This is a genomic window from Cohnella mopanensis (assembly GCF_022352055.1).
Classification (GTDB): Bacteria; Bacillota; Bacilli; order Paenibacillales; family Paenibacillaceae; genus Cohnella; species Cohnella mopanensis.
The window spans coordinates 403699-634384 of sequence record NZ_JAKRWM010000002.1 but is presented as its reverse complement, the minus strand read 5'-3'; the positions used below and the strand labels follow the sequence as shown (position 1 = coordinate 634384).

The following is a 230686-nucleotide window of genomic DNA, read 5'->3' as shown; positions in this document are numbered from 1 at the left end:
TAAGAAGGTGTTCCTTGAGCGGCAAGGCATCTCCTACATTGGGAACGTTGTCATAGAAGTGCTGGATTTGTTCGTCAATGCGCGACTCTTTGCTCATGCCGTCACCTCCTCTAATAGATCTGCTAGGTACTATATCGGTTATCGCATCAGCACACTAAAGATAAAAAACCGTTATCGGACCGAAAACTTTAGGTCCGATAACGGCGAGGAAAGAAGGTACAACTGATTTTCCCGAATTAGAACACCGTATTACGAATGACAACGATTTGAGCTGCTGAATCCCATTGGATATCCAATTGGCTCTCCGAAGCGAAAAATCGAACAGGGACGAACAGGCGATTATTTACGGTTATCGTCTTGGCGTTCAAAGTAAGCGTTTCGCTCTTGCCGGCAACGGTTTTCGTCACGGTATTCGTCCCGTTACCGATTCTGTAGACCGTATCTCCCTTGGTGAGAATCGAGTATCCTGTTTGCTTATCGAAACCTACTTCGAACCCGAGCGCATTGCCAACATCGCGAAGCGGCAAAAGAACCGCATTCGATTTTACCTGAGCCGGAACTTCAGTAGGAACTAACTTACCGTTGTAAAGAACGGATACGCTTTGACCCGCTGGAAGCGAAGCCGGTTTGGCATATTTCTGAAGAACCCGGATTTTGTTGCCGAACTCATCCACGATCACTAGACGGCCATCGCTTAACACGGTTACGTCCGTCGGGTGATTGAATTGTGCTGACGAAGCTAATCCGTTGTTCTTGCCGAATTCCGTTGGTACACCCGCTAGCGTGGACACTTTACCGTCCTTCACGATACGAACGGCGTGGTTAAGGCTGTCGGCCACAATCAAAGCTCCATCCTCCGTAACCGTCAGGCCTTCCGGAGCATTCAAGCGAGATTGCGCGGCACTCCCGTCAACATAATTACCTTCCACATAAACCGCTTGCTTGCCGAGGGTACCTCCGCCGGCGACAGTGGATACGTTGCCGGATGCGAAATCGATGTAACGAATCCGTTGATTGCCTCGATCGCTCACGTACAGATTACCTTTACCGTCCAAGGCAAGGCCGCTTGGCTCGTTAAACTTCGCAGACGAGATCGCGCCGTCCAAGTAATCGCCCGCCGTCTCGACCGCGCCCGGAAAATACTCCACGATTCGCTTCGATGGGGCAGTCAAAGTGGTTACCGTTCCATTGGCGGCGATTTTTCTAATCACGTGGTTAAGCGTGTCCGCGACATAGACATTATTTTGCTTATCTACCGCGATATCGGACGGCTCGTTGAACGTCGCTTTATCGCCGACGCCATCGGACGATCCCATACTGCCATTCCCCGCGATCGTCGTTACCTTGCCGTCTTTCGAAATTTTACGAATCGCATTGTTCTTCGTATCGGCGACATAGACGTTATCATGACTATCAATCGCGAGTCCGGAAGGCGAATCAAATGCCGCTTTCGCAAGCTCCGCATTGTTATATCCGCCATAAGGGACATTAGCCTCATCCTCACCGAGGTCGAGCCCTGCATATCCCGTTACGCGGTCAATGGTTACTGCCCGAATTAAATGGTTAGAAGAATCCGCGACGAGCAATCTACCGTCCGGCAACGCGATGGCCGATCTAGGATGATAGAACGTAGCCTCGCTCACAGAACCGTTATCATGTCCAAGATCGGATTGTCCCGTCCAAGTTCTCACTTCGTATAACTTAGTAGATCGGGTCCAATTCGTATCAGAAGCAGCGAATGCCGCGACTGGTAAAGAAACGGAAACCAATAAACCGATTGAACCTGCTATCAAGGATTTAAGATTTGCTTTCATAGTTAGCTCCTTTATTTAAAGCATGAACTGATAAGATAACCTATTTATCAGGCTTTAGGCGCAATGACATTCACGGGGACACGCCGTAATAAATCGTAACGGGGTAGATCACATACTGCTCATAATTCGTTGGATCATGGGCCCTAATGTTCACGTGATATATTCCGGGCGCAGGGAAGTTCATCGTAAAGTAAGGACTATTCAACGTAACGCCGGTTTCCACCGGGAAGACAGCAATATCGCCTAGATAGGCTTCAAGCTTCATCGTAATCGGTTCTGTTGAGCTAGTATCCGATACGACCGCGAAGCCATTAGGCAATTGATTACTGTCGAATGTTGGGATCGTCTGTAAAATCGTTGACCCGCCTTGGGTAAAGCTAAGATTATCTTCATTAAGCGTCGGTAACCCCACTTTAATAATGAGCAGCTCTGCTATCGGGACTGAACCGTTCATTACCGTGTAGGTATAGCCTCCCTTGCCGCCCAAGTCAAAAGTTTGCATATCCATAATCGGGAACGCACCTGAAGAATTAGTTAAAGTTAAAGACTGCCCTTCCGCTACGGTGAATTTCATTTTGACGAATGATACGTCGTCGACCATAATGTAATATCTCTTTATTGCTCCGCTAGGTTGATTAGCCGCTAATTCCCAATGATAGTTACGGTCGTCGGAATCCGTTACAGACCAAGCTCGTATTCCTTGAGGCAAATTGAGTCTAGATACGGTTAATTCATAATCCATCGTTCCGCCCGCCGTATTTTTTAGCACGATTCTTAATTCGTTATTTCCCTCTTGAAGCGGTATCGTAATCTTCCCGTTAGTCGCATTGATTACTGTGCCTGATCTGTAATTAATGGCTTTATACGGGGTATAGATCAAACCTTCAGCTTGGGTGATTTGCAGAGAACTGACGCTTTCATTTACATTAGCATAGAAATTCGGCTCACTATTTTCTCTCTCATAGGACACAGTGTCGCCATTAATAAGAAACGGCTTGTCCGAGTATATATCCAGATCATAGTCAATTACCCACATCGTGAATCCTGGCCCGATCGATGCGCCTGACGCGTTCTTTAACTGTACCTCGAATACGTCCACATCGTTCGATATGTCCAATAATACAGCTTCCCTATCATTCAAAATGTCCATAGTCGTAGCATCTTCGATCGGAATTATTTGTCCGTTTCTTCCATCCAAAGCGTACTTCGTATGTTTAACGACCGCTTTCCCGACGCCGGATGCAAAAGTCCAATCCAACTTCAATTGCGTACCGCTTGAAGATACAGAGTAACCGTACGTATTGCCTGAATTAATCATCCAGTCGAAAGAATACCAATCAGAATCCTCTTTATAGCTTTGCGTCAATGAAGTTAATCCCACTGGAGTCGGGTCTTTCGTGAGCATGACAGTGAAATACTTGGTAATCGTTTCGTTGATTAGCACTTTGATTTCAATTTTCGTCGTATTGAGATCTAGCGGAATAAGATATTCCTCGTCTACCAAATTCACAGTATCGTAGAATTCGATACCGCTAAAGACTTTTACGCTCTCCACTTTGATGTTCACGGCTAATCGATTGGCAATTGCCGCTTTAAGAGTATTCCCGGGTACTTTAAATTCGTAATTCAACTGTTCAGGTTTAAAATCGATTGCTGCCTTATTCCATTTCAAGTTCGAGTTTGCATCGTAATAATAATATTTAACTCCCAGGGACGAATCGGTAGGTGGGACTGTTCCGTTTCCTCCAGTACCGCCACTGCCGCTGCTCCCGCCTCCACCGCTTCCCGAATTCGTTGCGCTCGGGCTAGCTAGTTGGTCTTGAAGCTCTTTATTGCGTTTGTTATTCTCCTCTTCGAAAATTTGCTTTTCCTTCTCTGACAGCTGCCTTTCGTACTCTTCCAGCGCTTTCTTTCTACTTTCCTCTAGCGCCTTTTCTTTCTCTTTCTGTTGTTTCTCGCGCTGCTCCTGCAATTTCTTCTGAAGCTCCGCTTGCTGGTCACGCAGTTGCTCTTCACGCTTTTTCTGATCGAGAGCTTTTTCCAGCGCTTCTCTTTCAAGCTTCTTTTGATTTTCTTGTTTCGCTTTTTCTTCGTCCGTCAATTCCAACGCTTTTTTACTCAGGTCTATTTTCATGCCGGTGTTGGCCATGACTTCGGCAATGATCTCGTTCACACGTTTCGTATCGATCTTATTCGCTTCCAACGCGGCGGCTACAATGGCTCCAATAAGATTATTAAGGTTGTTCTCGAAATGCTCTGAGAGATCTGGGTATAAACCGTTTTTGTCGATATTTTCTTTCATGATCTCTCCGGAGGCTTTCAGGATCGCCTCGATGATCGACTTATCGCTTTGTTTAATTAACAACTCAAGATCGACTTGGGCAATCGAGATCAAGGATCCGTTCAATAAGTCATGAATAGCCAAGGCTCTCTCAGTCGGATAGACATTCTCGGTCTGAGGGTTGCTCGAATCCGTTGTTTGCGCCGTAACGACGCCTGCGGCAACCATTAGTCTTGTGGCGCCGGTTACCGGATCAACGCTGACGTACAAATGAGTCCCTCGAACGCCCATAATCGACGTCGGCGTCTCCAGACTAAATTCATCGTCTTTGTTCTCAATCGATTTCACATCGACCCATGCCGAACCGTTAAATAGACTGACCTTGGTTGTCGTCCCCTGCTTGCTAGACAGCTTGGAGAAGGTTAACGTCGAGTTCGAAGCAACGGTCATCTTGTCATCCTCGGATGTGCCATTAGCGAATTGCAGCACCGCGGATGATCCGCTTCCGACCGACAACACGTCTCCTTCGTTCAGGCTCATCTTGGCGAAAGCCGTAAACTCTTTGGAACCGCCCGCTTTCTTGACTTTAACCGATCCCTTTAATTCTTTAACTACCGCTACGCGCGAAGTCGCGGCAGAACCCGTGTTAGCCCATACCCCTAACAATGGCAATACGGCTAACAATATCGCAAGCAGCCTAATCAAATGTTTTCTCATAATCGTTTCCCCCTTCGAAACTGTTTGTCCAGAATCTGTTTAGTTTTATTTGATAGATTTAGAGATAACTTCAATAGCTAATTTCATCCTGCAGCAAGTCATCTACCCATCTTTCATTCCAAGCACTTCGTATACTCGAATAGGATGAGATTTCCCTTTGAACATGCGATCTTCGCCTTCATCGAACCGGAAAAACGGTTTCGTTCTCTCATACACTTGTTCGGAGACGTGGACTTGTCCTTTTTTCGTCTGCGATTCGATCCGAGCCGCTATGTTCACGTTATCTCCGATCGCCGTATAGTCGACTCGCAAATAGGAGCCGATATTGCCGACGACCACGTTACCCGTATGAATCCCGATCCCGACGTTAACTTCGCATTGATATTTATCCATGATTTCGTCGCGGATTTTGATCATGCCTTGCTGGATTTCGTACGCGGTCTTAACCGCCATCCGTTCGTGCTCGGCAACATCCAGAGGCGCATTAAACAAGATCATGGCGGCATCTCCTATAAACTTGTCTATCGTGCCTTCGTTTCTGAGCGTTGTCTCGGTAATCATGTTAAACATCGTATTTAACGTATCGACAAGCTCCGGCGGGGATAACTTCTCCGACAAAGGCGTAAAGCCGCGGATATCCAAAAACATAATCGTAATCAGCTTCAAATCTCCGCCAAGCTTTATCTCGAGATCTTGAGCAACGATCTGCTTAACGAGATCCGGGGAAATATATCTGCCGAACTGACGGGTCACAAAATTTTTCTGAACGCTGTCCATGTACGATTTAAGCGATACGTTAGCTAGATAGGCAAGAATCATCGCTAGCAGAGAGTATACGATATTCATATGTAGCGCGGAAGTTTGGTAAATAGCGTATTGTCCGTAGAGGATGCCCGCGAATACGGCAAGGAGAGCGAGAATCGAGTAAACGTTCTTCAATCTCCATGGAATAAAAACAAACAAGGCGAACAGCAATACCGCCAAGATTTGCTCAGACCAGTTCGGCAAATAGGATACGCTCGTGCCCTTCAGCAATTGGTTCGTAATATTCGCATGAGCATACATCAACTTGAAATTTTTCTCGATCGGAGATGCCCCGGTATCTTGCCCGCCATCGTTCGCGAGTCCAACCGCTGTAAACCCGATGAAGACGATGGAATCCTTGAACAAATCCGGAGGTAACGCTCCGTTAAGCACATCAACGAACGATACCGTCATGAAATCATCCGTCTCAAGCTGATAGTCGATCGTTATCGTATTCTTGGCAACCGGTTCTCCATTCTTGATGGGATCGGTCCTATCGACATACTCGCTTAGATCGGCTCCGGCCATTTCAGCGGCTTTCCAAGCCATCGACGGAACGACTTCGCCGTCAGGCCCTTGAATATTCAGCCAAGTTTGTCGGATCACGGCGTCTTTGCTGACGACGCGATTAATATGGGCGAGTTGGACAAGGTCTGCAAACAGTTCGTAAGGCTTCGCGATGATTTGAGCTTTGATCAATTGTTCACGTTTCGCGATCGATGTGCTGAAAACGTCACCCATTATCCCCGTAACCGGCAAAATCACGTTCGGATAGCTGGCTAACGCTTCCGCGAATGCCATATCGCTATCCGGGTTTTCACTTGCTTCGCTAAAAATAATATCGAATGCAATGGCTTTAGGAAGATTTCCTTCCTGGTTTAACGCCGCTAAGAACGGAGCGTATACCGCGCGATCCCAAGGAAACCTTCCCAGTTCCGCCAACGAAGCGTCGTCTATCGCAACCATGACGATTCTCGAATCCGGTTTGTGATCCGCGACTTGCTTCATATCCATATCGAATAATAAATTATCTATTCTCTGGAGCGAGTGATTGTTTTGAATAAAATAAACCGCAATTAATAGTAACGCGTTCAAAACGATGGTTATTCTCTTAATTCGCTCTTTCAAGCTTGATCCCGCCCACTCTATGCAAATGATTCCAATTACATTTTATTATAGCTCAGGCGCTAGATTTATTGTTGATCTTTGTCTAAAAAATGACAGATATGACGCCAATCCGTTTTTGCATGACAAAAAGAGCTCCTTCCTAGGACATCATGCCTAGGAAGGAGCTCTCTTCAATTCCAATACAACCTACATATTGAATTGGGATTCCGCGATTTTGATGGAGTCGGTTGGACAACCATCCGCTGCGTCTTGCAGATCGTCGTACAGATCCTCTGGAATCTCGGTATTACCGTGATTTCCATCGCTTCCGTAAATCGTTTCCGCTAATCCCTCATCGTCATAATCGTAAATGTCAGGAGCAGTTGCGCCGCATGCGCCACAAGCAATACATGTGTCCTTATCTACGTAAGTATACTTAGCCATGAGTTAACCTCCTAATATCAATCCAAGTCGATTACAATAGTAGTCCACTACTGTCCAATATAATACAAAACCAAGCTAAGATCAAACGAAATTGCAGATCAATATTATCGTACGGCGTACTTAATAATCGTTCTCACTGTTTACAGATTTATCCCGCAGAAAATCTTTCTGAAGCGACGTTCCCCTTAGCTTCTTGTTGCGGATTAAAGTCGACGGATCGTCTCCTAACATGCCCGCGGTCAATACCGCGTCCTCGCCATATTTATCTCTTAAGATATCCATCGCGTTCGTCAAGCGTTCCTTCTTAGGATTCTCTTCATATGAAAATAAATCCAATTGCAATGGCGTCTCTTCTTTGGGAGTTAATCCTTGCAAAGTAATCCCGAGCAAACGAACGGGGCTCCCTTCCTTCCAATGGGCATCCATGAGCCGGCAAGCTACGCGATATACATCATCGGCTGATTCCGTTGGCGTAGCTATCGTGGAGGATCTTGTTATCGTACGCATATCCGGGTCTCTAATCGTAATCTGCACGGTGGTACACACCATTCGTTGATGCCTCAATCTTCGGGTCGTTTGGTCGGCGAGATTAAGCATGACACGGCGATATTGATCTTTCTCCGTCAAATCCGCCGGCAATGTCGTCGTATGACCGATCGATTTAGGTGCTTCGTGGAGCGGCTCGACCGGAGAGTCGTCCATTCCGTTGGCTGCTCGCTTCATCCAATTGCCATATACGCCGAACCTCTCCATTAGCATTTTCTCGTCGGATGCAGCCAAGTCACCAATCGTCCTAATGTTAAGCCTTAATAGTTTGTCCGCTGTTCGGGAACCGATACCGTACAAGGTTTGGCAAGGTTTACCCCAGAGCAGGTTAGGCACCTCTCGCCTGCGAAGAATCGTAATGGCATCGGGCTTGCGCATATCCGACGCCATCTTGGCCAGAAGTTTATTCGGGGCAATCCCGATAGAGCAAGGCAACGACAATTCTTCCTTCACCCGTCTAGCGATCGTCTGCGCTATCTCTATAGGCGTACCGAATTGCGAGCTTCCCGTAATATCGAGAAAACATTCGTCTATCGATACCGCTTCGACTAATGGGGTGTAATTGCCGACAATTCGCAGAAATCCGCGACTGTATTTGCGATAGAGATCAAAGTTGGGAGAGATTAAGATTAATTCAGGACAAATAGCCTGCGCTTGCCGAACCGTCATTCCCGTACGTATCCCTTGCGCTCTAGCTTCGTATGAGCTCGTGACCAATATTCCCTTGCGAAGTTCAACGCTGCCCGCAACGGCTGTCGGTTTCCCTTTGTATACATCCGGCTCCTCGGCGGCGTGAACGGAGCAATAGAAAGCATTCATATCGATATGCAATATAATTCTTCGTTTGCTCTTGCTCTCGTTCTCACTCACGTTCACCCCTCCTATCTGTTTCTACATTATACAAAATTCAACCGCTCGAACATAGCCACAAAGACGGTTGGTCTCTACATTTCAGACGAGCCATGCTATAATAGTTACACCTGTTTTTACTTAAGGAGGCTTTACGGTTACGCATGTCAACTCCCCTTTGCATTTTCGATACTACTTTGCGCGACGGTACGCAAGGTGAAGGCATTAGCCTTACCGCTGAGGATAAAGTCAAAATTGCACTGAAGCTTGATGCTTTGGGCATCCATTATATCGAAGGCGGAAATCCTGGCAGCAATAACAAGGACATCGAATTTTTTCGACGTATCCGGGAATTGAAACTTCAATCCAAATTAACGGCCTTCGGAAGTACTCGGCGGAAGAATAGCACATGCGAGCAGGATATCAACCTGAAGCATCTCACGCAATCAGGTGCTCAGGCAGCCACCTTGGTCGGAAAATCGTGGGATTTCCATGTTCACACGGCGTTGCAGACAACATTGGAAGAAAACTTGGCCATGATCTATGAATCGCTTGCATTCGTTAAGAACAGCGGAATGGAAGCCCTGTTCGACGCGGAGCATTTCTTCGATGGTTATAAAGCCAATCCGGAGTATGCTTTAGCGGCGCTTGCCAAAGCCAAGGCAGCCGGAGCCGAATGGATCGTCCTGTGCGATACGAATGGCGGAACGTTACCTGGCGAGATCAACGAAATCGTATCCCGCGTAGTCAGGGAAATCGATGCTCCGATCGGCATTCATACGCACAATGACTGCGAATTGGCAGTCGCTAACACTTTAGCCGCGATTACGGCTGGAGCACGTCAAATCCAAGGCACGATTAACGGATATGGCGAACGTTGCGGGAACGCTAACCTTTGTTCTATTTTACCTACCTTACAAATCAAAATGGGCTATAGTTGCGTCAGTAACGAGCAATTGACGTCTCTTACTAGCGTCGCCAGATATGTGAGTGAAATCGCGAACGTCATCATGCCGGTTAACCAGCCTTACGTTGGTAATGCTGCATTCGCTCATAAAGGCGGTATTCACGTCTCCGCTATCATGAAAGATTCCAAAACTTACGAGCATATCGAACCCCAACTTGTCGGCAATAAGCAGCGTGTACTCGTCTCCGAGCTTGCCGGGCAAAGCAACATTCTATCCAAGGCGCAGGAAATGGGTCTCGACATGAGCGCCGAAGGAATGAAATCACGCGAAGTGATTGACCGGATTAAAGATTTGGAGCACCAAGGCTACCAATTCGAAGGCGCGGATGCTTCTTTAGAACTGCTGTTAAGAGACGCTTATGGCGGGTCAGTACAAGTGTTCACGGTTGACTCCTTCAAGATTATGGTCGAGAAAACAGCGGGGCAAATGATTACGGAAGCCATCGTGAAAATTACCGTTGCCGGAGAACAAGTATATACAGTAGCCGAAGGAAATGGACCGGTGAATGCGTTGGATAATGCGCTGCGCAAAGCGTTAGTACAATTCTACCCAGGCATTCGCGACATCCACCTGTCCGACTACAAGGTTCGCGTTTTAGACGAGAAAGACGCTACGGCGGCTAAGGTTCGCGTATTGATCGAATCCACGGATTTCAAAGATACTTGGAGTACGGTCGGAGTATCTTCCAATGTCATCGAAGCAAGCTGGGAAGCATTGATTGATAGCATTCGTTACGCCTTGCTTGGCATGACCAGGGATGAAATCGAGCCGGAATTCACTGGCGGAACTCACGGATTAGTTAATCATTAAGCGATTTACTCGATAATTACCCAGTACCGTTATAACGGTGCTGGGTTCTTCTATTTTTAGGGTATAAATGAGTATTTCCACCACAAGTAAAAGGGACTTCCGATATTAGATCGACTTGTTCGATCCGATATCGGAAGTCCCTTTATTTAATTGTTTAGCCTCGAACCGTAACGATTTCGTTAAGATTGGATAACGTCTTGCAGATACAGCTCCCATTGCTCCCGATCGATAATTCCCTCGATCCGGTGGCGTATGACTCCGTTCCGATCGACGATGAAGCTGACCGGGTAACCTGTTATCTTATATAAATCAAGGGCTTCCCCCTTTGGATCCGTTAGCACGGGGAAAACAATCTGCTGCTCTTTCACGAAATCCTTCGCTTCCCTGAGTTTATCGTACTTGGTTGCGTTCACCGCGTACAGATCCAGTTGGTCCTTATGCTTCTCATAGATGTCTTTAAGATCAGGCGCTTCCACTTCGCAGGGGCCGCACCACGCAGCCCAGAAATTAATAATTAGCACTTTATCTCGATTGCCGCCTACGTTGTATGATGTCGATCCATCTAGAGAATCGAGGCTAAACGACGGTGCATAATGATTTGTTTTGGGAGCTGGCTTAGCCGGAATACTTGATCCGGGTTCTCTCTCCACTTGGCTTCCCGTCACTTGATCTTGCGGTGCTTTATCTGAAGCATCCCAGAACCATACGGCAGCTGCGGCCACCACGACAAGTACCAGTATCACGATATTTCTTCTCATAAAGTTAACTCACTCTTTTCAAGCATGATGTTTTCTTTTATCTTACCCCAATACCGTCTTCCGTCCAACCTCAGCCACAAAACTGTCACTAGATCTTCGTTGTCGTTTATTACCAGGCAAGACCGCTTAACTTACGCATACCGTTCATTCCTGAAGGGGATTCTATTCCTGGTAGCACGCATTTCAACACCCTAGTTCTAAGGAGGAACCTCGGATTGACTGCGACCAGTAAACCTAAGCGCAAGCTGACCGTAACCTTTTCCAGTGACATCACAACGCAATCGTCGCCCGAGGAAGCTAGCACCAAGTCATCATCCCAGCCTCAAGGCGGACGCAAAAGTAAAGTAGCCGAATATATCGCGCTTTCTACGGTACCTTTGGTACTCGTTCTTGGCAATTCGATGCTTGTTCCGATCTTACCTACATTAAAAAGCAAGCTCGGTATTTCGCAGTTCCAGAGTAGCTTGGTCATCAGCCTGTTTTCCTTATGCGCCGCTATCGTCATTCCATTCGCCGGATATCTATCCGACAGATTCAGCCGCAAGGCCGTCATTATCCCTTCGCTAATCATCTATGGGGGAGCGGGAATTCTTGCCGGATTCGGAGCCGTGTGGGATTCGTATGGCGTGTTAATCTCCGCAAGAGCGCTACAAGGCATCGGAGCGGCCGGAACAGCCCCCATCGCGATGGCACTTGTCGGAGATATGTACAAGAGCGGAGAAGAAAGCCAAGCGCTCGGACTCATCGAAGCATCTAATGGAGCTGGCAAAGTTGTCAGTCCGATCTTGGGCTCTTTGCTTGCTCTCATCGTTTGGTACGCCGCGTTCTTTGCTTTTCCGGCTTTCTGTTTGTTGTCGTTGCTTGCGATGTTGTTTCTTATTAAAGAACCGAAGCGCCAGCAACCGCCTCAACCGGTTAAGCAATACCTGCAATCGATTAAACGAATTTTCGCCAAAAACGGCCGTTGGCTCGTCTCCTCTTTTTTCAGCGGTTCTCTTGCACTGTTTATTTTGTTCGGAATCCTTTTTTTTCTCTCGAACATTCTCGAGAAACCGCCTTATTCCATTGATGGAGTTCGCAAAGGCTTCATACTCGCTATTCCTTTGTTCGGCATGGTGTCGACAGCATACGCGACTGGAACCATTATCCGCAAGAACGGCGTTCTTATGCGCTGGCTGATGAATATCGGCCTAGCCCTTATGGTCGTTTCGTTAGCTCTAGCGATCTGGTTCAATACCCAACTGTACGTATTTATCGGACTATTGACGATCAGCAGCATTGGAACCGGGTTATTGCTTCCATGCTTGAATACGATGATCACCGGCGCGGTGGAAAAGGCGGAAAGGGGGATGATCACCTCCCTCTACAGCAGTCTAAGATTTTTCGGAGTCGCCTTCGGGCCCCCGCTGTTCGGATGGATGATGGGAATTTCTCATCAGATTGTGTTCATTACAGTATCCCTTTTGTCTTTAATTTCTCTAGGTCTCGTTTTCTTCTTGGTCAAGCCTGGGAAACAAGTCCAATAGGGGTTGCCCTTCAAGCCCCCCATCCCTCATACTCGGTTAGAGGTTGTTATTGTTGGGGGCGAGTGACGGAGCATGAAGAATATAACGGCAGTAATCTTAAATAAAACATTGGAACAGAGTCTTGTAGAAGCATCTCGACGGCGTCAACCTCACGAAGTTTGCGGAGTTATTTTCGGTACTGTTCAAAATAACACGTTAATTGCCGATGGGTTTAGCCTTCTCCGTAACGTATCCGCAGCATCGATTACTTCTTTTGCCTTCCATCCGGAAGATTGGATCGCCGCTTATTACGGCGCGCAAAAAAACCAACGAGAAATCGTTGGCTTTTTCCACTCGCATCCGCAAGGTTCGCTAGCTCCAAGCGTTAGCGATGAACTAGGTTACGTTCCATGGGGCACCTATTGGATTGTCGGACTCACGCGAGATCAATTCGAGCTTGCAGTTTATGTGCGGGATTCCGCGGACGGCTGGATTGCCCTGCCGATCCACCAAGAATCGTATGGTCAATGTCGGCTTAAATAAGCGTAAAGCTCCCCTAAAGTCGTAACTTGCCTATCCCTAATAAACTTAAGAAACTTAAAATACAGCTTCGCCGTCATTACCGAGTCGTGCAAGGCATGATGACGCTCCGTCACTTCTACCCCGTAACGATCCAGCACTTCATCTAATCCATATTGAATAGCCTTGGGCTCTAGCCACTTCGCGATCATCATCGTATCCACGATCCGATGCGTCAGGTTCACCTTCGAGGTACGCCACAAAGCGCTATTCAGAAATTGCTTGTCATGCCCGCTACCGTGAGCGATCAGCACCCTCTTCCCGGCGAAGTCCATGAAATCATGCAAAACTTGCATTAAATCCGGTGCGTTCTCCGCCATCTCGTTCGTTATGCCGGTTAATTCCGTAATATGCTTCGGGACTTTCCTCTTCGGATTAACGAGCTGGTAAAATGGCTCTGTTACTTCTAAATTCTCTCCGACGATTTTGACCCCGCCGATCGATAGGATTTCATCGCCGTTATAAGGATAGAAGCCGGTTGTTTCCAAATCGAAAACAACCGCCTCCATCTCCGTCAGCTGCATTTCAAGAGAGCTTTCCTTACGCTGGTCGCGTGACATTGAACGGATAAAGGCCATTTGCTGAGCATTGGACGAACCTAACATGGACGCGATTGCGGGAGTAATTCCGCCCATCTTGTATAAATTCCACATTCTTCCCATCGAGTTCGTATCTTTGGGTTCCTTCATCGCTTTCACCTCCCGCCGAAGCGGTGCTGCAACTCCCTTTGAACTCTGCGTTGTATTTTTGCGCCGGCTTTCAATGCTTGTTTGAGCGGAATTTTCATTTCCTTCGTCAATTGCTTTGACGAAATTTTACCTGTTCCGATGAGTTGTCCGTCTTCATGGGTGCCTGTCGCCAGCAATCTTAGTTTTAAGAAGAAGACGAAAGCGTCCGAAGCTTCCATCGCTTCATCTTCGCTGAGAACATTCGCTTGTTTTAAAGCTTCAATTCGGCTAAGCGTGCTCGTATCGCGAATTCCGGCTTGCATCGCAAGCAGCCTGAACGCGTTCACCATAGGAATATAGGCACCATACTTAATATCCAAGCTTCCCGCTTCCTCGCCGTATCTCTCCGTCAGCAATTGGCCGAATACGCCGACTAGAACTTTGTGTCTGATCGTATTTTCCATCAACCGACGTGCAATAACGGGACGATCGAGCATATCGTTATAGATTTGGTCCTTGAATTTGTCGGCAAGAACCTTATCTCCCGACAAGGCGCGCCCATCGGCCGCTATAAGCAAATAGCGAACGTTCTCCCAGCTCGGCTCCGCAAACCAGGAGTCGATTTTCTTCTTCCAGCCCCTGAGAGATAAACACCACTCCGGATTTGATGCAATTACACTGCCTTCGCAAGGAGGATATCCAAGCGCAATTAAATATTGAACGACAGTAGCGGCAAATAGGGGAAAATAAATGCGGCATCGTTCCTCTTCGACTTCATTCGAAACATCCGCGTACACGAGACCGCTATCTTGATCGCTGTACAACGTCTGCTCGTAGCGCCCACCGCTGCCATATAGCATATACGTATAAGGCACGGGCGGGGCGCCATGCCCCAACCGTGCCAGATCGTTCTCCGCAAGCCTTATCGCTTGAGTGATAAGGGTGTCGTGAAGCTCGTTCAACGACTCCATCACTGCATATGCCGGAGAGGTGGACAGCTCCGTTGCCAACCGGGATTGCTCTCTTTCCCTAATCGATCTCAATTGCTCAAGATCCTCGGCTTCGGTGATGTCAAGCAACCGCTTCTCCCTTATGGGATTGTGCATGCGGTTTCTACCCCTCCTGTATTTACGCCGGTGTAAGGACTATTCAGAATTAGACCGATGTGCCGGCTTTTTTCATTTGCTCGGGGTAACCGTAGTTACCGTGCTCGCTCAAATCCAAACCGATAATTTCTTGTTCTTCCGTCACGCGGAAACCGATCGCTTTTTTCACAACCCACAATACGATGAACGAGGCAACGAATGCGAAAGCACCGCACACGACAACCGATTCGAATTGTACCCACAGTTGCCCCCAACCGCCGCCTTCGAACAATCCCGCTTTACCGATTCCCACTTTCTGGGACAATTCTTCCGTTGCAAACAAACCATTCGCCAATGTTCCCCAAACTCCTGCCGCTCCGTGCACGGAGAGAGCAAAGATCGGATCGTCGACTTTGATTTTCTCGAAAAACTTAGCGCTGAAGAATACGAGCACGCCCGCTACTAGACCGATTACGACTGCAGCCCACGGATCTACGAATGCGCAAGATGCCGTGATCGCAACCAGGCCTGCCAGAGCTCCGTTCAACATCGTCGTAATATCCGCTTTGCCGTTAACCAGCCAAGAGATCAACAGTGCCGCTACAGCGCCCGCCGCCGCGCCCAATTGCGTGTTGAATGCGACGAAGCCGAAGAAACCATCACCGATAGCAATTGTGCTACCTGCGTTAAATCCGAACCAACCAACCCATAGAATCAGTACGGCTAGAGCCGTGAACACTTGGTTGTGTCCAAGAATCTCATTGGCCGATCCGTCCTTATTGAATTTACCGATACGCGGCTTCAATAGAATCGTAGCCGCTAACGCGCCGATAGCACCCGTTAAGTGAACAACGGTCGATCCCGCGAAATCTTGCGCTCCGTCTTTGGCCAACCATCCGCCGCCCCAGATCCAGTGAGCGATGACAGGATAGATAACCGATACGAAGAATAGCGTGAAGATGAGATAGGCAGATAATTTCGCGCGCTCCGCGAATCCGCCCCATGCGATGGAAAGCGACACCGCTGCGAACGCCAATTGGAAAACGAAAAACACGGAGCTTGGTAATGCATTGTCTACGGACGCAATTTCCGGATTAAAGAAGAAGTTTCCTAATCCGATAAATTTATTCAACGAATCAGACGCATCTCCTCCAAAGGCGAATCCATACCCGACTGCCCAGTAGACGATTGAAGCTAGGCCAAGAGTGAAGATCGTTTTGCCTGCTACGTGCCCGGCATTTTTCATTCGTGTCGAACCCGCTTCCAGAAGGATAAAGCCGCCTTGCATGAGAAGAACCAAGATCGCTGCCAGCATTACCCATAATGCGTTTATTCCCATATTGAGCTGATTTGCGGATGGATCCTCTGCGAATGCAATTGTCGGAAACAGCACGAGAAGTGCACCCAACGCCACTAAACTTTTCTTAATCAAACCGACCACTCCCTACGTGTAATGTTTCATGACATATTAAGAAAGGCTTAGTGTCATTATAGGGTGATAATTACGATTTGACAATACGATTTTCATAAAAAAATTCGATAAATGCACCAAAAATCTAACATTAACATCTCAAAATCAGTTTAATGTTAGGATTCTGACCACTTTCAGCTCTGTAGACAACCAGTCCCCCTTCAAATTTCCGCCTTGTCCAACACAAATACCTTACAACAAGTGGGTATATGTAAATTAATATTCCACAAGAATTAGATTGGCTATAATAACAGCTTTAACGGCTGTAAGCATCACGTTTGACTGTACGGTTCCCCTTTCGGTATGATAGATGAATAAAGCGACAAAACAGGAAAGAAGGTGATTCGATGCGTAACGGATCGATGAATGCCCCACGCCTGTACCGGATTGGCGAAATTTCCTCTTTGGCCGGTATTAGCCCTCGTACAATCGATTATTACACCGGATTAGGTCTACTGGCGCCAGCCAAAAGATCAACGGGAAATTACAGGCTCTATGACGACGAAACCCTGGAACGCATAAGGCGCATTGAACATTTGAAAGCCCAGAAATTCTCGTTAGAAGAAATTCGCGAGCAATTCGCTTCCCTTAACCGAGTCGTTCCGGATGAGGCCGTAACCCGCAAGCTCTCGGATTTGCAAACCCACCTTGCCCTGCTGGAAAGGGAAGTCAAGGATTTGGAGCCCGTTCTGGAGCAATTGAAGCCGCAACAAGCCAAAAGGCTCTTCCGTGCCATCACACCGCAAACGGCTGCGTGCGTAGAAGCGCTTCTTCTTCTTTTAGGGAAGAGTAATCTTATGTAGCGCAAGCCGCAGATTTAACATCAGCAATACGGAGGGATTAACATCATGTTCTTTCACCCGATGGATTTTCTCATTATTATCGCCTTCGTCCTGTCACTGTGGGCTCAATTCCGAGTCAAGAGCACATTCAACCATTGGTCCGAGGTTCGAAGCGCAAGCGGAATGACCGGATACGAAGCGGCTAGACGAATGCTTGACCGCAACGGACTACACGACGTTCCGATCGAACCCGTTCCCGGAGCGCTCTCCGACCACTACGATCCCATTAGTCGTGTCGTGCGCCTATCCGAACCCGTATACTACGAAAGCTCGATTTCCGCGATATCCGTCGCGTGCCATGAAGTCGGGCATGCCATTCAGCATCAGAACTCATACCCGATGTTAGTGCTGCGTCACAGGATGTTCCCGGTCGTTCGGTTCTCTTCCGGGATAGCGCCATTCTTGCTCATTGCGGGATTCTTGTTCCATTCCATGAATTTGGTCGGTATTGGTATTATCTTCTTCACCGCAGCGGTCGCTTTTCAGCTCGTAACTTTACCCGTTGAATTCAACGCCAGCTCGCGTGCACGTGACATTATGATTGCCGAAGGCTTCATTACACAAGACGAAGAACGCGGAGTCGCGAAAGTATTAAACGCAGCCGCACTCACCTATGTAGCCGCCGCCTTGATCGCCCTGCTGGAGCTGATCAAATATATAATGATCTTTACGAATAGCAATCGGGATTAACGATGAATTTATAGAAGCGAAGCAACCCCGCCAGATAATCCTGGCGGGGTTGTTTATTTACGATCCTATTGTTACAGGGACTTATATTGGTTCTTGAAAAATTCGAGAAGGAAAGTGTGGAACATCTGTACAACCAATGGCATTTTCTCTCCGGAACGGCGGATGAGCCCTATCGTACGGGTGACACGGGGCTCGCTGATCTTCACGACCGCCGGCATCATGGAGCTCGTCTCGTACATTGCCATCTCAGGTAGCAGGCTAACGCCCATATCCGCCGCGACAAGGCCGCGAATGGTTCCTGCCTCTTCTCCCTCGAAGCCGATTTTGGGCGTAAATCCGGCTTCCCTGCACGCGTCCCACACGATTGGCCGCAAGGAGTAGCCCGAACTGAATAATACGAACGTTTCATCCTTAAGTTCATTAAGGTTAATCGAATCCTTCAACGCCAATCTATGCGTTTCCGGCAGGATAGCGAATAACTCCTCCGTAAGCACGACTTCGCCAGTCACTTGCTCACTCTTCTCCGGAAACGGAGAAATAAAGGCGATATCCACTTCCGCATCGACGATATCCCGAATCAATGAAGGGTACATTCCTTGGCGAAATCTGAATTTCACGTTCGGATGTAGCTTGCGAAAGGCGGCAACGACTTGAGGAACAAGGTGAATCCCTAGGCTATGCGGAAAACCTAGCCTAATCTCGCCTACCTCAGGGTCAAGATATTCGTGTATTTCCATGACCGCCCTATCCAAATCCCCTAACAAGGTTTCCGCTCGCCGCAGGAATAATTGGCCTACAGGAGTCAATTGAACATTCCGCCCTCGCTGCATGAACAGACGAATGCCGAGTTCTTCTTCGAGCCTATGAATTTGCCTGCTGACTGCGGATTGAGCCACATGCAGTTCTTCCGCGGCGTTCGTAACGTGCTGGAGCCGAGCGACCCTCACGAAATATTCTAATTGCCTGAGTTCCATTATGCATCCCCTTCCACGCCCATCCGCAAGTTCCAATGATTGGACAATGGTATTCGTTAACGATTATAATGATTACTGCAAACCTTATCAATGAAGGAGGATTATAATCATGTCCCAAGAACGTGCAGCTACACTCAAAGGTAACCCTATTACTCTTATCGGCCCCGTCTTGAAAGCCGGAGATTCCGCTCCCGATTTTTCACTCAACAAAAATCTGCTCGAAACGTCTTCCCTGCAAGATTACGCGGGTAAAGTTAAATTGATTAGCGTCGTTCCTTCGATCGACACAGGCGTATGCGACGCGCAAACTCGCCGTTTCAACGAAGAAGCTTCCAAATTGGGAGACAACGTCGTTATCATTACGGTCAGCGCCGATCTTCCTTTCGCCCAAGCGCGCTGGTGCGCGGCTGCAGGAGTCGATCGCGTATTCCTACTATCGGATTACAAAGAAAATAGTTTCGGTAAATCCTATGGCGTTCTCATTAAAGAACTTCATTTGGATATGAGATCGATCTTCGTCCTCGACGCCAACAATCAAATTACTTACGTAGAAGTGCTGAAGGAAATGACCGAGCATCCGGATTATGAAGCAGCTATCGCTGCAGTTAAGAACCTGATCTAAAAAGCTCAGCGAGTACAACAAAAGCGAGTTAGGCGAACAGCCTTCCTCGCTTTTGTTGTACTCGTCTACATTTATCTAAACTTTGTATGAGGACAGCTTGCGATCCAATACGCTATAGATTTCCTGAATGATACGATAATTCGCACCCAGATCACCGAGAGATCCCCGAGATGCCGAATAGATGTCTACTGCCGTGTTACCTGGGCTTGTACCGACGATTTGGATCGTAATATCCATCGTCCGTCCGGACATCGTCTTCTTCTCCATAACGATCTCGCCAACCGTCTGAACCTCATGCAGAACTTTGTAGCCCTTCATCTTCTTTAGAATGGAGCTAACCTCGTCCCAAGCACGATCTTTCGAAAGGCGATAGTAATGAGATTTAAGCTTCGGATCTTTGGCCTTGTCACTCGTATGTTCGTGGCTGCGGATTAGTCCAATCAGCAATCGCTTCAATGCTCTCTCTCCCTCCGGGTACCCATGGCGCGCTACATTCTATCTTACCACGCTTGACCCGGGGATTAAAGTCCAAGGATAGAAAAAACCCGCCATTGCCGTCCGACGTGCATGTTTCTGAACCTGCTTTGGCAGGTGGGTGCCCGCAGCGCAGCTTTTGACTTCCCTTTTCGGGGGCATGTCAGCCACTAGGCAATCTAGAGCTCCCTGGAAACAAACATTGGTTCAAAACAATAAAGCGTCGTAACGCACAAGGCAGGAGTAATCTCATTATAAGCACGTGGATAAGAAAAGTAAAATGGCTAGCTCTGGGATTTCTTCTCCTCTTCCTCTTCGGATTCCGTTTCGGATTCCGATTCGGACTCGGCCGCTTCTTTAAGCAACATCATTTTCTGGATAACCAGATTGAAGTTATAGAACGTATATACCGCTATGATGCTACCGAAGAAAAACGGAAGCAGAAAAGTGAATCGCGTACTTATGAATAGAACGGCAATCGCTCCGATCGCCATAATCAAGGAACGAATCGGACGACCGATCGTCAAGATGAGAGCGTTCTTAAGTAACTGAACCGTTTTCATATGAAAATGCGATAAAAGCGAGAAGAAATGCAACAAAGAAATTAGTAGAAGCAGCATTAAAGCGATAAACAAGTAAGCGAGCAATTGAAATCCGGCCATTTGTTTCAAATAGACCTGAAAATCAATGATAAGTATCGCGAACAGGAGGGCATAGAAAACGCCGCCAATCATCGCCTGTTTGTAATTCTGCTTGTAGTTACGGAAAAAGGTTTTGAATAGCGGGACGTCTGTATCGCCAAGAACCCATTTCCGGGCGACCGAGAACATAGCCGAGGTCGCCGGAAACAAGGTAAACGGGGCAACAATTGCAAGCAATCCCACAATAAGCTTAACCGAGTTAGCATATTCATCTGCACTCGCGTCCGGTTGACCGATGAATAGCGTAATCAATATGAACCAAAAAGGTGACGATGTGAGAAGCCACAATACGTTCGTAACTGACAACCTCATGATCCACTCGGATAGCTTATAAAAGCCACCCATCATGCCCCGCATTTCCATGGGGATTCCTCCCTGATGACGTTCGTCAGTAAGCTATTGGTTTAGATTTTAACGAAATCTTCGCTCTGAGAGCGGCTTCCACGGTACTCTTCGCGGCGTTCTGGACGAGCTCCGCGATTCGAATCCCGGTAACTGCTATCATCGCGGCTGCTGCTGGAACGATTGCCGCCACTGTAAGGCTTACGTTGACCGCCACCATAGCTGCCGGAACCGCCGCGAGAATCGCTGCGTCCTTGTCCTTGGCGCCATGAACCTTGACCGCTTCCACCGCTGCTTCCGCTTCCGCCGTAACGACGTCCGCCGCTGCTGCTGCTGCCGTAACCGCCACGGTTGCCTTCGAATTTCCGTTTCTTAGAACGAATCGGATCTTCCGGCGTAAGCTCGATGTTCACGTCTTTCTTGTCGCCAGTCAGCAATTTCATTGCCGCGGCAAGCAATTCAACGGAATCATATTGCTCTAGAAGCTGCATAGCTACCCATTTGAATGGATTAACTTCTTCTTCAGAACGAACTGTGTCCATAATGCGTTCTGCGATAAGTTTTTGCTTGCCTTCCATTGCTTCAGACAGCGTAGGCAACAATTTCTTGGAAATCTTGTGGCGCGTTACTTTCTCGATGAAATGGAGATGATCGATTTCACGAGCAGTTACGAACGACCAAGATGTTCCTTCTTTACCTGCGCGACCCGTACGGCCGATCCGGTGAACGTAGCTCTCTGGATCTTGCGGTAGATCGAAGTTGATAACATGGGTTACGCCCGATACGTCAAGACCACGAGCCGCAACATCAGTAGCAACCAGAATGTCGATGCTGCCGTCACGGAATTTCCGCATTACGGTATCGCGTTGGTTCTGCGACAAATCGCCGTGCAAACCATCGCACGCATATCCGCGTTTCATAAGAGCTTCCGAAAGTTCGGCTACGCGACGCTTAGTACGACCGAAGATGATGGCCAATTCTGGCGGTTCCATGTCGAGCAGTCGGCATAGTCCGTCAAACTTCATCCGTTCTTGAATTTCAACGTAATATTGCTGAATCAAAGGCGCGCTAAGCAGCTTCGATTCTACCTTTACGTGCTCTGGATTACGCAAAAATTGCTGAGCAAGCTTCTGGATGTTCGCCGGCATTGTCGCCGAGAACAGCAACGTTTGGCGCTCTTCCGGTACGAGCTTCAGGATGGACTGAATGTCCTCCATGAATCCCATATCGAGCATTTCATCCGCTTCATCCAATACGACCGAACGAACGTCGTCCAAACGAATGGTTTTGCGGTTAATGTGGTCTAACAAACGACCGGGTGTTCCGATAATGATTTGCGGCTTCCGCTTCAAGGAGCGGATTTGACGTGAGATGTCTTGACCGCCATATATAGCCAAGGAACGAAGTCCCTTGAAACGTCCAAGCTTCTCGATTTCTTCTGATACCTGAATAGCCAACTCACGTGTCGGGGCCATGATCAGGGCAACGATGCGATCTTCCGATGCTGCAATCTTGCTGATTAGCGGTATACCGAATGCTGCGGTTTTACCTGTACCTGTCTGGGCCTGCCCGATCATATCCTTGCCGGCAATGGCAACGGGAATGGCTTTAGCTTGGATTGGGGTCGCCTCTTCAAATCCCATCTCCGATATGGCTTGAAGAACGTCGGACTCCAAACCAAACTCTGCAAATGTGCTCAAACTTTTTCAATCTCCTTCTGTGTTGGGCCTTCAACTTACGGCTTCCAAAAAAATGATCAGTTCATTATAGCACAAACCTGATTGTAAACTCTAGTCTCAGGAAAAGAATACCAATTTAATTGCATGATCGTCTTTTCCAAGGGGAACCTAAGTGCAGTTCGTTTTGCTTACAAAGGAGTGCTAAATATGAAGAGAATTGCCATAATCGGCCCCGTATTTTTGATGATTATCAGCGCCGCCGTTGTCGGATGCGGCTTTCAATTACTCCTAATCCCGGAAAAGCTCTTAAGCAGCGGATTATCCGGTGTTGCCATGATCATCGGATACTTAAGCGGTTGGAATATCGGTTGGTTGTATTTTGCCCTAAATGTCCCGGTTTTGTGCTGGGGATATTTCGTTCTAGGCAAAAGATTTATTTTTCTAAGCATGGTCACCGTGTTGTGCACGGCTTTTTTCCTTCAGGTGATCCCCGAAATCAGGTTGACGAACGACCGTCTCCTTGCTTCCGTCTTCGGCGGCGTGCTCGTTGGACTTGGCGCCACAGGAGCACTTCGCTTCGGAGGTTCATCGGGTGGCTTTGACATCATCGCCTCCATTATATCACGTTACAGGAACTTACCGATTGGCATACTTATCGTTCTTCTGAATACTTTCGTAGTAGCCGCCCTCGGTTTTCTTCAGAACGATTGGAATGCGGCCTTATATTCTATGCTGTCGATCTACCTTACGGGAAAAATAATTGATGCCGTCCATACCCCCCACCTCAAGATAACCGCGTTCATCGTCACGAATCAAACCCAGGAAATGGCCGCGAGGCTACTGAAGATTCCTCGAGGAGTTACGATTATTAAAACACGGGGAGCCTTCACCAGCGAGGAACGCGATATGTTAATGACCGTGACGACGCGGTACGAGTTGGCCGAACTTCGGAAAATGATAAAGGAGATCGATGCAAAGGCATTTGTAAACATTGTCCAAACCGTCGATGTGATCGGGGATTTCCGCAGAAAATAAAAGTTTTTAATAATTCAGCTAAAATTCCACAAAATACTACAAAATACCTGTGTCTACTCCCCCTTAAGTCGTTTATAATCGTGTTACAGAGCTGATGGGAGAGAGTATAGATGAATATTTTTGTTACGTTTTTTCTTTTGATTAACACCGTCTTCGGCGGACCGCAAACGAACGGGAATTCATCGGGTAATTTATGGAATACTTTGAAGACCCTGCAAGCCAAACCAACAACCCCCGATCCGGGCAATGTTCAAACACCGCAAGTAAGCGGCGATCCTCAGCCTAAAGCTCCAATCGTCAAGGGCATTTATGTAACGGCTTACAGCGCTGGCGGAGAAAGAATGGCAAGCTTGTTGAACCTGCTGGACAAAACCGAACTAAACGCCATGGTCATCGACGTTAAAGACGATCTTGGAAACATTACTTACAAAACGGACAATCCCGAATTACAGAAACTAGGAAGCCCCCAGCCTTATATTAAAGACATCAACAAGCTAATGACTACGCTTAAGGAACATGATATTTACCCTATCGCAAGGGTCGTCGTGTTCAAAGACAGCGTTCTCGCGAAGAAAAATCCGGAGTACTCGTTCGTTCAGAAAGACGGAACGCTCTGGCAAAACAAGAACAAAGACAAATTTGTTAATCCGTATCGCAAAGAAGTATGGGAATACAATGTCGAAGTCGCCAAAGAAGCCGCAAAGCTAGGCTTTAAAGAAATTCAATTCGACTACGTCAGGTTCCCGGAAGGTTTCGAGAAAAAAGCCGACGGACTGAAGTTTACGAAAAACGAACTAAGCCGCGTGGATATCGTTACAGGTTTCGTCGAATATGCCAAAAAAGAGCTCGAACCACTTGGAGTCCGAGTATCGGTAGATATTTTCGGTTACGCGGCATCCGTTCCCGCAGCCGAGGGCATAGGGCAAGACTTCACGAAAATCTCGAATGCCGTTCATGTCATTAGTCCTATGATCTATCCGAGCCACTACAGCACGGGATGGTTCAAGCAGAAAGATCCGGACACAGCTCCTTATGCTACGATTAAAGGCGCCATGGACGATACGCACAAAAAATTGGATCCGTTAGGCGACAAAAAGCCAATCATCCGTCCTTGGATCCAAGACTTCACGGCTAGCTGGTTAGGCAAAGGCCATTTCACTAAATACGGACCCGCGGAAGTAGAAGCCCAGATCAAAGCGCTTCACGATAGCGGAGTGCAGGAATACCTGCTCTGGAATGCCGGCAACAAATATTCCGAAGGCGCTAAATTTTAATTAAGCTTCGTACAGTGATTACAGCACTCATACTAATAATGGCTAAGCAGATCATGATCTGCTTAGCCATTTTTAATTCAGCTGTATCAATCGAGGAATATCAGCCAAATTCGAATACACGGTCTTGCCCTTCTCCAAGGCGAGTTTGACCATTTCGTCGGCGCCTTGAGACGGACCGCCTACTCTAAGAACGGAATCGCAATGGTCTAATAACCGAATCGACGAGGGGTGGAATATCCGATTAAAGACGCTATCGCCAATCTCCCTCGAACCGGATTTCTCGATTAATGGCAGCGCATACCACTCGCCTAACACGGGCAAATGACCCGCTTCATACACTTGAAGTCCGATGGACGTCATAAAGGCCACGTTCTCCTCAATTAATAATGGATTGTCGTTTGTTCCGCTACGGTACGGCCCGGCGATTAATATATGCTGTGATTTCACAGGTGTAAGCACTTGGTTTAATTCGGCGTATTGCAGCAGCATGATCGTTTTCGCGTCTTTTATCTCGCCATTCTTCACCATGTTCATTACTTGTTGGAATGGATATTCTAAAACTTCGATGTTCTCTTGTTCTTCCGCTAATCCGCCGCCCTTACCGATCTGCATCGAAGGTGTATATTCTGCCGCGTAGAAGTGGAGGAGCTCTGTGACGGAACCTGGCGACATGTATGCCTCTCCGATTTTGCGTATGCCAGTCACCCGGTAACCCGTTTCCTCTTCCGTCTCTCTCAGAATACTTTCTTCCGGACTTTCATTATCTAACAGCCCTGCGCAAGCCTCGATCAACAAACCCGTTACATTGCCGTTAACGTACGTAGGTAACCGGAACTGCCTAGTCAGGATAACGGATTGTTTCTCACGGTTATACAGTAATATTGTCGCACCATTCCCCCTGTTATAAGCTTCCCTCGATTGGGTTTCGATCGTGCCATCGCTTTTTTCTCTCGTGAAAGTAATTTTTTTTAGCTCATACCAGTCGTTAGACAAGATTTCTTCCTTAACGATGCGAATTTCTGGGTTCATGCTCAAACCTCCTATGATATATACAATTTACAATTTCTATCGACATGCTTAATTCTAGTGCGTTACGTAACGTAACCCGCAACCTATTTTAAATAGCACGCAAAAAAAGCCGCACTCGGATAAGAGGCGGCCAATCGATTGTAAACCTATCACTTCCTGTTTATCGCATGAAAAAAACCCGAGTCTTTCGTAATATAGAGGGGGTTCCTTATCGTAATCCTTTGATTCAAAAATTCCCTAAACTCGTTTAGCTTTTTGCCGGTCAGTATCTCCCTTGCGTTCATGGGAGTTGAGATAATATAACTTAATAAAGGTTCTATGTCGTTTACCAGCATATGATCCTCGTACCGGAATTGCTTAATTTCCCCAAACCACCTAGCTAAAATCCGTGTCCCGTTATCCAGATGAAAACGTTCCATTACAGGATCTAGTACTTCCAAATCCGGATCGAAATCTTTAGCAAGCGCCTTGATCTCCAGCAGATGTCCCCTGCTCATTGTCGAAGCGAATAATGACCCATTCGGCTTCAACACCCTGCTGATTTCGGCCATCGCTTTCGAATGGTCTAGAACATGATATAACATGTGGTTAGCAACAATAAGGTCGAATTCATTATTATGAAAAGGGATCTCTTGTACATCGGCTACAAGGAATTTGAATCTTCCGTTTGGGTCTTCTATTTTGTTCCGCGCCTCGTTTATCATGCCGTGAGACATATCGGTCAATGTTATTTTCCAGGAATCCGGGATTCGATCGCCATTTCGGAACCATAACGTACCGTCTCCGCAGCCAACCTCTAAAATTTTCATATTTGGCAGTAAGCCTAGATGATCGAAAAACCAACGATGCCATCCGATTTTGTTTAAGCTAAACCGATCATACAAATCAATCCTTGCCTGAAGGCGATTAGCCGTCAAGTACTGTTCGAGCCAACGCTTTTCTGTATTTATAACGTTAAAGAGAGCGAATAAATGATTCCAATCGTTAATCCCGTTTGATCCTTCACAAACGCTGATTGCCTCTTCTATTGCTTTTATTATGTAGTATATATGCGCATTTTGGGATAGAATGATATCCTTTTGCATCTTTAAAGAATGAAGTAGACCATGATCCGATGATAAATGGTCTTGGACAATCTGTTTTATTTCGTCGAGCGATAAACCGATGGATTTTAAAGTTTGGATTTTTTGAAGCCTAATCAAATCATTTTTGTTATATAAGCGTACAGAGGCATCACTATAACGTGAAGGAGTTAACAAACCGATCTGGTCATAGTATCTTAAAGTTCTTACCGTGATTCCGGTTTGTTTAGCAATTTGGCCAGTCGTATGATATTCATATTCTGGTTCCAATCGCTTCTCCCCCTTTCAATATTGTGACTAATACAAAAAGCCACATGAATTGGCGGTTCTGAATACGCCGGCAATTCATGTGGCAGATTACGCTATCGTTTACCTGAATCGTAAGGCTCTCCAACCGCTTTAGGCGCTCTTGAAGATTTAGAAAATACAATCAATGCAATGAGCGTGACTACGTACGGGAATATCTTCAAGATGATCGGCGGAAAGACGGCAAGCGACGGTATGACTTGAGACACGTTAGCGACCGTGCTCGCGATTCCGAAGAACAGAGTTGCAGCCAGTACTCCTAACGGCTTCCATTGTCCGAAGATCAACGAGGCTAGAGCCAAGAACCCTAATCCCGCTACGCTACCCGTAAACTCTCCGGCATATGTCACAATGATAATCGCCCCGCCAAGTCCCGAGAACGCTCCCGAGATCATAACGCCGATGTACCGCATCCGCTTCACGTTGACCCCGGCAGCTTCCGCTGCGTGAGGATGCTCTCCGCAGGCTCTTAACCGCAATCCGAACGGCGTCTTATAGAGAACGAAGGAACTGATTGCAACGATGGCTAAAACTAACCATGTGGTATCATAAGTCTTCGAAAATATTAAGGGTCCGATGATCGGAATATCGGAAAACCCCCGGATATTATAAGGCGCAAAATTGCTGATCCTAATATTCCCGCTCCCTGTCATGTTACGCGCAAGGAATATCGTGATCGCTCCGGCGATCATATTGATCGCCGTACCGCTAATCACTTGATCCGCGCTCAGGTTAATACTGGCAAAAGCATGCAAGAGGGAGAATAGCGCCCCTGCAAGCAATGCCGCAAGTAAGCCGACCCAGATCATGTACGGATTGTTCGGATAGAGGGCTTGTAGTTTGAAAGTGGTGAAAGCGCCCGCGAAAGCACCCATAATCATAAGACCTTCTAACCCGATATTAACAACGCCGCTTCTCTCGCTGAACAGTCCGCCTAATGCCGTAATAAGCAATGGGATGGTGAAAACAATGGCATAAGGAGCAATCTGCACGATCGTTGTCCACATACGGCTACTTCACCTTCCCTTCATGCTCTGACGCCGATTTGGCGTTAGCCTTGCGACGGATAAACCATCTGATCAATCTTTCAATCAAGATGCTGGTCGCCGCGAAATAAATAATAATGGCGATAATCGAATCCGCTATTTCCGGGGGAATCTCAGTCATGGCATTCATGAATCCTCGACCGGAATACAGAAGACCGAAGAACAACGCCGACAACAGCACCCCGACCGGCGAATTTGCCCCGAGCAGAGCGACGGCAATGCCATCGAATCCTTGAGACGGCAATATCCCGATTTGGATATTCGAAGCATTCCCGGCGTATAGCGCAACCCCGCCGATACCTGCTATACCGCCCGAAATGGCCATGGACAAAATAATACTCCTGTTCACGGCAATACCCGCGTATTCCGCAGCATGCCTATTATTCCCTACGGCCTTCAACTCGTAACCGAATGTCGTCTTGTTAATAATGAACGCGACGATAATAACGGCTATTACGGCTACGAATAGCCCCAGATTAATATAAGAGCCATCGAACATATCGGTAAGGAAGCTTACCTTCAATGAAGCCGATTCCGGCAACGGCTTCGACTCCGTTTCCAGAAACTCGCCTTTCAGATAAGCAGGTACCGCATAATAAATCGTCCAATAGGCAATCCAGTTCATCATGATCGATGAAACGACTTCGTGAACGTTGAATTTCGCTTTTAAGAAGCCGGGGACGACAGCCCATAGAGCTCCGCCCACGAAACCCGCGATAAGCATAAGGATTAGCAGAATGGCTTTAGGAAGGTCTAAGGATAGTCCGACAGCAGAGGCGCAGAACCCTCCGAAGAGCAATTGTCCGGCGACGCCGATATTAAACAATCCTGTACGAAACGCAAAAGCTACCGAAAGTCCGCTGAAAATCAAAGGGGTCGCCGTAGCGAGCGTATTTCCGATTCTTTCCGGATTTTTCAGTCCGCCTTCGAACAAGTAAGAATAACCGGTAATTGGATCATGGCCCGTTACCGCCATCAAGACGGCCCCGGCCAGCAGTCCGAATACGACTGCGAGCAAAGAGACGACTATTCTGTTGTTCATGCGCCCTCCTCCTTCTTAACGCCCGCCATCATTAATCCGATCTCATTTTCAGTCGTTTCCGAAGCTTGTACCACGCCAATCAATTCCCCTTGGTTTACGACCGCTATTCGATCGGAAATATTCATGATTTCTTGAAGTTCGAGCGATACAAGCAGTACGGCTTTGCCGTTGTCCCGATGATTAATCAGTCGCTTGTGAATATACTCGATCGAGCCGACGTCAAGTCCCCTGGTCGGTTGAACCGCGATTAATAGAATCGGGTCTCGCTCGATTTCCCGTCCGATGATCGCCTTCTGTTGATTGCCCCCCGACAACGATCTAGCCACGGAGGAAGCGCCTTCACCCGAGCGAACATCATAGCTCTCTAAGATCTCATTTGCATACTGTTTGATCTTAGAATTCTGCAATATTCCTTTGCGCGAATAAGGTTCACGATAATACACTTCGAGCACAATATTCTCCGCCAAAGTGTAGTCTAAGACTAACCCGCGCTTCTGACGGTCTTCCGGGATATGGCCGATACCGCTCTCGATCCGATCGCGAATCGAATGCCCCGTTATATCTTGTCCATTCAACACGATATTTCCGGATTCCACTTTGCGCAAGCCGGTAATCGCCTCGATCAAATCCGATTGTCCGTTGCCTTCTACTCCAGCGATACCTACGATCTCGCCTGCACGCACCTCTATGGAGAAGTCTTTAAGACCGAGCACCTTCTTCGCGTTCTTGACGGAAAGCGATTCCACCTTTAACACGACCTCGCGAGGAACGCTCGCGATCTTATCTACTTTGAAGGAAACTCTCCGGCCCACCATCATTTCCGCCATATCCGCTTCGCTCGTCGGAGCGACGTCAACGGTTCCGATCGTTTTGCCGCGCCGAATAACCGTGCATCGATCAGCGAAAGATTTAATCTCCTTCAGCTTGTGGGTGATGATGATGATCGATTTACCTTCAGCGATCAGATTTTTCATAATGCGCCCAAGTTCATCGATTTCCTGCGGCGTTAGCACGGCTGTAGGCTCGTCTAAGATCAGAACATCCGCATTCCGGTACAAAGTCTTCAGAATCTCCACCCGTTGTTGCATGCCGACGGAGATATCCTCGACTTTAGCGTGGGGATCTACATTTAATCCGTATCGCTTGGATAGCTCTTCTATTTTTTTACTAGCTTTTTGAATATCGATCCCTAATCCAAACCATTTCCGCGGCTCGATGCCCATAATGATATTTTCCGTGACCGTAAAATCCTCTACCAGCTTGAAATGCTGATGTACCATCCCGATTCCGAGCTCATTCGCCACATTCGGGTTAGCAATCCGTACTTCCTTGCCGTTAACCTTGATTACACCTTGATCCGCTTGGTACATCCCGAACAAAATGCTCATCAGCGTGGATTTACCCGCACCGTTCTCACCTAGCAAAGCATGGACTTCTCCCCGCTTCAAACGCAACGTAATATCATCGTTTGCGACGATACCGGTAAATTCTTTCCTAATATTTAGCATTTCCACTGCGTATTCCATCAGTGCTTCCTCCCCTGGACAGGACGAAATGATTACTTATAGAGGCTTTTTTTGAACTCTTGGCTTAAAGAGTTCAACACGCCCGATAAGCCGATAGCTTATCAGGTCTGTTGAACAAAAAAAGACGGAGTTCCCGTCTTTTTTGTATTCAGTTCGCTCTTACTTGATCAAGTTACCTTTTTCGCCAGCGACTTTAATTTCACCGGATTTCAACTTTTCATAGATTTCGGCAACTTTGGACACCGTCTCTGCCGAAAGGTTCGGATTTTCTTTCGGAAGACCAATTCCGTCATTCTTCGCATCGAATGTCAACGTTTTGCCGCCAGGGAAATTACCCTCTGCCTCAGCTTTGATCATATCGTACGCGACCGTGTCAATATACTTCATAGCGGAAGTAAGAACGACCGATTTACCGTTTTTCTCGCCATCTTTATATTGGTCTACGTCTACGCCTACGATCCACACGCCTGAACGGTTTTTCGTTTCGTTAATCGCTCCTACGCCTACTCCGCCAGCTGCCGCGAAAATAACCTTAACTCCGCGATCGTACATTTGCGCAGCCAATTGGCTACCTGCCGCAACGTTATCGAAGCTGCCTTGGTAAATGACGTTTTCCGCTTTGAGCGATAATTTAGTGCCCAGGTTCTCATTCGCATAAGCTAGGCCTTGCTGGAATCCCCAGTTAAACTTCTGAACCGCGGGAATTTCCATACCGCCGATAAAGCCTGCTTCGCCTTCTTTGATTTCAAGAGCGGTAGCGATCCCTGCCAAAAATCCGGATTCATGCTCTGCAAAATAGACGGAAACCGTGTTTTCTTTAACTACGTAATTGTAGTCGCCATTTTGCGGTCCACCATCGATAATAACAAATTTAGCGTCTTTATATTTATCTTGGGCTTTAAAGATTGCCGTTTCGAACTTGAAGCCTGGCGCTAAGATGAATTTAAAGCCAGCGTCATACAAGTTTCCGATTTCTTTGGAATAATCGGCCTCTGTAGTTCCAGCCGGTTTCAAGTACTTCTTCTTCACGCCTAATTCCGCTTCTGCTTTAAGAACGCCTTCCCAAGTCCCTTGGTTAAAAGACTTGTCATCGATCGTACCCGAGTCGGTTACCATACCGACTTTCAGGTCAACAGCCGGACTTGCCGCCGGTGCCGAGCTGCCGCTTTCTTGGGCAGGAGAACTGGCCGAATTGCCACCGTTATTTTTGCTTCCGCAAGCCGCGAGCACGGAGAATACCATCGTTAGTAAAGCTAGCATAATAATTCTTTTCTTCATCCTTAAAAGCCTCCCCTAATTCTGATGTTTGATGTAAGGATCAATGGTTTAACTCGACTAGCTTACAATCGCGCAACGATCTCCCTAACTAGCGAGATGAACATTGGTTTCGTGCGATTGGCTACTTCAATCACTTGTTCATGGCTCAACGGCTCCAAGTGCTCGCCAATCGCCATGTCCGTCACGCAGGAAATCCCAATCACCTTCATGGCCATGTGACTAGCCACGATAACCTCAGGTACCGTTGACATGCCTACCGCATCCCCGCCAAGCTTGCGGAGCATCGTCAATTCCGCTGGAGTCATATAGGTCGGACCTGTAATTCCGGCATATACCCCCTGTTGGACGTTAATGCCTAACGATTTAGCCGTTTCCCGAACTAACTCAAGCAATTCAGGCGTATACGCCCTGCTCATATCCGGAAATCTAGGTCCCAATGTCGGCTCGTTAGCACCAATTAGCGGATTAGCCCCGGTCATGTTCAGGTGATCCTGGATAAGCATCAAATCCCCCGGTTTAAACTCGGGATTCATGCCTCCGCAAGCGTTCGTTACGATTAGCTGGTCGACCCCTAATGCCTTCATGACGCGTACCGGGAACGTGACCTCTTGCATCGAATAGCCTTCATAATAATGAAACCGCCCTTGCATTGCGATGACAGTCTTATTATGGAGTCGGCCTGTTACAAGCTGGCCCGCATGGCCTTCGACCGTCGAAACCGGAAAATGCGGGATCGACTCGTAAGGAATTCGGACAGCGTCTTGAATGTCGTCGGCGAGCTCGCCCAACCCGGAGCCGAGAATAAGACCGATTTGCGGCTGAACGGAAATCTGTGACTGAATATAGGTTTTCGCCTCTTCCATTCTGTGAAGCAACTGGCCCATTTTCAATTCACCCCCTTTAATAAACTACCCCAATTTCGATACGTCTCTATCGTCTATTTCACTTCTCCGACAAGAAGCGGAGGAGGGGTTACCGGTTGACTCTGAATTTGCATGGATTCATACATTTTCGCCAATGCTTCATCTGCCGATTCAGAATTGGAATGAATTGTTGCCAATGATTCGCCTAGCTGTACGGAATCGCCTATCTTCTTATGCAGGACGATCCCTACCGCCAGATCGATTCGCGATTCCTTCGTCGCACGACCAGCTCCGAGAAGCATGGCAGCCAGTCCCATATTCTCTGCGGCTATGTTCGCGACATATCCCGCTTCCTTGGCCGGAACTTCGATCCGATATTTCGCAGTAGGCAAACGCTCGGGGTGATCCACTACCGAAGCGTCTCCACCTTGCGCTGCCAAGAACGTCTTGAACTTCTCAAGGGCATGGCCGTTAGCAATCGATTGCTCCAACAATTGTCGGGCTTCCTCCTTTGTCGAGGCAACACCCGATAATACAGCCATATGGCTACCTAAAGTCAAGCAAAGCTCTGTCAAATCCTCGGGCCCAGTTCCTCTTAGGGTATCAATTGCTTCCTTAACCTCTAGTGCATTGCCGATCGCATTGCCGAGCGGCTGGCTCATGTCGGAGAGGACGGCTACCGTACGGCGTCCAACGCGGTTGCCGATATCGACCATACAAGCGGCCAATTCTTCCGCTTCGTTCATCTCTTTCATGAAAGCGCCATCGCCAGTCTTCACGTCAAGAACGATAGCATCCGCCCCCGAGGCGATTTTCTTGCTCATGATGGAGCTTGCGATGAGCGGAATGGAATTTACGGTACCCGTCACATCTCTAAGTCCATAAAGCTTTTTATCGGCAGGGGTTAAGTTATCGCTTTGACCGATGACCGCTAGACCGTTCTGGTTCACTAGCTCAATGAAGGTGGAATTGTCGATCTCCACGTGAAATCCGGGAACGGATTCCAGCTTATCGATCGTTCCGCCCGTATGGCCTAATCCTCTTCCAGACATTTTGGCCACGGGCACGCCTATCGAGGCCACTAGAGGCGCAAGCACGAGCGTAGTCGTATCCCCTACGCCCCCCGTACTATGCTTATCCACTTTAACTCCGTTAATCGCCGACAGATCGATCGTTTCTCCGGAATGGACCATGGCCATCGTCAAGTTTGCCCTTTCCGTCGGGGTCATCCCGCGGAAGAAAATAGCCATCGCCATCGCCGACATCTGGTAATCGGGAATGGTGCCCTCAGTATATCCGCTAATGAGAGTGTTGATTTCGTTCTCCGTTAGTTCTCCGCCATCTCTTTTTTTCGTAATTAAATCGACGGTTCTCATCGCTTATCCCCCTAATTTAATTAACCTGTCTAGATTAATAGCCTTGCCCGACTCCGCCCGTTACAATCGCAATGGACGAACTCGCGCCGAGCCGAGTTGCTCCGGCTTGAATCAATTTCTTCGCGATATCCAAGTCCCGGACTCCCCCGGAAGCTTTAATGCCCATGTCCGGACCCACGACGTGACGAATGAGCGCGATGTCTTCGACGGTGGCCCCGCCGGTTCCGAACCCCGTCGAAGTCTTGACGAAATCCGCTCCCGCTTCCTTACATAGAAGAGACGCTTGCCGTTTCTCCTCATCCGTAAGATAGCAGGTTTCGATAATGACTTTAACTTGTGCTTTCCCTTTACATGCTTTAACAACTTCTACGATATCTTGCTTGACCGCATCGACATGACCGGATTTCAGTGCTCCGACGTTAAGAACCATGTCGATTTCCGTAGCTCCGGCAGCAATCGCATCGGATGCTTCCGCAGCTTTGATCTCTGTCCGGCTCGCCCCAAGAGGAAAACCGATTACCGTCGTTAACCCGACTGAACTGCCTTTCAATTCCTTAGCGGCAAGCGGAACCCAGTAAGGATTCACGCATACGGTTGCGAAGCCGTATTGCTTCGCTTCCTTGCATATCCGGATGATCTCTTCCTCAGAGCTTACAGCGGCTAACAAGGTATGATCTATCATTCCCGCGATTTGTTCTGGCGTCATTATGATCTCTCCTATGTGTCTATTTTTCCAAGTAGGTGTTTGGCCGTAATCTGATCCGTCACTAAAGTGTTCGCGTACTTCCCTTTAAGCGCTCCGTAGATCGCATTCGTCTTGGAAGGCCCTCCCGCAACGAGAATGGAATGTTCCTTCGAACGCAAGTCCGCCAGCTCAATCCCTACCGTTCGTTCATCTAGGCTTGGCAAGCATATTTCACCGTTACAGTCGAAATATCTCGAACATATGTCGCCTACCGCTTGCGATTTGATGATTTCAAGCTCATCCTCGCGCAAATAATTCGAATTGATGAGCACGGAATCCGGAGTCGGGGAGCCAGCTGTGAACACAGCGATATTCGCCCCTTTACCCATATCCATCACTCTGCGAATATGTCGATCCGTAAGCATGGATTGCTTGACGAGAATATGATCAACAATGGCCGGCAAGTACATGAAGTAAGGCGTTACTTGAAACGCTTTCCCGAATAAATGAACGATTTCCGAAGGGGAGATGTGGACATCGGCGTCGCTAACGCCGCCATTCAATTGAACGACGAAAGAATTGTTCAAGGGTTTCGTCTTCAACTGAAGGGCAACCTGATACATCGTTGAGCCCCATGAAGCGCCGATGGTGTCTCCGTCTTTAGCCAATTCCGCGACGTAGGTTGCCGCTGCCTGACCGATGTATTTTTTCACGATATGTTCTTCATAAGCCGGAGTATAAGCAACGATCACATTGTTCAGTTGGAATCTTTCTTTCAACAAGTTTTTCAGAACCTCGACATCCTCTGTCGGATCCTTGATCTCGATCGTGACGATTCCTTCTGTTTTCGCCTGCTGAAGAAGACGGGATACTGTAGGCCTAGATACGCCAAGAGCATCTGCTATTTGATTCTGGCTATAATCCAAATGGTAATATAACTTGGCCGCTTCGATTATTTTTTTGATTTTGTCGTTTTCCAACAAAACTCACACCATTCAAAGATCAGATTTTTGAAATTATGTTCATTTGAAATGAAATTATGTTCTCATATCCGCTATTATAATGGATATTAGATTTCCGCGCTAGCGCAAAATACATACAAATACATACAAAAGCTGACACCTCGACCCAGATGTCAGCTCTTACCTTTTTCTATATCAAGAAAAGTTACTATTCGATCACGTATGCCGTCCCTTTGTTCGCGCGCTTCTTCTCGATTAATGCGATTTCGCGAATTTCGGGAGGTACGACGTAATATTTCGATAAGTGCATTTCTGCTTCTCTCATCACTTCTTCATCGTTGTCTCCCATTACGATCAAAGCGACATCCTTGTCCGCCAGGCTAACTTCCAGTTTATATAAGAACATCTTCTAACCCCTTCCCTTAGTAGACGCAAAGGGGCTGACAGGCAAGACCGAAATAGTCCTCCTGTTCAGCCCCTCACTCGTCACGACATTATTGAGACAATCGCAAGGCCAAATTGTACAAATCCAAATTAAAGGACTTCTTAGTCGATACTACTTTATCAATATCGGTTGCTACGAATTCACCATTTATGATTCCGATTCCTTTACCCGAATCGCCCTCTAACAAACGTTGAACCGCATAATCGGCCAGCTGGCTCGCCAGAATCCGGTCGTTGTGCGTAGGAGAACCTCCGCGTTGAATATGTCCAAGGACAGTAACCCGCGGCTCGATACCGCTGTATTCCGTAATATTCCTAGCCACTTCTTCCCCAGAGCATACGCCCTCGGCCACGACAACGATTCCATGCCGTTTGCCCTTCTGGAAGTTATCTTTCATCCGTAAGGAAATATCTTTAATATCAAATGGCACTTCCGGTACGAGAATCGCTTCCGCTCCGCTAGCCAAGCCAGCGTACAAGGCAATATCGCCGCAATGGCGTCCCATGACTTCTACGACCGACGATCTCTCGTGGGAAGTCATCGTATCGCGAAGCTTGTTGATCGCATCTACGACAATGCTAACCGCCGTATCGAATCCAATCGTAAAGTCGGTGAACGGAATATCGTTATCGATCGTCCCCGGCAATCCCATCGTTTTGATTCCTAGCTTACTGAGTTTGTTGGCACCATGATAGGAACCGTCTCCGCCGATAACGACTAATCCGTCGATTCCTTGTTCGCGAAGAACGTCGGCGCCGCGTTGTTGGCCTTCCGGGGTAATAAACTCTTTACAGCGCGCCGTTTGGAGAATCGTACCTCCGCGTTGGATAATATCCCCCACGCTACGCAAATCCATCGGTCTAAGATCTTGGTTGAGCAAACCTTGATAGCCACGTTGTACGCCGTAAACTTCCAAACCGCGGTACAACGCGCTCCTGACGACAGCTCGAACCGCAGCGTTCATCCCTTGAGAATCCCCACCGCTTGTTAATACGGCAATCTTTTTCACAGCATTCATCCCAATTCCTCCCAATTATCTCTAATGCTCTACATGACCTTCCTTATCCAATGGCTGTTTAGCCAGAAAAACACCCTAGTCCATGGGCTTCCCTTCATGAGAAGCTTGGCGGTTCTGCGAACGTCCTGCTGATCCTTTACCTTCGGATCCGATAAATAGAGGGCCACGAGGCCTTCCACGATCATTCTATGGAAATGTCCGAACGGGAGGGCGTCAGCGGATTTTCTTGCCGCATTCACCATCATTTTCATCCGTTCGTCTAACATCTGCTGACTATCAAAGTAACTGCAGAAGTTCAAATCTCCACCGATCCTATCCTCCGCTTGGTCGATCAGATAGTCAAGCAAGATATGCAAGCCGCATATGGACGGAAAATAGTGATTTCTGATCGAAGCGGCTTGATCCGCATCAAGCAACGGATCGCTTGCAGCGAGAAAAAGCATGAACATCCCAAGCGTGGACCCGGTTGCCGCCGCGAATTCATTCCACATGAGCTGCGGATATCGCTGAGAATGCTGGTTCCACCAGCTCAATAATGCCGGTTCCCGATCCTCCAGGGTAATATGCTTGTATACCTGCAAATCCCCGTATAGCTTCACTAACTCTACCACATGCTCCTGCACCAGATGATAGGTCGGAAGCTCAGCGATGGAGGCTCTGCATTGCTCGACAAGCGCTGCCAAGTACCCGCCGTCGTCTTGCTCTTCCCGCAGAGCATAGTAGTTCGAGATCGATAACTCGGGCGATACCGCGTCAATCATGCTTTGATGGAGCAGCCGAAAGTCGTTCGGATCTAAGGACGTACTTCGATCGCATAAATTATCCAGATAGTCGCTTATCGTCTGTAATGCAACGATTAACGGGATTAACACCTGTCTTCGCTCGAGATTAGCCGCTGCGTATACCCCTCCGCCTTCGCAATGAAACTGCTTGGCGTTCATGCTGTCCAACGCTTGCTTGCGAAGTTCGGGATCCGCGATCGTATTGGCTCTAGCCCGCCAACGGCCCAGCTCTGCTCGTACTTCGGGCAAAACATATTTATAAACTCTTTTCATTAGCGAAATCGGTCCACTGGGGGCTCGACCCGCCAGTAAGGTCTGGCTTCTCATTTCAGGGGTCCTCCGCTTTGCTCTATCCGATATGCATTTTGGCTTCGTCGTCTATTTCCTGCTGCGTGCGGAACCATATATTCAGATCATTAATACGGCTTGCCAGATCGGCGATATCTCCGTTAATGGCGCAGGATTGTATGAAGTCGTCTTCCTCGAAAAGCTGTTGTTGCTTGATTCTAATCGTGGCTTCAAATCTAATAATATGATCCGGTATACATCCGCGGATCATTTCCCATCTCGCTAATATCGCCGTCTGATGTTCAATATCGAGTTGCTCCCAGGCACATTCCAAACAAGGGACCGAAATGCCATGCCGCTCGCTATATTGGAACTGGTTATCGAGCCACACTTCAGTTACTCTCATTGTTTCCACCCGATTTCTCCTTAAAGCCTAGCAAAAACCATCATCCTTTAATTTATCATTTCAGACCGACGAAATCCAGCATTAATGTCCGAAATCCTTTCCCGAAACATGTCGAATATCTGATATAATACAAGCTATCTGGACGCACGGAACCAAGTACATACAACTAGAGGGTGTCAATTATGTCACAAGATAACGAGCCGGTCTCGCTGAGACGGCTTTTCCTGTTTTTTATTCCCATGGGTATTTCTGTTCTATTAATCAACTTAAGCCATGTTATCATTAACGGCACTTTAGCCAGATCCAGCAATCCCGAGATCATTCTCGCTGGTTACGCGCTTGCGATGAGCCTGCTAGTCGTAACGGAGAAGCCGGCCGTGCTTTTCCGCCAAACGTGTTCAGCCCTGGTCAGGGATCGCATCTCGTTCCGGGCCGTCAGAAGCGTCAGCTTCTATGTTTTCGGAGCTGCCCTTGCTTTCGGAGCGTTAGTCGCCTATACGCCAATCGGGCATTGGATATTCGGATTGGCTTATGGAGCGGATCCGATCGTCGAAAAACAAGCTATTCACGCTTATCAAGCTTTAATGTTCCTGTCTGTTTTTTCCGGGATAAGATGCCTCTATCAAGGTGTTATTATTTATAAGATGAGAACCCGATGGTTGACGATCGCCATGATCTTCCGCCTGCTCGGCATGTTTCTTCTCTCCCAGTATTTTCTGCACATTGGAGTCAACAGCGCCTTGCAAGGAACGACCATTTTCGTCTTCGGCATGGTAATCGAAGCTGCCATTAGCTGGTGGGAATCAAGCGCTCTTCTGAAGAAAATGCCCGAAAGGGAAGAAGAATGTACCATTACGAAGCCTAAGCAAGTAACGGCTTTCTATAACCCGTTGCTGTATTCCTCGCTTATTGTCGTTTGGCTGATGCCGATTCTAAACGTGCTTCTCGGAACGACGGAGAGGGGGACGCTTGCCGTCGCTTCGTTCGCCGTCGCGGGCAGCCTCATGAACTTGGTTTTGGGATTTTTCACTTATTTCCACCAGATTGCCTTGTTGTTCGTAAAAACCAATCCCGCAATCGTCCGTAAATTCACATTAATGTTGGGATTCATCCCTCCGTTGCTTATGCTGCTCATGGCATTTACACCGATTGGTTCTTGGATGTTTTCTCATATTCTCGGGGTAAAGGACGAGCTATTGACTGCATGTATTCATGCCTTGAGAGGATTTTTTCCTTTCGTGCTCGTATTCCCTTGGTTAGATACCTTAAACGGGATCGTGATGGCAAATGGGGAGACGAAGCTGATGTTCGGTTCTCAGCTCGCCAATGCTACCCTATCGGCAATCAGCATCGTCGTTCTCGTTTTATTATTACCTGAATGGAGCGGCGTTCTGGGTTCATTAGCTCAATCCGCCGGCATATTGGCGGAATTGCTTTTCCTTGCATGGCTATTCCGGCGCAGTCATCGTTCTAGCAAGTAACGAACGAGTAACAAGAAAGGAGTACCCCTCTCATGGAACATTCAAGCTCATTGCGTGGGCAGTTGTTCATTTTGCGGACGATGCAGTTTACGAACTATGCCACGATGGTATTGCTCGTTACCTACTTCCCGCTCTACTTCGAAAGCTTAGGATATACGAAGCTTCAAATAGGAGCAATTTATTCCGTCGGCCCCTTCTTATCCATTATTTCCAATCTGGCCGTCGGGGTCATAAGCGACCGCACCAAGAACCTCAGGCGCATTCTCAGCCTGTTGTTCTGCGTTCAAATTCTGGCTCTCGCGTTGCTGTTGCCCCAGAAGGAGTTCGGCATCATGGCTGGCATTATGGCGCTGTTCTACCTGTTCCAGACGCCTGTAAACTCCATGATGGACAGCGTATCCTTGCTTGCGGCCGACCAAATGAAACGAAGCTTTCCCTCCATTCGGATGTTCGGCTCGCTCGGCTACGCGGTGTGTGCCGTATTGTTCGGATACTTGCTGAAAGTTTTCGGATCTGACCTGACGATTACGCTAGCCATTATCGTAATAGGTATCTCGTTTGTTTTTTCTTTTTTTATCGGTAATTATCAAGCTACGTTGCGTAAATTCGAATTTAGCGGATTATGGGGACTTCTACGCAAAAAAGAAACGGTTACCTTCTTCTTGCTTATCATGGTCGTATCCATCGCGCACCGGATGAACGAAGGATTTCTATCGATCGCCATGAGGGAGATCGGGGCGGATGACTCCGTCATCGGGTACGCTTCGCTTGCTTCCGCCGTCAGCGAGATCCCGATGTTCTTCCTGCTAGCCAAGTTCGGCCATCGCTTCCGCGAATTGCCATTGCTCGCTCTCGCTAGCTTTATTTATGTCATTCGCTTAGGATTGCTTAGCTATGCAAGCGAGCCGTGGATGATGGTCGCCTTGCAGACCATGCACTCCGTCACCTTCGCCATTTTCTATATTACGGCATTACGTTGCTTACAAGCTCTTATTCCCGACGAATACCGTTCATCCGGCCAAGCCGTATTCGCGGTCGTATGGTCCGGATTAGCCGGTCTCGTTGCAGGTACGTTAGGCGGCTGGATGTACGATTCCATGGGTCTAGCTTATGTATTCCGCACTGGCGCGATCTTCGCTCTAGTCGGCGCTTTCGGCTTCTTATTCGTGCATCTGCGTCGCAGCCAATAATGGAACCCTTTAGCTTAATCTAATCATGTACGCAAAAAACGGGCTTCACCGTCTTTAACGGTGAAGCCCGTTTAATTGTTTAGCCAGTCTCCGCTTGGGGTTCCCAGCTCTCATCGTCCGAACGGGCGACGATAATTCGCGAAACCCGCAGGTGATCCGTCTCTTCGATCGTGAAGCGGAACCCTTCCTCCGATACGACGAATTGATTTTTCTTAGGCGGATTCTCTATTTGCGAGTAGATCCAACCGCCGATCGTATCGTAATCGTCCGTCGATATATCTAGGCCGAAGAAGCTGTTTACTTCTTCTATCAGCATCATGCCGTTAATGGAATAAGTGCTTTCATCGCGTTTCTCGATATCGGGACGCTCTTCATCGAACTCGTCTTGAATTTCTCCGACGATCTCTTCCATAATATCCTCTAGCGTAACCAAGCCCGAGGTTCCGCCGTACTCGTCGATCAGAATCGCGATTTGCGATTTTCTCTTCTGCATAAGCTTGAGCAGAGTACTGATCGGCATACTCTCGGGAACCGTAGTCATCGGTCGCATAACATCCCGGATGTCCAGAATCGAATGGTCGGTCACTTTCAACAAGTCTTTAATATGCACGAATCCGATAATGTTATCTTTATCCTTCTCGCATACCGGGTATCGCGTATGCATCTCGCGTAGCGCAATGCTCTTGTTCTCCTCGAAAGACAAATTGCCGTATAAGCAACTCATTTCCGTTCGGGGGATCATAATCTCTCGTGCATTGGTTTCCGCAAATTCGAAAATATTATCCATAAGCGTTAATTCGGTTTTGTCGATCAGCCCGCTCTTATGGCTCTCTTTCACCAGTATCCTTATTTCTTCCTCCGTATGAGCAGAAGAGGATACATCCGAAGTATCTATTCCGAATGGTTTGAGCAGCAATCCTGCAGTACCGTTAAGTACCCAGATAAACGGACTCATGACTTTGCGGAAGAAGATCAGCGGCGACGCTGTCCACAGCGTAACCATCTCGGCTTTGCGAATGGCAACCGACTTCGGAGCAAGTTCTCCGAGAACGATATGAAGCACGGTTATGAAAGTAAAGCCGATCACGAAGGATAACGGGTGAACTAGCTTATCTGACATATTCATCGCTTCAAACATCGGTTCGAGCATCCGGGCAATTGCCGGTTCCCCGATCCAACCAAGTCCTAGAGAAGTGAGAGTAATACCAAGCTGACAGGCCGATAGATACGCATCGAGATGATCCATCAGATGAGAAGCGACCTTCGCTTTCTTATGCCCTTCTTGTACTAATGTATCAATTCTTGAACCGCGTGCTTTGACCATGGCGAATTCTGCGGCAACGAAGAAGCCGTTCAGAAAAACCAGAGCAAAAATCAAGACCAAGTCCACGCTTAATGGAAAGGGGTCACCGTCCAAATAATCCCTATCCTCACCACTCGGAGAGGATAGGTACACCTCCTTTATATAATGAAAAATATCTTACTAACGTAAATAGCACTTCAGAAAGGGTATACGTTTTAAAATGGGTATACGGCTTTATTATAGCTTAGACGGTTTAAAGCAGTCCGTCAAACGACGATTAACCCTGTAATTTGCCGTAGTACCCATCTCTATTCGCTTGAGCCTGCCACCTATGCCGATTTTTCGTTCTAAAAGGCATTATATCCCGATTTCCAAAAGTTTCATCTTATGATACAGGGAGCCCCGCTTCAGATATGAGGTTTCTTCCTTGATTTTTGGCTTGATACAAAGCTAAATCCGCCGCTTGAAGCCACTGCGCGGGCGTCTGCTTCCATGTGGAGTTCCAGGTTGCCACGCCAACGCTAATCGTTACGATCGCATCGGTTGATACTCCTTTATGCGGGATTATGCAATTAGCGATCGCTTGCCTGAGCTGCTCAGCGGAGTTTAACGCCCTCTCCCGATCATGCTCGGGCAAGAGGACGGCAAACTCCTCTCCGCCATAACGATAAACGGTTCCTCCGGCTTGTTCAGCCACTTCGCCCGCGATACGGGCAACCATCTGAAGGCACGCATCGCCAGCTTGGTGCCCGTAATGATCGTTGTAGGCTTTGAAATTGTCTACATCGAACAGGATTAGGGAATTCTGTTTATCCTTATCCTGCGTTAAGTCCCAAAGCGTATGAATGTCTTGATCGAAGGACCGCCTGTTAGGAATGTCCGTTAATCCGTCTAACGTAGACAACCGTTGCAGCAGTGCGTTAGCTTCTTTCATCTTGCGTTCGGCTTCCTTGCGGGTTCCGACTTCCCTAGCTACAATCAGCACGGCAGGGCGCCCACCATAAGAAAAACCGATTGCCGTGACGTCCACGTCCACCAGACTTCCGTCAAGCTTTACGAACTGTTGGTCCATCGTCCCGACATCCTTCTCCCTTAGAGCCATTTGGGCTCTATCGTTAACGGCCTTCACGTAAGGTTCATGGACGAATTGCATCATGGGCATACCTAGTAATTGCGAAGAATCGCTGACTCCCATTAGCTTCGCGCAAGCCGGATTGGCAAACACTACCTTTCCATCTTGATGAATGGCGATCGCATCCGGAAAATGATCGACCAAACGACGATATCGCCGTTCGCTTTCGAACGTGCCTCTTAACGCATTCTTCGTTGTCCGGAACATGACCCAAGTCGCCATGATGGCGATCAAGGACACGATCGCCCCCATTAGGATCAGAACCATCGAATAGTTCGCACGCTTCTGCTGATCGCTCCATGCCCCTTCCATCGTACCGGTAACATTCAGTTCCAATTTATGAACGCTATCGCGAAAAAGCTTCATGTCGACTTGTCCATCGTTGAACAACGAGACGGCTTCCTCCAGCTGCTTGTCTTTAATCAGCTTATTTACTCGCTCGAAAAAAAACTCCACGTTAGCTAAACTCGCTAACGCGTTCACGATCTCATCTTCGTATGCGCTAGTCTGGGAGCCTTCCTCCAGCAACTGCTGTTTAACTTTATCCACTTCTGCCTTTCCTTGCTCATAAGGTTCAAGGTAAGTCGAGTCTTTAGTAAGCAGGTACCCGCGGATTCCGTTTTCTTGGTTCACAACGGCAAGCAACAGCTGATTCACGATATGGTCCATCGGATAAGTATGCCGGGTCAGCTTATTTGTCGTATCGCTAATTCCCCTAAAGGACATAAAGTTAAAAATACTGACGACCAAAAACAAGCCAATCGTACAAATATAAAGGCTAGCGAGACGCCAATCGTTGCGACGCAGCACGCTATCGCCTCCGTTTGATGCAAAATGTCATAACTATTATTTCCTGTCGCCCACATCGATTTTACCATAGGCCTGTATAAAACGACCAAATAATCCCTCATTTTTCTCTGTTCTTGCTTCTGCGAATTCGTTGGTTATGTCGGATCTTATCCTCCATCCCTTGTTCTGTCGCTTCATAGAATACTTTGGAAGAAAGCTTGTCAGGCAAGTAATTCTGGTCCACATAGTGACCCGGATAATCATGAGGATACTGATAGCCGACATGTCCCAGCTTCTTAGCGCCGCTATAGTGACCATCTCTGAGGTGAAAAGGCACTTCCGCGGACTTGATGGAATCGAACGATTCCATGATCCGTCCGATCGTGATCGCGATTGAATTGGACTTAGGACTTTCCACTGCAAACAAGATGGCCTGCGCCACAATATATTTCGACTCCGGCCAGCCGATTCGATGATAAGCTTCCATCGCGCTAACGGCTTGTACCATGGCCTGCGGATTGGCTAGTCCAATATCCTCACTGCACGCGACCGTAAGGCGCCGAAGAAATACCATCGGATCCATTCCGAGTTTCTCCACGGCATAGAGAAACCAGAACAGCGCCGCATCGCTTGAACCTCTAACACTCTTATGAAAGGCTGACAGAACGTCGTATTGCGTCGATTCATCCGCTTGCACGGTAGGCTGACGGATGGATTCCTCCGCGATTTCCAACGTCACGCGCACCGTGCCGTCGAGCTCCGAAGTCGTCGTCACCGCCGCTAATTCCAGAGCCGTCAGAGCGCGACGGATATCTCCGTTGGCCATCGATGCGATATGCGCCAATGCTTCCTCTTCTATCTCAAGCTTCATGAATCCTAGCCCTTTGGTAGAATCGGTTAATGCTCTGCGCATCGCCGCCATGGAATGCTCTTTCGTTAGTGGCTCCAATCGGAACAAAGTCGAACGCGACAGCAAAGCTCCGTTCACGGAATGAAACGGATTTTCCGTTGTCGCGCCGATAAATATAATAATTCCTCGCTCAACGGCAGGAAGTAGCGCATCTTGCCTCGCGCTGTTAAACCGATGCACTTCATCGAGGAATAAGATCGTTTTACGACCGTACATGCTCTTATTGCGTTCCGCTTGTTCGATCACTTCGCGCACGTCTTTGACCGAGGCGTCCACCGCGTTTAGGCGAACGAAGTCCCCTTTCGTCTGCTTGGAAATAATATGGGCCAACGTCGTTTTGCCGCATCCTGGAGGTCCGAATAAAAGGATGGACGACACGACATCCCCCTCGATCGCCCGCCTGAGCAATTTTCCTTCGCCAACAACGTGATCTTGACCGATATATTCGTCCAACGACTCGGGCCGCATCCGATCTGCAAGTAATCTTGTAATCGGCTCTGATTCCGCGCCAAAGCTGAATAAATCCATATCGTTATACCGCCTTTCCTCTCTTCCATCATACCAGAAACCCCATCCGACCGAAAGAGAATGGGAACTAATGTTCCTCTATAGATTGGACAACTCTTCCTTAACGATCGCTCTCCGCTCCCTAATATAATTTCGAATGACACTAGACTCGTTAAGAAATTCTCCGTAGGACCATCTACGTGCCGAGTCTTCGCGAATATACGGAGTTATTTGATTTATCATTTTCTCCGCTATGGGCATAAGTCTGTTCTCCGTAAAGGGACCAATCAATGCCTTCTGCAAAATCAGTTTATATTGTCTCTTAATATGAGGGTAAGACATTAGTTTACGGGTCAAGTAGTTGTAACCGGACACTGCGACTAAATCGCCAGCAACAATCCGACCATAACAATTTCGTCCCCACGTTCCTTCGTAATCCCATGGAATCATACGAAGTTTACCCGTCACACGGCTTCTGTAGATCGAGTAATTTTGTTCAAACCCGTCATAATTGCCCGTTAATACGGCTCCCGCAAGCCAACTCAAATAATTTTGGACATCCAACCGCGATTTGATAAACGATTCCTTTCGCGACTCCTTTAACGTATTAATTCCTCTTATGAAAGATTTGAGCTTCGTTTTCTCCGACGCATCTCCGAAACGATATTCATACCCTGCCAAAAGCGATGATTTGGTCCGATTCGATTCCGAAGAATACAAGCTGAAATCCGCCTTGTCGTTAATGGCATAGAACAAGGAAGAAGCCCCGATCCTCCTCCTGCGAAAAAACAGCTTCTCAACGCCTTCTATTTCCAAGTAGACCCCTTGCGATTGGCCGTTGATCATGAAATGAACATGTTTTGTTCTAGGAGCGGGTACGCCGATCATCGGAAAAAAGGCAAACGATAACGCATTGCGAATCATGGATGGATCATCGAATTCCGCATTATAGTGGAACGCTTGGTTTTTGCGCACGACCTCGTACGAGCGTTTAGGGTAACTTCGGGTATGCCCTCCGCGATAACGAACCGATACCGACTCCGTTCTTCCGTTTGTGATCATTTTTGCCGGTACATAATTGTCATTCCACAAGTTTTTCTCTAACTCCCGGCTTGCCGAATCACTAATTATTAGCGCTCTGACCGTTAGAGGCATGCCGACTCCGCCTTTCCTCATGAAGCGTCGATTCATCAGAATCAGCGTATGTCACCCCGGCATTCGCGGAAACGGCATTCGTCTATGCAGCAATTCAAAAAAAAGATGAGATACCTCACGCAGGCTAACTGCGAAAAGGATGACCCCATCTTGCGGCTTCACTTATTTGCGGCAACCGCATCTGCCACGTCCGCCTGATCTTCCACGGCTTCCGCCATGTCCGCCCTTACGTCCGCCCTTACGTCCACCTGTACGTCTGCGGCTACCGCAGCGTCCACCTGTACGTCCGCGACTACCGCTGCGTCCACCCTTACGACCGCTGCTTCCATTACTTCCTTCCGAACGTCCACCGCTTCTGCTTCGTCCGTCAGTACCACCGTCAGTACCACCGCCAGTATGCCCGTCTGTCCCGCCAGTGTGCCCGTCTGTCCTGCCAGTATGCCCTTCCGTTCTGCCGTTATCGTCTCCCCAATTTCCCCAAGTACGATGTTCATTTTGCGAATCAGTGCCATTTTGTCCTTGGGTCGGATCTTGCTGATCAGGATTACGTTGGCCGGTTTTTCTTTTGTTCCCACCGACTTTTCTCCACCAACACTTACATTTACGGTAATAACGTTTCGGTCGAATACGGTTGTTCCCATGCAATTCCAAGCTCAATGTAGCTGCACCTCCTATATGAAGATCATTCAATCTATGAGGCAAAAGTAATTATAGATAGAGACAAGCGCAGAATAGCCAATAAAAAGGGCATTTCACTCTACGATTAGCTGATTTTTCACTGTACTCGGACAACCATCCATATCTCTTCATAGAAGGGACACATAAATATAGATTACAAACTCGCTTCCCCTACAAGTGCAAAGGAGGGACAAAGGATAAGGATATCAACAGCGTATGCGGACAAGAACACAAGTGCCTTTCGGTCACTTTGTCAGAAGTAAGTTAAGCGAATCTATCAATATTAATCATTTCCCTATTATGGAAGGAGAATGTACCCATGTTATTCAGTTCCAATCCCGCTGTTCAACCTAATCAACCGGCACCCCAACAACAAGAAACTCAATCGAAGCAGCATAACTATGTGTTACAAGCCAATCAACTCATTGGACAGCAGGTCCGTGTCAATCGAGGCGGCCCGGATAGTATCGAAGGCGTGCTCATCGCGATTCACGGCGATTATCTGGTCATTTTGTCCGAAAGTACGATCTGCTACGTGAACGGAGCGCATGTCAAAAGCATCACCGAAGGATCCAAGAGCGGAGGAAAAAGCCACGGAAATGGTTCAGGCAGCCGTTCCAAAGGTGGACGCAGCGGCCACAAGAGCCATATTAGCGCCCCTAACTTCCAAGGCTTGCTATCCCGTCTGCGGCACAAACACGTTCAAATTAACCGCGGAGGTCCGGAAAAGTTGGAAGGGTTCCTCGCGGAAACTTCCCGGGACAACATCTTGCTGATCGTCGACCGGGAATTCGTCAGAATCCCTGTTTTCCACATTAAAAACGTATCCCTTTCCCAGAAAAACCAAAACAGCAATAATAACAATAACAATAAAAACAACAATAAATCCGGAAGCAACAGGTCCGGCGGCAAAAATCGGAGCGGCGGAGATCAGGGTCGTAACAAAGATAACGCTCGTCGTTAACTAAGCCACGCCCAGGTTCAACCTTAGTCGCAAAGGAGGTTCTTCCGCTGAACCCATGAAAACTTATTTGAACCAATCCGTTTCTCTTACCGTATCGGGCACCCGTTTTCCAGTCAAAGGCAGGCTCGTCGATCTGGGCGCCGATATTCTAGTGCTTCACAACGGCACCCAGTTCCTCTATGTTCCGCTCGTCCACATCCAGCAGTTGACCCGTTGTCCCGTGCTCGAATCCAATTATGGCGTGCTGTCCGAACCGCCGTTCGATCCTGCGATGGGTTTGTCCTACCGTAAAGTGCTGCTTAATGCCAAAGGAATGTTTACCGAGTTGTACATTGCAGGCAATCAGACGGTTCATGGTTACGTTACAAGCATCATGAATGATTTTTTCGTCTTCTACTCTCCCATGTTCAGATCGTTATATGTTTCTATGCGACATTTGAAAATACTCGTACCTTACGCTCCCCATACGACGCCCTATGCTCTGGAACAGGAGAAGTTCCCGGTTCATCCCACGACGGCATCGCTAGCCCGTACCTTTGACCAGCAACTAAGGAAATTCGAGAATGAATTCGTCATTTTGGACTTAGGAGAACACCCAGAAAAAATCGGGTTACTCAAAACCGTTCAAAATAATCTCCTTGAATTGGTCACCGCGGACGGCGCCAGCACCTTTATTCATCTCGATCACGTAAATACGATACACCGTCCTTAAATCGCTCCGTCCGACGCAAAAAAGGCTATCCCGAGAATAGATCTCGGAATAGCCTTTTCTATGTTTTATTTCGTTTGTTAGAGCTTATCCGAAGGCCTTTTGAGTCCGTCGTTAAGCTTTTCGACAGCTTTCTGAATACGGGAAACACGTGTTTCTTCGCGCTTGGCCTCCAAGATCCACCGAACGTACTCTTTCTTGTGGGAAGGTGCTAGCTTCTCGAAGAACATGGAGGCTTGTTCGTTCGCATCAAGCGCCTTCCGCAAGTCCACAGGCGCTTCGAGAGTCTCTGCTGTTTCGGAGTTAACCGCTTTGCGTTCAGCCGGAGTAACGCGAACTTTCGCCCCCGCTTCCATAGGCCTGAATCTCATCGCCGACCAAATCTCGTCCACGGAGATGAGGGCAACCCCTTCCCAACCCGCCTCATGGACAACGGACCACCCCCGGTCCCTGTTCAGATCGGTCTTGAGCTTCGAGGTCCCCTTCGGATAACACAGCCACAGCAACCCATCGGTTTTCACAGCACGAAGAGCTATTGGAGCCCACTTCTCCACTTCAGCAACGTTCATCGCGAACAGCTGAACGTAATCGTAAGTCCCCCGTTCGCCCTCGCGCAGTTTTGTACCGTCAGCCGTTTTACCGATCCGTTCGAGATAGCCTTCGGGAGGCCCCATAATGGCCATCTTACTTGTCGCTGAAACTCTAAGCTTCTTGGCTAAAGCTTCATCCATACGGTTTATCTACCTTGGCGAGCAGCTCCCTGAATACGACGCTTACCATAATCAAACCCGCGACCGGAGGTACGAAAGCGTTACTCGAAGGCGGTTGTTGCGCTTTGCGTATCTCGGGCGCCGTATCCGGAACGATTCTTTGCGTCACGTCTTCCCTAGGCTTGATAGGCAATTCCGTGGAGAACACAACCTGAACGCCTTTCTTGATCCCTTCGTTGCGCAGCTTCTTGCGGATGACCCTGGCGATCGGATCGACCGTCGTTTTCGAAATGTCCGCAACTTGAAACCTTGTCGGATCGGTTTTGTTCGCTGCCCCCATACTGGAGATAATCGGAATTTTCCGCTCTAAACATTGCTTGATCAGATGAATCTTGTACGATATCGTATCCGACGCGTCTACGACGTAATCCAGCGGATACTTGAACAGTTCCTCGTACGTTTCCTCGGTATAAAACATCCGCAACGAAATGACGTCGCACTCTGGATTGATCAGTTTGATGCGATCTCTCATTAAATCCGCTTTGGGCTGTCCGACGGTCGTCGTGAGCGCGTGGATCTGGCGATTGACGTTCGTGATATCGACGACATCCTTGTCGATCAACACGATCCGGCCAATTCCGGAACGCGCCAACGCCTCGGCGGCGATTCCACCCACTCCGCCAATGCCGAGCACGGCGACCGTGCTGCCCTTGAGCAGCTCCAGCCCTTCCGGTCCGATCGCTAATTCCGTCCTAGAGAACTGATGCAGCATCGGTTCGTTCGCTCCTTTGTATTAGCCTTGGCTTTCGTCAGGCTCGCCCGCTTCCGCGGAGCCTTCAGCCGCAGCCGCGTTCTTCGTTTGCGCGGCAATCGCTTTAGCGGACAGACGAACGTGCAAGTCGTCTAATTGGCGTTCCTTAACCGGCGACGGAGCATCGCAGAGCAAGTCCGTAGCGCTCGCTGTTTTCGGGAACGCGATCGTTTCGCGGAGGTTGGTGCGGCCCGCGAGCAGCATGATGAGACGGTCTAAGCCAAAAGCGATTCCGCCGTGCGGAGGAGTACCGTATTCGAAAGCGTCAAGGAAGAAACCGAACTCCGCTTGCGCCTCTTCGGCGGAGAAACCAAGCGCCTTGAACATTTTTTCTTGAACGTCGCGACGATAGATCCGCATGGAACCGCCGCCGACTTCGTAACCGTTAAGCACGATGTCGTAAGCTTGCGCGCGAATCTTGCCCGGATCGCTGTCGAATAGAGGCAGGTCGTCGTCGTTCGGACGGGTGAACGGATGATGCTCCGCCACGAAACGCTTGGCTTCCTCGTCCCAACCGAGTAATGGGAAGTCAACGACCCATAGGAATTTATACGCTTTGTTGTCGATTAGGCCCAGATCGCGCCCTACTTTCTGACGCAAGTTGCCCATTACGTCTGCAGCCGTCTTCAGCTTGTCGGCGGAGAACGTCAGAAGATCTCCCTCTTCAACGTTCAGACGCTCGGTAAGAGCCGCAATTTCTTCAGGCTTGAAGAATTTCACGATCGGTCCGCGCCATTCGCCGTCTTTAACCGTAATCCAGGCGATGCCTTTACCGCCGTAACGAGCCGCGAACGGTTGCAGATCGTCGAGTTCTTTGCGGCTCCAGCTTGCGCAGCCTTTGGCATTCAATGCTTTTACGACACCGCCGGAAGCGGCGACGGAAGCGAACACTTTCACTTCGCTGCCCTTCACGATATCGGTTACGTCTTCGATTTCCAATCCGAAACGAAGGTCCGGTTTGTCGGAACCGTATTTATGAATTGCGTCATGATAAGTCAAACGTTGGAATGGAGTCGGAATTTCCACGCCGATCGTCTCGCGGAACAGACGAGCCATTAATTGTTCCATCATGCCGAGCAATTGGTCTTGGGTTATGAAAGACGTCTCGATGTCGATTTGCGTGAATTCCGGTTGACGGTCCGCGCGGAGGTCTTCGTCGCGGAAACAGCGCGCCACTTGATAATAACGCTCCAATCCGCCGACCATCAGTAATTGCTTGAACAATTGCGGCGATTGCGGAAGCGCGAAAAATTCGCCCGGATGAACCCGGCTAGGCACCAAATAATCGCGAGCGCCTTCCGGCGAGCTCTTCGTCAGAATCGGAGTTTCAACGTCGATGAAGCCATTATCGTCAAGGAAATCGCGGAATATTTTAGTCGCCTTGGAACGAAGAAGTAACGTCTTCTGCATTTCCGGACGGCGCAAATCCAAGTAGCGGTATTTCAAGCGAAGCGATTCGTCCACCTCTACGCCATCCTCGATCGGGAACGGCGGAGTTTTCGCGGCATTAATAATTTCTACTTCTTCCACCTGAACTTCGATTTCACCCGTTGCCAGGTTAGCATTGAACGTCTCGGGATCGCGTTCTACGATTTTCCCTTTAACCGCCAATACGTATTCATTACGCGCGCGGCTGCCGAGGTCCAAAGCTTGACCGGAAAATTCCGGGTTAAACACGATCTGCACGATTCCCGTACGGTCGCGGAGGTCGATAAACAAAATGCCTCCGAAGTCGCGCCAGCCTTGTACCCATCCGTTTAATACGACCGTTTGACCTACGTTTTCTTTCGTTAATTTACCGCAATCGATATTTTTGAGCATCATGAGTTGTTGTTCCCCTTTTCCTATTTAGAAATAATGGTTTGAATCGTTCGCGCCAGCTCACTTAACTTAACCGCTTGCTGTTCTCCGCCGGTTATCAGCCTTAGCGAGATTTCCCCGCGGTCGAGTTCGTCGTCCCCGAGCACGGCTGCCAATCTGGCTCCGCTGCGTTCCGCGGCTTTGAACTGGGCTTTCGTCTTGCGTCCCAGATAATCCCGCTCCGCCGCAATTCCGGCTACACGTAGCTGCTGGAGCAATGCTGGCAATGCTTTCTCGGCCCGTTCGCCTAATGCGACGATATAGACGTCAACAGCGTTGCCCGAATCCGGCTTTATGCCTTGGCTTTCCAACAAAAGCAGCGTTCGCTCCAGACCGAGTCCGAGTCCAACTCCCGGCTTGTCGTCGCCGCCGACCTCCGCTACTAGCCCGTTATATCTTCCCCCGCCGCCGATCGTATCGATGGCGCCGATCCCTTGAGCTTTGTATTCGAATGCCGTGTGCGTGTAGTAATCGAGCCCGCGTACAAGACGCGAGTTCAGATTGTAAGGAATCCCCATGTCGTCCAAGCACTCGCGCACTCGGGCGAAATGCGCCTCGCACTCTTCATCCAAGCTATCCAGAATCGAAGGCGCGTCCGCGAATTTGTCCTGATCGACCTTGCAATCGAGCACCCGAAGCGGATTGCGTTCCATCCGCGACTGGCAATCCTTGCACAGCTCCTCTTTCATCGGCAGCAAGAACGCGAGCAGCTTCTCCCGGAAATCGGCTCTTACCGCGGGCGTCCCGACGGAGTTCAGATCCACCGTTACTCCCTTTAACCCAAGCTCGCTGTAGAAGGTATACCCTAGAGCGATGACCTCCGCATCCAGAGCCGGATCGGATGATCCGATCGCCTCAACGCCGAATTGGTGGAATTGCCGATACCTTCCGGCTTGCGCACGTTCATAACGAAACATCGGACCGATGTAGTACAGCTTGGACACGTCCGGCTCGCCGAACAGCTTATTTTCTACATAGGAGCGAACGACGCCCGCCGTCCCTTCCGGACGAAGCGTCATGCTTCGGTTGCCTCGATCCTCGAACGTGTACATCTCTTTTTCTACAATGTCTGTCGTTTCGCCAACGCCGCGCTTGAACAGCTCGGTCGCCTCGAACACCGGCGTACGAATTTCCCCGAAACGAAAACGCCGGCACAAGTCGCGAGCCGTGTTCTCCACGTACTGCCATATCTCGGTCTGGCCGGGCAAGAAATCTTGCGTCCCAGGTGGTTTTTGAAAATTCATTAGATTCACTCCTTCTTCAGGCCATTAAAAAAGCCCCCGTCCCCAGACGATCTTAAGAGCTAAGATCGTCAGGGACGAGAGCGTATTCTGTATGCTCCCGCGGTGCCACCCGTCATTCAAGCCTTACAATGCCATCGATCAGGGATCGATACACACCGCAAGCTTGCGCTTCATCCGGTTAACGCCCGGTTACGCCGCAATGCTACTCCATCCGTCCACACATCTCGCGCGGCGGCTTTCGCATCGGGTTCTCGAGGATGTCTTTCGTCCAATCATCGCCGGAAAGCTTGCAGCCTGAAGGCTTTCCTCTCTGTAGGCGTGGGTCTGGAGTACTGTTTCCTGTCATCGAATCTAAGGCAAAATGCAATTGTTATTAATTGTAGTCTGTTGCCGAGAACATGTCAAGAAATTGCGGCCGTCAAAGAAAATAACCTACCGAAATCGGTAGGTTCAATGATTAAATATATTGAAAAAGGGGGTCGTCTATAGATTAGTCTATTTACTTTAAGCTCGCGTGTATAACAGATTACAGTTTGGTTACAAAAAAGAAAGCGTTAACTTTGGCCTGTTGACCCTCTCTCCCGTATTCGTTAGACTATTTCTAACGTCTCGGTTCCCCGATACAAAATTCAGATAGGATGACTTTACCATGAATATATACGATATTTCGCGCCTTGCAGGAGTTTCTCGCAAAACCGTACAGCGGGTACTGAATAACGCATCGAACGTTAAGCCCGAAACGCAGGCCAAAATCCAAAAAATCATGGAAGAGCATCACTTCGAACCAAGCGCGGTTGCACGCAAGCTATCCTCAAGCAAACCGACTACGATTGGCATCTTCATCATTCAAGATGAGCAACAGTACAAGCTGTATACGGACGATCTATTTTACAGTGCCGTTATCGGCGGAATCGTAAGCTACAGCAATTCCAGACACTATAATGTTCTCGTTTCCATAATCGATATATCGGATTCGGACCAAGTTCTAAGCCTATATAGGCAGAAAAGCATAGATGCCGGCATCATAATCAGTTGGTCTAACGTACAGTCTATCGTGGACAAAGTAACGATGGCGGGATTTAGCATAGCCGTGTTCGACCAGAATAACATAAATCCCGATTCGCCCGGCATTCTCTTTCCGCGCCTGGATAACTGGAAGAGCGCCTATGACGCCTGCCAATATTTGCTCGATCTTGGCCATACCCGCCTTGGTATCGTAACGGGAGACATGACCCTTGCATGCTCGGGTGAACGGCTTGAAGGATTTCTGAGCGCCGTCAGAGACCGTGGGCTGGCTGTTGCCGATCGCGATATCTATTATGGGCATTTTATTGAAAAAAGCGGCGTAGATGCCGTTGAGTATTGGTTTCAAAGCGGTCAGTTGCCCGAAGCGATATTTTGCTCTAACGACTTAATGGCCTACGGGGCCATTCAAGCGTTAAATCGCCTTGCCCTATCGATTCCCGAACAAATATCGATTATCGGATTCGACGATCTACTGATTTCCCAATATACGCATCCTCCCCTCACCTCGATGAGGATTCCTCGCGTCGAAATGGCTGTATCGATAACCGAGCGTATTATCGACTTGATGGAGAACGAGGTCGGCCCCCCCTTGCGTCCTCCTGCTTTTCGCGCATCTCTCGTTGAACGTTCTACCTGCAGGAGCAATAAGGGATAACGACTTCTCGCGATGGACCACCGCTCAAAATCCGCATTGAATTTCTGTGAAATGAGGTTTATACTATCCCTAAATGTCCCACGTAGGACATTTTCATTTCGTCGGTTCGGTAACCGCTTACATTTCGAGCATTTTCAACAAACTTGTTGGTTTTCTTCCGCGCGAAAACATTATCTGGAAAGAAGGGATTATGTTTATGAGACGCAAAGAACTAATCAAGAAAAGCTTGTCCTCGATCGGAATTTATTTGTTACTCTTCTCCATCGTGTTGAACTGCTCTTATGCGGCTGCACCGACAGACGGCGCAAACAAATCGTACAAGGATCTGCCTGCCAACCACTGGGCTGCTGCGGCGATTGGCCATCTCAAGGATTACGGAGTTTTGTCCGGGTATTCCGACGGAACGATTCGGCCCGATCAATCGATCACACGCGTCGAGTTCGCGACAATGATCAACCGTTTGTTCGGCTTCAGTGCCTTATCCACAACTATGATCAAGGACAAGGCCGCAAGCTCCTGGGCGAATACGGAAATCTCCAAAGCCGTCGAGGCGGGCTATTTGTCTCTCGATCAAGAACGATCGGCTCGGCCTAACGTCCCTATTAACCGGGGCGACGTTGCGCTGGCCTTGTCCAAAATTTTTCATTTCACGGCCGAAACCGGCAAAACTTCTAAAACATTCCCCGATCTAAAAGGGCTGGAACAACCGAAGATCGATGCCATCACCGCACTCGCGGAGGGGGGCTATTTCAATGGCTTCGTCGACGGAACGTTCAAGCCCGGCAAGACGATAAGCCGCGCAGAGCTCGCCGCGTTGCTAGACCGGATAACCGGATTGTACGTGAACAAAGCTGGCACGACTACCGTCCAGTCCGTCAACGGGAACGTAATCATTAACCGATCCGATATCGTGCTGAACAACGCGATTGTGGACAAAAATTTGTACTTAACGCCCGGAATCGGCGAAGGGGACGCGAAATTAAGCAATGTTACCGTCAAAGGGACTACTTTCGTTCAAGGCGGCGGAGACCATAGCGTCACCATTGAAGATTCTCGATTGACGACTCTTGTCGTCAATAAGAATAGCGGACCGGTGCGCGTCATCATCACTGGAACGGTCGACGTGCTCGTCGTAGACAGTCTTGCCCACATTATTATCGCGGAGGGCGCAGCGGTGAAACAAATCATCATCACCGAACATGCTAACGATTCGACTATTGAAAACAAAGGAAAGATCGAACGGTTCGATAACAAAGCTTCAGAAGTACGACTGAACGGCAAAGCTTTGCCATCGGGTGTTTCCACGGGAATCAACTCTGGCGTTACTTCCAGCGGTGGCGGCGGTGGTGGTGGTGGCGGTGGCGGCGGATCGCCCGTTTCCAATCTATGGACCTTAGACTGGAGCGACGAATTCAATGATCAAACGATCGATCCCGCCAAATGGACATTCGACGTCTCGAACGGAGCTACAGCCAACAATCCGGGCTGGGGAAATAACGAGCTGCAGTACTATACTTCGCGACCGGACAACGTGAAGGAAGAGAACGGCAATCTCGTCATTACGGCAAAAAAAGAAGAATATGAGGGTTTCCATTATACTTCGACGCGAATTAAAACAAAGGGATTGTTCAGCAGGACATACGGAAAATTCGAAATTCGCGCCAAAACCCCTGCTGGCAAAGGATTGTGGCCGGCCATCTGGTTGCTGCCGGAGAACAATGCCTACGGCGTATGGGCGGCTTCAGGGGAAATCGATATTATGGAAACTTGGGGCAGCCGGCCCGATACGGTAGCGGGAACGATCCATTACGGGCAAACTTCTCCCGGAAATACGAGCAGCGGCAAAGAACATAAGTTCACGAACAGTACGACGCAACAATTCCATACGTACGCTATCGAATGGGAACCTAACGAAATTCGCTGGTACGTGGACGGACAGCTCTACTCCAGCCAGAAAGATTGGTACAGCCAAAGCGCGAACCAACCCGACATCAATTCCTATCCTGCGCCATTCGATCAGCCGTTCCATCTGATCATGAATTTGGCCGTAGGAGGCAATTTCGACGGGGATCCGACCCCGGATACCGCATTCCCGCAGACGATGGAAATTGATTACGTTCGCTATTACAAATTAACGGGAAGAGACTATAACCAGCCGACGCCCCCAACCTATGCCAAAGAAAACTACCTGCCTGGTTCGAAACTGCCCCAGGCTCCGGACAACGATTTGGTTTATAATGCCGCCTTTACACAGACGATACCTGGCGATGAAGGAATGAACGTGGACGGTACGGCGCATTGGCACCTCTTTCAAGAACCGGGAAGAGCGTCAGCGGATGTCGTGATCGAGCCGATCAACGGACGAAACTATGCTAAAGTCAATATCTCTAACGGCGGAGGCAACCCTTATTCGATTCAGCCGCAATCGCTCGTCTCCTTAGCGAAAGGGCGGTTCTACAAGCTTAGCTTCGACGCCAAGACCGACTCTTCGCGGACGATGAACGTTAAGTTAACAGGCGGCGAAACGAGAGGATTTACGGCGTACTCTCCATCACTATCCGTACCGTTAACCGCTGATTTCAAATCCTATCAGATGTCTTTCCAGATGAAACAGGATTCGGATATCGCCGCTAGGATCGAATTTAATATGGGTACAAACACGCATCCCGTCTGGTTTGGCAACGTGAAGCTAGTCGAGGTCGATAATATTCCATTCGAGCACGACTTGCCCAAAACGCCGTTCGGACCGGAGGGCAACCATATTTATAACGGTACTTTCGACCAAGGAGAGCCGAATCGCCTATCCTATTGGCACTTGTTGACTTCGGGAGGAGCCCAAGCAACGGCCTCCGTAGACGCAACCGAGCGCAAGCTCAATTTGAACATCTCAAACGGAGGGTCATCTTCCAATCAAGTTCAATGGGTTCAAAAAGGCTTATCCCTCATTAGCGGCCAACAATATCAACTCACGTTGGTCGGAAAAGCGAATACGCCGCGGCAAGTTAACGTTCAATTCGTAAGCAAGGACGGCAGAGAAATCTACGCAGAGCAACCGCTGAACATGTCGGGCGTCGAAGAAAATAAATCGATGTCCTTCACGATGAACGGAGCGACGACCGCGGATGCCCAAATCGTATTCAACTTAGGCGGTTCGGAAGGTTCGCTGAAATGGGATAACATTAAGCTTGTAAGAACTAGCATTTATCTCGATCCTACCGCAGTGAAATTCCCGCTGTTAAACGGTCAATTCGACAGCGGACTTGCAGGTTGGAGAATTGTCGGCAATGACGGTGCAAGCCTAACTGCTTCTCCTGAGCTATCCCAAGCCAAGCTATCGATCAGTGCTACCGGGGCTAATCCGTGGAGTACCCTGTTCCTTCAAGAAGGCCTAAGCGCTACGAACGGCATTTCGTACCTCTTCGAATTCGATGCTTACGCGACAACGAATCGAAAAATGCAAGCCGTTATCGAGAATGCATCCTATCAACCGTCTTTTAGTAAAACCGTAGATTTGACGACGGAGAAAACCCGCTACAAATACGAGTTCATGAAATCGGGCAGCGAAGAAGTCGACTTGAAATTCCTGCTTGGCAAAATAGCCGGAGACGGCGCGCTTGGAACTCATGACGTGTTCATTGATAACGTCGTGTTCGAACCGAAAGGAGCGATCAGCACAAACAATAAGTTGTCTAACGGTACTTTCGATGCGAATACAGAGGGATGGACGAATTTCTTCTATCAAGACGGAGGAGTATCGGGAGCCGTATACGGAGATAACGGTTCGATGAAAGCGAGCCTTAATCAGAGCGGCCCGGACTCTTGGAATGCGCAAGTGGATTACGAGAACGTGACGATCGAACAGAACAAAAGCTATCGCTTGACCTTCGATGCCCGTTCCAGCATCGCCCGTAACATACAGGTCGTCGTCGAACATAAAGGCGGGGATTATACCAAATATATGGAAGCACGTACTGTCGCATTGAAGGATACTCCCCAAACTTACAGCTATACCTTCACTTCAAATGCGGCGACGGATTCCGGCGCTCACGTCAATTTCCTGCTAGGCCGGATAGACGACGCGATTGGCACGCCTCACGACATCTATTTCGACAACATCAGCTTAGTCGAAGTGACTTTGCCTTCGTTAGAGGGGCATGCCCTCTTAAATGGGACGTTCGATGCAAACATGGATAATTGGAAAACCTATGTGAACGATGGGGCGGAAACAACGGTGTTCACCGTGGATTCCCAGAAACTGAAAGTCGACTTCCCGAACTACGATGGATGGTTCCAATGGTCTACGCAGGTGTTCCAAAATGGCCTTAAGCTCGTCGCAGGCAAAACTTACGTTCTCTCGTTCGATGCTAGCTCTTCGATTAATAAGAGCGTCTTGGTCCAATTGGAGAAAGGCAGCGCGGGCAATCATCTGTCCGCGCAACCTGTAGCTTTGACCTCAACCGCTAAAAATTTTACGTTCGAATTTACGGTGAGCGGCGATACCGATCAGAATGCCAAACTGAACTTTCTGCTAGGCAGCAACAACGTTCCGGGTGACCAGTTCCAAACGCATAGCATCTGGTTGGATAACATTTCATTATCCGAGAAACCGTAAGTAAAAAATCGAAATCCCCTCCTGCATCAGAGGCTCTCAGAGCCTCCGTACCGGAGGGGATTTTTCTTTGCCATGACCAAATATATTATCCTCGACCACCCGGGGGATGACGTCTTCCATTCATAGCTCCCGCAGGCGAACTAGCGCCTAGCTCGCTTCCGAATTCCTCGCGAATTTGGCTCGACAGAGCCATCGCTTCCCTGCGTTCCGGCATTAAGCCTTCCCGCATCATCCATTCCAGGTTCGCTTCCTTACGCGATTGCCTCACATCAACACTCCTCTCAACTCCGTATAAGGATTTGAGATGTAGTGTTTCCTCATTGCGTTATTTTCAACCGTTCCGGCTATCCAGAATCAACGTCACCGGACCATCGTTCACTAAAGATACGTCCATCATCGCGCCGAACCGCCCGGTTTCCACCTGCAATCCTCTGGCCCGCAACCGCTCGTTGAACTGCTCGTACAGCGATTCCGCAAGCTCAGGCCGGGCCGCTCCCATGAAGTTAGGGCGCTTCCCTTTGCGGCAATCCCCATATAACGTGAACTGGGACACGGATAGGATCGCGCCGTTCACGTCCTCGACCGACAGGTTCATTTTACCGGCTTCGTCTTCGAAAATTCTTAATCCTGCAAGCTTGTCCGCCATCCAGACCAAATCCTGCTCCGTATCCTCTTGTCCGACTCCGACTAGGAGCATCAATCCGGCCCCGATCTGACCGACAACTTCTCCCTCTACGGTTACCTTAGCTTCGGATACCCGCTGCAAAACGACTTTCATTTCCTGCTTCCTCCGTTCTTGTTGTCCAATTATTGCATCATACGCTGCACGGAAAAAATATCTTTGACTCGTTTGATCTTATCGACGACCGACTGTAAATGATCCTTATTGCGGATAAGGATCGTCATGTGCATAATCGCCATTTTGTTCTTATCGGAACGGCCGGATACCGCGGAGATGTTCGTCTTGCTCTCCGAGACGGCCTGCAATACCTCGTTCAACAATCCACGACGATCGTGGCCGAGAATCTCGATCTCTACGCTGTAATTCGACTCGACGGCGGATTCCCAATCCACCTCGATAACGCGAGCTGCCTCTTCCCCGTCATCTCCCGTCGGAATATTCGGGCAATCCGTCCGATGCACCGATACGCCGCGACCGCGCGTAATATAACCGATAATGTCGTCTCCCGGTACCGGGTTACAACAACGGGCAAACCGAACGAGCAGATTGTCTACTCCTTTGACGCTTACGCCGTGGGTAGGACGCCGCTTCTCCGTTGCCGATGCGGGCGCCTTCATTTCCTTAACTTCCGTCGTCAATTGAATCTGCTGCGCTTCTTCCGCTTCCTTGCGCATTTTCTCCGTCAGCTTCGTGCACACTTGAGGAGCGGTAATGCCGCCGAATCCGATCGCAGACATCATATCTTCCATGTCGTTAAACGTAAACTTCTTAGCGGCTTCCTGAAGCTTCTCGTCGGTCATCCATTCATGCGGCTCCAGACCTAACCGCTTCAACTCGCGCTCCAGAAGCTCGCGCCCTTTATCGACGCTCTCTTCCCGTTGCTCCTTCTTGAACCATTGCCTAATTTTGCTCCGCGCATGAGAAGACTGTGCAACCTTTAGCCAATCTTGGCTTGGGCCATAAGAGTGCTTGGAGGTGAGGATCTCGACGATGTCGCCCGTCTTCAGCTTATGGTCAAGGGGCACGATACGGCCGTTCACCTTGGCACCGATCGTACGGTTACCGACTTCCGTATGAACGCGATAAGCAAAATCAAGCGGCACGGAACCAGCCGGCAGCTCGAACACTTCGCCTTTAGGCGTAAATACGAATACAAGATCGGTAAAGAAGTCCATCTTGAGCGATTCCATGAATTCCGCCGCATCGCGGGTTTCTTGTTGCAGCTCGATGATCTCGCGGAACCAATTCATTTTATCGCCGAAGCTACCCGGTGCGACGCCCGCGGAGTTTCCATCCTTGTACGCCCAGTGGGCCGCGATTCCGATCTCGCTTGTTCGGTGCATATCCCACGTTCGGATTTGCACTTCCGTAGGTTCGCCCGTCGAACCGATGATCGTCGTGTGCAGCGATTGGTACATGTTCGCCTTAGGCATCGCTATATAATCTTTGAAGCGGCCGGGCATCGGTTTCCATAACGTATGGATGATCCCGAGAGTCGCATAACAATCCTTCACGTTATCGACCAGAATACGGATGGCGAGCAAATCATAAATCTCATTAAATTGCTTGTTACGAGAAGACATTTTCTTATAAACGCTATAAATATGTTTAGGACGTCCGGAGATGTCGCCTTGAATGCCCATTTCCTCCAGCTTCTCGCGAATGCGTTCGATAAGCTCGGTAATGTGCTGCTCGCGTTCCGTCCGTTTCATCTTCATCAGATGGGCGATCCGGTAATACTGCTGCGGGTTCAGGAAACGAAGAGCGATATCCTCCATCTCCCATTTAATCGAGCTGATCCCGAGCCTGTGAGCGATCGGACAGAAAATTTCCAACGTTTCGTGAGCGATCCGGCGTTGGCTTTCTTCCGACTGAAACTTGAGCGTGCGCATATTGTGCAGACGATCGGCGAGCTTGATCAGAATGACCCGAATATCGTTCGCCATCGCAACGAACATTTTACGATAATTTTCGTTCTGCTGCTCTTCCTTGGATTGAAATTGAATCCGTTCCAACTTAGTTAAGCCATCGACTAGACCCGCCATCGTCTCGCCGAAACGGTTGCGAAGATCCTCAAGCGTCACGTTCGTATCTTCGACTACGTCATGAAGCAACGCCGCCATTACGGTTACGACGTCCATTTGCATTCCCATGCATATTTCGGCAACCGCCACGGGATGCAGAATATAAGGTTCGCCGGATTTACGGACTTGGCCGCGATGCGCCTCTTCGGCAAATTCGTAAGCTTCCCGGATTTTCTGCAAATCTTGCTCTTTCATATAAGTAGTGGCTTTCTCGAGAAGCAGCTCCATGCCCATGCTATATTCCTTTCTACCGGCGCCAAACACCGGGAGTTTCCCCTGAAGTTATTGCTATCATTATGCCTCTAAGCGACGTAAAACGTCAACCTTGGTACGAAGGACTTAAGACTTAAGATGGGAGTATATTGAAAAAAAGACACCCCAAGAAGCCGGTAGGCCATAGGAATGTCTAGATGAGTAAAATAATCCGATTAATAAGTGATCAGTGACGCGACATCGATGCCAGCCAGCTTGTCGCGGCCGCTTAAGTAACCAAGCTCGATCAAAAAGGCTGCTCCGACGATTTCGCCTCCGAGTTGCGTTATCAAATCGATCGATGTGGCGATCGTTCCTCCCGTAGCGAGCAGATCGTCGGCGATGAGTACTTTTTGCCCAGGTTGGATGGAATCGCTGTGGATCGCTAACCGATCTTTGCCGTATTCCAGATCGTAAGCCGCTTCGACCGTATTTCCCGGCAATTTGCCGCTTTTGCGGATAGGCACGAAACCAACGCCAAGCGCGAGCGCAAGCGGAGCGCCGATAACGAAACCGCGAGCTTCCGGACCTGCGATCAGGTCGATTTGTTTATCTTTCACGAGTTCTTTCATAGCGTCTATAGCCGCCCGGTAGGCCGGACCGTCTTTCAGCAATGTCGTAATATCTTTAAATCGAATGCCCGGTTGCGGGAAATCAGGAATGACCCGAATGTAATCTTTAAAATTCAAGTTAATCAAACTCCTTTATTGTAAATAACACGAATGCTGACGATAGGTCAATGGGATCACGAACAGCATTATACACTTTATACCTACCCTTTGGCTAGAGAGATCGTCCTTGAGATCGATTACGGGGGTTAGCTTCCAGATCCGCAGTGGCATTCCGAGAACCACGTTTGCAACTCATCGGTCGACATTTCCGATAAACTTAACCCTGCCGCATACTCTCGAGCTTTGCGGTAACGTGCGGACTCCTCAAGTTCTCTACGCGGCGGGTCGGTGACGAATTTCCGCGAGGCTCCATCCGCGCTTATAAAACCGAGCTCAATGAACACCTCGTGCATCATACGTACGGTCGACAACGGCCATCCCGTCCGCGACGCCGTTTCCAGAAGAAAACCGTCAGGGCTGTCCAGCCAAGCCCCTTTACTCCGGCAGGCCGCATACACTTCGCCGAATTGTTTACGGTCAGGGAATAATGCCGTCTTTGCACTGCCCGCATGCTGGAGCTCCACATCCGAGAACACAGTCACGCACTCTAATCCTCTCTCCGGAGCTAACCAATCTTTAAGCGTCCTTACTTCTTGATCGCTTTTCGGTAACCCCAAAGCAATCAAATGACGCCATTCGTTAATCGAATTAGTTGCGGAGGCAGATTGCATTGCGGCAACCTTATCGACTGCTGCGTCCGAATATAAACCGATGGGAATTCCCAAATGGCCGAATTTGGACATTGCCATCTTATTTAGTTCTATGGAACCGCAGCCTATAGCTATTCCAGCGGTTTGATCCATAAGCAGTTTCCCGAGCTCGTTCCATACGTCTCGATCTTTCCTTCTATCCTTCAGCAATAACCGATCCGATCGGTAATCTTGAAGCATGACCTGCACTTTGCGGTTTCCGTTCCATTCGTTAATAGACAGCTCGCCTAGCAGATCGATTTGCGTCCCTGGAGCCAATCTTTCTCGCTGCGCCCCCAGGCCGAACGCAACCGCTTCAACCGCCTGGTTCGCCTGTTGAACGGTCAATCGCAGATGTTTATCTTCCTTCCCCATCGTCCGGCTTTCCCGAATGCTCACGTCCCGAATGACGATACGAGGAGTCGGATTGCCGTTACCGAATGGTTCCAAGCTAGCGAGCTGTTCTACGGCCTCCAAGGTGACATCGGATAAAGCAATGCTTAGATCGACCCGCCGTTTAGGCTGCCAATCTTCCGCGTTTAACCATTGCTCCGCCAAGTCATGCAGCCTATCGGCGAGTTGATCGATCTTTTCCCGGGAAATGGTCATGCCCGCTGCCGCTTGGTGTCCGCCATAATGCTCCATCAGACCCGCGTTTTCCGTCAAAGCCGCAAATAAGTCAAAGCCTTCTATTGAACGCGCCGAGCCTTTGCACAAGCCGGTGTCCGCATCGACGGCCAGCACGATTGCAGGACGGTAATATCGTTCCACTAGCTTCGATGCGACTAAGCCGGCAATGCCTGCATTCCAGCCTTCCTCAGCAAGCACGATCACGTTCCTTGCCTTGCCTTCATCGGCAGCGCATTTGCCCTGCCACAATTCATCCGCTTCGCTAAAGGTCTTGTCGACCAAAGCTTGGCGCTCCCCATTTAACCGATCCAGCTCCAACGCTAGGGGCTCTGCCTCTTCTTCGCTGGTCGCCCTTAGGAGCATTAGCGCGCTGTCCGCATGCTCAAGCCGTCCCCCTGCATTTAGTCGAGGAGCCAAGGAAAATCCGATACGTCCGCTCGATAGTTCCTCTGGTTTACAGCCGGACACTTTAGCAAGAGCGCGGATGCCCGCAGTCGGTTGGCGGCGCATCAAATCCAATCCAAGACGGGCAATAATCCGATTCTCGCCGGTGAGAGGCATTAAATCCGCGATCGTGCCGATAGCCGCCAGATCAGCGTACTCCATCATTGGACGGCCAAGCATGGCATGCGCTAGCTTAAATACGACGCCCGCGCCGCATAATCCCTTGAACGGATAAGGACAATCCTGCTGCTTCGGGTTAACGAGAGCGATCGCTTCGGGCAGCTTCTCCGGAGGTTCGTGATGATCGGTAACGACAACGTCTATTCCTCTTTGCGCAGCATAGGCTATTTGCTCTACCGCGCTTATCCCATTGTCGACGGTCAGGAGCAGCTTAACGCCGGCTTCCGCAGCTTTGTCTATCGCACCGATGTTAAGACCATACCCTTCTCGGCTTCTGTGCGGGATATAAGTATCGAAGCTTGCTCCAAGTTCGGTTAATAACCGACTCATCAGCGCGGTAGAGGTCACTCCGTCGGCATCGTAATCGCCGTACACACGAATGTGCTCGCCCTCGCGCACCGCTTGAGCGATGCGTTCCACCGCCGCGGACATTCCTTTCATCATAAAAGGGTCATGAAGCGCGTCAACCTCCGGATGAAGAAATGCCGATGCGCTGTCCGTGGACGTCCACCCCCTGCCCGCTAACACGCCGGCAACGATGCGGCTAACCTTCCATTCCTTCGCAAGCTTATCCACTTGCCCTTCATCCAACGACGGAAGATCCCATCTATATTTGGACTTTAACACCTTTGTCCCTCCCTGCTTGCTTAAAAGAACAAATCCGCCGGCACGAGGACGGCGGATTGAATTTGACGTGATTATTGCAATAACGATGCAAGCTCATCTTCATGATGATTAGATTTATACGGAAAACCCGGATCGTAAGGCTGCACCTTCACGCTAACGTCCATGATATGGATGAACCGTTTGGTCAGTTGGCGACGCACACGTTGCGCAACGTCTTGACCTTCGAACACGCTGATTCTCGGATTAACGCGAATGATAACATCTAGCACGATATAATGCCCTTGCTCTCTCGCTTTGACTTCGTCCACGGCTACGACGCCGTCTACCCTTTGGACGGCTTCGAGCAACGTCTGCGCATCGGCGTCGTCGATGACGTAACGATCGGATGCCCGAAGAACGCCCGTAGTCATTCGGTACCCCATCCGAAGGATAAATACGGAGATGACGAGCCCCGCGGCCGGATCGAGAACATACAGGAACGGCATATTGTAGAGACCCCCAACGACTGCCCCCGACGTCCCGACCAATGCGGTCAAGGAAGCGAAGATATCAGAACGATTGTCCCCTGCACGGTCGCCTCGAATTCCGCAACGGTTGTCACGGCTTCGCTTATAACGGACAAGTCCTTCTCTTACGCCGATCCCTACCGCAATGACGATTACGGCACCGACGCCCGGTGCTTCATCGACTCCATTCGCGACGGAGCGAACCGATGAAATCCCAATCTCAATACCGGCGACTAGAAGTACCGCGGATAAGACAATCGCGGCCACGGATTCCGGTTGCGGACGCGAAGAGCTGGATGCATTCGGATCTATTCTAGCTTTACGTATACCGAGATAAGATGTAAAAGTACAGGCGCAGTCGGCGGCAGACTGGCAAGCGTCCGCTAATAAAGCTTTGCTTCCCGTTATCCATCCGACCGTACCCTTCACGATAAACAAGCCGAGCAGTCCCCATAGGGACACCAGTGAGCCGTGTTCCGCAGTGACGGAGCGTTGTTCCATAGCCACTAGAACCACTCCTTTCCTGTTGCTTAAGGCGTGCTTTGCGGTTTAATCGCCATTTTCTTGAGCGGTTGCTTCTTACGCAAGTACAACCAGAGCTGGCTGGCAATGAAGATGGAAGAATAAGCTCCGCACACCAATCCTAAGATCATGGCTAACGAGAACAGTTTAATCGACTCGCTTCCGAAAATGAATAGGCAACCGGCCGCGAACAAAACGGTGATGACCGTGTTAATGGAACGAGCTAGAGTTTGCCAGATGCTGTCGTTAACCAATGTGTCTAGATCCGCATGGGTTTTCAGCTTGGCGAACCGCAGATTTTCGCGTATTCGGTCGAAGATAACGACCGTATCGTTAATCGCGTAACCGATAATGGTCAGCACCGCCAAGATGAAAGGCAAGTTCACTTCCAGACGGAATATCGAGAAGACCGAAATGACGAAGAAGGCAGTATATACAAGCGAGGTTACCGCGGCAACCGCAAATCGCCATTCGAAACGCATGCTCACGTAGAGTACGATTCCTAAACAAGCGACGGCCATTCCGATAAGCGCGCTTTTCTGTTGTTCGCGCGCGATGTCTACGTCTACGATATTGACCTCGTAAGAAGCGCTAGGATCGACTTGCGCGGTGAATGCCGCTTTCAAATCTTTCTCCTGCTGCTCGTTAAGAGCTTGCTTGAACCGGATAGAATCCCGATTCTCCGCCATGGTCAGGCTATAATCCCCGAGCTTCTGCTCGTCCAAGAAAATTCTCAGCTTGCTTTCGTCGACGGCTTTCTTGGTCGAGATGTCAATCGATGTACCCGAACTGAAATCAATGCCGTAATTCATACCGAAAATACTGACGGCCACGATGCCGAGAAGCGTAATGATCGCGGAAACGATTAAGAACTTGCGGCTTGATTTAACAAAGTCGAATGAGCGTTTAGAGCGCATTGATTTCGTCCTCCTTCACGCTGTAATACGACGGCTTGTTAACCCGACCGCTTTTGATCAATAGATTTAGCAAGTAACGCGGAAGGAACACGTTCGTGAGAATGTTAACGATAATACTCGCGATGAGTACGATCGCAAAGCTTTTGACGATACCGTGGCCCATGAAATAAAGAACCCCTGCCGCGATCAAAGTCGTAATATGCGCGTCGATAATCGTCCGGAAGCTGTTTTTCGCTCCCGCGCGAAGAGAGGACGCTATCGTTTTGCCGCTGCGAAGTTCGTCCTTGATCCGTTCCGCCGTAATGATGTTAGAGTCGACGGCGATCCCGATCCCAAGAACGAAGGCCGCAATACCCGGAAGGGTAAGCGTCGCATTCATCAAATAGAACACGCCAAGCAATATCCATACGAATACAATGAGACAAATGCTCGCCACGATGCCCGGCAATCGGTACAAGATCAGCATGAACAACAAGATTAATACGGAGGCAAGACCGCCTGCGAACAACGTATCATGCAACGATTGTTTCCCTAATGTCGCGCCGACGCTTTGCGTATATTTTTCTGTTATTTTAAGCGGCAATGCACCCAGGTTGATAATATCCGCCAACTCTTGCGCTTCTTTGCGCGAATCTTGGCCTGTGATGACGGCCGTTCCATTGGTCAGCGCCGTTTGGACTACCGGAGCCGATTGGAGTACATCGTCTAGGTAGATCGCTAAGTTTTTCCCGACCAACTTAGAGGAAACGTCCGCTAGCTTTTTCTTGTCTTTAACGACGATGTTAACCACATAGGAGTTCAGATCGCCCATTTCGACTTTAGCGGCGCCCTCTTTAAAATCCGAACCATACAGTTCCACGTTGCAATAGGAACCGTCCGTGCAACCGACCGAGCTACGGAATTGCAATTCGGCGGGACGTTTCATAAGATCGCGAATTTTCTGAATCGCTTCATCGCGTTCTTGGTCGGTGGTCCCTGTCGAAATCGCGATTTTCAGACGAATTCGTTTTTTACCCTCTGTCGTAACTTCGGGTTCGGCGACGCCTGATTTATTCGCGCGATCTTCCAGGCTTTTCGCCGTTCGATTCAGAGATTCCGTCGTAATGACGCCACCTTCCGTTAGCGGTGACGCTTCGTACAGAATTTCTACTCCGCCTTTCAAGTCGAGCCCCAGCTTCGTTGCGTTCAACAATCCGGGCGTGAAAGCTCCCATAATCCCGAATCCAACGAGAACTACGAGCACGAATGCTACTATTCGTTTCATTTCTGGTGCGATCCCCTTTCGATTCTCAATGTTCCTATTATACCTACGCGATGAAAAGGAAGTCAAAAAGAAAGCCTTCCCGACTTGGGGAAGGCCATCCTTCGATCCTCAAGATCTTATTATTTACGGATTTCTCCTCTATACATGCTTAAAGTAATGAAGTTCATGAACTGCGTTACTTTAAGAGATAAAATGTCGTTAACGACTTCATATAACGGCGGAGTTCCTTTTTTGTGGTATTTGTCGCTCACGCATTCCCACACATCGGCTCCGGTCACCTGATCATATCCGATTAAATGAAACTCCTCAGCTTTGCTCTGACAGAGCTGTTCAATCGTTTCGTTCATCTCGTTGTCGCTCATTTTTGGCTCTTCATCCGTCACGCTTTGCTTACGGCTCGGCAACTCTTCCTTGTACTCTTCCACGTGTGAACTCCCTCCCGGCTGGTGAGTGTGCAACGTTCCAATGATGCTCTTAATACTTTCGATGCGCAAGTCTAAATTCCTGCCAATGGCATGAAGATGGACAAACCCAGCATACATATGGACTAACCCATTCGAGGGAAGAGGGATTCCATTGAGCTTGCGTAAACAAACCTTTATTCAGGGAGCCATGATCTTGCTCGCTGCTGGACTCTTAAACCGAATTCTCGGGTTTGTCCCCCGTATCGTATTGCCGCGTATGATAGGCGCGGAAGGCGTCGGGCTTATACAGCTCGTGTACCCGTTTACGATTGTATTGCTGACTTTAATTGCCGGAGGTATCCCTCTTGCCGTTGCCAAGATGGTCGCGGAAGCGGATTCTAGGCGTGACCCTTTTGCCGTTCGCCGGATATTGCGCGTTTCTGTCGCTCTGGCGCTAACGCTTAGTTTAATCGCTGCAGCCGTTTGTTTTATTTTATCCGATTTCATTTCCAACCGGATTATGACGGATTCCAGAGTCCATACCGCCTTTCTGGTGATGATTCCCATTCTCCCGCTTGTTGCCGTATCCTCTGTGTGGCGCGGTTATTTTCAAGGTAAACAGAACATGATTCCTACTGCGTTGTCCCAAACTTCGGAAACGATCTTCCGAATCGTTCTCACGTTATTGTTTGCTTGGCTTTTCTTGCCATATGGCTTAGAGATGGCCGCAGCTGGCGGTGTTCTTGGAATGGTTGCGGGGGAATTTGCGGGATTGGTCGTGTTGTGGATTCAATTCGTTCGGGAACGCAAAAAACCGTCGGAGCCGCAAGCTGAACAAACTGAAGCCGAATTAGCTAGAGGCAAAAATACTTTGAGGGGTATTTTACATACGGCTATCCCGGTAACCGGGAGTAAAATGATCGGCTCGTTGTCCTATTTGTTCGAATCGATTCTCACCGTGAGAAGCCTAACGATCGCGGGAGTTGCCGCCGCGGGGGCAACCGCTCAATATGGCGCCTTGCAGGGGATGGTCATACCTTTGCTCTTATTGCCGGGAGCACTGACTTATTCGCTCGCCGTCTCTCTCGTTCCTTCGTTGTCGGAAGCGGCTTCGAGGGGCGATTGGGCAACGATTCATATTCGGCTTCATCAATCGATGAGATTAGCCATCGTAACGGGCGCGCCTTTCGTAGTTCTGCTTGGCTTGATGGCCGGACCTATCTGTACATTGCTATATGGCGACGATTCCATGGCCGACATGCTGCGCTGGATAGCTCCGCTCGCGATATTCCTGTACATGCAGGCTCCTTTGCAGGCTGCTCTTCAGGCTTTGAATCGCCCTGGGACCGCCTTGTTCAATACATTCGCTGGAGCTTCCGTCAAACTAGTCCTAATCGCTCAATTGGCTACGGATCCCCGTTTCGGAATTATCGGAGCCGTAATCGCCATCGGCGTGAACATGGTACTTGTTACCCTTCTGCACTGGATAAGCGTATCGCGATTAACCGGATTCCGAATGCAGCCTCTCGATTTTCTCAAGGTTACTATCGCCATGATCGTGATGAGCGCAGCCGCGTTGTGGATTTGGAACTTTAATTGGCTTACCCATAGCAGCTTAAACCTTGGTCTATCCTGCTTCGTTGCGATCGTCATTTATTTACTCTTGCTTATCCTGCTCAAGCTGATCGATCGGCATGATGCAGCGCGCGTACCGATTATTGGACGATTTTTGCGATTTTTCCTCCCTAGACAATCGTAATTGATTTACTTTTTGTCTACGTAAATTTTCCCTTTATGGTCCATGCTGCAAAAGTACACATTCTTAAAACTATCCACATCGTAATTTTGCAGTTCGTTTTTTAACCAGAACCGCGTCTTTCCTAATTTCTCCAAATTATCATCCTGCACTTGACCGTCAAGAATTAGCGCCATCGGCAGCAGTTCGTACCTAATCTTCGGAGAGCTGTCCGTTTTCTTATACTCTCGAGGTTCTGAGGAATGGCCTGCTTCGGCTTGTTCGGCGCTTCCTTCCGATGATCCCATTTCCTCTTTGGTGATAACCGATAATTTACCCGTGGATTCCAACACGGCAATTTCAACGGTTTCAATATCGGTCACTTGGTTTTCCCGCAGCTGGAGCATCAAATCGTCAAGATTGTATCTCTGCTTGTGCATTTCCTTGCGATTCAAACGCCCGTTTCGGATGATCACGCTCGGTTTGCCATCAAATAGAATCCGCAGTTTTCTGCTCTTCAATGAGAAGAAAGCCAAGCCGATCTGGACCAAAACAAGAAGCAGGATCGGCGCAATCGCGTTGACCATGGATTTGTCGGTCGATTCGATTACGATAACGGCAATTTCCGCGATCATAATGGAGATGACCAAGTCGAATACGGAAAGCTTACCGATTTCGCGCTTCCCCATTAATCTCATGATCAAGAAGATGAAGAAATACATGAACAATGTTCTAAGCAAAATTCCTGCCAGTTCCATGTTCTCCCTCCGATCGTTCACTAGGTCAACTGCAACGGCCATCGAATCATTAGCTTGGACTTCTAGTGTCACCGTGTAACTTTACGCTCATTCCCTCCGTTCATGCGGAAAATATGGTAATCACAAGCCTGTACTATGCGGGCTGGCTTCGCCATAAGCTGATACAAACGAATATTCCTTGAAGGAGTGATTTTTCTGAATTCACTTTCCCGTTTCATTGGATTACGCAACGCGTCACCGGTTGCATCCGGCTTATACTGGTCGGGAATTTGGCTAGCTGTTGGAGCGATCGTCTTGTCTTTATTCCTGATGGGTTCATCTCTTAGCGAATCCAATATGCTGCCTTGGGTATTTGGCGTACATGGTTGCGCGTCGCTAGCGGGCGGATTCGTCTCGGCCAAACGCTCCGGACGGCGAGGCTGGTATTTCGGAATGGCAAACGGCTTACTCTATACCTTATTGCTCCTTATGATCAGTTTTCTTGCTACCGATGCGAATTGGACTACGGCTGTCCCTATTCTGCTCTTGGTCACTTGCTTAGCGGGAGCATTCGGCGGAATGCTTGGGGTGAACGCAAGCTCAAAAGCCCGCTGATGAGTGTATCGCTCTGATCTATGATATAATAAGTCGGAGATTGCTTTATCAGGGCTATACAGGGGGCGCATCATGATTTTGTTCCATAGCATGTCTGCTATATCTATTAGCACAGTCATCGCAGTCAGTGTCCTCATTGCTTTCGGAACGGGAAAACAACCTTTCGCAGCCGCATGGACATTCCTTAAGTCACTGGTCGTTTCTCGCAAATATTTACTCTTTTTCGTCGCGGTAATCGCGATCATGTTTCTTAATAAACATGAATTACAGTTAGAGGAATGGCTAAATGTTCCTTACGACCTTACCCCAGAGCTTAGCGGATGGGAAGGCGATTGGCCGGCATGGTTGCAGACGCATTTGCAATCCACTGCGCTTACCGCTATTTGCGCGATATTCTACTTAGTCGTCTTTCAGGCGGTCATGATCGCGTCTGTCGCCATCTATACCCACCATCAGAACATGAAGCTTTATTATGCTTTTTGTATCGCACTGTTGCTTAATTATTTCCTTGCCGTTCCCTTTTACCTATTCGTACCCGTTAACGAAGTGTGGTTCGTGCATTCCAACGTTCGATTTCTCATACTCGATGTGTTTCCGACGTTCGAACGCGAATATCGTTCGTTATCGGGCTTGAATAATTGTTTCCCTAGCCTACATACTTCTATTTCCGTTACGCTTGCCTTGTTAGCCAGCAAATCCGGTATTCGTCGTTGGGCGATCTTTGCTTGGGTGAATGCGATCATAATCCTGTTCTCGATTTTTTACTTAGGCATTCATTGGTTTACGGATATGGTTGCGGGGGTTGCTCTCGCCGTGTTCTCGGCCTACGTTGGAATCAAGGTAGGGGAATGGGCGGAAAACCGTTCGCTTTCTAATCTAAGCGTTCGCGCCAAAGCCAAGATCGAAACATCAGGGCCTGTCGGCTCCTAACGAAAAAAGCCATTCCTTCTTGGATCGCTCCAAGCGGAATGGCTTTTCTAATTTCATAATTAGTCTTACGCTTCGCTCTTCTCTTCCGATCTAGACGATACGTTGTTGATCGAAGAACGATCGAACGTCAACTTCGTTACGTCGTTCACTTTAAGAACTACGGTATCGTCGGAAATTTCCGAGATCGTTCCGTGGAGTCCGCCTACTGTCGTAACTTTATCGCCTTTCTTCAAGGCGTTCAGCATGGAGCCGCGTTGCTTTTGTTTCTTTTGCTGCGGACGAATCAGCAGGAAATAAAAAATAGCAAACATCAGTATGAAGGGTGCCAGCGTGTACAGAAGATTACCGCCGCCACTGCTTGTTTCCGCTAACCACATTTGTATTCCCCCCTCTCTTAGAAACCGCTATCGTTGTTTGCCATGCCGTATTTCTCGAAAAATTGGTCTCGGAACGTTCCCAACCTGTCTTCCCGGATCGCCTCTCGAACTTGACTCATGAGTTGCACCAAGAAATGCAAGTTATGTATGGTCGTCAATCGGAGCCCGAACATCTCGTCTGCCTTAATCAAGTGTCGAATATAAGCTCGGGAATAGTTCTGGCATGCATAACAGGTACATTCCGGATCCAATGGACCGAAATCGCTGCTGTACTTGGCGTTACGGACGACCATTCGGCCTTGGCTAGTCATTAACGTTCCATTGCGTGCAATGCGCGTAGGCAGAACGCAATCAAACATGTCCACTCCGCGAATGCTGCCATCAAGCAAAGCATCCGGCGAGCCGACCCCCATCAAATAGCGGGGCTTATTACTAGGTAGCAAATGTATGGTCTCTTCCAACATTTCGTACATGAGCGGTTTGGGCTCTCCCACACTCAGTCCACCCATAGCATACCCCGGAAAATCAAGGGAAGTCAAATCTAGAGCGCTCTGTTTGCGCAAATCTTTGTGCATGCCGCCTTGAACGATGCCGAACAGAGCTTGGTCATGTGGCCGGCCATGCGCTTTAAGGCACCTTTCGGCCCATCGGCTCGTCCGTTCTGTTGACTGCTTCACGTATTCGTACTCTGCGGGATAAGGCGGGCATTCATCGAAAGCCATCATAATATCCGCTCCGAGCGCATTCTGAACGTGCGTAGCGCTTTCCGGCGTCAAAGACAGCTTATCGCCGTTAATGTGGGAACGGAATTCAACGCCCTCTTCGGTGATTTTACGCATCTCGCTTAAGGAGAACACTTGGAATCCGCCGCTATCCGTCAGAATCGGGCGATCCCAATTCATGAACTTATGCAATCCGCCCGCTTCTTTCACGAGCTCATGCCCTGGACGAAGGAAGAGGTGATACGTATTGCTTAGAATAATTTGCGCTCCAAGCGTCTTCAGTTCTTCTGGGCTCATGCCTTTGACAGATGCCTGCGTGCCAACGGGCATGAAGGTGGGCGTGTCGATGACGCCATGCGGCGTGTGTAATCTGCCGAGTCTTGCGCCGGTTTGGGCACAGGTTTTAATAAGTTCGTATTTAACTGCCATTATTGGGGTGGTCCTTTCGCGGGGAGGATGGATACCGACACTCGTCGTGCAGAAAAGGGTAGATACTCCGCAGCTGTTAAAATCAAAGTTGTTTTGAATAATCGCTTAGGATACAACTCCGATTTTAAAGGCTGACGTAAACTCTCCGTACCTACCCTTTTCCTCCCTCCTCTTCGGTTCCCTCGGTTATTTTAATTTAGAGATTACTTAATAAACATTGCGTCGCCGAAGCTGAAGAAGCGATATTCCTGCTTAATGGCTTCATGGTAGGCGTTCAAAACGTTGTCGCGGCCGGCTAACGCGCTGACGAGCATCACAAGCGTAGACTTCGGAAGATGAAAGTTCGTCAATAGCGCATTTACGAGCGTGAACGTATAACCCGGATAGATGAAAATATCCGTCCAACCGTTGCACGCTTCGATCGGACTACTTTTGAAGCGCTGCCCGATCGTCTCTAATGTTCGAGCCGAAGTCGTTCCGACAGCGACGATTCTCCCGCCGCTATTTTTAGCCTCGTTCAACAATCGCGCACTCTCTTCGCTCACGGAATACCATTCCGCGTGCATCTCGTGCTCTTCGATCTTGTCCACCGATACGGGCCGGAAGGTACCAAGGCCCACGTGTAACGTTATCGGGCATAGCTTGATTCCGGTCTCCTGTAAACGATTCAAGAACGAATCCGTGAAATGCAGTCCCGCCGTAGGTGCAGCGGCAGAGCCCTCATTGCGCGAGTATACGGTCTGATAACGTTCCCGATCGGATAGTCTCTCTTTAATATAAGGAGGGAGCGGCATCTGACCTAGACGGTCCAACAGCTCGTTAAAAATTCCGTCGTATTCAAAACGGATCGTACGGGCCCCCATCTCGCCTTCTTCTTCGACGATCGCGGAGAGCAAAGGCTCATTATTCCGTCCATCCTCTCCGTCCTCCGCCGGAAGACCGAAGACTAGCTTTGCACCCTTGTGAATCTTCTTGCCTGGCCGAACTAACGTCTCCCAGCGATCCCCTTCTATCCGTTTAAGCAACAGCAACTCGACTTTAGCTCCTGTATCCGCTTTGATTCCGAATAGCCGTGCCGGAAGTACCCTCGTATCGTTCAACACGAGCGTATCTCCAGGCTGCAAAAATTCCGCCAAATCGGTGAAGGTACGGTGCTCGATCTGTCCATTGTTCCGATCGAGGACGAGAAGGCGGGAAGAAGTCCGCTCCAGAAGCGGAGTCTGGGCAATCAGTGACTCCGGTAATTCAAAATCGTAATCGCTAACGTTCATCGTTTAAGCATCCTTTTCGATCGTTACATTCTTGTAGTAGTATTGCAGGATATATTGGTAGTCATACCCTTGCTCGGCAAGCCCTTTGGCTCCCCATTGGGACATGCCTAGGCCATGCCCGTAACCTTTGCCTGAGAAAACAAATTTTGGCGTTGTCGTCGCGGCTCGCAGGCTACCGTTGCCATCCATAATATAAAGGTTTTCGCCCTGAATAGCACGTATCTGCCCATCGCTTCCGATCACTTGAAGCGTTCCGCTGCTCCCAGGTATCTCTCTTTTTGCGCCATCGCCGTTCGCAATGGTGAAACGTCCGGTTTCTTCCACCGAGAATAAAGTGCTCTTCAATCCGTTTAGTGCGCCGCGCAAATTGTCCCCTACCCCGACATTCACGACAACTCCGTTTGCCTTTATTTCGGTTGCTCGTCCGGAAGGCCCTATCTTGGAAACTTCCAATGTAAGCAACGGTCCGGTTATCGGCGTTTTCGCCCGTTTATTCAAAGAGGCCAACAACTGCTCAGGGTCCATTGGCGCTTCAATCCAGCTATAATCCGTATATTCGGGCACTTTATCCAGTTGCACGACAAGCGCTCCCGTTCCGACTCTAGCAATCGGCTCAATCGTCGAAACAACCTGTGGTCTAGAACGGACGGCCGTTCCTTCTCCGTTTACTTTCAAATATTTGGCCCCGCTAGCATGAGTCTGTCCGCTATCCGTCACGAGATCGGAACGGATATAACCGACTTGACCGGACGGAAGCGCGACATAATACCAATCCAGCTTGCCTTTCTGCGGCCCGTCATCAGGGCTCACAACACCTGCTGCAAGATAAGAGTTGTCTCCTCCCCATATCTCAATGTTGTTATCGGCGGTAATACCGCCGGAATTCGCCGAGAAAACCGCGTTAATGACTTTGCCGCCGGAAGTCAGCACTTCCCCCGTCGTCGCTGTCACGCCCGCTATGGCATTCGCATTCTCCGAGCTGATTCCGAAATAAGCCTGGCTGAGCGTCGTATCCACGACATTCGCGATCTGATAGCCCGTTCCGGAAAAGAGTGCATAAGAACGTGCAGCAACAGCTTGCGCTTTCTGTACTTCAAGCGGCCAACTCGACATCACTTCGGTGCCTACCACGGAATAAAGGTACTGCTCGAAATTCACTTCGTTGACTACGGCAAGAGACTTGTTGAGCACGCTCATCTCCATGCTGCCGCGATACGTTCTCTTGCTGCGTTCGATCAGTTGAATTCCCCCGTCGCCGATAGGGTCAGCCCGCAAGACGGGACCGCCGCCGACGGGAATGGAATAGAAAGGTACCGCGATATTGGCGTTTCCGTTGAAGGTCATATCGTTGCGAATCGTAACGTAGGGCTCGCTCGCATCCGGCACGCGAACATTAGCGCCGCCTGTAGCCTTCGTTGCCGTCTGCTGTAAGGCTGCAACCGACGTCGCGTCCACTTCCTGCCCGATGCGCACGATATAGCTCAGAATTCCATTCTGGGGCTTTACCGCTACGAAGGCATCCAAGCCGGCATTTCCGATCTGGCTCGCGGCCGATTGCGCTTCCGTTATGCCGGCATAGGGTCCGGTTTCCAAAGCCATCGGGCCAGCAACCCGGGCAGTGATCGATGATTGTACACCCGCGGCAGCTCCCGCTTTCGTCCACTTAGCCAGAGCCGTGGAAGCTTCAGCAACGCTCGCATAGGCTCCTTCCGACACTTGATAAACCGTTTTACCGGATTTGAACAGTTGGGTAACAAATACCGCATTCGATGATGCTTGTACTTTCTTCAGCACGGCGTTCGCCGAGTTGAAGTCCTCGGTCTCAACTAGCAACGCACGATATCCGTCCATACCGAATCTTACCGCTTGCCCGGCAGGAGCAGTCGAGAGCGGATAGCTGGACAAGGAATCGCTTAAGCTTAGGTTCAAACCGCCGGCCGATTGTAACGTGGCCACCGGAGTAATCGATTTGAACGAGTTTACATTAAGGAAAAAAGCAACGCGAATAGTGTCAGGCGTTTTAATAGCTGCTTTAGCAGAATAGGGAACCGTGCTTGAAACCATGGTTACGAGTAGCAGGAACGTGAGTAGTAATCGAACATAAGTCCGCTTATTCATGGGGATCATCGAATTCTCCTCCGTCGTATAGGTTCAGCCTAGCGACTGACGACCCTATGTATTGTCATGATGATCATCTATTCTGATCGGGTATTGGCAAACCCAAATGCCGATAAGCCGCAGCCGTCACGATTCGGCCTCTCGGCGTCCGCTGCAAAAAGCCGATTTGCATCAAATACGGTTCGTATACGTCCTCGATCGTCTGGCTCTCTTCCCCGATGGAAGCCGCGATCGTATCCAATCCGACGGGCCTGCCGCCGTAATTCTGAATCATGGATCGAAGCATTTTATGGTCAATGCTATCCAAGCCCATCGGATCGACTTGAATTCTCTCAAGCGCATCATGGGCTACCGCATCGGTAATGATCCCGTCTCCCCTAACTTGAGCATGGTCGCGCACTCGCTTAAGCAACCGGTTCGCGATCCTCGGGGTTCCACGAGCACGTCTGGCAATTTCTCGCGAAGCTTCGCCGACGATGCCGACACCGAAAATTTCGGACGTGCGCGTCACGATATACGATAGTTCGTCTTCCGTATAAAATTCCAGCCGACTCACGACTCCGAATCGATCCCGGAGCGGAGCCGACAGCAATCCCGCTCTTGTCGTAGCTCCGATTAGCGTAAATTTAGGTAGATCCAATCTTACTGAACGGGCGCTTGGCCCTTTGCCGATAATAAAGTCCAGCGCAAAATCCTCCATTGCCGGATACAGCACTTCCTCGACCGTCCGATGGAGCCGATGAATTTCGTCGATGAACAAAACGTCGTTTTCCTGCAAGTTCGTAAGAATGGCCGCAAGATCGCCCGGGCGTTCGATCGCCGGGCCGCTCGTCGTGCGAATGTTAACGCCAAGCTCATTGGCGATAATGTTCGATAAGGTTGTTTTCCCGAGTCCCGGAGGACCGTATAAAAGCACATGATCCAACGGCTCGCGCCGCATCTTCGCGGCTTCTATGTAGATCTTCAAGTTGTCCTTCACTTGCGCTTGGCCGATGTATTCCGCCAAATAGCGAGGGCGCAGGCTGTATTCCACCGCTTGGTCTTCCATCATCAAATGCGCGGTGACGATACGCTCGTCTTCCATTGTTCCAGCCTCCTCTCCGCTTGCGAATTATCCTTGGAACAATTGCTGCAACGCCTTCTTAATCAACACATCCGGTGATTCTTCCCCGGTCACTTTGTCCTTCAATGTAAGCCACGCTTTGTCCAGCTCCGCATCCCGGTAACCAAGCCCCGTCAATGCCTCGCGAGCCGCTGCCCACGCCGAGCTGCTGCTATCCGATGTAACGGGCTCTTCTAGATCGATCATAGAAGCAACCGCCCAACGGCTATCTAACGTACCCAACTTGTCTTTCAGATCCAAAATCATTCTTTGCGCCGTTTTTCTACCGATTCCCGGCAACTTAGTTAGAAACGTCAGATTTTCTTGCTGAATGGCCGCCACGACCGCTTCAGGCCGTCCGCCCGCCAACACGCCAAGCGCTACTTTCGGACCGATCCCCGATACCTCTAGCAATCTACGAAATAAAGCTTGCTCGTCCCGCGTCGTAAATCCGAACAAATGAATGGCGTCTTCGCGAACATGATGATAAATATAAAGCTGTATTGGCTCATCTGTGCGAGCCATGCCGTATGGATTCGGAGTAAATACCCGGTAACCGACATCGCGAACGTCTAGCACCACGTACTCGCTTTCCAGATGAGCAACCTTTCCTCGCAAAAAATCGATCATTAGCGCGTCACTCCGTTCATTCGGTCATTTAGGACGATGGAATGGGCATGGCAGATCGCAACTGCAAGCGCATCGGCCACATCGTCAGGTTTCGGTATTGTGGATAGCTTTAGCAGCATTTTGACCATTTCCTGGACTTGTCTTTTCTCCGCGGCGCCGTACCCGACAACCGCTTGTTTGACCTGCATCGGCGTATATTCCGCGATCGGTAACCCTCGCTGGGCCGCAGCCAACATGAATACCCCGCGGGCTTGGCCGACGCTGAACGCGTTGGTTACGTTCTTGTTGAAGAATAGCTTCTCTACCGCAACGGTATCCGGCTTATACTGATCTAGCAAGCTGCATACCGATTCATAGATTTGTTTCAGCCTTACCTCCTGCGGAGTTCCCGCAGCGGTCTCGATACAACCATATTGGACCGGCGTTAATTTATGTCCCGTCTTGTCTATAAACCCGAATCCCATAATGGCTATCCCAGGGTCGATTCCCAGTACTCTCATGAGCACGATCCCCCGTTCTATCGCTAGCAAAGCATAATTCATTTAATTATATCAAATGTTCCCCCCCATGAGAACAGAAGGAGAACACAATTAAGTGAACGTATTGTTGTGGAACATCGCTTTCCTAAGCGTGGCGAGCCTTTAGGCGAACTCATTCGCCAAAAATTCGTACTTAGGACCTCCTTAGCTCGCTCTAATCCGGTTTCGCCGGACTGCGGGGCGGATCCCTGCACATAGTAACAACAAAAAAGTGGCGATGGTGAGAGAGTCCCCCCTCTGCTTCGCCACTTTTTGCAACAAACCTTTCTTCTCGACAGTCGAACAAACTGCTCTTGAACCCGATTTATCTGCGCTCAAGCCTTTTGTGGATTGTTGCTTACTATCTTAGAATCGCATACTCGTTAAACGTCGACAAAACGCTATTGTACTCATCCTTGTCCGTTACGCGAATCCCGCTGGCCAGATCGCGAATCCGATCATCCGACAAACGTGATTCCATCATTTCGACATCAAGCTGAAAAAAAGTCCGAATCACTTTCTTATGCCAAGGAGGCCCATCGAATAAAGTCAAATTACCGTCTTTGTCCAACCCTATGTAGCCGGTTTTGCGGCATTCGGGGGATAAGTCGTCAATCGACTCCTCCATGAGAACTTTTCCGGACGCATCCATTGTCGCATCCCATTGGCGATGCGATTTCAATAAATCCGTCGCTTCCGAGGCAGAGAACGCTCCTAACTGCCGCGTCTCTTCACCGCACAAATATTTACGATGCAAGACAAGCTCAACTTGCCCTTGCCTAATTCTCAAAGCTTGCAGCGTTCGATCGCGCGACGTTGGATGGACAGACAAGCTCCGATCGTCCGCCCACGCGGAAGCCGATTCCATCGGCAAGAAAACCTGTGAGGGACTTTGCGTAATGACCCGATGGGCCATCCAGGAGCCGGTCAATGCAGCGAGCAAGAACAAGACGAAGACCGATCCGAGCGACCAAACGTGACGGCGATTTCTTTTCAATGATTTCCTTAGTTCTTTAAGAATGCGAAAGCGAGACACCGGAATCCCCTTCTCTGCTTTTTTCTTTATTGTTCCCTAGGGATTCCGGCGATATTCGCTTTATTTACCATTTAATCCATGGAAGGCTTTCCTTGCGTTTAGGCTTGCTTTGCCTTGCTGCCGCAAGCTTCAGTTTGGGCTTTGCTTGCCTTTTCTTAACAGTTACGATCTTCGACGACACCTCATCTTCAACTATGTCCAGACTGTCACTACTACTCTGGTCTCCTCTTAGCGGACCTAGCGGCGGCATTGGCGGCATTGGTGGCATTGGCGGAAACGGAGGTATCGGCGGGATAGCCTGCATTCCTCCATAGTAAGGATAAGGCTGGTAATTCATCCCTCCATTCGCAACTCCGGGTAATCCTTCAGCCATCGGATTAAAGCCTACCGGCATATCCCCCATCGGCGAAGCACCGTAATACGGCGTTGCATTCGCGCCCGGAAAAGTCCCGGCGGGACTAACCGCTTGCGGAGCGAATCCATAGGGAACGGTTGAATAGGGCGAAATGCCATACGGAACTCTTCCGTCCGAATAACCCATTCCAGGATAGCTCTCGGCATAAGGTGTCGCACCGGCATTCGCGGCTGCGTACGACGATGGCCAAGTTGACTTCCCGCCGCAGGTTTTGCAACCCGATGCCGGCTTCCCGCTTGGCATAACCGGAGAGTTCAGTCCTGGTATAGAAGCTGCGCTATCAGGTGGGCTGTAAGAAATATCTTGATGGCCGAATGAGCCTAAACTACCTATGTGCCCTCCAAGATAGCCTGTTAATGGGGCAATCCCAGGCTGTGGCATCCCGTAGCCATGCTCCGCTTGAGCGGGATTGACAAAGCTAGGTTGCTGCATCCCGTAGCCGTATTCCGCTTGAGCGGGATTGACATAGGCAGGTTGCTGCATCCCGTAGCCATGCTCCGCTTGAGCGGGATTGACATAGCTAGGCTGCTGCATCCCATAGCCGTACTCCGCTTGAGCGGGATTGACATAGCTAGGCTGCTGCATCCCATAGCCGTACTCCGTTTGGGCGGGATTGACATATGCAGGCTGCTGCATGCCATAGCCGTGTTCATAACCGTATGCGTACGGATGCGGAGTTTCGGTTTGAACCGTTGCTTGCACAGCGGGTACGGGGTATTGGTGGAACAAGTCCACATGTTCCTGAATCTCAATCCCATAGATCGGCTTGGTTTCGGCGATCGGCAACACGGGGGCGGGAGCCGGCGTCGGTACAACCGGAGGAACAGGCGTTATTTGGACTGGTGGCGGCGCGGGAGCCGGAGCGGGCAGTGGTTGTACGCCAGTATTGGCCTTCGCGCCCGTTCCCTGTTTCATTCCCGTATTCGCTTTACCGCTCCCTGGATTTCCATGCATGGTTCCGGCTGAAGCCTCGTTTCCATGACCAGGCTTCGGAATATTGACGACTTCTCCTGTTAGCAGCGCATTCGGATTTTTCAGTTGGGGATTTGCTTTGATCATATCGGTAAGCTGTATTCCCCAGGACTTGGATAACTTCCAAAGGGTGTCCCCCTGCTGCACGACATGATGATGAATGACTTCCAACGTTGTCTGCGGATGCGAAGGAACCTTCACCTTCATGCCTACTTCAATTGCATCGGGATTGCTAATATCCGGGTTTGCCTTCACGATGTCTTCTAGAGATACACCGTATTTCTGGGCGATCGAATAGAGCGAATCCCCTTGCTTAACCATATGGATCTTCACGCCATTCCCTCCTGATGGATTGACTTCGTTCACGACCGGGCGAATGCCCTCGCGCAATCTTTACATCCTATGCAGGGAATGGGCGTTTGACATCCCTTAATATAAAAATCCGACAGCCTGAGGGCAGTCGGATTTCATAGGGTGTTCATTATCCTTCAAAAGGCAAGCTAGGATAAGATCCCAGCAATCGAACTTGGCAGCCGATCGCTTCGATCTCGGCAATCGCCGCCGGAAGAAGAACGGAGTCCAAAGAATACTCAATGTCGATGTAGAAGTAGTAATTCCCGAGTTTCTTCTTCGTCGGCCTAGATTCGATCTTGGATAAGTTAATTCGACGCCACGCAAAGGCGGATAACAATTGATGAAGCCCGCCCGGAAAGTCTTCCGGCAACGTGACGAGGATGCTTGTCTTCTGTAAGGGTGCTTCCGGTTTCTCGTATGGAGTATTCCCGACTAACAGAAAACGGGTATAGTTGTTGTCGTGATCGGTCACCGCTTCCTCAAGAACGTCAAGCTCCAATTCCGAAGCCGCTAATCGCGTGCCGAGTGCCGCCCAACCTTGGCCCGGGCTGTTCTTAACCATTCGAACAGCCTCGGCTGTGCTACTTAGCGTTTCCAGTTCAGCATGAGGCAGATTGGCTCTAATAAACTGTAAACATTGCGCCATAGCGACAGGGTGGCTCATCACTTTCGTGATCTTGCTAGGGTCCCACTTGCCATTCTCTCCTATCAGTTCGCTTCCTGAACCGATCAAGTTCTGAATGGAAGGATATACCCACTCCGCACGGATGGGCAAGTCCACTTCATGGACAAGCCAATCGATATGCAGGCTTACCGAACCGTCAATCGTATTTTCTATCGGAATAACGCTCCAATCCGTCAGCCCTTTCGCGGTTGATTGGAAAACGTCGGCGATCATTTTGCAATATACGAACTCCACGTCTTCATTCCGAAACAAATAACGTACAGCTTCATCGGATACCGTGCCTTTGGGCAACAGAGCTACGGATTTACGTTTGCTCATACCCCCACCTCATTTTCCGCCTCGCCTAGCAATCGGCGCATGTCCACCATGTAAACAGGATCGTTCTCCCCAACGATCTGGACGATCGGACCATGCAGGCATGGTTCCAACCAGCGAGTGTTGACGGTCACTCCTTCTTGCCCCATGACCTCCTGGACGAACGATACCAACTTCCCGTCGCCGGAATGCTCGCTTCTAGCTAGCAACAGCAAGGTCGGGCCTGCTCCTGAAAGCACGGCTCCAAGTGCTCCATGCTCCGTCGCCTCGCTTAGAATTCGTTCCATTCCCGGAATAAGCGCCGCCCGATACGGCTGATGCAGCCGATCCCTCATGGCATGGCCTAGCAAGTCTAATCGGCCTGAAGCTAGCGCCGCAGTCAATAGTGAGCTATGCGTAACATTAAAAACGGCGTCCTTCATCGAGATTTGCTCCGGAAGAACGTTACGTGCCTTCTTCGTCGATAATTCGAACTCCGGAATCGCTACCAACACGTCCATTCCGGCCGGAGGCTCGATTCTAACATACTCGGCTCTCTCCCCGTCCCATGCTGCCGCGATGATGCCTCCGAACAGTGATGCTCCCACGTTATCCGGATGTTTCTCGAATGCGGTCGCCATCTGGAAGAGCTCGTCTTCCGACAAAGTATTGCTTGCTAACGAGTTGGCAGCGACGAGAGCCCCGACGATGGCCGCGGCGCTGCTTCCAAGCCCTCTCGTCAACGGAATATCGCTTCGAATGCCAATTTCTAGCTCGGGAAGCTCGATCCCAACTTTATTGAAAACGGATTGTGCCACGATATACACTAAATTTGTTTTGTCTTGGGATACGCCTTCCAGATTATCGCCTACTAGCGTAATCCGGGTTGCCTTCGCTGGAGCCATGCTAACCCACGCGAATAACGACAAAGCCATTCCGAGAGAATCGAATCCCGGACCCATGTTAGCTGTGCTGGCTGGAACTTTGACGATGACGCTTCCGTTCACTACTTTTGCTTCTTTCTCTGCTTCATGACGCATAACTAAGCTCCTTTAATGCTGAATTCACTCTGTAAGAAAAAATTAACCTTCTACGCGATATACGCTTTTGATCTTCCGAATCGAAGACAAGCTTTCGAATGCTTGGAGCACGTTATTCATCGCAGCTTTGCTGGCTTCATGCGTGATAATGATAATTTCCGTACTCGTTTTGTTCGGCGTCGAAGGCTGCATAACCGATTCGATGCTGACGTCTCCATTCGAGAATACTTGGGCAATCTGCGCTAACACGCCGGCGCGATCGTCTACGTGTAACAACAAGAAAAACTTCGACGCGATCTGTTCGTCCGTTTTCTGCTTCATTACGTTATAGGATAGCTGCGCCTGACGGCCGTTCACCCCAAGCTTCATATTCTTGACGACCGCCACCAAATCAGCGACGATGGAAGTCGCGGTTGGCATTTCCCCTGCGCCCGCGCCATAGAACATCGTTTCACCGACTGCCTCGCCGTGCACGTACACCGCATTAAAAACTCCGTTAACGGAAGCAATCGGGTGGCTTGCCTTGATCATCGTAGGCTGAACGCTTACGCTAATGTAATCATCCTGCCGCTCCGCGATGCCCAGAAGCTTCACTTCGTAGCCTAGCCGCTTAGCATATTGAATATCTTCTTGGGTTACGCCGCTAATTCCTTTCGCGCTCACATTGTCCAAGGAAACGTCCGCGCGGAAACCGAGCGTCGACAAGATCGTCATTTTGCGCGCCGCGTCAAGTCCTTCCACGTCAGAAGTCGGATCGGCTTCCGCATAACCGAGCTCTTGAGCTTCTTTGAGTACGTCCGCGTAGGCAGCGCCTTCTTGACTCATCTTCGTTAGAATGTAGTTAGTCGTTCCATTGACGATTCCCATGATTTTCGTAATCCGATCGGAAGAGAATCCTTCGATCAACGTACGAATAATCGGAATCCCCCCCGCAACGCTTGCTTCGTATAATACATCGCAGCCCTTATCGCGCGCTTTTGCCAAAATTTCCGGACCATGCAACGCCATCAGGTCTTTGTTAGCCGTGACGACATGTTTTCCCCGTTCCAGCGCTTCGAGAATATAATCCTTCGTAAGGGCGATTCCGCCCATGACTTCAACGATAACGTCTATTTCCGGATTACGGACGATATCCCAAGGGTCTTCCGTCAGCTTGGAAGGATCCACCGCGATGTTACGATTTTTCGTACGGTCCTTTACGAGAATTTGCGCGATCGAGATCGGAGAACCGACTTGGTTCGATAGATCTTCTTGATGGCCTTCAACGATTTTTACTACACCTGTGCCCACAGTTCCTAAACCTAACAAACCTACTTTTACTTCTTTCATCCTTATTCCTCCGCTTCTAGCTGTACAATGATTTATTGTTTACCGTAGCTAACTGCGTCCGACAACTGTTACCCGTTTGACGCCATTTAATGAACGCAAATTTTCCAGAAGTTCCGGTAATGCTCCGTTTATCATTGAGGTGTCCATGGATACGACAACGTTGGCCATACCCTGAAGAGGAATCGATTGAGATATCGTCAACACATTTCCATCGCTAGCTGCAAGCATTCCGAGTACCTTCGATAGTACTCCCGAACGGTGCTCAAGGTCCATCGCCAGAGTGGCAATCGACTCGCGCGAAGCTTGCTCCAGCGAGTATACGCCATCTTTGTACTTATAATAGGCACTGCGGCTTAAGCCTACCTTCTCGGCGGCTTCGTGAATCGTAGCCGCTTCGCCACGTCGAAGCAGCTCTTTGGCTTGTTCCGTCTTAAGAATGCCTTCCGGTAATAGATCCTCGCGGACGACGTAATACCGTTCCGCCATAGTGCGTCCTCCCTGGAAAGACGAATGTTTGTATATAGTGGACATTATATCGAATCGGAACGGATGCATCAATAGGCATTTGTTTCTTGCAAATTTTTACATATCAAAACAAACGACTTAGAACTGATTAATATTAGAACTATCTGAATAAAGCAAAGACCAGCCCCTCTACTGCAGGCTGGTCTTTGCTTTATTCCGCTTATTCATCATCGTATAAATAATCGTCCGATCCGCCTTCGAAAAACTCGAATTCGAATTTACCGATTCGAATGATGTTGCCATCTTTAGCTCCGCGTTTACGCAACGCTTCATCGATGCCGACTCCCCGCAATATGCGCCCGAACCGCATAATCGCTTCGTAGGAGTTAAATTGGGTACGCCTCATCAATCTTTCGATCGCTTCGCTCTCGATTACGTACACTTCGTTATCCCTCGTAATCGTGAACTCCATATCGCCTTGGGATTCATAACGGTATACGATACCCTCTTCAGCTTTCGCCAGCTTCTCGATCTCTTCGATCTCCGAAGGCTCCGGCAGAGATTCAAGCAAATCCGCTACCCGGTAGAGCAGTTCCTTCACGCCTTGTTTCGTTAAGGAAGAGATTGGCATGATCACGACGTCCGGCATCGTTTCGCTTGCTTTCTTGCGGAATTCGTTTAGGTTCTCTTCCGATTCCGGCATGTCCATTTTGTTGGCGGCAACGATCTGCGGGCGATCCGCCAGCTTGATATTATACAGCCTTAGCTCATCATTGATCTTAACCCAATCCTCATAAGGATCGCGGCCTTCCATACCGGACATGTCCACGACGTGCACGATAATCCGGGTGCGTTCGACGTGTCTCAAAAACTCATGTCCTAAGCCGACTCCCGTATGCGCGCCCTCGATCAGCCCCGGTAAATCAGCCATTACGAAGCTGCGCTCATCGCCCAAGTCTACTACGCCTAAATTAGGCGTAATCGTTGTAAAGTGGTAAGCGCCGATCTTCGGCTGCGCCGCGGATACGACCGATAGCAAGGTAGATTTACCTACGCTTGGGAATCCGACCAAGCCTACGTCGGCCATGACCTTAAGTTCCAGCGTTACCCAGCGGGCTTGTCCTTCTTCCCCGTTCTCGGCGATAGCCGGAGCGGTATTCACCGAGCTCTTAAAGCGGATATTCCCTCTACCGCCGCGACCGCCCTTGGCGATAATGACCTGCTGGTCATGACGCGTCAGATCGGCAACGATCTCGCCCGTGTCATCATCCACGACGATCGTGCCGGGAGGTACGCGAACGATCATATGATCCGCGTTGGCGCCGTGCTGAGACTTGTTGCGCCCTTTCTCGCCTTTATCCGCTTTGAAATGCTTCTGATAACGGAAATCCATAAGCGTACGCAAGCCTTCGTCCACGCGGAAAATAACGTTGCCTCCATTACCTCCGTCCCCGCCTGCGGGTCCGCCCTCGGGCACGTACAATTCCCTACGGAACGAAACGAGTCCATCCCCGCCGTCTCCGCCTTTAACATAAATCTTCGCTTTGTCTACAAACATGTTGAAATCACTCCGTTATGCCGTCAGAGGGAAATGGATGACCATTGTCCTTGCTATTTCGCTTTGCTCCGTCGGCTCTTCTCCATCATCTAATTGTCCGATTCCTTCCAAACACTTCTTAATCTCTGCGGACACGCTATCGGCAGCGGCAAGTTCGCCTTGATAAGCCATCACGATCTTAAGCGCGCCTTCAGACTGTGACAAGACGAGTTTAAGGACGTTCTCCCCACTAAGCGGATTAACCGCGCGGAATCGAATGACATTCACCAGACCTGTTATCGTCCTAGAAAGCATATCTGCTCGATAGGGCAAGCGCTCCAGCTGAAGTCCGTCCTGAATTTCAAGATCTAGCCGCATCGTATCGCATACCGTGCGGAAGGATAATAGGAACGTGGCCAATTCAGGTATTCCGATCTGCGACACCCTGCTGTCTTGCTCCATCCGCCCTCTTATTCTATCCACAACGTCCACTGCTCTTTCGAGCTTATTGAGCCTCAAATATCCATACAAAATTTGCAGCTCATTCATCCAGTCGTGCCGATGATGGCTTAAAGTTCGAATGGCCGACACTTGCGAATGCGTAAGCAAGCGATCGCATTGCTCCCGGTGCTTCAGCCGTTGCAAGGCAACAATAATAGCGCATACCGCGAATGTCCATAGGACGAATACGATTAATGGCCACCACGATGGATGCCAGATGATGACCGCCGCGGCAGGCACAGTCAGCGATAACAAAGATGCAAGTCCCCACAGTGTCGTTTTTCTAAACAGCATGTGACTTCCCCGTTTCGTTATTCCTTTCCATCAAGAGCCTGGAAACTGTCCACCCCTACAGTATAGCATGGAGAGATCAGCTTAACCACGATGGCCGCATAGATGCGCCGTTCATGCAAAAACCCCGACCAACTTGCATTGGCCGGGGTTCTGGATGCCATATTAAACTTCGAGAGCAGCAGCTACAGGAGCTTGCGCTACTGGGTAGACGCTAACTTTCTTGCGATCGCGTCCCCAACGTTCGAACTTAACAACGCCTGGTACTAAAGCGAAGAGCGTATCGTCTTTGCCGATGCCTACGTTGCTGCCCGGATGAATCTTAGTTCCGCGTTGGCGAAACAAGATGCTTCCTGCAGTTACGACTTGACCGTCAGCTCTCTTAGCGCCAAGACGCTTGGAGTGGCTGTCCCGTCCGTTCCTAGTCGATCCGACCCCTTTTTTCGAGGCGAATAACTGAAGATCTAACTTCAACATGGTGTCAACCTCCTTTTTCCGCAAAGGTTTCTTTTATTTTCACGTACTTGCCGTATGATTCCACAATGGATTCAAGAGCGACGATCATCCCTTCCAGCAAAAGCTGGACTTGATCATTCCGCTGGGGATCCGTGCTATGCGGGGTTTCCGCCTTGAGCAGTCCGGATTCGGAAATGGCCCGAGGCTCGAGCCCCGTTAATTTCTCGATCGCGTTAACCGCTCCTATCGTTACAGCCGATACGCCGGCGCAGACGATGTCTTTGCCTGGATCGTTGTAAAAAGCATGCCCCGATACGGTAAACCGTATAATAGCCTTCTCAACATTGCGCACGATCGTTATCGTGATCATCTCGGCGACCTCGCTTATGCCTTAATGTTCTCGATCGTCACTTTCGTGTACGGTTGACGATGGCCTTGCTTACGTTTGTAGTTTTTCTTAGGCTTGTACTTGAAAACGATGACTTTTTCGCCTTTCACGTGTTGCTCGACTTTGCCCGTTACGGACGCGCCTGCTACGATCGGGGATCCTGTAGTCAATCCGTCTTTGTTGGACACTGCCAACACGCGGTCAAACGTGATGCTGTCGCCTACGTTAGCAGAAAGCTTTTCAATGAAAAGCACATCGCCCGCTTGAACTTTGTACTGTTTACCGCCAGTTTCAATAATCGCGTACATCTGGTGCACCTCCTCATGTCTAAGACTCGCCTCATAGGGTGTCGGTTGCGCATAGCCTTGCAGCTGCGGCATTCCGAGCTTATCGACCCGGTGGAGTGCGGTTGTAGCCTGCAAAATCTTCAGATTGCACGCACTATGGGATTATAGCATACCGTTCCAAAGAAAATCAACATATTATTATCGGATATAGATTTTTCCTCTTCCTTTGCAAGAAGCGCACGTCTCGTAGAAGAAATTCATCGCGTTTTCCCGTGCCTTTTTACGAGTCATCTCCATAAGCCCAAGCTTAGTCCACCCGACGACTTGGCATTTCGTGCGGTCCCGCTTAATTCTCATCTCTAATTGCTGCACGATCTGATGGCGATGCTCTTCGGTTTCCATATCGATAAAGTCGATGATGATAATGCCTCCGACGTCGCGAAGCCGAAGCAGCCGGGCGACTTCGTCCGCAGCTTCCTTATTCGTCTGAAATACGGTTTCTTCCAAATCTATAGAACCCGTATACTTCCCGGTGTTCACGTCGATCACCGTTAAGGCTTCCGTCTGCTCCCATACGAGGTAACCGCCGCTAGGCAGCCAAATCCTGGGTTGAAAGGCGATGTCCAATTGCTCCTTGATGCCGTATTTATCGAATAATGGCTTAGCCTCTTCATAAAGTTGAACTTTTCCTTCGAGCGCCGGAGCCGTTTGCCTTAGATACGCTTTGGCTTCTTGTAGGCTCATCCTGTCATCGATGATTAATTGCTCCGTATCCGGAGTAATCACGTCCCTGACCATCCGTTCAACAAGCCCCGAATCCCGATGCAGCTCCGCTGGCGCACTTGCTTCCTTGCTGCGTTCGACGATGTTCTGCCAAGCCCCGCGCAAGCTTTCGAGATCCTCGGCGAGAGACTCCTGGCTTTCCCCTTCGGCATTCGTACGGAGGATGACTCCTTCTCCATCGGTGCGCATCGCTTCGGCCAGACTCCTTAGACGGACACGTTCGGTTTCGAGTTCGATCTTCTTCGAAATCCCTATGTAGTCCGCATCCGGCATATAGACAAGCCATCTTCCGGGAATGGAGTAATGCGTCGTGACACGAGCGCCTTTCCCTCCGAGCGGCTCCTTCATAATCTGCACGAGCAGTTCATCGCCCGGCTTCATCAGCTCGTTGATGGCGGGCTTCACCTTCGGCTGCTTTTCCAAATGCGGGTGAAGGGCATCGTCCACGTATAGAAAAGCATTTTTAGATAAACCGATATCAACGAAAGCAGCCTGCATGCCGGGAAGAACGTTGACGACTCGCCCCTTGTAGAGATTGCCGATAAGCGAAGCGCCTTCCATCCGTTCCACGCTGAACTCCGTAAGTTTTCCGTCTTCCAATAGTGCGGACTGAGTAACATTTTGCGAGCAATGGATAAACAGTTGCTTCATGCAAACCTCCCATTGGTGCTCTTTTCTCCATTTTACATGAAAAACTTCATATCCGCATTCCCTGATGTCAAATGGCCTAGAAAACCGTCGATAATGGCTTTCTCTGGAACGACCTTCGCGACCTTCCCGCGTTTCATCACATAAATAAGATGATATTGCTCTTTCATGAACAGTTTAATGATCGAGGTCAGCGGACGATTCTCGGCGATGACGATCGGTTGGGATAGCTTGCCCCGATCGATATGTTTTTCAGCCCTTTCGGACCTGTGGACGAGAAAACGGAGAAAGACAAATGGAACATTGCGAAAATATATCCAGTTGGAAGCGCACAAGAATAAGCCAACCGCTAACAAGTTCAGTTGCAGCAAGCCGCCATTCACGAGCGGATACAGCGACGCGACGACGATCAAGCCGCTGAACGCCAAGCTGATCTTCGCGCTCCACATTAAAGTACGATGAAACGGGACTTGGAGAGAGATCCAAGCTTGCAATATTCTCCCTCCGTCTAAAGGAAGAACCGGCAATAAATTAAAAAGGCCGATCAGCACGTTAGCACGCACGAAATCGTCCGCCCATCCCCTATCGATCCACCCGATGTGACCTAGAGAATAACCAATTGCGGCAAGAATCACGTTCTGAACCGGTCCGGCGATCGCCACCCACACTTCTTCCCTCACGGGCAACGTTCCCGCATCCTCTACTTCTACGACTCCTCCGAAGGGAAGCAGCTTTACCTCCCTCACCGTCCATCCGAAGCGCAGCGCCGCAACGAGATGTCCGAATTCATGCCACAGAACGATTACGAATAGCGTCACGAGCTCCGCAAACTGGCCTGTCGCGATCGAGGCAATCATAACAAGCACGAATAACGGATGAAGACGGAATTGAATTCCTCGCCATTTAATCAATGGAAACCACTTCCGCAGGATTTAACGCTTTCCCTTGCTGTTGGACGGCAAAGTAAAGAACTCCCTCGGCTTGACTGTCTCCGGAAGATTTAAGCCGACCGACCTGTTGCCCCGTCTTTACCCAATCGTTCGGTTTGACCGAAGCGTGTTCCAAGCCCCCGTATACGGAAAGAATATGATTCTGATGCTGAACGATAATCGTGACGCCGCCATCTTGATTAGGGGATACCTGTTGTACTCTCCCCGTATATATGGCGTATACTTCGCTGCCGCCGGCCGCCGCGAATCTGACTCCCGCTCCATTCTGAGCGTAGCTCTGCACGACTCTTCCAACGATAGGAACGACGGTTTCAGTCGGATTTAACCTTGCAGACACTTCTTGCGTGTCGGGCTGATTGCGGTTAAACGAAAAAAAAGACGGAGAGCCCCCGAATGTATTGCCGTACCAGGCTTCGACAGCATCGAAGTCCATATCCCGGGTTACTGAAGTGACCATCCAGGCGCGAGCCTCCGCGCTACCCGGCAACTCCAGCTTAAACCATCCCCAGGTTCCGGCTAACACGAGTAGCGCGAGCACGATCCGTAAAGATAAGCCTCGCAAGAACGGGGTCAACACTAAATTTCCCCTGGAAGGACTTGCATGGGATGACGAGGATGGAGAAATTCCTTTTAGTCCTTGCCAGTCTGCAGCTTGTCCGGATTTCAACCGCTTCTCCCTTTCCTTCCACCACAACTCCGGGTCGGATTCAGCCGTATCACCCGGCCTAACAAAGGCTTGTTTGCCGACGAAAGGAGGGGGATTTCCCGTCTCCGAAGATAGATTCGATTCGTTGAGAGGCAATTCGGCTATCGAAGGGGATGGACTCGTATTCCTTGGAATTGCCTGCTCCCCTACCGTTTGCTCCTCTTGATCCGACCTCTCCAACGCATGCCGCCCGATAAGCTGCTCGATACGCTCCCGTCTGCGTTCACGAACGTTATTCCGTATTTGCATGGCAAGCCCTCCTTGTCCGCTCTCTCTTATAACCTTATGGCGGACAAGCGCCAATTAGACCTTGTCGGCGTTCGAACCCTCCAACTGCCAAGCGGTCAAGAATCCTCGAAACGAGAATGATTAAGCAATAACAAAAACAGCGGCGTTAGGGATAACCGCATCCCTTACGCCGCTGTTCTTATCCTTTGATTAATTTTCCACTTGGTACTTGTCTTGGTGTGCCCGAATGCTGAACACTAGCCCGATGCACATCATGTTCAACAACAACGAAGTGCCTCCGTAGCTAATGAACGGAAGGGTAATTCCGGTAATCGGCATGATACCGATCATCATTCCGATATTTTGGAAAATCTGGAACACCATCATCGTCGCGATCCCTATAATGATAAACGAGCCTCGCAAGTCATAACACTGATAAGCAATTAATATCATCCTATAAATAAATAGGAAATAGAGTAAAAGCAGAACCGCCGCTCCTTGGAAGCCGAACTCCTCTCCGATGACGACGAAAATGGAATCCGAGTACGTGTAAGGAATGAATTTGCGGTTTTTGGATTCCCCTTGCAAATACCCATCTCCGGAAAGCCCGCCCGATCCGATAGCGATTTGCGCATATCTCGATTGCTGGCTAGCATCTTTCGACGCTTCCTCCGGATGAATGTACGTATTTATCCGTTCATACCAGTGGCCAAGCTTTTTGGATTCCAAATAACTTTGAATTTCGGAATTGTACGAAGTAAACAAAGTTACGAATAGCAACGTCCCGCCTACGACCACAATGAGTCCGATCGTAACGTAGGAGTACCTGACATTGCCGATCCAAAGCATGCCTAACACGATAAAAACATAGATCATGGCGTTACCTAAATCCGGCTGCATCATGACCAATAGGAAAGGTACGAAAGCGACAGCCGCTACGACCATGACGTCAGTGCGCATCCTGAGCGAATCGCCTTGTCGTCTACCCATTATCGCCGCGACGGCTATAATCAGGAACAATTTCATGACCTCTGCAGGCTGGAAAGACACATCGCCGAATTCAAACCAGCTTTGCGCGCCGTTCTTCTTCTGTACGAATACAAAAATAAGCATTAACAGAACGATCCCAAGCCCATACCACACATACCAAGTTTTGAGGATAAGCCGGTAGTCCACCAGAGTCGCCAAAATAATGACACCGAACCCGATTCCATAGAAAACGAGAGTTTTCAAGTCATGGTTTGCATACGACGGGTTATTGTAAGTTGCGCTCCGAACCAAGAGGGTGCTGATTCCCATGAACATCAAGAGAATCGTTAGCATCATCCAATCCATTTTCTTTAATCGGTTTAACAAGTCCGATCATCCCATTCCCAAAAACTTCTTTACTTTGCGGAACATGCCCGACTTCTCTTCCAGTTGGGTTAAAGGTACCGTCTCGCCCAAGATGCGTCTAGCAATGTTGCGATAAGCGATCGCCGCTCGCGAATTCACGTTCATAACCGTCGGCTCTCCGGAATTCGCCGCTTTGATCACATACTCGTCATCCGGAACGATTCCGATCAAATCGATGGCAAGCACCTGACAAATATCTTCGATCTCCAGCATATCCCCGCTCTTCATCATGTTCGGGCGAATCCGGTTAATGATGAGCTTAGGAGACGGGAAGTTGCTTTTCTCGAGCAGCCCGATTACCCGGTCGGCGTCCCTGACTGCGGCATTCTCAGGCGTAGTCACGACGATGGCTTGGGACGCGCCTGCTATCGCGTTGCGAAAGCCTTGCTCGATTCCGGCAGGACAATCGATAATAATATAGTCGAAATCCGGTTTCAAGCTTTCGATAATCTGACGTACTTGATCCGGCGAAATGTCATTCTTGTCTTTCGTCTGGGCAGCAGGGAGCATGTAAAGCTCATCGAACCGTTTATCCTTGATCAAAGCCTGGTTAACCCGGCAGCGGCCTTCGGCCACGTCGATCAAATCGTAAATAATTCGATTCTCAAGCCCCATGACGACATCGAGATTTCTTAACCCGATATCGGTATCCACCATGCATACCTTTTTCCCCATAATCGCCAATGCCGTGCCTAGATTGGCTGACGTCGTCGTTTTGCCGACTCCGCCTTTGCCCGAGGTGACAACGATCGCTTCTCCCATCTAACTACACTCCTCTGAACAGCATGACTTCTTTGCGTTGACGGCTTAGGCTCGTCATTTTGTCAATGGCCATCGTACCTTCGCGTAGGAACGCATATTCCATCCATGGCTCCGCGGATGTCCACTCATCCGGCGGTCGGCTAATGATTTCCGCAATCCTGAGTTGGGTCGGCTTCATGAGAGAAGCCGCTATGATAGCCTCTACATCTCCGTCTTTGCCAGCGTGTACGGTTCCCCTTAAAGCTCCTAACACGTACACGTCCCCGCTGCATCTAATCGTTCCTCCTGGATTGACATCCCCTAGAAGAAGCAAATGTCCCTCGAATTCGACCGTCTGCCCGGATCTGATAATGCCGGTCATCGTATGCAACGTCGGCGCGAGCTTCAAATTCGGATCCACGACCGGAGGATCGCTTTCAATGGACTGGATCAACAAATTTCCTTGCTTGCGGAGAATGGAACGGATACGTTCCTTGTCCTCCTCCTCCAATTGCCTAGATCCAAGCTTTATGAAAATATGGACGATCGGTCCGGTAAATTGCTGAACATGCTTATCTAACTTCGAATTCAACTCATCCAATAGAAGGGTGAAATCGCATTTGTCGTCCAATAGAAAGACTAGGCCTTCCTTCGTTCCTTTGATTGTAATGTATATTTTGCCAGTCACGTTGTCCGCTCCTCCCTACGGTAATTGAAATTCTGCTTTGAGAAGCGGAATTCCTGCCTGTCAGGCTTAAACGATGCTTAATCCGGGGAATCCTCTCCCGAAGAGAGCGAAGGTTTAACCAGGAAGCGACGAACTGGAACGTACATGAGCAGCGCAATCATCAACTGAAGAAGCGAAGTCGGAGCGATCTGCCAATAGAAAATGAAGTCGTACTGAAGGTCGGTGATCCGAAACAATCTGTAAATGGAATAAACGATCGAATCTAGCATCACTCCAAGCACGATGACAACCCAGGCAAAAAAGCCGAGCGTGAAGCTTTTGCGTTCCGCAATGAGCCCTGCCAAATAACCGATCAAACCCATTCCGAAGCCATAAGGACCGATCATATAACCGTAAGAGAGCATGTCCTGGAGCAAACCGAAACCAAGGCCGAACAGAAACCCGATATGGCGTCCCGCGTAACCCGCGACGAACAATGTCAGGATCAGGTTCAAATGCGGTAGCAGCCTTTCGCTCCATTCCGGGGGCACAACCCAAGGCACGATGGCATTCTCTACGATAAGAAGCACTATACCGCACAGAATCACCCAGTTGATTCGCATGTTCACGGCTCTTCCACCTCTGGCACGACGACGACGAATACTTCTCGCAGATGATTATACTTGGCCGCAGGCTCGATTATGGCTGTGTAAGTGAGCCCAAAATCACCAACCTGACTGTTCTTGACCTTACCGATAATGATGCCTTTAGGAAATAAGCTCCCTAAACCGGAAGTAATGACTTGGTCTCCGTCCGCGGGTTTGTCATGCTCATCGATCTTGGTCATTTGAAGGGATTGGGTTTCTTCATCGTATTCAATGATTCCGAATGATTCCGGTTTTCCTAGGAAGGTTGCGGATACTGGAGTACCCTTGGAAGAATTGGGATCAAGGCTCGTAATTAAAGTCACCGTGGAAGTGAAATTTTTGACCTTGCTGACCAAACCTACTAGGCCATCGACTGTTCTCACGGCCATCTCGGGCTTGATTCCGTCCCGGCTGCCGAGATTTATCGTAATCGTTTTTTCATAGGGATTGGATGTGCTGCCTATGACCTGAGCAATCAGATAGCGGTAATTATCCATGTTCATCTGTTGTTCAGTAAAATGTAACGCCGTTTGCAACCGCTTATTATCCGCTTCCAGTAAATTGAATTTGACCTGGTCTTGCGTATATTGGGCTACCGTCTGGCGTAATTGTTCGTTCTCCTCATATACATCGGAAAGCCGGCCGAGGTCACGGAAGAAATCCGCGACCGCTCCGACCGGCCGATACAAAGCACCTTGCGCTGTACCAAAGGCATCATTGAGAAATTTCTCCGGCCAGGTCAAGCGCGTTCGGCCCATCGTAAACCCCATGAGAGCGATAAAGACGATAAGCCCGATCATGAGGATAAACAATCGCTTGTTGCGCATTAATCGAAAGATCCCGCCCACCTGCTTTCCCGTCCTGATCTTAACCTCTCTGCATCATAATAATATTAGCGTCCAGATCGGGAAGCCCCGCCTTTGGACTTGAAGAGATGAATGTTCTCGAGAGCTCTGCCCGTACCGATCGCTACGCAATCCAATGGATTCTCCGCGACCAAGACTGGCATTCCGGTCTCGCGCGCTAGCAACTTATCCAGATTGCGAAGCAAAGCTCCGCCCCCCGTTAATACGATACCGCGATCCATAATATCCGCAGACAGCTCCGGAGGACATTTCTCCAACGTCACTTTTACGGCATCGATGATCGAATTAACGGTATCCGACAGCGCTTCTGTAATCTCATCCGAAGTAATGGCCAACGTCTTAGGAAGTCCTGTTACGAGATCGCGACCGCGGATTTCGATGGATTCTACTTTATCGAGCGGCATTGCCGAACCGATTTCCATCTTCAGCGTTTCGGAAGTTCTTTCGCCGATCATGAGATTATAAAGGCGCTTAATGTAGGCGATGATCGCATCGTCCATCTCATCTCCGGCAATTCTTATGGATTTGCTAGTTACAATCCCGCCAAGGGAAATAACCGCCACTTCCGTCGTACCGCCTCCGATATCGACGACCATACTGCCCATCGGTTCCCATACCGGTAAATCCGCGCCGATTGCGGCTGCGAACGGTTCTTCAATAATATAAGCCTCGCGAGCTCCTGCTTGTTTCGTCGCGTCTTCTACCGCACGCTTCTCGACGGCCGTAATGCCGGATGGCACGCAGACCATAACATTCGGATGACGCGGGAAAAGCGACCGCGGCTTCTGGGCACGGCGAATAAAGTATTTGATCATCGTTGCCGTCGTCTCGAAATCCGCGATAACCCCGTCCTTCATTGGACGAATGGCAACGATATTCCCAGGCGTGCGACCGATCATTTTTTTGGCATCCGAGCCGACCGCCTCGATTTTCTTTGTATCTGTACGCAGAGCGACCACCGACGGTTCTCTGACAACGATTCCTTTGCCTTTGATGTACACTAACGTATTTGCAGTTCCAAGATCGATTCCTAAATCTCTCGTAAATCCTCCAACCATTCTGCTACCTCCTGCTTTGACCGCGACTGCTATGTTGACGCTTCTCTAGATGCGTTTCAGTCGTCGGGACAATCCTTTATATTATATTACAAGCAACCCATCTCCTTCAAACTTATAAAGCGATTGTCACCGATTACCAAATGATCGAGAAGCTCAATCCCGATCAGTTGCCCGGCATCCCTTAATCGCTTCGTGAGCTGAATATCCTCTGCGCTCGGAGCAGGATCACCGCTTGGGTGATTGTGAGCGCAAAGGATAGAAGCACTGCTTCGTCTGATGGCCGCTTTGAACACTTCTCTCGGATGGACGATTGAAGCGTTCAGACTTCCGATGGATAACGTCTGACGGCCGATAACTTGATTTTTGGTGTTGAGAAATAAACATACGAAATGTTCTTCCCGATAATGCCTAAGCTCTTCCATCAGCAGGTCGGCCGCATCCTGCGGACAAGTGATCTTCACCATCTCGGGCAGCCTGGAGCGTGCCACCCTTCTCCCCAGTTCAAGAGAGGCTTGAAGCTGTAACGCTTTCGCCGGTCCAATCCCGTGAATATGCGTCAGCTCTTCCCAATTCTGTTCTGCTAGCTTTCTTAGTCCTCCGCATTCGTTAAGAATACGTTGAGCCAGATGAATGGCAGACTCGTTGGAAGTGCCTGTCCGGATCAATATCGCCAGCAATTCCGCATGGCTTAACGCCTCTGCGCCGTATCGTTGCATGCGTTCCCGCGGTCGTTCTTCAGAAGGAATCTCGCGCAGGCGGAAGGATCGTTGTTCCACAGCGTAAACCTACCTTTGAATGCCGCGTCGGCCGCGGAAGTGGCTTCGTCGTTCAAGGCAAGGTAATATCGAACTGCTCCAGCAAGACGGCTAAGAGAGAGACCGGCAAGCCGACTACATTGAAATAATCGCCTTCGATAGACTCGATCAGCAGGGATCCGATCTCTTGAATTCCATATGCTCCGGCTTTATCCATAGGTTCACCCGTCGCTACGTATCTGGCGATCTGATCCGTGGATAACTTCCTCATCGTTACTTTCGTCACGCGATGGGAAGTAACCGCCTTCTCATCGGATACCCGAATGCACGATACGCCGGTGAATACCTCGTGGGTTTGTCCGGAAAGCTGCTCGAGCATATGCCCGGCATCTTGCTCGTTAGTAGGTTTTCCCATCACTTTACCGTTCAACACAACAATCGTATCGCTACCCACGATAATAGACGATTCATCCGACGAATCGGTTAATTTTTCTTTTACGGCTAAAGCTTTGCGTAGGGCGAGACCTTCTACGATCTCTACGGGGGACCACTGATCCGGAGTCTCTTCTGACACCTCGCTTGGCAATATTCGCACCGGAAGCCCCAGCAATGATATCAATTCTTGCCTGCGTGGAGAAGCGGAAGCAAGAACAAGTTTCGAGAGATGCGGCGTAACGGGCTGCATGTAGTCACTATTCCTTTCGAATTACATTTTGCGGTAAAGCCATATCGCTAAGATTGCGCCTATCACGCTTAACAAGCTGAAGTTAAAACTTAAATTCAAACTATACTTGATCACCGACAAATCCGCAGCTGGGGACCAGCTTACCTGGATCGCACGAGTTAAAAAGGTGAGGCCTGGAACCTCCCGAAGCCAGATGGCAACCAACGCTCCGGCCAGTATTCCTAAGAAAATAAACAGCAGCAAAATCCATCCGTTTTTCTTCATGATTGTCCGTCTCCCACCATTTTTTGACACCCGTCTACTCATTATACGTTCCTCGGACAAGTCACACAACGTATAAAACAAAGACAGCCCCAAGGTTGCAGGCCGCCCCGTTCTAAAGTCCCGATATCGGTTTACGATCCGCTTCCCCCGTCGATTTCCGGTTGAATAAGAGATCGCATATGACGGTCAGCGAGCAAAGCTTGCATTACAGATGATTGGACGCTCCACAGATGAGAACGCGAAGGCTTCCGATTAAATTCCGTCATCGAAACCATCGCGGCATTTAAAGCCTGTACGATGGTTTTCGCGTCCTCTATCTCTTTGCTATTTATTTTATCCGCGGCGGAAATCGTCGCCAGCCACTGCTGGTGCGCTTCTTGCAAGGATGCCAGATCCACGTCGCCCAATTTCGTTGGCAGCTTCTCTTGCAGGCCGGTCGCCGAGATTTGCGCCAGCTTGCGCGTTAATCCTGCGCTTGCCTTCATGAATTCGACGCCTGCGTCAGAGAGTTCGGATGCGGGAACCTCCAACTGTTCTCCGCCTATGGGCTTAATATAAATCTCGGTATCCGGCATTTGCTCGGCAAGCTGCTTCGCCTCATCCCGCGTTCTTGCCGCCCCGACGTAAACCCGATAGCCTTCGCTTGCTTCGGATGCGTAAACGAGACCCTTTTCCTGTAACTGTTGGACTGCCGTCTCCATGCTTTTCTTATTCTGAAACACGCCGTATTGAAGCATGTAATAAACATCGGCCTTGACCTGCGAAGCTGAAGATGTTGTTACGGAAGTTCCAACTTTCTCATCGCCCCCCGCCACGGAATCGGACGAAACGGGTTCGTGTTGAGTTACAGGTCCGCTTGTAGATGACGTCAATGGGCTAGGCGAGGCTTGTACGGGAAATTGCGCAGCCGTTCCGGATTTACCGGGAAACAGCGGTTCCCCCGTAAATAAGCTAAGCACCATATAACCGAACAGGGCTCCCGTGCCAACTGCCGCAGCTACGGAAAGGAATACCCGCCCCCATGACGGTCCCGGTCCCTCCTCACGAACGTTGGCCGCGCGATTATACCATCCCGCTTCCCGATGTTCTTCCTGGTCGTACTCCGGCATTTCCAATGTCCAGCGTTCTGCCGGTAACTCGCCACTCGTCACGTCTTTCCGGTAACGCTCGGGCAAGCGGATTAATTGATCGTCCGTGACCGGGCTTATTTGACGAACCGGACGGACGGCGGGATTTGGATTTTCTTTTACTTTCTCCGTTTTTCGTATAATCTCTTCCAGAGCATGTATATCGTCTTGATAAGGACTATTCCACGTCGTAAGAATTTGCTCGACCGTAGGCTCGATCAGAGGCTCGATCGTAAGCTCATCCTTCTGAAGATAAGGCTTGGCTTTAAGATCGACGGGTAAAAAAGTCGGCTTCGTCTGATCTTGCGGCTTAACCGGCGGTTCGAATCGGATCGTCATCCTTGCTTTTGATGGCATGCTGCGTCTCCCCTTGTCCCTCAATCTAGTAATTAGAATATGAGAGAAGAGAGAGAATTATGATCGTTGTAGGGAGGGTTCTAAAAGAAACAACCTCCGACGTTACGCCGAAGGTTGTTTCGTCCATTATTTTACCCGCGTTCGCGCAAAATACGAGAAAGCTCATCCGCCGCTTTCCAGATGTCCCCTGCCCCCATCGTCAGAACAAGATCTCCTGGCGCAATACGTTCTGCTAGCTGATCTCTTACTTCTTCTTTGGTCGGAACGTAGCTGACGTTGGAATTGCTATTCTGAGCGATCAATTCCACTAGCTTGCGGGAATTGATCCCTTCGATTCTTTGTTCTCCAGCCGGAGAGTAGATGTCGGTAATGATCACTTCGTCCGCTTCCGCGAACGCTCTGCTAAAGGCATCCAGCAAGAAGAATGTCCTTGTATAGCGCTGAGGCTGGAATACCGCGATGATCCGTTTGCCCGTCGCTTTCGCCGCTTGAATGGTCGCCTGTATTTCCGTTGGATGATGGGCATAATCGTCTATGACGAGCATGTCCTTCACTTCTCCAAGCACTTGAAACCGACGTTTAGCACCGCGAAACTCGCGGATCGCTTCCGCGATCGAGTCGAATTCCGCTCCAGCTTCGAGGCAAACGATTAGAGTAGCTAACGCATTATACACGTTATGCTTACCCGGCACCGACAATGTCACGCTGCCGAGAACAGCGCCATGATGGCTTACCGTGAACGTGGCGCAACGGTCTCCAAGCTGGATATCGGTCGCACGGTACTCCGCGTCTGCGGATTCCATACCGTAAGTGATGATCCTTTGTCCGCTCACTTGAGGCAACAATTCCCGAACGTTCTCGTCATCCGCGCATACGACGGCGCAGCCTTCCGGCTTAATATTCCTCAGGAACGAAACATAAGCTTCTTTCAGCTTATTGAAGTCCCCTTCGTAATTTTCCAGATGATCGGCTTCGATGTTCGTTACGACGCCAACGGCGGATTCATACTGCAAGAACGACCCGTCGCTCTCGTCGGCTTCGGCTACGACGAATTGGCTTTTGCCTGCTTTCGCGTTCGTGCCGACGTTCACGATTTCCCCGCCAATAATATAAGTAGGGTCTAACCCGCATATCTCCATGACAAGAGCGATCATGGAAGATGTCGTCGTTTTGCCGTGCGCTCCCGCAACGGCGATTCCCATACGGGAATTAAGAAGACGAGCCAACATCTGAGCCCGATGCAGAATCGGAATGTTTAACTGCTCTGCTTCTTGACGCTCTACGTTGTCTTTGGACAACGCCGTAGAATAAACAACCAGATCAGCACCCCGGACATGCTCCGGTTCATGACCTATATAGATTTGTGCTCCTTTGGCCGCCAGCTTGTCGGTCAATTCCTGGCGTACCACATCGGAACCGGACACTTGATAACCCATCTCCAGCATTACCCGGGCGATGGCGCTCATTCCATATCCTCCGATACCGATAAAATGCACGTGTTCAGCGGTCCGCAACAACGCTTCACCAGCCTTTTTCAGATTTCGTTCCATGAAGCACCCACGATCTAACATCGGCAATCAAATACAAAGTGCCGGTAATCACATTTAGTGGATGCTCGGCTTGGGACGATGATGAAGCTTCTTGCAGAAGCTCCAGAGCACGGCGCCAATCCGGTTCCACGATCACATTCCGCGGCCGTCCGAGCTCCGAACGCAGCCGATTAGCTATGGCCGCGAGCTCGTCGGCATTCATTTTTTTATGAAAATCCGGTTCCGTAATCACAAGCGTATCCACCATTGGTAGTATATGCCGCAGGGAATGCTCATGATTCTTATTCGGCATCATTGCCATCATCACATTTAATTGATCGAACTTATAGATCTCCCGAAGAGCATCGCTGAGCGCTTCCATGCCTTCAGGATTGTGTGCGCCGTCAATAAGTATCCTCGGATTGTGCGAAACCATCTCCAGCCTGCCCGGCCATGCCGTATTCCGAAGTGCAACGGCCAAGTCTTCGTCGTCTACGATCAAAGCGTAATACTGCCGAAGTACTTCCAAGGCCATTAGCGCCGTAGCGGCGTTCGTGACCTGATGTGCTCCGTTCATCGTCACCGTTAACGATTGTAAAGCACGGAACGGACCTTGAAAAGAAAACTTTTGCTCATTTTCCGCCAAGGCTAACGTTTCATATGAAAATTGGTCTCCCAGCAGGTACAAAGTTGCTTGACGCGCTTTGGCAGTATTCCTGACGATCTCAATCGCTTCCGGCTGCGAAACGGCGGAGACGACCGGAACTCCCGACTTGATAATGCCTGCTTTTTCTCGAGTAATATCGGCTATGGTTGGCCCAAGAACGTCCATATGATCATGACCGACGTTCGTAATGACGCTTACGATTGGCGTTACGACGTTCGTCACGTCCAACCGTCCGCCCAAGCCGGTTTCCCATACGACAAAATCCGGATAAACGACCGTTCCGTAGTAGAGCAGCGCCAGCGCGGTCGTCACCTCGAACATGGTCGGGGAACCCCACTCGCTCTGCGCCATGTCCTCTACGACGGGCTTCAGTAAATTAGCAAGCCTCACTAAATCTTCGTCTTCAATATCTTGCCCATTATATTGGAGCCTATTGGAATAGGAGGTGAGATAAGGGGACGTGAAGGTCCCCACATCATATCCGCTCTGCCTTAGCACGCTCGTTAAATAAGCGCAAACCGAGCCTTTGCCGTTCGTCCCCGCAACATGGATAAACTTCAATCTCCGCTCGGGATGATTGAAGCTTTCCATTAGCTGCGCGATTCGTTCAAGTCCAGGCCGGATACCGAAAGAAGTGAGGCCCGTAATCCAGGCCATCGCCTCTTCCGCGGTTTGAAAACCTACCGACGGGGAGATGTCGTTCTTGTTCATTCCGCTCATCTCCTCCATCACCCTTGCAGCTCGGCAATTCTGGCTAACACTTTATCTCGTTTATCTTTGTAATCTTGGCCTTTGGCACGTTCTTGCTCCACGACGTGTGCTGGAGCTTTGGCAATATAGCCTTCGTTGGATAACTTCTTCTCCACGCGATCGACTTCCGCATTCAACGTGTCGACTTCCTTCGTCAATCGCGCAATCTCTTGCGAGATGTCGATGAGGCCCGCTAACGGGAAGAAGAGCTCCGCTCCCGTGATAATAGCCGTCATGGCCTTGTCGGGAGGCGTCAATGCGCGGTCGAGCGTATAAGACGACGTGTTGCAGAAGCGCTGGACGTAAATTTCGTTCCGGAGGAAAATGCCTTCTTCCGCTTCTCCCGTCGGTTTAAGCAATAGCTCGATTTTCTTGCCCGGCGATACGTTCACTTCCGCGCGAACGTTACGTACTGCGCGGATGGCTTCCATCAAGAGCTCCATTTCCTTAAGCGAATTCGCTGCCTCGAAGTCGGCGCGATACTCCGGCCATGAAGACAACATGATCGTCTCTCCAGGTTCGTGAGGCAAATGCTGCCAGATTTCTTCGGAGAGATACGGCATGAACGGGTGCAGCAAACGCAATGTGCGATCCAGCACGTAAGCAAGCACGGATTGCGTGCTGCGCTTAGCCGCCGGATTGTCTCCGTAAAGCGTAAGCTTCGAGAACTCGATATACCAGTCGCATAGGTCATCCCAGATGAAGTTATATAGCAACCGTCCGGTTTCCCCGAACTCGTAGCTTTCCATCAACCGGGTAATATCCCTCGCGGTCTCGTTCAAGCGATGAAGAATCCAACGGTCAGCCGTCGACAATTCGCCGCTAAGGTCGATTTGATCGTAGCTGAAGCCTTCCAGATTCATGAGGGCAAACCGGGACGCATTCCAAATCTTGTTCGCGAAATTACGCGCCTGCTCGACCTTCTCGAACCGGAAACGCAAATCCTGTCCAGGCGTACTGCCCGTGGAAATCATGAAACGCATCGCATCCGCGCCGTATTTCTCGATGACTTCAAGCGGATCGACTCCGTTGCCCAGCGATTTGGACATTTTGCGTCCTTCGGCATCGCGGACGAGCCCATGAATGAGAACGTCCTTGAACGGAATTTGTTCCGTGAATTCAAGCGCGGTGAAGATCATTCGGGCAACCCAGAAGTAAATGATGTCGTATCCGGTGACGAGTACTCCGGTCGGATAGTAATTTTTAAAGTCGTCGCTATCTTCCGGCCAGCCCAAAGTCGAGAACGGCCATAAAGCCGAACTGAACCACGTATCCAGAACGTCGTTGTCTTGTTTCCACGGGGAGTCCGGTTGATCCGCTCCTTCCGGAGCTTCTGCTCCGACGTGTATCTCCCCTGTCGTCTCGTGATGCCATGCCGGTATCCGATGGCCCCACCAGAGCTGGCGGGAAATACACCAGTCGCGAACATTCTCGATCCAGTGCAAGTATATTTTCTCAAAGCGATCCGGAACGAAATTAACGCCCTGTCCCGACTTCTGCGATTCGATCGCTTTCTCGGCTAGCGGCTTCATATTCACGAACCATTGCGTGGACAAATAAGGCTCGACAACCGCGCCTGAACGTTCGCTGTGGCCGACTTGGTGTACATGGTCCTCGATTTGGATGCAGATTCCTTGCTCTTGCATATCTTTAACGATCGCCTTGCGGCAATCCGCGCGATCCAACCCTTGGTACGGACCGGCGTGCTCGTTCATTCGTCCGCCTTCGTCCATGACCGTAATCTGAGGAAGCTCGTGTCTTGCGCCTACTTCGAAATCGTTAGGATCATGAGCCGGCGTAATTTTGACAGCTCCGCTTCCGAACTCCTTCTCGACGTACTCGTCTCCGATAATCGGAATTTCCCTGTTGACGATCGGGAGTAGGATCATGCGTCCTATCAAGTGCTTATAGCGCTCATCCTCAGGATGAACGGCGACAGCGGTATCCCCAAGCATCGTTTCCGGTCTTGTCGTCGCAACCGTAATATGGCCGCTGCCGTCCGCGAGCGGATAACGAAGATGATACAGGTGCCCGTTAACTTCTTTATATTCGACCTCAATATCCGATAGCGCTGTCCGCGCCGCAGGATCCCAGTTGATGATTCTTTTGCCGCGGTAGATAAGGCCTTTCTCGTATAACCGAACGAACACTTCGCGAACGGCCTTGGACAGCCCCTCGTCTAAAGTAAATCGCTCGCGCGAATAATCTAGGCTTAAGCCCATTTTTGACCATTGCTCGCGGATAGTACCCGCATAGTGCTCTTTCCATTCCCACACTTTCTCCAGGAACGCTTCGCGCCCCAGATCGTATCGGCTCTTGCCTTCTTCGCGGAGCTTCTGTTCTACTTTGGTCTGCGTAGCAATTCCGGCATGGTCGGTGCCCGGAAGCCATAGCGCATCGAACCCTTGCATCCGCTTGAACCGGATAAGGATATCCTGCAAAGTAAAATCAAGGGCATGGCCGATGTGCAGCATACCCGTTACGTTCGGGGGGGGAATGACAATGGTGTATTTAGGGGCGTCGGGACGACGTCCAGCTTGAAAATAACCATTGCTCAGCCAATGATCGTACCATTTGCGTTCTGCGCTTGTAGGATCATAGGTCGTCGGCATTTCGACGTTAAGGCGTTCTTGGGATTCGGACATGAGTGACACTACCTCCATAAGACGTCAATTCGGCTTTACTGAGAAATATTCCTCGTAAAGATGCTTAAAAAAACACAAAAACCTCCCGTCGCAAAGGACGAAAGGTAAACTTCCGTGGTACCACCTTCGTTCCGTTCGGCATCATTACCCGAAACGGCACTCGTTGCAAGATAACGGTTGCTACCGTCCCGCTCTACAGGTTCGTCCCGAAACGGACGATTATTCAAGCAGGAAACTCCAGGGCGACTTGCAGCAGCGTGTTGTCCTGCGGAACCTCGCAGCGCCGTATTTACCGGCGGTTCCGCTCTCTGAAGGGTTATACTGCCTACTCTTCCCTATCCGTGTCTTTCTTACCTATTCTACCCGGCGTCCGTGGGAGAGTCAATACGGTTGGAATCTCAAGCCGAATGGTGGGTTGAAGCTTGTCCCAATACCTCTAACAACTTATGCAAAATCCCGGTCTCCATTTCCTTTATTTCATTCAGGCTTTCTTCCACCATCAGGAATAAGTTTTGGACGCGCGCAGCGGGAAAGGGAGAATCGTCCATTTGCGCGACCGCGGCTCTCAAATAAAGATTCCGCATTAACATCGCCTTATTAGCTACCTCTTTATATGACGCGACGAGCTCGTCCGAATCGGTTAAGTAGCCTTCCCTCTTCATATAATCGAGGCGATCGACCATCGTTTTCTTATGCTCCCATAGTATGTGAAGCTGCCGGATATCCGCCCTTTTCTTTAGAGTCGGATCGTCCCTGCGGGCATAATCGAAATACTTCAGCAAGCTGTCATACACTTCGACCCCCAGAACGTCTTGCTCCGGATTACGATTGATCCGGTTCTCTTCCGTGTCCGCGCGCAAGTAATCTTGCAATTGATTAACAACGGAACGCACATCGAAACGATAACGATAGTTAGAATCGAGCTTGAACAGATAAGTGCCTTGCTCCCCCACTTGCCCGCTTTGGATAAGCTCGGACATGGAGTCGTAAGCGCGGTCTAAATCTTCGAACGACACCTTGTGATTCCCGTATACCCCGAATTTATCGAAGCCTTGGCAATAGAAATGCTTTCCGGATTCATATCCATAAATGAGAAGGTGATGTGGTAACCGATAGGAGCCGAAGGCGTAGCTATGCGGAATCCATTGCTCATCGATGAATACGTCCGGATAATATCCCTTTTCAAGCGCCTCCACACAAAATGAAGACAAGGACGTTAAACCTAACATCCGAAACACGTCTACGCTTAACTTATGCGATTGCAGAAAAGGGTTGTTGTGATCGAATTCCGCGCGGCCTCCCCGATAAAAATCCAAAAAAAACTCTTCTCCGTTTTCGATAAAATGCCGGTTTCCGCTCAATTGAATAAAGTTGCTATAAAACCATGGCAACGTATCCGAATAGCTGGAAGTGATCGCAAGCGTGTGTGCCCAGCGAAGCAGCCCGACGAGCGGGGGTTTGCAGATCGGCAGTTTCATTTCATGAACTTCCTCCTTTAAATGTTGAATACAATGCGCCGCGATTCATTTTCGTTTCCGAGTTCACCTCCTTTGGAATTAGGGATACATCAATAACGCAATGGATTGGGATCATCAAGTTTCGGGTTTGGATAGGTTCTGTTGAAGAGTGCCGGGAGGAGTAAGAAAACTGAGGATGATAAGTAGCTCTGAACTCATTCTAGCAAAAAGGATCATTCGAATGAGGGTGAAAATCTCACAAGGAAGTGCCCTAATTCAATCACGTTGGCGGACAAGCAAAAAGGCCGATCCTCGTCGAATGGAATCGAGGATCAGCCTTATTGTTTACTACGGAATGTAGAGGACCTGGCCTTCGGATAAGTAAGGTTCGTGCAAACGATTATAAAGCTGAAGCTCTCTTGGCTGAACGTTGTACCTGTTGGCGATCAAATCGAGAGTTTCTTCGCGTTGGACGATACACATCTTCACCTTGCGGAAGGATTGCGCCTGAGCGTTATTTAAGAATAATCGCGTCCATTCCAGCTCGTCGCCGGAGCTTTGGGCGGAGTTGCTTGCTAGCTGCGCCTTCTCCTCCGCTTGTGCAGCCTCTTGAATACGCAGCTCCGCTTCCCTTTTCGCCCCCTTCTCTCCTAGCTGGGACAGTAGGCCGACACCCGTTTGCTGCTGTTGCTGCGCCGGAGCGGGATCCAACGCTTTTCCACCAAGAGCAACTCGTATATCCGGCTTCTCTTCCGCTTCGAGGATCTGCTCTGAAGCAAGAGGCAACTCCGGCTCCAAAGCAGCGTCCGGTTGTTCCAAACGTCCGCTGGAAACGTCGCCCCACTGAGCAACCGCATCAGCGGAATCGACGGAAGGCTCCTGGGGAACAATCGCTTCCTCCCTCGGTTCCTCCAGATGTTGGAACATCGACAGCCAACTGCTTTCCTTGGCAACGTCTTGCGAACTCGACTCCGACCCCGACTCTGACTCAGACTCCGACTGAAGCCCGAACGATTCCTCTCTTTCTTGCTCGACTAATGGAGCGGCATACTCGGATCCGTAATCGTTGGCGAAGAGCGAAGCAGGATTGTCCTCGATGTCATTCCCGCTTTCGGTTTGCGAGTACCTACCCGGCAAATCTTGCTCGTAACCATCCGCTTGGGCTTGGTGCACGACCGTAAAGCTGTCGTCTCGCCAAATCGGGCTTTCCGTCGATTGAACCTGCAGCCCTCGCAGCGCTAACACTCCCGTCACGTTTAACGATCGTGACGTCAACAAATCAACGTCGAAGTTATCAATCTCAACGGCTAATTGTTCCACGCTTTGAATCCGGTTTAAAGGCAATGAAATTTCAACCGGTATCCAATACTCCAACTGGTTGACTTCTGCGGTTTCCTGTGACCGGTAAACCCCGGACAACAACAGGTTTCCTCTTAACAAAACTTGATCGTCTTGAGGCAGCGCCTGCATATGGGGCACCAGCTCGATTTCTTCCAACTCTTCAATTGCGGCAACATCGTCAGGCAGATGCACACGTTCGTAAATATCGAATCGCAACCCGTTCAACTGGTCCGTCACGACGAAGTCCTCCTTTCGGCATAAGCGCCCGATTGTATCGATCGGGGCCTTTACAATTCACTAGTTATCTATATGCCGGGGATAGTCGGGCATGACTGAAAAAGCAAACAACCCTTTGGCTTTTGGCAACCAAAAAAAACTCCCCGATCGCGCCAAGGCGAACGGGGAGTTAACTATTCCAACAGTTTAGAGTTTCTCTAATGCGGCCTTATGAGCCGCGATCGTTTGATCGATATCGTCTTCGGAATGGGCGATGGACACGAACCAACCTTCGAACGGCGACGGCGCGATGTTCACGCCATTGTCCAATAGCCTGCGGAACACGGTACGGAAACGTTCCGTATTCGCGGTCTTGGCTACGTCGTAATTAATTACGTGCTTATCCGTGAAGAAAGGACATACCATCGAACCGACCCGATTAATCGTCATCGGAATGCCTGTTTCCTTAGCATTGCGCTCAAGTCCCGCTTGGAGACGAACGGACAGCTTCTCGAGAAGCCGATAAGCGTCCTCCGTCATCAGCTTAAGCGTCGTATAGCCCGCCGCCATCGCTAACGGATTACCGGATAACGTTCCGGCTTGATAGATCGGCCCGACCGGAGCCATCTGCTCCATGATTTCCCTGCGGCCGCCGTAAGCTCCTACAGGCAAGCCGCCTCCGATCACCTTACCCAAACACGTCAAGTCCGGCGTTACGCCATAGAGCCCTTGCGCGCAGTTCATATGGACGCGGAACCCGGTCATGACTTCGTCAAAAATAAGCAAGCTTCCGTAGTTAGTCGTCAACTCCCGCAAGCCAGGCAGAAATCCCGGCAACGGAGGAACGACGCCCATATTTCCCGCGATCGGCTCGACGATGACAGCCGCGATTTCTTCCCCGTAACGCTCGAACGCCAGCTTGACGGATTCCAGATCATTATATGGAACCGTCAACGTATGCGCGGCCACGCTTTCCGGTACGCCTGGGCTATCTGGCAATCCCAATGTCGCAACGCCGGAACCCGCTTTAATGAGCAAGCTATCCGCATGGCCATGGTAAGAGCCTTCGAACTTCAAAATTTTACTCCGTTTCGTATAACCCCGAGCCAATCTTAACGCGCTCATCGTCGCTTCCGTACCGGAGTTAACCATACGAACGATTTCGACGGACGGTACCCGCTCGCAGACGAGCTCGGCCATCAGCGTCTCAAGCTCTGTAGGCGCACCGAAGCTCGTCCCCTTCTCCGCCGTCCGTTTAATGGCTTCGACGACTTCCGGATGAGCATGGCCCGCAATCAGCGGTCCCCATGAGAGCACGTAATCGATATACGTTTGACCGTCGATATCCGTGATCCGGCTCCCTTCGCCGCGTTCAATGACCAACGGTGTCAAACCTACGGATTTAAAAGCCCTTACCGGACTGTTAACTCCACCCGGGATGACATGCTTCGCGCGCTCAAAGGCCGCTTTCGACTGGGTTTCCACGCGTTTTCGATGATTTTCGCTCATATTCGTCACTTCCCTGCTATCAGAATTGGAAAAGTCTATGGTAAAGATGCGCGCTTAGCCTATTCATTCCCCACGAAGCCAACGCGCGGCATCTTTAGCGTGATAAGTAATGATCAAATCCGCTCCCGCGCGTTTCATGCCGATTAACGTCTCCAACACGATCGCTTTCTCGTCGATCCATCCCTGTAAAGCCGCCGCCTTAACCATGGAGTATTCCGCGCTCACATTGTAGATTACGATTGGCAAAGAATAGCGGTCCCTCAGCATTCTCACGACATCCAGATAGGCTAACCCGGGTTTTACCATCAGGAAATCCGCACCTTCATCCACATCGGACTGGGCTTCCCTCAGCGCTTCGCGAGCATTTCCCGGATCCATTTGGTAAGTCTTGCGGTCTCCGAATTGAGGCGAGGAATGAGCAGCCTCGCGGAAGGGTCCGTAATACGCAGAAGAATACTTCACCGAATAAGACATGATCGGCGTATTCGAGAATCCCGCTTCGTCCAGCCCTTGGCGAATCGCTGCTACAAAACCGTCCATCATATTGGAAGGAGCAATAATATCCGCGCCGGCTTTAGCCTGGGAAACCGCGGTTTTAACGAGAAGGGCAAGCGATTCGTCGTTATCGATAGTCGCTCCGCATTCCGTCGTATGCACGACGCCGCAATGACCATGATCCGTGTATGCGCACAAGCAAGTGTCGGCTACGACGACGAGCTCGGGATATTTCGCTTTCATTTGCCGAATGGCTCTCTGTACGATCCCATCGTCCGCATATGCCGAAGTGCCCATCGAATCTTTGTGGTTCGGCACTCCGAAGACGAGAACCGACTGGATCCCTAAGCTTACGATATCCGCGAGTTCCTGCTCCATCGTGTCCAAGGACCAGTGATAGACGCCCGGCATCGAAGAAATTTCTTCTTTAACCCCTGCGCCCTCCGTTACGAATATTGGCGCAACGAAGTCATTGACACCAATGCTTGTTTCTCTAATCATATTACGAAGACCCGCAGAACCTCTTAGCCTGCGATGCCTGTCAAATAGATGAGCCATCTTTATTAATCTCCTTTCGTCATGCGCCGTCTGTCGACTAAAGCCTCCACGAGAGCGTCGATCGTGTATTTGTCCGGAACGACGGTCACCGTTAAGCCGTTCTCCTCGGCCGTCTTGGCGGTTATCGGTCCTATACACGCGATCTCGATATTTTGCAATGCTTCCGCCGGGTTGCGTACGCCTAGTTGCCGCAATGCCTCCAGCAAGTTAATTACCGTCGAGGAGCTTGTGAACGTGATGACGTGAATTTCTCCGTTCGCAAGCATTTCCGGAAGCCATAAATCTTTGGGCACCGACATTACGGTTTGGTAAACGTCGATCTCGACAGCTTGAACTCCTTGCGCTCTCAGTTCCTTAGACAACGTCTCCCTCGCCAGATCTCCTCTAGGAAGCAAGGCAAGCTGGTTTGGAGAGATTTTATCCTTTAAGCTATCCAACAACCCTTCCGCTATGAAGCTCTCCGGCATCAGATCGGCGCGAATGCCGCGAGCTCTGAGCGCCTCAGCCGTCTTAGGCCCTACTGCGGCGAATTTCGCTTTATGAAATCTGCGAACATCAACCTCGTAATGATCCAGCCAATGAAAAAAGTACTCCACGCCGTTAACGCTTGTTAACATGATCCAATCATAAGCCTCTGCTTGGCTTAGAGCTCGTTCAATAGCCTGCAGTTGCTCCGCTTGCTCCGGAAGTTTCGTCTCGATCACCGGAAACTCGTAAGCTTCTCCGCCCAAATCATCGATCTTCGCGAGCAAATCGCTTGCTTGCGAGCGGGCACGCGTGATAAGAATCCTCTGTCCGAACAGCGGCTTTTTCTCCACCCATGATAAGGTTTCCCGTTGTCGAACGACGTCGCCTACGATGATGACCGCAGGAGGCTTTAAATTCGCCGCTTTCACTCGCTCATCGATATCGCTAAGCGTACCGACGACCGTTTTTTGTTCCGCTCGCGTTCCCCACTGGACGAGTGCGACCGGCGTTTCCGGCGATCGGCCATGCTTAATCAATTGTTCGCTTATATAAGCGATCTTAGCAACGCCCATTAAGAAAACAAGGGTTCCCGTTGCGTTCGTGACTTTATCCCAATAAATCGAATGATCAAGCTTGTCCGGGCTCTCGTGCCCGGTAATAACGGAAAAGGAGGAGGCCCAATCGCGGTGCGTCACGGGAATGCCCGCGTAAGCTGGTACGGCGATTGCTGAAGTAATTCCGGGAATGATTTCATAAATAATACCGTTCTTCTGCAATAAATCGGCTTCTTCCCCGACTCTCCCGAATACGGTTGGATCCCCGCCCTTCAGACGAATGACGGTTTTGCCTTGAAGAGCAAGATCGACTAGTAATTGATTGATGTCCTCTTGTTTCATCGTATGACGGTCAGGCAGCTTCCCTACATATATACGCTCAGCATCGGGTTTCGCGTGGTTGAGCAGTTGCGGTCCAGCCAGACGGTCGAACACGACGACGTCGGACCGCTTTAAGGCTTCCAGCCCTCTCACCGTGATCAACTTAGGATCGCCGGGACCCGCGCCGACAAGATAAACCTTCCCCTTCTCCATCCGGCTATTCCCTCGCTTCCGCTAGAATATGATCCGCTCCGCGGCGAAGCAAAGCTTGCGCGACTTCCGAGCCAAGCTGCAGCGAATCTGAACCGACCGCCGCTTCCCTTAGCAATTTCGTTCCATCGGGCGAAGCTACTAATCCGTTCAATACGACCTTAGAATCGGAAGCGTCCGATTCTAATTGCGCATATGCCCCGATAGGAACTTGGCAACCCCCGTTCAATAATCCTAACAGTCTGCGTTCGGCCGCAACGGTTTTCTCGGTCGTCGGATCATTCAGAAGCCTAAGCAATCCAAGTACATCGGCGTCTTTACCGCGGCATTCGATCGCAAGAGCGCCTTGTCCAACTGCAGGCAAGCAAACTTCGGGCGATAAATATTCCGTTATCCGATCTTTCCACCCCATGCGATGCAAACCTGCAGCGGCAAGAAGAATGGCATCGAAGCCTTCTTCCATAAGCTTGCGAAGTCTCGTATCGATATTTCCACGGATAGATTCGATTTGCAGATCTGGCCGATGAGCTTGCAACTGCGCTGCTCTCCTCAAGCTGCTCGTTCCGACTCGCGCTCCTTGCGGTAATTCGGACAACTTTCTGCCTTCCTTGCTAATCAGGCAATCTCGTGGATCTTCCCGCTTAGGAATCGCTCCGATTACCAATCCCTCGGGAAGCTCGAATGGCATGTCTTTCATGCTATGGATGGCTAGATCGATCTCGCCGTTCAGCAAGGCTTCTTCGATTTCTTTCACGAAAAGCCCTTTGCCGCCGACCTTGGACAAAGTCACGTCCAGAATACGATCCCCGCGTGTAACGATAGGTTTGATTTCGAACGTATAGGCTAGATTTTCTCTTGCGCATAACTCTTTCAACAGATCAATCGTCTGGTTTGTTTGGGTCAACGCCAACGTGCTTTGTCTTGATCCGACAATAATATTACGCATCTCATTATCTATCCCTTCCGGTCCTCATATACTCGTTGTCGCAGTCTTGCAATAAGATCGGCCTTGTCCTGAAGCTTAGAAGACGACCTCCACTCCTCCAGTGCATCATCGGCGACGGCCGCTTGCAGCAACGCGCGCCTCTCCAATGGGTCGTCGACCTCTGCCTTTACGATCGCGCGTATGGTTCTTAGCGCTTCGATATTCTCATTGTATTCCGGGCCATACCGATCGGCAAGTTCGTGGATAATCCGCGAAGCCAGTGCAGGCCCGGCGCCAGAAGCGCTAGCCGTTAATACCAATCCCCCGCGTCTGAGTACCGCGGGCACGATAAACTCCCCTGCTTCTCCGTCATCCGCGATATTCATCGGAATTCCGCGTTTCCCCGCTGCTTCGGCAAAGCTTTGATTCAAAGCCGGCTTATCCGTTGCGGCGAACACGAGCACGGCTCCTTCGAGATCATTCTCTTCCGCTTCCCTCCGGGACCAAAGCAAACGCCCGTCCGCCGCCCATGCTTCCAGCTGTGGAGTCACATGCGGGCTAATCAAGCACACGACCGCTTGCGCTTGAAGCAAACCCTCCGTTTTACGTTGCGCAACGGGTCCGCCGCCGAAGACGACGCATTTGCGCCCTGCTACTTTAAGCATAATCGGGTACCAATCGGACATGTCCAACTCTCCCTTCAAGAGACAGTTCAAGAAGTCATCATACGGATCGCGAATTTCTTCGACTATATCAATTGATGGAACGAGGATAGCCTACTAGCGAAAAAACCCGCGACCAATACGAGGTAACCCAACAAATTCCAAACGGCCAGCTTCGTGCCATCATCGCGAAAAACTGAACTTCTAATCAAATATATGATATATAACAAGCCGGCCGCATACGATAACAGCACCTTCTCGTCTAGCAATTGGGCAGGGCTTTTGTCGATCAACAAGGCGACGGTTCCCGTAGATAACGAAAGGAGTAATAACGGGACGCCGATCAACCCGGCCCGATACGCGTATTGGTCGATCCACTCCAAGCTCGGCATTCTGCTCATGACATGCGTCCATTTCTTGGCTTTAAGCCTTTGATGTAAGAAAAGGTACATGCTGCCCAGTATAGCCGCAATCGTCAAAATCGCGAAAGCCAACGTAATCAAGCTTACATGGACGATAAGCAATCTCCTAGCGACTTCCCATGGCTCAAGCTCGAGCGATCGCCTCGGACGCGCGATTAAATTCAGAGCCAATACCGCAAATCCAACCACGTTAACCAGTAGAACGAGCAGTTCCGCCCTCATAAGCCTATTCATGACAAAAGAAGCCGAGACGAGCAACCAGGAGACAATAAACAAGAAATCTCTTATCGTCAACGTAGGAACGGTGAACCGCTCCTTCAATAAAATTAAAATAAAAACTCCCTGCAGAATCCACACAAAAACAAGCAGCCCTGTTCCCACTTTTTTCGCGTTCCGGTTGCCGGAAGCGGCATCGGACACGAAAAAAAGCAGACTCAGGGCATAAATATAAAGTACGGCGTCGGTTAACCAGTCTTGTGTTACCATGGGAGCAGCGCCTCCAGCATCCCTTGCGTCATCTTAGCGCTCCCGCTAGCTGAGACAGCAATTTCTCGACGTCCATGATGGATCCCGAAGCTGTTTCCGAGCCTTTGGCGGAAGATTGCAGTTCCTTCCGGGATTTCTCCTCGGCTTTTTCTTCCGCTTTCAAGTGAGCAACCTCGTCTTCAAGAGCAAACAATTGTACGAACAGCTTCATGGCCTCATCGCTGCGCTTCTCGGCGGCGAGCTCCTTGATCCGTAGAATAGGATCGTGGATCACTTGGTTAACGATGCTTTTCGTCAGCTTGCGAATGACCTTGACCTGCCGATCATCCAGCTCCGGCAGCTTGCGCAGCATACTCTCTAGCGTATTTTCCTGGATAGCAGCCGCTTTTTCCTGTAGCGCCCGAATTAGCGGGCTAACCCCGAGCGTGGCGTACCACTGACGATAGGCTTCCTGTTCCAGCTCGATCATATCTTCGATGATTTCCGCTTCTTTCCGTCGCTTCGCCATATTCGTCTCGACGATGCCTTCCAGATCGTCGATATCATAGAGGAATACATTCGGTATATCGCCGCAAGCAGGCTCTATATCGCGCGGGACTGCGATATCGATAAGAAACAACGGTTTCTTCTTCCTTGCGGACATCGCGGCCTCGATATGTTGGCGAGTAATGACGAATTTATCCGCCCCCGTGCTGCTGATCACGATATCGACATCTTTTAAGCGCCCTAAAGCCTCGTCCAAAGCCATTGCGGAGCCTTGGAACTTCTCGGCCAACTCTTCCGCCTTCTCCAAAGTCCGATTCACGACGAACACTTCTTTGGCACCGTTGCTGTGAAGGTGCTGCGCCGTTAGTTCGCTCATTTTACCGGCACCGACGATCATGACCGACTTGTCGTCAAACCGTCCGAAGATGCGTTTCCCGAGTTCGACGGCCGCATAACTTACGGATACCGCGCTTTCCCCGACCGAAGTTTCGGAATGCGCGCGTTTAGCTAGCGTGATCGCCTGTTTGAACAAGCGGTTGAACAACGTTCCGGTAGCCTGCTGATCCTGCGCAAGCAGGAAAGCATCGCGAACCTGTCCTAAAATTTGAGTCTCGCCGATAATCATCGAATCGAGACCACTCGCGACCTTAAACAGATGCTCGACCGCGCGGTCGTCCTCGTACATATAGAGATGCGAGTTAAATTCCTTGCGCGGGATCTTGAACCACTGTTCCATGAAAGCGCGAATATAATGTCCGCAGAGATGAAGCCTGTCCACGACTGCGTATAATTCCGTCCGGTTGCAGGTCGCCACGATTACTCCCTCGAGAATGCCCGTAGTTTGCTTTAACGCCTGCAGCGCAAGCGGCATCTCCCTATCCGAAAGGGCAAATCTTTCCCTTATCTCGACTGGAGCTGTACGATAGTTTAATCCGACAACGATAAGATGCACGGGTATTCACCTGACTTTCTGCATGGGAGTAAGGGCAAGCCTTTATGTCATCGCTTATTATAGCACAGTTCCCCGCGCACTTTGCCCCTAAATATGAAAACTTTATGAAAACCGGTCACGACGCTTTTTTCTATTGTCGGCGATTTGTTCCAATCGTATTCTCTAGACATATGAAAAAGCCATGAGGATAATCCCTCATGGCTTCGCTGCCGTACTTATTTGACGAGCTCGACTTGCTTAATCGTTGGTTCTTCGACTTGCAATTCACCGAGTCCTCGAATCAATTTCTTTGCATACGTTTTTTCCGGTTTCAAGACATTGACGAGATAGTCAATAGCCAGTTGTGGATCCACAGTCTCGCCACAGGTATAACAATCGATTGCGGCAAAACCTCTCTCAGGATACGTGTGAATGGAGATGTGACTCTCCGACAGCAAGACCAATACCGTTGCTCCTTGCGGTTCGAACTGTTTCGCTTGAACCGAGAGTACGGTCGCGCCACATGCTTCAGCTGCTTCCACCATGTGCGATTGAAGAAGTTCTGCACTGTTCAATAAATCAGTGTTTCCTCCCCATGTATCAACCGCAACGTGTCGTCCGAAAGTTGAATATTCCATCTTTCGGTTCCCCCTTCCTAGGAATAAAATGTGAAACTGATTTCATCCGCTAGGACCTACGTCATTCACTTGGAGGGAATTTGCTCTCACCGCATTCCTTGAGTGAATCCTGGTTCCTATTGTATTGAGTTGTCAACGAATCTAAAAATAACATCTATCCGGGGTAAATGCAATAGTTTTTTTTGAAGGATAAAAAACCCTGTTTCCCCGCGCCCCGACTAGGATTTCCCCAACATGCCTACTCCTCTTCCCATGAAGGCTTTTACGTCCTAAAATATGCTGTTTACTCAGGGAAAGTGCCTTATCCAAAAAAAGAAAAGAGCCATCGAAATGGCTCTTAACGACTTATGAGTAACCATCAGCTTAACTAAGCTTCAAGCGAGAACAATAAACGGCTATGACATTTCAATCTTTGGTCGATATCGACAATAAGACCAGGTTCTTTCGTTTGATTGCGAATGTCGAGCAACTCGTTCACCGATCCGCGCAAACGGTCGATTTCATCTTCGACCGAGAATAGCTTGAATTGGGACTCCAATCGGCCTAACGTATCCTTATGCTCGAATACCGTTCTCAGAAGGGTTCCTTTGCTCTCCACGATTCGCGCAACATTCCCTTGAATGTAGTGATACACCATCGTAAAGCCCTGGTAAATCCGATTCACTACCGCATCGCCTTTGAAAGAAGAAACGAGCTTGCGTAAAGCGTTGGTCAGCTTGGGTTGAACGACGCGGCACGTCAGTACGCATCGGTACTGTCCGTTCGAGCGTTCAAAAGTTAGGCGAATGGATTCTCCGCCAGCGTCCTCTTCCAACACGACCTCCTGGTTGCCGTTGTCCAATACGAATACTTGCAGACGAAGCTGCTGGGACTCGCACAGAGAGATCAATCTCGACATATCGGCTTCCGTCAGTGTCAGGCTGGCATTGACATACTCCGTGGCTACCCGTTGAGCCATAAAATCTCCTCAATTCCCATTGTCTTGCGATTGTCTTACAAGTTAATTAACTTTATTATACGCCAATTCGCAAGCGGTTTCCTCTCGCCCGAACGTGATATTCCCGGGAAAAACGCGCAAAAATCGATTCCTCCCGCGATCCAGCCAACCTTTTACCCGTTATCCTCTGTTTCCTGCACGATGTTAGGGGGTTCAGAGGGGGTATTAAGCGGTATTCCTGCCGATTGCATGATAATGCTCCATAATTCGTCCCTTCCTTGTCCCGTCTCCGAAGAAAATAACACGAGAGGCACATGACCGGGCATTCCCAAGCTCTGGCGGACCACTTTCATATGCTTGGGCCATTGCGAACGGGATACTTTATCCGCTTTGGTCGCCACGACGGTCATCGGGATTTCATAGTGGGAGAGCCATTCGTACATCCGCACGTCGTCAGCCGACGGCGGATGGCGCAAATCGACCAGTTGCAACACTAGCTTAAGCGGATCACGCCCCCTTAAGTAACGCTCGATCATTTTTCCCCATGCTTCACGTTCCGACTTGGATACGCGGGCATACCCGTAACCAGGAAAATCAACGAAGAATAATTCTCCGTTGATCCTGTAATAGTTAAGCGTCTGCGTCTTGCCGGGCTGTTGGCTCGTCCGAGCCAAATTGCGGCGCAGAAGCATTTTATTAATAAGGGAAGATTTCCCTACGTTGGAGCGGCCGGCCAAGGCAATTTCCGGCAAACCCTCTTCCGGATATTGGGCTGGGCCTACCGCGCTAATGACAAATTCCGTTTGTTTGATCTTCATAAAACAAAAATTCTCCCATCATGTGTATCGAATCCGCTGTGCTCCGAAGGAATCAGTGAGTCCCGAGTGGCGGTACATCTTCGGCTTCCTCATTTACCGGGGCCGGGATCGCCGTCTTTCCTGCCGCCTGCAAATCATCCTTTTCCTGCTCTGCAGGACCCGTTTCGACGACACTGACGTCCAACGGTTCGGACAAGGCGTGCCGCAGCACTTCATCCATATGCGCCACGGGAACGAACGTCATGTTCGCGCGCACGCTATCGGGGATGTCCCGTAAATCCCGTTCGTTATCTTTAGGCATTAATACTTTCGTAATTCCGGCACGATGCGCGGCCAAGGACTTCTCCTTCAAGCCGCCGATCGGAAGCACGCGGCCGCGCAGCGTAATCTCGCCTGTCATGGCCACTACGCGCGATACTTTGCGGCCCGTCAAAGCCGAGATAAGCGCCGTTGCAAGCGTTATTCCCGCGGATGGACCGTCTTTCGGGATGGCCCCTTCCGGAATATGAATATGAATATCGTTCTTCTCATGGAATTGCGGATCGATACCAAGCTCTTTCACGCGGCTCCGCGTGTAGCTGAATGCCGCCTGAGCAGACTCCTTCATTACGTCTCCGAGTTGACCCGTTAAGGTCAGCTTTCCGCTGCCTGGCATGATCGTGACTTCTATGACGAGCGTATCTCCGCCAACCTCCGTCCAAGCGAGGCCGGTAACCGCACCAATTTGATCTTCCTGCTCCGCCATTCCGTAGCGGAATTTCGGAGGGCCTAGCAACTCCTTGAGCTTCTCTTCATCGACGATGAACGGGGCAGCGTCCGCGCTGGCGACGATCGCCTTGGCCGCTTTCCTGCAAATCGAAGCCAATTGTTGCTCCATGTTACGAACGCCGGACTCCCTCGTGTAATGGCGGATTAAGGCGAGTAACGCATCGCTGTCGACCGAAAGTTGATCTTCTTCCAAGCCATGATTGCGTTTCTGCTTAGGCAGAAGGTGCCGCTCCGCGATCTGGAGCTTCTCTAGCTCCGTATAGCCCGGAACTTGAAGGAGCTCCATCCGGTCAAGCAACGGTCTTGGAATGTTATGCACGACGTTAGCCGTCGTTACGAACATGACATTGGAGAGATCGAAAGGCATCTCGACATAATGGTCGCTGAATGTCGTATTCTGTTCCGGGTCCAGCACCTCTAACAAGGCCGAGGACGGGTCGCCGCGGAAATCCATCGCCATTTTATCGATCTCATCCAAGAGGAATACGGGGTTAGCAGAACCTGCATTACGCATACCTTGCAGGATACGGCCGGGCATTGCACCGACATACGTCCGACGATGACCGCGAATTTCCGCTTCGTCCCTTACGCCTCCAAGGGAAATCCGAACGAATTCCCGACCGAGAGACTTAGCGATGGATTTGGCTAAGGAGGTTTTACCAACGCCTGGCGGGCCGACGAGGCATAGAATCGGACCCTTCAACTTCTTAACGAGCTTCTGCACGGCCAAATACTCCAAGACGCGTTCCTTAGGCTTATCCAGGCCGTAATGCTCATCATTCAATATTTCTTCCGCTTTCTGAATGTCGAGGTCATCTTCCGTCATCTTGGTCCATGGCAGAGCCAGCAGCCACTCGATGTAAGTACGAATGACAGCCCCTTCCGCGGAAGATGCGGGCATCTTCTCTAGACGGTCGATTTCCTTCTCGACCTTAGCCGAGATTTTCTCCGGAAGCTCCGCTTCGGCAAGCTGCGATCTGAGTTCTTCGACTTCGCCCGCGCGGCCTTCCTTCTCTCCGAGCTCCTTCTGGATCGCCTTCATTTGCTCGCGAAGGTAATATTCCTTCTGGGTTTTCTCCATCTGTTTCTTCACGCGTTGGCTAATCTTGCGTTCAAGCTCCAGCACTTCCCGCTCGTTGTTCAGGAAATCAAGCAGTTTCTCCAAACGGGGGCGAACTTCGATGGTTTCTAGAATTTCTTGTTTATCCTTTATTTTAAGCGACAGATGGCTCGTAATAACGTCGGCTAACCTGCCCGGCTGATCGATGTCGGACACGGCGGCGAGCGTCTCCGGAGTCACCTTCTTAGACAAGTTAATATAATGCTCGAATTGGCTAAGCACGGCACGCATAAGCGCATCGAGCTCAGAATCATTGGTCTGCCCTTCGTGAAGCTCGCGGGCAAGCACTTCATAGAAATCATCGTTGGGCAAATATTGCTCGATTTCCGCCCTTACAACGCCTTCCACCAGAACACGGATCGTTCCGTTGGGCAGCTTCAGCATTTGGCGTACTTTAGCAATGGTACCGACTTGATAAATATCTTCCTGGGTCGGTTCCTCGATATTGATCTCCGATTGCGAGCAGAGCAAGATCATATGATCGTCGATCATACATTGCTCCAACGCTTTAACGGATTTCTCCCGGCCTACATCCAAGTGAAGCACCATGCTGGGATACACGAGTAGCCCTCTTAAGGGTAGCAGGGGAATGGAACGGCTTATCTGTTTGCTCGAACCCATAATTGATGCACCTCGCAGTTCTGGTACGAATTCAGACACTCCAGTCATTGTATCAAATGTATTCGCTCGCCGCAAAAAAAGAGCCACCCGAATCGGGTGACCCTCCGAGATTGTTATCGATTTCCCTTAACTTTCGAGCCGAAGATTGTCTCCTCTTACGTCTGTGACTCGTTCTGTATCGTCCTTGCGTGGAGCACCGACCCCGCCGGAGCGGCGGCGAACGCATCGGCTGCGATAGGGAGATCGCCTACTTGCCATTCGGTCTCATTCCATGGCAGTTGGTCTCCGAACACGTGGCGGAAAACGTCCTCCATCCGATCGACGGGAATGACCCGAACGCCTTCCAGCCCTTCGAAAATCGCTTGCCAATTTTCCTTGGGAATGATGACGGTCTCCGCACCGGATTGGAACGCCGCCTCGACTTTGGCCACGACCCCGCCGACCGGCTTAACCGCACCGTGAATACTAATCTCTCCGGTCATGGCGATTTTATTGTCCACGGGTTGTTTCGTCATGGCGGAGGCGATCGCTACGGCCATTGCCACCCCCGCGGAAGGCCCATCTACCGGAGTTCCGCCGGGAAAATTGACATGCAGGTCGAAATTTTCCGGTTGAAAGCCGTTGCGACGAAGAACGGTCAGCACATTGTCGAGGGAGCCTTTCGCCATGCTTTTGCGACGCAAAGTTCTTTGGCCGCCGCCAAGCTCTTCCTCTTCTACGACGCCGGTAATGTTCATTTGGCCTTTGCCGGCTATCGCGGGTATCGCGGTCACTTCGATTTCGAGCAACGCACCCATGCTCGGGCCGTACACCGCAAGCCCGTTCACGAAGCCAACCTGCGGCTGGGATGGCACTTTGCGGTCCGGCCGCGGAGGCAGTTGGCTGCTATTGACCACCCACTCAACGTCGCCGGCCGTCAAGTCCTCTCGGTTCTCCGACAGAGCGAGCCCGGCGGCTAACTGAATAATATTCACCGCTTCCCGTCCGTTGGTTGCATACCTTTTCACCACGTCCAACGCCTCTTGACGAGGCGCGAAACCGATCTTGTTGATCGCATTTTCGGCGATTTGCGAAATTTCATCCGGCAATAGCGGCCGGAAATACACTTCCATGCACCGGCTACGAAGCGCAGGCGGAAGCTCGTTAGGCGATCTTGTCGTCGCGCCTACCAGCCGAAAGTCTGCCGGCAGGCCATTCTGGAAAATATCATGAATGTACAAAGGAATATTCGTATCCTCCGCATGATAATACGCGCTTTCCAAATAAACCTTGCGATCTTCCAATACTTTCAGCAGCTTGTTCAACTGAATCGGATGCAGCTCTCCGATTTCGTCAATGAACAGAATACCTCCATGCGCTTTGGTTACGGCTCCGGGCTTCGGTTGGGGAATTCCGGCCACTCCCATCGCGCCTGCGCCTTGGTAGATCGGATCATGTACCGATCCGATCAATGGATCCGCGATTCCCCGCTCGTCGAAGCGAGCCGTTGTCGCATCGATTTCCGTGAATTTCGCTTCCATGCGAAAGGGAGACAGCTTGTTTTTCTTAGCCTCCTCCAGGATAACGCGCGCGGCTGCCGTTTTCCCGACGCCAGGAGGGCCATAAACGAGCACATGCTGGGGATTACTGCTGCACAGAGCAGCCTTTAACGCTCGCAATCCTTCCTTCTGCCCGACGATATCCGCAATGACCGCCGGCCTCGTTTTTTCCGATAGCGGTTTAGTTAAGGAGATGGAACGAAGCTTACGCAACTTGTCCATTTCCTTGCGAGATTCTCGATCTACCGCGCTCCGGTTGTTCTTCTGGTTACGCAGCAAATTCCAAAAGTAAATGCCGATAACAACGGCAAAAAAAACTTGAACTAACATAAGAACCATACTTAAAGTCATCTGGATTATCCTCCCCGTTCACGCCCTCGGGAAAGCGCGGCTAAAGACAAAAAAGCCGGCACCCGGGCTATACTTGGTAGTATTGCCCGATTGCCGGAAGATATAGTCATGACGGAAGCGCTTCAACTTCCTTCTTTTTTATTTAGATTTCCAACAACTCGCGAATATCCTCTTCCGTTAGCGTGGATAGTCCCGTTTCGCCCGGTTGGATCACTTCGTCTATCAGATCTTTTTTGCGCTGCTGAAGCTCCAGCATTTTTTCTTCGATCGTGCCTTGGGCCACGAGTTTGATGACTTGAACGACTTTTTTCTGCCCGATGCGATGCGCGCGATCCGCCGCCTGCTGCTCGACTGCGGGATTCCACCACAGATCGTACAACACGACTGTATCCGCTCCCGTTAAGTTGAGACCGGTTCCCCCCGCCTTCAAGGAAATGAGGAAGATATCCCGTTCTCCGCCATTAAAGGCATCGCACATAGCTAACCGCTGAATGGATGGCGTCGATCCGTCCAAATAAAAATACGGAGTATCCCGTCCGTCCAGTTCCTGGCGGATAATATCCAGCATCGACGTGAATTGGGAGAATATCAGCATACGTTTGCTGCTTCCTTGGCACTCGTCAATGATTTCGAGCAATTGCTCTAGCTTGCCCGAAGTTCCTTCATAACCTTCCAAGAACAAAGCAGGATGGCAGCAAAGCTGCCTCAGTCGCGTCAAACCCGCCAATATTTTCATCCGGTTTCTTTGGAAACCGCCGTCCACGGCAAGATCCCGTTCAATGTCCGACTGCAGCTTCTCCAGATAAGCAAGGTATAGTTTCTTCTGTTCCGTCGAGAGCTCCGAAGGCTGTACGCTTTCGATTTTGTCGGGAAGCTCTTTCAATACTTCGCCCTTAAGCCTGCGAAGAATGAACGGCTTAACGATTCGGGCGACTTTGTCGCGCGGCATCTCGGTAAACGATTTTTTCCCGCTGAACAGGCCCGGGAAGATGGCGTCGAAGATCGACCAAAGCTCATCCAGCGAATTTTCGATCGGCGTTCCCGTAAGGGCGAAACGCTGACCCGCTTTCAATCTTCTCACCGCGTGAGAAGTTAAAGAAGCATGATTCTTGATCGCTTGCGCTTCATCCAGGAACACGGTGCGGAATTGTTGTTTCTCGTACCATTCGATATCTCTGCGAAGAAGGGGATACGACGTAATCCATACGTCGACGTCCTTCATCTCCGACATGAGCTCGCTTCTTTCTTGGCGATCCCCGGCGGCGACGATCGTCCTAAGCTCAGGAGCAAACTTCTTGCATTCCCTTTCCCAGTTGTAGATTAGGGATGCCGGGGAGACGATAAGCACCGGCGACGCCGATCCCTCAATCTCCGCCGAGTTCACCGTATCCGATACGATGTAGGCAATGCTTTGCACGGTTTTGCCTAATCCCATATCGTCAGCGAGAATTCCGCCCAATCTATAGTGAGATAACGTCCTTAACCATTGATAGCCGTATTTCTGATAATCGCGCAGTACCGAATCCATGCTGGAGGGAAGCTCGAAATCCAGATTGTCGGGATTGCGCAGATTATCCCAAAGCCTGCGTAGCGACTTCCCTAATTGAATTCCGGGCGATGCCTTGCCGAACTGATCCATCAGTTGGAAGCCTCTTACGGCCGGCATCCGGATACGATTCCCGTCCATATCCGGCTTTCTGAGGTCGAGTTCTTCGAATAGGCGATTAATCTCCCTGAAGCTTTCATGTTCAAGGGAAAGGAATTCCCCTCCGGGAAGACGGAAATACTTTTTCTTCTCCACGATATTGCGCAGCAGACTTTGTATTTCCTGCTCGTCCATGCCTTCCATGTCGAAGGAAACCTCGAGCCAATTCGTTCCGACATCGATGTCCAAACGGGCTCTAGGTTGGTATTCCACCGTACGCATCACCGTTTTGACCGAATCGGTCGCATAGATCTCTACGTCGTCGCCTAATTGAGGCAAAATCTCGAACAAGAAATCATAAATATCTTCTTCCTGATCCAAGTACACGTCTTTGCCGTTAAACTTGAAGGATGCCCGTTCGATTAGCGACATGATGCGATTTTCCCGATCGAGATCCCTCATGAGAAGAACGTCATCGCGAGCATTTTTCATCGCATTCTGCGGCAAGGGAGAAATAATGATGTCGTCATAGGCATATTCCAGCCTAGCCAATAACCGATCTTCTTCGAAGTTCAAGTATAAACGGGCTTTAAGCTCCGGATTGATGATCCTATCGGCAATTTGAGGAGAAATTTCCACGTTTACGAACTGGTTTAGTCCCCGAACGACGCGGTCGATGAAAGACTCGATTTGGTCGGATGCGATCAATAGACGCGTATTCTTCTCATAATGGAACATTCTCTTCAAGTCCGATATCCGTTTCAATTGAGCCGGATCGGATTTGAAGAGCAGCCCGTTAACGATGGCAATGCCGTAGTTGTCCATGAAGGTCGAATTTTTCAAGCCTTCGATCTCAAGCTGATACCCTTCCCCCGCCGAGTTTAACTGAACCGAGATCGGAAGCGCTCCGTCAATCAGCTCCATGCGGTTCAAGCCTGTAGTTTTATCCTCGAAGCTGATGTTCACGAGTTCGAGAAGCGGAAGCATTCTCTCCCAAATCGCGGGCGGAATGACAAGAATTCTTTCTTCCCGGTGTGAATAGGAGGAAAAGGAATGGAATAGATCCTTATAGATTTCCTCGACATTCATCGCTTCGACGAGCAATTCGATAAACCGGGCATCGGATTCCTTAAACTGATGTTCGGAAGGGTCATACGAAAAATGTTTCGCGAACGACATCGGAGTGCCTTCGTCGACATGCTTCAAAAAATCTTTGATCCGCTGGACGATATAAAGCCGGGACAGCCCGATTTTCATCGATACGGCGAACATCGGTTTGCTCGAAAAGCTCTTCACGATCTTGCAGGCATACTCGACCTCAAGAGGCAATAAGTCCGACCTTTCGTCGCTGATGGCGTCAAGCTCGGCGTCCGATTGCTTGCTTAAGGCGCGATCGAACAAGAAGATGACCTGCTTCGTAAGATGAGTGTCCTTCTCGGAAATCACTTCATGCTCGGGAGCTGGCTCCTCCGTCTCCGCTTCCGCTAGCTTCAGCAGTACGGCTGCGATATGTTTGCAATACGATAGCGGGGTGTATGCGGAGCATTCGCAAGAAGCTCCAATTTCTCCATCCCCGTCCAACACGATCTCGACTTCGTACCGATTACGGTTCGAACCTTTTACGATCGCCTTGAATCCGGCATCTTCTGCTTCTTTTCTAACCGAAAGAACCTGACCCGCTCGAAAATAAGCTTCCCCGCGCAAATAAGTTGCGGGATCGCACAGTTCTTGGATCGATTGCTTATTGAGAGCGAATTCCTTCACATCCCCTGTTCGAACCATCATTCATCATCCCGCATTCCGTTCTAATCAGCTTATCGGCATCGGAGTGTCCGTCGGATTCGCATATCCCGAACCGTACTTACTATCGATATAATTGCGTATTTCAAGATTCGTCTTGCCATCTTGTTTCATTTGGGCGGACACCATGGCAATTTGCACGCAAACGCCGCATCTCGTCCCATGATCGTCCCACTCCACGGAACCGTCTTCCCTTATCTCGTTAATAAAACAATTCAAATTGCTCTTATGCCCCGCGCTATCGCCGCAACCGCAATAACAAGGTATCCATTGCAAGGTATCACTTAGCGTGGCGGCAACCTGATAAGCCACCTGCACTGCAGCTTGTTGCGTATCCAGAAATGAAGGCAGCTTCTCCGCGGAAGCAGTGATCACCCGCAAATCGCCATTCGAAGCATGATGGGAATGTTCCGACGTAGATGATTGGTCCTTCCCGCAGGCGGTGACCGCCAGCAAGCTTAGTCCGATAATCGACATCGTTAGCTTCTTCATTTTATCCATGTTTGCGCCCCGGAATAACACCCGTCTCGTTATAGGAAGCCACGATCGAGTCGATTTCTTTTTTCAGCTCGTCTACGAGATCCGCTTCAGGCACTTTACGAATCATCTCGCCATAACGGAACAGCATACCCTCGCCCCGCGCTCCCGCGATGCCGATATCGGCTTCACGGGCTTCGCCCGGGCCGTTGACCGCGCAGCCGAGCACGGAAACTTTGATCGGAACTTTAAGCTTGGACAAATATTCTTCTACCTCGTTGGCTACCGCGAACAAATCGATATCGAGACGCCCGCAGGTCGGACAAGAGATCAACGTCGGAGCATCCGTAATCAGACCGAATACTTTGAGAAGTTCCCTTGCGGCTTTGATTTCCTCGACGGGATCCGCGCTTAATGAAATCCGCATCGTGTTTCCGATTCCATTATTCAGCAGAACTCCAAGACCTGCGGAGCTTTTGATCGTCCCGGAGAACAAAGTACCCGCTTCCGTAATGCCCAAGTGGAGCGGATAGCGGATCACTTCCGCCGCCTTCATGTAAGCCTCGATGGCCATTGGAACGTCAGATGCTTTAAGAGAGACGATAATATCATGAAAATCGAGTTCCTCGAGAATGCCGATGTGGAACAATGCGCTTTCGACCATAGCATCTGCGGTCGGATAACCGTATTTCTCAAGTAGATGATTTTCCAGCGATCCTGCATTAACGCCGATCCGAATCGGAATGCCTCGTTCCTTGCAAGCTTTAACGACGGCTTCGACCTTCTCACGACGGCCAATATTGCCTGGATTGATCCGTACTTTGTCAATTCCGTTCTCGATAGCGAGCAAAGCTAACCGATAATCGAAATGAATATCCGCGACAAGCGGAATGCTGATCTGTTGCTTGATCGCTTTGATTGCTTCCGCCGCTTCTTTATTGTTTACGGTCACGCGAACGAGCTGGCAGCCCGCTTCTTCAAGCCGTTTGATCTCGGCTACCGTTGCTTCGACATCCGCTGTTTTCGTCGTGCACATACTCTGAAGGATTACTTGGTTGTTGCCGCCGATCGTTAAATTTCCGACTTTCACGGCAACGGTATCCGTACGTCTGAACATAATTTTTTCTCCCCTGTATACGCCAAAGTCCACCCCGCGATTTAGCAGGGTGGAACCGGCAATCTAGGCGAACTCCGCGTCGGCCGAAAGGCCTTGTTGGCGGCTTTCGTCCTGCTCCCGTTACGCGCTCTCTTCTTTTTTCTTGCCTTTTTTGGTCGTGAGCTCCGGCGACAACTTCTCCTTGATAACCTTCTCGGTTACCAAACAGGTGACGACATCGTCGCGCGATGGCACTTCGTACATCACGTCGAGCATGATGCCTTCGATGATCGCCCTTAAACCCCGAGCTCCCGTATTCCGCTTGATCGCCTCGCGGGCGATTTCTTCAAGCGCGCCTTGATCGAACTCCAGCTTCACGTTGTCCATCTCGAGCAGTTTCTGATACTGCTTCACAAGAGCGTTCTTCGGCTCGGATAAGATCCGGACAAGAGCTGGCTCGTCGAGTGGCTCCAACGTTGAAATAACAGGCAGACGGCCTACAAACTCAGGGATAAGCCCGAATTTGAGCAAATCTTCCGGTTGAGCCAACGACAAGTATTCACCCGGTTTCAGATCCTTCTGTCCTTCGAGGACAGAGCTGAATCCGATGACTTTCTTGCCGATGCGCCGTTTAATGAGCTGCTCCAGACCGTCGAACGCGCCGCCGCAGATGAACAGAATGTTCGTCGTATCGATCTGGATGAATTCTTGATGAGGGTGCTTGCGTCCGCCTTGCGGAGGTACGGAAGCGACCGTTCCTTCGAGAATTTTCAGCAACGCTTGCTGTACGCCTTCTCCGGATACGTCACGGGTAATGGATGGATTCTCCGATTTACGGGCCACCTTATCGATTTCATCGATATAGATGATACCGCGTTCAGCTTTCTCCACGTCGTAGTCCGCTGCTTGGATTAACTTAAGCAGTATGTTCTCTACGTCCTCACCAACGTAACCAGCTTCGGTTAATGACGTTGCGTCCGCGATCGCGAACGGAACGTTCAATATTTTAGCCATTGTCTGAGCGAGCAACGTTTTACCGGAGCCCGTTGGACCTACAAGCATGATGTTACTCTTCTGAAGCTCGACATCCTCGATCTTCGCTTGGGAATTAATCCGCTTGTAATGGTTGTACACGGCAACCGATAACGACTTCTTCGCTTGCTCCTGACCGATAACGTATTGATCCAGGATATTGCGAATATCCTTCGGTTTCGGAATATCTTTCAGATCGAGATCTTCTTCGTGACCGAGCTCCTCTTCCACGATTTCCGTGCAAAGCTCGATACACTCATCGCATATATATACGCCGGGGCCGGCAACCAGCTTTCGGACCTGATCCTGCGATTTGCCGCAGAACGAGCACTTTAACTGACCTTTTTCGTCGCTGAATTTAAACAAGGTAAACCCTCCTTAGTAAACCGCATCTATCGTCCCAAGGGACGGAGTTATCATCTTATGCTTTCTGGCCATCGATAGCAACCGGAGAGTTAATGACCCTGTCAACCAATCCGTATTGCACCGCGTCTTCCGCGCTCATGAAATTATCCCGATCGGTATCCCGTTCGATTTTCTCATAAGGTTGGCCCGTGCGATCCACGTAAATTTGGTTGAGCTTTTGCTTGGTCTTAACGATCCAATCCGCGTGGATTTTAATATCCGACGCTTGCCCTCTCACGCCGCCTAGCGGCTGATGAATCATAATTTCGCTGTTCGGCAACGCGAACCGTTTACCGGGAGCGCCTGCTGTTAATAGCAAGGAACCCATGCTTGCGGCCATTCCGACGCAAATCGTGGATACGTCAGGCTTAATGAATTGCATCGTATCGAAGATTCCCATTCCGGCCGTTACCGAGCCGCCAGGGGAGTTAATGTACAGGTGGATATCTTTCTCTGGATCTTCCGCTGCCAAGAAAAGCAGTTGGGCGATAATGAGATTGGCGACATCGTCGTCAATCGCGCTTCCGAGAAATATAATCCGGTCCTTCAAGAGCCTAGAATAGATGTCGTACGACCGCTCTCCGCGATTCGTTTGCTCGACGACCATTGGTACCAACATGTTACCAACCCCTTTTCTCATTGGACTTCAAATCTCGGTAATAGTTTAACACGTTCAAATCCGAATGTCATGTTGACGAGTTCTTTTCGGGCGAACGCCGAACCCCGGGAGGTCTTGAAATTATGTATTCAGGGTGAAAAATAAGGCACGTGGATTTCACGTGCCTTTCCTATGTTCGATCTCGTTGTGCGATTTACGCGGATTTGCTGTTGTCGATCAGGAATTTCACGGCTTTGCGAACTTTAAGATCTCCAGCCATGTTCTCCAGATAGCCATTCGATGCGAAAATGCTGCGAAGCTCGTCCGCAGAACGACCGTAGAGCTTGGACAAGTTCTCGAGCTCTTCGTTGATGTCCTCGTCAGTAATTTCGAGTTTTTCCGCTTTTGCAATTTCCTCAAGCACGAGGTTGTTGCGAGTGCGTTTCTCAGCATCGCCTTGCATTTGCGCTTTCAGAGCAGCTTCGTCTTGACCGCTGAACTGATAGTACAGGTCAATGTTCATGCCTTGCTGGCCAAGACGGTTTTCGAACTCCTTCAGCATAAGGCCGATTTCGGTATCAACCATAACTTGCGGTACATCAAGCTCGGATACTTCAGCAGCTTTTTCTACGATTGCCGCTTCGCGAGCGATCTCGGCATCTTTAACTTTGCGGTCCTGAAGCTTGCTGATCAAGTCTTTTTTGTACTCTTCCAAAGTATCAAACTCACTAACGTCTTTAGCGAACTCGTCATCAAGTACTGGCAAGTTTTTGCGTTTGATTTCGTTCAATTTCACTTTGAATACGACCGCTTTGCCAGCGAGCGTAGGTTCTTGGTAATTTTCCGGGAAAGTGACGTTGATGTCTTTCTCCTCGGCAATGTTAAGGCCTACGACTTGTTCTTCAAAGCCTGGAATGAAAGAGCCGGATCCAAGCTCAAGCGAATAATTGTCGCCTTTGCCGCCATCGAACGGAACTCCATCCAAGAAGCCTTCAAAATCGATGGAAGTGTGGTCACCGTCTTGGGCAGGGCCTTCGTCAACGACAACCAGCTCCGCATGACGATTTTGCAAACGCTCAAGCTCAGCAGCGATTTCTTCTTCGGTAACTTCCGTATTCTCAACTGGAACGACTAAGCCTTTGTAATCTCCAAGCTTCACTTCCGGTTTTACCGTAACTTTAGCTTTGAATTTGAACGACTTGCCTTTACCGAATTGCTCAACGTCTACGTCAGGACGATCGATCGGCTCGATGCCGGCTTCGTCGATTGCTTTCGTGTAAGCTTCAGGAAGCAAAATGTCGATCGCATCTTGATAGAGGCTTTCGATACCGAAACGAGCTTCGAAAATGCCGCGTGGCACTTTACCTTTACGGAAACCCGGTACGTTTACTTTTTGTACGACTTTACGGAATGCCTTGTCCAAAGCAACCGTAACTTGCTCTGCATCCACTTCAACTTCAAGAACCCCGACGTTCTTCTCTATCTTTTCCCATTTTGCTGTCATTTTATGCTTTCCCCTCCGTAACATCTTGCCGCTTCAATGCGGCCATTCACATAAACCACTCTATTATAAAACAACATCGTGCTCCGTTCAAGGCGTAACTGACAAGTCATGTATGAGTCGGTCGTGGTTCAACCGAATATTGGCGAAGCCAACGCAGCGCTTGTTCGTAACGAAAGCGCAATTCGCCCGTTATCCCGTACTGTTCTCTAATCCATTCATCGCTATGTTTTCCATGAAGTTTTTCCATTAACAATTGATGAAGAGCCGCACCCCATAGATCGGATGAACCGTCATCATCCTCCATCATACCCTTGTAAATCGAAGTTCCATACGCAATCTCCACGCATTCCTTCCACATTTCTTCAGCGAAATAAGAAAGCGTTGGATCGGATACTTCCGCGGTCTGGCGAACTCTGTCCAACACGTGATGAATGCCTTGCGGAAATTCCTCAAACGACAAAGGAGTGTCCCTCGCATCCACGGTAATGCTCTCGCCGTCCCGCCATAAAGCTATGGGACCCGCCGCCCCTTGTTTCTTCAAAGCTTGAAGAGCTCTGAACTGCACCGGGGGAATATACTCCATGCGAGCCAGCCATTGCTTAATAGAAAGTTCAATATCGGGATGGCTAATGTGCATGAGCTGACCTAAAATCAATAATTGCTGTTCCGGATCATCTCCGTTATAAAGTGAAGCTAACAATTGCGGAATATACTCGGAATCGGATTCGAATCTCTCCACGACTCTGCGTTTAATCAAATCCTCTTCGTCCTGTTCCTCGTCTTCCATCCCGAACACACCGTATTCCGAAGGGTTTGCCGCTTCGGGAAACGCCGCGACAAGCCATCCTAGCAATGCTTGCCATTCCGTATGATGACGCTCTGCTTCGCCATGGCATTGAAGGAGGAAGTCCAGTAACGCTTTAGCGTCTCCGTATCGTTCCGTCTCCAGCATTTTGGTCAATTGTATTTGATAATAATCCAAGGTTTTAGGAAATAATACCAAGTTATCTTTAATACCGTCCGTCATGGGGAAACCCCCTCCAAATTTACTGGCTTAATACTGGTCTTTACGTTCGTAAGACACTCCGGCCAGCGCAAAGCAGCAAGTTCAGTTCTTTCGCATTATATCATGAACAGCCGAGGAAAAGAAAAAGCAGAAGCGCCGTCCATATCATTGCACGATTATTCGATGTTAGAATAAGATATCAACCCTATGAACCATTGATTTTAGCGAAATGTTCGTGCTATGATACTTTTTGCATCTTCCAAAATGCGGGTGTAGTTCAGTGGCAGAACGCCAGCTTCCCAAGCTTGAGGCGAGGGTTCGATTCCCTTCACCCGCTCCATTATGAATATTCATCTTCGGAAGGGATTTCACCAGCTCCATTATGAGTACTCTTAAGATGTCTTATATATTAAGATCTCCACGCTGTCGAGAATATCTCGACAGCTTTCTTTTTGTTTCAATTGCCGGAACAAGCACCGTCGGTTCGTTAGTAATGAATCGATATAGTCAAAACATTGCGCTTCATGTACAATAATTTCCGACACTTACACAATTCGAGCAAATCCCCGAACCGATCGGGACCATCAGGTGGAATTCAATATGAAAAAGAAATTGGCATTATCATTAATGATTCTCGTAGTCGTCTTTGCATCTTTAGCATTAGGTGCTTATGCCGCCGCCAAGTATTCCTTAAGCATTAACGGCAAGCAGGCAAAGGGAGAGGTTAAAATCATTGATGGATCGATTTACGTTCCGTTGGCCGCTCTCTCCAGCTTAGAGAACATCACGGTCAAACGCGATGCCAAAAAAGGCACGATCGCGATTACGGATAAAGTGGATGAATCCCCATTACCTCCTGTCGAACCGGATAAGGTCGGCTTAGCTCCGAACAACCCGACTCCGGTCGGAAAAGCCGTATCCTTCAACTTGGAAGGTTACTTCGACAAATTCGTAGCCGTATACAAAGTCGAAGAGACGGTGCGAGGCGACAAAGCATGGCAACTCCTTAAAGATGTCAATCCCAACAGCGCAGCTCTTGATAAAGATTACGAGTATTTACTGGCTAAAATAAAAGTTACAACATCAACTGTTGCTACAGCTGACGGTTCGACTCGCATTTCGACCGGACAATTCAAGCTCGTATCCACAACTGGTAAAGATTATGACTCTACTTCGATCGTTACACCTAAGCCAGAGTTATTCGGAATCCTCTACGAGGGACAAAGTACGACAGGATGGGTAGCCTTCAAAGTAAAAAAAGATGATGCCAACCCGTTAATCCTATTCGGCAGAAAAACCGACGGCACAGGCGGTTTGTGGCTTAAAACGAATTAATCGTAAAGATTTTTCAAACGAGTAATACCCTTCATGTTTTCTACTAAAACCGCCCGAGCCTTTGGCAGGCGGTTTTAGTATCCAAATGAAAAAAAGCGATCTAAGGAAATTTAATCCTTGCGGAACGAAAAAGGTTATGGTAAGATACTTTTTGCGTGTCTCAGTAGCTCAGCTGGATAGAGCAACGCCCTTCTAAGGCGTCGGTCGGGGGTTCGAATCCCTCCTGGGACGCCATCCTAACTAAAGCAAACCCGTCTGCTAGCATCCACGATGCTGCAAGACGGGTTTTTTTGTATCCCTGTTCTTATATTTATTTAATATTAAATGTTCCTTCGGCGATTCTTGTCGTATCTCGGAATACCGCGACTTCATACTTTCCCGTTTCCAGTAATTCATCCGATTCCGGATCGTAGAATTCGTACACAAAAGATTCCCAGTCAGGGTCAACGTCGTCGTCCCAGCTATCCAGCAGCTGTCCGTTATCCGATTTGTAAATATTGATCGTGATCGACTTTACTCCGAATTTCTCTGGCAGATCCATCCCTAAGGAGATTGCTTCATCGGAGCTGAAAGCATTCCTAACGTTGGTTATGCCCTGATCGTTGGTGTCGGACCAATCGCCGAATTCCATGCCGACAGGATAATCATTGCCTTTGGCTTCCGGTTGCTTGCTTTCGGATTGCTTAGCCGGACTTCCTTCTACGTTCTTGTTACTCGAGGCGCATCCCGCGAGCACAATAATCAAGCATGCCATAATTGAAAGTACCTTTAGCTGTTTCACTTTTTATCCCCCATGTCCTAATTTCTACCATTTAATAGATTATCATAGCAAATAGGAATCTGTCGACATTTTCTGACGCTATCCCCTAACTTTTCCAATGACAACAAATCTGTATAATTACGAGCTCTTGAGGCAACACTTTACCCGCGTTATCCGTAACATTATTCCTTCAACAAAAAGGTGATCACATGACAATCCAAACTGCTTCGATGCGAGATGCTGCCCCGCTTGCGAAACTCATCTTGCTAGCCATACAAGACATAGCTTACCAATTAACCGGAGAATCAAATGAAGAGAACGTTCTTAGGCAATTGGAGAAGTTCATCATTACGGAGGGCAATCGATTCAGCCTAGCATGCATACAAGTGAAAGAATGCGACGGCCAACCTGCGGGGATGATTCTCTGTTATCATGGTCGCGATGCCGATCGGCTATATGAGCCTATAATCGAGCATTTATTCCAGTTAGGCGGCAATTCTAATCTCACCATTGACCAGGAAGCCGATGAAGACGAGTATTATATCGATGCCATTGCGGTTCACCCTGCTTTCCAAGGCCAAGGCTTCGCCAAACAATTGATTGCCGCAGCCGAACGGAGAGCCGTCGAATTGGGATACGATAAAATCGCCTTGAACGTGGACCAATCGAACGATGTCGCCCATTCTTTATATCGTAAGCTCGGCTATTCCGCCGACAAACAAATTATGATACACGATAAGCCTTACTGGCACATGGTGAAAAAACTCGCGATATAAAAAACATTCATGACACTCGCGGGGTCACATCACAGGCGTCATGAAATAATAACGGACACCAGAGACCTTATTTGCTGTATAGACCTCTGTTGCTGGATACTTACGGACACTACAGACCTTATTTCACACATTTCCTTGCCTTTTAGGGCCATTACGAGCAAATAAGGTCATCTGTGTCCGTTACAAAGCATTTTCGACCCCACAACTTACAAATAAGGGCTCCTAGGTCCGTTTGGGTGCGACGCCTAAACCCGTTGTCATGTTCTTAAGTGCAAGGAAGCCCTATTTTCATAAAAAAGCCCTGCATGGCGAATGGACCGAAGTGGTCCTTATCGTCATGCAGGGCTTTTATTGTTGGAGCGATAGTCGAGAGATAGCGTTTATTCAAACGGATAACGCAAATTCCACTGCTGCCTTATCCTATCTAACGTAGACATGATGTCGAGCGTTTCACCGAGCGGCATAACCGAACTTTCCGTCCGCCCCTCCCGCAGGCATGCCATCGCTTCTTCCGCTTCGAAAGCATATCCGGATGCTTGCCGGCCGTCCTCGAAGCTTACCGTTTCTTTCCCTTTGACGTGCAAGCTCGCCGAACGCGCAGCCAAGAACATCGGAATATGAATATGCCCCTTCGTCCCGAAGATGTACGCCTCATTGACCATATCAAGTTGAACCGCTCCGTTCAATACCGCGGTTTGGCCTTCCTCGTACTCCATGAGGATCGAAAATTGCTCATCAACGCCGGTAGCTCCGATTCTAGCGCTGCTCATCACTTTCTTCGGCTGATGGCCGTATACCATCGACGCGAATTGGCATATCGGATTATTTCCTCGGCTTCCGATGCATTCATGGTGAACGGCTTCTCGCAAAGGACGGCTTTTCCCGCTCGCAAGAACGTGAGTACATTGCTACGGTGAGCCGGATGAAGCGTGCCTACGTACACGATATCCACCTCTGGGTCCTCGGCTAATTGTTCCATGCTGCCGTAAGCGCGCGCAATTTGAAATTCACTGGCGAAACTCTCGGCTTTCTCCAAGCTCCGCCCGGCAACCGCAACCAATTGCGCCCCTTCCGCATAAGCCAAGTCCTTGGCAAACTGCTTGGATATGCCCCCAGGTCCCGCAATTCCCCACTTGATCTTTGAAGCTGTCACCTATGATCGCCCCCCTTGCTCGTTTTCCCCTATTATCTCATACGGTTGTCTTAGATGGATCACAATGTCGTATAATACTTGTTAATTCATTGTATCGACGGAGGTATTGAAATGGGAGCTTGGCTTGTCTATGCGCTATTGTCGGCCGCAATGGCCGCACTAGTCGCGATCTTCGGTAAAATCGGCCTTAAAGACATCGACGCCAATTCCGCGACCGCCATAAGGGCGGTCATCATGGCTTTATTCTTGCTTGGCGTCGTCGTGGTACAAGGGAAGTTCATGCAATTAGGCGAAATTTTCATGCAGAAAAAAGCGATGTCCTTCATCGTGTTAAGCGGTGTGGCAGGTGCCCTATCGTGGCTCTTTTATTTTCTGGCCCTCAAGGGAGGCAAAGTGTCCCAAGTCGGTCCGATCGATAAGTTGAGCGTCGTGCTTGCCGTCCTGCTGGCATTCTTCTTCCTCGGGGAAAAAATATCGTTGATAAATGCGCTTGGCGTCGCGATGATCGGAGGTGGAGCGATTTTGGTCGCTTTGAAATAATCGGCCTAAAGTTATGAAACCAATCGATAAGCTATGTTGTCTAACTTGTTGAGGTGGTCGCATTGGACTTCGAGCAGTTAAAATATAGATCCGCTTTGGATGAAGATAGTTTCCGGTCGATCATGGAAACTTACGGGCAAGAGGTATGGAATTACGTCTTTGCCCTAACTCGAAATCGCCATGACACCGACGATATCGTTCAGGATGCGTTTCTTAAGTGTTATCGTTCGATCGATTCGTTTCGTGGTCAATCCGCTTTTCGAACGTGGTTGTTCTCCATAGCGCGCAATACCGCGTTTAACGTGCGCAAATCCGCGTATTGGAGACGTGTGATTCCCTCATCCCGTTTGTTTAACGGCGGCCATTATCGCGTGCCCTCCTCTCCATCCGCAGAAGATACGATGCTTAGGAACCTGATCGAAGGCACGATCTGGGAAACGTTGATGAAGCTGCCGGAGAAATATCGCGAGATCCTCGTTCTGGACGCAGTATACGAGCTCAAGCAACAAGAAATTTCCCAATTGTTAAACATCTCGGTTGGCGGCGTCAAATCGAGATTGAACCGTGCACGCGGGAAAATGAACATACTGTTAAAGGGGGAACGCACTCATGACGAAGCTTGGAGCAGCGATTGAGCGGGAACGTCCGGATTGGTACGGAGAACTCTCGCGGCCGCCTTTTCGCACCTTTAAAGAAGGGGGTATCGATGCGATGATCCTGGCAACAGCCCGTCGCAATGATTATCGCAAGCAAGAGTCTTGGATCAAGCGGAAGATGACGATCGCCAGCCTGATTCTCGTATTAGCCGCCAGCATCCTGTTGCTATACCCGCTCCTTCAATTAATAGTGCCCCATCCTGCGGGTTCCCCTTCGCAACTCAGCGAATCATGGCAAACTTATCAAGGAGAAGATTACTCATTCTTATTGCCGAACGAGTGGGAGTCCTTCCCCGGCAAAGACGGTAGCTTAGTGTTTACCCATCATGGTCAGAAAACAGGAAATATGGCGATCCAACAATACGGATTTGTTTATTCGAGCTTGATGGACAGAATTTACCCCGACAATGCCACCATCGTCTCTAAGTCCATAATAGGAAATAACGCGCAATTGCCGGCCTATTACTATTTTCGATTCGAGATCACCGAGGCCAATGGAGGAACGAGGCTAGAGGATCACTATTACATTATGCAAGCTTCGATTACTTACGATTTCTATTTCCCATCCTTGTCGGTAGACAAAAACATTTCCGAAAAAATCGTTAAAAGTTTTAGTCCCGCCTTATAAACGCGACAACGCGCAGCCTAAGGCATAATATCGCCTAGGCTGCGCGTCTCTGTTCATTTAAATGCTACCGGTTATGAGGCTTGGCCGGGCTGTTCTGAGCGGGATGAAAGGTGTTGATCTTAAGCTTTTCCTCTACGAACTCCTCGCCCTTCTTGGCGATTTGATTGCCTATGTTTTTCTTGAATTTTTCTGCCATTTTGTTCCTCACCTCCCCTGATCTTGCCGTGTTAAATCTTCAGATTTCTCTCCAACGCTTCCGATACTCCGCTATACCCCAATATTTGCACGGCGAATTCATCCCTGTCGATCTCTCCGAGATGATCGGGCGACGATAGCAGTGGTTTCATCACGTCCGTGAACGCGGAATGAAAACTGTTGTCGAACCAATCGACCCCATAATCCGCGTCGTTGGTGATCAACCTCACAAGCGGATACGAGTCATTGCGACCCGCTCGAAAATACGCAAGCATCTGCGAATCGCGCTGATGATCGGTGAATACTTCCACTTCGGCGAATCGCTCGCCGCCGCGATCCAATACCCGCCGAAACTGGGCTTCCCTAACCTTCACCATCGGATGATTACTCCCCCCCTGCAATCTCTCATAAAATGTTCATCGTTTCAATATGCTGCCTTGTCTCGGAAGTACCCAATTCATGCAGCATCCGGTATACTTCTTGCAGCAAAGCATCGTAAGTGTCGTTTTCCGGCGAATCACTTATCGTCGGGGAGCCTTTGAACGAAAGAGCCTCGTCTTCGTCCGCGTCCTGAATTTCCTCGAACAGCTCCTGAAGCTTGTCCAGTTCCGCTTCGTTAGCATGGATGGCAAACTCGAAGGCAGCCGCCTCCTTATCCTCCAGCACTTGACCCGCACCTACCGACACGTAATAGGTTTTTCTATCCGAGCCGGCAACGTTAATCTCTCTCATTCGCTGATCATTCTCCTTCCCCGGTAATGGGCTAATTCTCCTTCCGTATTTTCTCCCGTTGGACATACATTTTATGCCTTTTTTCGCATATTCATCTTATGATCGGTTTAAGGCAGAGGAGGGTTGAAGGCACATGTGCGGAATTACCGGATGGATTGACTGGAACATGGATTTAACGACTCAAGCGGACACGATTGAGAAAATGACCGAGACGCTGGAACTGCGAGGGCCGGACGCAACCGGAACCTGGCTGTCCCAGCATTGCGCCTTCGGACACCGCCGGTTATCGGTCATGGATCCCGCGAATGGCGCCCAGCCTATGGTTCGCCCCGCCAAGGGCTTGGATAATCATGACTGCGTGCTTGTGTATAACGGTGAATTATACAACGCTCCCGAGCTTCGCAAGCAATTGGAAGGGTTAGGTTACCGTTTCCGGACAACCTGCGACACGGAAGTATTGCTGCTCTCTTACGTGGAGTGGGGGCCGGAATGCGTGGAGAAGCTGAATGGCATATTCGCCTTTGCGGTATGGCAGACAGACGAACAAAAGTTGTTCATGGCAAGAGATCGGCTTGGGGTTAAACCCCTATTCTATCGGAGGGAAGAAGGACGCTTTATGTTCGGTTCCGAGCCCAAAGCGATATTGGCCCATCCTGACGTGCCCGCAGAGATAGACGCGGAAGGGCTTGCGGAGCTATTCGTTATCGGCCCTGCCCGTACTCCAGGACATGGGGTATGGCGGGATTTCTTGGAGCTTAAGCCCGGACATTGCCTCCAATACGATCGTAACGGACTACGAACTTTCGCTTATTGGCAGTTGCAAAGCACCGAGCACGAGGAGAATGTCGAGCAAACCGCAGAGACGGTTCGCAACCTGCTCGCCGATACAGTAGAACGTCAACTGGTGTCGGACGTCCCCATTTGCACGTTATTGTCCGGAGGTCTGGATTCGAGTGCTTTAACCGCGCTTGCAGTCGATTACTATAGAAGGACGAATCAAGGAAACGTGCACACTTTCTCCGTCGATTACGCGGATAACGACAAGCATTTCCAAGCCCATGATTTCCAGCCTAATTCCGATGCGCCATGGATTAAGAGAATGAACGAATATTTATCGACCATACATCATCCGAAGCAGTTCGATACGCCCGAGCTCGTTCAAGCATTAGAAGCGGCCGTGCTCGCCAAGGATACGCCAGGCATGGCGGATATCGATGCTTCCTTGTATTTGTTCTGCCGGGAAATCAAGAAGGAAGCGACCGTCGCTATTTCGGGGGAAGCCGCGGACGAAATCTTCGGCGGTTATCCTTGGTTCCATCGCGAGGATGCCCTTAAAGCGGAAACTTTCCCCTGGTCGCTTGCGACCGGCCTTCGTGCAAGTTTGCTATCGCCGGAGCTTAGGGAGAAAATTCGTCCGCAACAATATTTGGGTGACCGCTACTCGCAAGCCATTGCCGAAGTTCCCCATTTGGACGGAGAAGACGAAACTCGCAAACGCATGCGCCGCATGTCCTATCTGAATATCACGCGGTTCATGCCCACGTTGCTCGATCGCAAAGACCGGATGAGCATGGCTGTTGGATTGGAGGTGCGCGTTCCGTTCTGCGACCACCGGCTCGTAGAGTACGTGTGGAACATTCCATGGGAAATCAAGACTGCCGGCACACGGGAAAAAGGCATTCTAAGAAAAGCCCTAGAGGGCGTTCTCCCGGACGACGTATTGTATCGCAAAAAGAGCCCTTATCCGAAAACGCACAATCCGAATTATTTGGCCGCCGTTCGCTCCCAACTTCTCGAAAGGTTGGACGATCCGGCATGCCCGCTCAAACCGCTTATCCATGAAAGCAAGATCAGGGAACTCGCCGCCGCTTCAGATGCCTCCTCCCATCTTCCTTGGTTCGGTCAGCTCATGTCCGGTCCTCAGTTGTTCGCTTATTTGCTCCAAATGGATTTCTGGCTCAAGCGTTATAAGGTTAAGTTGGTTCTGTAATGCGGAAAGACCCGGGAAAGTTAACTCTTTAGAGTTTACTTCCCGGGTCATCTTACGGTTAGTATGAAGGTGTTTCATTGTTTCCCGATCAAGGCGAGCAGTCGTCGCAAAGCTTGTCCGCGATGACTGCTCTCGTTTTTCTCCGTGAGCGAAAGCTCCGCCATGCTACGGCCATGAGACGAAATCCAGAACAACGGATCATAACCGAAACCGTCCGTCCCTCGCGCTTCGCGCAAAATATGCCCTTCGACAGCGCCTTCGGCTTCTAGCTTGGTGCCATCCGCAGGGTCGTATAACACGAGCGAACAAACGAATCTCGCGCTACTCAGCAGCTTAGGCTCCGAATCTTCGCTTCGATGAACGGTATCATCGCGCAGCGCTAGCTCCCGAAGCAACTTCTCATTATTCGCGGAATCCTCCGCGCCTTCTCCCGCATATCGAGCGGAATAGACGCCGGGATCCCCATCCAGTGCGTCCACGCATAAGCCGGAATCGTCCGCCAATACCGGCAATCCCACGATATCCGCCACGCCTTTAGCTTTAAGTAACGCATTGTCCGCGAAAGTCGCTCCGGTTTCTTCAATGTCCGGTATTCCTTCGACATCGTGAAGATCTTTAACCGAAATTCCGATTTTCTCGAACGCCTCGCGAAATTCCTTTGTTTTGCCCCTATTACGGGTAGCCAGAATGAGCGTGCCGCCACTCCCGATCATGCCTTACCTCCGCCGATTCGCTCTCCTGCCGCGCCTAACGTATCCTTCTGCAATTGAATAAGCTGCTGAATGGCATTCTCTGCGAGCGACAGCATGTTATCCAGTTCCGTTCGCGTGAACGGGGCTTCTTCGCCCGTCCCCTGAACTTCCACGAAAGCGCCTGCTCCCGTCATTACCACGTTCATATCCACTTTAGCTTTGGAATCTTCCTCATAATTCAAATCGACGACTGGCTGCTCTTGAATAACGCCGACGCTTATGGAAGCCAAGAAATCGGTTAATGGATATTTATCAAATCCATTCGTTCCCGCCAACTTATGGATCGCCAATGCCAGTGCGATGTAAGCGCCGGTAATAGACGTTGTCCGAGTGCCTCCGTCCGCTTGCAGGACATCGCAATCCAGCGTGATCGTTCTTTCGCCAAGCGCATGAAGATTAACTACGGAACGGAGCGCGCGCCCGATTAAGCGTTGAATTTCCATCGTACGTCCGGTTAACTTGCCTTTAGCGGATTCCCTTTGATTACGGGTATGCGTAGCTCGGGGAAGCATGGAATATTCTGCCGTTACCCAGCCTTTACCTTGCCCCTTCAGGAACGGAGGAACTCTCTCTTCCACGGACGCGGTACAAAGCACCTTCGTATTCCCGGCTTCTATAAGCACGGAGCCTTCTGCGTATTTATTCGGATGAAGCGTAACCGCGAAAGGCCGCAGGTCACTGGGTTGTCTGCCATCGGATCTCATCATTTTACCTCCCAGAAACTCAATCTCTCCCATTTTACCAAAGGTTGAAAGCAAAAGCACCACGCGCGTTCAATTGTGCGATCCTTGCATAACCGCGTATGATCCCGAAGCATTGGGGCAATATACAAACAATGGAAAATGAAGGATCGGGGGATATCCCATGCTGGAGCAAATCAAACAACAATTCCAAGATGCTACCGATTTGTTCACGGACACGCTCGATAACGGTTATTGGCACATGGAGATCGCTTACTTCCCCGCTTTATGCGACGAGCATATCAAGGACGGGCTTCTCGTTCCGTTCTCCTATCGATTCGATCCGGATGAATTTCGAAGAATGCTTCACGCCAATCCGAAATTCGCTAAGACGGACAAGCCCGAAGGCTGGGCAAGCCTGCTCCTGAAAGGCTTCGTACTGATCCGAATCGGCGATGACTGCTATTCTTTCAAATCGGACCGTACCCTTGTAACCGAGCCGGATACGACTCAGGTAGAAGCTTCGCTGGAAGGGCCGCAATCCGCTTTCACGGAAAGCTTGGATTTGAACCTTTACCTTCTGCGGTTTCGGTATAACGTGCCTACTTTGACCGTAGAACCTTTCGAGAAAGGAAACTTCTCCAATACCGCCATTCAGGTCGTATATGATCGCAAGCTGGTTAACCGTGACGTCTTGGAATTGTTGTATAAGCAAATGGAAAAAGTCGATCTCGATCTCTTGTTGTCTTCGGGCCAATTGGTCAAGTCATTAACCGATAAAAGCCATCGTTTCTTCCCAACCTTGCTGCAGACGGAACGGCCCGACAGAGTGGCCTCTATGCTTCGCAAAGGCAAAATCGCCATTCTCATTAACGGTAGCCGGCTTGCCATCCTATTACCCGTCCGCCTATACGATTTCATGAACGCGATGGATGACTATTACGATTCGTTCTGGATTAGTCGACTCTTAGCCACAATGAGATATATCGCCGTATTTCTCACGCTCGTTCTACCGGCGGCCTATATCGCGATCGTCTCTTACAATCCGGAAATATTCAGAGTGCAACTCGCCTTCACTATCGACGGGAGCCGTGCGGGAGTGCCCTATCCTTCGTTCATCGAAGTGTTCATCATGTTGTTCATGATCGAGGCTCTAATCGAGGCCAGCATTCGTCTTCCGCGCTTCGTAGGATCGACGGCCACGACCGTAGGCGGTCTAATTCTGGGACAAGCGGCCCAACAGGCTGGACTCGTCAGCAGTATCATGATCATCGTCACCTCCGTCGTAGCGATATCCAACTTCGTGATCCCCAACTCTGCCTTCAGCCAATCGATTCGAGTGCTGAAATACTTATTCCTGATCATTTCCATGATCTACGGGATCAGCGGGGTAGCCGTTCTCTTCTTCGCCATGATCGTCTACTTATGCAGCCTTCGCAGCTTCGGCGAACCGTATTTCGCATTCTTTACGCCGCACCAGCGGGATTTAGCAAGTCAAGCTCCGGGAAAGAGGTAGAACGATGGCGCGTTATTATTACTATCACGTAATCTACGTCGGCATGATTAACATTATGCTGTTCGTCCCTTGGATTCTTGAGCAACACCGCTTCAACGGCGCAGTGTCTGCCATGGTGATCGCCATCGTTTTCGGGACTGTACTAGCCTATGTCACCACTTCCCTCTTCCTTCGCTTCCCGGGGATGGGACTAGCCGATATCCTGAATAACCTGCTACCGCGCGGCATTGCCGTTACGCTTAATCTCATCGGCGCCTTCATTTGGTTAACGGCGGGCATTTTAGTCATTTACGCCTATTCGGCAACCATTCAGCAATTTTTCAACCCTGACATGAACCCCTATCTCTTCTTGCTGCTCATGACTCTGGCCGGGGTCTGGGGCGCTAGTCGCTGCACTCGTACCGTGCAGTTTGCCCAAGAGATTTTATTGTTGATCAGCGCACCTTTAATCATCATGATTTTATTCAAAGCCATTTTCAGTCCTTGGCTAGATTGGGATGCGATTCGCGTAGCTGCCGGTTATATTCGCACGCCCCCGTCCTTCGTCTCTTTTTGCGCGGCGACGTTCATCTTCGCAGGGTACAACACGCTTGCCATTTATAACCGTCTGCTTCCGTCCGGCACGAAAATTCGTTTCCGTTGGATTACTCCATTGTTTTGTACCTTTTTCTTGCTCGTCTCTTTCTTTATCCCTATCGGTTTCCATGGCACCGTTGAAGTAGGCGAGTTCTTATACCTGTGGAGCGTAACCGCGGATTCGATGATCTTGGAGTATGGATTCGTCTACCGGGTTTTATACCTCTTCTTGTTGCTGTATACCGCTTTATCGCTCATGTTTGCAATGAACACTTGGCATACGGCCATGGAATTCATTAAAGCCTGCCATCCAAAGCATAAGCCTCAGCCGGAACAGTTTCCCGTGCCTTCCTCTAATTGGTGGATTACGCTTGTCTTTGCCGGGCTTACGTTTGGATATGCCATATGGACCAATGAGCAGCGCAACCAGTGGGTGAACGAGAATTGGCTTATCGCTCGGACCGTCACCGACGTATTGACGCCGGTCATTCTTGGCCTGCTTATTCTCATGGGGGTTCGCAAGAAAAAATCCGCTTCGTCCGTCAAATCCTAGCCCGGATTTCGATTCAAGGAGGAACCTGCATGAAAGGTCCAAGGACATTTCTGCTCATTATACTGATATCCCTCTTATGCACCTTAACTGGCTGCGGCTTTAAAGACATTGATAAGCGGTTTTTCGTAGTCGCCATGGGAATCGACCAGGGCAGTAAGATCAATACCTATCGGGTGACTCTTCGTTTGGCTATACCGTCCTCCAAGATCGAAAGCGGGGAAGCGAAAACGGAGGTCGAAACGTTTGAAGCGCCGAGTATAGCCGAAGCCGTACGGCATCTGAAAGCATTGGTCGACAAGGAGCTCGATTTCGGACACTGCCGCGTCATCCTGTTCGGTAAACCTTTAATGGAGGAAGGGGTGGATTCCGCGCTCCAATGGTTGTCCCGACGCCGAGACATCGCAATGGTTACATTCTTAGGGATGGCCGAGCCGAATGCGCATATAGTACTTAAGCTGCACCCCCAATCCGAACGCTACCCCGGCAACGCATTGTTCTTATCGTTCGGCAGCGAAGGAACGGAATCTTCCTTTACTTTGACCGAGTATTTATTCGATTGGGCTCGTCGCCAGAAGGAAACGGGGAAAGACGCGTACTTACCTATCATTAGGAGAGACACGGACAACAACTCTTATCGCCTCGACAGAGTCGCTTTTCTGGACAAAAAAAAGCTGCGCCTCTGTTTGGATCCAGCGGAGACGCAGCTGTTTAACATATCGGCCAAGCATTTCAACAAATCCTTTATGGGGATTTCTTATCAGGGCACCCGGATCGTACTCGGCTTAACCCAGGTGAAATCGCGCATGAGCATAAGCAAAGATTCCGTTCCCGTAGTAAATTACTTTATCCGGGCGACGGGTTTCTTAGAACAAAGCCCGCGGAATCTACTCGAAGAAAACCCGTCCAAAATCGAAAAAATGCTGGAAACGGAGCTCAATAGCCAATTACAGGACTTAATGTACAAAATTCGCAATGCGGGCGTTGACCCCTACGGCTTCGGGCTGCACTATCTGGCGCAGTATTTCGGAAGAGCGAAGGAGTGGGAGCACTGGAAACAAGTGTATCCCGCGGTTACTTTCCGCGTCCAAAGCCGGATCGTCATCGACAAGTCCGGCTTAATCAAATGATGCTTTATCTGGATAACGAATTGACGTACGCCGGTCGCGTTACGGGCCGATCATAAGAACGTTGATCCGAATCCACGAACGAATCGTCGCCGTTCATGACGACACGAACCTGCGGCAATCCCGTCGCTTCGGTTAAAGTAAGCACGAGCGCTTCCATCATTTCGGAAGGGACTAGCGACTTGGGTTCCCAATTGGTATGCTTTAAGCTTACGTTGACCGTGTCGGCAAGTTGGGAAAGCTTCTCGATGGACATATCCGAAGTTAATACCGCATGAAGGGATTTCGTATTTTGCGGCCCGAGAATGAGCTGTTCCAGCGCGGCCTTGGCCACATCCGGCTGACGGTCGATAAGCCGGGTTACCGGTACGAAATACCCTTCGCCGTCTGCCGTCCGCGATGAGAAATACAAGGTCACGCCCATGGAACGGCTAGGCTGAACGTCTTTCGTCGTTTGAAGATTAATGCCAAGCCCGCGTGTTAGAACCGTATCGACCGGTAATCCGGATGCAGGCAACGATCTTATCGGCTTGCCCGCGATTGACAGCTTGACCTTGTTGATCCCGGGAAGCTCCGTCAATGTCCAGACTAACGCTTCAATGACCTTACGTTCCTGAGTCGCTTTAATGCTTGGAAAAGGAGTCGCGAAGTCGACGGATACCGTCTCTTCCGATTGATTCTCGGTCACTGAACTAACTTTGGTTCCTTCCGGCAATACCGCGTAGAAGCCTTGAGGAAGCTGATCCTTCAATTGCTGATTGACGGTCATCCACGCAATCGCTTTCTGGGCGGACGACTGATTCGACGGGGATTGGTCATCCAGTCTCAGCGACATTGGAGCCAGATAGCCGTTGCGGTCAAGCAAGTAGACCGTGACGACCTCTCCAGCTGCCGAGAACGTGGCAGCCGATGCTTCCCCGATCATCGCTTGCTCAATAGCGGATGGAGGCGGATCGATCCTTGCATCCACCCCCTGATTGGTCGGGGTCCCTTGGCTGCAAGCGGATAATAAAGGCAATAGCAGCAACAGTCCGCCCCATCTTCTGACTGACCGTCCGCGGTAGGACTTCGTACTCATCCTTAATTCCTCCCATTATAAATATTTCATAAGAGCGGGCTGCCGTTCCACCGGCATCCTATTTGTAGTACTATGTATACGAGCCCTTAAGATATTTATGAATGTTTGTCCTATTCAAGTTCACGACGGAGGCCTATGGCTTCGGAAAGAGGTGTTGTTCATGTCCCAATTGAACGCATACCGTCTAAACAGCAAGGAAGTCGCCAGATCGACGGAAGAATGGTTAACGAAACGCGGTGTTACGAAAGAACAGATCGGCCAGCTCGTGATGCTGCTGCAAAAAGATTATTTCCCCGAGTTGACTCTCGCAGAATGCGTCATTAACGTAGAAGCGGTATTGTCCAAGCGCGAGGTGCAGAACGCGGTTCTCACGGGAATTCAACTAGATATTCTCGCGGAAGAAGGAAAGCTGCTGCCGCCTTTGCAAAATATGATCGCTTACGATGAAGGCTTGTATGGCTGCGATGAAATATTGGCACTGAGTATCGTGAACGTATACGGAAGTATCGGATTTACGAATTTCGGGTACGTGGATAAGCTTAAGCCGGGCGTCCTGCGTAAATTGAACGATAAAAACAGCGGGGAAATTCATACTTTCCTTGACGATATCGTAGGGGCAATCGCCGCGTCGGCTTCCAGCCGCATCGCCCATCGCAAGCAAGCGGAGCGCGAGGCCATCGAGGAAGCTTTGCAAGAAGGCTCGGACAAATAAAAAGCGGGCTACCCCACAGAGTCTGAAAATGACTCTCGGAGGTAGCCCGTTTTTTATTCACGAAAGAGTTGTCCGACGGTATCGGAACAAGTGATGATCATCCCTATGCGGCTCCGCTGACGATTCAACCTTAACCAGGAGTCCCCGCTTCTCCAACTGAACGAGATGCGCAATCGTCTCCGCGAGCGCGAACCGAAGATTGTGCGTGTTGCCCCTCAACCGTACGCCGAACAAAAGCTCGCATACGTCGAACGCCGTTCTCTCCTCATCGCCGATAAGCTCGGCCATTCTCAGCAGCCGGCGCTCGTGGTGCTCCAGCAACTGATCGATCCGTTGGCGAAATGCAGTAAAAGGATCTCTATGCCCCGGAAAGGCGACCCGGACATCCAAGATCAACAGCTCGCGCAAGCTGGAGAGGAAAGAACCGAGCGGATCGGGGTCGCCTCCAGGCATCCAGCCGATATTCGGCGAAATGTCGGGAAGCACTTGATCCCCGCACAATAACTTACGGCTTACCGGATCGTGGAAGATCAGATGGCCGGGCGCATGTCCCTCACCGCCGAGAATGTCCCACTCGACTCCGCCCATTACGATCTTATCCCCAGGGCCAATGAGGATTGGCTCCACGGGATGCGGAGACACCTTAAGCTTGAATCCGCTCATATGGGTTTTCATGTCTGCGATAAGCTCCTCCACTAGACCATGCCGGATGAAAGCCTCGGTCAACTCGTCGGAGAACGTCTCCCCTTCGCCCCAAAGTCTATTCGCGTAATGCTTCGCGACTTGCGACATTCGCACCGGCGCGCCGGTGCGTTGTTGAAACCATCCCGCCAGCCCGTAATGATCGGGATGATAATGGGTAAGCACGATCGATTGAATATCTTTCCAGCCAATCCCGGCCTCAATCAGCACTGCCGACCAAAAATGTTCCGTCTCTTCATTGCGCAGGCCGGGATCGATGAGCGTCCAGCCTTCATTTTCCGGCAAAAGATACGCATTAACCCATTTCAACGAATACGGAAGCGGAACCTTCACTTGCAGCCAACCGTCTTCCAACTTCGTAATCGTACTCGCTTGCATGTTCATCCTCGGCTTCTCCCCTGAAGAATAAGACGTTTAGAGCTCTCCGGATGATAGGGACTACCGTCGTAATCCCCATAAATTTGCTCCAGCGACATTCCCGTTTCGTCTAGCATCTGCTCGAACTGCTCCAAGCCGATTAAGCGGACGCGTTCCTCGTAATATCGGGTTGCCGCTTGATGGCCATTTTCGTCCACGGGAGGCTTGACTTCGATATTTTTAACGACAAAACCATCTTCGATCTTACGCTTCTCTACGATATGTAATCCTGTCTGTTCGTCTACCCGTTCGGATAGCGGCACCAGATGGCGCACTAAATAATTCGAGTTCAAGAAATCGATCAAATACCGGCCCTCCGGTTTAAGTACCCTCTTGATTTGATGCAATACCCGTACATTATCACGGTAATCGGTAAAATAGCCGAAAGAGGTAAACCAGTTGACCACGGCTTCGAAGGAACCGTCTTCGAACGGCAAGCTGCGCATGTCGCCGTTAATCCATACGATGTCCTTACCGGCTTCTGCACTACGAGCTTCATTAAGCAAAACGTCGGACAAATCCAGTCCTGTTACCGCGTAGCCTAATTCTTTTAACACGAGGGCATGTCGCCCCATCCCGCAGCCGACATCCAGTACGGCAGCCCCCGGACGAATATTCATCCACTTCATCATCGCGGCGATTTCCCGTGCCGCGTTTTCCCCATTCCGATGGCGGTAGACGATTTTATAATCCTCGCCGAAACTTTCAGTAAACCAATCTCCCATGAAACTTAAACTCCTTTACGCTATCCTATGACTTCCCCTGAAATTCTTATTTTCCATCATAACATCATTCCTACCCCAAGTCCCAATCCATTAAGGGCTATCACCGATAGATAGATGTCCTCATATGATGGAGTATTCTCGCTAGCCCCCGGGAAGGAAGCCTACGAGAGCCTTCGCCACGACATACGCAAAGGTGGAAGGAGTACGAAACATGTCCACCCCAAAAATCGACGTCCAGGTCATCAGTTCCGGCATATTGTCCGATGACGTCCTGATGCTGGGAGAATCCCTGATGAAGCAGTGGAAAATCCCCGCTCAGCAGCATCTAGCTTTACAATTCGGTTCATTCCGTCACTCCGTCACCATCGTCCCCGTGCCCCGATTTGAAGGGCTCAGAATCAGCCAGACGCTTGCTCGCAGAATAGGGATCTTCTCCGGGACACCGCTTCGCATCCAGTACAAGACAACGACTAGAACATTGGCTCTCGGTCCGCTAATCGGAGTCATGGTCAGTCGCGATAATCCTGGGCAAGCGGATAAACCGTTCGGAGACATTACGATGTTCTGCCGCGAGTTAACCGATGCCTGCCGTAGCCAAGGCGCCTATGTGTATTTTTTCACTCCGAAAGCGATCGGGTCAAGTCTGTCTTCCGTCGAGGGCTGGGTGTACACCAAAAGCTGGAACAAAATGGTGCTGCCCGCCCCCGATGTCGTGAACAACCGCTTAACCTCCCGCAAGTTGGAAAATCGTCCGATTGTCCAGCAATTTATGCGCGAGATCAAGCACCGTTTCGGAGCGCATGTGTTTAACGAGAAATTTCTCGACAAATCCGAAGTGTTCGAAGCTTTGAAGAAAGACAGCTCTTTGCAAAGATATTTGCCTGAATCCCACTCCCTGCAAAACTATACGATGCTCAAAAGTATGTGCTCCAGGTATAGCTCCGTCTTCCTTAAGCCTGTTAGAGGAAGCTTGGGCAAGGGAATCATCCGTCTCTCGCGAATCGGTCCGGAAAACTGGCAAGCTTCCTATGCCACCGTCGGCGGTACGAAGAAGCAATCCTACAGCAGCTTAGTGAAGCTATTCTCGACGATTGCCGCCAAGATGAAAACCGTCCGCTATCTCGTACAGCAAGGGCTTAATTTGATTGAAATCGGAGGACGCCCCGTGGACTACCGTGCTTTAACGCAGAAAAATGCAAGCGGCAAATGGGTGATCACCTCGATCGTGGCCCGAACGGCGGGAAGCCATCATTTCGTGTCTAATCTCGCTAGGGGAGGAACTCTCTCGACGGTGAGGGAATCCGTAGCCAAGTCCAATCTTCCCGTCCAATTCCGGGGAGATGCTTCCTCGCGCCTGTCGAGAGCAGCGCTGGACATTGCCCGGGGAGTAGATACGCATATTCCGGCTCATTTCGGCGAGCTTGGAATCGATCTTGCGTTGGATACCATGGGAAGGGTATGGCTGCTTGAGGTCAATTCCAAGCCGTCTAAGAACGATAATACACCACTTAATGAAGGGAAAATCCGCCCCTCGGTGCGGATGCTAATTCAATATGCCCGTTACATCTCCGGTTTCTAAACCCTATGGAAAAGTACGCTCGGATACGGCATTAGGAATACTCGTATGCGAACGCAACGGGAACCCCCCGTTCGCGGAAAGCACCTTCATCAAACGCCTTAACGTGCTGGGGGCAGCAAGCGGTCTGCAATTGTTCGCATTTGCTCCATGGACCTGGGATGCCGCGAACGATTCCGTTAAAGGCTGGAGTTGGAACCCGGATAAGCATCGTTGGGAAGCGTGCAGGCGGCAATTGCCCTCCGTCGTCTACGATCGTTCTTGGCCGGAGACGCAAGAGGAGAAGCGACGTTACCGATTAGCCATCCAGAATATTCGTGCCGTTAAACAGCTTACCTTCCTGAATGGATTCTTGCCGCATAAAGGAAAAGTGTACGAAGTGTTATCGACTGATAGAACAATCGCGAAGACGATACCCCCGACGGTCCGATATCAGGGTCCAACCTCGATCGCCGCTTGGTTGCGGAAGTGCCGCGGTTCCGTTTTCCTGAAGCCGATAGCCGGCAGCCAAGGCAAACGCGTTATCGCGATATGCCGAGTCGGGAACGGGAAAGTCAATCTAACGGGCAGGCAAGGCGATAATCGTCCGATGGCTATCCACGGCTTAAGCGAAGCGGAGGCGCTGCATCGTCTAGACCGTTGGATTGGAGATCGTGCCTATCTGATGCAGCCGCTGCTGGAGCTGAAGGGTCGAAATGGAGAGCCGTTCGATCTACGCTGCTTGATGCAGAAGGACCAAACCGGCCGTTGGACGTTGACCGGCGTAGCCGCTCGCCTCGGGTCCCCGGACAACGTGACGTCCAATCTTCACGGTGGCGGCAATGCCGCTCCGGCGAAGGAAGTGCTGACTAAGCTTTTCGGAGAACAACGTGGAGCCGAGCTGCTCCAAGAAGTAAGCAGCTTATCATTTCTGATCGTTGCTAGACTGGAACAAACATTGGGACGATTCGCCGAAATCGGTTTGGACTTTGGGGTAGACTGCAGCGGCAAGCTGTGGTTTCTGGAGGCTAACTCCAAGCCGGGGCGCACCTCTATGCGCTCCGCAGGCCAAGAGGCCGTGCTGGCCGCTGCCCTACAGCCGTTGTCCTATGCCAGATCTATCCTGCTTCGACCACTTGGGAGGGTAATTCATGAGTTTGACCATCTGTAACGTCCATTTCACACAGCAGCCGGAACGTATCGTATGGTTTTCCAGCCCGCTTGCGAAGCTGCTTAAGCTTGACGGACGTAAATCGGTTAACGTCAAGCTCGGCAAAGACAGCGTACCCGCCACAGTGCGGACCATCAAACGTAAAGGTCATCATGTCTACATGTCTGCGGGGCTTAGGCGGTCCGTAAGAATTCCTAATTCCGGCAATGTTTATCTGGCTAAAGATGAAGGAGAAGAAATTCAGCTTGGGCCTCTCATCGGAGTACTGACCGATAGCAACATCCGCTCTTCATCCGCTCCGTTCGGGGAAAGAACCGGGTTCATTAAACAGCTTCTTCAGCTCGGTCAGAAGAAAGCCTATTTCTTCGCGTTCACGCCTCGCGATATTAATTGGCAGCAGGAAACGATTCACGGTTGGTTCTTGGACGGCGGCGGCGGTTGGACTCGGCGCGTCGTTCCGTTACCGGATGTTGTCTATAACCGCCTACCAAGCCGACGAGCTGAAGTCGGTATGACGATGACTTCCCTCCGGGAGCGATTCGTCAAGAAAAAAATTCCTTTCTTCAACTGGAGCTTCTTCAACAAGTCCGATGTTTATACTCTTCTGGACAACGATGTAGAAGCTTTAAGGCATCTCCCGGAATCGATCAACAATCCGAGTCCGGAGAAAATCAAAGAGTTGCTAGAAAAACATCAATTTCTCTACTACAAACCGACCGCGGGCAGCCTTGGCGTTGGGATATACCGGCTTACCTATCACCCTCGCAAAGGATACTTCATCCGCTACCGTAGGAGCGACGGGAACGTGCTGCTGAGGTTCAGCAATTTCAATAGCCTTATGAAAATGCTACGAACCCGACACGGAGGCAATTTAAGCAATTATGTCGTCCAGCAAGGCATTCGATTGGTCGAAATCGACAATTGCCCGATCGATTTTCGTTTCCATATGCATAAGGACGGCCGCAATGAGTGGGTCGTCGCCGGAATCGGCGCCAAAAAAGCGGGACGGGGCAGCGTGACAACCCACATCAAAAATGGGGGTTCGCTCATGACTCCGGAGCAAGCGCTCAGCCGGACTTTCGGCACGAAAGCGGAGGATGTGCTCAAGGAGGCCAAAGAGGTCGCCATCAAGCTGTCTGAAGCCATCGAGCGCAACTACTCCCATCAGTTAGGCGAGCTCGGGCTCGATATCGGCATCGATCGGGATAGCGCCGTCTGGATGTTCGAGGCGAACGCCAAGCCGGGTAGGTCGATCTTCAAGCATCCTGCGCTGAAGGAGCAAGGTAAAGCTTCTCTCGAATATCTACTGGATCATTGCCTTTACTTGAGTAAATTCCGCAGGAGGGATGAATCTTGACGATTCCGAAATCTCTCTCCCCCCAACCGAATGTTGCGGATGAAATGGCTGATAAACCGATCGTCGCGATTCTCACCATCGAAGATGATATTCAATTGTTTCGCGGTAACCGGAGCAATTTTGCCGACCTCATTATTACAGGCAAACAAATGGGTATCGTCACCTACGTCATCACGGTCAAACATTTGAAGCTTCATGCTGCGAGGGTACTCGGATATACTTTTCGCCAAGAGGACGATACATGGGTACGGAACTGGTTTCCGCGTCCAGACATCGTCTACAACCGAATTCCCCAACGGGAAGACGAAAGGTTGCCGCGAGTGAAAAAAAAACTGGCGGCACTATCGAAGCAACCTAATATGCGACTGTTCAATCGTCGGTTTTTCAACAAATGGTCCTTGTTCCAATGGCTGAACGACAATAAAGCGACGAAAGCTTATATCCCCGAGACGAAGAAGCTTACGGCGCCGCTCATTCTGGCTAACCTTCTGAAGAAGCATAGCATGCTCTATCTCAAGCCCGTTCGCGGGAAGGCAGGCGTAGGGATCATGACAGTGATGGTGCAACCGGAGAAACGGTTGCCCTATCGCTTGAAGATTCAAGAAGAAAAGGGCAGCCGGACATATCGGTCCGGTACGATGAAAAGGTTATGGGACCGTGTAGTGAAACAATCCGATGTTCTTGGCGAGCCGTATATCGCCCAGCAAGGAATCAATTTGGCGACCGTAAACAGCCGACCGTTCGACCTGAGGGCGTTGGTTCAGAAAAACGGAACCGGACAATGGGAGCTATCGGGCATCGGAGCCCGGGTAGCGGGCGATTCCAGCATTACGACCCATGTTCCGCGTGGCGGATATATCGACGATCCGGAAAAATTGCTTAGCTCGATTTTCGGCAAGGAAAAAACGGAGAAGGTACTTGTCAAAGTCCGCAACACGACGATTACTTTAGCGAAACAAATCGAACGATCCGCTCACTCCCGTTTGTGCGAGATGTCGATGGATCTTGGCGTCGATGAAGTCGGGCACGTCTGGTTTTTCGAAGCGAATTCCAAGCCGATGAAGTTCGACGAACCGCATATTCGCAACAAATCGCTGGAGCGAATTTTTCAATATAGCCTCTATCTTCATCGCCTGCAGCAAGAAAACAAAGGAGGCGTAGCCACATGAACGCAATTTCGGCATACTGTGGCTTAAGCTTCGCCCTTTCCCAGCCGAACTTTTCGGCGCGGAGGTGAAAAATCCATGGCGCAGCCCATTCTCGGCATTCTCACCTTATATCTGAATGAGTCCAAAGTTTTGGAAGAGCGTCCGGTTTACGAGAAAATGATCGCCGCGGGCAAGCGGATCGGAATATCCGTCTTCGTGTTTACTCCGCAAGACGTAGAGGATAGCAGCGGTAAAATTCATGCGATGGTTTTTAACGGTACGACCAAAAAGTGGGGCAGGAGCTGGGTACGCTTCCCTAACGTAATTTATGACCGATGCCGTATTCAGAGAAGCTACCGCTTCCAACAATTACTCGCTTTCCGCAAGCGTTACTCCCACCTCTTGTTCCTCAATCGGCCTCTTCGCAACAAATGGACTGTCTATCGTACGCTAAGCAAAGTCGCCAGCTTCCGTGCCCACTTGCCGGTTACGAGGTTGTATCAATCGACTGAAGATGTCGTGGCCGTGCTCAAGAAGTTCCCGACCGTATACTTAAAACCGATTAACGGAACCGGGGGACGAGGAATCCTTCGCATCGATCGGGGAAAGGACGGTACATTGCTGCTGCAAGGCCGGAATCACGCGAGGAGCATCGTACGGCCTAGACGCATTTCTCGAAGCGGTCTTTCGGCCGCTCTTGGAAGCTGGGATATGCATGGCGATCGTTATATTGTTCAGCAAGGGCTTAACATTAAACTGCCGAACGGGAGAATTCACGACTATCGCATGCTCGTGCAGAAGAACGGCTCAGGGGCTTGGGAAGTGACGGGCTGTGCAGGTCGCGTTGGACCTGTGCGCAGCATAACGTCCAATCTGCATGGCGGAGGTGAGGCGGCCTCCATGAACTCCCTTCTGCGGCAATGGATCGGCAGTGAAGCGACGATCACGGAAATTCGCAAAACCGCCGAAGCTTTCGGCATTAACGTCGCCCGCCATCTAGAAACCTCTTACGGCGCGTTGTGCGAATTGGCTCTCGATCTGGCAATCGACAGGAACGGGAAAATCTGGCTGTTAGAGGTCAATCCGAAGCCCTCTCGTGAAGTATTTAAGCAAGCGGGAGAACACGAGGTTTACCGCAAAGCGATCGTACGCCCCATTGAATACGCGCTTTGGACGTATCGCCAGAAGAAAGAATCGCGGGACAACAAGCTTTCCACGAGCAAGAACGCGAATTTGGAGCAGCGACTGCAACTGGACGAAATCGACGATTATTCGGATCGCTTGGATTGACGGCCGACCCCCTATAAACTGAACGGGAGTGATTTCAAAGGTGTTGTGCGACCTTCGAAATCACTCCCGTTTATTCGGCTAAATCATCCAGGTAATACGAACTAAACTCTAGCTGCCAAGCTTCACGATTACCTTCTCAACTCGCTTACGCTTGCTATCTTTCTCGATTTCGATCAGCCTCGACAGGAGCGTCTCGGAAAGGTCGTCTTTATGTTCGTTACGGATCGCCGGCATCGCATTCTCGGCATACATGGGAAGCTGATTGGTCGGACAACTCTTCAACAGACTAATGAGCAACGGAAACACCTGATCCGCATAACGCTCCGATCGGTAAAGCTTAATTAAGATGCTGACTCCGTGATCCTTCGTGATGACGGATCCCTTGTCTGCAGCTTCCAAGATCGGAGACAGCTCGGAGTGGATCTCGTCGGGTTGAACGGATGCGATCGCATCCAGCGCGGTCATCGCTCCCCACACCAGTCGGTTGTTTTTGCTCCCGAGCAGTGCCACGAACAATCGATAATGCTCGGAGATCAAAGATGGCTCCATCATTCCGATTTCATAGAGTACCTTGATACAGTCGCTTTGGATATTTTTATTTTTGTGGTTAAGGTTACCGAGCAGCTCGATTATCGCTTCGGTATCCCCTTCGTCTACAATCGCGCGTGCAAGCTCAACGTTGGGCTCCTCGTCTTTACGATGGAGGGACGTTGCCAATCTGCCAATAATCGTCATCCCGCAACTCCTCTCGAAGGTATGGCTGTATTATAGCAAAAGAGCGCCCATTTTCACGAATAAAGCTTCGGCTTAGGAGATAAATGCCTCAGGAGAGTTGTACATCTCTTACATAAATTAGATGTGTACCGAATTTAAAACTCGATTACGGAGTAAGGGGATGAATATGCGCATTTTGATTATTGCTCCAGAGCAAATTACGGTCCCTCCCTTGCTTGGAGGCTCCGTTGAAATCGGCATTCTCGCCATAGCCAAACAGCTGGCAAAATCTCATCAGGTGACCGTTGTAAGCAGGAGCCATCCTCGATATCCCCAGCACTCCCAGATAAATGGAGTTCATATTTATCGGGTGCCGACCGGAAGTCCTATGAAATATTTATCCCATGTCAAGAAATGGATCGGCAATAAGCGGTTCGATGTCGTCCAAGTAGACAACCGTCCGCGTTTCATCCGCCCTCTAAAACAGTTGCTTCGCAATAAGGGCATTCCCGTGACCTTGTTCCTCCATTCCCTTACATTTGTCGGCCCCCCCTTCACAACCCGATCAGCAGCAGCCAGAGATGTTGCCCATGCGGATCTCATACTCGCCAATAGCTCATCCTTGAAGCAGCAATTGTCATCGCGTTTCCCCGGCATCTCGGGACGAATACGCAAAATATGGCTCGGCGTGGACACGAATCGTTTTTCGCCCGCGCGAAAACCGAACCCGGGCCGCACGTTCAAAGTGTTATTCACGGGAAGAATCATTCCCCGCAAAGGGGTGCCCGTACTTCTCCGGGCAGTAAAGCTCGCTCAGGGCGAAGCCAAGAAACCCTTAGAGGTCATCATTGCCGGCGGTTCATCGCGACCGGGTTATATGAACCAAATGCGCTCCCTGGCTCGCAAACTTAAAGTGAGAACCCGATTTCTTGGCAACATTCCCCACAGCAGCATCCATAACGTGTACAGGAAAGCGGATGTATTCGTCTGTCCGTCCCAGAAGCATGAAGCATTCGGATTGGTGAACGTCGAAGCGATGTCTTCCGGACTGCCCGTCATTGCTTCCAATAACGGCGGGATCAAGGAAATCATTAAACATAACCGAAATGGCATTTTAATTAAAAACTACAAGCAACCTCAAGGGTTCGCCAAAGCCATTATCAAGCTTAGCAATCAGCGCGACACGCGGAACCGAATGTCTCGTCTTGCGCGCAGCGACTGCATGAAACAGTTTAGCTGGGGAGCGACAGCCAAGCGAATCGTTCGGGCATACGCCAAATATCGTAACCAAAAGTAACGTAAGAAAGCCCGGAGCTCTGCCATCGAGAGCTCCGGGCCTTCCTGTTTCTCCTTGATTACCGTGAACGGGCGTAAGCTTTAGCGTAACGCCTAATTTTCCGAAAGATCGCTGGATCCCTTAGCTTGCGAAAGATATAAGGATCGGGCGCAGTATTCACCTCGATGATCCATGGTGTATAGGTGCTGTCCATTCCGATATCCAAGCCGATTTCGCAGACTCCGGGAAAACGCTTGCGTATGGTCCGTCCAGCCTGAACGCCCATTTTCTCGAACTCGCGAATTTTCCGATAATAATCGCTGCGGCTTAGCCGATAGCTTAATAAGAGATTCACGGGCGTCAGAGTGCCTCCTCCGTGAAAATTGGTAATGATTTTTCGCGGAGCGGCCACCCTGCCGATCATTCCTGTCGTTTCCCATTGTTTACGGAGGTTTATTTGCGCCATAATCCGTATATCGAATCTTCGTCCATGATGCTTGAGCAAATGAATGCCTTTTTGAACCAAATAGCGTTTCCCTTTGATTTGCTTGCGAAGCGCCGCGACCATGAGATCATAGGAGCGAAATGCATGGATTCGTTTGCCAATCTGAAAGCTGTAATGCCCCTTCGAATATTCAACCCTCGTCACACCGTTACCATGACTCCCGACGTCCGGTTTTACATAAACCATACCGAATTGCTCCAGCATCCTCTTAAGTTGAAGTACGCTGAATTTCGCCGTTGTTGGAATCATCCGCCTTAGCGGTTTACTGTTCATCAGCGCGGTTGTTTTCTTCCATTTGCTTCCAATGTGCTGAGGCACCTTACACACTCCCTGAACTCAGTTTACGGATCATATCCGAGTTCAGTTTATGTAGGGGCTTGTAACATGGGGACAAAAACAGGCAAACACCGCGACTGAAAAAGAATCCTCTGAATCTAGCTCGTTTTATCCCCGTACTCCTCTTCGCTCGCGGTTTCTACCCGGTTCCGCCCTAATCGCTTCGCCCTGTACAACGCCCCGTCCGCTAGCCGGAATAACTGTTCGGCATCTGTAGCGAACCCTGGAAAATGCGTCACGCCAATCGATATCGTTACCGGTTTTCCAGTAGGGCTGTTTGTTTCCGCCATATATTTACGTATCCGTTCGGCGGCCAGCTCGGCGTCATCGAATTGTTCGTTCGGAATCAAGACGACGAACTCTTCTCCGCCGAATCGGCAACAGATCGCATTATTTCCAAGTAGTCTAGGGAGGGAACTCGCTAAATATCGGAGAACCTCATCGCCTTTATCATGGCCGTAAGTATCGTTTACTTGCTTGAAGTTATCCAAATCCATGACCATTAAGGAGAACGCGATTTCCTGATGCATCCAGCTTTTAACGAAACGGTCCAACGTCCGCCTATTAAACAATCCTGTAAGCGGATCGGTTTGCGCTTCCAGCGATAAGCTGTCGAATTGATACCGGAAATGGCGGACCGCTCGTCCGAATGCTTTATGGAGCTCGTTAGCCTCATAGTTCAAAGAATGGATTCGCGGAAGCTCGTCCCCTTCGCTTTGATTCGGAGACAATTTCGACGCGAACTCCGACAATTTAGACAAAGGATCTGAAATCTTCCCGATGACCCAGTAGATCAACACCATGAACACCATTAATGCAGGCAAAATATAGAGGACCATTTTCATTACGAGCATACGGGAAGACGATAACACGACTTCAGTCGGAGTCTGGGCCACGATTCCCCATCCTGTTTCCTGAATGTACGAGTAGCTAGCGAGTAAGTCTAACCCTTTCGAATTCACCACTCTCTTCGAACCGCTATTCCCTGCCATAATATCGTCGATAACCTCGTTCCCGACGACCTTCTCGCCTATTCGGCTGTCGTCCGGGTGGTACAATAGATTACCGGATGAACTGACGACATAAGCATACGAGCCATTCGACTGGTCTAGGGCGCTTCCGAGTAAAGTCTGGAAGATGTTCGTTTCATGTAGCCGGATCGAACCGCCGATAAAGCCAACGTATTGGCCTTTGGAATTCGTGAGTGGATGGCTTACCATGACGATCAGCTTATTCGTCGTCGCACTGATATAGGGTTCCGAGACTAGCGGACGTTTCTCCGAGAGCGCTTGTTTCGTGCCTTCAGTGGTAATCAATTTCCCGATATCGCCCGAATTAATGTTCGAACCCTCCACAAGCCTCCCCTGGTTATCAATGATGAACACGGAATTAAAAGACGCCTGGCTTCGCTGGAAGAGCAAGAGTTGCTCGTGCAAATCGGATCTCTTAAGATCCGAAGCGAGGTATTCGCCCGTTACGTCGAGACTTTGCATCATATTCCGAAACAAGTTGTTCACGGTTTCCGAGATTTTATCGGTATATACTTTATTGAGTTGAAAGGTCATTCGGGTTAGCGATTGTTTCTCGCTGCCATACGCAATGAAAGCGCTGATGACCAACGTAGCCAGCACCGTAAGCAGAATTAGCGCATTTACGATCGATTTGATTCTAAAGCCTTTTCTTGTACGCATCTTTGAATCTCCCAGTGATCTTGTTTGTATAGGTATAAAGTTCGACATGAATCTACAATTTCCTTGTGGATAGCCGAATTCATTCACCAGGATGTACAATATTTTCCTTATGCGATGCCGACTCCGCTTATATGAACATAACAAAACCGGGAAAGAGCCGGTCATCCTGCGACCCCTTCCCGTTTCGCTATAAGATACAGTTTTCCTTTGCTGAACTCAGTATACCTTCTTTTGTTCCCTATCCATCTTAAGAATTTCCACCGCTTCCTTGAACCTCAAGGAATGTACGATCTCCCGCTCGCGGAGAAACTTCAAGCTATCCTGAATATCGACATCATCCGTGAAATCGATCAGCCATTGATATGTCGCTCTCGCTTTCTCTTCAGCCGCGATGTCTTCGTAAAGGTCCGCGATAGGGTCTCCTTTCGTCCCTATGTAAGCGGCAGTCCATGGTACGCCCGCGGCATTGTTATAGAACATCGCCCCATCATGATTGACGAAATTTGCGCCTAGACCGGCCGCTTCCAATTGTTCTGGGGTGGCGTCTTTCGTAAGCTTATAGATCATTGTGGCAATCATTTCCAAATGTGCAAATTCTTCGGTTCCAATATCCGTTAGCAAACCGATTACTTTATCCGGAATGGTGTAGCGTTGATTCAAATAGCGCAAAGCCGCCGATAGCTCGCCATCCGCACCGCCGTATTGCTCGACCAAATACCTGGCCATCCTTGGATCGCATTTACTCACTCGAACGGGATACTGCAGCTTTTTCTCATAGATCCACAAATCGTCTCCCCCTTTCTCAAACTTGCCAAGGCCACGGGCTTTCGATCCATTGCCAAGGAAACCGGCTAAAGCTATGTCCGAACTGCAGTAAGGGGCCGAATTTCATCTCGAACTCGTTAGCGATTTGTTGCCTCTTTTGGGCCAACTGGTTGAATTGCTGCACGGCTTGCATATCCGTCGGATGGGTATCCAAATACAAAGTCAGCTCGACTAGCGCAAAATCCACCGTTTGAAGCTCCAGAAGGTCGTTGCAATAATCTTCATCTCCGCGCAAGCTCTGCTCCGGTTTCTTGATGCGATCGTCACGTTCGTTGCGATCATTCCGTTCATTACGATCGAATCGCCCGCTTCGTTCATCCCGATCGAACCGGTCAACCATTTGCTTTGCCTCCTTTTACTGCTCGTCTAGACGGATACGGGCTATAGAGCGCAGGCCATAAAGTCCCCCGCCTTAAGGCTTCGTCCAGAGGAAATTGCGGTAAGTTCATCGGCTGAAAATTAATGAATTGGTTGGGTGGAACAATAAACCACTTCACGCGAATCGGCGGACAGGGATCATGAGGGCCAACATACGGCTTATAGTCTCGCCATTGGGCATCATACATGCGATTTTACCTCCTTGGTCTGTGTCAACAAACCTATCCGCTTATATCCTATGCCTAGATGGTTGTACATTCTGTCAGTTTTATTTTATTAACAAATTCCGATTGACATAGTCGGAATTTGCTGATAACATTTTTTACATAAGTTGCAAGGAGTCTACCAGATGACTGGAGATTCATCCGAAAGCCGCCTCTTTAGGCTGCTTATGGGTGAATCTTTTTTTTCTGCAGACTGGCTGCTCATTATATGGAAAAGAGAGGAAAACCTCATGGAACTGTTTTGGTTTATTCCAACATACGGAGACGGCCGCCACATCGGTACTAACCGCGGTGCCAGGGCGATAACGCCCGCCTATCTGAGGCAAATCGCAACGGCGGCCGATGAGCTCGGTTACGAAGGGGTGCTTCTGCCGACGGGCAGAGCTTGCGAGGATGCTTGGGTCGTCGCGTCGACGCTCATCCCGTTCACCCGCAAGTTAAAATTTCTCGTGGCGGTCAGGCCGGGCCTAATGTCTCCGACGCTTGCTGCAAGAATGGCTTCGGCTTTCGATCGCGCTTCCGAAGGAAGGCTGCTCGTGAATGTCGTGACGGGGGGTGACCCTGAAGAATTGGAAGGCGATGGGGTCTATCTGGAGCATGGGGATCGTTACGAAGTAACGGATGAGTTTCTGCACATTTGGCGGAATACGTTAAGCGGACAATCCGTTGACCACGAAGGCAAGCATCTGAAAGTAACGGGTGCCAAAGTTTTCTATCCCCCCGTCCAGAATCCTCACCCGCCATTATTTTTCGGGGGCTCTTCCCCTGCGGGAATCGACGTAGCCATCAAGCATTGCGATGTCTATTTAACCTGGGGCGAACCTCCAGAGCAGGTCAAGCAGAAAATCGATGCCGTTCGGGAGCTGGCGGAAGCAAGCGGCAAAAAATTGCGTTTCGGCATTCGGCTGCATGTCATTGTACGAGAAACGGAGGAAGAGGCATGGAAGGCCGCCAACGAATTAATTCGTTACTTGGATGACGATACGATCGCCAAAGCGCAGAAAGTATACGCGAGGATGGATTCGCACGGCCAACGGCGTATGGCTGACTTGCATGGAGGCGACCGATCCAAGCTCGTAATTAGCCCCAATCTTTGGGCGGGAATAGGTTTGGCTCGAGGGGGAGCGGGAACGGCGCTGGTCGGCAGCCCTGAACAAGTCGCGGAGAGGATACGCGAATACGCCGATCTAGGAATCGAGACCTTCATTCTTTCCGGATATCCGCATTTAGAGGAAGCACATCGGGTTGCCGAGCTTTTGTTCCCTTTATTACCTAGAGACTCGTCAAAGCCTGCGATCCATAGCCGTCCTCAGCAACCGGCTGCAGGAGAAATCGTTGCTTATGAGCATTTTCCGGGTTCACCGGCTGATGGCTTCCAACGCCTCCCTACCTCTAACCGGAAGGAATGATCGCCGATGAACGTCCGTAATCTTGGAATCTCGTTCATAGCCGTAGTTGCTGCCTTCGGCACTTGGTGGATCGTAAGCGAGAGCGGCTCTGTCAGCCCTCTGTTTCTTCCGACTCCGCATGCGGTGTGGAACGCTTTTCTTGAAATCATGAGAGACGGTTACAAGGGCAGCCCCTTGATGACCCATATCGGCGAGAGCTTGAAACGTCTTGCTCTGGCCTTTGCCATCGCGTTGCTGACCGCAATTCCTTTAGGGCTGTTAAGCGGCTATTTCGCGAAGGTACGGGCATTCGTCGATCCTTTCATCGAGTTCTATCGCCCGCTCCCGCCTTTGGCGTATTATACGCTGCTCGTTCTGTGGCTCGGGATCGGCGATTCCTCGAAGGTAGCCTTGCTGGCGCTTGCTGCTTTCGCTCCTCTCTACTTATCCGTCGTCTCAGGCGTCGGGAAAGTCCCGCGCGACCGGATTAACGGGGCTCGCTCTCTCGGTGCCAAAGATTGGGACGTCTTCGTCCATGTCATCTTCCCCTCGACCTTACCGGATCTTTTTACCGGTATTCGCACCTCGATCGGAATGACCTATACGACGTTAGTCGCTGCCGAGATGGTAGCCGCAGTGTCCGGGATGGGCTGGATGGTACTCGATGCAAGTAAATTTCTTCGCAGCGACATCATTTTCGTAGGCATTATATTGATGGGACTTATCGCCGTCCTAATAGATCTGTTGATCAGATGGCTGGAACACAACCGCGTTCCTTGGAAAGGCAAAGAATAATACAAAATCGAGATGAGGTCGTTTACGATGAACGTTACCCTTTTTAAGAGAAAAAGCTTTATTGCAACACTAGCTCTTATTCTTGTTCTATCCAGTCTATTAACCGCATGCGGAGGATCTGGTAACTCGGACGGCAAAGGAAACGGGCCTAAGGAAGTCACTATCGGTTACCAAGTCATTCCTAACGCGGAATTGCTAGTCAAGACACAGGGTTTGGCTGAGAAAAAATTTCCGGACACGAAGATCAATTGGAAAGCATTCGACTCCGGGCGCGACGTGAATACGGCCATTGCCGCCGGCGGAATCGATCTTGGGTTAGCCGGCTCGGTACCGGTTGCGATCGGCATTGCTAACAAGCTTCCTTACCAAGTTTACTTCTTGCATGACATTATCGGAGAAGCCGAATCGTTAGCCGTACGCAATAACTCTAACGTGAAGAGCGTGAAAGATTTAGTCGGCAAGAAGGTCGCTGTACCCTTCGGCTCTACTTCCCACTTCAGCTTGCTGTCCGCTTTGAAATCGGAAGGCGTAGATGCCGCATCGGTGACCATTCTCGACCTCCAACCGCAGGACATACTCGCCGCTTGGCAGCGCAAGGACATCGACGGGGCATTCGTATGGAATCCAACGCTCGCCAAGCTCATCGCCGATGACGGCGCTGTATTGATAACTGCCGAGCAGCTTGCGGACAAAGGCATTATTACCGCCGACGTAGGCGTTGTCCGCACGGCATTCGCAGATGAATATCCTGAATTCGTGAAGCAGTATGTTTCCGTGCTCGATGAAGCCGTGAAGCTCTATCGCGACAAGCCGGAAGAAGTAGCCAAAGCTTTAGCGCCCGTGCTCAGCACCGATGAGAGCGACGCCCTAGCCCAGACGAAGCAGCTCGTGTGGCTCACTTCCGAGGAACAGAGCGATGCCAAATATTTGGGCAGCAAGAAAACCGAAAGCGGCTTTGCCGACGTCCTGCTTCAAACGGGTCAATTTCTCGCCGATCAGAAACAGATTCCGTCCGTTCCCGGACTAGAAAGCTTCCAGAATGCAATCCGCCAAGAAGCATTGAAACGATAGGAGGCGAACGCTATGGCTTTGACCCTCCCGGCTAACCGCCCGGCTGACGGCTCTCCCTTCGCGGAGGGAGAGCCTCTTATCACGCTTAGTAATCTAGCATTGGCCTATGGATCGGGCAAGCGGAAGAAACAAGTTCTCGCGCAGGTCGACTTGGCTATTCGAGAGCATGAATTCGTAGCCGTGCTAGGCTCGTCCGGATGCGGCAAAACCTCTCTGCTTCGCTTGCTAGCCGGATACGAGCATCCAACAGCTGGAAGCATCAACGTACTTGGACAATCCAAAGTGTCTCCCAGCTCCGAAGTAGGAGTCGTTTTCCAACATGCGAACTTGTTTCCTTGGCTAAGCGTGCAGAGCAACGTGGAGTTCGGATTGAAAATGAAACGAATCCCGAAACGACAACGCCAGGATATTGCCTCGGAAATAATCGCTCAAGTCGGATTAGCGCCTAACGCTCAATATTTGCCCTACCAGCTGTCCGGAGGCATGAAGCAACGGGCCGCGATAGCCCGAACGTTGGCATCGGAGCCCCGCATTCTATTGATGGATGAGCCATTTGGCGCACTGGACGCGGTCACCCGGGAAACGCTGCAAACCTTGCTTAAATCTATCTGGCATACCCGCCGCCGCACCGTATTCTTCATTACCCACGACGTGGATGAAGCCTTGTTCCAAGGCACGCGAATTATCGTGATGCGAGGCGCTCCGGGAACGATCGGAACGGATATCGCGAACCCTTTATTCGATGAGAGCGGAAGTACGGCGTCGTTACGCAAGAGCAAAGAATATGCGTTCTTGAGGGAGACGTTACTCGAACGAATGTAACGTGAAGGAATGGCCTTACAACAAAAAGGGAGAGCCTCAATGACGAGGCCCTCCCTTTTTGTTGTATGACGCTGCTTAAACGACCGGTTTACTGGAACTTGATTTTAATATCAAAAAGCCCTGCTTTGCGCATCGCCATGAATACGATAACGACGATCGGTCCCAAGAATACGCCGATGACCCCTACAAGCTCGTACCCCACGTACAAGCTTATCAATGCGGACAAAGCGCCGATGCCTACCGCGTCGCCGAGTATTTTCGGTTCGACGATTCGGCGCACGACCGTGATAATCAGGAAGAGTAGAATCAATCCGATTCCGGTATACATGTCGCCCGTCGCCAACTGAAATAACGCCCAAGGAACGATCGCGGAACCGACTCCAAGAACGGGTAAAATATCCACGAGTACGATCAGTAACGCTATCGCTAATGGATATCCAGTACCGATAACCAAAAGTCCGACAAAAGATAATATGTACGTAATGATGCTAAGCAACAGTTGCGCCCGAAGAAATCCGAATACCGAATTTCTCAGGCTTTGCAATACTTCTTCGACTTGCAGCCTAGACTTCTCCTCGAATAAAGATAGGAAGGAGCTCTTCATCACAGGCAAGCTTAACGTGAACAAATACACCGCTACTAAGAATACGATGAAGAAGATGAAGAAATCCGGAATTCCCGATGCGAAGCCGAACAATACGCTCGAAATTTTAGTAGAAAGCTGCGTTAAAGCTCCCGTGGCATTCGTAACCCATTGCTCTAGCTGCCCCGGAACCGGAGCCGCTTCATTGCTAGTATATCTCTGTGCTTGTTCTATTAAATCGCGTATGTACTCGTTTGCGTTCTCGAGCATGCCAGGAAGCTTATCGAAGAAAGCCCTGAGCTCGCTGACCAGCTTCATGCCGATCAGTCCTAACATCCCGAGTAAAATGACCGTAAATAATGTACTGGATATCGTGGAGGCGGCCAACCGATTCATTCGGGTTTTATTCATGAGCAGCGTCGTCAACGGTTCTAGAAAAATAGCTGCGACAAGCGCCAACAAAAAGGGAGCGCCCACCGTGAATAATAAGTAAAGAAAGACGAGTGAAACAACCATCAACACCAATGTTCGAATCGGCATGGCCTATCTCCTCTTACCCCTTTAATCCCCCGTTATTTCGAATGATCCGGCGTTTGCGATTCAGGCTCCAGAGCTCCGGCGGCTGCCGTTTTATTTTTGTAAATATGCACCCGCTGAACTCGTAAGCGTTCGGTCTGAGCAATCTCGAACACGTAATTTTTGTGGATAACTTTCTGGCCTTTAGAAATATTTCCCTCGAGGTGATTAAATAGCCAGCCGCCGATGGAATCGACTTCTTCGTCTTCGATCTCAAGGCCGAACAGATCGTTCACGTCTTCAATAAGCATACGCCCTTCCACGGACGTTAATTCCCCTTTAACGACGACCATTGGAAGCTCGTCGTCAAATTCGTCATGAAGCTCGCCGACGATCTCTTCGAGAATCGTCTCGGCCGTAAGCATGCCGGCCGTACCGCCATACTCGTCGATCACGATTGCGACTTGCGACTTCTTGCGCTGCATCAGCTTTAATACTTTGCTGACTTCCATCGATTCCGGTACGCTCAGAATCGGTCTGAGGAAATTTTTAAGATCATGTTCTTCATCCGGATCGGCAGTCAACAAATCCGTTATATGAACAAACCCTAGAATTTGATCTTTATCCTCTAAGCCGACCGGATAACGCGTATGCTTGGTCAAGTAGACCTGTTTCATATTATCTTCGTAGGACATATTGGCAAATAAGCAATCCATATCTGTTCTCGGCAGCATAACCTCGCGCGCAACGCGATCCGCGAATTCGAACACATTGTCGAATAACGTCATTTCGTCTTTATCGATAATGCCGCTCTTCGCGCTCTGATCCATCAATATGCGAATTTCTTCTTCCGTATGCGCCGCTTCATGTTCGCTGGCAGGTTCTACGCCAACAAGCTTAAGCAACCGATTGGCGGTTCCATTCAAAAACCAGATGACCGGCAGGAACAACCTGTAGAATATAAGAAGAGGAAAAGAAAGCCACAGCGAAACGCCGACGGAACGCTGGATCGCCAAGGATTTAGGCGCTAACTCGCCAAGTACGATATGTAGGAAAGTAATGACGCAGAACGCTACCGTGAATGCGATCGTGTGAATTACCGTTTCGTCGGTTACTCCGAATTGATGAAGCAACGGAGAGATGATCAAGTCTGCGATCGCGGGTTCTCCCACCCATCCAAGGCCAAGCGACGCTAATGTAATTCCCAACTGGGTTGCCGACAAATATGCGTCCAATCTCTTGTTAACTTTAAGCGCGTATTTGGCACGAACATTGCCCTCGTTGCTCAGCTGAGTTAACCGGGTTTGACGTACTTTAACCAGCGCAAATTCAGATGCCACGAAAAATCCGTTAAGAAGCACTAAGAACAATACCAGAACGACGTTCCAGAAAATTAAACCCCATTGTAGCTCCAATTAATCGTGCTCCTCCTCTTTTACCCTGTTCAGGCCTTTCCTGATTCGATGCCTTAGGGGATGACAAACCTTTTGGTAAAGTCGACGTCCCGATAATACATGTCCGATACGAGCAAATTAGGCCCACAGCAGCTTACGCTCGGACAATGGCAATTCACCGCTTGCTGCATCGGATGCTCCCGCCATTTGGCGAACACGTCGTCCAGTTTTTCATTATGGATATTACCGAAGGAAGGGATCGAGGCAAAGTCCGTGACGTATACGTCGCCGCTGAAAAGATTTACGTTTACCCGATTGCGCCCGTCCGGATCATTGCGAACAGTAACATTAGTTTCTTCCCTTAACCTTCTAATTAACCGTCGCTCCTCCTCATTGTCGCTGCAAGCAAAGAAAGGCAAGGTACCGAATAACATCCAAACTGCCCGGTTACGGGTATTCAATAGCGTTTCTACGGCTTCGAACATCTGCTCGCGCGTGATGCTCGGCAGTCCGGATGCGAAGGAACTAGGATACATAGGATGTACTTCATGACGCTGGCATCCCATCTCGACAATGATCCGATGAATATCCGATATGATGTTATACGTCCGAAAGTTGATCATGGATTCGGCAGAAACGAATAACCCGCCTTTTGTTAGTTTTTGCGCGTTATCGATCATTCGTTCATACATCTTGGCAGTTGCCTCTAGCTTGACGTCACGCCCCGTGCGGGCGAATCCAACCCGATGGAAATCCGCTGCTTCCGTATAATTAAAAGATATGTGCATGACATCCAAAAAAGGAGCGATAAGCTCATATCTTTCGTAATCCATCGTTACGTTAGAGTTTAATTGCGTCCTTATGCCGCGCTCTCTAGCATATTTCAATATAGGGAGAAGGATGTTCCGCACCGTATCCATGCTGAAGGTCGGCTCTCCTCCGGTCATGCTGATCGTCTCTAAATGCTCGACTTCGTCTAATCTTCGGAAGATCAGCTCCAAAGGAATGTGCGGCGCTTCCTTCATCGTAAGGCTGTCTCCGACAGCGCAATGCTCGCATCTCATATTGCATAAATGGGTGACGGTTAATTCAACGCTCGTAAGCTCATGGCGTCCGAACCTTTGCAATGAACGGATCGGATCCCAAGGATCGTACGAGGGGCTCAGAACTTTCCAGCTTGATGGCGGCGCGAAAGGGGCCACTGCAGCCGGTTTGGAAATTGCTTGCATAAACCATACTCCTGTCGTTTGTTACGTTCCTTTTATTGTACTGGTCAGAGGGGATAAAAACAAACTCCGAATGAGATTCGCTTATCGAACTTTAACAAAATAAAACAAGCTAACCCGTCGCAGCAGTCGCTCTGCATTAGGGTCAGCTATCTCGTATCAAACGGGTATCGGATTCTTTTCTTCCAAGTTTAACTCGATTTTCGTAATCAAAACGTTAAGATGTTTCGATAAATCCATATCGAACGGAACTTTCAGATCCCTGCCCTCTTCATCGGTCAATACCCGGACGACGGGGCGATGAACGCAGGTCGAATTAATATCGCTGACGACAGCGCTTTGTCCCGTATTAAGCTTAACCGTTATGCCTATCGGGTAGATGGCAACCTTGTCACGAAACAATCGCAACATCGACGTATCGTAAAGAATATCGCTACCGGCATACAATGCTTCCACCGCTTCGTGGGGTAACATCGCATTCCTATAGACCCTGTGGCTTGTCATGGCATCGTAAGAATCCACAATACCGATCCATTTCGCATACTCGTGGATTTCGTCTCCCTTTATTCCCCGCGGATAGCCGGAGCCGTTCAATCTCTCATGATGCTGATAGGCGCAATGAGCCGCTATTAGCGGAATATTCGGCTCATCTTTAAGCAAATAGTATCCGCGCTCCGTATGTCGCTTCATCTCGTTGAATTCATAAGCCGACAAGGTTCCCCGCTTCAGTAAAACCTGCATCGAGATTTGGGTTTTGCCGATATCGTGCAGCATAGCTCCAAGGCCCAGCGTCATCAATTGATCATGATCGTAACCACTTGCTATACCAAGCAAAGTCGAATATACGCATACGTTCAGCGAATGCATGTACAAATAATGATCTACCGTATGCAAGTTCATCAGCATGATCATAGCATCCTTGCTATTGCCCAACTCGTCCATAATTTGTTGCATGGCTTGGCGAATATTTCTACCGACATAGGGATACGTTCCAGACTTATTGCGATGAGGATGATCCACGAATTCACGGAACGCATGACGAATGGCTTGAACCGTATTGCGCTGTGTTTCTTCGCTCAACAGCTCCGGTACGACAAGGTCGTCTAATCTAGAATCCTGAATGTACAGGAAGCTTATTCCGCAATCTCCTAATCGGCGGATTAGCGACGCAGTCAGCTCAACTCCTTCAGCCAAAAGCACGATGCCATCATCAGAGTATATTTTTTTGGCCAGTTTCATGCCCGGCCGACTTAAAGAAATCGGCATCATGCGCATTTCGTCATTTCCCTCCTCCTGTCGTTCAAATCAGCTTGACTCCTTGTTCCTTTATTCATAACATCGGAATCTCACTTCATTAATTTAAGAGATTGTCGCACAGAATATTCACTTTTTCCACATAAATCGACAAATTACACCATTCCCTGCTTTTATCCCATAATGAAAATGTAGAATAGGGCAGCGACAACAAAACGATACCAAGCAAAATATTTGAGCTTAAACTTCTGCAAAGCTTTCAAGAAAGCTATGACGACAATCCACGCTACGAGGAAGGAAACGATAAAACCAGTCAACAAAAATCCAAGATCGATCGCGCCCGAACGAAAGTTATCCAAATTGCTTAATACTTCATATCCCGTTGCCACAGTCATAATCGGGATCGCGATGAAAAACGAGAAATCAGCGGATGCACGGTAACTTACCCCGCCCAACATCCCCGCGGCAATGGTAGAGCCGGATCTCGAGAATCCGGGCCAGACGGCGGATACGCACTGCAGAACTCCGATCAGCAACGCCTGCTTGTACGAAATGTCGTCCATCGTCTCTGCCGTACGTTTTATTTTTTTCGAATCGTATAACGCTTCCGTTATCCACATGTAAATCCCGCCGACAACGAGTGCCCAGAGGACGGGGGCGGTATGAAATCCGATTTCCTTAATGTAATCGCGAAAAAGATAAGCGATCCCCAGCGGGGGAACGATTCCAAGCGCGACGTGGATAAGATTCAATCGACGCTTCGGAAACGAATCGACGGAAAGGCCTTGAACGCTTTCTTTCTTCCCTAATCCGAACACTTGCAAAATTTTCTGACGATACACTAGGGCGATTGCTAGAATCGCGGCGAACTGAATCACGATCTCGAACGTCTTGAGCTGCTCCGGCGTCTCCTCATAACCCAATAACTTGTTCGTTAGGATCATATGTCCTGTAGACGAAACGGGCAAAAACTCTGTTAATCCTTCAACAATCCCTAGAATAATGGAATCGAACCAATGAAGCATGGCAGCCCTTCACTCCTGACCTTTAATGAAATAGTGTTTATTGCTGATCCGCAAACCGCCATCGCGGCGTTCTGCAAGATTTAATCAGCGCTTGATCGTTCAATGCCGTAGCCATGACATCCCGGATAAATTCCGGTAAATAGTAGCGAACGTCATGTCCTTCCTTCAGCCCGATATAACCGACGCCAAACGTAAACATATCCAACGTTCCTACGGAATATTGACGTTTCTCATCCAACGGAACGCCATTGACCTTGATGTCCAAAATTCGATGGTAAGGCTCTTGATCAAGGTCCGCCATAATCTCAAGCCCGTCGACGCACAACATGCCCAATACCTTCCCCCGAAAACCGAAACCTCGAAACGCGAGCTCTTGGAACTCCGGAAGCAAGCTCTCCTCCAACGATCTGACGATCGAGCTTCCCGACAGCTTAACGTTGCAGGCATTAATCGGTGATGGGCAAATCGCATGGATCAACTCCTCGGTCACTGGGCCGGACGGTAATTGCTCCAGAAATTGCCCCGCATTCACTAGCCCTATCTCGGCCGTTGTTAGCTGACGAATCGCGCAAGCAAGCAATGTCGGCAATGGAGATTCTTGATTATACCGCAATTCGATCGGTTCAGCCAAATTCGCAATTAGACGGTTTAAGTTACGTTTTGCCTGTACTCGGTACCGACCAATTAGCTCATCCATTTCCGGTAAGCGAGGTAACGAGGCCGTTGACAGGCTCCCGCCTGATATCCCGATCAATTTGCGATCCGAGTTAAGCTCCAACTGTAAATGTCCGACATATTCGCCGAATTTCCCCGCCGCGCAAATGGCCGTTCGTCCCACTTGCATGGGAACCTCGAGCAAATGGTGAGTATGTCCCCCCAAAATGATGTCGATGCCCTCTATGGAAGCGGCAATGTTCTCATCTTGGCGCAAACCAAGGTGCGACAATAGGATCAGAACGTCGACTTCGCTTCGCATAAGGTTGACTTCCGCTTCTAAGATAGTCAACGGGTCTGCCGCATTCCAGCCTAGCAACTCGTAATAATCGTTGTACGGAGCGGTCAAACCGATCAGCCCGATTCGCACGCCTGACTTCTCCAGCCTAAGAGTCGGTACCATCCAAGAGGGACATTGCCCGGTATCCTTGAGCATCATATTCGCGCAAACGAACGGAATAGGCATCCCATGGAAAAGTTCATCCAATTCCCAAGAGGTATAGCTTAGTCCTTCGTTATTTCCGAGCGTAACCGCATCGTAGCCTATGTACTCGATTATCGCGCGATTCAAGGCCCCTTTCGTCCCCTCGGTCTCCATCATCGCGCGGTCAATAAAATCGCCGCAATCGACGGTTATCAGCTTTTCCGGGTCTACTTGGCTTCTGACTTGCGCGAAATAGCCCGCAATTCGGGAAGTTTGTTCGAAATGGCTATGCAAATCGTTCGTGTGCAACAGGGTCAGCGTTACGTTCGCGGCGTCGTTCATCGGGATATCAGCCCTTTAATCATCAGATCCGGAACTCGTGTGCTGACCGGAAATCTTTCATTCGACAGTGCCGCCATCGCTTCCGGCGTCGTTGTGGATTTCTCTTCATTCGGCAATATTACGATTACGGACAAGTGTCTCTCTCCTATCCGCCGATTTGCGACATCCGCCGCTCCGTCGGCACATGGCTTTGTTTGTCTCCTGCCAGCAGTGCGGCCATCTCGTGATTCTCCGGCTTAATCTCCATCGCCTTCTGGAATATCTGCTCCATCGCTTCCGAAGATCCTAGAGCCGGCTTTACGTTTAACTCATCAACCCAGTAGAGACAAGGTTTAATATGACCGTCCGCAGTTAATCTCAACCGGTTGCAGCTTTTGCAGAAATGCTCGCTGATCGGATGAATAAGCCCGAAGGAACCTTTCCCACCGGCGATCCGCCAATTTTCGGACGGTCCGCTGCCGACCGGACCTTCTTCTTGTTCAAGCGGGAACCCGAGCTTCGCCGCCTCTTCAAGCACTCTAGAAAGGGGCAGGTAGTGTTTCCTCCAGCCATCATCGTCATGTCCGATCGGCATATATTCAATGAAACGGATATGCAAGGGCTGCTCCATCGAGAGCTTCAGAAACCTGCCGATTTCATCTTCATTGACCCCTTTAAGCAGTACGCAGTTAAGCTTAATCGGATGGAGACCCGCTTGAACAGCAGCTTCAATGCCTTCCCACACTTTATCCAGATTTCCACGTCTAGCGATAAATTGGAACCGAGCCGCGTCCATCGTATCCAAGCTAATATTTACGCGCTTAAGCCCCGCTTGCTTAAGCTTCTCGGCTTGCGAAGCCAATAACAATCCGTTCGTCGTCAGCGATATGTCCTCCACACCTGACAAAGCCGATAGTCCCGCGATCAGTTCCTCGAGTCCGGGCCTAACGAGCGGCTCTCCGCCGGTAATCCTGAATTTACGAATACCGAACTTGGCGGCGGTTGCGGCGACCTCGATAATCTGTGAGTAAGATAGCAGTTTGTGTTGCTCCATGAAAACCATGCCTTCCTCAGGCATGCAATAAAGGCAGCGCAAGTTACATCTGTCCGTTACCGAGATGCGTAAATAGGTATGTTTTCTTTGGAAACGATCTATCAAATCGGGCATCTCGACGTCTCCTTCGGTGCCGTTTATAGTGTCCTTCTAGCATAACATTTCCGAGGGCGATATGGTATGCTTGATGAAGGGTTTGTTTAACGTTTCACGAGAGGAAGTTGTAAATACATATGACAAAACCTTGGACAATCTCGTTATTCGCAGGACTCGCTGAACGGCTAGGAACGCGTACCATTCAACAATCGTGGGAAGACTCCCGGCTAACGGCAAATCAGATCAAGCAACGGCTTTCTGAACAATACCCTGAACATGCTGATCTTCTATCCGTATGTTTCTTGGCGTGCAATCAATCCTATGCAGGTGACGATACGCTCGTTAGTCATTCCGATGAGCTTGCTTTACTGCCCCCCGTCTCGGGAGGTTCGGATGAAAGCGGCAACACAGGAGCCGTTCTAGAACAACCCCGTCGATACGAAATTACCGATCATCCCATAGATGTAAATAGCATTATAGCGAAGGTGTATCATCCCGATCATGGAGCCGCTATCGCATTCGCAGGGACTACGCGAGAGTGGACCGCAGGACAGAGAACCGTGACCTTGGAATATGAAGCGTACATTCCGATGGCGGAATCGGCCTTGTCCCAGATCGGCGCGGAAATTTCCGATCGATGGCCCGGGACGCTTTGCGCGATATCGCACCGGATAGGAACGGTCGGCATCGGACAGATCAGCGTCGTCATTGCCGTCTCCTCCTCGCATCGCGCCGCATCTTATGAAGCGAGCCGCTATGCGATTGAACGGTTAAAACAGATAGTCCCGATATGGAAAAAAGAAATATTCGAAGACGGAACTGAGTGGAAAGGGCATCAGCTAGGACCTTGGAATCCGATTGGCGAGCTTGAACAACCAGGAGATGACTTAAGATGACGATCACGGGCATTGACCCGCGATATGCCAGGCAAGTGCGCTATTCGGCTATCGGAGAGCAAGGACAAATCCGCTTGCTTAACGCACATGCTGTAATCGTCGGCGTGGGAGCTTTAGGTTGTGTCATCGCCAATCATCTTGCACGGGCGGGCGTTGGAAAGCTGACACTGATCGATAGGGATATCGTGGACCGGAGCAATTTGCAACGGCAACTGCTCTACGATGAAACAGACGCCGCTAGGGGTACCCCGAAAGCTGTTGCAGCCGCTTCTAGGCTGTCGGCGATAAATAGCGACATAACCGTACTCCCTCGCGTTGCGGACCTCTCCTCCTACAATGCGGAGTCGCTTCTCGTCGAAGCTGACATCGTGATGGACGGAACGGACAATTTCAGCGTCCGCTATTTGATTAACGAGTTCAGCATTAAACATCACGTACCCTGGATATACGGCGGAGCGGTGGGCGCATCCGGGATGTCCCTAACCGTCGTTCCCGGCTCAACCCCCTGCCTGCGTTGCTTGTTCCCCGAGCCTCCTCCGGGAGGAACGCTGGACACTTGCGAGACGGCTGGAGTGCTCTCTCCGATCGTAGATACGATCGCTTCCATTCAAACCATGGAAGCGATCAAGATACTGACGGGTCAGGTCGAAGCGCTTCATGGTTCCCTTATGCAAATCGATCTTTGGCAGCATCAATGGCAATCCTTCTCAGTCAAAAGCGCCCGAAAAACTGACTGTCCCGTTTGCGGGGATCGGCAGTTTATTGTGCTTGATGGAGATTGTCCTAATGAGGCGATGACGGCATCCTTATGCGGTAGGAACACGGTTCAAGTATGTCCGGCCACGCCTTTAACCCTTGACCTCGCATCCATCGAGCCGAGATTCGGCAAAGTCGGTCGTACGGAAATGAATCCTTATTCGTTAAGATTGCATTTGCCAGGCGGAATGACGTTCCTTCTGTTCGCCGATGGTCGCGCGCTCGTCATGGGCACGGACGATCCGCTACTAGCTAGACGAACCTACGCAGAGTTAATGGGAGAATAAACCGGACAATAACCTCGCTATTCAAAAATAAAACGTTCTTTGGATGTAATTATGTAATTCTTAAGAACTATATATTGCAAGTAAACGCTTAACTTGGTAGCATAGGAATTGGGAAGAATTTCATCGAAAGCGCTCACATTAACTCGAAAATTCTGTAGAGGTGACATATGAGAGTCCATATTACGGATGTACGATCAGGGGACCAACTTTCCGAGGATATATTCAACTCCTTTGGATTACTCGTACTTTCCAAAGGAACAGTGCTCAACGAGAAGGAATTATCTCGTATGTATCAACATCAGATTGATTATATCGAAATCGAGCGGCGAGCAGGCATTGCTCCACCCCAAGCGGAAGTCGTGTCGCAGCCGCCTCCCTATAACCCCTTGCTTCGTCCGCTCTACCACGACGCGGTAGCCGGTGCAGAGCAATTGTTCGAGCGGGCTTTAGCGGATGGCCGCATCTACGAGGATGATGTGAAGGAAAGCTTCCAACCCCTCGTCGAGAATTTCCGTGCGGAACGCGACGTCGTCTCCTTGTTGCTTATGCTTAACAGCCAGGATGACTACACATACCAGCACTCCGTGCAGGTCGGCATGCTTTGCTACTACATAGCCCGATGGCTTAACTGGGACGAGGAAGCGACCGTACGGGCAGGCAAAGCGGGATTCCTGCACGATATCGGCAAATGCAAGATCGCGGAAGCGATCTTAAATAAACCATCAAAGCTTACCGATGAAGAATATCAAGAGATCAAAAACCATCCTCAGTACGGATATGAGATCTTGAAAAACTCCTTCGAGGATCCCGCAATCGCCCTTGCTGCCTTGCAGCATCATGAACGAATGGATGGCAAAGGTTATCCGCTAGGCTTAACCGGTGACAAAATCCATCCTATGGCCAAAGTCGTCGCCGTTGCTGACGTCTATAGCGCTATGATCTCCTCTCGGGTTTACCGCGAGAAAAGAGACCTACTGCATGTGCTAAGAGAAATGCATGAATTAAGCTTCCAAGAGTTGGATCCCGATATCACATACACCTTCATCCGTCATATGGTCCCGAATTTCATAGGCAAACGGGTAGAATTGTCGACAGGAGAGGTCGGTACCATCGTCATGACTCACCCCACCGATTTTTTCCGACCGCTCGTCCAAGTCGGGGATCAATTTCTCGATTTGTCCGTAAACCGGGAATACGAGATCGTACATGTAAATACCTAACAGGCAGAAGGCAATTCCCTTGCTAGCTCAAGGGAATTGCCTTTTTTGATGAGCGGGGATGTGAACGTCACATATAACGCTTAGCATACATAAACGTTTTTTTCCAATAAGCCTTATTGATCGGAGTAATCTGGACCCCGTCTTTGGGCTTCGGACTCGCATGTATCATATTTCCATCCCCCATATAGATACCTACATGCCCAACCGTTTCATTACTCTTAAAACGCCCCGGTACATAGAAAAAAAGCAAATCCCCGGCTTCGAGGTTGTCCCTTGCGATGTACTTCCCTCTCTCCGCTTGCGTCCTAGCTAAGCGGGGTAAATCGATATTGAATTGTTTGAACACGTATTGGGTGAACGAAGAACAGTCGAAGGTTCCGGTTTGTTTATAGAGCCCGGTTCCGAATTCGTATTTGATCCCGAGAAATTTTTTGGCGAACGCGATCAAAGGCGAATTTGTATTCATTTTCTCTGCTGCTGCGGCGGGTTTCATAGGATGCGCATCCGCAAAATTTAATTGGCTGCCGGTGACTCCCGTTTCGTCCGGAGACGGTTTCGGGAAAAAAGCGACATCGTCCGTTTCGATCTTGAACACCGTAACGTCTCCGAATAGCTTCTGCATGCCTGATACGGGAATGTAAAGGTGATTATTGTCTTTGATTGCCGATGACGGCATGGTGACTTTGTTACTTGCGACCGTTACTGTGCTTTCCCCTGTTCGGAATATCCATGTCGCGTCATATTCTCCCATTCCATAAGTTCCGTCCTTCAGCCATGCTCCATGATAACCCGTCGCTTTAGTAATGTCGTCTAATGATACATAGGCGGAATTCTGGAGCTTGTGGATCGGCACGATATGCCGACCTTCCGTTAGATCGGCCGGAGATTGTCCATTTGACTGAACCTTTACCGGTCTGGAATGCCGCTTCAGTTCCATCGTATCTCCGGGATTATGGACGCAACCGGCCAGCGCGAATAGGACGATCGCTAAAGAAATTACTTTCATGAGCTTCATTGGGTTTAATCCGCCTTCCGAAATAGGTAGTCATTCCCCTATAGGATGATGTTAAGGCTTCCCGTTTATGCTCGTGTTACTAACATTTTCTATTTTTGATTATGACGTATAGAGGACCGGAACTTTCCAGACATTTATTCGTACAGTACTTTATATTAGATAAAGGAGAGGTTGACGATGAGATTTAATGCTGGCGGCGCTTCGATCGTATGCCCATGCTGCGGCAATGACACTTTTGATAAAGACCAACGACAGCTGAACTCAAGAGGAGCTACCTTTTTCGGACTTGATTGGGCTAATAGAAACGCAACCATACTCGTATGCCAAAGATGTACGCATATCGCATGGTTTATGTCGGAGCCTTATGCAACGAGGGAGAAATAGGGCTAACGGAATAGCTACAAAGAATAACCCCGCTCAGCCTATGGCCAAGCGGGGTTACCTTTATTGTTCGTTGAAGCAAATACGTTTAACCGATAGAGCCTTCCATCTCGAACTTGATGAGACGGTTCATCTCGACCGCGTATTCCATCGGCAATTCTTTGGTGAACGGCTCGATGAAGCCCATGACGATCATTTGAGTGGCTTCTGCATCCGTTAATCCGCGGCTCATCAGATAGAACAATTGATCTTCCGATACTTTGGAAACGGTCGCTTCGTGCTCAAGCGTAATATTGTCGTTCATGATCTCGTTGTAAGGAATCGTATCGCTCGTCGATTGATCGTCGAGGATAAGCGTATCGCACTTGATGTTCGCTTTAGCGCCCTCGGCATTGCGGCCGAAAGAAGCAAGTCCGCGATACGTTACTTTACCGCCGTGTTTAGAGATCGATTTGGAAACGATCGTCGAGCTCGTGTCCGGCGCCAAGTGAACCATCTTAGCTCCCGCGTCTTGGTGTTGGCCTTTGCCCGCAACCGCGATGGAAAGAACCATGCCTTTCGCTCCGCGGCCTTTCAGAATAACCGCAGGATATTTCATCGTCAGCTTGGAGCCGATGTTGCCGTCGACCCATTCCATCGTCGCGTTCTCTTCCGCAACCGCACGTTTCGTAACGAGGTTGTAGATGTTAGGCGCCCAGTTCTGGATCGTCGTGTAGCGAACGCGAGCGTCCTTCTTCACGATGATTTCGACAACGGCGCTGTGAAGCGAGTTCGTGCTATATACCGGAGCCGTACAGCCCTCGACATAGTGAACGGAGCTGCCTTCGTCGGCGATAATAAGCGTACGCTCGAATTGGCCCATGTTCTCGGAGTTAATACGGAAGTAGGCTTGAAGTGGTACCGTACATTGTACGCCTTTAGGCACATAGATGAAGCTGCCGCCAGACCATACCGCGCTATTGAGCGCCGCGAATTTGTTATCGGCAGGCGGAATGACCGTACCGAAGTATTCTTTGAAAATTTCTGGATGTTCACGGATCGCCGTATCGGTATCCATGAAGATTACGCCCTGCTTCTCCAGATCCTCTTGCATGCTGTGGTAGACAACCTCGGACTCATATTGAGCCGATACGCCGGCGAGGAACTTTTGTTCCGCTTCGGGGATGCCTAGCTTATCGAAAGTCGCTTTGATTTCTTCAGGAACCTCTTCCCACGTTTTCCCTTGTTTCTCGGAAGGCTTAACGTAGTACTGGATGTCTTCGAAATCCAGATCGTCCATGTTGCCGCCCCACTTGGGCATTTCCATCTTGCGGAATTGCTCCAACGACTTCAGGCGGAATTTAAGCATCCATTCCGGTTCGCCTTTCATTTCCGAGATCGTGCGAACGATCTCTTCGGTCAAGCCTTTACCGGATTGGAAAATCGCTTTATGCTCATCGCGAAACCCGTATTTGTATTCTTCCATTTCGGGCATTTGCTTAGCCACAATCATCAACCTCCTTGTTAATCTTCAATGCCTTCATGCTTGCCTTCGCCATGCTCTACGCCTTTGCGCAACGCATTCCAAGCAAGAGTCGCGCATTTAATCCGTGCAGGAAACTTATTAACGCCGGATAAGGCCTCGACGTCTTCATAATCTTCGAACTCGACAGGCTCGCCCTTCATGAGCGCGGAGAACTTATCCGCAAGCTTTAGTGCTTCCTCGCTTGTTTTGCCCATTACCGCCTCCGTCATCATCGAAGCCGAAGACATGCTGATCGAACAGCCCTCGCCCGTGAATTTGACGTTGCGAACGATCCCGTTCTCAAGCTGAAGCTGCAGGGAAATCCGATCGCCGCAAGTCGGATTGTTCAAGTTAACCGTAACGGAACCTTCTTCTAGCTCGCCGCGGTTACGCGGCGTTTTATAATGATCCATAATGACGCGGCGGTACAAATCATCTAATTGACTCATAACCGAAAAACTCCTTTGTTTTAACCAAGGACTCGGCCAGCCGGTCGATATCTTGCTCGGTGTTATATAGATAAAAGCTAGCTCTCGCCGTTGCGCTGACTTTCAGCCATCTCATGAGCGGTTGGCAGCAGTGATGTCCCGCACGAACGGCAATGCCATCCGTATCGAGCACGGTCGCGACGTCATGCGGATGAACGTCCCCTAGATTGAAGGTCACGAGTCCTGCACGTTCTTCGCGTGGCCCGTAGATCGTCAATCCTTCGATTGCGGAAAGTCTCTCCATAGCATACCGCGTTAGCTTCTTCTCATGCTGGTCGATATTGTGAAGCCCTACTTGCTCGAGGAAGTCGATCGCCGCGCCTAGCCCGACTGCGCCAGCTATAATCGGCGTACCGCCTTCGAACTTCCAAGGCAGCTCCTTCCAAGTCGAATCGTGCAGCTCCACGAAATCAATCATTTCTCCACCGAATTCGACCGGTTCCATACGCTCAAGCAGCTTCGCTTTGCCGTATAGTGCCCCAATTCCCGTCGGCGCGCACATTTTATGGCCTGAGAATGCGTAGAAATCGACATCGAGCGCCTGTACATCCACTTTAAGATGAGGTGTGCTTTGCGCTCCGTCTACGACGATAACCGCACCTTTACGATGGGCGATCTCGGTGATTTGAGCAATCGGATTGATGGTGCCAAGCACGTTGGATACATAAGTGATGGCTACGATTTTCGTTCGCTCCGTCACCGTTGCTTCCACGTCCTCCAGCGTTATTGTCCCATCGTTCTGCAAAGGGATGTATTTCAACGTAGCGCCCGTAGCTTTGGCGGCCTGCTGCCAAGGGATCAAGTTGCTATGATGCTCCATCGGAGTAATGACGATTTCATCGCCCTCGCGAAGCGTCTGACGAGCGTATCCTGAAGCTACGATATTTAATGCTGTCGTCGTGCCGCGAGTGAATATAATCTCGCGAGTGGAAGATGCGTTGAGGAAGCGGGCGACTTTCTCCCGCGCGCCTTCATATGCGTCCGTTGCCCGCGACCCTAACGTATGAACGCCGCGATGCACATTCGCATTGTCCCACTCGTAGTAGCGTTTAACCGCTTCGATGACCGAGCGCGGCTTCTGAGTCGTAGCCGCGTTATCTAGGTATACGAGCGGATGACCGTTAATATCCTGATGTAGAATCGGAAATTCCGATTTCAATGCGATGGGATCCATAGTTAGCCCAGCTTTCTTTCGAGGATGCGGTGTAATTGCTCACGCAGCCCTTTCAGCGGAATTTCGGACACGACCGGATCTAAAAATCCGTGAATGATCAGACGTTCCGCTTCGCTGCGAGAGATACCCCGTGACATCAAGTAATAGATTTGATCCGCGTTCACTTGGCCTACGCTGGCCGCATGTCCTGCCTTAACGTCGTCTTCATCGATCAATAGAATCGGGTTGGCGTCTCCGCGCGCTTTCGGACTCAGCATCAGAACTTTCTCCGTTTGCTGGCCGTTCGCCTTCGTTGCGCCTTTCTCTATCTTCGTTATTCCGTTAATAATCGCCGTTGATTCTTCCTTCATAACGGCGCGGGTAATCATATCGCTCTCCGTCGAACGGCCGAAATGGACGGCTTGCGTCGTCAAGCTCATGCGCTGGCTTCCCGTTCCGACGGAAATAATTTTGGAATCGGACGTCGAACCGTTGCCCTTAAGCACGGATTTCGTATCCGTAATGGAATTACCGTTATGCAGATCTCCGATAATCCACTCGATGCGAGCATCGTTGTCTAGTATCGCACGACGGTAGGCGATGTCGATCGCGCTGTTATCCATTTGATGAACGGCTGCGTATTGAACGACCGCTCCCGCTTTCGCGAATACTTCTACCGCGCTGTTATGAAGCAGCGTAGAAGCAGTCTCTCCCAAGGAAGAAGCGACTTGCTCCACGAACGATACGCGGCTGTTGCTTTCCGCGATGACGAGAATATGAGGCATGAACGTCGCTTCCGCGTCGTCCGCGAACAAGAGCGCTTGGATTGGCGCCTCGATCGTTACGTTGCGGGGAACGTATAAGAACACTCCGCCGTTCCATAACGCCGCGTGAACCGCCGATAGCTTATGCTCATCTTTCGTATATGCCGTCATAAAATGCTTGCGGAACAGCTCCTCGTGATTCCGCGCTGCATCCTCGATGCTAGTCAGGATAACGCCCTGAGCTTTCAATTCATCCGACAATTGGGTAAAGACAACGGATGAGTTGTGCTGCACGATTAACGTGCCATTGTTCTCTTCTGGCAATAACGCCGTTATTACGGCTGGCAGATCGGAAACGGACGATACGCTCTGTCCGGGGCGATTCGTGCCGTATTGGTCTAAAGTCCAACGGGTAAGCGGAAGTTTCTCAGGCTTCGGCAAGTCCAACTCCGTTGCCAATTGTCCGGCTTCCTCGCGCAAGGCGACGAGCCAAGCTGGCTCGTTCTTGCTGCGGGATAGAGCGGCAGCCGCTTCCCTGCCGAAAGAGGTGGTTGGTGTACTCATGATTGCTATTCCCCCCTCTTAAGCTTGGCCGACGGTCTCGTCGACGATGCCCAGTTCTTCTTTAACCCAATCGTATCCTTCAGCTTCCAAGCGGTGAGCCAGTTCAGGTCCGCCGGATTTCACGATGCGACCTTGCATCATGACGTGAACGAAATCAGGAGTAATATAGTTCAGCAACCGCTGATAGTGAGTAATGATCAGGAATCCGCGCTCTTCGGAACGCATAGCGTTCACGCCTTCGGCAACGATGCGAAGCGCATCGATATCCAACCCGGAGTCGATTTCATCCAAAATGACGAGCTTAGGCTCAAGCAGCATCATTTGCAAAATTTCGTTACGTTTCTTCTCGCCGCCGGAGAAGCCTTCGTTCAGGTAACGGTGCATGAACTCAGGGTTCATTTCGAGTTCTTTCATTTTGCCTTCCATTTGGCGAACGAATTTGATCAACGAAATCTCGTTGCCTTCTTCGCGACGCGCGTTGATGGCGCTACGCAAGAAGTCCGCGTTCGTTACGCCCGTAATTTCGCTTGGATATTGCATAGCCAAGAACAGACCTGCGCGAGCGCGCTCGTCTACTCCCATTTCTAGCACGTCTTCGCCGTTAAGCGTGACGGAACCGTCGGTTACTTCATATTTCGGATGGCCCATGAGCGCGGATGCCAACGTACTTTTACCTGTACCGTTGGGGCCCATGATCGCATGAACTTCGCCGCCTTTAATCTTAAGGTCGATCCCTTTCAATATCTCTTTGCCCTCTATGGACGACTTCAAACCTTGAATTTCGAATTGAGTAGACATACGTAACCTCCAAGTTTCTATGAGGATTTACAATTGAAGCTCAAAGAAAAAACTCTTCTGAACGCTCAGTTGTATTAAATCCTTATTTATAATCATTTTAATTTGATTCTCACTGATTCTCAATAACAATTTTATGAAAGTTACGGCAAAAAAGCAAACCGGGCCTCATCCCACATAGTGAGAGAGGTCCGGAAGGGTCATTTCGACTATCCGATTATTCGTTTACGTACCGCTTCTGCCTGTAGCTCGAAGTCTCTATCATTGAGTACGGGAATTTTCGGCGCTTCTGATATGTCTTCAAGTTTATGCCAGGATTTGCAGCCGCCGTAGCTTTCCCTCATCGGAATAATCTGCGGCATATCCAATTTGTAGACTCTAAGGATTAAGACGTGCAGAGGTTTTGTTTTTTTCCACTTCAAACGCTCCTCCGCGTAATCCTCCGTCCAAATATGCAATCCGTTAAGCCTCTGAAGCGTCTCCGAGTCCATGATCTCGATATCCTCTACGACTTCCGCATAGGAGGAAATACGCACTTGATCGGTCAGTTGCTCCGCCTCGGCTTGCGTGAGTTCGACGATCTCGCTAGCTTCCGGCTTGACTAGGTTCGGTCTCTGATGCTCGAACGATGGAAACAAATAAAAGCGCGGGCTTTCCAGCCTGAATTCCTTGGTCTCTTCCGCGATGCCGCCTTTGCGCAGGACGATGACTTGTTTGCCTTCCTCCAGCGCCTTAACGGCTACGGCCCACTCCCGCAACGCGATCGGATTGTCCATTCTCTGCTGCTCCCCTTTGACTCAACAATATTCCTTCATTATAACACAGTTACTGTTGAGGGGAGCCGACTAGCAGTTGAGGAAGATCCACTCTCAGCTCAAGCTCGGGAATGTAAGTTCGCGGATATGTCGGCCGGGTAAGAAAAGTCAGCTTGGCATCTTCGGGAATCGGCTTGAATTCAATCGAGCCGTTCGATCCAAACGACAGGATCGGAAACAATTTGCCATTCTCGTCTTGAAGAGCATAGCCTCCCCTAATCGATGTCGACTCCGAATGGATGACCGTTTTATCTGCCAAATATTCTATACCCGTAATATACATTTCTCGCCCTTCCCCGAGCGGCAACGCCAGCGGTTTGTCTTCCGTCGGTTGCTCCATCATCGGAGTGTGGAAGAGATCCTTAGTCTCTATTGTCATATTATTTCGAGGATCATCATAGAAGGCGCGAACAATCAATGCTTTTGCGTCGCTAGCGACCGGACCTAAATCCATAACCCCTAAAGAACTGGCGCTATTCGCGATATGGCTTCCATATTGAACACCGTTGTCGCCCGTCACCTCTACCCCGAGCCAGGATGTCCAGTCCACGCTCCCTGCTTCGAAGTGATAGTGCACTTGCGTGGACACCGCCGAGAGTACGATCCGATTCATTTCAAGAGTCCCCTGTTCAGTCGTCTTTTTCAGATCGGAAGTCACGATGGTCATATCAGGGGTTTTGGACACCGGAATGTCCAACGACCAGTTGCCGGCTTGATTGCCGATTCTCGTAGCTTCCAATTTTAAGCGAAAAGATTCCGGCCGATAGTCCGAGTAGGCTAGCTTCCAAGTATTAATAGCCCCCTCATATTGATCCGAATCTAACTTCTCGTAACGATGCTGTAATTGATCATAATTGTCCGAGGTTATATACCCTACTTTTCCAATATCGTGACTATCCATAGCCAGTTTAGCATCCATCATGTATTCATCTAATTCCTTATCCGATTTAACGGAATACCGGATCGCTATCTCGGATCCATCATAGATAACGTCGCGCACCATTAACGTTATTCCTTGGTCCGTTACTTCCGGCCCGTTCTTATCCATATTCGAATCGTCGAGTAACGAACCCACTACGGGATTCCGAATATATTCGGATTGTTGCACGACCGAGCTTTCCGGCGGTTTTTGCGAAATTACGGAAGAATCCGAAGATTGTTCCTTTGAAAATAAAGCATAACCCGCGACTGCCCCTCCAACGACCGCGATGGATGCGACCATAATCGCCAGCCTACGAATTCTTTGCGACCTCCTTGTCAACTCGCTTCTTGAAGGTAAACTATGTAGCGTATTTTCAATTGTATCCACTATCGTCATTGGCACTCCCGAAGGCTTCGCCGATCCGCTATTTCGCAGAAGTGCCTCCAATTCATTAGAACTCATATCCGACTTCCCCTCTCTCAGGTAAATTGAGCCATTTGGCCAAATATCGTCTTGCCCGATGCAATCTCGACTTCAGCGTCCCTTCGGATACTTCCATCATGTCGGCGATCTGCGACAACGGCAAATCCGCGAAATAATGCAGCTTAACGAGTAATCTCAGCGGCTCCTCCAATCGTTCGACGGCTTGTCGCAGATCCAGATCGCTCTCCGTCGATTGCGCCGCTCTCTCCGGCAGGTTATCCGAAGGGGTCGTCCTTTTCTGCTTGCGATAGATTTGTTGGCATTCGTGAATGAGAATTCGCAGCAGCCATGTCCGAAAATACGCCGGCTCTCTCAGCTTCGGAACGCCGCGATAGGCTTTCAAGATCGCCTCCTGGATCGCATCCGCGCAATCTTCATCCTTGCTCAGCAAAGTCCGGGCCATTCCGTACAGTTCATTCTGCATTTCGCGAATGAGCCTGGCGAAAGCATCCCGATCGCCGGAACACGCCAGCTGTACATCTGTCTTCCATGCCAGTTCCGACACTTGAGTTCCTCCTATCTTTTTGCATATTAATAAGGCTTTATTTTCTATTAGTTAGATGTCGGTAGAGGTTACTCGGTTCATTTTTTTTACGTGATTCCATTTCACCCCATTATAGCGTATAATAAAACCATTAAATCTAAAGGCCCTGTTGCCCAGTCAACCGACGATAGGCACAACCTCGGAGCGGAATGTTCCCTGGTTGCGCCTTTTTTGTTATGTTGGGGATAATTGTGCCTTACTCACTCAGAAGAAGGAGCTCATCTTATGTTAAGAGAAGCCGTCTACCACCGTCCTAAGAACAATTGGTCCTATGCCTACGATCGTGAAACCATTCATGTACGCATTCGCACCAAAAGGGATGATGTCGATACGATTACCCTTATCCACGGAGATAAATACAGTTGGTCGGTCGTTGGTTCGCAAACAACGGCAATGAAGATCATTTCCCAAGATAACTTGTTCGATTATTGGCAAGCCGAAGTCAAACCTCCATTCCGCAGGTTGAAATACGGCTTTAAGTTTCAGTCCGGCAACGAATCGATATGGATGAACGAGCAAGGCTTCCAAGAGAGCGAGCCGGAAAACCAAAATTTGTACTTCGATTTTCCGTTCCTCAATCCAGCGGACGTGTTTACTCCACCTGCATGGGTCAAAGAAGCCGTTTTCTATCAGATCTTCCCCGAGCGATTCGCTAACGGAGATCCGTCGATCGATCCTAGCCATGTGGAGCCGTGGGGCGGAGTACCGACCGCTCACAATTTTTTCGGCGGAGACTTGCAAGGAATTATCGATCATCTCGACTACTTAACGGAGCTAGGCATTAATGCCATATATTTTAATCCGTTGTTCGAGGCCACGACTAACCACAAGTACGATACGACGGATTACATGAAGATCGACCCGCATTTCGGTACGAACGACAAAATGAAACAATTAGTGGAAGCCTGTCATGCGCGCGGAATTAAAGTCCTGTTAGATGCCGTATTCAACCACAGCGGCGGGAAGTTCCCTCCATTCCTCGACGTTCTGGAGAACGGTGCGGAGTCTCGTTACGCGGATTGGTTCCACGTAAGAGAGTTCCCGCTTGAGGTTCGGGATCGCGTTCCGACTTACGATGCTTTCGCCTTCGAGCCGCATATGCCAAAGCTAAATACGGAAAATGCAGCGGTGCAGGAATATTTGCTGGAGGTTGCCCGGTACTGGATCGAAGACATCGGGGTTGACGGTTGGCGCTTGGACGTGGCCAACGAAGTGGATCATCGTTTCTGGAGACAGTTCCGCGACGTTGTCAAAGCCGCGAATCCCGAAGCTTACATTCTCGGCGAGATTTGGCACGATTCCCAGCCTTGGCTCTCGGGGGATCAATTCGATGCGGTCATGAATTATCCGCTAACGGAAGCCATTATCGATTATGCGGTTAAAGATATTCGCGATGGCCGCCAGTTCGCGGATTTGGTCGGCTATTTGCACGCCGCCTACCCGCAGCAAGCATCCGAAGTCGCTTTTAACTTGCTCGGAAGCCATGATACTCCGCGTCTGCTCAACCTCTGCCAAGAGGATAAGCAGCGTTTGAAGCTAGCCTACGCGATCCCTTTTACGCTAACGGGTACGCCTTGCATTTATTACGGAGACGAAATCGGGCTTACGGGTGAGCATGACCCAGGGTGCCGTAAATGCATGGAATGGGACGAGACGAAGCAGGACCGGGAATTGTTCCGATTTTTCGCGGAGCTCGTCAAGCTTCGCAAAGAGCATCGCGCCCTGCGAGATGGAACTTACCAAGCGCTTTACTCGGAATCCGGCGATAAATCGGTAGCCTATGCGCGCGAAGCCGACGGCGAGAAATTCATCATCGTCCTGAACGCAGATACCGTCCAGGCTTCCGTTACACTCCCTGTAGAGAACGGTTCCGCCTACGAAGTCGTCTTCGGCGAAGGTGAGCCCAGCGCCGTCGGGAACAAGCTGCAAGTATCGCTTCCTCCGATCGGATATGCGATTCTAATGCTTCAGTAATGTAAACTGTAGGTGGGTTTCACCGGACTGCAGTGGGTTTGTGAGGTGCTCTCGGCTCTCTAGTTGGGTTTTACCGGACTGCAGTGAGTTTGTGAGGCACTTTTGGTACTGTAGTCAGGTATTTCCGGACTGCAGTGGGTTTGTGAGGCACTTTCGGCTCTGTAGTCGGGTTTTTCTGGACTGCGCTGCTCACTCTCGGCCCTGTAGTCAGGTTTTTTCTGCAAAACGCAAATAAAGCTAGCCCCCAAGCACATCTTCAGGCATTGGGGGCTAGCTTCTTGTCATTTCAGCCTTATACCAAAAATATCGCTACAACCGTCGTCGTGGCCAATCCGATCAATACCGGCTTAAAATTGCGCCGCGCCAGCTCGAAAGGGCTCACGCCGCAGATCGCCGCAGCCGGGATGAGCGCCCACGGTATCAACGTGCCTCCTCCGACCCAGATCGCCGCCACTTGGCCTAGCGCGGTTAACGTAGCCGCTCCCGTTCCTAAAGCCGTAGAGAACATGTGAGCGATCGAGCCGACAAGCGAGATACCGGAGAAGCCTGAACCATCCAAGCCCGTTATCGCGCCTGTTGCCGTTAGCGTAACGGATGCTACCGCTCCATTCATCGGCACGTGATTCGCGAGCGCTACGCCAAGGTCGTTCACGATCCCGTGCGAGCCTTGCAGCATCCCATCTCCGAACAAATCCTTAAAAGCCGAATCACCCAAGTAAAAAAAGGCAGCGATCGGGATAACGGGACCGAATACGCGAAACCCGAATTGAAAACCTTCTATTAAATAGGAAGTCGTTTGTTCCAATCCCTTATTCCGATGAGCTATCATCGTGACGCCGATTAGAATCAAGACAGCGGTTCCTCCGATCAACGCCGTCGCATCACCGCCCTGAAGATTGAACGCGAACATGGCGGCTACGTCGATCGCGAATAAAACCGGAATGAGCATGGCCAACGCTTGCTTGACCCTAGACGGCAAAGCCACCGTCGCGGAGCTTACTCCCGGCACACCGGTTCCCGGTCCTCCTTCAACCAGTCCGTTTCTCCATTTTCCGTTTTTCATATCTCTACGCATCATCCAGAACGCAACGATCGTCGTGACTAATCCCATGACGATAACGAGGGGCACGCTGGCTTCCATCACTTGAGAGACCGGCAATCCAGCCGCGTCAGCCGTCAGCTTAGGCGCTCCTTGAATAATATAATCGCCCGATAACGCAATTCCATGACCGAAGAGATTCATGGCAATGGCCGCCCCGAGCGCAGGTAAACCTACGCGTAAAGCCACAGGCAAAAGAACGGCGCCAATCAACGCAACTCCGGGAGACGGCCAGAAAAACAGCGAGGTGACCAGCATAATGATGCCGATTCCCCAGAAGGCAAGCGTTGGCGTCCGCAAAAATCCCGTAAGCGGTTTAACCATCGTTTCGTTTATTCCCGTAATAATGAGAACGCGACTCATCGCAACGATAATCGAAATAATGAAGATCGTGCCGAGCAATTCTTTGGTTGCGTAGATGAAGCTGTTGAATATTCCGGATACCGAGCCGTTCAAGCTTTCCGTTGCGATCAAGCCTAGCGTGAAAATACCGGCAACGCAGATGAGCGTCGTATCCCGCCGCTTCAATAGCAGCGCTAATATAAAGGCAATGAAGGTTAAATAAACCCAGTGCAGCGAAGTTAAATGGATGTCCACCAGAGCCACTCTCCAGTCCTTCTTGTAAGTGCTTCATTGTATGTTGGAGAGTGGATAGGCGTTCGCGTAAACGCAAAGAACCCCCCGAACCTGAAGGGGGTTCAGGTTCGGGGGGAAATCTCTGTTTAGGGTTTCAATATTACCGTCGAATACGGCGGAATATCAAGCTTCTGGTCTACTAGCGTAGCACCGGAATTATTCGTGTGAGCCAATTTCGCGAACACGATAGGTTGCGATTTGGTTACCTCTAAAGTTAAGCTTTGAGGCTCTTTAGACATGTTATGCACAACCAATACCTGCTCATCTCCGCTTGCCCGTATATAAGAAGTCACGAACGAATTATCCGTATCGTAAGAGCTGATCGTGCCTTCTCTTAACGACTTCTCCTGGGCACGCCATGAGATTAAAGTTCGATAATGATTCAGTAAAGAGACGGGAGAATCGTCTTGCGCCTCGACGGATACTTCCGCCTCTCGATAAATCGAACTTTCCCAAGTCGTTTCTCCCGGAGAACCGGCTTCCCGTGTCCAAGGGAACGGCTCCCTGATTTTCTCGTCGGGTTTCACTCCGCTCATCCCTAGTTCTTCACCATAGTAGATGAACGGATTGCCCGGTAAAGTCAATAATAGCGACGCGGCAATCTTCGCATGATCGACGTTATTGCCTAACGCGCTCATGATGCGGTTCTGGTCGTGGTTAGACAAGAACGGGGCATCCACGAACTTGCCATTGGATGTTTTCGAGAAAAACTCATGGATCCGGGATAAAGTAAATCCAATGCTGGATGAACTTTCCGAAGCTGCCGCGCTAATTAGCGATTCCGCCAGGTCAAAATTAAAAGCCGAGTTAAACGCATTGTCCAAATACGGAGCAATGATCGCCGTCTTGTCGTACACTTCACCGACCAAGTAGGCATCCGGGTTAACCGCATTTAATCCTTGCCTGAATTGCTGCCACCAAGCTTTATTCTTGTCTTGAATAGGCTTCGTAGCGATCGTGGAACTGAAATCTCCGTAAATGTGTTTAGCCGCATCCAACCGGAAACCATCTACGCCTTCCTTCAGCCAGTATTGACCGATAGCAATCATTTCTTGGCGCACTTTCGGATTATCGAAGTTCAGGTCGGGCATTCCTTCCCAGAACACGCCTAGATAATAACCACTTGCGGCAGCATGCCATGCAGGATTGCCTGTCGCGCTATCGGCTGGCGTCGCGCTTGCGGCATCGTCTACCCAAGTGAACCAATCTCGATAAGGACTATCCTTGCCTTTAGCCGAATCTACGAACCACGGGTGCTCCACGCTAGTATGATTAACGACCAAATCCATAAGGATGCGAATATCTCTCTTGTGAGCTTCCGCGATGAGCCGTTTGAAATCATCCATCGTGCCGTAGTCGGGATTAATCCCGTAGTAGTCCGTCACATCGTACCCATGATAGCTCGGAGAGGGTTGAATCGGCATGAGCCACAGACCATCTATCCCTAGTTGGTCCAGATAGTCCAGCTTATCCGTCAGCCCGTTCAAATCTCCGATACCATCTCCGTTCGAATCCGCGAAGGATCTTACGAACACTTCATAATATACGTTAGTCGGCCCTTCTACCTTCGGGGGGAGAGGTTGAAATGCCTGTGACGCCACCGGCGACGCCGCGGGGGGAGCGGAAGTACACCCGGCTAGTAACGTCGTTGCAAACAAGAGTCCAAGCAAATGCTTGATCGTCTTCGTCATCCTTTAGATGCTCCTGCCGTTAAGCCGTCGACCAAGAAACGTTGCGTGTACATAAAGAGAAGCGTAATCGGGATCGCTACAAGAACGCAGCCCGCAGCGAACAAGGTAAACTCGGTACTGTTGTAGGAGTCGATAATATTCCATAGTCCTACGGCCAGCGTCCAGTTTTCCGGCGTTCTTAGAATCGCTCTCGCGAAAATAAAGTCCACCCAAGCTCCGGCAAATGTCGTAAGCGAGATGTAAGTGATGATCGGTCTCGACAATGGCAATATAATGCTTACGAATATTCTCGAATGGCTCGCGCCATCGATTCTCGCTGCTTCTTCGAGGCTCCGGGGAATCGTGTCGAAGAATCCTTTGGCGACAAACATCCCAAGAGCTGCCCCGGCAGAATAAACAAGGATAAGAGCCCACAAGGAATCAAGAAGATTCAGTGTATTGAGAATGGTAAAAATCGCAATCAGGCTTAAGAAGCCTGGGAACATGCCGAGGATCAAAACGACCATAAGCATGGATTTACGACCTTTAAAGCGGAATCGCGAGAAGGCGTAAGCCGTCAACAACTGGATCAGCGTTCCAAGCACCATGCTCGCCACGGCTACTTTTAACGTATTCCAATACCACGTAGCGTAAGGAATTTTTCTATCGACTCTCTCCACGAAAAGATCCCGATAGTGAGCCAAAGTCCATTTTGTTGGAATAATGGTGTCGCTGAACAAGGAGTTGCCTTCCCTGAAGGAGGACAAGATTGTCCATAACGCTGGATACACGCACGCGATCGCTATCAAGATCAACAATAGGTAGCTGAAGAGTATACGCGGTTTCATTGGATCATGTCCTCCTCCTTGAACGATCTAGTTCTGCTATATAACAGAACCGACATTACAGCGATGATTAGGAATAGCAGAATCGCCACGGCGGCAGCGATATTGTACTGGTTGAAATCGAGCGTCAGCTTATACAACCAGGTCACTAGAAGATCGGTCTGTCCAGCGTTGTTGTATTTCATCGTCGCAGGATTACCGCTAGTTAGAAGGAAGATTACGTTAAAGCTGTTGATATTGCCCGCGAACTGCGTAATCAAGATCGGCGCTGTCGCAAAAAGGACATACGGCATCGTGATATTGCGGAATTTCATCCATGGGGATGCTCCATCTACGTCCGCAGCCTCGTACAAATCTTTCGGGATCGTCGTCAAGATTCCCATTACGAGAACCATCGAAACCGGTATTCCGATCCACATATTAACGACGATAACGGATACTTTGGCCCAAAACGGATCATTCAGCCACGGCAACCCTTCCAAGCCGAAGTATCTGAAGTATTGGTTGATCGGCCCGAATTTCTCATTCAGCATATTTCTCATAATCAGCAAAGAAACAAATTGAGGAATAGCATATGGAATAATAAACAGCATTCTCCAGAAGCCCTTCATCTTGATTCCCTGTTGATTGATGAGCAATGCAACCAGAATGCCTCCGAAGTAACAGGTAACGGTAGCTAAAACTGCCCAGATAATCGTCCAGGTCAGGACACCCGTAAAGGTATCGGCCCAGACATTCATGTTAAACAGTTTGTTAAAGGTGTCAAACCCGACCCAGTCCACCAAATTTTTCGGCGGTATATGATTGGGCGAAGCGTAGTTGGTAAATGCGAGCAACGAAGTAAACACGATAGGCATGATTGTGAAGAACAGCACTCCGATAATCGGAAGCGCCAGAAGCGTCCAAGGGAAAATATCGTTGTTTAATCCCTTCACAGCACTGCCGCTGTCCCGTTTACGGCCCACAGCTACGGCATCGCGAATATTCAAAATATAGAACACGATATACAGACCCACTAGAATGACGGAAAGTACTCCGTGAATCATCATGAAAATGGAGTGGTCTCCCGGAACGTTCTTGAATATTTTTCCTACTTTTTCTAGATGCTGACCTTGTTCGCCAAGGGTAATGAGCCCTTTAATTTTCGAAAACAATATCGTCGAGATGAAATAAATTCCAGTCGCGTGAATAAGAACAAACAGCAAGCCTTTCGCGTATTGCCGGTTATACCATTGTCCCAGTCCGGCACACAATACCGAAAGCCAACCGGCAACTACTGAATTTCGCTTCAAGCTGAGCCATCTCCTTTCTGAACCCATTACACCCGCCGTTGAACGGCGGGTGAATGGTATTTATTTAGCCATTTTGATGGATTACTTCGCAGCCGAGTTACTGTCTTTTACTTTTTTAGCCCAATCGTCCATTGTCTTTTGAGCATCTGCACCATCGTTCCAGAGGGAAGAAAGCGCAGCTTCGTGAGTTCCCCAGAATCCAGCCATTTCAGCGATCTTAGGCATTGGAGTAGAGTTGTCGAACTGTTTCAGGAACACGCTTGCGAACGCATCGCCGCTTACTGCCGGGCTCGCTGCTACGTTTTTGTTGGAAGGCAAGCTTCCGAACAATTCGAAGTTTTTCGCTTGAAGAGCTTCGGAAGAAACGAGTTGAGCGAACAATTTAGAAGCGATTGGATATTTCGTGTTTGCGTTAACCAAGAATCCTTTAACGCCTGAGAATGGCATCATCGGTTTGCCGTTCGGCAAAATCGGGTATTCCATTACGCCAAGGTTTTTAACGGATTTCTTGAATTCTCCCACTTGCCAAGGACCGCTTACGTTCATAGCCAATTTGCCTTCGTTGAACAAGCTTGTTTTGATGTCGGCTTTAATATCGGCAGCTTTAATCGGAAGAATTTCTTTCAGGCTGCTGAAGAATTTCGCGGCTTCAACGCTGCCTGGGCTGTTCAGACCGACATCGGAAGGATCTGTGCCGTCTTTGCCGAATACGTATCCGCCGTATCCGCCGAAGAAGCCCCAGCTCCAGTAACCATTGCCGACTTCCCACATGTAAGCATATTTTTGAGCTTTCGTGTCATTGAACTTTTTAGCGAATTCGATTACTCCGTTCCAGTCCTTCGGAGCTTCTCCGTTCGTATCAGCGAACAGATCTTTATTGTAGAACACAGCAGTTGTCTCAACGGACATCGGGTAGCCGTACAATTGGCCATCGATCGACAGAGCTTCTACCGATTTCTCGGAGTTGTTCGCGATGGACTCTTCCGCGTGAAGATCGTTCGGAAGAACGACGCCGGCTTGGACTGCGGAACCAAGACGGTCATGTACCGCCAAGAATACGTCAGCGCCCACTCCAGCAGGACCGTCTGTGATCATTTTCTCGATAGATTTATCTGGACCTACGTCTTGATATTCAATATCGATGCCATATTTCTCTTTGAAAAGTTTAGCAGCTTCGTCGACAAGCGCTTTCTCGGAAGCGGAATACCAGACGACCAATTTAGCGCCTTCTTCAGGCAGGTACTCTTCTTCTGCAGATGCTTCTTCGGAAGAGGAAGCGCTAGCGCTTGCAGTCGGTGCGCTTGCACTCGGGGAGGAAGATGCGTTGTTGTCTTTTTTACCACCGCATGCTGCCAGTACGAATACCATCACCAGTACGAGTGATACGAGCAACCATTTTGATTTGTTCATAAACCTGTAGAACCCCTCTCTGAATATCGGTTTTATGCGCTTTAGAACTACCCGCCTCATTGAATTAATTGTTTCATTATCGGCTTCGACATCTGCGCAAACGTTTGTACAAGTTTGCGTAAAGTTCGATAAAAGCCGATAATTTGTGCTAAATCAACGGTTTTGGGATGATGAAAGCGCTTTTGGAGATAGTTTTATCATAAACGAAAATGCAAAAAAGTAAATCGTTTGCACATAGTTAATTCCGCCAAAAAGTCAATGTAATGCATCATTTTCTTTCATTTACTCTCCTATTCAAACAATTACGTCTCTTGTTACTTAATGCCTTGTATGGCACAATGTAAGCGTATCAGTGTGCAACAGTTGCACAACTTGTCTACGATGTTCCGCATTACTATTTGAATTAAATAAGATACAATATAGATAACATTTCCATTCGAAAAGGAAGATACCCTACTATGAGCGTTACAATTAAAGACGTGGCCAAAAAAGCCGGAGTATCCCCTTCAACGGTTTCCAGAGTCATTGCTGAACATCCTCGGATTAGCTTAGAAACTAGCAGAAGAGTGAAGGAAATCATGGAGGAACTTGGCTATCACCCGAATTTAATGGCGAAAAGCCTTGTTTCCCGAACGACGCGCACGATCGCCGTCATTCTTCCTAAGCCAGCGGAAGAACTGCTATTAAACTTCTTCTTCTATGAATTAATAAGAGGGGTTCTCGCCCAGCTTACTCGCGCGGGATATGACCTGCTTATGGCGGGCGGAAGCAACGAGCAAGAGGAATTGGAAACGGTAACCCGACTCGTTCGGGGAGGCCGGGTAGATGGATTGTTGCTACTCTACTCCCGTTCCTCCGATCCTATCATTAGCTTCTTGCGCAAGGAAAAGGTTCCTTTCGCTCTCATCGGGCGCAGCTTGGATTATGAAGACGTTCCCTCGGTTGATAACGATAACGTACAAGCTGCTTACGATGCAACGAATCATCTTATCGCACAAGGCCAGAAGCGGATCGGCTTCGTCAGCGGTCCAACCAAGCTCGCGATGACGCAAGACCGGATGGCCGGATATTCCAAAGCACTCGTGGATGCCGGATTACCGGTCAAACAAAGCTGGATCGTTGAAGGCGAGTTTCTGCTCGAAAGTGGATATCGCGCCATGGCATCGATCATGTCGCAGCCCGAACCGCCAACCGCGCTAGTTGTGATCGACGATGTCGTGGCTTTCGGCGTTCTAAAAGGATTGGCTGAGCTCGGGTACCGGATTCCTCAAGACGTTGCCATCGTAAGCTTCAATAATATCGCTTTATCGGAATTGACGATGCCGCCGATCACTAGCGTGGACGTCGGTACTTATCAGCTCGGATATACCGCATCGCAGATGGTACTGCGCATGATCCAGCAAGTCGAGATTACGACTCGGCAGATTATCCCGCATCGGCTCGTCGTTCGCGAATCGTCTTTAAGAACGGTTACGCACGTGTAGTCTATTCTAATAGAGTTTTTCCTCTTTCCCATGCCCCCAATCGCTTTGCAATCGATCGCTATGAGATCATTGTCGGCGAGAGGGGGCACTTTACTTGTCGAGCCTCCAAGACGAATGATTCTGCCTTTGGAAAGCCCCCTTCAACCTTTCACTAATCCCCCTGCTTAAACGGACGGAGCCCCTACTTTAAACGAACGGGAAAGTGCTTTATACTTACATCTAGATCATTTGATGAATAATACAACTGCACCTATCGGATAACCCTGTGGAGGCGAAAGTCTATGAGCAATTATCATCCATTAAACGAGGAAGAAGCCATTCAGATCGCTCGTACGATTCCTGGTATTTTTAGCGCCGAAGGCGCGCTCGTATGTCGCGAGATCGGCGACGGCAATTTGAATCTCGTCTTTCATGTGAGCCAACCGACATCCGGTAGCAGCTTGATCGTCAAGCAAGCACTCCCTTATGCCAAAGTCGTCGGCGAATCGTGGCCTCTATCGCTGGATCGGGCGCGGATCGAAAGCGAAGCTTTGATCATTGAGGAACGATTTGCGCCAGGGCTCGTCCCGAAAGTCTATCACACGGACAACGAACTGGCCCTTACCATTATGGAAGACCTGAGCAGCCATGTGATCATGCGCCAAGGCTTGATCGACGGCGGCGTATATCCCCGGTTCGCTAACGATATTGCCCAGTTTCTCGCCAGGACGTTATTCTTCACTTCGGATCTCGGTATGAACCAACAGGAGAAGAAGGTTCTTGCCCGTTCCTTCGCCAATCCTGACCTCTGCAAAATTACGGAGGACCTGATCTTCGATCATCCTTACACGGACGCGGATACAAACAGCTTCGACCCGCATTTGCAAGACGATGCCAAGCAGTTATGGGCTGACACGGAGCTTCATCTGGAAGTCGCGATTCTGAGAGAAAAGTTTCTTACGCATGCCCAAGCGCTTCTTCATGGCGATCTTCATACCGGAAGCATCTTCATTACTCCGGAATCGACTAAAGTCATCGATCCTGAGTTCGCATACTTCGGACCGATCGGGTTCGATGTCGGCGCGGTTCTTGCTAACCTGCTGCTTCACTACGCTTCCCAGGAGCATTGGTCTTCTAATGAAGCTTCGCGTCAAGAACGCCGGCAATATCTCATTAACACCATTCGCGACATCTGGACTGGCTTCGAACGCGAATTCCGCGCTTTATGGGATGAGCATGGACAGGACCGGATCGCGAAAACAGCCGGCTATCAGGATTGGTACCTGCGGAGCTTATTCCAAGATACAGCGGGATTCACGGGTGCCAAAATGGTACGACGCATCGTAGGTTTGGCCCACGTCTCAGACATCGACCGTATCCCCGATCCGGACGTCCGCGCAAAAGCGCAAAGATTAGCGCTAACGATCGGGAAGAACTTGATTAAACGCAATCGTCAATTAACATCTATTGAGGAACTGATCGCTATCGTCGATAAAGCTTCCCAAGCATAAGGACATCGGGTTCGTCATAGTGCGGGCCGAGAGGAGTACGTATTCATGAGCAACAATCAACAGCAAGATCAACCGTCTTCCAAAGTATTGCAATCGTTACGTTGGGAGAACGACGCGTTATCCTTATTGGATCAAAGACTATTGCCTGAAGAAACCGTATATTTACGCTTAACGACGCCGCAAGACGTCTGGGAAGCTATTCGAGAGCTCAAAGTTCGCGGTGCACCGGCAATCGGGATTGCCGCTGCATACGGCGTTGTGCTAGGCGTCATGGGCTTCTCCGGCACGAGCGAAGCGTGGCTGGCCGAGGTTAATCGCCATGCCGAGTATTTGGCGACCTCCAGGCCGACCGCCGTGAATTTGTTCTGGGCGCTTGACCGTATGAAAGCCTATGCGCAAGATTTGGTGCAATCCGCCAAAGCTCCGGAAGAAGCCAACCCTGCTCTATTGGCGGAAGCACAGCTCATTCAAGCCGAGGACGAGGCAACTAACCGCTTAATCGGGGAACACGCGCTCACTTTGTTCAAGGATGGAATGGGAGTCTTGACCCACTGTAATGCCGGCGGCCTTGCAACCGCTAAATACGGAACGGCGCTCGCTCCTTTCTACTTGGCTCTGGAGCAGGGCATCCAACTTAAAGTGTTCGCGGATGAAACAAGACCGGTGCTTCAAGGCGCTCGGCTTACCGCGTTCGAGCTTCAGCAAGCCGGCGTAGACGTCACGTTGATCTGCGATAACATGGCTGGCCACGTGATGTCCAAAGGCTGGATACAAGCCGTAATCGTCGGAACGGACCGGGTAGCCGCTAATGGAGACGTCGCCAATAAAATCGGAACCTATAGCGTCGCCGTCTTGGCCAAAGCGCATAACATTCCTTTCTACGTGGCTTGTCCGCTGTCTACTATCGATTTGTCGACGCCAACGGGCGCCGACATCCCGATCGAGGAACGCCATTCGGACGAAGTATCCTTCGGATTCGGCAAACGAACCGCTCCCCAAGGCATTGCGGTTTACAATCCGGCATTCGATATTACGCCTAACGAGCTCGTAACCGCAATCATCACGGAGAAGGGGATCATCCAAGCGCCATACTCCGACAATTTACGACAATTGTTCGCTAATTAATCGCTTGTTAAGAAGTGAGTAACAATGGGTATTAAGTTAAGGAGCGACTTTCGCCATAATGCGGAGAGCTTCTTGACCGCTTATCCCGACGACAATGCCCAAGTTGCGGGCCGAATCTGTCACCGATTCGAGCGGTGCATCAAGCAATTGCTGCAAAGTTCGCACGCCGACTGCCCGACCCGCCAAAATTTCGCGATCTTTGAGCCGATCATTGAGAAGCTGTACATCCAAAGCTCCGCACATGATATAACCATCGCCCGCCGTAATCGCTAAGAGCGTTGTTCTGGGCAATAGCACCTCAACTCCGACAGCCGACCAATCTTCGATTAGGAGCGGAACTACCTTTACCATGCCTACCACCTCCCTGCCGTACCATCGGCATAGGTTCATGCAATATAGAGTATGCGTCTATTGACGCATTTTTCAGGGCATTTATACCTATTGAGCTGTTTTAGGCAGTTAAATCATGATATATTAGGAATTAAGGCATAGTTTCTATGGACTACGCATTACAATGGAGGCAATAGCATGAACCGTTCCAATCAAACACCTAGTGGCTCCTATTCATTTCATGTAGAAATTAAAGTTTCTGCCTCCAGCAAAGGTGCCGCATTAGTTCAACTGCGTCAAGTATTAAGCAACTCCGACTTTGTGGATTACAAGATCATTAGCACTTCGGTTTCAGAAGCCAGCGCCGCTCCGGCTAAATCGGCTCCCGCTCCGAAGAAAAACGCTAAAGACTCTACCCAACCCGATCTGCTGGAGGGACGTATTCGTCAATTTATAGAGAGCAACAAGCTGATTAGGCTCAATATTAATAAAGGACGCGGCGTCAAAATGAGCATTCCTTGCCGGGTCATCAATTTCGATTCGAGCGAGCAGCTCCTAACGGTGTATCACGTAGACGAGAAACAAGTCTATTCCGTCGGCTTAAACGAAATAGACGATTTCGTTGACTAATTGCGCATACCACAACAAAAAGGACTTGCCTCGGAATCTCTCCTGGGCAAGTCCTTTGCTATAAGCGATCAAGATTTGAAATCAAATGAAAAATCGTCGTCCGTCATCGCTTCTACATGGATCGTCCGAACATAACCATTGCCCTTCTTGGAGAAGAAGTCATGCTGTTTAGTCCGGGTACTGATGCCGTTAAATACGATCGGGTTCACTTCTTCTTCCTCGAACACAGGGTCGAAGCCCATGTTCATGAACGCTTTATTGGCGTTGTATCGAATGAACTTCTTCACTTCGTCGGCCAGCCCGATGGAAGTGTACAGCTCATCCGTGTACTTCTCTTCATTCTGGTGAAGGTACATCAGAAGCCCGTGCAATACCTCGTAAGCTTCCTTCTGCTCATCCTCGTCCAATTTCGCGTACACTTCTTGCGCCAGAACTCCGACGTACAAGCCGTGTATACTCTCATCGCGCAAGATCAGATCGATCACTTCGCCGCTGCTAGTCATTTTGCCTTGTCCTGCTAAATACAAAGGATAGAAAAATCCGCTATAGAACAAGTAGCTTTCAAGCAATACCGATGCTGCCATCGCTAGAAACAAGCTTTTTGGCGTTTCGATGTTATTGTAATATCCGACGATCGTGTCCGCTTTCGTCTGCAGGTAAGGATTAGCTTCTACCCAGCGGAAAACGCCGTCGATCTCTTCGGTTGTCGCTAGCGTCGTGAAGATGCTGCTATAGGACTTGGCATGGATCTGTTCCATCATGCCCATGAATCCAAGCACCGCTTTGCGCTGCAGCCCTTCTACGTGCTCCAGGATCCTCGGCATTCCGACTCCGCCCTGTACGGTATCGAGAAGCGTCAAGCCCCCTAGAACCTTCATATAGAGCTCTCGTTCCTGCTCGCTTAACATCATCCAAGACATTTTATCGTCAGATAACGGAATTTCCTCATCCGTCCAGAACTGCATGATGTTCTGATTCCAGAACGTAATCGTGAAATCGTCATCGGGACGATTCCAGTTAACGGCTTTAAGGGCACACATTAGATTTCCAGTCCTCCTAATTGCTGATCGGGCAAGTCTCCATTATACCGAGCAAGTAATGCATTCTTCCACGGACAAGCGATTCGTACGCGTATAATAGAGCGATTTAAGGCCTTTCTTGGCCGCATAAACATAATAACGGGAAAGCTGTCTTGTCGTAACGTCGCTGTTCACGTGAAGGACTGTCGAGATCCCTTGATCGACGTGAGGCTGAATTTCCGCAATCAGGTCGATCACCTTGAACTGATCCATCTGATACGCCGATTTATAGAAGAAGAAATTGTCGCGGCTAAGGAACGGCATCGGATAATAAGTCGTCGAATTCGCATAAGTGCGGGTTTCGATCGGTTCGACGATCGGCATTACGCTTGATGTCGCGTTCTGAATATACGAGATGCTCTGGGTAGGTGCGATCGCCAACCGATAAGCATGGTACAGTCCGTTGTTCGCCACATCCGCTTTGAGTTTCTTCCAATCCTCAGGGGAAGGGATCGCCATTCCTTCGAACAGTTGCTTAACCTTCTCCGTCGAAGGACGGTAATCCGTCGTCAGATATTTATCGAAATAAGTTCCTTTAGCATATTCGGAACGCTCGAAGCCTTGGAAGCTCACGCCGGTATCCTTTGCGATCTCCATGCTTTTCTCGAGGGAATGGAAGTTCATCATCATGAAGAACGTACGCACGAAATCCCGAGCCTCTTCGCTTTCATATGCAATCTTGTTTTTCGCCAAATATCCGTGCAAATTCATCGCGCCAAGCCCAACGGAATGCAATTCGGAATTCGCTTTCGCTACGCCCGGAGCGTTCGCTACCGTCGTCATATCGCTAACGGCGGTTAATGCGATAATGCCTTCATGAACCGATTCTTTGATTTTGCGCAAATCCATGACATTCGCGATGTTCAGGGAAGCCAGATTACAGCTAATGTCTCTGCGGATCGTATCCGGCTCATAATAATCGCCGATCTCCGAAGTTTCTTGCAGTTGGAAAATTTCCGTGCACAGGTTCGACATCTTGATGTTGCCCAATTCTTTCAGCGCATGAGCGTCGTTAGCATTGGACTTATTCATAATATACGGGTAACCGGACTCCAGTTGGGTCGTGGCTATCTTCACAAGCATATCCCGCGCGCTCATGATGACTTTCTTCTTAACGCGATCGTCAGCCAGAAGCGTGTCGTACATGGAATCTATATCTAGATCGTCCAGATGAGTGCCATAAGCCTTGAATACCGTGTATGGAGCGAAGACGTGCAGTTGCTCGTTCTTCTCCGCTAGCTCATAAAATTTATTAGGAACGACCAATCCGATCGATAGTGTCTTGAGTCGTGTTTTCTCGTCTGCGTTGATTTTTTTGCTGTCGAGGAACTCCATGACATCCCAGCCGAAAATATTATAATATCCAGCTCCGGATCCTTTGCGCTGTCCCATCTGATCCGCGTAAGAGAATGCATCCTCCATCAGCTTAAGTACCGGCATAATGCCTTTTGCCGCGCCTTCTACCCCTTTAATCGATTCTCCGCGTCCGCGAATCTTGGATAGGTTAACGGCCACGCCGCCACCGATCTTGGATAGTTGCATACAAGTTCCAATTCCGTAGTTAATCGAGTTAAGCGAATCGTCCATTTCTAACAGGAAGCAAGAAACCATCTCTCCGCGTCGGCTTTTGCCCGCGTTCAGGAAGGTAGGGGTTGCAGGTTGCACGCGTTGTTCCATCATGGCAGACGTTAAGGAACGGGCTACGCCGTAATCTCCTCTAGCCAGATGAAGCGCCACGATCGCGACGCGATCCGGGAAATGCTCTAGATATTGTGTTTTATCATCCGTCTTGACTGCATAGTCCGTATAAAACTTGGAAGCGGCCATGTAGGACTTAAATTGAAAGCGGTAGCCGTGAGCTAGCTCGTAAACATCTTCTACTTCTTGTTTGCTATATTGCTCATAGACATTCTCGTAAAAATTGTTGTCCACCATATAACGGACTTTATCGTTGCTAGAAGCGAAATGGATGCTCTTGCGGTTAACGTCGGCCATAAACTCTAATACGGCCTCGCGATCTTTATCCAATTGGAAGAAACCTTCCGGATCTCTTTGCATTAATAGATTGTTCAATTCAATATGACGCAACTGCACGCACCTCCTGTACGAATCTTTCTACGTCCCGCGTCGTGCCGGACAGTTCGAATTTGCTAATGACGGGGACACCGTACATCTCCGAGATGCGATCAGCGCTCAGCGCGAATCCGTCTCCCCAATTCCGATTACCGCTTGCGGAAACGCCCTTCAATTTGCCATGGTTACGTTTTAAGAAAGACATGACTTTCTCCGGAACCTGGCCGAAGCCTGTTGTATAAGTAACGAGAATGAAGTTCTGATCGATATTCATCGTGTCCTCGATCTGGATTGCAGGAAGCTTTAATTTATCGATGAACCTCCGAACATTTCCAGTCTTAGAATCATATACGATCAACATTAAACTCATTCTCCCTTCCGCACATTAAACACTATATGTATAGCCGCTTGTTATAATTTAGCTCAATATATTGTGTGTGTCAAGGTGACGCAGGACCTATTGCAAATCTCTTTTTTATTGCTTAATTACATACAAAGTATCCGCCGATTACAATCCTGGATCCAATAAAAAGAAGATTGCCAGAGTAGGCAATCTTCTAATCTCAGTCCGATTTTTCTGATTATAAACTCAATGGAACGCGGATAGAGCCGGACGGTTAAGCTTCTCCTGAAGTAACTCCAATACTCCCTCGCTCGATAGCGGAGGGCTTCCAAAATACCCCTGCATTTCATCGCATCTGTGAGAACGAAGAAAATGAACTTGATTGACGGTCTCTACCCCTTCCGCGATAACTTGCAATTGCAGATTATGGGCCATCGCGATAATCGCTGCGACGATCGCGGCATCGTTCGGATCCTGTTGGATATCCCTGACGAAAGAGCGGTCGATCTTAAGCCGCGCGATTGGCAAGTTTTTCAAATAATGGAACGAGCTATACCCGGTGCCAAAATCATCAATGCTGATCGTGACTCCCAGATCCGTCAGTTCTTTGAGGCATTGGGTGGCGCGTTCGACGTCCATCGTCATGCTTTCCGTGATCTCAAGCTCCAAATATTTGGCATTGAGTCCAGATTGCTGCAAAATATCGGAAACTTTATCGGTCAAGTTCCGTTGGGAAAACTGTCTCATCGATAAATTTACGGAAACCGGAATTTTCGGCATGCCGGCATCTTGCCAAGCTTTATTTTGCCTGCATGCTTCTTCGATCACCCAATCCCCCAGCGGCACGATGATTCCGCTCTCTTCGGCGGCGGGAATGAACTCTCCGGGAGGGATAAGCCCCTTCTCCGGATGATTCCAACGGATTAAAGCCTCCATGCCGACAATCTGCCCGGAAGCCAGATCGTACTGAGGCTGATAATGTAATATAAATTGCTGATTCTGCAGCGCTGTGCGCATTTCATGTTGAATGGTCAGCTTATGCAGCGCAATATGGTCCATATCGCCGACATGAAGCATATAATCGTTCTTGCCGTTTTCTTTGACCCGGTGAAGAGCCGTATCCGCCCGCTTCAATAGAGTGTCCGCATCAGCATCGTTATCGCTGACGGCGACGCCAATGCTTACCGTTATGTAGACCGGCACTCCATTCAATTCGAACGGCTCCTCCAATACGGACATCATCTCATCCAAACGGGCATTAACGCCTTCGTCCAATTGCAACAAATCGAAGCAAGCGGCGAATTCGTCTCCTTCCATGCGGGCAAGATCGCCGGGCTCCGTCAAGCTGCGGCTTAACCGTTCCGCGATCTGCAGCAGCAACATATCTCCGAAATCCCTGCCGAACGAGGCGTTCACCAACTTGAAATGATCGACATCTAAATAGCAGACGGCGATAGAAGCTCCGTTCCCTTTCGCTGCCTTTAACTTCTCCTCAAGCCGGTTCGTGAAAAATCGCCGGTTAGGCAGACCGGTCATGTCATCGTAATAAGCCATATACCTTATGCGTTCCAACGATCGTTTACGATCACTAATGTCTTCTATGAATACAAGAATCCCGATCGGCTTGTTCCTTCTAACCAACGGGGATGTATGGATGTTCAAATCCATGGAATGGCCCAATTTATGCACGATCTTGATTTCCTGAGAGCACTTCTCCCCGTTAAGGGTCCGATGAAACATTTGCCGGGTGATCTCATGGGATTCACGATCTAGCATCGTAGCGAATGGCTTTCCGGTCATTTCTTCTTTCGTATAGCCGACCATGTCGGAAGGATCCCGGTTAATATCAATGAACCGCCCCTGCCGATCGATGACCGCAAAGGCAATCGGGCTATTGCTATAGAGAGAGTTCAATAACTCCAATTGATAGGAGGGACCGGGAGACGATTTCAAGCTGTGTCTGCGTGTGAACAACCGGCCCAATGAAACGGTTCCTGCGGTCAAAGCTGCGCCGGCGGCGAAAGCCAGCCATAGTCCATTGTTAGACCATCCGTTCACTAGGTTACGTCCTTCCTCCACATTGGGAAATCATTCTAGGAGCCATTCTTTTATTATAAAACAATCTCGAACATTGTATAGCTTTTTCCATTTTTTTCTCAGAATTATACCAAACGAGAAAGGAATTTGGCGTTCCTTGTCTAATATGTCGAAGAGGCTTTATGGCTTCTTAGGCGAACGTGCGGCTAGAGCGACGCAAATCCATCCCGCGATGAAGGAAACCCCGCCGATCGGCGTTATCGCGCCAAGGATTTTCACGTCGCTAAGGGCAAGCGCATAAAGACTTCCTGAGAACAACACTATACCGATAAGAAGCAACCTTGCCCCCCATAACGCAAGCTTCGGAGAAGGTAATCGATCGATTAGCAGTGCAATCAACAAAATGCCGACGGCATGGAACATATGATACTGGACAGCTGTGTCGTATACGTCAATAGCGTCCGCAGTCAGACGATCCTCCAGCATATGTGCGCCGAATGCTCCAAGTACGACGGATAGCATCGCGGCAAGCGCTCCGATTTTTGTATACTTATTCATACAACAGTTCCTCCTTCAAGCAAATGAGTTTCTAAGCTGTCCTTATCATAACTTTAATGAGGTGGAAAGTCATGAACGAGCACCACGATAATCATGAACAATTTGTTAACCAGAAAATTTTCTCTTCCAACGATGATCAAATGCCCCCTGCGCCCTTAAAGCATAGCGGTCTAGGTATCGCGTCCTTCGTGTTGTCCATGGTCGGCATCGCTTCCTTCATTATCCTGACGGTCGTTCTCACTGCTTTAATCACTAATGCGATCGATTTCTCCGCAATCGTAGATGCAGATGGAAACCAGCTAATGACCCAAGAGGAGCTCACGGACAAATTTCAGCCTTTTATCGGCTACATGGTTCTATACCCGCTAATGCTCGTCCTTATGTTTATCGGACTGATTATCGGAATTATCGCGTTGGCAAAGCCGGGCTATAAGAAAATATTCGCGATTTTAGGTACCGTTTTTAACGGTCTTCCTCTTCTGGCGATCGTCCTGTTAATCATTATCGGATTGGTTATGATGTAACCAAAAAAGGGGCCTAGCCCCTTTTTTGTTCGTTTAAAGCCGCTTCTTGAATCGCCCGGTTCTGGAACACGGGTATGAACAGCAGACAAACTATGGTTACTCCGATAATCAGCGCGAATCCCGTCCCCCCCATATCCTTCAGAGGCAAAGTTAAAGCCAGCAATATGCATCTGGTCGCGACAAGCAAAACTTCCCGCCACACGAGGAATGCCGTTTGGCTGACAGGGCCTATATCCTTGATAAGCTTGAATTGCTGCGCGTTCCATACCGTCGTGAAATAAAACATGCCAATCGAAGTGAGCAGGTTGGATACGATTAATGCGGCAGGTTGCCGGAACAGTACGATGATAAAGCCAACAACCAAAAGCGACACCCCGATCCATAACCACCGCATTTCATCCTGCTTTATTTTCCGATACATCCATAATCCGAGCAAAGAACAGCAAGTGTACAACATATTCAGCAATGCGATCAAAAGCTTGTCTTGCGTAACGCTGAACGTAAAGAGCAAAGTAAACAAATTTTGAAACTGCATGAAGATTCCGGCCGTTAGCAAAGACAATAGCATCCATTTGGAACCGGGACGGCCGAAAGCCGTTCGAAAATGAAATCTTCCTGCCGACTGTTGGTCTAACCTATTCCGATCCGCCAACGAAATTTTAGGCATGAACATCGAGAAAACGAGCATCATCGCGACGAAAACCAACATCAAGCCGAACGAGCCCGCATACCCCTGCCAGTCAATGACCTTAGCGGACACGAACGGAACGGCCATCGAAAGCACCTGCGAGACGACCATTAACGTTGCGAAGTATGGAGCGTACTCGCTTCCCTTACCTCTTAAGGCGATGCTTAAGTTCTGCGAAGCTTGCGAGAAGCCGAACATCGCTCCTACCGGCACGCCGAGGATCAGAATCCACGTTATCCGATGATCAAGCTCAACCGACACCAAATACACGAAAGCAGCGGCTCCGCAAAGCGCGGAAACCGCCAAAGGCAATCGTATGGAAAATCGGGTAAGCAGCTTGGCCGTAATAACGAAAGAGATCCCCCAGCAAATAAACATCGACATATTATAGAGGGATACTTCCGCAATGGAATGGTTGTATTCCCAAATATAGAGATTGACGAATATCCCGATATAGATCGCGATAATCGAACTGATCGCATTCATGATCAGCAGTTTGCGCATTTCCTTGGACAAGTGCCGCTACCCCCGCATGATGACTGCCTTTATTTGACTGCGCCCGCTGTAATCCCGCTCGCGATCTGGCGCTGAAAGAAAATGTACAAGATGAGCACCGGAACGATCGTAAAGAAAAGAGCCGCGAACAAGGGTCCCCATTCCGTTCGATATTGCATTTCGGCCTGCATGATGCCGATCTCCACCGGAAGCGTATATTGGGATGGATCGTTGACCAATATCGTACCAACGATGTATTCATTCCAGATATTAAGCACGTTGATGATGGCAATGGTAATCAAGCCCGGCTGAGACAACGGAAGCATGACCTTGAAGAACGTTCCGTAATAGGACGCTCCGTCTACGATAGCCGCCTCCTCTAGCTCCTTAGGCAGCGACTTGAAGAACCCGACGAGGACGAAAATTCCGAAAGCGAGCACGCTTGAAGCATACACAACGATCAAACCCAACTTCGTATTGATAAGATGCATCGAATTCATAAGGAAAAACAGCGGAATCAATGCCAAGACGAACGGGATCATCATGGATGATATATATAGAAGATACAATGAATTGCTGCCTCTGAATTTGTACCTTGCCAACACGTATGCCGTCGTAGCCGAGAGCAGCAATCCCAGGAAGGTAGATCCGGCCGTAACAACAATAGAGTTGAAAAAATACGTGTTGAAATTGTACTTCTGCCATACGTAGGAGAAGTTCTCCCACAATAACGGGAACTTGGGCAATGACCAAGGGGCATTAAAGAAAAATTGTTCGTTATTTTTCAAGGCGTCCAGCAAAGTCCACAGCAGCGGATACAACACCGAGACTCCCCATACGATTAGAATAGCATAAAAAATTAGCTTAACGACCGGATTTCTGATACCAATGTTCATGTTGTCGCCCCCCTAGCTCATCTCGACGGTTTCATGACGCATCAACCGTTGAAGAACAATCGTCGTGATTAGCGACAGGACCAAGATGACAAACCCGATCGAAGCGCCATATCCGAAATGGTATTGCCGGAATGCCATCTGATACAAGTAAGAACCCATAACTTGCGTGCTGTTATCCGGTCCGCCTTGGGTCATGATCCAGACGATGACGAACGAACCGTTAAGCGTCGTCATCATGATGTTCAGGACGGATACTTTGATCTGTTCCCAAACGAGAGGAATCGTAATGTTGCGGAATTGCTTCCATTGGCCGGCCCCTTCAAGGTTAGCTGCCTCGTAATAGGAAGCCGGTATACTTTGGATGGCCGCGATTAATAAAATCATATAAAATCCGATACCCGCCCAGATCGCCGGAGGCAACAGCATCCATATCGTATGGGAAGTAAAACCTAGCCATGCGATCGTAACCTGATCTTTCGTGAATAACGAGAGAAACGCGTTCAAGAAACCGATTTGCGGATTATATATGAAATTCCACAATACGCCGATGACGACGACGGAAATGACATTCGGAATGAAGAAGATCGACCGGAAAAAACCGGCCATCTTGAACCCGAAACGGGTGAGCGCCACCGCGAAGAATGTTGCGATCACCATGATGCCGACTACTTTACCCGCTACTAGAAAATAGTCGTTGCCGATCGCTCTCCAGATGATCGGATCATGGAACATATCCTTAAAATTATCGAAGCCGATGAAGGTTTTGTGTTCCGACATCCCTGACCACTCGAAAAATGAATAATACAACCCTTGTACAACCGGATAGATCGTAAATATGCCGAAAAATACAAGAGTAGGGAGGATGAACGATGCGATAAATACGTTCCGTTGCCACTTTGCCGTTCCTGAATTCATAGTGCCCTACCATCCCTCCAAGGAAATTCGCGGAGGATGACCGAGGCATACGCCCAAGTCACCCTCCGCTTTTAGCTTTCTAAAGCCTCTATTATTTGCTAACTTTTTTAGCGACGTCGGACACGCGTTTGATCCACTCTTCCGGCGTAATTTTGCTGATCGTAAGAGCTACGGTAGCATCGTACATCGCGTTCTCCACGTCTTGGTTGAAAGCGAAGAACGGAATGACGACCGTATTGGAGTCGGTAAGGAATTTAGCCGCGTCTTTAACGAAGTTAGGCGCATTGGAGCTGCTAATATCGCCTTTGATGTTCGATGGAGCGCCGCTCAATTCGGCGAACTGGGATGCTTGAGCTTTCGAGAACATGAACGCTAAGAATGCTTTCGCCGCTTCAGGGTTTTTCGCTTTTGCTGCGATACCTACAGTAGCCGTGCTTGTGTTGGCGATGACTTTGCCGCCGGCAGCTTGCGTAACGGAAGGAATGAAGCCGAAGTCGAAGCCTGCAGGCACGTCTTTGGACATTTCGTTAGGCAACCACAATCCGTTCGGGATGAACGCGTCTTTGTGCTGCAGGAACAGCATTTGCGAATCGGTATGGTTGATCTGCACCGATGCTTTGTCGATGAAGCCTTTGTCGCGAAGCTCGACGATTTGGTTTAAGCCCGCGAGCAATGCCGGGTTGTTGAAAGCTTCGACTTTGGATTCGCTCATGTCTTTGATGATGTTGATGTCGTTGTTATTAGCCGATACGACCGCTGGATACAGTAGCGAGCGGAGAATGTAGTAAGGATATTTGCCCGTATGGATGAACGGCGTGATTCCGTCAGCTTTGACTTTTTCGCTCGTCGCCAAGAAAGAGGCCCAGTCCTTCGGCTCTTCCCAGCCTTTGTCCGCGAACAGTTTCTTGTCCCAGAAAATACCCCAAGCGTTAAGCACGAGCGGAATATCGTAGATTTTGCCGCCGTCGTATTGTTGCGGAGCTTGAGCCATCAGATCGATGATTTTCTCGCCATCGGCGTTAGTTGCCGTGCTGATCCAGTCCGTCAGATCCAACAATTGGCCATCTTCGACCATTTGGCGGTTAAACAGCTCCGGTCCATCGATATATACGAAATCCGGCGGCGTTCCGCCGATCCAACGCGGCTTCATTTGTTCGTTGATTTTCGGTCCGGCGCTTTCTTTAATATTCAAATCCGGATTAGCGGCTTTGAAATCGGCAATGACTTGTTTCCACCACTTGTCTCCATATCCGCCGACGAAGTATTGGATCTCGAAATCTCCGGATAGTTTGACGGCGTTGTCCGTCGTTTCGGAGGCTGGCGCGCTTGCTGATTCCGTAGCGGCCGGCTTAGACGGGGCAGGTGAATTGGACGCTTCTTCTTTCTTCGATCCGCATCCCGTTAGCGATACGGTCGCCAATATCGCGGCAATACCGAGCGCTGCAAACTTTTTCTTCATACTCATTAAAGCAAACCCTCCCACAATTGATGTTTTATGCGCCTCTTTATTGGGAGCCCGCGAACGGGCTCTAGCGCTTAAATTCATCATAAAAGGGGAGGGCTTAAGTCTCTATCGAATATCTTCCACGAATTCTTTGTTTTCTTCTTAATCTTATTTTCGATTGAAAGCCGATTAGCGGACGCTCTTCGTTTCGGCGAAGTGCTGAAGCTGGTCAAGCGCGGCTTGCGGCGTGGTGTGCTCATAGAGAACGGCATCGCCCATTTTGCGCGCGTAATCGAGAACGGCTTGCCAAGAGGGCTCTTGAACCGGATAAAACTTGGCCTTGCTTAGCGCTTCTAGATTGCTTTTCATAACATCGTCATTCGCCGCCAACCGGGTACCTACCGTAGTTGTCACGGGGAGAAATCCTTCCCTCTTTACCATTTCCTCATAATTCGAATCATCGTATAGGAAATCCAGAAATTTAGCCAACGCTTCTTTGTTCGTATGGTCCGTCTTGAAAGAAACGAGCACGTCATGCACCCCAAAGGTGATCGGAGGTGTCCCATCTTTCACAGGAATCGGCCCGACTCCCCACTTCAGTGCCGGAAATTCTTTCGGCACGACCGTTGAGAAATAGTTGCCGGAGATCATCATCCCCAATTGGCCATTGCCTAGTATCCGCTGTTTCTCATCCCGGATCGTCACCGTCGGCTCGGGATCCGTCAGTCCCTGATCGAACAATTCCTTAAGAAACGCCAAGCCTTCCACGTTCTCCGGCGAGTTGATCGTCCATTTACCATTCTTCGTCCACGATCCACCTGACCCGTAGAAGACATAAGAGAGATATGCATGCGTTTCGTTATCCGTCAGGTCTACGCCGAACCCGTCGGCAGCTCCCGTTGCTTTGATTTTGCGCGCTGCTTCCTTCAGCTCAGACCATGTCTGCGGCGGGGCCGTTATTCCAGCTTGCTGGAATAGCTCCTTGTTGTAATACAATTGCCGAACCGTGGCGACGTATGGAATAGCGAATTGCTTCCCGTTCATCCGATCCATCTCTACTAAATTAGGATATAGCTTGTTCGCTAGTTCGGGTGACATGATTTCTCTGAAATCGTTGAGATGGCCATCCTGAGCGAAGTGGGCGTATACGTTCGTATTCAGCAGGTCGGGCGGTTGATTTTTGCTGATCATAGTCGTATAGATGCCGTCTAGAATATCCCAGTTGGCTACTTGAAGCTCGACGTCGATCAGAGGGTTCTTCAGCTCGAATTCTTTCACTAGCTTTTCCAGCAGCGGCTTCGTCTCCGTACTGTACTCGGATGCAACGAACCGGATTAATGCCCTTTTCTCCTTTGGAGCAACCGTTGGTTCCACGTTTGAATTCATGCACGAGGACAGAAGTAACGGCAGAAGAAGCCCGATAACGGCTCCACTTCGAATCAACGACTGGCGAAATAAAGGTGGCATGATGACATCTCTTCCTTCCGAAGGATGGTTACTTATTATTAATGAAAGGGAATAAGAGCTTCTGGTTTTCCGGCGTATACATGTTTTCTTGCGTGATTACATTCGATTCGATGTAGGTTATAGGATCGACTCGGTTGCCATCTATGAGCTTTAACGCCGCTTTTACCCCTAAATAGCCCATGTTAAAGGGCTTCTGTACGATAGCTGCCCGCAAAGTCCCCGCTTCAAGCCATTGAATTTCATCGACCGAGCTGTCGAAACCGATGAGAGACAGGACTCCCGACTTGTTTTGTTCATGCAATAGCTTAGCTACGCCGGCCGTCGCCGATTCGTTCAACGTAATAAACGTGTTAAAAGGTTTATCTTCGGCGAGCAATTGCTTAGCTGCCTCATAAGCCGTATCTTCGGAATTTTCCGCGTAGTACACGCCTATAATGCTGTTATTAAAAGGTTCTAAAACTTGGCGAAGCCCCGATAACCTCTCTGCCGATATTTTTGAGTCCGCCCTGTCGCTAATGATCGCTACGGTCGGATGCCCTTTCGTTTCGTCCACCGCCGTCCGGCCTGCGAGCTTGCCTGCCTCCATATGATCGTTCGACACTAATACGGGTGCAGGATTCAATTCCAACGGCGTATCGATCACAACGAGCTGAATACCCGCGGCACGAGCTTTAGCCAGAATTGCCGGTAATCGGTCGTCTATGATGGGAGCGATGACAATCGCTTCGGGTTTTGCCGCAATCGCTTCTTCCAAAATACGCATCTGATCGTTCGCATCATTTTCTTGAAGCGGCCCTACGACGTTTAACTCCACTCCCATTTCCTTGGCTGCCGCTTCCGCACCCTTGTTCACGGCTTGCCAGAAGTCCAAGCGCACGTTCAACGATTTCAGAATCACCGTAACGTTCCTATCCGGATGGGACACGCCGAATATGAGCTTGTAGTTGAAGATCGCATATATCGCAACTGTGCAAACAGCCAATGTCAGCCAGATCGTAAATCGTTGCTTACGCATGAGCCAGCTCCCTCTATTCCAGTTTCGGTATCGTTATCGTAACGCATGTTCCTACTTCGATCTCGCTACGAATGTGAATCCCGTATTCATGTCCGAAATAAAGCTTGATCCGTTCGTTAACGTTCCGTATGCCGATTCCTTGATTACGGGCGTCCTCTTCGCCGTTGAAACGGATTTTCCCAAGTTGCTCCGGCGTCATTCCTAGACCGTTATCCTCGACTTCAAATACGATTTGGTCATTCGATTGTCTGCCGCGAATCGTAATCCGACCGTCTTCGATGCCGTACATATTCCGTATGCCGTGATAGATTGCATTTTCAACGAAAGGCTGAAGTAAAATTTTAAGCGTTTTATAAGAAAGGATGGACTCATCGATATCAATGTAATAATCGAGTTCTTCCTCATAGCGCATCTTCTGGATGAGCAAATAGTTCGTAATATGCTCGATCTCTACCCTGATCGGCACAAGTTCCTGGTCCTTCGTAATGCTTGCGCGGAACAGCTTGGCCAACGCGGACGTCATGAGTACGACTTCTTCATGCTGTTTCTGCTCCGCCATCCAAACGATAGAATCTAGCGTATTGTATAGAAAATGAGGGTTGATCTGCGATTGGAGCAGCAGAAGCTCGCTCTTGCGCTTGTTCTCCTGATTGTGGATCGTCTCTTCCATCAGGAATTTGGTCCGGCTGACCATTAGATTGAAGGACCGTCCCAGTTGTCCGATCTCGTTCATCTGCCCGATCTCGGTTTGGATATCGAAGTTCCCTTTCTCGACTTGCTTCATGTCCGATTGTAACTCTTTGATCGGCTTCGAGAGCCGATGCGATAGCCAGACGGAGATGAGCAACGAGATCGTCAAACCACACAATGAATAGAGCAGGATAGAATTTCTCAGCTCGTCCTTGCTCGCGATCAGGTCGTCCGTATAGGCGACTCCGGCAATTTTCCAACCGAAATTCGTATCTTGCACGGAGTATATCCGTTTGCCTTCCCCATCCTTAGCAATGAACGAACTTCCGCTCGACGCTTGGACGACATCGGCAATTCGTTCCGAGCGCAGCTTGCTGTCGATGAGTTGCTGCTGCGGATGATAAACAATGTTGCCGTTCTTATCCACGATGAACAAATAACCCTTCTTGCCCAAATTAATGTTGCTGCAGATGTCGTTGATGACGCTCAAGTTCAAGTCGACGAGGAATACGCCTTCCGCGGTAATCCCGTCCGTGCTTTTCAATTCGCGGCTCAAGGACACGACCCAACGGTATTCGTTCTGGACAATATTTTGCACGTGTGGAGCGGAAATGACGGATTTCCCTCCTTCGCTCTTGGCCATCTTATACCAAGCTTGCTCCTGCAGCTTAGCGTTCGGATTCAAGTTCGTTATCCGCCGATCCGAGACGAACCGTCCGTTATAACCGAAAACCATAATCGATGCGATGTCGTTACGGGTATAGAGGATCGCTTGAAACAGGTCCGAAATCTGCTTCTCGTAAATACGGCGATCTCCCGAGCTAATGAAGCTGTTATCGGAAATATAGTATTTCACGTCTTTGTTCGTTAGCGCGAGCAAGGAGATGTTCTCCATGTTATCGACGTAGGACTGAATATTCATATTGACCTGCTTAATGATTTCCTCGATATACCCTTTGGAGTTTCTCTCGACGGCATCCACGGAAACCTGATAGCTGACCAAGCTAGTCAATACGATCGCTGCCAATATCAATAAGGAGAACGCTAAAGAAATATTCGACTGAATGCTTTTCAACGGGAAAATACGAAAACGGATCGCACGGTCTCTGGACATATTAAGCTCCGCTCAGCTTGATTTGTTGTTCCCGATAATCTTTAGGGGTCATGCCCGTATGCTTCTTGAACAAGATGCTGAAATAGTTCGGGTCCTTGTAGCCTACCTGTTCGGCGATCTCGTAAAACTTATGCGTCGTATTGTGCAGCAGCTCTTTCGCCTTGCCGATCCTTACGCCAGTTAAGTACTCGATGAAGGTGACTCCGGTATGCTGTTTGAACACGAGGCTGAAATAGCTGGTGCTCATCAGCACGTAACGGCACAGATCTTGCAGAGACATTTTCTCATTCGCGTAATTCGTGTCTATGTACTCTACGGCCCGATGAATTTGCATGCTCGTTAAGTGGTTACGGTTATCCGCAATCGTAGAAATGACCGAACGCACCACTTCTTTTAACCAAATTTCGATTTCGTCCAGCGTCTTGAACTTGTACACGTCCATCAGCTTCATCTGCCGCTCGAAAGAGGCGTCTTGATCATGGACGATTAGCTCCTGTATCGAATTCATCAGGGAAAGCACGACCTTCTGCATTTGCAGAAAACAGCCTTCGATCGGAGCTAACGAGCTCTTAAGCTCGGCGACCCCATTCTCGATAAGCTGATAGGCATCTTGAATGGAACCCGTCTTTACAGCGGAAGCTAGCTTACGATCCCAGTCCAGATTGGACGGCAATGGAATCGTTGACTTGCCCTCCATATCCAGAATGCTAAGCACCCGGTTCTTTCCTAGCAGGAACCGATAGTCCAATGCGGATAAAGCGCTTTTATAGGAAAGCGGCAATTGCTCGACGTTCGCGCACGTATGGCCAATGCCGATCGTAACCGTAAACTTCAAATATTTCTCGATATGATATCGAACCTGTTCCGCGAGCGAAAACACTTGCTCATACAGAAGGCTTTCGTTGTCCTGTCCGGATATAATCGCGACCAACCGCTCTTCGCGCGTTCGAAACAAAAGCGAGCTATCTTGCTCCAACGTTTCCTTGAAAATATCAAATGCTGCAAAACGCAAAAATTCGGCATCATGCTCATAGGATAGAAGCTCTCTATCTCCGAAGTCGTCGATATCGACGACTAAGACAAGATAGAGCGGAGATATGGGAGGTATGCCGAAATAAGCGAATCGCTCGGCGATCTCCGCTCTCCCTAGTCCGACCGCAACCAATCGTTCGAGAAACCGTTCCTTCAACAGCGGAAGGCTTTGGTTGAGTTGACTCGTCAGCCTGCTCAGATCTTCGCGGCGTTCCGTTTCCTCCTCCATCTCCTCTCTGACTCTGTTAAGCAATGTCCGGATTTCATGCGCCGTAATCGGCTTCAGAATAAAATCGGATACTTTCAGCCGAATCGCTTGTTGCGCATATTCGAATTCGTCGAAGCCGGTCAATATGATAATTTTTATGTATGGATACTGAGCGGAAATTAACCCGGCTAGTTCCAAGCCGTCCATGAACGGCATGCTGATGTCCGAGATGACCAGCTCCGGCCGGTGCTGCTCGATCGCTTCCCAGGCTTCCCGTCCGTTCGCGTAATCGCCTATCAAATCGAAGCCATGCTCTTGCCATTGAATCGTATTTTTTAATCCGTTCCGGACTACCGCCTCGTCATCCACGATAATGGCTTTGAACATTGGAATACCCCCAGTCGATCCGAAAGTATAAGCGCTATAACGTTTCAATTATGCCTCATAATTCATTGGCTGACAAAGAAAAAAAAAGAAACCGCTCTGCAAGCGGTCTCTCTCCTTAACTTCTAATTCGTCAAACCGTAAGTCTTATTGTTTTACTTCAATAGAATAGCCGTACGGCTGTGGCCTTCTTTCGTTTTGCTCACTTCAAGCACGGCAGGGAAGGCCATCTTCAGTTCCTCGACGTGAGAGATGACGCCGATCATCCTACCTGATCGTTGAAGGTCTACTAAAGTGGCGATCGCTTTATTCAAAGAATCCTCATCAAGAGATCCGAAACCTTCATCGATGAACATCATTTCGATGGAGACGCCTCCTTGATAGGCTTGGATGACATCCGTCATCCCAAGCGCAAGGCAAAGGGACGCATTGAACTTCTCTCCGCCGGACATCGATTTGACGTCGCGGTTCTGGCCGGTATAAGCATCGTACACGTCCAGACCGAGACCACTTTGCTTGCCTCGCGTCTCTAACCGGTCGCTGCGTTCGAGCTTGAACTGACCGTTGGACAAGTCATTCAGCCTGACATTCGCCGCATCCAAGATTTGCTCCAGAAATTCGATCAGAATGTATCGCTCGAATGAGATTTTCAATGGGTTGTCGCCTTTAAGCATCTGATAAATATCGGAAACCCGTTGCTGCTTCAGCTCTAATTCGCGGAATTGTTCCACCGCTTTCTCGATCGCGGTTAACAGTCGTTTCGCCTCTTGCCGATAACCCGACACCGTATGGAGCTCTGACATCAACTGCTCAAGCTGCGCCTTCAGCGCTGTGATCGCCTCTTGCAGAACGCTAAGAAGAGGACGCGTCCGGCCGGCTAACTCCCGCTCCAATTCGTTTATCTGATGGAGAAGCGCCGCTCTTGCGGAATTGTACTGCTCGATAAGATGAGCCAAATTGAGCCTGTCGGCTTCAACTAGCTTAGCGGATTGATAATGTTCCTTCGCCGCAAAGCCGCTCTTCGCCAATTCCTCGTCGAATCTGATCCGGGCTTGCTCGTGTTGGCGATTGCTTTCTTCCAGTTGGCCGACAGCCTGCACGACGATCGCTTTCTCTTCGACGAGACGCGCCTTCGCGCTTTGCAATTGACGCTGCGCTTGTTGCCAAGCATGGTTTAGCTTGTTCACGTAATCCGTGTGTTCGTTTATTCGGGCAAGGAGCTGCGTCGGAGATCTTAAGTCTTCCGGAATCCGACTCAGCTCGTTATCAAGAACGGATTGCTTGGCGCTTCGATCAACAGAAAGTCTGTGCTGCTCGGCAAGCAATTGCTCCCGATCGGCATGAAGCTTGTCCAGTTGGAGATCAAGCTTCTCCCCTTCTTCCCTATGGGAGGATATCAAATCCGCCTGCTGTTTCAATCGATCGGTCTCCGCCCGAAGAAGCTTACCTTCCGATTCCGAGCGTAACAGCTGTTCCGCGAACGGATCACGCGTAATTCCGTACTCCGCGAACAGGCTTTCCTTTTCGATTTTACCGCCGTTCGCCGCAGCCGCTTGCGCCTGCGCCTCGTTAAGCTCTTGCTCGGCTTGCCGAAGCTGATCTTTCGCGGCTTGAAGCCCTTCCCGGGAAGGAACGTTCGCTACGGCAATCGCCTTATTCGGATGTTCCTCGCTCCCGCATACCGGACACGCCTTTCCGTCATGAAGATGTGTGGCCAAGAGGCCGGCTTGGCCTTCCAACCATAGCGATTCCAATCGGTCATGCTCGGCTCTGCGCCCGCGAACGATCTTCTCCCGCTCCTCTTCATGCTTGGACAGCTCCACGATTCGCCTGTCCAATTCCGCTAACTCCTTAAGCAGCTTATATTTATTTTTCATCTGCTCATATTGTTGCAGCATGCCCGGAAGCTTCGCCACTTCCGTCTCCGCAAGCTTCAACTGCTCGGCTTTGCTGCGCTTCTCCTCGCGAAGGGCGCCAAGCCGCTGCTCGATCGACTCGCGCTTGGCCGTAACCGCGCGCTCTTCCGCGGTCAGCCGCTCGATCGCCACCTTGCGCTCTTCGAGCGTCTGCACGATCGGCTTAAGCTCGGCCAGCCGAGCAAGCTCCCGATCGGCTTCCTTCCGCTCCGCATCGCGCGTTTCCTCGCCTCGGAATGCTTCCTCGGCGACGGCGTGTCCGCGCTCCGCATCCGCCGCATCCTGAAGCTTGCGCGCATGGAAACTTCGCTTCAGCTCCAGCTGCCGCAACGCCGCTAACGCTTGCTCCTCGTACGGCTCAATTCTGGCGGCCTGCTCCGCCAGCTTTACGATTTTTTCGCTCTCGCCGATCTCCGCTTGGCGGGCTTCCAATTGCTCCGACTGTACACGCTTCTCCGCTAGCTGAGCGAAACGGCCTTCCAACGCTACAGCTTCGGCTAACGCTGCTTCTTGCGCTTGCAGCCTCTCGTTTACGGCGGATTTGCCAAGCTCTATATCCGCAGCCCGTCCGTCGTAGTAAGCGATCTCTTGAACGAGCCCTTCCGACACCTGCCCCATGCTGCTCACTTCCTGATTCAGCGTGGCTGTCAGCAAGCTTTCCTCCCGTTGTGGCAACGTTTCCCTCGCTTGCTTGGCGTAGATGTCTTGCATCGCCTTCGCCTGCTTTAACGAATCCTGCAGTTCGCGATGCTGCAGTTGAAACCGATCTTCTATTTTCTGATAGAGGCCCGTACGGAAAATCTTGCGCAAAATCTCTTCTTTGTTTTCCGTGTCGGAAGTGAGAAGCTTACGGAATTCTCCCTGCGGCAGCATGACGATCTGGCTGAATTGTTCCCTCGTCAGGCCGATAACCGATTCCATCTTCGCGTTCACGTCCGAGACGGTAAACCGATCGATACACGGCACTTCCGTACCCGAAGTCGTCTCGTACAGCTCCGCTTTGCCTCCCGTTTCGTTCTTATTCGTCCCGCGGCGATGCGCCATCTGGCGGAATACGCGATAGGTACGCTTACCTACGGCAAAATGATAATCGACGGAAGTATAGTCGTCATCCGAGGCAAAATGGCTTCTCAGCATTCTAGTCTCCGCCCGATCTTCTCCGCTGGCGCTGCCGTATAACGCAAAACAAATCGCATCGAAGATCGTCGTCTTGCCTGCACCGGTATTACCGGATATGACGAACAGCCTGCGATCCTCCAGTAAGCTGAAATCGATCGTCTCCGTATCGCGATAAGGTCCGAATGCCGTCATGCTAATTCGAATCGGCTTCATACGGCGCCTCCTTCCTCGCGCAGCACTTCCGCGAAAGTATCCGCGAATAACTTCTGCTTGTCTTCCGTAAGCGGAACGCCTTTGACTTCCTCATAGAAAGCGGCGAACAGCGCGACCGGATCGGCTTCCCGTCTAGCCATACTTAGATCCCCGCTGGCAGGGTCCGAGCTGGATGCTAGCTTAACGGTTACCTTGCGTTCTACGTGTAACGCATTCGGATACACGGCGCGCACCTTCTCCATCGGGAAGAGCACCGGATTATCGTTCAAGAGCGTCACGAACACATAATCCTCGTTAACCGGATGCTTCTCTATTTCTTCGATTGGAGCGCTGACTCTGCGCATGTCGCGTCTCGGCTTCAGCTCTCTTTTGTCAACGGTGACATTCCCCGTTCCATCGATCTCGACGATAAGAAATCCTTTATTGTGGTTTTCCTCGGATATCGAGTACTTAAGAGGCGAGCCGGAATAGCGGATCCTCTCGTCCGATACGTGATGCGCCTGATGCAAGTGGCCAAGCGCCGTATAATGAAAGGCTTTGAAATACTCGGAATGCACGTATTCCGCTCCGCCGATGGACAACGGACGTTCCGATTGGCTCGTGTTTTCCTCCGGCCTTGCCCCCGGAGTTACGAATGCATGTCCAACGAACACATGGCGTGCCGATGAGTCCATGGATGCTTCGATTGTCCCGACAATCGCCTTCATCGCATCGTCATGGGAGCGGATTTCCTCCTGCTCGAAAATAAATCGAACCTGAGCGGGGTCCGCATACGGAACGAGGTGAAAATGGACTTCCCCGAATTCGTCGCGCAGCACGACAGGCTTAAGCAAAGGCTTAAGCTGACCGGCTAAGTGCAGCCCCCTCGCTTCCATAATAGCCGTACCGAAATTAAGCCGATCCGGGCTGTCATGGTTACCGGAGATAGCCAGCAATGGCGTATTCAACTCGATAACGATCGTCTGAAACATCTCGTCCAGCAAGTCCACCGCTTCCGTAGGCGGGATGGCCCGGTCATAGAGATCGCCTGCGATGACGACGGCGTCCGGTCGCTCCCGCTCCACCGTCTCTATCAATTGCCGCAATACGAATCGTTGGTCATCCGTCATATATACGCCCTGCACGAGCTTGCCGAGATGCCAATCGGCGGTATGTATAAATTTCATGAGGCTTCTTTTCCCCCTAATCATCTATTGATCACAAAGCAAAAACCTGATTTTTTGAATGGTTGCTCGCTCTCGCCAAATCTTCGAAACTTTCTTTGTCTTTATTTTAATCTATCTACGCGAAGAGCGGGAGTCATTAATAATGGTAAGGTTAGGCGGTAAACATGATCAGTTCAAGTGCAGGCGTAGTATCTAACGTCGTCAAGGTGACCGGAACCTAACGTTATGCTTCGCTATCATGAGCACATCCCGTCCGCTATTTGCACACACATCGTTTGACCGAACTTGAATATATTGATTAATACACATCCTTTCAAAAATAAAGCGATTGGGGGTTGCCCATGAATCATCCCTCGTTTATTTTGTCCCGAGAAGATTGGTCGCTTCATCGTAAAGGCTACCAGGACCAAGCACGCCATCAACAGAAAGTCCGTGACGCAATCAAGCAGAATTTGCCCGACCTCATCTCCGAAGAAAATATCGTCATGTCCGATGGGCGCCAAATTATAAAAATTCCGATCCGCAGCCTGGATGAATACCACTTCGTGTATAACACGAATAAGAAGAAACACGTCGGGCAAGGGAACGGGGACAGTCAGGTCGGCGATGTGCTCGGAGTCGATCCGACTCCGGCCGGCGGCAAAGGGGAAGGTGCGGGATCGGAGCCCGGCGACGACGTCGTCGAAGCGGAAATTTCGATCGCCGAGCTGGAGACGATGCTGTTCGAAGAGCTGGAGCTGCCCTATCTCAAGAAAAAAGACAAACAGCAGATTGAAGTGAAAGACGTTCGCTTCACCGACGTTCGGCGCAAAGGCATCATGTCCAACATCGACAAGAAACGGACGATCCTCGAAAATCTGCGCAGAAACTCCCGCGACGGCCGCGCCGAGATCGGCGGAATTACACCGGACGACCTTCGTTTCAAAACATGGGAGGAAATCGTGAAGCCGCAGAACAACGCGGTTATTTTGGCGATGATGGATACGTCAGGCTCGATGGGCTCATTCGAGAAGTATTGCGCTCGTTCCTTCTTCTTCTGGATGTCTAGATTCCTGAGGCGGCAGTACGAGAAGGTCGACATCGTGTTCATCGCGCACCACACGGAAGCGAAGGAAGTGACCGAGGAGGAATTTTTCACGCGCGGCGAGAGCGGCGGCACGATCTGCTCTTCGGCTTACGTCAAAGCGTTGGAGATTATCGACTCCCGGTATCCTCCATCGCTATACAACATTTATCCGTTCCACTTCTCGGACGGGGACAATCTGACAAGCGACAACGAGCGTTGCGTGAGATTGATTAAAGAGTTGCTGGAGAGATCCAACATCTTCGGATACGGGGAAGTCAACCAATATAATAGAAGCAGCACGCTCATGTCGGCTTACAAGCATCTGGAGCATCAGCAGTTTCTGTACTACGTCATTAAGGAAAAGGGCGAGATTTATAACGCTTTGAAGACTTTCTTTAAGAAACGGGAAGCAGCGGTGTAACCCAAAAACAACAACCCTGCCTTCCTCTCGGAAGCGCAGGGTTGTTTGCAAACCTCGGAATACGCATAATCAAGACGATATCAGCCCGAGCCTTTCGAGCCGTCCGCCTCATCATTTCCTCTGGCGATTCTTTCATAGAGGAAATCGACGACGTGAAGCACTTCCATCCGACTGCCGGCTCCATGCTTCTCGACGCCCAGCTTCATTTGGAGCAGGCAACCGGGATTGCTCGTCAGCAAATAGCTCGCTTCCGTCCGGGCCGCGTGCTCCATCTTGTGCTCGAGAATTTGACCGGCCATTTCCGGCTGTGTCACGTTATAGATGCCCGCAGAGCCGCAGCAACGGTCCGCTTCTTTCATCTCGACGAAGCGCGCGTTCGAAACGCGTCTCATCAGTTGTCTCGGGGCATCGGCGCTTTTCATGACGTTGCGAAGATGGCAGGAATCTTGGTAAGTAATCGTAACGGGAGCGGCGTCAGGCGCATTATCTTCGTCGAACGCAGGCAATCTCCCCCGTTCGACTAGAAGCTTGCTGACGTCGACGACGCTGGCGGCGAACCAACGGGCTAACTCGCTGTACTGCTGATCGTCCTGCAGCAGATGATCGTATTCGACGAGCAAGGCGCCGCAGCCGCCCGCATTCGAGACGATATATTCGACTCCGGCGTCTTTGAACGCTTGCAAGTTGACTCGGGCAAGCTCCCGCGCTTGATCCATCTCCCCGCTATGGGCGTGTAAGGCGCCGCAACACACCTGCGCGTCCGGAATAACGACCTCGAAACCCGCCTCAGAGAGCAGCTTAACCGTATTTACGTTCGTGTCCGCGAACAGTACATCCATGATGCAGCCTCGGAACAACGCGACCCGCGCAATCTTCTCCCCTTTGGCGGGATATGTCGTTCCGATCCGCTCGACGACCCCTTGACCGCTTGCCTGCGGCAAAATTCGCTCCATTTCCCGAATTTGACCCGGGAACAGCTTCATGATGCCCGTACCTCTCGTTATCGCCCGCAAGCCGGATTTTTGATAGAAAGCCAACGATCTTCCGATCCATTTCAATCGTCCCCGCTTCGGAAATACTCCTTTGAAGAGAACGTTTCGCAAGCCTTTGACAGCCAAGCCGTGTTCGGCGTGTTCTTCGAGCGCGTCTCTGGTTTGCTCGATCAATTGTCCGTACTTGACGTCGGCCGGACACGCGGGCTCGCAAGCTCGACAGCCGAGGCAATGGTTCATTTGATCCGCGAACGCCTGATCCGGTTCCATGACGCCGTCGACGACCGCTTTCATGAGTGCGATTCTTCCTCGAGGAGATTCCGGTTCGAGTCCCGTTTCGCGGAAGGTCGGGCATGCCGGAAGGCAAAAGCCGCAACGCATGCAGTTAGTCAGCTGATCGTAATCGAGCTTGGCGAGCATCGTTCGGGACAGCGGATTAGCATGATTGATGTTAGGCTTTCCGCAAGCCGGTTGTTCAAACTTATCGATCGATGACGAGATTGCTTTAGCCACGCTCGATCACCACCCGTTTCCTCGTTTCTTTGGCGAACATTTTGCCGGGATTGAGCAGGTTAAGCGGATCGAACGCACCCTTGATTCCCTTCATCACATCAATGCCTGCATGGCC

At 49.8% G+C, this 230686-nt stretch carries 205 protein-coding genes, 2 tRNA genes, 1 other RNA gene, 1 pseudogene and 2 other annotated features (2 of these 211 running past the window's edge); of the genes and pseudogenes, 50 read left to right on the top strand and 159 right to left on the bottom strand.

What is annotated here, in order from left to right:
- The 6 genes from L3D05_RS07005 to L3D05_RS06980 form a co-directional block, all read right to left on the bottom strand.
- Positions 1–97 carry the 5' portion of a L,D-transpeptidase gene (locus L3D05_RS07005; RefSeq protein WP_239615284.1) on the bottom strand. The gene continues 1379 nt to the left of window position 1, outside the view, so the window shows 97 of its 1476 coding nt (coding positions 1–97); its start codon is at positions 95–97; its stop codon lies beyond the left edge, outside the window.
- Positions 98–236: 139 nt separating this feature from the next.
- On the bottom strand, positions 237–1814 hold the full coding sequence (locus L3D05_RS07000) for a stalk domain-containing protein (protein ID WP_239615283.1): 1578 nt from the start codon (positions 1812–1814) through the stop codon (positions 237–239).
- A 70-nt stretch (positions 1815–1884) separates the two neighbouring features.
- Positions 1885–4812, bottom strand: a complete 2928-nt coding sequence (locus tag L3D05_RS06995) for a FecR family protein (protein ID WP_239615282.1) — start codon at positions 4810–4812, stop codon at positions 1885–1887.
- A gap of 102 nt (positions 4813–4914) precedes the next feature.
- A complete protein-coding gene (locus L3D05_RS06990; RefSeq protein ID WP_239615281.1) occupies positions 4915–6744 on the bottom strand; it encodes a CHASE2 domain-containing protein in 1830 nt (609 codons plus the stop codon).
- Between the two features lie 186 nt (positions 6745–6930).
- Complete coding sequence (locus tag L3D05_RS06985) at positions 6931–7167, bottom strand: ferredoxin (protein ID WP_239615280.1); 237 nt, start codon at positions 7165–7167, stop codon at positions 6931–6933.
- 120 nt (positions 7168–7287) lie between these two features.
- Entirely contained in the window at positions 7288–8583 is a 1296-nt protein-coding gene (locus tag L3D05_RS06980; protein WP_369417956.1) for a DNA polymerase IV, read from the bottom strand.
- A 143-nt stretch (positions 8584–8726) separates the two neighbouring features.
- Here L3D05_RS06980 and cimA point away from each other — a divergent pair, with 143 nt between their 5' ends.
- Complete coding sequence (gene cimA, locus L3D05_RS06975; protein WP_239615279.1) at positions 8727–10340, top strand: citramalate synthase; 1614 nt, start codon at positions 8727–8729, stop codon at positions 10338–10340.
- A 179-nt stretch (positions 10341–10519) separates the two neighbouring features.
- Here cimA and L3D05_RS06970 read toward each other — a convergent pair whose 3' ends face one another.
- Complete coding sequence (locus L3D05_RS06970; protein ID WP_239615278.1) at positions 10520–11098, bottom strand: TlpA family protein disulfide reductase; 579 nt, start codon at positions 11096–11098, stop codon at positions 10520–10522.
- A gap of 215 nt (positions 11099–11313) precedes the next feature.
- On the opposite strand from L3D05_RS06970, the gene L3D05_RS06965 reads away from it, so the two are divergent.
- Positions 11314–12624 carry an MFS transporter gene (locus L3D05_RS06965; protein ID WP_239615277.1) on the top strand — a complete coding sequence of 437 codons (1311 nt, stop codon included), beginning with the start codon at positions 11314–11316 and terminating at the stop codon, positions 12622–12624.
- 72 nt (positions 12625–12696) lie between these two features.
- Complete coding sequence (locus tag L3D05_RS06960; RefSeq protein WP_239615276.1) at positions 12697–13146, top strand: M67 family metallopeptidase; 450 nt, start codon at positions 12697–12699, stop codon at positions 13144–13146.
- On the opposite strand, the gene L3D05_RS06955 is transcribed toward L3D05_RS06960, so the two are convergent.
- Genes L3D05_RS06955 through L3D05_RS06945 form a run of 3 tightly spaced genes read right to left on the bottom strand, consistent with a single transcriptional unit; the run spans position 13128 to position 16367 of the window.
- Entirely contained in the window at positions 13128–13871 is a 744-nt protein-coding gene (locus tag L3D05_RS06955) for an exonuclease domain-containing protein (RefSeq protein WP_239615275.1), read from the bottom strand. The two genes, L3D05_RS06960 and L3D05_RS06955, sit on opposite strands and share 19 nt — an antisense overlap.
- A gap of 5 nt (positions 13872–13876) precedes the next feature.
- Complete coding sequence (locus L3D05_RS06950; protein ID WP_239615274.1) at positions 13877–14956, bottom strand: DUF294 nucleotidyltransferase-like domain-containing protein; 1080 nt, start codon at positions 14954–14956, stop codon at positions 13877–13879.
- A 49-nt stretch (positions 14957–15005) separates the two neighbouring features.
- The gene (locus L3D05_RS06945; protein ID WP_239615273.1) at positions 15006–16367 is read right to left on the bottom strand and encodes an ammonium transporter; all 1362 of its coding nucleotides are present in this window, start codon (positions 16365–16367) and stop codon (positions 15006–15008) included.
- Positions 16368–16753: 386 nt separating this feature from the next.
- Here L3D05_RS06945 and L3D05_RS06940 point away from each other — a divergent pair, with 386 nt between their 5' ends.
- Positions 16754–17209 carry a MerR family transcriptional regulator gene (locus L3D05_RS06940; RefSeq protein WP_239615272.1) on the top strand — a complete coding sequence of 152 codons (456 nt, stop codon included), beginning with the start codon at positions 16754–16756 and terminating at the stop codon, positions 17207–17209.
- A gap of 45 nt (positions 17210–17254) precedes the next feature.
- A complete protein-coding gene (locus L3D05_RS06935) occupies positions 17255–17938 on the top strand; it encodes a zinc metallopeptidase (protein WP_239615271.1) in 684 nt (227 codons plus the stop codon).
- Positions 17939–18009: 71 nt separating this feature from the next.
- Here L3D05_RS06935 and gltC read toward each other — a convergent pair whose 3' ends face one another.
- Complete coding sequence (gene gltC, locus L3D05_RS06930) at positions 18010–18912, bottom strand: glutamate biosynthesis transcriptional regulator GltC (RefSeq protein WP_239615270.1); 903 nt, start codon at positions 18910–18912, stop codon at positions 18010–18012.
- A 109-nt stretch (positions 18913–19021) separates the two neighbouring features.
- Here gltC and tpx point away from each other — a divergent pair, with 109 nt between their 5' ends.
- On the top strand, positions 19022–19534 hold the full coding sequence (tpx, locus tag L3D05_RS06925; protein ID WP_239615269.1) for a thiol peroxidase: 513 nt from the start codon (positions 19022–19024) through the stop codon (positions 19532–19534).
- A gap of 75 nt (positions 19535–19609) precedes the next feature.
- Here tpx and L3D05_RS06920 read toward each other — a convergent pair whose 3' ends face one another.
- From L3D05_RS06920 to cshA, 4 genes are all read right to left on the bottom strand, one after another.
- Complete coding sequence (locus L3D05_RS06920; RefSeq protein WP_239615268.1) at positions 19610–19990, bottom strand: DUF1499 domain-containing protein; 381 nt, start codon at positions 19988–19990, stop codon at positions 19610–19612.
- Positions 19991–20072: 82 nt separating this feature from the next.
- Positions 20073–20255: non-coding RNA, 6S RNA (ssrS, locus tag L3D05_RS06915), on the bottom strand.
- A 37-nt stretch (positions 20256–20292) separates the two neighbouring features.
- Positions 20293–21072 carry a YesL family protein gene (locus L3D05_RS06910; RefSeq protein WP_239615267.1) on the bottom strand — a complete coding sequence of 260 codons (780 nt, stop codon included), beginning with the start codon at positions 21070–21072 and terminating at the stop codon, positions 20293–20295.
- Between the two features lie 41 nt (positions 21073–21113).
- Positions 21114–22751, bottom strand: coding sequence for a degradosome RNA helicase CshA (gene cshA, locus L3D05_RS06905; protein ID WP_239615266.1), 1638 nt, complete (start codon positions 22749–22751; stop codon positions 21114–21116).
- 186 nt (positions 22752–22937) lie between these two features.
- On the opposite strand from cshA, the gene L3D05_RS06900 reads away from it, so the two are divergent.
- Positions 22938–23765 (top strand): YitT family protein, encoded by an 828-nt coding sequence (locus L3D05_RS06900; protein ID WP_239615265.1) that lies wholly within the window; start codon positions 22938–22940, stop codon positions 23763–23765.
- 110 nt (positions 23766–23875) lie between these two features.
- The gene (locus tag L3D05_RS06895; RefSeq protein WP_239615264.1) at positions 23876–25039 is read left to right on the top strand and encodes a putative glycoside hydrolase; all 1164 of its coding nucleotides are present in this window, start codon (positions 23876–23878) and stop codon (positions 25037–25039) included.
- A 72-nt stretch (positions 25040–25111) separates the two neighbouring features.
- On the opposite strand, the gene L3D05_RS06890 is transcribed toward L3D05_RS06895, so the two are convergent.
- The 14 genes from L3D05_RS06890 to L3D05_RS06825 all read right to left on the bottom strand — a co-directional run bounded on the left by L3D05_RS06890 (position 25112) and on the right by L3D05_RS06825 (position 39173).
- The gene (locus L3D05_RS06890; RefSeq protein ID WP_239615263.1) at positions 25112–26068 is read right to left on the bottom strand and encodes an NUDIX domain-containing protein; all 957 of its coding nucleotides are present in this window, start codon (positions 26066–26068) and stop codon (positions 25112–25114) included.
- A gap of 149 nt (positions 26069–26217) precedes the next feature.
- A complete protein-coding gene (locus L3D05_RS06885) occupies positions 26218–27420 on the bottom strand; it encodes a MerR family transcriptional regulator (protein ID WP_239615262.1) in 1203 nt (400 codons plus the stop codon).
- Positions 27421–27512: 92 nt separating this feature from the next.
- The gene (locus L3D05_RS06880) at positions 27513–28463 is read right to left on the bottom strand and encodes an ABC transporter permease (protein ID WP_239615261.1); all 951 of its coding nucleotides are present in this window, start codon (positions 28461–28463) and stop codon (positions 27513–27515) included.
- 4 nt (positions 28464–28467) lie between these two features.
- Positions 28468–29544 (bottom strand): ABC transporter permease, encoded by a 1077-nt coding sequence (locus L3D05_RS06875; protein WP_239615260.1) that lies wholly within the window; start codon positions 29542–29544, stop codon positions 28468–28470.
- Positions 29541–31070, bottom strand: coding sequence for an ABC transporter ATP-binding protein (locus L3D05_RS06870; RefSeq protein ID WP_239615259.1), 1530 nt, complete (start codon positions 31068–31070; stop codon positions 29541–29543). Before L3D05_RS06870 ends, L3D05_RS06875 begins: the two co-directional genes overlap by 4 nt.
- Before the next feature lie 159 nt (positions 31071–31229).
- Positions 31230–32348, bottom strand: coding sequence for a BMP family lipoprotein (locus L3D05_RS06865; protein WP_239615258.1), 1119 nt, complete (start codon positions 32346–32348; stop codon positions 31230–31232).
- Between the two features lie 62 nt (positions 32349–32410).
- On the bottom strand, positions 32411–33232 hold the full coding sequence (locus tag L3D05_RS06860; RefSeq protein WP_239615257.1) for a purine-nucleoside phosphorylase: 822 nt from the start codon (positions 33230–33232) through the stop codon (positions 32411–32413).
- 53 nt (positions 33233–33285) lie between these two features.
- Positions 33286–34587: a pyrimidine-nucleoside phosphorylase gene (locus L3D05_RS06855; protein ID WP_239615256.1), complete on the bottom strand. Its 1302-nt coding sequence runs from the start codon at positions 34585–34587 to the stop codon at positions 33286–33288.
- A gap of 34 nt (positions 34588–34621) precedes the next feature.
- Entirely contained in the window at positions 34622–35293 is a 672-nt protein-coding gene (gene deoC / locus L3D05_RS06850; RefSeq protein WP_239615255.1) for a deoxyribose-phosphate aldolase, read from the bottom strand.
- Positions 35294–35304: 11 nt separating this feature from the next.
- A complete protein-coding gene (gene deoR / locus L3D05_RS06845; RefSeq protein ID WP_239615254.1) occupies positions 35305–36252 on the bottom strand; it encodes a DNA-binding transcriptional repressor DeoR in 948 nt (315 codons plus the stop codon).
- Between the two features lie 190 nt (positions 36253–36442).
- Positions 36443–36640, bottom strand: coding sequence for a DUF3906 family protein (locus L3D05_RS06840; RefSeq protein ID WP_239615253.1), 198 nt, complete (start codon positions 36638–36640; stop codon positions 36443–36445).
- A gap of 88 nt (positions 36641–36728) precedes the next feature.
- Positions 36729–37697 carry a 6-phosphofructokinase gene (gene pfkA, locus L3D05_RS06835; RefSeq protein WP_239615252.1) on the bottom strand — a complete coding sequence of 323 codons (969 nt, stop codon included), beginning with the start codon at positions 37695–37697 and terminating at the stop codon, positions 36729–36731.
- Positions 37698–37726: 29 nt separating this feature from the next.
- Complete coding sequence (locus L3D05_RS06830; protein ID WP_239615251.1) at positions 37727–38806, bottom strand: tetraprenyl-beta-curcumene synthase family protein; 1080 nt, start codon at positions 38804–38806, stop codon at positions 37727–37729.
- Between the two features lie 22 nt (positions 38807–38828).
- Positions 38829–39173 (bottom strand): hypothetical protein, encoded by a 345-nt coding sequence (locus L3D05_RS06825; protein WP_239615361.1) that lies wholly within the window; start codon positions 39171–39173, stop codon positions 38829–38831.
- A gap of 182 nt (positions 39174–39355) precedes the next feature.
- On the opposite strand from L3D05_RS06825, the gene L3D05_RS06820 reads away from it, so the two are divergent.
- Both L3D05_RS06820 and L3D05_RS06815 read left to right on the top strand, forming a co-directional pair.
- Positions 39356–40654 carry a multi antimicrobial extrusion protein MatE gene (locus tag L3D05_RS06820; protein ID WP_239615250.1) on the top strand — a complete coding sequence of 433 codons (1299 nt, stop codon included), beginning with the start codon at positions 39356–39358 and terminating at the stop codon, positions 40652–40654.
- A 32-nt stretch (positions 40655–40686) separates the two neighbouring features.
- Positions 40687–41844: an MFS transporter gene (locus tag L3D05_RS06815; protein ID WP_239615249.1), complete on the top strand. Its 1158-nt coding sequence runs from the start codon at positions 40687–40689 to the stop codon at positions 41842–41844.
- A gap of 79 nt (positions 41845–41923) precedes the next feature.
- Here L3D05_RS06815 and L3D05_RS06810 read toward each other — a convergent pair whose 3' ends face one another.
- The 5 genes from L3D05_RS06810 to L3D05_RS06790 all read right to left on the bottom strand — a co-directional run bounded on the left by L3D05_RS06810 (position 41924) and on the right by L3D05_RS06790 (position 48215).
- The gene (locus L3D05_RS06810; RefSeq protein ID WP_239615248.1) at positions 41924–43261 is read right to left on the bottom strand and encodes a hemolysin family protein; all 1338 of its coding nucleotides are present in this window, start codon (positions 43259–43261) and stop codon (positions 41924–41926) included.
- A gap of 271 nt (positions 43262–43532) precedes the next feature.
- Positions 43533–45089, bottom strand: coding sequence for a diguanylate cyclase domain-containing protein (locus L3D05_RS06805; protein ID WP_239615247.1), 1557 nt, complete (start codon positions 45087–45089; stop codon positions 43533–43535).
- Positions 45090–45186: 97 nt separating this feature from the next.
- Complete coding sequence (locus L3D05_RS06800; RefSeq protein WP_239615246.1) at positions 45187–46506, bottom strand: replication-associated recombination protein A; 1320 nt, start codon at positions 46504–46506, stop codon at positions 45187–45189.
- A 78-nt stretch (positions 46507–46584) separates the two neighbouring features.
- Positions 46585–47640, bottom strand: coding sequence for a CotH kinase family protein (locus L3D05_RS06795; RefSeq protein ID WP_239615245.1), 1056 nt, complete (start codon positions 47638–47640; stop codon positions 46585–46587).
- Between the two features lie 158 nt (positions 47641–47798).
- Complete coding sequence (locus L3D05_RS06790; RefSeq protein ID WP_239615244.1) at positions 47799–48215, bottom strand: hypothetical protein; 417 nt, start codon at positions 48213–48215, stop codon at positions 47799–47801.
- A gap of 422 nt (positions 48216–48637) precedes the next feature.
- On the opposite strand from L3D05_RS06790, the gene L3D05_RS06785 reads away from it, so the two are divergent.
- Positions 48638–49282 carry a DUF2642 domain-containing protein gene (locus tag L3D05_RS06785; protein WP_239615243.1) on the top strand — a complete coding sequence of 215 codons (645 nt, stop codon included), beginning with the start codon at positions 48638–48640 and terminating at the stop codon, positions 49280–49282.
- 55 nt (positions 49283–49337) lie between these two features.
- Complete coding sequence (locus tag L3D05_RS06780; protein WP_239615242.1) at positions 49338–49994, top strand: YwrJ family protein; 657 nt, start codon at positions 49338–49340, stop codon at positions 49992–49994.
- 77 nt (positions 49995–50071) lie between these two features.
- Here the strand turns inward: L3D05_RS06780 and L3D05_RS06775 are convergent, their stop codons facing one another.
- Genes L3D05_RS06775 through hisS form a run of 4 tightly spaced genes read right to left on the bottom strand, consistent with a single transcriptional unit; the run spans position 50072 to position 54616 of the window.
- Positions 50072–50722, bottom strand: coding sequence for a YdeI/OmpD-associated family protein (locus L3D05_RS06775; protein ID WP_239615241.1), 651 nt, complete (start codon positions 50720–50722; stop codon positions 50072–50074).
- On the bottom strand, positions 50715–51473 hold the full coding sequence (locus L3D05_RS06770) for a tRNA threonylcarbamoyladenosine dehydratase (RefSeq protein WP_239615240.1): 759 nt from the start codon (positions 51471–51473) through the stop codon (positions 50715–50717). Before L3D05_RS06770 ends, L3D05_RS06775 begins: the two co-directional genes overlap by 8 nt.
- 21 nt (positions 51474–51494) lie before the next feature.
- Entirely contained in the window at positions 51495–53336 is a 1842-nt protein-coding gene (gene aspS / locus L3D05_RS06765) for an aspartate--tRNA ligase (RefSeq protein WP_239615239.1), read from the bottom strand.
- A 20-nt stretch (positions 53337–53356) separates the two neighbouring features.
- Positions 53357–54616: a histidine--tRNA ligase gene (hisS, locus tag L3D05_RS06760; RefSeq protein WP_239615238.1), complete on the bottom strand. Its 1260-nt coding sequence runs from the start codon at positions 54614–54616 to the stop codon at positions 53357–53359.
- 649 nt (positions 54617–55265) lie between these two features.
- On the opposite strand from hisS, the gene L3D05_RS06755 reads away from it, so the two are divergent.
- Both L3D05_RS06755 and L3D05_RS06750 read left to right on the top strand, forming a co-directional pair.
- Complete coding sequence (locus tag L3D05_RS06755) at positions 55266–56297, top strand: LacI family DNA-binding transcriptional regulator (RefSeq protein WP_239615237.1); 1032 nt, start codon at positions 55266–55268, stop codon at positions 56295–56297.
- Positions 56298–56493: 196 nt separating this feature from the next.
- Positions 56494–60909, top strand: coding sequence for a carbohydrate binding domain-containing protein (locus L3D05_RS06750; RefSeq protein WP_239615236.1), 4416 nt, complete (start codon positions 56494–56496; stop codon positions 60907–60909).
- A gap of 85 nt (positions 60910–60994) precedes the next feature.
- On the opposite strand, the gene L3D05_RS06745 is transcribed toward L3D05_RS06750, so the two are convergent.
- From L3D05_RS06745 to L3D05_RS06705, 9 genes are all read right to left on the bottom strand, one after another.
- A complete protein-coding gene (locus L3D05_RS06745; RefSeq protein WP_239615235.1) occupies positions 60995–61177 on the bottom strand; it encodes a hypothetical protein in 183 nt (60 codons plus the stop codon).
- 63 nt (positions 61178–61240) lie between these two features.
- Positions 61241–61687, bottom strand: a complete 447-nt coding sequence (gene dtd, locus L3D05_RS06740) for a D-aminoacyl-tRNA deacylase (protein WP_239615234.1) — start codon at positions 61685–61687, stop codon at positions 61241–61243.
- Between the two features lie 29 nt (positions 61688–61716).
- A complete protein-coding gene (locus L3D05_RS06735) occupies positions 61717–63909 on the bottom strand; it encodes a RelA/SpoT family protein (protein ID WP_239615360.1) in 2193 nt (730 codons plus the stop codon).
- A gap of 194 nt (positions 63910–64103) precedes the next feature.
- Positions 64104–64616 carry an adenine phosphoribosyltransferase gene (locus L3D05_RS06730; RefSeq protein WP_239615233.1) on the bottom strand — a complete coding sequence of 171 codons (513 nt, stop codon included), beginning with the start codon at positions 64614–64616 and terminating at the stop codon, positions 64104–64106.
- Between the two features lie 128 nt (positions 64617–64744).
- A complete protein-coding gene (recJ, locus tag L3D05_RS06725; RefSeq protein ID WP_239615232.1) occupies positions 64745–67168 on the bottom strand; it encodes a single-stranded-DNA-specific exonuclease RecJ in 2424 nt (807 codons plus the stop codon).
- A 71-nt stretch (positions 67169–67239) separates the two neighbouring features.
- Entirely contained in the window at positions 67240–68175 is a 936-nt protein-coding gene (locus tag L3D05_RS06720; protein WP_239615359.1) for a cation diffusion facilitator family transporter, read from the bottom strand.
- A gap of 29 nt (positions 68176–68204) precedes the next feature.
- Positions 68205–69113, bottom strand: coding sequence for a protein translocase subunit SecF (gene secF / locus L3D05_RS06715; protein WP_239615231.1), 909 nt, complete (start codon positions 69111–69113; stop codon positions 68205–68207).
- A complete protein-coding gene (gene secD / locus L3D05_RS06710; RefSeq protein ID WP_239615230.1) occupies positions 69103–70377 on the bottom strand; it encodes a protein translocase subunit SecD in 1275 nt (424 codons plus the stop codon). Before secD ends, secF begins: the two co-directional genes overlap by 11 nt.
- A 119-nt stretch (positions 70378–70496) precedes the next feature.
- Positions 70497–70802, bottom strand: coding sequence for a post-transcriptional regulator (locus L3D05_RS06705; protein WP_369417955.1), 306 nt, complete (start codon positions 70800–70802; stop codon positions 70497–70499).
- Positions 70803–70959: 157 nt separating this feature from the next.
- On the opposite strand from L3D05_RS06705, the gene spoVB reads away from it, so the two are divergent.
- On the top strand, positions 70960–72540 hold the full coding sequence (spoVB, locus tag L3D05_RS06700) for a stage V sporulation protein B (RefSeq protein WP_239615357.1): 1581 nt from the start codon (positions 70960–70962) through the stop codon (positions 72538–72540).
- 5 nt (positions 72541–72545) lie between these two features.
- On the opposite strand, the gene L3D05_RS06695 is transcribed toward spoVB, so the two are convergent.
- Positions 72546–73274, bottom strand: coding sequence for a YetF domain-containing protein (locus L3D05_RS06695; RefSeq protein WP_239615229.1), 729 nt, complete (start codon positions 73272–73274; stop codon positions 72546–72548).
- Positions 73275–73460: 186 nt separating this feature from the next.
- Between L3D05_RS06695 and L3D05_RS06690 the strand changes: the two genes are divergently transcribed.
- The gene (locus tag L3D05_RS06690; RefSeq protein WP_239615228.1) at positions 73461–73868 is read left to right on the top strand and encodes a TIGR04086 family membrane protein; all 408 of its coding nucleotides are present in this window, start codon (positions 73461–73463) and stop codon (positions 73866–73868) included.
- Positions 73869–73940: 72 nt separating this feature from the next.
- Positions 73941–74798, top strand: a complete 858-nt coding sequence (locus tag L3D05_RS06685) for a phosphatase PAP2 family protein (protein WP_239615227.1) — start codon at positions 73941–73943, stop codon at positions 74796–74798.
- Between the two features lie 65 nt (positions 74799–74863).
- Here the strand turns inward: L3D05_RS06685 and yajC are convergent, their stop codons facing one another.
- The 55 genes from yajC to L3D05_RS06405 form a co-directional block, all read right to left on the bottom strand.
- Complete coding sequence (gene yajC, locus L3D05_RS06680; RefSeq protein WP_239615226.1) at positions 74864–75175, bottom strand: preprotein translocase subunit YajC; 312 nt, start codon at positions 75173–75175, stop codon at positions 74864–74866.
- Positions 75176–75192: 17 nt separating this feature from the next.
- Complete coding sequence (gene tgt, locus L3D05_RS06675) at positions 75193–76326, bottom strand: tRNA guanosine(34) transglycosylase Tgt (protein WP_239615225.1); 1134 nt, start codon at positions 76324–76326, stop codon at positions 75193–75195.
- A 203-nt stretch (positions 76327–76529) separates the two neighbouring features.
- A complete protein-coding gene (queA, locus tag L3D05_RS06670; protein WP_239615224.1) occupies positions 76530–77597 on the bottom strand; it encodes a tRNA preQ1(34) S-adenosylmethionine ribosyltransferase-isomerase QueA in 1068 nt (355 codons plus the stop codon).
- A gap of 3 nt (positions 77598–77600) precedes the next feature.
- Positions 77601–79724, bottom strand: a complete 2124-nt coding sequence (locus L3D05_RS06665; protein WP_239615223.1) for a SpoIID/LytB domain-containing protein — start codon at positions 79722–79724, stop codon at positions 77601–77603.
- A gap of 64 nt (positions 79725–79788) precedes the next feature.
- Positions 79789–80799, bottom strand: a complete 1011-nt coding sequence (ruvB, locus tag L3D05_RS06660) for a Holliday junction branch migration DNA helicase RuvB (protein ID WP_239615222.1) — start codon at positions 80797–80799, stop codon at positions 79789–79791.
- Positions 80800–80826: 27 nt separating this feature from the next.
- On the bottom strand, positions 80827–81447 hold the full coding sequence (gene ruvA, locus L3D05_RS06655) for a Holliday junction branch migration protein RuvA (RefSeq protein WP_239615221.1): 621 nt from the start codon (positions 81445–81447) through the stop codon (positions 80827–80829).
- Positions 81447–81947, bottom strand: a complete 501-nt coding sequence (gene ruvC / locus L3D05_RS06650; protein ID WP_239615220.1) for a crossover junction endodeoxyribonuclease RuvC — start codon at positions 81945–81947, stop codon at positions 81447–81449. Before ruvC ends, ruvA begins: the two co-directional genes overlap by 1 nt.
- 379 nt (positions 81948–82326) lie before the next feature.
- Positions 82327–83001 carry a BofC C-terminal domain-containing protein gene (locus L3D05_RS26690; protein WP_239615219.1) on the bottom strand — a complete coding sequence of 225 codons (675 nt, stop codon included), beginning with the start codon at positions 82999–83001 and terminating at the stop codon, positions 82327–82329.
- A 64-nt stretch (positions 83002–83065) separates the two neighbouring features.
- The gene (locus L3D05_RS06640; protein ID WP_369417953.1) at positions 83066–84721 is read right to left on the bottom strand and encodes a LysM peptidoglycan-binding domain-containing protein; all 1656 of its coding nucleotides are present in this window, start codon (positions 84719–84721) and stop codon (positions 83066–83068) included.
- A 148-nt stretch (positions 84722–84869) separates the two neighbouring features.
- Positions 84870–85745 (bottom strand): prephenate dehydratase, encoded by an 876-nt coding sequence (pheA, locus tag L3D05_RS06630; RefSeq protein ID WP_239615218.1) that lies wholly within the window; start codon positions 85743–85745, stop codon positions 84870–84872.
- On the bottom strand, positions 85742–86761 hold the full coding sequence (gene thrB / locus L3D05_RS06625; RefSeq protein WP_239615217.1) for a homoserine kinase: 1020 nt from the start codon (positions 86759–86761) through the stop codon (positions 85742–85744). Before thrB ends, pheA begins: the two co-directional genes overlap by 4 nt.
- 42 nt (positions 86762–86803) lie before the next feature.
- Positions 86804–88090 carry a homoserine dehydrogenase gene (locus L3D05_RS06620; RefSeq protein ID WP_239615216.1) on the bottom strand — a complete coding sequence of 429 codons (1287 nt, stop codon included), beginning with the start codon at positions 88088–88090 and terminating at the stop codon, positions 86804–86806.
- Between the two features lie 48 nt (positions 88091–88138).
- On the bottom strand, positions 88139–88576 hold the full coding sequence (locus tag L3D05_RS06615) for an ACT domain-containing protein (protein WP_239615215.1): 438 nt from the start codon (positions 88574–88576) through the stop codon (positions 88139–88141).
- A 199-nt stretch (positions 88577–88775) separates the two neighbouring features.
- Positions 88776–90113 (bottom strand): GTPase ObgE, encoded by a 1338-nt coding sequence (gene obgE / locus L3D05_RS06610; RefSeq protein WP_239615214.1) that lies wholly within the window; start codon positions 90111–90113, stop codon positions 88776–88778.
- A 15-nt stretch (positions 90114–90128) separates the two neighbouring features.
- On the bottom strand, positions 90129–90887 hold the full coding sequence (locus L3D05_RS06605; protein ID WP_239615213.1) for a Spo0B domain-containing protein: 759 nt from the start codon (positions 90885–90887) through the stop codon (positions 90129–90131).
- A gap of 162 nt (positions 90888–91049) precedes the next feature.
- Positions 91050–91361, bottom strand: coding sequence for a 50S ribosomal protein L27 (gene rpmA, locus L3D05_RS06600; RefSeq protein ID WP_239615212.1), 312 nt, complete (start codon positions 91359–91361; stop codon positions 91050–91052).
- Positions 91362–91365: 4 nt separating this feature from the next.
- Positions 91366–91710 (bottom strand): ribosomal-processing cysteine protease Prp, encoded by a 345-nt coding sequence (locus L3D05_RS06595; RefSeq protein WP_239615211.1) that lies wholly within the window; start codon positions 91708–91710, stop codon positions 91366–91368.
- A gap of 14 nt (positions 91711–91724) precedes the next feature.
- Positions 91725–92036: a 50S ribosomal protein L21 gene (gene rplU, locus L3D05_RS06590; protein WP_239615210.1), complete on the bottom strand. Its 312-nt coding sequence runs from the start codon at positions 92034–92036 to the stop codon at positions 91725–91727.
- Between the two features lie 12 nt (positions 92037–92048).
- Positions 92049–92149 (bottom strand) — a sequence feature (ribosomal protein L21 leader region).
- A 64-nt stretch (positions 92150–92213) separates the two neighbouring features.
- The gene (locus L3D05_RS06585; protein ID WP_239615209.1) at positions 92214–93449 is read right to left on the bottom strand and encodes an Rne/Rng family ribonuclease; all 1236 of its coding nucleotides are present in this window, start codon (positions 93447–93449) and stop codon (positions 92214–92216) included.
- A 32-nt stretch (positions 93450–93481) separates the two neighbouring features.
- A complete protein-coding gene (locus L3D05_RS06580; protein WP_239615208.1) occupies positions 93482–94357 on the bottom strand; it encodes a M50 family metallopeptidase in 876 nt (291 codons plus the stop codon).
- The gene (locus tag L3D05_RS06575) at positions 94350–95351 is read right to left on the bottom strand and encodes a M23 family metallopeptidase (protein WP_239615207.1); all 1002 of its coding nucleotides are present in this window, start codon (positions 95349–95351) and stop codon (positions 94350–94352) included. Before L3D05_RS06575 ends, L3D05_RS06580 begins: the two co-directional genes overlap by 8 nt.
- A gap of 189 nt (positions 95352–95540) precedes the next feature.
- A complete protein-coding gene (locus tag L3D05_RS06570) occupies positions 95541–96686 on the bottom strand; it encodes an FtsW/RodA/SpoVE family cell cycle protein (protein WP_239615206.1) in 1146 nt (381 codons plus the stop codon).
- A gap of 6 nt (positions 96687–96692) precedes the next feature.
- Positions 96693–97487, bottom strand: a complete 795-nt coding sequence (gene minD, locus L3D05_RS06565; protein ID WP_239615205.1) for a septum site-determining protein MinD — start codon at positions 97485–97487, stop codon at positions 96693–96695.
- A gap of 4 nt (positions 97488–97491) precedes the next feature.
- Positions 97492–98154, bottom strand: a complete 663-nt coding sequence (locus tag L3D05_RS06560) for a septum site-determining protein MinC (RefSeq protein ID WP_239615204.1) — start codon at positions 98152–98154, stop codon at positions 97492–97494.
- Positions 98155–98231: 77 nt separating this feature from the next.
- Positions 98232–98756: a rod shape-determining protein MreD gene (gene mreD / locus L3D05_RS06555; RefSeq protein ID WP_239615355.1), complete on the bottom strand. Its 525-nt coding sequence runs from the start codon at positions 98754–98756 to the stop codon at positions 98232–98234.
- Positions 98757–98758: 2 nt separating this feature from the next.
- Entirely contained in the window at positions 98759–99607 is an 849-nt protein-coding gene (mreC, locus tag L3D05_RS06550; protein WP_239615203.1) for a rod shape-determining protein MreC, read from the bottom strand.
- 65 nt (positions 99608–99672) lie between these two features.
- Positions 99673–100704, bottom strand: coding sequence for a rod shape-determining protein (locus L3D05_RS06545; protein ID WP_239615202.1), 1032 nt, complete (start codon positions 100702–100704; stop codon positions 99673–99675).
- Between the two features lie 86 nt (positions 100705–100790).
- Entirely contained in the window at positions 100791–101480 is a 690-nt protein-coding gene (radC, locus tag L3D05_RS06540; RefSeq protein WP_369417952.1) for a RadC family protein, read from the bottom strand.
- A gap of 52 nt (positions 101481–101532) precedes the next feature.
- A complete protein-coding gene (locus L3D05_RS06535) occupies positions 101533–102144 on the bottom strand; it encodes a Maf family protein (protein WP_239615201.1) in 612 nt (203 codons plus the stop codon).
- Between the two features lie 21 nt (positions 102145–102165).
- Positions 102166–102408, bottom strand: a complete 243-nt coding sequence (locus L3D05_RS06530) for a DUF4321 domain-containing protein (RefSeq protein WP_239615200.1) — start codon at positions 102406–102408, stop codon at positions 102166–102168.
- A gap of 131 nt (positions 102409–102539) precedes the next feature.
- Positions 102540–103892, bottom strand: a complete 1353-nt coding sequence (locus L3D05_RS06525) for an SPOR domain-containing protein (RefSeq protein WP_239615199.1) — start codon at positions 103890–103892, stop codon at positions 102540–102542.
- Between the two features lie 131 nt (positions 103893–104023).
- Positions 104024–105406: a UDP-N-acetylmuramate--L-alanine ligase gene (gene murC, locus L3D05_RS06520; RefSeq protein WP_239615353.1), complete on the bottom strand. Its 1383-nt coding sequence runs from the start codon at positions 105404–105406 to the stop codon at positions 104024–104026.
- A 7-nt stretch (positions 105407–105413) separates the two neighbouring features.
- Entirely contained in the window at positions 105414–106808 is a 1395-nt protein-coding gene (locus L3D05_RS06515) for a bifunctional folylpolyglutamate synthase/dihydrofolate synthase (RefSeq protein WP_239615198.1), read from the bottom strand.
- An 8-nt stretch (positions 106809–106816) separates the two neighbouring features.
- Positions 106817–109483, bottom strand: a complete 2667-nt coding sequence (locus L3D05_RS06510; protein WP_239615197.1) for a valine--tRNA ligase — start codon at positions 109481–109483, stop codon at positions 106817–106819.
- 90 nt (positions 109484–109573) lie between these two features.
- Positions 109574–109834: a binding site (T-box leader), on the bottom strand.
- Positions 109835–109881: 47 nt separating this feature from the next.
- Entirely contained in the window at positions 109882–110961 is a 1080-nt protein-coding gene (locus L3D05_RS06505) for a hypothetical protein (protein WP_239615196.1), read from the bottom strand.
- Positions 110962–111288: 327 nt separating this feature from the next.
- The gene (locus L3D05_RS26685; RefSeq protein WP_239615195.1) at positions 111289–112518 is read right to left on the bottom strand and encodes a LysM peptidoglycan-binding domain-containing protein; all 1230 of its coding nucleotides are present in this window, start codon (positions 112516–112518) and stop codon (positions 111289–111291) included.
- A 186-nt stretch (positions 112519–112704) separates the two neighbouring features.
- The gene (hemL, locus tag L3D05_RS06495; protein WP_239615194.1) at positions 112705–114006 is read right to left on the bottom strand and encodes a glutamate-1-semialdehyde 2,1-aminomutase; all 1302 of its coding nucleotides are present in this window, start codon (positions 114004–114006) and stop codon (positions 112705–112707) included.
- A 63-nt stretch (positions 114007–114069) separates the two neighbouring features.
- On the bottom strand, positions 114070–115059 hold the full coding sequence (gene hemB, locus L3D05_RS06490; protein ID WP_239615193.1) for a porphobilinogen synthase: 990 nt from the start codon (positions 115057–115059) through the stop codon (positions 114070–114072).
- A 5-nt stretch (positions 115060–115064) separates the two neighbouring features.
- Positions 115065–116615 (bottom strand): uroporphyrinogen-III C-methyltransferase, encoded by a 1551-nt coding sequence (cobA, locus tag L3D05_RS06485; protein WP_239615192.1) that lies wholly within the window; start codon positions 116613–116615, stop codon positions 115065–115067.
- 4 nt (positions 116616–116619) lie between these two features.
- Positions 116620–117558 carry a hydroxymethylbilane synthase gene (gene hemC / locus L3D05_RS06480; protein WP_239615191.1) on the bottom strand — a complete coding sequence of 313 codons (939 nt, stop codon included), beginning with the start codon at positions 117556–117558 and terminating at the stop codon, positions 116620–116622.
- A gap of 8 nt (positions 117559–117566) precedes the next feature.
- Positions 117567–118223 (bottom strand): precorrin-2 dehydrogenase/sirohydrochlorin ferrochelatase family protein, encoded by a 657-nt coding sequence (locus L3D05_RS06475; RefSeq protein ID WP_239615190.1) that lies wholly within the window; start codon positions 118221–118223, stop codon positions 117567–117569.
- A gap of 62 nt (positions 118224–118285) precedes the next feature.
- A complete protein-coding gene (ccsA, locus tag L3D05_RS06470; protein ID WP_239615189.1) occupies positions 118286–119107 on the bottom strand; it encodes a cytochrome c biogenesis protein CcsA in 822 nt (273 codons plus the stop codon).
- A 28-nt stretch (positions 119108–119135) separates the two neighbouring features.
- Positions 119136–120545, bottom strand: coding sequence for a glutamyl-tRNA reductase (gene hemA, locus L3D05_RS06465; protein WP_239615188.1), 1410 nt, complete (start codon positions 120543–120545; stop codon positions 119136–119138).
- A gap of 215 nt (positions 120546–120760) precedes the next feature.
- Positions 120761–121162: an adenosylmethionine decarboxylase gene (gene speD / locus L3D05_RS06460; RefSeq protein WP_239615187.1), complete on the bottom strand. Its 402-nt coding sequence runs from the start codon at positions 121160–121162 to the stop codon at positions 120761–120763.
- A 367-nt stretch (positions 121163–121529) separates the two neighbouring features.
- Entirely contained in the window at positions 121530–122120 is a 591-nt protein-coding gene (locus tag L3D05_RS06455; protein WP_239615186.1) for a non-ribosomal peptide synthetase module, read from the bottom strand.
- Positions 122121–122272: 152 nt separating this feature from the next.
- Positions 122273–122917, bottom strand: coding sequence for a ribosome biogenesis GTP-binding protein YihA/YsxC (gene yihA, locus L3D05_RS06450; RefSeq protein ID WP_239615185.1), 645 nt, complete (start codon positions 122915–122917; stop codon positions 122273–122275).
- A 52-nt stretch (positions 122918–122969) separates the two neighbouring features.
- Positions 122970–125426 (bottom strand): endopeptidase La, encoded by a 2457-nt coding sequence (lon, locus tag L3D05_RS06445; protein ID WP_239615184.1) that lies wholly within the window; start codon positions 125424–125426, stop codon positions 122970–122972.
- A gap of 155 nt (positions 125427–125581) precedes the next feature.
- A complete protein-coding gene (gene lonB, locus L3D05_RS06440; protein WP_239615183.1) occupies positions 125582–127315 on the bottom strand; it encodes an ATP-dependent protease LonB in 1734 nt (577 codons plus the stop codon).
- 142 nt (positions 127316–127457) lie between these two features.
- Positions 127458–130745, bottom strand: a complete 3288-nt coding sequence (locus L3D05_RS06435; protein ID WP_239615182.1) for a DEAD/DEAH box helicase — start codon at positions 130743–130745, stop codon at positions 127458–127460.
- Between the two features lie 24 nt (positions 130746–130769).
- Positions 130770–131252, bottom strand: coding sequence for a PCYCGC motif-containing (lipo)protein (locus tag L3D05_RS06430; RefSeq protein ID WP_239615352.1), 483 nt, complete (start codon positions 131250–131252; stop codon positions 130770–130772).
- A 1-nt stretch (position 131253) separates the two neighbouring features.
- Entirely contained in the window at positions 131254–132354 is a 1101-nt protein-coding gene (ispG, locus tag L3D05_RS06425) for a flavodoxin-dependent (E)-4-hydroxy-3-methylbut-2-enyl-diphosphate synthase (protein WP_239615181.1), read from the bottom strand.
- 120 nt (positions 132355–132474) lie between these two features.
- On the bottom strand, positions 132475–133731 hold the full coding sequence (gene clpX, locus L3D05_RS06420) for an ATP-dependent protease ATP-binding subunit ClpX (RefSeq protein WP_239615180.1): 1257 nt from the start codon (positions 133729–133731) through the stop codon (positions 132475–132477).
- A gap of 55 nt (positions 133732–133786) precedes the next feature.
- The gene (gene clpP / locus L3D05_RS06415) at positions 133787–134389 is read right to left on the bottom strand and encodes an ATP-dependent Clp endopeptidase proteolytic subunit ClpP (protein WP_239615179.1); all 603 of its coding nucleotides are present in this window, start codon (positions 134387–134389) and stop codon (positions 133787–133789) included.
- Between the two features lie 193 nt (positions 134390–134582).
- A complete protein-coding gene (gene tig / locus L3D05_RS06410) occupies positions 134583–135872 on the bottom strand; it encodes a trigger factor (protein ID WP_239615178.1) in 1290 nt (429 codons plus the stop codon).
- Positions 135873–135978: 106 nt separating this feature from the next.
- Positions 135979–136899: an acetate and sugar kinases/Hsc70/actin family protein gene (locus tag L3D05_RS06405; protein WP_239615177.1), complete on the bottom strand. Its 921-nt coding sequence runs from the start codon at positions 136897–136899 to the stop codon at positions 135979–135981.
- A 245-nt stretch (positions 136900–137144) separates the two neighbouring features.
- On the opposite strand from L3D05_RS06405, the gene L3D05_RS06400 reads away from it, so the two are divergent.
- From L3D05_RS06400 to L3D05_RS06390, 3 genes are all read left to right on the top strand, one after another.
- Positions 137145–137218, top strand: a tRNA-Gly gene (locus L3D05_RS06400).
- 260 nt (positions 137219–137478) lie between these two features.
- The gene (locus L3D05_RS06395) at positions 137479–138213 is read left to right on the top strand and encodes a DUF4352 domain-containing protein (RefSeq protein ID WP_239615176.1); all 735 of its coding nucleotides are present in this window, start codon (positions 137479–137481) and stop codon (positions 138211–138213) included.
- A gap of 157 nt (positions 138214–138370) precedes the next feature.
- Positions 138371–138447 (top strand) — tRNA-Arg (locus L3D05_RS06390).
- A gap of 76 nt (positions 138448–138523) precedes the next feature.
- On the opposite strand, the gene L3D05_RS06385 is transcribed toward L3D05_RS06390, so the two are convergent.
- Positions 138524–138994 carry a hypothetical protein gene (locus L3D05_RS06385; protein WP_239615175.1) on the bottom strand — a complete coding sequence of 157 codons (471 nt, stop codon included), beginning with the start codon at positions 138992–138994 and terminating at the stop codon, positions 138524–138526.
- A gap of 188 nt (positions 138995–139182) precedes the next feature.
- Between L3D05_RS06385 and L3D05_RS06380 the strand changes: the two genes are divergently transcribed.
- Positions 139183–139749 (top strand): GNAT family N-acetyltransferase, encoded by a 567-nt coding sequence (locus L3D05_RS06380; RefSeq protein ID WP_239615174.1) that lies wholly within the window; start codon positions 139183–139185, stop codon positions 139747–139749.
- A 380-nt stretch (positions 139750–140129) separates the two neighbouring features.
- On the opposite strand, the pseudogene L3D05_RS06375 reads toward L3D05_RS06380, so the two are convergent.
- Positions 140130–140857 (bottom strand): annotated as a pseudogene (locus L3D05_RS06375) (Gfo/Idh/MocA family protein).
- A gap of 156 nt (positions 140858–141013) precedes the next feature.
- Here L3D05_RS06375 and L3D05_RS06370 point away from each other — a divergent pair.
- From L3D05_RS06370 to L3D05_RS06360, 3 genes are all read left to right on the top strand, one after another.
- On the top strand, positions 141014–141442 hold the full coding sequence (locus L3D05_RS06370; protein ID WP_239615173.1) for an EamA family transporter: 429 nt from the start codon (positions 141014–141016) through the stop codon (positions 141440–141442).
- A 62-nt stretch (positions 141443–141504) separates the two neighbouring features.
- A complete protein-coding gene (locus L3D05_RS06365) occupies positions 141505–142077 on the top strand; it encodes an RNA polymerase sigma factor (protein WP_239615172.1) in 573 nt (190 codons plus the stop codon).
- Positions 142052–142726 (top strand): hypothetical protein, encoded by a 675-nt coding sequence (locus L3D05_RS06360; RefSeq protein WP_239615171.1) that lies wholly within the window; start codon positions 142052–142054, stop codon positions 142724–142726. The genes L3D05_RS06365 and L3D05_RS06360 overlap by 26 nt, the downstream gene beginning before the upstream one ends.
- A gap of 64 nt (positions 142727–142790) precedes the next feature.
- Here the strand turns inward: L3D05_RS06360 and L3D05_RS26410 are convergent, their stop codons facing one another.
- Genes L3D05_RS26410 through L3D05_RS06350 form a run of 3 tightly spaced genes read right to left on the bottom strand, consistent with a single transcriptional unit; the run spans position 142791 to position 143653 of the window.
- The gene (locus L3D05_RS26410) at positions 142791–142922 is read right to left on the bottom strand and encodes a hypothetical protein (RefSeq protein ID WP_255807363.1); all 132 of its coding nucleotides are present in this window, start codon (positions 142920–142922) and stop codon (positions 142791–142793) included.
- Between the two features lie 31 nt (positions 142923–142953).
- Entirely contained in the window at positions 142954–143298 is a 345-nt protein-coding gene (locus L3D05_RS06355; protein ID WP_239615170.1) for a hypothetical protein, read from the bottom strand.
- 28 nt (positions 143299–143326) lie between these two features.
- Positions 143327–143653, bottom strand: a complete 327-nt coding sequence (locus tag L3D05_RS06350) for a hypothetical protein (protein ID WP_239615169.1) — start codon at positions 143651–143653, stop codon at positions 143327–143329.
- A gap of 133 nt (positions 143654–143786) precedes the next feature.
- Here L3D05_RS06350 and asnB point away from each other — a divergent pair, with 133 nt between their 5' ends.
- Positions 143787–145643: an asparagine synthase (glutamine-hydrolyzing) gene (gene asnB / locus L3D05_RS06345; RefSeq protein WP_239615168.1), complete on the top strand. Its 1857-nt coding sequence runs from the start codon at positions 143787–143789 to the stop codon at positions 145641–145643.
- 74 nt (positions 145644–145717) lie between these two features.
- On the opposite strand, the gene L3D05_RS06340 is transcribed toward asnB, so the two are convergent.
- Both L3D05_RS06340 and rph read right to left on the bottom strand, forming a co-directional pair.
- On the bottom strand, positions 145718–146356 hold the full coding sequence (locus L3D05_RS06340) for an XTP/dITP diphosphatase (RefSeq protein ID WP_239615167.1): 639 nt from the start codon (positions 146354–146356) through the stop codon (positions 145718–145720).
- Complete coding sequence (gene rph / locus L3D05_RS06335; protein ID WP_305037414.1) at positions 146353–147102, bottom strand: ribonuclease PH; 750 nt, start codon at positions 147100–147102, stop codon at positions 146353–146355. The genes L3D05_RS06340 and rph overlap by 4 nt, the downstream gene beginning before the upstream one ends.
- Positions 147103–147259: 157 nt before the next feature.
- Here rph and L3D05_RS06330 point away from each other — a divergent pair, with 157 nt between their 5' ends.
- The 3 genes from L3D05_RS06330 to L3D05_RS06320 are packed head-to-tail and all read left to right on the top strand — an operon-like array spanning position 147260 to position 150847.
- Positions 147260–148591, top strand: coding sequence for a spore germination protein (locus tag L3D05_RS06330; protein ID WP_239615166.1), 1332 nt, complete (start codon positions 147260–147262; stop codon positions 148589–148591).
- 4 nt (positions 148592–148595) lie between these two features.
- Positions 148596–149720 (top strand): hypothetical protein, encoded by a 1125-nt coding sequence (locus L3D05_RS06325; protein ID WP_239615165.1) that lies wholly within the window; start codon positions 148596–148598, stop codon positions 149718–149720.
- 29 nt (positions 149721–149749) lie between these two features.
- Positions 149750–150847: a Ger(x)C family spore germination protein gene (locus tag L3D05_RS06320; RefSeq protein WP_239615164.1), complete on the top strand. Its 1098-nt coding sequence runs from the start codon at positions 149750–149752 to the stop codon at positions 150845–150847.
- A 4-nt stretch (positions 150848–150851) separates the two neighbouring features.
- Here L3D05_RS06320 and L3D05_RS06315 read toward each other — a convergent pair whose 3' ends face one another.
- Positions 150852–151922 (bottom strand): GerMN domain-containing protein, encoded by a 1071-nt coding sequence (locus L3D05_RS06315; protein WP_239615163.1) that lies wholly within the window; start codon positions 151920–151922, stop codon positions 150852–150854.
- A 160-nt stretch (positions 151923–152082) separates the two neighbouring features.
- Between L3D05_RS06315 and L3D05_RS06310 the strand changes: the two genes are divergently transcribed.
- Entirely contained in the window at positions 152083–152634 is a 552-nt protein-coding gene (locus L3D05_RS06310; RefSeq protein ID WP_239615162.1) for a phosphatidylglycerophosphatase A family protein, read from the top strand.
- A gap of 57 nt (positions 152635–152691) precedes the next feature.
- Here L3D05_RS06310 and L3D05_RS06305 read toward each other — a convergent pair whose 3' ends face one another.
- Both L3D05_RS06305 and L3D05_RS06300 read right to left on the bottom strand, forming a co-directional pair.
- The gene (locus L3D05_RS06305) at positions 152692–153720 is read right to left on the bottom strand and encodes an MBL fold metallo-hydrolase (protein ID WP_239615161.1); all 1029 of its coding nucleotides are present in this window, start codon (positions 153718–153720) and stop codon (positions 152692–152694) included.
- Positions 153717–154478, bottom strand: coding sequence for a class I SAM-dependent methyltransferase (locus tag L3D05_RS06300; RefSeq protein WP_239615160.1), 762 nt, complete (start codon positions 154476–154478; stop codon positions 153717–153719). The genes L3D05_RS06305 and L3D05_RS06300 overlap by 4 nt, the downstream gene beginning before the upstream one ends.
- 211 nt (positions 154479–154689) lie before the next feature.
- Here L3D05_RS06300 and L3D05_RS06295 point away from each other — a divergent pair, with 211 nt between their 5' ends.
- The 5 genes from L3D05_RS06295 (at position 154690) to L3D05_RS06275 (ending at position 160999) form a co-directional block, all read left to right on the top strand.
- Positions 154690–156057 carry a YheC/YheD family endospore coat-associated protein gene (locus L3D05_RS06295; RefSeq protein ID WP_239615159.1) on the top strand — a complete coding sequence of 456 codons (1368 nt, stop codon included), beginning with the start codon at positions 154690–154692 and terminating at the stop codon, positions 156055–156057.
- Positions 156032–157204, top strand: a complete 1173-nt coding sequence (locus L3D05_RS06290) for a YheC/YheD family endospore coat-associated protein (protein ID WP_239615158.1) — start codon at positions 156032–156034, stop codon at positions 157202–157204. Before L3D05_RS06295 ends, L3D05_RS06290 begins: the two co-directional genes overlap by 26 nt.
- On the top strand, positions 157185–158561 hold the full coding sequence (locus tag L3D05_RS06285) for a YheC/YheD family protein (protein WP_239615157.1): 1377 nt from the start codon (positions 157185–157187) through the stop codon (positions 158559–158561). The genes L3D05_RS06290 and L3D05_RS06285 overlap by 20 nt, the downstream gene beginning before the upstream one ends.
- Positions 158558–159730 carry a YheC/YheD family endospore coat-associated protein gene (locus tag L3D05_RS06280; protein ID WP_369417951.1) on the top strand — a complete coding sequence of 391 codons (1173 nt, stop codon included), beginning with the start codon at positions 158558–158560 and terminating at the stop codon, positions 159728–159730. The genes L3D05_RS06285 and L3D05_RS06280 overlap by 4 nt, the downstream gene beginning before the upstream one ends.
- 75 nt (positions 159731–159805) lie before the next feature.
- Positions 159806–160999, top strand: coding sequence for a YheC/YheD family endospore coat-associated protein (locus tag L3D05_RS06275; protein ID WP_239615156.1), 1194 nt, complete (start codon positions 159806–159808; stop codon positions 160997–160999).
- A 108-nt stretch (positions 161000–161107) separates the two neighbouring features.
- Here the strand turns inward: L3D05_RS06275 and L3D05_RS06270 are convergent, their stop codons facing one another.
- Positions 161108–161734: a hypothetical protein gene (locus tag L3D05_RS06270; RefSeq protein ID WP_239615155.1), complete on the bottom strand. Its 627-nt coding sequence runs from the start codon at positions 161732–161734 to the stop codon at positions 161108–161110.
- A gap of 160 nt (positions 161735–161894) precedes the next feature.
- Here L3D05_RS06270 and L3D05_RS06265 point away from each other — a divergent pair, with 160 nt between their 5' ends.
- Complete coding sequence (locus tag L3D05_RS06265; RefSeq protein WP_239615154.1) at positions 161895–163010, top strand: glycosyltransferase family 4 protein; 1116 nt, start codon at positions 161895–161897, stop codon at positions 163008–163010.
- A 58-nt stretch (positions 163011–163068) separates the two neighbouring features.
- Here the strand turns inward: L3D05_RS06265 and L3D05_RS06260 are convergent, their stop codons facing one another.
- The 5 genes from L3D05_RS06260 to L3D05_RS06240 all read right to left on the bottom strand — a co-directional run bounded on the left by L3D05_RS06260 (position 163069) and on the right by L3D05_RS06240 (position 166912).
- Positions 163069–163812 (bottom strand): YheC/YheD family protein, encoded by a 744-nt coding sequence (locus tag L3D05_RS06260; protein ID WP_239615153.1) that lies wholly within the window; start codon positions 163810–163812, stop codon positions 163069–163071.
- Positions 163813–163928: 116 nt separating this feature from the next.
- The gene (locus L3D05_RS06255) at positions 163929–165521 is read right to left on the bottom strand and encodes a sensor domain-containing diguanylate cyclase (RefSeq protein WP_239615152.1); all 1593 of its coding nucleotides are present in this window, start codon (positions 165519–165521) and stop codon (positions 163929–163931) included.
- Between the two features lie 216 nt (positions 165522–165737).
- Complete coding sequence (locus L3D05_RS06250) at positions 165738–166307, bottom strand: manganese catalase family protein (RefSeq protein ID WP_239615151.1); 570 nt, start codon at positions 166305–166307, stop codon at positions 165738–165740.
- A gap of 16 nt (positions 166308–166323) precedes the next feature.
- Positions 166324–166581, bottom strand: coding sequence for a spore coat protein CotJB (locus L3D05_RS06245; protein ID WP_239615349.1), 258 nt, complete (start codon positions 166579–166581; stop codon positions 166324–166326).
- 97 nt (positions 166582–166678) lie between these two features.
- Complete coding sequence (locus tag L3D05_RS06240) at positions 166679–166912, bottom strand: spore coat associated protein CotJA (protein ID WP_239615150.1); 234 nt, start codon at positions 166910–166912, stop codon at positions 166679–166681.
- A gap of 266 nt (positions 166913–167178) precedes the next feature.
- Between L3D05_RS06240 and ssuD the strand changes: the two genes are divergently transcribed.
- Genes ssuD through L3D05_RS06220 form a run of 4 tightly spaced genes read left to right on the top strand, consistent with a single transcriptional unit; the run spans position 167179 to position 171024 of the window.
- Positions 167179–168357, top strand: a complete 1179-nt coding sequence (gene ssuD, locus L3D05_RS06235; RefSeq protein ID WP_239615149.1) for an FMNH2-dependent alkanesulfonate monooxygenase — start codon at positions 167179–167181, stop codon at positions 168355–168357.
- A 6-nt stretch (positions 168358–168363) separates the two neighbouring features.
- Positions 168364–169131 (top strand): ABC transporter permease, encoded by a 768-nt coding sequence (locus tag L3D05_RS06230; protein WP_239615148.1) that lies wholly within the window; start codon positions 168364–168366, stop codon positions 169129–169131.
- Positions 169132–169158: 27 nt separating this feature from the next.
- A complete protein-coding gene (locus tag L3D05_RS06225) occupies positions 169159–170202 on the top strand; it encodes a taurine ABC transporter substrate-binding protein (protein WP_239615147.1) in 1044 nt (347 codons plus the stop codon).
- A gap of 12 nt (positions 170203–170214) precedes the next feature.
- On the top strand, positions 170215–171024 hold the full coding sequence (locus L3D05_RS06220) for an ABC transporter ATP-binding protein (RefSeq protein WP_239615146.1): 810 nt from the start codon (positions 170215–170217) through the stop codon (positions 171022–171024).
- An 88-nt stretch (positions 171025–171112) separates the two neighbouring features.
- Here L3D05_RS06220 and ytvI read toward each other — a convergent pair whose 3' ends face one another.
- The 8 genes from ytvI to moaA form a co-directional block, all read right to left on the bottom strand.
- On the bottom strand, positions 171113–172147 hold the full coding sequence (ytvI, locus tag L3D05_RS06215; RefSeq protein WP_239615145.1) for a sporulation integral membrane protein YtvI: 1035 nt from the start codon (positions 172145–172147) through the stop codon (positions 171113–171115).
- A 32-nt stretch (positions 172148–172179) separates the two neighbouring features.
- Entirely contained in the window at positions 172180–173538 is a 1359-nt protein-coding gene (locus L3D05_RS06210; RefSeq protein ID WP_239615144.1) for a hemolysin family protein, read from the bottom strand.
- Between the two features lie 53 nt (positions 173539–173591).
- Positions 173592–174746, bottom strand: a complete 1155-nt coding sequence (gene yfkAB, locus L3D05_RS06205; protein ID WP_239615143.1) for a radical SAM/CxCxxxxC motif protein YfkAB — start codon at positions 174744–174746, stop codon at positions 173592–173594.
- A gap of 156 nt (positions 174747–174902) precedes the next feature.
- A complete protein-coding gene (locus L3D05_RS06200) occupies positions 174903–176018 on the bottom strand; it encodes an HD-GYP domain-containing protein (protein ID WP_239615142.1) in 1116 nt (371 codons plus the stop codon).
- Between the two features lie 152 nt (positions 176019–176170).
- Complete coding sequence (locus L3D05_RS06195) at positions 176171–177022, bottom strand: undecaprenyl-diphosphate phosphatase (RefSeq protein ID WP_239615141.1); 852 nt, start codon at positions 177020–177022, stop codon at positions 176171–176173.
- Positions 177023–177059: 37 nt separating this feature from the next.
- Positions 177060–178502, bottom strand: coding sequence for a bifunctional metallophosphatase/5'-nucleotidase (locus L3D05_RS06190; protein WP_239615140.1), 1443 nt, complete (start codon positions 178500–178502; stop codon positions 177060–177062).
- On the bottom strand, positions 178499–178636 hold the full coding sequence (locus tag L3D05_RS06185) for a hypothetical protein (RefSeq protein ID WP_239615139.1): 138 nt from the start codon (positions 178634–178636) through the stop codon (positions 178499–178501). The genes L3D05_RS06190 and L3D05_RS06185 overlap by 4 nt, the downstream gene beginning before the upstream one ends.
- A gap of 11 nt (positions 178637–178647) precedes the next feature.
- On the bottom strand, positions 178648–179649 hold the full coding sequence (gene moaA / locus L3D05_RS06180) for a GTP 3',8-cyclase MoaA (protein WP_239615138.1): 1002 nt from the start codon (positions 179647–179649) through the stop codon (positions 178648–178650).
- A gap of 119 nt (positions 179650–179768) precedes the next feature.
- On the opposite strand from moaA, the gene L3D05_RS06175 reads away from it, so the two are divergent.
- The 3 genes from L3D05_RS06175 to L3D05_RS06165 all read left to right on the top strand — a co-directional run bounded on the left by L3D05_RS06175 (position 179769) and on the right by L3D05_RS06165 (position 182790).
- Positions 179769–180527 carry a molybdenum cofactor biosynthesis protein MoaE gene (locus L3D05_RS06175; protein ID WP_239615137.1) on the top strand — a complete coding sequence of 253 codons (759 nt, stop codon included), beginning with the start codon at positions 179769–179771 and terminating at the stop codon, positions 180525–180527.
- Positions 180524–181570 (top strand): ThiF family adenylyltransferase, encoded by a 1047-nt coding sequence (locus tag L3D05_RS06170; protein WP_239615136.1) that lies wholly within the window; start codon positions 180524–180526, stop codon positions 181568–181570. Before L3D05_RS06175 ends, L3D05_RS06170 begins: the two co-directional genes overlap by 4 nt.
- A 287-nt stretch (positions 181571–181857) precedes the next feature.
- Complete coding sequence (locus L3D05_RS06165; RefSeq protein WP_369417950.1) at positions 181858–182790, top strand: HD-GYP domain-containing protein; 933 nt, start codon at positions 181858–181860, stop codon at positions 182788–182790.
- A 67-nt stretch (positions 182791–182857) separates the two neighbouring features.
- Here L3D05_RS06165 and L3D05_RS06160 read toward each other — a convergent pair whose 3' ends face one another.
- The gene (locus L3D05_RS06160) at positions 182858–183805 is read right to left on the bottom strand and encodes a C40 family peptidase (RefSeq protein WP_239615134.1); all 948 of its coding nucleotides are present in this window, start codon (positions 183803–183805) and stop codon (positions 182858–182860) included.
- A gap of 177 nt (positions 183806–183982) precedes the next feature.
- Between L3D05_RS06160 and L3D05_RS06155 the strand changes: the two genes are divergently transcribed.
- Complete coding sequence (locus L3D05_RS06155) at positions 183983–184189, top strand: hypothetical protein (RefSeq protein ID WP_239615133.1); 207 nt, start codon at positions 183983–183985, stop codon at positions 184187–184189.
- An 85-nt stretch (positions 184190–184274) separates the two neighbouring features.
- On the opposite strand, the gene sufB is transcribed toward L3D05_RS06155, so the two are convergent.
- The 8 genes from sufB to L3D05_RS06115 form a co-directional block, all read right to left on the bottom strand.
- The gene (sufB, locus tag L3D05_RS06150; protein ID WP_305037413.1) at positions 184275–185678 is read right to left on the bottom strand and encodes a Fe-S cluster assembly protein SufB; all 1404 of its coding nucleotides are present in this window, start codon (positions 185676–185678) and stop codon (positions 184275–184277) included.
- An 11-nt stretch (positions 185679–185689) separates the two neighbouring features.
- Positions 185690–186139: a Fe-S cluster assembly sulfur transfer protein SufU gene (gene sufU, locus L3D05_RS06145; RefSeq protein ID WP_239615132.1), complete on the bottom strand. Its 450-nt coding sequence runs from the start codon at positions 186137–186139 to the stop codon at positions 185690–185692.
- On the bottom strand, positions 186123–187352 hold the full coding sequence (locus L3D05_RS06140) for a cysteine desulfurase (protein WP_239615131.1): 1230 nt from the start codon (positions 187350–187352) through the stop codon (positions 186123–186125). The genes sufU and L3D05_RS06140 overlap by 17 nt, the downstream gene beginning before the upstream one ends.
- Before the next feature lie 2 nt (positions 187353–187354).
- Positions 187355–188659 (bottom strand): Fe-S cluster assembly protein SufD, encoded by a 1305-nt coding sequence (gene sufD, locus L3D05_RS06135; RefSeq protein ID WP_239615130.1) that lies wholly within the window; start codon positions 188657–188659, stop codon positions 187355–187357.
- Between the two features lie 18 nt (positions 188660–188677).
- Positions 188678–189457: a Fe-S cluster assembly ATPase SufC gene (sufC, locus tag L3D05_RS06130; protein WP_239615129.1), complete on the bottom strand. Its 780-nt coding sequence runs from the start codon at positions 189455–189457 to the stop codon at positions 188678–188680.
- Between the two features lie 206 nt (positions 189458–189663).
- Positions 189664–190230 carry a DUF1802 family protein gene (locus L3D05_RS06125; RefSeq protein WP_239615128.1) on the bottom strand — a complete coding sequence of 189 codons (567 nt, stop codon included), beginning with the start codon at positions 190228–190230 and terminating at the stop codon, positions 189664–189666.
- Positions 190231–190279: 49 nt separating this feature from the next.
- Positions 190280–191653 (bottom strand): DUF4179 domain-containing protein, encoded by a 1374-nt coding sequence (locus L3D05_RS06120; protein WP_239615127.1) that lies wholly within the window; start codon positions 191651–191653, stop codon positions 190280–190282.
- The gene (locus tag L3D05_RS06115; protein ID WP_239615126.1) at positions 191643–192179 is read right to left on the bottom strand and encodes a sigma-70 family RNA polymerase sigma factor; all 537 of its coding nucleotides are present in this window, start codon (positions 192177–192179) and stop codon (positions 191643–191645) included. Before L3D05_RS06115 ends, L3D05_RS06120 begins: the two co-directional genes overlap by 11 nt.
- 264 nt (positions 192180–192443) lie before the next feature.
- Here L3D05_RS06115 and L3D05_RS06110 point away from each other — a divergent pair, with 264 nt between their 5' ends.
- Entirely contained in the window at positions 192444–194192 is a 1749-nt protein-coding gene (locus L3D05_RS06110; RefSeq protein ID WP_239615125.1) for an alpha-glycosidase, read from the top strand.
- Between the two features lie 292 nt (positions 194193–194484).
- On the opposite strand, the gene L3D05_RS06105 is transcribed toward L3D05_RS06110, so the two are convergent.
- The 5 genes from L3D05_RS06105 to L3D05_RS06085 form a co-directional block, all read right to left on the bottom strand.
- Complete coding sequence (locus tag L3D05_RS06105) at positions 194485–195888, bottom strand: hypothetical protein (RefSeq protein WP_239615124.1); 1404 nt, start codon at positions 195886–195888, stop codon at positions 194485–194487.
- Positions 195889–196013: 125 nt separating this feature from the next.
- The gene (locus tag L3D05_RS06100; RefSeq protein WP_239615123.1) at positions 196014–197618 is read right to left on the bottom strand and encodes an alpha-amylase family glycosyl hydrolase; all 1605 of its coding nucleotides are present in this window, start codon (positions 197616–197618) and stop codon (positions 196014–196016) included.
- Complete coding sequence (locus tag L3D05_RS06095) at positions 197615–198445, bottom strand: sugar ABC transporter permease (protein WP_239615122.1); 831 nt, start codon at positions 198443–198445, stop codon at positions 197615–197617. Before L3D05_RS06095 ends, L3D05_RS06100 begins: the two co-directional genes overlap by 4 nt.
- The gene (locus L3D05_RS06090; RefSeq protein WP_239615121.1) at positions 198442–199734 is read right to left on the bottom strand and encodes a carbohydrate ABC transporter permease; all 1293 of its coding nucleotides are present in this window, start codon (positions 199732–199734) and stop codon (positions 198442–198444) included. The genes L3D05_RS06095 and L3D05_RS06090 overlap by 4 nt, the downstream gene beginning before the upstream one ends.
- Before the next feature lie 81 nt (positions 199735–199815).
- Complete coding sequence (locus tag L3D05_RS06085; protein WP_239615120.1) at positions 199816–201144, bottom strand: sugar ABC transporter substrate-binding protein; 1329 nt, start codon at positions 201142–201144, stop codon at positions 199816–199818.
- Between the two features lie 458 nt (positions 201145–201602).
- Here L3D05_RS06085 and L3D05_RS06080 point away from each other — a divergent pair, with 458 nt between their 5' ends.
- From L3D05_RS06080 to mtnA, 3 genes are all read left to right on the top strand, one after another.
- On the top strand, positions 201603–202628 hold the full coding sequence (locus L3D05_RS06080; RefSeq protein WP_239615119.1) for a LacI family DNA-binding transcriptional regulator: 1026 nt from the start codon (positions 201603–201605) through the stop codon (positions 202626–202628).
- 281 nt (positions 202629–202909) lie between these two features.
- Positions 202910–204118: an S-methyl-5-thioribose kinase gene (gene mtnK / locus L3D05_RS06075; RefSeq protein WP_239615118.1), complete on the top strand. Its 1209-nt coding sequence runs from the start codon at positions 202910–202912 to the stop codon at positions 204116–204118.
- A 45-nt stretch (positions 204119–204163) separates the two neighbouring features.
- Positions 204164–205243 carry an S-methyl-5-thioribose-1-phosphate isomerase gene (gene mtnA, locus L3D05_RS06070; protein WP_239615117.1) on the top strand — a complete coding sequence of 360 codons (1080 nt, stop codon included), beginning with the start codon at positions 204164–204166 and terminating at the stop codon, positions 205241–205243.
- A 36-nt stretch (positions 205244–205279) separates the two neighbouring features.
- On the opposite strand, the gene L3D05_RS06065 is transcribed toward mtnA, so the two are convergent.
- Positions 205280–205594, bottom strand: a complete 315-nt coding sequence (locus L3D05_RS06065) for a YunC family protein (protein WP_239615116.1) — start codon at positions 205592–205594, stop codon at positions 205280–205282.
- Between the two features lie 177 nt (positions 205595–205771).
- Here L3D05_RS06065 and L3D05_RS06060 point away from each other — a divergent pair, with 177 nt between their 5' ends.
- Positions 205772–206203, top strand: a complete 432-nt coding sequence (locus tag L3D05_RS06060) for a hypothetical protein (RefSeq protein WP_239615115.1) — start codon at positions 205772–205774, stop codon at positions 206201–206203.
- Between the two features lie 68 nt (positions 206204–206271).
- Here L3D05_RS06060 and nrdF read toward each other — a convergent pair whose 3' ends face one another.
- From nrdF to L3D05_RS06035, 5 genes are all read right to left on the bottom strand, one after another.
- On the bottom strand, positions 206272–207243 hold the full coding sequence (gene nrdF, locus L3D05_RS06055) for a class 1b ribonucleoside-diphosphate reductase subunit beta (RefSeq protein WP_239615114.1): 972 nt from the start codon (positions 207241–207243) through the stop codon (positions 206272–206274).
- 42 nt (positions 207244–207285) lie between these two features.
- On the bottom strand, positions 207286–209370 hold the full coding sequence (gene nrdE / locus L3D05_RS06050) for a class 1b ribonucleoside-diphosphate reductase subunit alpha (protein ID WP_239615113.1): 2085 nt from the start codon (positions 209368–209370) through the stop codon (positions 207286–207288).
- Complete coding sequence (gene nrdI, locus L3D05_RS06045; protein ID WP_239615112.1) at positions 209357–209716, bottom strand: class Ib ribonucleoside-diphosphate reductase assembly flavoprotein NrdI; 360 nt, start codon at positions 209714–209716, stop codon at positions 209357–209359. The genes nrdE and nrdI overlap by 14 nt, the downstream gene beginning before the upstream one ends.
- A gap of 228 nt (positions 209717–209944) precedes the next feature.
- Positions 209945–211756, bottom strand: coding sequence for a putative bifunctional diguanylate cyclase/phosphodiesterase (locus L3D05_RS06040; protein WP_239615111.1), 1812 nt, complete (start codon positions 211754–211756; stop codon positions 209945–209947).
- 159 nt (positions 211757–211915) lie between these two features.
- Positions 211916–212293 carry a DUF423 domain-containing protein gene (locus L3D05_RS06035; RefSeq protein ID WP_239615110.1) on the bottom strand — a complete coding sequence of 126 codons (378 nt, stop codon included), beginning with the start codon at positions 212291–212293 and terminating at the stop codon, positions 211916–211918.
- 71 nt (positions 212294–212364) lie between these two features.
- Here L3D05_RS06035 and L3D05_RS06030 point away from each other — a divergent pair, with 71 nt between their 5' ends.
- Positions 212365–212817 carry a hypothetical protein gene (locus L3D05_RS06030; protein WP_239615109.1) on the top strand — a complete coding sequence of 151 codons (453 nt, stop codon included), beginning with the start codon at positions 212365–212367 and terminating at the stop codon, positions 212815–212817.
- 13 nt (positions 212818–212830) lie between these two features.
- Here the strand turns inward: L3D05_RS06030 and L3D05_RS06025 are convergent, their stop codons facing one another.
- From L3D05_RS06025 to L3D05_RS05980, 10 genes are all read right to left on the bottom strand, one after another.
- Positions 212831–214021, bottom strand: a complete 1191-nt coding sequence (locus L3D05_RS06025) for an MFS transporter (RefSeq protein WP_239615108.1) — start codon at positions 214019–214021, stop codon at positions 212831–212833.
- Between the two features lie 29 nt (positions 214022–214050).
- On the bottom strand, positions 214051–214896 hold the full coding sequence (locus L3D05_RS06020; RefSeq protein WP_239615107.1) for a carbohydrate ABC transporter permease: 846 nt from the start codon (positions 214894–214896) through the stop codon (positions 214051–214053).
- 12 nt (positions 214897–214908) lie between these two features.
- Entirely contained in the window at positions 214909–215811 is a 903-nt protein-coding gene (locus tag L3D05_RS06015) for a carbohydrate ABC transporter permease (protein ID WP_239615106.1), read from the bottom strand.
- A gap of 91 nt (positions 215812–215902) precedes the next feature.
- Entirely contained in the window at positions 215903–217276 is a 1374-nt protein-coding gene (locus L3D05_RS06010) for an ABC transporter substrate-binding protein (protein ID WP_239615105.1), read from the bottom strand.
- Positions 217277–217444: 168 nt separating this feature from the next.
- On the bottom strand, positions 217445–218722 hold the full coding sequence (locus L3D05_RS06005; protein ID WP_239615104.1) for an extracellular solute-binding protein: 1278 nt from the start codon (positions 218720–218722) through the stop codon (positions 217445–217447).
- 28 nt (positions 218723–218750) lie between these two features.
- Complete coding sequence (locus L3D05_RS06000) at positions 218751–219737, bottom strand: substrate-binding domain-containing protein (RefSeq protein ID WP_239615103.1); 987 nt, start codon at positions 219735–219737, stop codon at positions 218751–218753.
- 13 nt (positions 219738–219750) lie between these two features.
- Complete coding sequence (locus L3D05_RS05995) at positions 219751–221541, bottom strand: cache domain-containing sensor histidine kinase (protein ID WP_239615102.1); 1791 nt, start codon at positions 221539–221541, stop codon at positions 219751–219753.
- 1 nt (position 221542) lies between these two features.
- Positions 221543–223168 carry a response regulator transcription factor gene (locus L3D05_RS05990; protein ID WP_239615101.1) on the bottom strand — a complete coding sequence of 542 codons (1626 nt, stop codon included), beginning with the start codon at positions 223166–223168 and terminating at the stop codon, positions 221543–221545.
- Between the two features lie 152 nt (positions 223169–223320).
- Complete coding sequence (locus L3D05_RS05985; protein WP_239615100.1) at positions 223321–226413, bottom strand: AAA family ATPase; 3093 nt, start codon at positions 226411–226413, stop codon at positions 223321–223323.
- Positions 226410–227579, bottom strand: a complete 1170-nt coding sequence (locus tag L3D05_RS05980) for an exonuclease SbcCD subunit D (protein ID WP_239615099.1) — start codon at positions 227577–227579, stop codon at positions 226410–226412. Before L3D05_RS05980 ends, L3D05_RS05985 begins: the two co-directional genes overlap by 4 nt.
- Before the next feature lie 341 nt (positions 227580–227920).
- Here L3D05_RS05980 and yhbH point away from each other — a divergent pair, with 341 nt between their 5' ends.
- A complete protein-coding gene (yhbH, locus tag L3D05_RS05975; RefSeq protein ID WP_239615098.1) occupies positions 227921–229066 on the top strand; it encodes a sporulation protein YhbH in 1146 nt (381 codons plus the stop codon).
- Positions 229067–229146: 80 nt separating this feature from the next.
- On the opposite strand, the gene L3D05_RS05970 is transcribed toward yhbH, so the two are convergent.
- Both L3D05_RS05970 and L3D05_RS05965 read right to left on the bottom strand, forming a co-directional pair.
- Positions 229147–230478, bottom strand: a complete 1332-nt coding sequence (locus L3D05_RS05970) for a (Fe-S)-binding protein (RefSeq protein ID WP_239615347.1) — start codon at positions 230476–230478, stop codon at positions 229147–229149.
- 85 nt (positions 230479–230563) lie between these two features.
- Positions 230564–230686 carry the 3' portion of an FAD-linked oxidase C-terminal domain-containing protein gene (locus tag L3D05_RS05965; RefSeq protein ID WP_239615097.1) on the bottom strand. It continues 1293 nt past the right edge of the window, so 123 of the gene's 1416 nt are visible here — the last part of the coding sequence; the start codon falls outside the window, past its right edge; it ends in the stop codon at positions 230564–230566.

Bases quoted from the DNA above. Each gene is read 5' to 3' on its own strand.
- L3D05_RS06830 (WP_239615251.1), bottom strand. From the start codon at position 38,806: ATGAGAAGCCAGACCTTACTGGCGGGTCGAGCCCCCAGTGGACCGATT.
- asnB (WP_239615168.1), top strand. From the start codon at position 143,787: ATGTGCGGAATTACCGGATGGATTGACTGGAACATGGATTTAACGACT.
- L3D05_RS07000 (WP_239615283.1), bottom strand. From the start codon at position 1,814: ATGAAAGCAAATCTTAAATCCTTGATAGCAGGTTCAATCGGTTTATTG.
- L3D05_RS06995 (WP_239615282.1), bottom strand. From the start codon at position 4,812: ATGAGAAAACATTTGATTAGGCTGCTTGCGATATTGTTAGCCGTATTG.
- mreD (WP_239615355.1), bottom strand. From the start codon at position 98,756: ATGCGAATCAACTGGGTGATTCTGTGCGGTATAGTGCTTCTTATCGTA.
- L3D05_RS06155 (WP_239615133.1), top strand. From the start codon at position 183,983: ATGAGATTTAATGCTGGCGGCGCTTCGATCGTATGCCCATGCTGCGGC.
- L3D05_RS06220 (WP_239615146.1), top strand. From the start codon at position 170,215: ATGGCTTTGACCCTCCCGGCTAACCGCCCGGCTGACGGCTCTCCCTTC.
- gltC (WP_239615270.1), bottom strand. From the start codon at position 18,912: ATGGAACTCAGGCAATTAGAATATTTCGTGAGGGTCGCTCGGCTCCAG.
- mtnA (WP_239615117.1), top strand. From the start codon at position 204,164: ATGAGCAACAATCAACAGCAAGATCAACCGTCTTCCAAAGTATTGCAA.
- L3D05_RS06525 (WP_239615199.1), bottom strand. From the start codon at position 103,892: ATGCCATCAAAAGCAAGGATGACGATCCGATTCGAACCGCCGGTTAAG.
- L3D05_RS06305 (WP_239615161.1), bottom strand. From the start codon at position 153,720: ATGAACATGCAAGCGAGTACGATTACGAAGTTGGAAGACGGTTGGCTG.
- hemC (WP_239615191.1), bottom strand. From the start codon at position 117,558: ATGCGTAATATTATTGTCGGATCAAGACAAAGCACGTTGGCGTTGACC.
- L3D05_RS06000 (WP_239615103.1), bottom strand. From the start codon at position 219,737: ATGCGTAAGCAACGATTTACGATCTGGCTGACATTGGCTGTTTGCACA.
- secF (WP_239615231.1), bottom strand. From the start codon at position 69,113: ATGCGCTCTAAACGCTCATTCGACTTTGTTAAATCAAGCCGCAAGTTC.
- ispG (WP_239615181.1), bottom strand. From the start codon at position 132,354: ATGTTCAGACGTACGGATACCGTTGCCGTGAAAGTCGGAAATTTAACG.
- L3D05_RS06620 (WP_239615216.1), bottom strand. From the start codon at position 88,090: ATGAAAGAAGTAAAAGTAGGTTTGTTAGGTTTAGGAACTGTGGGCACA.
- L3D05_RS06960 (WP_239615276.1), top strand. From the start codon at position 12,697: ATGAAGAATATAACGGCAGTAATCTTAAATAAAACATTGGAACAGAGT.
- L3D05_RS06795 (WP_239615245.1), bottom strand. From the start codon at position 47,640: ATGCCTCTAACGGTCAGAGCGCTAATAATTAGTGATTCGGCAAGCCGG.
- L3D05_RS06615 (WP_239615215.1), bottom strand. From the start codon at position 88,576: ATGGCGGAACGGTATTACGTCGTCCGCGAGGATCTATTACCGGAAGGC.
- L3D05_RS06175 (WP_239615137.1), top strand. From the start codon at position 179,769: ATGACAAAACCTTGGACAATCTCGTTATTCGCAGGACTCGCTGAACGG.
- L3D05_RS05985 (WP_239615100.1), bottom strand. From the start codon at position 226,413: ATGAAGCCGATTCGAATTAGCATGACGGCATTCGGACCTTATCGCGAT.
- hisS (WP_239615238.1), bottom strand. From the start codon at position 54,616: ATGAATTTTCAAAAACCACCTGGGACGCAAGATTTCTTGCCCGGCCAG.
- L3D05_RS06940 (WP_239615272.1), top strand. From the start codon at position 16,754: ATGCGTAACGGATCGATGAATGCCCCACGCCTGTACCGGATTGGCGAA.
- L3D05_RS06605 (WP_239615213.1), bottom strand. From the start codon at position 90,887: ATGCTGTTTAGAAAAACGACACTGTGGGGACTTGCATCTTTGTTATCG.
- L3D05_RS06080 (WP_239615119.1), top strand. From the start codon at position 201,603: ATGAGCGTTACAATTAAAGACGTGGCCAAAAAAGCCGGAGTATCCCCT.
- queA (WP_239615224.1), bottom strand. From the start codon at position 77,597: ATGAACGTTAGCGATTACGATTTTGAATTACCGGAGTCACTGATTGCC.
- L3D05_RS06890 (WP_239615263.1), bottom strand. From the start codon at position 26,068: ATGAACCCAGAAATTCGCATCGTTAAGGAAGAAATCTTGTCTAACGAC.
- L3D05_RS05995 (WP_239615102.1), bottom strand. From the start codon at position 221,541: ATGTCCAGAGACCGTGCGATCCGTTTTCGTATTTTCCCGTTGAAAAGC.
- L3D05_RS26410 (WP_255807363.1), bottom strand. From the start codon at position 142,922: ATGGCAGAAAAATTCAAGAAAAACATAGGCAATCAAATCGCCAAGAAG.
- L3D05_RS06815 (WP_239615249.1), top strand. From the start codon at position 40,687: ATGGAACATTCAAGCTCATTGCGTGGGCAGTTGTTCATTTTGCGGACG.
- L3D05_RS06200 (WP_239615142.1), bottom strand. From the start codon at position 176,018: ATGCGCATGATGCCGATTTCTTTAAGTCGGCCGGGCATGAAACTGGCC.
- L3D05_RS06875 (WP_239615260.1), bottom strand. From the start codon at position 29,544: ATGAACAACAGAATAGTCGTCTCTTTGCTCGCAGTCGTATTCGGACTG.
- L3D05_RS06435 (WP_239615182.1), bottom strand. From the start codon at position 130,745: ATGATGGTTCGAACAGGGGATGTGAAGGAATTCGCTCTCAATAAGCAA.
- L3D05_RS06820 (WP_239615250.1), top strand. From the start codon at position 39,356: ATGTCACAAGATAACGAGCCGGTCTCGCTGAGACGGCTTTTCCTGTTT.
- L3D05_RS06755 (WP_239615237.1), top strand. From the start codon at position 55,266: ATGAATATATACGATATTTCGCGCCTTGCAGGAGTTTCTCGCAAAACC.
- L3D05_RS06545 (WP_239615202.1), bottom strand. From the start codon at position 100,704: ATGGTTGGAGGATTTACGAGAGATTTAGGAATCGATCTTGGAACTGCA.
- ruvB (WP_239615222.1), bottom strand. From the start codon at position 80,799: ATGGAAGACGAGCGTATCGTCACCGCGCATTTGATGATGGAAGACCAA.
- L3D05_RS06065 (WP_239615116.1), bottom strand. From the start codon at position 205,594: ATGGTAAAGGTAGTTCCGCTCCTAATCGAAGATTGGTCGGCTGTCGGA.
- L3D05_RS06240 (WP_239615150.1), bottom strand. From the start codon at position 166,912: ATGTATGATGCCCAATGGCGAGACTATAAGCCGTATGTTGGCCCTCAT.
- moaA (WP_239615138.1), bottom strand. From the start codon at position 179,649: ATGCCCGATTTGATAGATCGTTTCCAAAGAAAACATACCTATTTACGC.
- L3D05_RS06695 (WP_239615229.1), bottom strand. From the start codon at position 73,274: ATGGAACTGGCAGGAATTTTGCTTAGAACATTGTTCATGTATTTCTTC.
- L3D05_RS06020 (WP_239615107.1), bottom strand. From the start codon at position 214,896: ATGAACATTGGTATCAGAAATCCGGTCGTTAAGCTAATTTTTTATGCT.
- thrB (WP_239615217.1), bottom strand. From the start codon at position 86,761: ATGCGTCATGAAGCAGAGAAAGAAGCAAAAGTAGTGAACGGAAGCGTC.
- clpP (WP_239615179.1), bottom strand. From the start codon at position 134,389: ATGTTGGTACCAATGGTCGTCGAGCAAACGAATCGCGGAGAGCGGTCG.
- rpmA (WP_239615212.1), bottom strand. From the start codon at position 91,361: ATGTTGAAGTTAGATCTTCAGTTATTCGCCTCGAAAAAAGGGGTCGGA.
- L3D05_RS06315 (WP_239615163.1), bottom strand. From the start codon at position 151,922: ATGAGTACGAAGTCCTACCGCGGACGGTCAGTCAGAAGATGGGGCGGA.
- L3D05_RS06290 (WP_239615158.1), top strand. From the start codon at position 156,032: ATGCCCGTTACATCTCCGGTTTCTAAACCCTATGGAAAAGTACGCTCG.
- L3D05_RS06825 (WP_239615361.1), bottom strand. From the start codon at position 39,173: ATGAGAGTAACTGAAGTGTGGCTCGATAACCAGTTCCAATATAGCGAG.
- cimA (WP_239615279.1), top strand. From the start codon at position 8,727: ATGTCAACTCCCCTTTGCATTTTCGATACTACTTTGCGCGACGGTACG.
- L3D05_RS06325 (WP_239615165.1), top strand. From the start codon at position 148,596: ATGGCGCGTTATTATTACTATCACGTAATCTACGTCGGCATGATTAAC.
- pfkA (WP_239615252.1), bottom strand. From the start codon at position 37,697: ATGAATGCTGTGAAAAAGATTGCCGTATTAACAAGCGGTGGGGATTCT.
- L3D05_RS06855 (WP_239615256.1), bottom strand. From the start codon at position 34,587: ATGAGAACCGTCGATTTAATTACGAAAAAAAGAGATGGCGGAGAACTA.
- yhbH (WP_239615098.1), top strand. From the start codon at position 227,921: ATGAATCATCCCTCGTTTATTTTGTCCCGAGAAGATTGGTCGCTTCAT.
- L3D05_RS06275 (WP_239615156.1), top strand. From the start codon at position 159,806: ATGGCGCAGCCCATTCTCGGCATTCTCACCTTATATCTGAATGAGTCC.
- L3D05_RS05980 (WP_239615099.1), bottom strand. From the start codon at position 227,579: ATGAAATTTATACATACCGCCGATTGGCATCTCGGCAAGCTCGTGCAG.
- sufD (WP_239615130.1), bottom strand. From the start codon at position 188,659: ATGAGTACACCAACCACCTCTTTCGGCAGGGAAGCGGCTGCCGCTCTA.
- L3D05_RS06395 (WP_239615176.1), top strand. From the start codon at position 137,479: ATGAAAAAGAAATTGGCATTATCATTAATGATTCTCGTAGTCGTCTTT.
- sufB (WP_305037413.1), bottom strand. From the start codon at position 185,678: ATGATTGTGGCTAAGCAAATGCCCGAAATGGAAGAATACAAATACGGG.
- yajC (WP_239615226.1), bottom strand. From the start codon at position 75,175: ATGTGGTTAGCGGAAACAAGCAGTGGCGGCGGTAATCTTCTGTACACG.
- L3D05_RS06585 (WP_239615209.1), bottom strand. From the start codon at position 93,449: ATGAAGCAACTGTTTATCCATTGCTCGCAAAATGTTACTCAGTCCGCA.
- cobA (WP_239615192.1), bottom strand. From the start codon at position 116,615: ATGGAGAAGGGGAAGGTTTATCTTGTCGGCGCGGGTCCCGGCGATCCT.
- speD (WP_239615187.1), bottom strand. From the start codon at position 121,162: ATGGAATATTCAACTTTCGGACGACACGTTGCGGTTGATACATGGGGA.
- obgE (WP_239615214.1), bottom strand. From the start codon at position 90,113: ATGTTTGTAGACAAAGCGAAGATTTATGTTAAAGGCGGAGACGGCGGG.
- L3D05_RS06775 (WP_239615241.1), bottom strand. From the start codon at position 50,722: ATGGATGAAGCTTTAGCCAAGAAGCTTAGAGTTTCAGCGACAAGTAAG.
- L3D05_RS05970 (WP_239615347.1), bottom strand. From the start codon at position 230,478: ATGCTCGCCAAGCTCGATTACGATCAGCTGACTAACTGCATGCGTTGC.
- L3D05_RS06125 (WP_239615128.1), bottom strand. From the start codon at position 190,230: ATGGACAATCCGATCGCGTTGCGGGAGTGGGCCGTAGCCGTTAAGGCG.
- L3D05_RS06595 (WP_239615211.1), bottom strand. From the start codon at position 91,710: ATGATCACGATAACGATCGTGCGCAATGTTGAGAAGGCTATTATACGG.
- L3D05_RS06085 (WP_239615120.1), bottom strand. From the start codon at position 201,144: ATGAACAAATCAAAATGGTTGCTCGTATCACTCGTACTGGTGATGGTA.
- L3D05_RS06110 (WP_239615125.1), top strand. From the start codon at position 192,444: ATGTTAAGAGAAGCCGTCTACCACCGTCCTAAGAACAATTGGTCCTAT.
- L3D05_RS06785 (WP_239615243.1), top strand. From the start codon at position 48,638: ATGTTATTCAGTTCCAATCCCGCTGTTCAACCTAATCAACCGGCACCC.
- L3D05_RS06310 (WP_239615162.1), top strand. From the start codon at position 152,083: ATGTCCCAATTGAACGCATACCGTCTAAACAGCAAGGAAGTCGCCAGA.
- L3D05_RS06430 (WP_239615352.1), bottom strand. From the start codon at position 131,252: ATGAAGAAGCTAACGATGTCGATTATCGGACTAAGCTTGCTGGCGGTC.
- L3D05_RS06195 (WP_239615141.1), bottom strand. From the start codon at position 177,022: ATGCTTCATTGGTTCGATTCCATTATTCTAGGGATTGTTGAAGGATTA.
- L3D05_RS06985 (WP_239615280.1), bottom strand. From the start codon at position 7,167: ATGGCTAAGTATACTTACGTAGATAAGGACACATGTATTGCTTGTGGC.
- L3D05_RS06165 (WP_369417950.1), top strand. From the start codon at position 181,858: ATGTATCAACATCAGATTGATTATATCGAAATCGAGCGGCGAGCAGGC.
- tpx (WP_239615269.1), top strand. From the start codon at position 19,022: ATGTCCCAAGAACGTGCAGCTACACTCAAAGGTAACCCTATTACTCTT.
- L3D05_RS05990 (WP_239615101.1), bottom strand. From the start codon at position 223,168: ATGTTCAAAGCCATTATCGTGGATGACGAGGCGGTAGTCCGGAACGGA.
- L3D05_RS06685 (WP_239615227.1), top strand. From the start codon at position 73,941: ATGATTTTGTTCCATAGCATGTCTGCTATATCTATTAGCACAGTCATC.
- L3D05_RS06255 (WP_239615152.1), bottom strand. From the start codon at position 165,521: ATGCGTACAAGAAAAGGCTTTAGAATCAAATCGATCGTAAATGCGCTA.
- L3D05_RS06370 (WP_239615173.1), top strand. From the start codon at position 141,014: ATGGGAGCTTGGCTTGTCTATGCGCTATTGTCGGCCGCAATGGCCGCA.
- L3D05_RS06030 (WP_239615109.1), top strand. From the start codon at position 212,365: ATGAACGAGCACCACGATAATCATGAACAATTTGTTAACCAGAAAATT.
- L3D05_RS06880 (WP_239615261.1), bottom strand. From the start codon at position 28,463: ATGTGGACAACGATCGTGCAGATTGCTCCTTATGCCATTGTTTTCACC.
- mreC (WP_239615203.1), bottom strand. From the start codon at position 99,607: ATGCGCAACAAGCGATTGTTTATCCTCATGATCGGGCTTATCGTCTTT.
- L3D05_RS06665 (WP_239615223.1), bottom strand. From the start codon at position 79,724: ATGATCCCCATGAATAAGCGGACTTATGTTCGATTACTACTCACGTTC.
- deoC (WP_239615255.1), bottom strand. From the start codon at position 35,293: ATGACGCCAGAACAAATCGCGGGAATGATAGATCATACCTTGTTAGCC.
- nrdF (WP_239615114.1), bottom strand. From the start codon at position 207,243: ATGTGTGCCCTTAAAGCCGTTAACTGGAATCGTCCCGATGACGATTTC.
- nrdI (WP_239615112.1), bottom strand. From the start codon at position 209,716: ATGTTGATCGTATATGATTCTAAGACTGGAAATGTTCGGAGGTTCATC.
- L3D05_RS06750 (WP_239615236.1), top strand. From the start codon at position 56,494: ATGAGACGCAAAGAACTAATCAAGAAAAGCTTGTCCTCGATCGGAATT.
- L3D05_RS06535 (WP_239615201.1), bottom strand. From the start codon at position 102,144: ATGCAGCCCGTTACGCCGCATCTCTCGAAACTTGTTCTTGCTTCCGCT.
- rplU (WP_239615210.1), bottom strand. From the start codon at position 92,036: ATGTACGCGATTATTGAAACTGGCGGTAAACAGTACAAAGTTCAAGCG.
- L3D05_RS06360 (WP_239615171.1), top strand. From the start codon at position 142,052: ATGACGAAGCTTGGAGCAGCGATTGAGCGGGAACGTCCGGATTGGTAC.
- L3D05_RS06380 (WP_239615174.1), top strand. From the start codon at position 139,183: ATGACAATCCAAACTGCTTCGATGCGAGATGCTGCCCCGCTTGCGAAA.
- L3D05_RS06505 (WP_239615196.1), bottom strand. From the start codon at position 110,961: ATGAAACTGCCGATCTGCAAACCCCCGCTCGTCGGGCTGCTTCGCTGG.
- L3D05_RS06475 (WP_239615190.1), bottom strand. From the start codon at position 118,223: ATGTCCGATTGGTACCCGATTATGCTTAAAGTAGCAGGGCGCAAATGC.
- L3D05_RS06060 (WP_239615115.1), top strand. From the start codon at position 205,772: ATGAACCGTTCCAATCAAACACCTAGTGGCTCCTATTCATTTCATGTA.
- L3D05_RS06910 (WP_239615267.1), bottom strand. From the start codon at position 21,072: ATGGAAATGCGGGGCATGATGGGTGGCTTTTATAAGCTATCCGAGTGG.
- sufU (WP_239615132.1), bottom strand. From the start codon at position 186,139: ATGAGTCAATTAGATGATTTGTACCGCCGCGTCATTATGGATCATTAT.
- rph (WP_305037414.1), bottom strand. From the start codon at position 147,102: ATGATGAGATCCGATGGCAGACAACCCAGTGACCTGCGGCCTTTCGCG.
- L3D05_RS06720 (WP_239615359.1), bottom strand. From the start codon at position 68,175: ATGGAACAACGCTCCGTCACTGCGGAACACGGCTCACTGGTGTCCCTA.
- L3D05_RS06405 (WP_239615177.1), bottom strand. From the start codon at position 136,899: ATGACGGACGGTATTAAAGATAACTTGGTATTATTTCCTAAAACCTTG.
- L3D05_RS06160 (WP_239615134.1), bottom strand. From the start codon at position 183,805: ATGAAGCTCATGAAAGTAATTTCTTTAGCGATCGTCCTATTCGCGCTG.
- L3D05_RS06190 (WP_239615140.1), bottom strand. From the start codon at position 178,502: ATGAACGACGCCGCGAACGTAACGCTGACCCTGTTGCACACGAACGAT.
- lon (WP_239615184.1), bottom strand. From the start codon at position 125,426: ATGGGTTCGAGCAAACAGATAAGCCGTTCCATTCCCCTGCTACCCTTA.
- L3D05_RS06330 (WP_239615166.1), top strand. From the start codon at position 147,260: ATGCTGGAGCAAATCAAACAACAATTCCAAGATGCTACCGATTTGTTC.
- L3D05_RS06780 (WP_239615242.1), top strand. From the start codon at position 49,338: ATGAAAACTTATTTGAACCAATCCGTTTCTCTTACCGTATCGGGCACC.
- L3D05_RS06950 (WP_239615274.1), bottom strand. From the start codon at position 14,956: ATGCACAATCCCATAAGGGAGAAGCGGTTGCTTGACATCACCGAAGCC.
- L3D05_RS06530 (WP_239615200.1), bottom strand. From the start codon at position 102,408: ATGAAGAAAAACGGATGGATTTTGCTGCTGTTTATTTTCTTAGGAATA.
- L3D05_RS06355 (WP_239615170.1), bottom strand. From the start codon at position 143,298: ATGGTGAAGGTTAGGGAAGCCCAGTTTCGGCGGGTATTGGATCGCGGC.
- L3D05_RS06735 (WP_239615360.1), bottom strand. From the start codon at position 63,909: ATGGGCATGGAGCTGCTTCTCGAGAAAGCCACTACTTATATGAAAGAG.
- L3D05_RS06935 (WP_239615271.1), top strand. From the start codon at position 17,255: ATGTTCTTTCACCCGATGGATTTTCTCATTATTATCGCCTTCGTCCTG.
- L3D05_RS06295 (WP_239615159.1), top strand. From the start codon at position 154,690: ATGTCCACCCCAAAAATCGACGTCCAGGTCATCAGTTCCGGCATATTG.
- tig (WP_239615178.1), bottom strand. From the start codon at position 135,872: ATGACAGCAAAATGGGAAAAGATAGAGAAGAACGTCGGGGTTCTTGAA.
- L3D05_RS06320 (WP_239615164.1), top strand. From the start codon at position 149,750: ATGAAAGGTCCAAGGACATTTCTGCTCATTATACTGATATCCCTCTTA.
- L3D05_RS06870 (WP_239615259.1), bottom strand. From the start codon at position 31,070: ATGGAATACGCAGTGGAAATGCTAAATATTAGGAAAGAATTTACCGGT.
- L3D05_RS06840 (WP_239615253.1), bottom strand. From the start codon at position 36,640: ATGTTCTTATATAAACTGGAAGTTAGCCTGGCGGACAAGGATGTCGCT.
- lonB (WP_239615183.1), bottom strand. From the start codon at position 127,315: ATGACTTTAAGTATGGTTCTTATGTTAGTTCAAGTTTTTTTTGCCGTT.
- aspS (WP_239615239.1), bottom strand. From the start codon at position 53,336: ATGATGCTCAAAAATATCGATTGCGGTAAATTAACGAAAGAAAACGTA.
- L3D05_RS06300 (WP_239615160.1), bottom strand. From the start codon at position 154,478: ATGGGAGATTGGTTTACTGAAAGTTTCGGCGAGGATTATAAAATCGTC.
- sufC (WP_239615129.1), bottom strand. From the start codon at position 189,457: ATGTCTACTCAATTCGAAATTCAAGGTTTGAAGTCGTCCATAGAGGGC.
- yihA (WP_239615185.1), bottom strand. From the start codon at position 122,917: ATGAAGATCAAACAAACGGAATTTGTCATTAGCGCGGTAGGCCCAGCC.
- L3D05_RS06970 (WP_239615278.1), bottom strand. From the start codon at position 11,098: ATGAGAAGAAATATCGTGATACTGGTACTTGTCGTGGTGGCCGCAGCT.
- secD (WP_239615230.1), bottom strand. From the start codon at position 70,377: ATGAAACGAATAGTAGCATTCGTGCTCGTAGTTCTCGTTGGATTCGGG.
- L3D05_RS06900 (WP_239615265.1), top strand. From the start codon at position 22,938: ATGAAGAGAATTGCCATAATCGGCCCCGTATTTTTGATGATTATCAGC.
- L3D05_RS06170 (WP_239615136.1), top strand. From the start codon at position 180,524: ATGACGATCACGGGCATTGACCCGCGATATGCCAGGCAAGTGCGCTAT.
- L3D05_RS06270 (WP_239615155.1), bottom strand. From the start codon at position 161,734: ATGACGATTATTGGCAGATTGGCAACGTCCCTCCATCGTAAAGACGAG.
- dtd (WP_239615234.1), bottom strand. From the start codon at position 61,687: ATGAAAGTCGTTTTGCAGCGGGTATCCGAAGCTAAGGTAACCGTAGAG.
- tgt (WP_239615225.1), bottom strand. From the start codon at position 76,326: ATGGCAGTTAAATACGAACTTATTAAAACCTGTGCCCAAACCGGCGCA.
- L3D05_RS06265 (WP_239615154.1), top strand. From the start codon at position 161,895: ATGAATATGCGCATTTTGATTATTGCTCCAGAGCAAATTACGGTCCCT.
- L3D05_RS06575 (WP_239615207.1), bottom strand. From the start codon at position 95,351: ATGCAAATACGGAATAACGTTCGTGAACGCAGACGGGAGCGTATCGAG.
- L3D05_RS06865 (WP_239615258.1), bottom strand. From the start codon at position 32,348: ATGAAGAAAAGAATTATTATGCTAGCTTTACTAACGATGGTATTCTCC.
- hemL (WP_239615194.1), bottom strand. From the start codon at position 114,006: ATGAGCGAAAATCATCGAAAACGCGTGGAAACCCAGTCGAAAGCGGCC.
- ytvI (WP_239615145.1), bottom strand. From the start codon at position 172,147: ATGCCGATTCGAACATTGGTGTTGATGGTTGTTTCACTCGTCTTTCTT.
- L3D05_RS06120 (WP_239615127.1), bottom strand. From the start codon at position 191,653: ATGAGTTCTAATGAATTGGAGGCACTTCTGCGAAATAGCGGATCGGCG.
- ruvC (WP_239615220.1), bottom strand. From the start codon at position 81,947: ATGAGAGTACTGGGAATCGACCCTGGGATAGCCATTATGGGATTCGGG.
- L3D05_RS06015 (WP_239615106.1), bottom strand. From the start codon at position 215,811: ATGAATTCAGGAACGGCAAAGTGGCAACGGAACGTATTTATCGCATCG.
- L3D05_RS06340 (WP_239615167.1), bottom strand. From the start codon at position 146,356: ATGATCGGGAGTGGCGGCACGCTCATTCTGGCTACCCGTAATAGGGGC.
- L3D05_RS06140 (WP_239615131.1), bottom strand. From the start codon at position 187,352: ATGGATCCCATCGCATTGAAATCGGAATTTCCGATTCTACATCAGGAT.
- ruvA (WP_239615221.1), bottom strand. From the start codon at position 81,447: ATGATCGATTTTTTGCGAGGAAAGGTTGCTCATCTGGAAAGCGAGTAC.
- L3D05_RS06860 (WP_239615257.1), bottom strand. From the start codon at position 33,232: ATGGGCCAGTTGCTTCACAGAATGGAAGAGGCGAAAACCTATATTCAG.
- yfkAB (WP_239615143.1), bottom strand. From the start codon at position 174,746: ATGCAAGCAATTTCCAAACCGGCTGCAGTGGCCCCTTTCGCGCCGCCA.
- pheA (WP_239615218.1), bottom strand. From the start codon at position 85,745: ATGAGCAAACGTAAATCCGTAGCTCTGTTGCCCAAAGGCACGGTATCC.
- ssuD (WP_239615149.1), top strand. From the start codon at position 167,179: ATGGAACTGTTTTGGTTTATTCCAACATACGGAGACGGCCGCCACATC.
- L3D05_RS06285 (WP_239615157.1), top strand. From the start codon at position 157,185: ATGAGTTTGACCATCTGTAACGTCCATTTCACACAGCAGCCGGAACGT.
- L3D05_RS06100 (WP_239615123.1), bottom strand. From the start codon at position 197,618: ATGACGAAGACGATCAAGCATTTGCTTGGACTCTTGTTTGCAACGACG.
- L3D05_RS06035 (WP_239615110.1), bottom strand. From the start codon at position 212,293: ATGAATAAGTATACAAAAATCGGAGCGCTTGCCGCGATGCTATCCGTC.
- L3D05_RS06955 (WP_239615275.1), bottom strand. From the start codon at position 13,871: ATGAAGGAACCCAAAGATACGAACTCGATGGGAAGAATGTGGAATTTA.
- L3D05_RS06895 (WP_239615264.1), top strand. From the start codon at position 23,876: ATGAATATTTTTGTTACGTTTTTTCTTTTGATTAACACCGTCTTCGGC.
- L3D05_RS06350 (WP_239615169.1), bottom strand. From the start codon at position 143,653: ATGAGAGAGATTAACGTTGCCGGCTCGGATAGAAAAACCTATTACGTG.
- L3D05_RS06770 (WP_239615240.1), bottom strand. From the start codon at position 51,473: ATGCTGCATCAGTTCTCTAGGACGGAATTAGCGATCGGACCGGAAGGG.
- L3D05_RS06005 (WP_239615104.1), bottom strand. From the start codon at position 218,722: ATGCCACCTTTATTTCGCCAGTCGTTGATTCGAAGTGGAGCCGTTATC.
- L3D05_RS06225 (WP_239615147.1), top strand. From the start codon at position 169,159: ATGAACGTTACCCTTTTTAAGAGAAAAAGCTTTATTGCAACACTAGCT.
- L3D05_RS06010 (WP_239615105.1), bottom strand. From the start codon at position 217,276: ATGAGTATGAAGAAAAAGTTTGCAGCGCTCGGTATTGCCGCGATATTG.
- hemB (WP_239615193.1), bottom strand. From the start codon at position 115,059: ATGGCTCATCTATTTGACAGGCATCGCAGGCTAAGAGGTTCTGCGGGT.
- mtnK (WP_239615118.1), top strand. From the start codon at position 202,910: ATGAGCAATTATCATCCATTAAACGAGGAAGAAGCCATTCAGATCGCT.
- minD (WP_239615205.1), bottom strand. From the start codon at position 97,487: ATGGGAGAAGCGATCGTTGTCACCTCGGGCAAAGGCGGAGTCGGCAAA.
- L3D05_RS06095 (WP_239615122.1), bottom strand. From the start codon at position 198,445: ATGAAACCGCGTATACTCTTCAGCTACCTATTGTTGATCTTGATAGCG.
- L3D05_RS06515 (WP_239615198.1), bottom strand. From the start codon at position 106,808: ATGAGCGGAATGAACAAGAACGACATCTCCCCGTCGGTAGGTTTTCAA.
- ccsA (WP_239615189.1), bottom strand. From the start codon at position 119,107: ATGGTAACACAAGACTGGTTAACCGACGCCGTACTTTATATTTATGCC.
- L3D05_RS06510 (WP_239615197.1), bottom strand. From the start codon at position 109,483: ATGTCCGAATCCCAAGAACGCCTTAACGTCGAAATGCCGACGACCTAT.
- L3D05_RS06455 (WP_239615186.1), bottom strand. From the start codon at position 122,120: ATGGCTCAACGGGTAGCCACGGAGTATGTCAATGCCAGCCTGACACTG.
- L3D05_RS06230 (WP_239615148.1), top strand. From the start codon at position 168,364: ATGAACGTCCGTAATCTTGGAATCTCGTTCATAGCCGTAGTTGCTGCC.
- L3D05_RS06800 (WP_239615246.1), bottom strand. From the start codon at position 46,506: ATGGATTTATTCAGCTTTGGCGCGGAATCAGAGCCGATTACAAGATTA.